The sequence below is a fragment of the Dakarella massiliensis genome (assembly GCF_001182045.1).
Classification (GTDB): Bacteria; Pseudomonadota; Gammaproteobacteria; order Burkholderiales; family Burkholderiaceae_F; genus Mesosutterella; species Mesosutterella massiliensis.
Genome location: NZ_CVTY01000006.1, coordinates 57672 through 288357, shown reverse-complemented (window position 1 = coordinate 288357; position 230686 = coordinate 57672). Strand labels below are relative to the sequence as shown.

Genomic DNA, 230686 nt, shown 5'->3' with positions numbered 1-230686 from the left:
AAAAGGCTGCGGAGGCGGCCAGGGCGGCTGAGAAAAGCGTACGACGTTGCATGATGAATCACTCCAATGAATGACGGGCTGAATGCCCGAGACTTTTTTCTGTAATGACGGCATGCCGCCGGAAGCGTCCTTCAAGGAAGGTTTAATACTTTCGGTGGATGCCTTTCCTGCAGAAAATTCTCTTCCACGGGTCTCTTTTCCGTCAGTGCGATATACCCCTCAAGAATTGAAAAATTGATAATTGATTTTTGCGAATATTGGAAACAGGCGGCCTGAGGCATATGATGAGGGTGTCTACACTTTTTCGGACAGCCGTCATGACGGATTCTTCCCGCGCACCCGCAACACTTTCTCTTTCCAGACTGCTTCTTCTCGACGCTGTCTGGCGGCTGCGATCACTTTCTGACGCCGCAAAGGAGTGCGGTCTCTCGGTTTCCACCGCATCCCGGCAGCTCTCTCAGGCAAGAAAGGATTTTGGGGATGAGCTTTTTATCCGCTCGGGCTACGAGCTTTATCCGACGGACCGGATGAACGCGCTCTCGAATGAGCTTGAGCCGCTGCTCGCGCGTCTCTCCGGTCTGATGCGACCGGAGGAGTTTGACCCCGCGACCCTCAGGAAAACCTTCCGCGTCATGACCGCGGATAATGGCTTTATGGCATTTATTGCCCCTTCTCTCAGGCTGCTTCAGGAGCAGGCGCCGAGGGTGAGTCTCGATATCGTCCTTCCCCAACCGGAATCTATCGAGCGAATGCTGAAAGACGGCAGCATTGACCTCGCGATCACGCCGATTCCTCAGAACGCCGCAGATCTTGAAAGCCTGCCGCTCGCCCGGATCCGTAAATGCCTTCTCATGAGAAAAGGTCACCCGCTCGCGAAGGAACTTCTCGAACACGGTCTCGAATCGCTGACACCTGAAAAAATCGCAAAGTGGCCTCAGGCATTTACGAATCTCGTCAAAGTGCCAGAAGAAAAAAACATTGTGAACCCGCCCTCCGTTCTCCGGGTTCCGTATTTCAACTCCATCGCTTTCGCACTGCTCGACACGGACTATATCGACTGGATTCCCGAGTCAGCCGCGAATTACTGGGAGAACTTCCCGGGGCTCATCAGTTTCCCGCTCCCTGAAGACATCTCCCCTGCTTTCACGCCTCGGCTTATCTGGTCCGCCCGCAGTACGCATAACCCGGAGCACGTCTGGCTCCGAAGCCTCATCATCAGCCGCGCGCGTGAGCTTTACGAGGCGCCGGACACGCCGGCAAAAAACCCCTGACTCATCGAGCCAGGGGCAAACCGCAAACGGAAGATTCGGGCATCTTCCAATCAAAAACCGTCCCAGCCAGGGAGAGAGGCTGGCCGGGACGGAACCGCTCTGCTACTTCACGCCGTTCTTGTGGTTAAAGGCCTGCTCCACCCGGAAAGGCATCGCCTGATAGCCCATTGAGCCTTCAATTCGGATCTCAAGCGCCGGCTCCTTCGAGCCGTAGTTGAACTCCATCAGGTAGGGATTCGGGGCGCCGACCGCCTTGCCGTGCTCAAGCTTCATTTCAGGCGTTGCCGAGTAGACCATGACGGAATCCTTATCCGGCTCATACTGGACAAGCGACGTTACCGGGCTGTACCACTTATGCCCAAGCTCCTTGCCGTACTCCCAAAGCTGCTGCACCGTCCGCTTTTCCTGGTCGATCTTATAAATCACCGCGCGGCTGTACTTCATATCCGCGAGCGCCGGCTGCTCAAAGTGACGGCCGTCACCGTTATCGAAGACCGAGAGGTAGATGTAGCGCTTATCCGACTTCGAATCGATACGGAATGCGGTGTGCTGGGTCCAGGTCCAGTCAAAATCCGTGTTTTCGCAGGCGCCGCCCTCACACTTCAGGGGATTCCCCTTCGCGTCGACCGGGGTCAGCGTGAGCTTCGCGAATTCAGGCTTCCAGCCATCCGGTGCGCCGAGAATCCACTTCACCTTCTTGTCACGGCCAATCTTCACAATGGCGCTCTGGTGACGGGAAGAAATAATGATGGAGTCGTCCGTCGGGTCATAGTCTACGGAGTTCACGTGAGCCCAGTTGCGGCCAATGCCGACACCGGTGATATCGCCCCAGCGGTCTTCCTTGTCCTGGGCGGCGAGATCCTTCGCGGAGATGGTGTGACCCGCGGCATTCGCGTCGAGGTTAAGGCACACCGCGCCCTGATCGAGACTCTTCAGCACGATACTGCGGTACGGATCGAGAATGTCGAAAAGCCGCCATTCATCCACCACACGGCCGTCCGGCGACAGCTCAATGATCACGTCACGGACGCTGCGGACTTCCTTTCCATCGGGGCGCTTCACATCGCTGCTCGCCACACGGAGCAGATAGTCGCCGTTCTGCGCCTGATCCATGGAGTGTGAGAAGTCGTTGTAGTTAATCGGGAGGCGGCGGTTGAAGATCCGGCGTCCCATGATGTCGTACTTCACATAGCGCTGACCGTAGCCCCAGGTGAGAGCGCCGTCCTTGCCCTGCTGGAAGCCCATCATGACGCCCGCGCGGTAGACGGAACTCATGTCGTAGATCTTGTCCGGATTCAGATACCAGCGGACCTCACCCGAGGCGTCAATGATGGCGTTCTGCGGATAGAACGACCACTCAAGCGCGCCGCCGGCAGGGTTATTCCAGATCACGCGGGAACCCTTCGGAGGAGACACGAGGAGGTTATTCACGAGATAGAGACGATCCTTGAATTTCGGGTCGCTCTTCACGACACGGGTCTTGAACATCGTCGTCTTCTGACTCACCGTGCCATTGCCTTCGGTATAAACCGGCGGCGCGTAGATGCGGTACGTCTCAGAGATCGCCTTCTTCTCACCGGTTTCTGAAATGCGGGTGTAGGAAACCTTCACCGTGTTCACAAAGTCAGGATAGAGACCGAAAACCGGAATGCCGCCATGCGTGCGGAGCTCTGTGTCGTCCACGTCGTACTTGATGAGAGAGCCGTTTGGCTTGGGGACAATCTCCACAGAAGCACCCGTCAGCTGATAGCCGCCATTGCGAATGATCGCGGTGAGCGGAGCAATATCGTACGGGTTATTGATGATTTCGCCGATCTGACCCTGCTTCGCGTATTTCACAGCCGCGCCGGAAGTACCGCCCTGCGCGATCGCTACATTGCCAGCAGTCAAAGCAAAAATGGCAAGGAGTGCTGCCGCTGCTGCGGGTTTAAAAGAGTGAGTCATGCTTTCCTCTCCTTCGAGAAAAAGTTTGAAGTGTGAAAACAGTCCAGACCTTCACGTCGGCTCTTCGGCCATGCCTGGATCCGTTCCCTGCTGAAAAAATTCTCATCCGAAAGAACTAGGAAAAATAGACAGGGATTCACCGTCAGATTTGCAAATAAAAAAATTCATCTTTGTTAAAAATGAAAACAGGAACACCGAGCAGCTGGCGTTGGTTATAGAAGTCCGGGGAAAGAGAGAAACCAAGGAGGCGAAAGACGGGAGGAGGCAGCGCGTCGGTCTCTGAAATTTCAGTGAGGCGCGTTCATCAGACAAAAGCAAAGCCCGCGGAGGCGGCTCGCGCGGGCTTTGCGGAAGGGGCGACCGCAGCGGAGTTAGCTGTCTTACATCGCCGGTCCTTCGAATTGAGAGCCCTAGAGGTTAGATGCCAGCTACGGGCTTTTTCCAGGGCTGATGCGGGAGCAGATCTTTGCGGAACCTCTAACTGTTCCAGATCTCTCCGTTCGCATAACTATTATGCTTCCATGCCCCATTTTTCGCCTCATCGAAAATCCTGTTGTTTCAGAGGTTTATTTCTTTTAAACTGGAAAAGTTGGAGGTGATTCGGGGGAGCCCGATCACCTCCTTTTCTTTTGCCCTGGTGACGGCTTGTCCAGTGAAGCTGTTGCTTCGGTTTTACTCTCCTGTCTATCAGCATCTATTAGCTATTAATAGTTCTTCGATAAAAACTATCAATATCTATCAGTTTCTCAATTATTCCTCAAACCGATGGGAACCGGTCCTTGGCGATCAGCGCATTGAGGAACAGCGCTGGCCTAGGAAGAAAAGACTCTTCTGTTACTGAGCCTGAGACGACTGGGGTGTCGCGGAAGGGCCGACACCGACGCTGGGCCCGATTACGGCTGTGGTGATGTGGGCACTTAAGAACGATCGAGAGGCGGAGCCTTATGAGTGTCGGACATGGGGAACCTTCCTATGCTGTCCGACGATTGTGAGGAAATTCGGCCGGGGCTTTCGCTGTCTGCTAGCGGCATGCTTCCAGGAGAAAAGGAATCGCTTCTTTCGAAAAATTTATGCACGCGTGTATAAAAATTTCCCTTTGTGGGTATATCGGATCCTCCTGCGCTTTTCTTTTAAACGCTTGATTTTCCTTTGTTAACCCGCTTCTCGTCACCCCTCACACCGCTATTGCCGGCGAACGCCAGTGCCTCCGGCCGCCGCTCTTTTAATGGTTCTGCCTTGGCAACTCAATAAAAGTATCGCGTTTCTGAGATTCGGCTCATGCGCGCCAGAAAGTGACCCACCTTTCGGCCAGAACACCAGACTGAAGAACCGCTTCCCGAGGTGGGTACAGATTTCATTGCGCCCGGCATGAAGAGCTGACGTTCGATGCCCTCAGTGGACGTTTCCGCGGCTGATTCGTTGCGGCTATTTCAGGAAACCCGTTTAGGGAACCGCGGCCAAGATTCGCGTTCTTTTCCATCTATCAGGAACTAATAGCTACTCTGGCTTTTCTATCAGCAGCTATTAGTTTTTGAGTAAAAACTCATAGAAGGCTTCAGTATGAGAACTGAGGGAACGCGGGGAGGTTTTGAGTATTCAGACATGAGCAAAGCCCGCGGAGGCGGCTCGCGCGGGCTTTGCGGAAGGGGCGACCGCAGCGGAGTTAGCTGTCTTACATCGCCGGTCCTTCGAATTGAGAGCCCCGGTGGTTAGATGCCAGCTATGGGCTTTTCCCGGGGCTGATGCGGGAGCAGATCTTTGCGGAACCTCTAACTGTTCCAGATCTCTCCGTTCGCATAACTATTATGCTTCCGGAGCCCAAATTTCGCCTCATCGAAAATCCTGTTGTCCCAAGAGATTCAATGATCTACACTTAAAAAGTTGAGGTGATCCGGAGTCTTCCCGGGTCACCTTTTTTCGTTTCCGATTCTTCTGGGAATGGATGAACTCGTCATGGCTGCCGCTCTTCCTTCCCGCTATGCGTATCTATCAGCAACTTATAGATCCTCCATAAAAACTATTAGAAAATCTTAGGAACTATCAGAAAGCGCTTTCTTCTTTCCCACCGCGATTCGGCGTCCCCGATCCGCCTCGAACCGTCCAGAATCAATTCTAGGATGCTGTGCCGATCACCTGCCATCGCGGTCAGATGATCAAAAAGTATCTGACTTGATCACTAATGACACTTGTGTCTGCTTCTAACGGATGAGTTCACTCTTTTTCCTAATCCCGGAACATCAGTGAATTGCTAAACCCTATCCGGCCTAGATTCGAGAGTTCTTTGAGTTGTCTGATTCGTTCATAGATAAAAGTAATATCTGAATATGGTCATAACTTAAACTTGTAAACTGCTTTTGTAGTTTGTATGCCTACAACACGAAACTGACCCCCTCTGTGCCTCAGACCGCTTTATTGTGCCTATCAGTCGTTCTATAAAATCTAATAGCAGCTATGAGTTTTTATGAAATCTCTATCAGAACCTGATAAAACAATTTGTTTTTTGATGCTGGATACTCAAATAAAACGCCGGCGGTCTTTCAGTGAAGACTGCCGGCGTTTCCTGATCTCAGGTGAGTCAGCTGTCACTTGAAAGGATCAGGCAGCCTTCAGATGCGGAACATGCTCATCCTCCGCGTCTCTTACCTCACTTGGGAACAAGGCTATTGCGTTATCCAGGATCGACGGTAAGGTTTCAACAAACCGGATCGTAAGCTCCAGAAGATCTAAGACAGCTTCAGTTGAAGACTCCCTTTGATTCTCGGGGAACAGGACCGGCGTAATTTCACGGAGCTGGCTTATCCAGGCAAGATGCTCCGCGCAGAAGTCTCGTGCCTGAATAAGGTTTGTCGGATCTCCATCCAGCAGAAACCTTTCTATCAGGACAGCCAAAAACTCCACCTGAATTCCAATATGGTCCTCAGGTTCTCCTGTTCTGACCGGCTCAGCTCCGCACCTCAGCATAAAGGCCCGCGCCGCGTCCCGAGCCTTTCCCATTGATAGTCCTTCTTCAAGGACACTCTGCTGGGGAGTTATTGAAGTGTGACCGCTGCCGAAAACCACGGTCCAGCCGGTTTGAAGAGAGGAAAGAGTTCCCATGTCTTCAGTCAGTTGGCGTTCCGCGAGTGCGGCCGTTTCCGGATCATGACTTTCCTTCAGGCTCCTGCAGAGTCCCCGCACTATCTCAGCCGTTTCAGTGTCAAATCCTTTCAGCAGCCAAAGGGAGTGCGTCCGGGCCGTAAGTGAGGCTACAGCCAGTTCCCCCTTCGTTTTTTCATAAGCACTGATCGTCATAGCTCAGACCTTCACTCTCTTGGGATTGAACACGATGTTGGGATTCGTCATCTCCGCCTTCCCCCGATCAAATCCCGGGGCCGTGCGGGTCGCGTTCGGATGACGGCGCTTGACTTCTTCCGCGGAGAGGCACTCCAGAGCTCGGGCGGGGCAGCTCGCCACGCACGCCGGTTTCAGCCCGGCGTCCAGCCGATCCACGCACATATCGCATTTCGTCATATGCGGATGGTTTTTTGCTCCCATCGGCGTTTTGCTGAGGTCCTCAAAGTACTGAGGGACATGCCAGGGGCAGGCCTTCTGACACAAACCGCAGCCGATGCATTTAGCGGGATCATTGATCACGGCGCCGTACTTCGGCTCTTTATGAATCGCCTTCGTGGGGCAGACTTTGACGCAGGCCGGGTCTGAGCAGTGATTGCAGTCCATTGAAAGCGGAATGATCTGAATATCCGGCGCTTTGTGCCCATACACACTGTAGGTAACCCGGCGCCAGTTCTCCTTCATCGTGTTGCGGCGATTAAAGTCGGAGTCATAAGCCTTGGGACCCTTCCCCGCGTGCCAGTCCGCAGGAAGCGCGAGCTTTTCAAGATCTTCATCCGTGAAACCGGAGAGCTTCGCGTCACCTCTTCTGCCCTCATTCCACTCTTTGCAGGCGAGAGTGCAGGTCTTGCAGCCAATGCAGCGTTCCTGATCAAAGTAGAACATCCATTGAGTCATGTTGATTCTCCTCTACTCACTGAGCCGCATCAGCTGAATGCGGGAAGCGTTTTGCTCACTTCACACGCGCGTCCATTCACAACCATGCCGCCCGAACCGCCCGTGCTGGATTTCAGCTGCATCACGGGATCCGGGGCACCCGAAGCCTGATCCTTAAAGAGCGTATTCGCGCATCCGTCGGTATCCACGGGAACCCGATGCAGTTCAGGCTTCCCGTCATAGTCACCGTCATAGACGGCGTCATACATTTCGGTTTTGCTTGGCTGATACCAGGCGCACTGCGGAATAGCGACAACCCCCTCAATCTGCCGTACGGTCACCTCCGCCGGGAGTTTCAGACACCCGTAGTCATTGAAGACGTAAACCAGATCACCGTCCGAAATGCCCCGTTTGGCTGCGTCGCCTGGATTCATGATCACGGTCTGAGCGAACTGATCCTGAAGCATCGGAATGTTGTCGAACTGAGAGTGACTGCGGTTCAGGACATGCGGAGTCGTAAACTGCATGGTGTAGCGGCGCCCGCCGGGACTCAGCTTCCCTGAGTGAATATCCTCAAAACCTTCCTCCGCCGGAACATAGCGGCAGGCGGCTCCGTTAAACGCCCGGCCTCTTTCCGCCATAAAGGGGGAGTAGAAATCGATCCGGCCGGTTTCTGTGGGGAATTCACCCGGAGCGTATTTAGTAATCCGGATCAGGCTGTCCTTCGGCTCAACAAGCAGCTGCAGATTCGCGGTCTTCCGCATTTCTTCAAATGTCGGCAGTTTTGCTGCCGGGTTGTTTTTCCGGTACGCCTCAGGGATTGAGCTGGTCTTCCACTGAGTCTTCATAACCTCCAGATCGGTTTCCCCATGGCGGCCCCAGTCAAGCCCCAGTCGCTTGGCAATCATTTCATTGATTTCCCGGTCAGGGCGGCACTCATACATGGGTTCCACCACCTTATTGACGACATTGAGATCGGTTCCGGTCTTGCCGAACGTAAAGTAGGACTGCTCAAAGGGAGAGCAGGCCGGAAGAACCAGATTCGAGAATCTCGCGGTTGAGCTCATAAAGCGCTCATAAGTGAGCACGTAGCGGAGTTTCTTCCAGGCGTCGATTTTCGGATTGATAGACGACTGCTGGTTAAAAGTGTCGCCGGTGCCGCCGCCTCTCCAGATCATTTCCACCTGAAGCCGGGGATCCGGTCCAAGATCCACTTTATTGATTGACAGCACATCAGCCCGCAGCTGCTCCGGGGTCCGGAAGTCACGGCCGGTCTGAATCACCTGACTCTGGTTAAAGAGCATGAAGCGGATCGGGGGGTAAGCCTTGGCGGAAGTCATCTTCGGAGCGGGTCCGAGTTTCACGTTGTAGCCATCCACGCGGCTGACGTAGCCGATGCCGCCGCCTCTCACCGTCGCGTTCCCGGTCATGGTCGCGAGCGCCACTTCCATCCAGCAGAAATACATGCCGTTCGATGCCCGCTGCGCGCCGCCTGACGCCGTGCCGGAGAAAAGACAGGCTAGCTTAGTCTTCGCGTAAGTGAGCGCGAGCGTTTCAATCGTCTTAGCCGGCACGCCGGTTATTTCGGATGCCCAGCGGAGAACTCCTTCTTCACCGCCGTGTTCACGCTGAAGCTGATCCAGATACTCAACGAAAGACTCACCTTTCGGAACCGTAAAGGTTCGTCCGGCAAAATCCTCTCCCGTCACAGGATTCTTGATCGAGGAGCGGCTGACAACGCTGTCACCCGGATAGAAACCAAAGGCATATTTCCTCAGATAAGCCTCATCATGAAGCCTGCGGCGATAAATCGTGTTGCACATCGCGGCCATCATGGCCCCATCCGTGCCGGGCCTCGGGCAGATCCAGGGTTTCAGCCCTGGGGCGCCCGTCCCGAGCACCGCAGCCGATTTCGTATAGGTGCTGTCGATCACGACAATCGGGATCCCCATCTCACGCGCCTTCGTGAGGATCATCGTCCATTGATAGTTGGTATTCAGCGGATTGGAAGACCAGATGATGAATTTCGAATTCAGCACATCGATCGCGGGGTGCCCCGGAATATCAAGCCCGTAGCAGTTATTGAGGCAATCGACCTGATTCCCGATCGAGGTGCTGCCAAACGTTCCGAGATAAGGGCCGAAATACCCAAGCAGCGTATCCCCCACACCCCAGGCCGGGATATAGCCAAGTTCCTTTTTCCGGGCGATGGTTTTTTCAATTTCAGCGCAAGCCCGATCCAGCGCCTCATCCCAGGAAATACGCTTGAAGCCGGACAGATTGCCGCGCTCGATCGTCTGCAGCAGCGGATACTTCAGCCGGTCTGGCGCGTAAAGACGCTTCCTTTCTGAATAACCTCTTGCGCAGCCTCTTCTCTGTATCGGAATAATGGAGTTATCCGCCCTGTCACTTCCGGCGAGCGGGATATCGCCGGCTGAAGTGATAGCAAGCAGTTTGCCGTCTCTGACATAGGCCTTCAGCATGCAGCTGCTGTGGCAGTGCACATCGTGATAGGTGTTGATGACCTTAACGTTCGAATCAAGGAGTTCTTTGGGTGAGACCGCGGTCAGCACACCCGATGTTTTTTCCGCAAGCGCGTCAGCCCATGGAATCGCGGACGCGGCACCCGCCGCGCTGAGTGTTTTCAGCAATGCACGCCGGGTCAGGTTAAAGCAAAAAGTCATTTTGTCCCCCTGGATTTACGCGAAACATCAGAGGAGTCCGAGGACCGTTCCGGCGGGACTGCGCAGTCATCGATTGCGCAGGACGTCGGGACAGAATCGGCGGCTCTTTCCTGATAGTTCCTCCAATAACTACTCATAAAGTCTAGGAAGGAATTTTGTATTCAAAACGACTTTATTAAGCTCTGAAACGACATTCATACAAAAAGCCATTTATTGATATATCTATTCGAATAAATGTATTTATTTAATTATGTCGCTATTAATTAAATGAATAGCGGTGTGCGAAAAATTTTGAGTCCCATCTCTTAAAAAACGATTGATTTTTGATTCTTTTCAAGAAATTTATAGTTCATAAGAGCTAGGAGTCCTTCGGAACCGATGACCTCTCCGCGGCTTTTCTGCCTCTCGGCTCCTGATCGGTTAGGATGAGCTGTCGGGGGACTGTTTCCTGTTCCTCTGCGACTCCGATTCAACCCGTGCCGGAACACCATGACATCTGAGATCCGAAAAGCTTTTCTCTCTGACAATCTTTCTGAACAGAAAGACTGGGTGGTCTTTGCCCGGAATTCGGAAGCGGGACACTCCCGGCCTGAACACGTGCATGACGTGGCACAGCTTCTCTATGCGGAATCAGGTGTCATGCTCCTCGTTTCCGACGGCATCCCGCGTCTCGTTCCGCCGCATCAGGCGCTTTGGATCCCGGCCGGCATCCCGCATTCCCTCACCTTTATTACGGAAACGCGCCTCCGGACGCTCTACTTCCCCGCGGACGCTTCTAAAAAGGTGTCCAATTCGATCCGCGCGATGGAGGTATCTGATCTCCTCCGTGATCTGATCGCGGAGCTCTTCAGGAACTCTTATCCGCCGTCTGTTCAGAAACAAATGAGCCGCCTGGTGCTGAGTCTCCTCCATGGAACAGCACCCACCGCGGATCCGCTCCCGCTTCCCACGGATCCCGTGCTCCGATCCGCCGCGGAAGGGATACTGCGGGAAAGCCGCTGGGCAGTGCCGCTTGAGACACTCTGTGATGAGGTCCACCTGACCCCCAAAACCTTCGAGCGAAAGTTCCTGAAGGACACAGGAATGACCTTTAAGGCCTGGAAATCCGCTGCCCGACTCTGCTCCGCGCTCGACTGTTTCGCGAAAGGGATGTCGATCAAACAGACCGCGCTTCACCTGGGATTCTCTGGCCCCGGTCCCTTCAGTGCCGCCTTCACGAAATTCTTCGGTCTGACGCCTGGTTCACTCGTTCAGTCTCTCGGGAAACAAAAAGACCGTTGACCAAACATCGGCCAGCGGCTGAGGGAGGTGGGTTTAAATTCGATTTCTTACGGCTCAGAGCTTCTTCGGAAGTGCGAGAGCGAAAATCCCGGCGAGCGGCATGAAGGATGCCGCGAGAAACACATTCTCAATTCCGATGATGTCGGCGAGCCACCCGAAGAACGCCGCGGCCGCTCCGCCAAGACCAAACGTCTGCCCGAAGAAGACACCGGACACCATGCCGGTATGACGCGGCGCGACATCAAGCGCGCAGACGAGAATCGCGGAGAACGCTGACGAAATCACAAAGGACACGAGGATCACAAGGGCGATGACACCCCAGAAGCCGACATAGGGCACGAGGAGCGCGAACGGCGCCGCGCCGAAGATCGATCCGAAAATCACTTTCCGGCGGCCAAAGCGATCGGTAATCGGGCCGCCGAGCAGCGTACCCGCGGCTCCCGCGCCGAGGAACGCGAAGAGCGCGTACTGAGCGGTCACCGGATCCACATGGAATTTCTCCATCACGTAGAAAGTGAGAAAGTTCGTGAGGGACGAGATGTAGACCTGCTTCGAGAACATCAGGATGAAGAGAATCGCGAAGATGAACTTCACGTTCCAAGCGGTACCTGAACCCGAGGCAGCTACGGCGCTCTTCACGGCTTCAGGCGGGGTCCGGTGATAGGTCTTCGCGACGCCGACGGGCAGCAGGAACGCGAGCGCGGCAGAGAGACTGAACCACCCGATGCTTGACTGCCCATACGGAATCACGACAAGCGCCGCCGCGATCGGTCCCATCGCGGAGCCGGCATTCCCGCCCACCTGGAACACGGCCTGAGCGAACCCCCGCCTGCCGCCCGAGACATCCTGAGCGGTGCGGGAGGATTCCGGGTGAAACACGGCAGACCCGCATCCGATCAGAGCGACCGAAATCAGGATGGCGGGGAGCGTTGTCGCGTGAGCGAGAAGAATGAGACCAAGACCTGAGAGCAGCATTCCGCAGGGAAGCGCGGCCGGCATTGGGTGCCGGTCACTCACCGCGCCGACGAAAGGCTGAAGAAGGGAAGAGGTGATCTGCACGGTAAGCGTGATGAGACCCACCTCAGCGAACGTGAGCGCGTTCGCTTCCTTCAGAACCGGAAGCGATGCCGGGATCACGGACTGAAGCAGATCATTCAGGAAATGCGCCGCGCTGATGGTGAGCAGAATCCCCATCGCGGCCGTTTGATTTTTTGAGTCCATCTTTTTGGTCCCTCCAACGCGGACCTCAATATTTCCGATGGAGTCAGTTTATGTACGGGGCTTATCGCTTAAGCGACATTAATAGAACTTTAAACGACATTCTGCGAGATCAGGATTCTGATTCGGAATCATCGCAGCTATTTATCAGAAATCCAATAGTTTCTATCAGTTCTTATGAGATTCTGATATTTCCTAATATTTGCTATTAGTTTTTATAGATCGAAACTTGAAAGATCCACGGTCTGTTTGGGGTGGCAGGGAAGATCTCCATCGGGAACTCAGACCCCGGTATAGATCATCTAACTCCCTCATTCGAAATGCGCCTTGTCTCCTCACTTTCATTAAGTTCTATGAGCTTCTCCATAAATCCTGATAGTTGCTATTAGCTCCTGATAGTTTTTATATCAGACAGAAATTCTGTAACCGCCAGAGACAAAAAATCCGACACTCGAAAAGAGTGCCGGTTCTTTGCTCAGGTCAACCAATGAATGGTTTATCAGTGGTGCTCGTGCGGCGAGAAAACACGATCCGCGGAGGCCACCGTAATCCGATAATCTGAGAACACGCCTTCCATCGATTCGCGCTGCGCTTTGCGGTGCTCTTCAGAGGTGAGGAAGGCCTTAACGGATTCGTTATCCTTCCAGACCGAGAGGCTCAGGACCTTGTTCGGTTCGGACACGGACTGGAAACGTTCAGCGCGAACGAAGCCCGGAACATGAGCGAGGTGAAACTGAATCTGCTCGGCCTTAGCGAGGAAACCGTCTTTCTGTCCATCAAGCAGAGTGACTTCGAGCAGGACTACAACATCAGCCATGAGTTTCTCCATAACTTTGAAAAGGTTCAATTAAGGACAGTACATCACAGCTATCTGAAGCCGATCTGAAGAGAAATCTTTCTTTACGTTTCGACCGTGCCTCAGATCCCGGCGATCACTTCTTCCGGTCCCTGCGTGTCAATATTGATTTCGGTCCACGTCTGATGGGCATATTCCTCATGCTTCTTCAGCGCGCTGAGGTCAGACGGAGGCGGAATCGGGCGTCCGGCTTCGCGTTCGCCTTTAACCCAAATCACAGAGGCTTCCTTGAGATTACGCATCGCTTCTTCCAGCGTCTTGCCGACAGCGTAGCAGCCCGGCAGATCAGGAACAGTGAGACTGAAAGCATAGGCGCCGCTGCCCGGTTCGATTGCAACTTCGTATTTCATACGAGAGCTCCGTTTACTGTTGAGATCAGGAGAAAAGAGCAATGTTCACACTCCGTTCTCCAATGCGAAAAATTCAAACGGCTTAGTGTCTCACAATCGTATCGGAAAAGGTAGTCCTTCAGGCGAACCTATTTGTTTGTACAGTGTGTTTCTCTATCAGTCCGTATCCGCATGAGCGCAACTGGGAATCCCAAAAGTTATTCAATAACTATCAGTTTTTATGATTTCCTATTCGCAGCTATTAGTAAATCATAGATTCCATATACGGATAGGCTCGTCTAGTGCCACAGGGCTCAGTACCTGAGGCGTGATCAATAACCTTATTTGATGCTGCGCGGAGACAATAACTGTCAGACATACACGTTGGAGCGTCACTTTATGTCGCATAGAAAAGACTTTATGGACCGGAATCGACAAAAGAACCGTTGACAGATTTCTTATCAGTTTCTATTAGTACCTATTAATTCCTATTAGTTTTTATGATTTCCTGATAGAAAATCAATCATGATTGGCGTCGAACCAACACTCCCAACGGCAAGAGTTCGTGTTTAGACATAAAGCTCGATTGAAATTCTGATAGCTGCTATCAGACTTTCTATAAAAACTCATAGTTCCTAATAGAAAAGGCTTCAGCCTCACGGCCAAAGCCTTTTCTCAAACAACCGGTCAGCCTCTCGGTCTGATTCAGAGTGTCAGGCGCATCTTGATATGCGGAATTCCATCCTCGAGGAACTCGTCTGACACCTGAACAAAGCCGGCGTTGTCGTAGAGCTTCCTTGCGTAAACCTGAGCCTCAATCGTGAGACTCTCGGCGTGAAGCTTTTCTTTCGCCACCTGGATACCCGCATCCAGTATCTTAGTGCCGAGACCGCAGCGGCGTTTCACCGCGATCACCCGGCCAATTGAACATTCATCAAACGTCGCTCCTTTCGGAAGCACGCGAAGATACGCCTGAATCCCGTCTTCATCTTTCAGCCAGACGTGATATGCGACTTTATCAGCGTCATCCACTTCCTGGTACGGGCACTTCTGCTCCACGACGAACACTGAGACCCGGAGCTTATAAATCTCAAAGAGCTCCTCCGGCGTCAGCTCGTGAAGCGTCTTCACAAAGAGTTCCATCTTTCTTCCATTGCTTTGAATCACTTTTGAGCCGTCATTTTCTCATAATGCCGTGACCGACCTCCCTTCTCATAGTTCTTTATGATTTACTGATACATACTGATATTTACTATCAGTATCTATTAATTGAAATCAGATCACTGGATTCCAAGTGTGAGTCTGAATCTTGGCAAAACAAATGCGCATCGGCCTTCTTAAGAAGGTACGGTAAACGTTATAAGTGGAATTTATGCGGTGATACGCACGTGACGACAAAGTGTCGGAATCTGAGCGAAATCGCCTGTTCCCGGGCAACGATTCTCTTTGATAGAAACTGATAGCTTCTATTAAGCGGGTCGAAAACAGGCGCAGCGCCTGATTCGCGATCCAGTCGATTGCAGGCATCGGGAATGTACGCCAACTGGATCCGCTTTCAGGTACGGTATCCGATATAACGGCTTCATGCCCTCGAATCGCTGGTCCGGTTGCCTCAATCCAGGCATCCCTCGTTCGACACGATTCCGGGCCCAGTCCGTTTACGCAATGACCTCCTAATATTTTCTATTAGTTTCTATGAGTTTTTATTATTTGCTGATAGAGCTTATATGACTGCGTCCTGCTAAAGCTCCAAAGCGCCCCACACGACGTGTTTGGAACTCCCAATGACCAGCTCCCCCTTATGAGTTTCTATTAGAAGCTGATAGTAGCTCATAAGGCTTTGGCCACAACGAACCTCCGCAATGTCAGCGTTGATGGGTACGGTTTCCGTTATATCGGGTTCCATTCGTCCGATAACGTTTACCGTACCAGATTGGGGGCTCGAAGTCCTGAAACGCGATCGTTCCAAAGCGCGTGGATCATTTCTGACCCACCCCCACCTCTTATCGTTCCATTCCGGAGTCTTTTCTCGAGTGACAGCTTCTATGCGTTTCTATGATTTGCTAATAGAAGCTAATAGAGCGATCGCGGGTGAACAAGATTCCAGGAAAACCTGAACCGATTCCGCTTCGGGTACGGTAAACGTTATAACGAAGAATTGAGCGTCCGATCGCTTTCTGATTCGGTACGGTCTCAGCTGCAACTGGTTTCTCTCCGTTCTCTCTCAGATTCCGATTCAGGGTACGGTTTCCGTTATTTCTGACGAGGTCATCCTGAACTGCCGCCCCATTAATAGTTTCTATTAGCTTCTATCAGAGGCTGATAAAAGGCCGATTCCCGTCCTGTTCCAAACGGAATTGGGGTCTCTAGCCTTCTGACTCTGACACAGATCCTCTGCAGCCCTTTTTCCCAATACCTCTCTTAAGGAAGATGACATCCCGAGTCAGGGTGTTGTGAACATTAGCAGCTCCTCGCCCTCCTCCAAACCTGGATCCAGAACCTTTCGAAGACCGTCTCTTTGATAGGTACGGTTTCCGTTATATCGAAAGTGAAGCCTGACGATCAGACTAAAACCGTCGAGGCATCCCCAAGCTCCTTATTGGGTACGGTAAACGTTATCGATCACGGGGCTCGCCATATCCGCGACTCAGCCGTCCCGAAGAGTTTCACGTCGATCCGGTTCACATTGTTCACTCAGGATGAAGGTAACGAAGTCAAAGTCTGCTGCCAGAAGATCTTCAGCTATGGGTACGGTTTCCGTTCTATCTGAATGATCCCGGCCGCAGTGCCGATTTCAGATGTCCTGATCCCCTCAGTTACTCCGCCGCCGCTCGCTCCTGACTGAGGGATAACGGATTCCGTACCTGTTTAATAGAAACTATTCGTTTCTATCAGTATGTATTAGATGCTGATAAATGATGCGGGATCGACCATCAATCGCCTCCACACCCGGCGTCGGCAGTCCTGACACTCTGACCGCTAGCCATTTCGCTTTTCTTTTTGGGACGTTTGCGTTTTGGCTTCCGTTCACAGCGTCGACACAGGTGGTCGAAGACCTTCCCGTGTCGGAATGGGTACGGTTTCCGTTATATCTGGAGCTCAACAAAATCCGAGAGCGTCACCCGACACTGTTTTTTTAACTTTTTAAATCAATAAACTTGTTTGTAATCAAATGGTTATGTATTATCAATGTTTCACGTGAAATGAAGACATTTTTCACAGAACTTTTGAAGCATTATTTAACTATATGATTTAATTGTATTTAATATTTTCTATTAGTTTCTATTAAATAGCCGTCGTTCTGAACGGTTTCTGCCTGACCCGAAAAAACCTGAAAAATGGGTGGAAATAGTGTTTTACTATTTGGTATATTACTTATGAGTATTTTTTAAAAATAAAAACATGTCTGATCGCCTGATAATCGGCAGAAGCCGCGAAACCGAAAGACTGAAGGAATTACTTTCAGCGCCAGGACCTCACCTCATTACGGTGCGAGGCGAGACCGGTGTCGGTAAAACCGCGCTCCTTGAAGAGGCTGCGAAAGAGAGGCGTCTCTTCCGTTTTGAGGCCGCGGACATGAATGGCCGGCTGCTCCTCAGAAGGTTAACTTCGAACTTCAATCAGTTTTTCGGGAAGAATGAAGCGGAATTTCCCTCCTGGGAAGACGCCCTGAAATCGGCGCTTGAGGCGGCTCTTCAAACCGGATCCGCGATCGCCTTTGACCGGTTTGAAGCGCTCTGCGGCGCGGTGCCGGAATTCCCCGCCGTGCTTCGGAGCGTCTTTCAGTCCATTCGGACGCCCTCCCCCTGCCCTCTTATCCTCTCAGGCGGCGGAGTCGCCTGGATGCGGGAAACGGTGTCCGGCTTCAAGAGCCCGCTTTACGGCCTTCCGAATACGACGATCGAGCTTTCGGGGCTCTCGCTTCGCGATATGCCGGCGTTCTTCCCCGGGTGGACGACAGCCGATCAGTTCACTGTCTGGGCGCTTTTTGGCGGCGTTCCCGGTGTTCTCGCGCTCTTCGATCGGGAGGAGACGCTGGACGCCAATCTCTCGCGTCTCCTCACCCGAGGCAGTGTCTTTGACTTCGCGGTGCGCCTCGCGACCGAAACCCCGTTCCGGGAACCCCGGATCTACCACTCCATCATGTCGGCTGTCGCTCGTGGATGCGATACCCCGGGAAAGATTGCCGCCTGGATCGGTGAAACCGAGGCGAAATGCGGCAAATACCTCGCGGGTCTCGTCCGGTCAGGTCTCGTCACGAAGATCTTCCCCTGCGGTGTCCCGAAGGACGGCAGAAAGGGCCTTTACCGGCTTTCAAGCCCCGCTCTGAAGCTTTGGTACCGGTGCCTCTTCATGGGTTCAGGAAACGGTGCCAACGGGCTTAAAACGCGTTTAAATGCGATTCTCGGTGAACCCCTCGCTCTGGCATCCTCTGACGCGCTGACGCGTCTGGGACGCCGTTCCAGGCTCCGTTTTATGCCGGAGGAAAGCGGGCTGCTGGAAGGGGTTCAGAGCGATTCCGGTACCCTTTTCGCCCTGACAGACGCCTCGAAATCGGATTGGCTGATCGGGCTCGCGTCATCTGATCCGGTCCCCGTGGGAGAGGCGACGCTGCGGGGCTTCGCGTTAATCGCGCTGAAAGGCCGGGATGACCGCCGCACAGACCTTGCGGCGTCGAGCCTCGCTGGGTACACGGATGAGGCCCGGAATTTCGCGGAAACCGCTGGAATCCGGCTTCTCGAACTTCATGACCTCCTCCGATAAAAAAAGACCGTCAGGTGATTTCTGACGGTCTTCGCTTCAGAGCTTTTTACTCTTCAGTCTTCTTTTTCGCGATCCGCGTGGTTTTCGCTTTGACGGTCTTCACGGCCTTCGCGGTCTTCGTGGTTTTCGTCTCCGCTTTCACCGTGGTTTTGGCTGTAGCCGCTTTCTTCGTGGTTTTCGCTGCCGTGGTTTTAGTGGACTTAGCTGTTTTCGCAGTCTTCGCCGCGGCAGTGGTTTTCGCCTTGGTGGTCCGGGTTTTCTTCACCGCGGTCTTCTTCACTTTCGGCGTCTCTTCCACGATTTCGGGCTCGAGAATCGGTTCCATTGCGGCGGCCTCAGCTGCCATCTGTTCCGCGAGTTCAGCCGCCGCTTTCTGGGCCGCCCGCTTCGCAGCCGCGTCGACCTTCGGCTTACGGGGCTTGAACCCCAGCTGTTTCAGCCACGGCACATAGACTTTCTGCACAAAAGCGGGTTCCGCGAGATGCAGTTTCAGCCATTCGACAAATTCCTCGATCGAATGCCCCTTCGGGGCGAACTTATTCGCGCGGAGCCAGTTAAAGAATTCGTGAGACTTGTAGCCTTTCTTCTCCGCGTACGTCTCATTCGCGCCGCCAAGCAGATCCGCGTAGTACGAAACCTGGCGCGCGGTCAGCACAGCCTGATGATCATCGAGTTCCAGCGAATCCATGACGGAGGTCTTCCGGCGGCGGGACTTCTTCGAATCATCGTCATCCCGCGCGAGCTGCACATGATTCTTCGGCGACAGATGGAATTTCAGCTGTGTCACCTTGTTGTGAGCCCCCCGGATCAGCTCAAGTTCCACGCTGAAACGCGTGAATTCCGAGCTGTTGATCTGGCGGATAGCGACGTCGAGCACGCGCTGCTTGAAATTCCCGAAACGCGTATAAGCGTCTTTTAAATCAAGGAGATTGCGCAGTTCCTCGAACGTCGTGAAGAACGTCCGGTCCGGATGATTCTGGTACTGAAGGCACATCGTGTAGATGCGGATCGCGAACACACTCCGCAGACCCGTGAGTTCCATGAGGTTGAACTCAGTGAACTGCTCCTTCAGTCTCTGAACAAAGGGGATAAAGGCGGGGGTGAAACGGAAACCGATCTGACCATGCCCTTCCGCGTACGTGACAGACGTGAGGAAGTGGAAACGCTCGAAAACCGGCTTTGTCGGATCCTTCCGGAAGAGGTCATACGAACTCTTGAAAGCCGCCTGAAGTTCCGGGAAATTCTGAATCGACCGCATCTGAATCGTGGCGAATCCGTTGAAGAGCGAATCCGACACCTTGCGAAGCGCCGCGTACACCTCCTGCTTTCGGGTACCGAGAGCCATGATGTCGGTGGCGTTCACGAAGTAAGTTTTGTTCGGATCAATGGCGTCAACGTTGGACACATTTGCGATCGCGCTCATCACCACGCGCAGCTGGAATAGGTCCAGGTGATACGACGTGAGATTGAGCGGATTCGAATAGCGAACAACCTTCGATTCAACGTATTTTGTCTTCGGTTTTTCAGCCATAGCCCAGATCCACAAGGAAAATTGACAGGTACGGTAAACGTTATAACTCGAATCCCCATAAACAAAACGAGCCGAAAGGTGATGGCCTTTCCGCTCATTTTTTTGGTGGGAACCTGTGCATAACGGTGACACTTCCGATTACATAGTACTAGCTGAGAGAAGAAAATTCCAGCCGAAATTCAGAAATCTGCCCCCTCGCCTCGAACCCGAAAAAAAGCGTCGGGTACGGCAGAAGTTACAGCCGCGGTACGGCTTCCGTTATCAAACGGTACGGCAGACGCTGCACCAGGGGTACGGTAAACGTTGCTTCTAGCCCCTCTCTATATAGAAAAAGAATTTAAAAAGATAAAAACTAAGAAAAGAAGAGAGCCTGTGGATAACCCAAAGACACCGGCTTTTTCTTAAAAAATCGCCTTTAAGGTACGGTAAACGTTATAGAAAAAAAGAAACCGAGAAAGAAAAAAGGTACAGTTTCCGTTATACCTGTCAACAGACATCCACTCCAAAAATCACCTCAGAACCGCAAAAAACGTCAGAAAGCCTGTGGATAAGTCGAAAAAACACCCAGTACGGTCTCTGTTATCCGTGAAGTACGGGAAAAGTTATCGATCGGTACGGCAGAAGTTACCTCAAGGGTACGGTAGACGTTGCTTCTAAGGCCCCTCTATATAGAAAAGGTTTTAAAAAGATAAAATTAAGAAAAGAAAGGATTCCGGCAAATTTCTGTGGACAACCCGAATGAAGTGTGGTAACGGGTACGGTTTCCGTTATATCTGACTGAAAAAACAGCAGAAAAAGAGATTGGTACGGTAAACGTTATTCAATATTTTTACCGTGTATTCAATGAGATAGAAAAACAAAAACCGTAAAGTAAAGAGAAAAAAGAAAAGAAACACCGCTCTTTCTTTCATCTCTTTATAGGTACGGTATCCGTTATAAGTGATAAAAAAACAAGAAAAATCAGGTTACTAAGAAGTCAGCAGAAGAATGACACAGTGAAATCCGGACTTTGGTGAATCAAAAACCGGTTTTTTGAACGTCTTTCAGTCCTCAACACGGCACTGCAGAGCAAACGTTGATCGTCAAAGTTAAACCGTATAGCAAAGATCACCGCAAAGTCCTGAAGCGATTCTTACTTTATGCAAAAGAACTCACTCTGAGAAAAAACGCCGTCCGTTTTTAAGACCTTCTTTTCGGGTACGGTAAACGTTATAACCGACTCCAGAAGGTCCAGGGTACGGTTTCCGTTATATCTGGAGCTTTCAGACTGGCAAAATGCGTTCATTTAAGAGGCTTTAAATTTTTCTATATGTCCTCTCGGATCGATCTATCGAATTTAAATGCACCGTTTTTTGATCGGAAAAAAGTGAAAAACGGGTACGGCAAACGTTATACCGACAGAGTCATCAGGGTACGGTAAACGTTATCGCAAAGATTGTCCATTACCTGAAGATGTGTCTCTTAACATCCTGTTTATTTTAAACAAAAATTGATTAAGAAATTTCAATTGTCTGATGTACGGAAAGTGTTACCGATAAAAGCAGGAAACAAGGCGAGTCGACCGGAATTTAAGCTTCCCGTTGGTACGGTAAACGGTATAACTGAAGGGCTTTGACATCATTTTTTTCGGGTTTGACCGGTATATGTCTCTTTTGCGGTAACAAGGTACGGTGAATGTTATATCTGACTTAAAACCCACCTGGAATGGAGTTCGGAATCTGTTATCGATCACTCCCTCTTCCGGAACATAGTGAGGTACGGTTTCCGTTATATCAGACCTTGGTCCAGCGGCTGTGGAGACGCTCAACCGTTACATCAGGATTCTTCCTCAAAACGGGTACGGCAGACGTTATAACAGAGGTCTTTTTCCCGGTTTGAAAAGATCCGGATTGAATGCAATTTTGGGTACGGTAAACGGTATATCTAATCTTCCGAGACGGGAACCCAACCGTTTTTTTCTTCAGATGAAGGGATGATTGAAGAAAAGTGTCCAACTCTCTGAGTCCACAGAGGAAACAAACAGTACTGACCGGTTTTTCCGGATCACCCTGTTTTTCCCTCCGATAACGTTTACCGTACCGGAATTTGATAGTTTTTGATAAATGACTGACACCTCTGATTCTTTTGAACGGCTGTCAGGAAATGTCCGTTTAAGTAGGTTTTTTTGCCTCTGTTTGCGCTGCTTTTGGATTTTGCATACAATTTGATTTATTCAATAAATATTAATATTTATGAATAACATCTATAAATTCTAATAGATGCTATTAGCATCTATTAGAAAATGACATCTACAGCACAGATCGTAAAAAACATTTTTCTGGGGGCTCGAATGATCATTGCGGTTGCATCCACTAAGGGCGGAACGGGTAAAACCACGGCCGCTCTGCAGGTAGCGCTTTACCTGCTGGTGCAGAAAAAAGCGAAAGTCTGCCTGGTTGACGCGGACGTGCAGGGTTCCTCCAATCTCGCGATTCAGTCGCGCGAAAAGAACCTCGTTTCTCCGAAACTGAGAACCGAGGTCATCACGGATGGTCGTGAGATCCTGAACCGCGTTCCAAAACTGAATGAGAAGTACGAATATGTGGTGATTGACGTTGGCGGCCGTGAGACGGATGCTCTCCGCGCCTCCATGGCAATCTGCGACACGCTCCTCATTCCGTGCCGTCCGACCGGACTCGACCTTCTCGCTTTCACGCTTAACATCCGCGACGTCATTCAGAAGGCTCGTGAAGAGGCTGGCGCGAAGTTCAAGGCCTACGTCTTCATCTCCCAGGCGCATACCCGCATGACGAAGAATGATCATGAGGTGGTGCAGTTCCTGCGGAGCCTTGATGACATCAAATACGTGGACGCGAAGCTCACCACGCGTGTCGTGTTTGAGGAGGCTGGAAATCACGGCCTCTCTGTCTACGAGATGAAGCCGAGAAACGAGAAGGCGTGCGCTGAAGTCCGCCATCTTGTGAATCAGACGGTCTTAGCCAAGTAAAATACGAGCCAAAGGAGACGGCAATGTCTATCGATCTTAGCGTTACGAATAAACCGGCTGTACAGAAGAAGGCTGAAGAAGAGCCTGATAACCGCGAACAGATCCGCGATTTCGTTCAGAAGGCTGCCCCTCAGAAGGCGGAACGGGCCCGTAAGAAGCACGCTCCTGTTCAGAGAAAGATGTGCTCCTTCATGATCCCGGTTCCCCTGCTTGAAGAACTGGATCGCTTCTGTGAAAAGAAAGCGCAGACCCGCTCCGGCATCATCAACCTCGCGATCGTGAAGATTCTGGAAGACGGACTCTGATTCCGTTCTTCGATCCTTCGACCCATGAATCCTGATAGAAGCTATGAGTTTCTATCAGGATTTAATATGTTTTATTAGATGCTATTAGCTTCTATGAGATTCTGATAGCAGGCTAATCAATCTCCTTGCGGTTCTTGCCGCCCTCGTATCACTTTGCCGTCGGGCCTCTCCCCGCTCTTTTCTCTCAGCGATGTTTCCCCATTCTGGGTTTCTTCTCCAGGTGCAAAGTCATCTGCCATTTCTCATAGAACATCAATACTTTCTATTGGATACTGATAGTTTCTAATAGTATCTATTAAAAACTAACAGAAAATCATAGAGAGGGAAAATCTCAGGCTTCTGAGATACGAGGTTCGCTCCAGCGAGTGAACAACGGGTATGAGGTTTTCCCGCTTTGATCGGTAAGAAAAATAGCTCCTGATAGGTTTTATGAAGAAACTATCAGGAGCTATTAGTTCCTATTAGAAATTAATAGACGGAATCAAAAGAGCTGGGTACGGTAAACGTTATCGATCGAGTCGCGCGTCAGATGACTGATGAGCGCTGAGGTCCAGGGACCGCGGAGCGCTGGATCCTCGTTGACGGCGATTCGGAGTTCTCTCTGAGCCCAGGGGTTCGAGAGACGTACCGGAACCGCCTTCGCATACGCTGAGAGCGATGTAAAAGCTTTGCGGCTGAGAACACCGATACCGAGCCCCTCGCTCACGAGGCGGAGCAGAATCAGCGGATCCTCAACCTCGAGACGTGACTTCAGGACGCGACCGATTTCGTCCGCTTTCTCATAGAGGAACTTCTGCATCGCGAAGTTCCGATCGAGCGTCACGAATTCGTATTCAAGCGCCTCTGAGAAGTCGACAATCTCCCGATCCTTCAGCGGGTGGTCCGCTGGAACCGCGAGATGTGCCTTTCTGGCTCCGCGCGTAAGACAGGACTCTTCAGCGACAGCGGAGAAAAGCAGCAGGTCCACCAAAGAATGGTGGTACATAGGTTTTGGCCTTAATGAGGAAGTCAGGAGTCAGCCAGTTATAACGTTTACCGTACCTGCGGACGGTCCCTGTGCTGTTTACGTCTGTATGGGTCTACAAGAAATTACCTAAAGATAATATTGAAAAAACTGTGCCTTGGAAAGAGTTTGTGAGAGGCAAAAGCAGAGGCTTCAGAGAGTGGGAAAGGCTCATAGTCAAGTGGCGTATGTTAAGTTCTTTTAACTGCTTAAATTAATCACCAGAAAGTTAATTAATTATTCATAAAAGGTATTATTAAAACCACATAATTACCCGATAAACAAGCGATTCTTCTGCATCATAAATTTACTTCCAAAAATCGGGAATTCTCATCTACGTCTCGTCGATTGACGTGGCTGAAGCCGTCGAGGGTATACATCCGATCTTTTAAAGTCAGATATAACGGAAACCGTACCTGTCTCACGCGGTCCGTGGAGTGTCTTGATGAAAAGGCGGATGTGAATTTTTGTGCCAAGCCAGAGTCCCCGATCAGAAACAAGGCGTACCGCTATTTTCATATAACCTGATAGAAACTATGCGTATCTATCAGAAACTATTAGGAACTATCAGGAACTCATAGAAATTCCGGAAGCCTCAGTTCTAACATCGTCTCTTCCTATAATCGGGGGCTGTTGATTGGTTACAGGAAATCGGAGAGAAATTTCGATGGCAATGACTGAACTTGAGAAGCTCGACGCGGGGCTCCCTTATGACTTTATGGATCCGGAAGTGGATGGGAGAAAGCTGCACGCGTTTTCCTGCGCCCAGAAGCTGAATGCCATTCCGATGCAGAATGCGGCGGAACGCGAAGCAGCCGTCCGAGAGCTTTTTGGTTCCTGCGGCAAGCATCCCACTGTGCTGCCGGTCTTCAATTGCGACAACGGGCTCAATATTCATGTGGGTGATGAGTTCCTCGCGAACTACAACGTCACGATCCTCGATATCGCGCCTGTCACGATGGGGAACAACGTGATGATCGGACCCCACACGCTGATCACGTCGGTGGGGCATCCTCTCTCTCCCGCTGCCCGCCGTAAGCACATGGGCATCGCGAAGCCCGTCAAAATCGGAAATGACGTCTGGATCGGCGGCAACGTGACGATTCTTCCTGGCATTACGATCGGGAACAACGTCGTTGTGGCGGCGGGTGCTATCGTCACGAAAGATGTCCCGGATAACTGCGTTGTCGACGGTGTGCCGGCCCGCGTTCTGAAGAACATTGAGAACGATGTTGAGGACGCCGAATAAAACGGCAAATAGTTTTTATTGAGATCCTATGCGTTTCTGATAGTTCCTAATAAATGCTATTAGGAACTAATAGAATCTGATAAGACTTCAGAAAGGCGATCAGATGCCTTTTTTCATGGGACTGATCGTTTTTCTTTGTTTATTTGGTTGAGGGTGCGGATTTCTTTTTTTTCTGTTGAATTGCACCCCTGGATTCCGGAAGTCCCCGAATAAGAACTAGTCGTACGACGAGTCGCAGGATTAATTCTTAAAGTTCCTTCTCTTTTCTTGATCCTCCTAGCTTTCTTCCCGAAGAAAATCTCGATCCTTGTGCACTTTTCTTGGCGAAGGTGAGGAAATCTTATTGACAGAACACAGCAGCTACGCTCCTTTCTAAGAGCGGCTGATAGTTTCTTCTTAGAAACTATGCGTTTCTATCAGTTCCTATTAGCTGCTAATAGGCTTTTCGTCAGTTCTGCAAACCGCCCGGCGTCGTGGTCCTGGTGAAGATCGATTTAGGCAGCCTTGCCGGTATTGGGCTGGTGAATGACGTTTTTTTCACGATCGTTTTTTATTCTGTTTTTTCTGATAGCTTCTGATAGAACCTGATATTTTCTATCAAAATCTATTAGTTTTTAATAGCAAATAATAGAAACTGATAATTCACCTGAAAGCGATCAGAGTACGGAGAGGATTCTTTTTTCCGTCAGAGTTTCACGGCATCTACTCTCCGGTCTAATATCACCGTATTAGAGACTCTGAAGTGAGCGTGTTATGAGCCAGCCTCCCTTTTCACGCCGTGTGCTGCTCTCAGCCGCCGCGGCTGCCGGTGCGGCTATCAGTCTGCCGTTCGGAGCGGAATCGAAGGAAAGTACGACTATGGATAAAAAGGACATGGAAGGCATCCGGCATTACGAGTTCGGTAATGTGACTGTTACCTCAATTTCTGACGGCACCCGTGCTCAGGATCCGGGACTTTCTCTCGCGTCTAAAGAACGTATTGAGGAATTGGTTCGTCAGAGCTGCCAGACCCCGGATACGCTCGAGCATTACGTCAACGTCTTCCATATCAAGAGCGGCCGCCGTTCGGTTGTGATTGATACGGGCTACGGGATTGGAAAGGGGCTCGCTCTTACGCGGCTTTTCTCCGAAGTGAAACCGACTTCGATCACGGACGTCCTGATTACGCATTGCCATCCGGATCACATTTCAGGTCTTACGCATAACGGTGAAGCCGCGTTCCCGAAAGCGAAGGTCTGGGTTCCGAAGACGGATTACGAGTTCTTCACGGGTGAGGGCGTTCCTGAGGAAACCCGGAAGACTACGGCTGAGTTCTTCGCCCCGTACGAGGAAGCCGGTCACCTGAAACTGATCGATAAGGCGGAAACGCTTTTCGGTGACTTCTCCGCGGAATTCCATCCGGGTCATACGCCGGGTCACGCGTTCTTTGTGCTCGACACGGAGCAGGGTGAGATCGTGTTCGCCGGTGACGTCGCTCACGTGGCAGCGGTCCAGTTCGCGGATCCCACGTTTTCCGCCCGCTACGACATGGACCCGAAGCGCGCCGCGGCGGAACGTATCGATCTCTTCACGGAACTCGCGGATTCAACGCATCTCCTCGCGGGCGGTCATCTGCTGTTCCCGGGAATCGGCCGCGTGAGAAAGTTTGGTACTGGCTTTGAATTCCTGACGCTCCCGTACCGTGACCGCCTCTGACGGTTCGCTGACCGAGACTGTCCGATAGCCCTGGATTCCGGCATTGCCGGTTCGGGGCTTTTTTATGATAGAAATTAATAAGAAAATATGAGTTCCTAATAGGAAATAATAAAAGCTATTAGGAAATAATAAAAAATCCACAGGCCTGTTTAATGACCTGTGGACTTTATAAATCCAAATATCGGATCTCGCGATTCAGCTACTTTGACGCGGCAATTGAGGTCGCTGCCAGACGGCCAAAGGACAGCGCCTTGGCGTAACCCGATCCACTCATGTAGTTGGACCCATGGATGCCGCCGGTTGTTTCCCCAGCAGCGTAAAGACCCGGGATGACCTTATCAAAGACATCGACCACCTGAGCTTTCTGATTGATGCGGATGCCGCAGTAAGTTCCAAAGAGGACGCTGGAGGAGGGGAAGATATAGAAGGGGCCCTTCTCAACCTTTACGAGTTTTCCGATTCCGGAAGCCAGGGATTTCCGGCCGAATTCACTGTCAGCTCCTTTATCGACATCGCGGTTGTATTTAATCACCGTTGCCGTCAGCGCTTTAGGATCGATGCCCGCTTTGGTGGCCGCCTCTTCAAGCGTGTTGCCCGCGAAGACATAGGAGGGATTTTGCCTTTGGGAATCATCTCAAAGAGTTCCCGTCCCTGAGGTTCTTTCATTGCGGCATTCAGAATGTTGGAATCAAAGACAATGTAGGAAGCTCCCTTGGGCTGCTTAAGAGCGGCATCGGAGAGCGTCATATAAGTCTGGGATTCATCAACGAATCGCTGACCGGCCTTATTCACGATGATGGCGCCGCTGTAATAGATCGTCGTTGATTCCGTGACCGAGGTCAGTCCGGGTTTAGATCCATACGTCGCCTTGATAAAGGCGGTGTCCCGGAAGTCAGCACCGAGCTCCAGCGCCATCAGGAGTCCGTCCCCGGTAGATCCGCTGGCGGAGAGTACGTCACAGTTAGTGAGGTAGGGATTGAACTTCTTTAGAACTTTGGGAGAACGGGCAAAACCGCCGGTCGCGATAATCACGCCTCGTTTAGCCTGATAGGCATGTTCTTTGCCATCCTTCCCGGCGGCAATCACGCCAACGACACGGTGAGTGTCGGCATCCCACACCAGATGCTTGGCCGGCATATTGAACCTGAACGCGGCACCGTGCTTCCCAGCATAGCCGTACATCGTCTCAATAACCTTCTGGGCCGTAAATACATGTCCACGAGGCTGGCTCATTCCGGCGCCGACCGCCAATTCCCTTGGCTTCAGTCCCACTTTCTGCATCCAGTCGTACTGCACTTTCGATGCGTGGACAAACGCGTGGACGACAGCAGGATCATTGAAGTTTTCGCCGAGCTTCATCATGTCCGATTCGAAAAGAGCTTCAGAATCTTTGGTGACGTTGTGTTCCTTCTGGAAATCTGTACCCGCGACCGCGTACATAGACGTGCAGATCAGAGACGATCCGCCGGGGAATCCATTTTTTTCAAGAACGATGGTTTTCAGATTCTGTTCACAGGCGGCGCAGGCTGCGGAAAGTCCGGCTCCGCCTGCTCCCAGGATGACAACGTCATAGGTTGCATCCCAATGACGGGGTTTATTCGCGGGAACCGCTACAGCCGGCAGGGCAAGACCTGCCAGACCAGCACCGATACTGCCTTCAAGAAGCTTGCGGCGGGATACATTCGACATTTTGATTTCCTCTCCAAAAAAAGACTTCAAAAGCGTTTTCTTATATTTCTGACTCTAAAAATCGGCTCCCCTAGGGGAGTTGACGAACGGCAATTCGGCGCGGTCTAAACAGATAAAGGAGATCAAAGAAAAGAGCCCTCAGAAACGACTGAAGGCTCAAGTTTTGAGGAGAGATGAACTGTTTTTATTGTTTTAAGAAACTATTTTTCTTTGGCAATCATTGTTGCGGCCAACCTTCCGAAAGAAAGTGCTTTGGCATAACCCGATCCGCTCATGTAGTTGGACCCGTGCACGCCACCCGTTGCTTCCCCCGCGGCGTAGAGCCCCGGAATGATGTTGTCGAAGACATCGACAACCTGAGCCTTCGGATTGATCCGGATACCGCAGTACGTTCCATAAAGCACGCTTGAAGCAGGGAAAACATAGAACGGTCCCTTTTCTATCTTGACGAGTTTTCCTAAACCGGAAGCCAGAGACTTCCGGCCAAATTCGCTGTCGGTTCCGGTTTCTGCGTCGCGGTTGTATTTCCTGACCGTTTCAGCCAGTCCGGAAGAATCGATGCCTGCTTTCTTGGCGACCTCTTCCACGGTTGAGCCAGAGAACACATAGGGCGGGATCTTTCCCTTTGGAATCATCTCAAAGAGTTCGCGCCCCTGAGGTTCCTTAAGACCGGCAGTCAGGATGTTGGAATCAAAAACAATGTACGAGGCTCCCTTTGGCTGCTTCAGTGCGGCGTCGGACAGAGTTTTATAGGTCTGAGATTCATCAACGAAGCGTTTGCCGTCCTTATTCACGATGATGGCGCCGCTGTAAAAGATGGTCGTGGACTCTTTCGATGAAGTAATGCCGGGTTTTGAGCCATAGGTGGCTTTAATAAAAGCGGTATCCCGGAAATCGGCGCCCAGCTCAAGCGCCATAAGCAGTCCGTCACCGGTTGAACCGCTGGCGGAGAGCACGTCGCAGTTTGTCAGGTAGGGATTGAATTTCTGAAGAACTTTCTTTGACCTGGCAAAGCCGCCTGTAGCGATAATGACGCCCCGTGTTGCTTTGATCGCGCGAACTTTTCCTGACTGATCTTTAGTCAGAACTCCCGTTACGCGACGGAGATTTTCGTCCCATACAAGATGCTGAGCAGGAGTATTGCAGCGGATCACGGCTCCATGCTGAGTGGCGTAGCGATGAAGAGTGTCGATCACCTGCGGGGGATTGAAAACATGGCCGCGAGGACGAGTCATCCCGCCGCCGAGCGCCAGCGATCTCGGTTTCAGGCCAATTTTCCGCATCCAGTCATACTGAACTTTCGCGGCGTGAACAAAGGCATGAACCACTGCCGGATCATTGAAATTGCCTCCCAGCTTCAGCATATCGGCTTCATACCGGGATTCAGAGTCATTCGTAACGTGATTTTCTTTTTGGAAATCCGTTCCCGCGACCGAAAACATGGCTGTACAAATTAACGAGGATCCTCCGGGGAATCCGTTCTTTTCCAACACGATGGTTTTCAGATTCTGCTCACGGGCAGCACAGGCAGCTGAAAGCCCGGCTCCGCCAGCCCCCAGGATGACAACATCATAAGTTTCATCCCAATGACGGGGCTTCTTTGCGGGGACCGCGACAGCCGGCAGAGCAAGACCTGCCAGACCAGCACCGATACTGCCTTCAAGAAGCTTACGGCGTGATACGTTTGCCATGATATTTTCCTCTCCAAATCAATGTCTAAAACGTTTTTCCTTATGTTTTCGACTCTAAAAAACGGCTCCCCTAGGGGAGTTGACCGGTGGCAAGTAGAGAGAAATTCAGGGATTTTTATCAGAACGTTATTTCTATAATTTCACTTCAGCACTAACTGACAGGAAATCCAAAAGACCATGAAACTTTCCCGGCGAAATCTGCTGCTTGGCGCGGCGCTGTTATCCGCAGAGACGTCGGGTTCTATGCCTCAGCGCGTTTTTTCCTCTGGCTTAGACAGGCTTCGGACCGAGCCCTGGGATCTCATCATCGTTGGTGCCGGCATAGCGGGACTGATGACCGCGATCCGCAGCTCCATGAATGGTCTCCGGCGCGTTCTGATTCTTGAAAAGACCCCATTCACCGGCGGGGCAGCGCTTCTGAGTGAAGGCGTGTTTGCTTTTTCTGAGACACCCTATCAGGCGGCGCGCGGGATTCGGGATAAAGACGAATTTTTCTATGAAGACATGCGCCGGACGGGAAATTACCGGAATGATCCCGAGCTCCTGAAGGCCTATCTGAAGTTTTCCCATCCGGTTTACGAATGGCTCTCCGCAAACGGAATCAACCCAGTGGCTGTTGATACCGGAAGCGGTATCAGTATGCCGAGAGCTCATACCTATCGGATTGTTCCCATGATGGAGAAGCTGCGGTCTGAAGCGGTGAAATCAGGCGCGGTTATCGCCTCAAACACTCAGGCGGTAACTTTCGAAACGGAGGGCGGAAGAGTCTCAGGGGTCGTTGTCCGAAGAGGCGGGAGCATGGCAACCCTCAGGGCGAAATATGGGGTGGTGCTGGCTTCCGGCGGTTTTCTCCGACGCCCCGATTGGGTACGACGCTGCAGACCGACGATGTCGAACGCTGTCCGGGTCTGCGCGGCCGGTGCCGATGGTGACGGCATTTCCATGGCGCTCCCGCTTCACGCGGGGCTCCGGGATATGCGGTTTCTGCACGCGTCTTACGGTTTCTCACTCTTTCCCGCGACGATAGGTGACTTTACACATGTCGGCTATCGGGGCGCGATGATCGTGAATCAGCAGGGACTTCGTTTCGTGAACGAGTCTCTCCCTTATACCGATATCGGCCGCATTGCTCTCGAGAAAGAGCATAACCAGAGCTATTTCGTTTTCGATGAGGAAATCCGGCAGCGTCAGATGAAGGCCCGGGAGGTGGACGCGAAGCTCCTCGCGCACCCCGTCAGAGCGGATGGTCAGGTGATCTTCTATTCAGGAGACTCTATTAATGAGGTAGCGGCCAAAGCCGGTCTCAATCCATCCAATCTTTCATGGACCGTGACGCGCTACAACCGGTTTGTGGAAACCGGACACGACGCGGATTTCGGGCGTGATTCACTCACCTTCGGGTACGGGAGACCTTCGAGGATCATTAAGCCTCCGTTCTATGTTTTTCCGACGCTCGCCGGAATGATGGGTTCCTACTGCGGTCTCGCGATTAATCAGGAGGGAGCTGTCTTAACCGCTGGCGGAAGAGTGATCCTCGGGCTCTACGCCGCGGGAGAAGTGACAGGCGGCTTCCATGGAGAAGCCTTTATCGGCGGCACCGCGCTTGGGAAAGCCATCATCTTTGGTTGGATTGTGGGGAACACGGTGGGGAGGCAGCATGCGTAGAGGCGTTGCTATCCTCGCGGCAATCCTCCTTGGGGTTTCGGAGCTTGCCTCAGCCGCGGCGGAGGAAAAGACGGTCCTCACGCTCTATATCAATCAGGAGGATGTTCCGTCCTTTATGCGGGACTGGGTGATCCGATCCTCTGACGCCATTGCCGCCGGACTTCCCGAATACGCGGTGAAGACTGTCTGGACTACATCCGAGGAGCTGAAATCCAGTCTCGATAAAGGCGAGGTGTCGCTCTTTATCGCTTCAAGCGGATTCTTCAGACGCCTCGGTTTTTCCGGAGTCCGGGACCTCGCGGGCAGCATGCAGGATAAGGACGGCGACCCCAACCGGTCTCTCGGCACGGTTTTTATTGTGAGATCGTCGCGGACCGACCTGACGGATATTCCCTCACTCAAAGGAAAAAAGGTTCTCCTGCAGAATGGGTCCGGCTTTTTCGGCACCGAAGCTGTTCTAGGGGAATTCGGGAGCGAGGTGAGCGAAAAAAGTTTCCGGTCGCCGGAGCAGCAGCTAGCCCGGTATGTCCATATTGAAAAATCGGGGGAGCCGGTTCCCAGCCTCCTCGATCACCTCGCGAAGGGGGACGCGGACGCGGTGGCGCTTCCCGCCTGTCAGATTGAGAGGACCGCGGCGGCTGAAGACCTGGATACCAGCTGGCTCCGGACACTCAGCCCGAAAGGGAGCGTTGAGCTGAATTGCGCGCTGACTAGCGGGCTCTACCCAGGGATCGTGATCAGCGGGACCCCGAACCTCTCAGCGAATGACGCACAGGCTGTCACCCGGGCGCTGCTCTCCGCCCCGGCAAGCGATCACCTGAAATGGGGCCTCGTCACCAATTACAGCGCTGTCGACGCCGTGATCCGAAAGTTCGAGCTGTCCTTTGATCACAGGGGTGAGGGGATCCGCTCGATCCTTCTTCAATATAAGAACTGGATCATTGGCATTGCCGTGCTGATTGTCCTTCTGATTCTTCACAGCGTTACGGTGAGCTGGCTCGTACGGAAAAGGACCCGCCATCTTCAGGCCGCGCTCGCGGACCAGAAGCGGCTTCAGGCGGAGTCGCTTAAAGCGTCGCGTCAGATTGAGTATTGGGAAAAGATCGGCACGATGGGGCAGATGAGCAGCCTCTTCGCGCATGAAATGGGGCAGCCTCTGAACGCCATTTCCTTTTACGTTTTCGGGCTGAAGCGTCTCGTGAGCAAACCGGGAGCCGAAATCGCGCCCGCGATGAAAAAGCAGATTCTGGAGCTCCTCGGCTCGATCAATGAGGAATTCAGCCGCGCGTATGGGATCGTCGAAAAGGTGTGCGAGTACGTCAAGTCAAAGCGGAAAGAGGGGACAAGGCAGGATCTCGTGTCGATCGTCCGTCAGGCGGTGTCCTCTTTTGAGAAAACCTCCGTCTCCGGCCGGCGCCACGAAATCCGGATCGAGGCGCCTCAATCTCCGATCTGGGTGACCGCGAAAGCGATGGAGCTTGAGCTTGTGGTGGTGAACCTTCTGCGGAATTCGCTCCAGGCTCAGACAGACCCGGAGAAAAAGGTTGAGGTGACCATCACCGTCCGGGAAAACGGGAACCGGGCAGAGCTCTGCGTGGAAGATAACGGACCGGTGCTGTCTGACGAATCGATGCGCCGTCTGTCGGAAACCGTGCTGCAGTCTGAAAAGCCTGAGGGGCTGGGACTCGGTCTCTCGATTGTCCGGATGCTGGTGGAAGAGCATAACGGGACAGTCCGGTTTGAGCGCGCGGACCCTACGGGGCTGCGAGTCGTGATTTCGCTTCCTGAGGAGAACGCATGATGAAGCCTGATCTGAGAAACGCGGTGGTGAGACTCGTGGATGACGATCTCTCTATTATCAAATCCGCTTCCTTCATTCTCAGGCAGGACGGCTGGCAGGTGAGGAGCTGGACCTCTGCCCGGGATTTTCTGATTGAGGATATGCCGAGTGACGTCGGCTGCCTTGTCCTCGATATCCGGATGCCCGGGATGACCGGCGTCGAGCTGCAGGAAGAAATGGCGAGGCGCGGCATCCGCCTTCCGATTATTTTTCTGTCGGCGCACGGCTCGATCGATATAGCCGTTCACACGATGAAGGTCGGCGCCTTTGATTTCCTTCAGAAGCCGATCGATCCGGAGGTGTTTCTCAGCACTGTGCGCCGCGCGGTGACGGAGGACTATTACGCGCGGAAGCTGGGATTCTCGCCGAAAGACTGTGAGCCGGCTTACGCGAGTCTCACCGATCGGGAGCGGGGAATCGCCGTGTTTATCGCCTCAGGGCTTGAGAACCACGTGATTGCTGAGCGCCTGGGGCTCAGCGTGAAAACGATTGAGAATCACAAGGCGAGCATTTATAAGAAGCTCCGGATCAGCACGCCGGGGAAGCTCGCTCTCATGCTCCAGTATCTGAATAAAGCGAATGGGCTGGAATCAGCCCCTGAGGAAAGGAACTGACTCTCTAATAGAGCCTCAATAATTTCTATTAGCAGCTATGAGCTTCTGATAGATCTTTCTGAAAGCCTATCAGGAACTCATAAAATTTTTTTGAAAAGCCTCTCAAAGCGAATCTAATTAAGAATCACTTCATATACTTATGCGAGAAATATAAGTGCAAGAAGCACGAGTCCCAGCACGACCGCGCTCCCCGCGAGGAGCAATGTCGAGCTGCAGCCTTTGACAGCGTGGATTCCGCTGGTGTCAGCCGGAGTCTTAGTTTTCTTACTGCTCGCCTTATTCGCGATGTAAGTTCCCGCAATCAGTCCGATGCCGATCAGGATGATGAAGTAGGAAGCCAAGGGAAGGATCCTCCGTGTTTCCGGGTTTTGAGGAAATCAAATAGTAAATCTTAAGCTTTGCCATACGAAATGGCAGGCTGAGGCAGAAATTTCCGACACACAGATACGCAGAAAAACAACGTCCGTCAGCCCATGGCTGTAGCTGATAAAGGTGACACCGGAATGGCTAAGGGATCAGCCGCCCGAATGATCTGAAGACGGGCGATGAAACCAGATACCTTCCGGAACCCTGCAGAATCGGGGCTTCGCGAGGGATAGATAAAGATGGTGCTCTTTACCACTATTTTTTGTCCCGTGAAGCGGCACCCCCATGTCCATGGGATGCTAAAAACGGGCTAGGTAGTTATGGCTTTCCCTAAGCTACTCCGAAGTGGACTCTGTCAGATAGTCACTTCGGTGGATTGGGCATCTTTGATATGAGTCTTTCAGGCTCAGGTTTAAGGCTGAATAAAAAGATGCATTTGTTCTACAACTTTAAAAAGTAGGTAGTAACGGCGTTATCCGGGACCGAGGGGCAGTTTTATTAAATAATTGTATTTAAAGAAATAATAGGCGTATACCTGTATGAAATGGGTACACCCTTTCGTGTAGGGGACTAGTCATCCGGCTGTGAGAGGGTGGGGACGGATTAGCCCGTTCTCCATATTTCGTAGCCAATAGCCGTTACTTAGAATGCAGGCGTTCCATGAAGTGCCCTAATTCCCAAATAAATCAGGGGATTTAGGGGTTTTTTACTCTTTGCGCGAAACCCTTGAAAACAGGGGCTTTGAGTAAAGAAGGGCGATTTCCCCAAAAACACACATGAAGCGTCTGATCTCGGCTGAATCTGGAACTCCTCGCGGTTCCGCTCCGGACGCTTCGCTATAAAAACCAATCAGATATGAGCAAAGAAAACTTTCAGCTGATCGGGTCCCCCAACCGGGCCCTTCTTGCAGCAACCCTTGGCTTCTTCTTTGGCGCGATGTCGATTTCCCTTTTCGGACCGACCGCTAAGGCCCTGACGGATGTTATGGGTCTTACCCCGGCGGAAGTGGGTCTTCTCGTTGCCGTCCCGTCGCTTTCGGGCTCTCTTCTTCGTATTCCGTTCGGCGCGTCTGTTGACGTGAACGGCGGCCGGAAGTCTTTCAACTTCCTCATGCTTTGCTCCGCGATTGGCCTGATCGGTCTTTCGATCCTCTTCTCCACGCGCTTCCCTGAGAACATGGCCGGTCTCTACCCGGTGATCCTGCTCCTCGGCTGCCTCGCGGGCTGCGGTATCGCGACCTTCTCGGTCGGCGTGAGCTAGATCTCTTACTGGTTCCGCAAGAAGGACCAGGGCTTCGCCCTCGGTGTCTTCGGCGGTCTCGGCACGGCCTCTGCCGGTGTCCTCGCTTTCTGTCTGCCGCTGCTCCTTAAGGGTATCGGCTTCGTGAACGCCTACCACGTCCTCACGGCGGTTCTCATCATCGGCGGCATTCTCTACGCGGTGATCTCCTGCAATGCCCCGTACTTCCAGCTCCGTAACCACGGCGTTTCCCACGAGGAAGCGAAGAAGGCCGCGGTTGAGCACGACGAGGAACTTTTCCCGACCGGGAACATTGTTGAGTCTCTCAAGATTTCTGCCGGCATTCCGCAGACCTGGCTCCTCGTTCTCACCTACTTCACAACATTCGGTGGATTCATGGCTCTTACCGCCTGGTTCCCCACCTACTGGACCCGTGCCCAGGGTCTGGAGCCGATCACGGCTGGCGCTCTTACCGCTATCTTCTCGATTCTCGCGGCTCTGATGCGCGTCCCGGGCGGCAAGTTCGCTGACAAGGTCGGCGGTCAGAAGGTCTGCATCGGCGCTCTCGTCGTCGCTATCTCCTGCGCCCTGATGAACCTCAACCTCCCGTGGTTCGGCACCTTCCTCATCACGATCGTGATCGCTGTCGCCTTCGGCTTCAATAACGCCGCTGTGATGAAGCTCGTACCGGTCTACGTGGCCAAGTCGGTCGGCGGTGCCTCCGGCTGGGTCGGCGGTCTCGGTGCTTTCGGCGGCTTCGTTTTCCCGATCATCCTCGCCGCTGTCGTTACCGCTTACGGCAACGCCGGCTACGGTCTCGGTTTCCTTGTCTTCACTCTCTTTGCAATTGCAAACATCGTGCTTAACTGGCTCGGCATGATGCGTAAGGCCAACTAATAGCCTGAAAACCACCCCCATCGGTTCCGGCACGCGTCAAACGGGACGTCGCAGCCCGCAGTGCCGGAACCTTCAGGAGAACAAAAAAATGACTGATGCCTTTTCCAATCTTCGCTACTTCAGCGCCCAGGATCACGCCGCGCGTGCCTGGGAAAAGTTTTATCGCAATCGCTGGCAGCACGATAAAGTGGTCCGTTCCACGCATGGCGTGAACTGTACCGGTTCGTGTTCCTGGAAAATCTTCGTTAAGAAGGGAATCGTGACCTGGGAAATCCAGGCGACCGATTACCCGGATAACGGCCCCGATATGCCGAATCATGAGCCGCGCGGCTGCCCGCGTGGCGCTTCTTATTCCTGGTATCTCTATAACTCGGGCCGCGTGAAGCACCCGATGATCCGCCGCGAGCTGCTCGAGCTCTGGGAAAAGGCGAAGGAAAAGGACCCGGTGAAGGCCTGGGGTTCAATCGTCTCCGATAAGGAAAAGGCTAAGTCCTATAAGAAGGTCCGCGGTCTGGGCGGCTTTGTCCGCATGGACTGGAATACGGCCTACGAAATCATGGCTGCCGCGAACATCTGGACCACGAAGAAGTACGGTCCGGACCGCAACGCCGGTTTCACCCCGATTCCCGCGTTCTCGCAGGTGTCTTACGCCGCCGGTATCCGCTACCTGTCGCTGCTCGGCGGCACGTCGCTCTCCTTCTACGATTTCTACTGCGACCTTCCGCCTGCCTCTCCCCAGACCTGGGGCGAGCAGACTGACGTGCCCGAAAGCCAGGACTGGTTTAACAGCGCGTTCCTGATGCTCTGGGGTTCTAACGTCCCGGTGACGCGTACCCCTGACTCTCCCTTCATGACCCAGGTGCGCTATAAGGGCACCCCGGTTGTCGTCATTTCGCCTGACTACTCCGACGCGTCGAAGTTCGCTGACGTGTGGCTTGCTCCGAAGCAGGGCACGGACTCCGCGCTCGGCATGGCGATGGGTCACGTGATCCTGAAGGAATTCTTCGTGGATCGGACGACCCCGTACTTTGACGAGTACGTCCGCAAGTACACCGACCTCCCGTTCCTCGTGAAGCTCGAGGAGCAGCCGAACGGTCAGTATTCCGCGGGCCGTCTGCTCCGTGCCGGCGACTTCGCTGATAACCTCGGGCTTGACGACAAGGAACGCCCGAACTTCGCGCCGGTTCTCCGTGACACCGAAGACCAGCTCGTGATCCCGAACGGCACGATGACCACCCGTTACGCGGGCAAGGGTCAGTGGAACCTGAAGAACGAAGACTGCCGCACCGGCCGCAAGTTCACGCCTGAGCTCTCGCAGAAGGATCATCACGACGACGTCGTGGAAGTCCTCTTCCCGTACTTCGGCGGCGCTGAGTACAAGAACCCGAACTTCGCTGCCACGCCTCACGACTCCCTGATCTCGCACAAGATCCCGGTCCGCCGCATCGACCTCGGGAACGGCAAGACGGTCCTCGTCGCGACGACGTTTGACCTGCTCCTCGCGAACTACGGCGTTGAGAACGGCTACGACGATCCGAACTGCGCCCGCAGCTACGCGGATGATCTCCCCTGCACCCCGAAGTGGCAGGAAATCATCACGGGTGTGCCTTCCGAACGCGTCGTGCATGTGGCCCGCGAATTCGCGAAGACCGCTGAGAAGACCCGCGGCAAGTCGATGATCATCATCGGCGCCGGCGTGAACCAGTGGTTCAACACCGACATGACGTACCGCGCGGCGATCAACCTCCTCATGCTCTGCGGCACGATCGGCGTGAATGGCGGCGGCTGGTCTCACTACGTGGGTCAGGAAAAGGTCCGCCCGCAGGTTGGCTGGGCTCAGCTCACCTTCGGTCTCGACTGGATCCGTCCGTCCCGTCAGATGAACACCACGAGCTTCATCTATATGCACGCCGACCAGTGGCGTTACGAACGCGTGAAGACGGGTGACCTCGTCTCGCCGCTCGCGAAGCATAAGGAAGACAGGAACAAGATGTCGCTCGTCGACTGCAACATCCGCGCTCAGCGTATGGGATGGCTGCCGACGGAGCCGGAATTCGAGCGCAACCCGCTTGACCTCGTCCGCGAAGCGAACGCGGCCGGCGTCGCCCCGCGTGACTATGTCGCGAACCAGCTCGGTTCCGGCAACCTCCACCTCGCGAGCGAAGACATCGACGGCGAAGGCAATTCCCCGAAGTGCCTCTTCATCTGGCGCGCCAACCTGATCGGCTGCTCCGCGAAGGGCATGGAATACTTCATGAAGCATCTGCTCGGCAGCGAGAACGGCGTTCTCGGTGACAACATTGAGCAGATGGGTGAGGAGCTGCCGCTCTTCACGAAGTGGAAGAGCGAAGACACGGTCGGGAAGCTCGATCTCGTGACGACGATCGACTTCCGCATGACGACCTCCGGTCTCTACTCGGATATCGTGCTCCCGGCCGCCACCTGGTACGAAAAGGCGGACATGAGCTCGACCGACATGCACTGCTTCCTCCACCCGTTCTCGAAGGCCGTGGATCCGGCGTGGGAAGCCCGCACCGACTGGCGCATCTTCAAGGATCTCGCCCGTACGTTCTCGAAGCTCTGCGTGGGTCACCTCGGCGTTGAGGAAGACATCATGATGTCCCCGCTCGCCCACGACTCGCCCGCCGCTCCGATGGAGCCGGTTGACTGGAGAACCGAAGGCAAGACCCCGATCCCGGGCGTCACCATGGGTAACCTCACGGTAGTGAAGCGCGACTATCCGCACCTTTACGACATGTTCACGGCTGTCGGCCCGCTGCTCCGCGATAAGGGCGTCGCGCCGCACCAGATCGCCTGGAAGACGGGCGAAGACTACGAAACCCTCGGCGACCTGAATGGCCGCGTGGAAGAGGGCTTCGCGAAGGGCGCTCCGAAGCTTGATACCGACATCAACGCGGTCAACATGATTCTCGCGTTTGACCCGGCCGGTAACGGCGCCGCTGGACGCCGTGCCTGGAAGGGCCTTGAGAAGCTCACCGGCATGCCGTTCGAAGAAGAAATGATGAAGGGCACGGGCTCCACCCGCTACACGTATGACGACCTCGTGCAGCAGCCCCGCCGTTCGCTCAATACCCCGATCTGGACGGGTATTTCGGACCGCGGTGTCGCTTACACGGCGAACTACGTGAATGTCCACAACCTGATGCCGTGGCGCACCATTACGGGCCGCCAGAGCTTCTACCTCGACCACACCTGGATGCTTGACTTCGGTGAAGGCTTTGTGGGGTACAAGCCGCCGCTCGCGAAGCACGAGATCGACGGCATGAAGGAAAAGCTCGGCATCAAGGATAAGACGCTCGCGCTGAACCTCCTCACCCCGCATAACAAGTGGACGACGCACTCCACCTGGTCCGATAACCTCGTGATGCTGACGCTCGGCCGAGGCGGCCCGGTGATCTGGATCAGCGAAACGGACGCGGCGAAGCTCGACCTGAAGGACAACGACTGGATTGAAGCCGTGAACATGAATGGCTCGACGATCGCCCGTGCCTGCATTTCGCAGCGTATCCCGGAAGGCGCGGTCTACATGTATCACAACCAGGGCCGTACCGTGAACGTCCCGCTCTCCCCGACGACGGGCAAGCGCGGCGGTCTCCACAACTCGATCTCGCGCATCTGCCCGAAGCCGACCCATATGGCCGGCGGCTATGCCCAGTTCTCCTTCGCGCTGAACTACATGGGCACGATCGGCGCGAACCGCGATGAGTTTGTGCTGCTGCGCCGTCTCGACCATGTCGAGTGGTAAGCCGATACCTGAGAACCATTTAGAGAATAAGGACAAACCATGAAAGTACAAGCACAGATCTGCATGGTGATCAACCTTGACAAGTGCATCGGCTGCCTCACCTGCTCGGTCACTTGCAAGAACGTCTGGACCAGCCGCAAGGGTATGGAATACGCCTGGTTCAATAACGTCGAAACGAAGCCCGGCATTGGTTACCCGAAGAAGTGGGAAGACCAGGAGAAGTGGCAGGGCGGCTGGGAAGTGAAGGACGGGAAGGCGGTGCTGCGTCACGGCAGCCGTCCGACGATCCTTGGCAAGCTCTTCAGCTCCCCGCGTCAGCCGGAAGTGAAGGATTACTACGAACCCTTCACGTTCGACTTCGACACCCTGAAGCAGAGCCTCCGCCGCAAGACCGCCCCGACCGCGCGTCCGTACTCGATCGCGACCGGGAAGCGGATGGACAAGGTCGAAGACGGCCCGAACTGGGAAGATAACCTCGCCGGCCCCTTCGCCGCCCGTTCCGCTGACCCGAACCTCAAGGGCACGGACACCGTGGGCTACGAAGAGTTCGAAGCCTCCTTCATGTTCTATCTGCCGCGTCTCTGCGAGCACTGCCTGCATCCGTCCTGCGCGGCCTCCTGCCCGAGCGGCGCGATCTATAAGCGCAGCGAAGATGGCGTGGTGCTGATCGATCAGGATAAGTGCCGCGGCTGGCGTCAGTGCATCTCCGCCTGCCCGTACAAGAAGATCAACTTCAACCCGGCCCGCAACAAGTCCGAGAAGTGCATCTTCTGCTACCCGCGTATCGAGTCCGGCGAACCGACGATCTGCAGCGAATCCTGCGTCGGCCGTGTCCGCTACCTCGGTGTCGTGCTGTTCGACGCTGAGAAGATCGAGGCTTACTCCGCCGCTCCCGAGAACGAACTCTATGAGCGTCAGCTCGACCTGATTCTCGACCCGTTCGATCCTGAAGTGCAGCGTGCCGCGCTCCGCGACGGTGTGTCGCAGAACTTCATCGACGCGGCCCAGAACTCTCCGACCTATAAGCTCATGAAGGAGTGGAAGATCGCCTTCCCGCTGCATCCGGAATACCGGACGCTCCCGATGGTGTGGTACGTTCCGCCGCTCTCTCCGCTCGGCCACCAGGACGTGCCGGAGCAGTTCTTCGCCGGCATCGACGACATGCGTATTCCGCTTGAGTACCTCGCCCGCCTCCTCACCGCCGGTGACCAGAAGGTGATCCGTGAAGCCCTCGGGAAGCTCGTCGCGCTCCGTATCTACATGCGCGGGAAGACGCTCGGCGACGAGATCTCTCCGGACATCCTCGAAAAGGCCGGTGTCACGCCTGAGGAACTCACCGCGATGTATAAGCTCCTCGCGATCGCCGACTACAAGGATCGCTTCGTGATCCCGACGGCTCCCGCGGTCCGTGAGGAAGCGGAACTCTTCGCTCTCCGCACCGGTCTCGGTTTTGAAGGTGAAGAAAAGGAAAACGGTCTCTTCGGAGGCCTCTAAAGAGGCGATCGTATGATCAAAACCTACCGAATTCTCTCATCTCTTCTCGATTATCCCGAGCAGGAGCTGTGGGAAAACCTGGGAGAAGTGGAGCCGCTCGTTAAGGCGGAAGGGATCACGGAAACGGGTCCCGAGTCGCCGCTCGGCACCTTCCTCTCCTGGGCCAGGGGTTTTAAGTCGCTTCGCGAATGGCAGGCGGAGTATTCGAGTCTCTTTGACTCAAACTCCGCCGAGAGCCTCTATCTCTTTGACTTCGTCTACGGCACGAACCGTGACCGGGGTCAGGCGATGGAGGACCTTCGCGAGAGCTACGCTGCAAGCGGCATGGACTGCAGCGCCTCTGAGCTTCCGGACTACGTCCCGCTCTTCCTCGAATTCGTGTCGGCGCAGCCGACTGAAGAGGACGCCAAGCGGGTTCTCGCCGAGGTGGGCGGTGTCCTTCGCATGATGGAACGCCGCTTCATCGACCGGAAGCACCCTTACGCACCGCTCATCACTATTCTCCGGACGCTTTCCGGTGCGGCACCCCGACTGGTGACCACGGAAAAGATTGCCATCCGAGCAGAGGACAATTGAAATGGAACAGCAAATTTCAGCCACCACCGCGTGGATCTACAGCGTCTTGTTCGCTTACCTGCCGTACGTCGCGTTCGGCATCTTCATCGCGGGTCTCATCTGGCGTATCCGCCACGCGAACCCGACGATCCAGGCGCTTTCTACTCAGTTTCTGTCGAACGACAAGATGATCAAGTGGGGCAGCCCGCTCTTTCACTTTGCCGTGATCGGCGTGTTCTTCGGCCACATCTTCGGTCTGCTCGCTCCTGAGCCCCTGTACATCTGGCTCATGAGCAACGAGACGAAGCGGCTTCTCGCCATCATCATGGGCGGCGCAGCCGGCATCGTCGCTTTGGCCGGCATCACTCTCATGATGGTCCGCCGCTTCACGAACGAGCGCGTCTCTGTCCGCAGCAGCTTCGCGGATAAGGCGATCGTTGTGCTGATCTTCGTGCAGATTCTCACCGGTCTTCTCGGCACCTACGTGACGAGCCAGAGCCCGCTTGAATCCTACATGACGATTGACCACTGGGCTCAGGGTCTCTTCATCTTCAAGCCGGATAGCTGGATCCACCTGCTCGATACCTCGCTGATCCACAAGATCCATATTCTGCTTGGCTTCCTGATCGTGATCGTCTTCCCGTTCACGAAGCTCATGCATATGGTGGCGACCCCGCTTCAGTACCTCTTCCGCCCGAATAAGGTGATCAATAACGGCAGCCTCTAAGACCTGCCTGATCCCGGCCTGAAGGGGAGGCCGGGGAAGAACTGAGAAAAGTGATCCGTGTAAAAAGCGGGTCGCTTTTTTAATGCCTAGAGAAAAGCGGAGAGGAGGGAGAGAGGGAAGGCGGGGAGACTCGCGTGCCCTGGGGGTGTTTCCACTCCTGCGGATCCCGCTTTCAGACGCATGACCAACGTTTACCTGACCGCTTTAAGACGCCCGGCCGCCGGGGATCTCCTCAAGGGTTGATGCGTCTCAGGTACGGTATCCGTTATATCTGGAAAGCGGAAATCCGAGGGGCGGAGCCTCTGGAACCCCGCCGATCCCGCGATCATTGCTCTTCAAATCTTTGAAATTCTCTTTTTTCTATGAGTTTCTGATAGTTCCTATGAGTTCCTATGAGGAACTATCAGCTGCTATCAGAAAAAGAGGAAGAAAACAGCGGTTTTCCCTCGTTGGGTACGGTAAACGTTATAACAGCGAAAAAAGGCAGAAAACTCCTGAAGACGCCCGGGAACCGGGGATCTTCATGAAACTGAGGGGGGCTTTCTCTCTCAGCTGCTGCAGGAGAGAACAATCGGAATCCGAGAAATCACGGAAATCCACCGGAAACCGCAAGATATGGGGGTCTTTGTGAGGTCAATCCCGATATAACGGAAAGCGTACCGATAAAAATCAAGCGGAAACCATCGCTTGAGGTACGGTTTCCGCTGCACCAGAAGCGCGTCCGTTTCAGGACTCCCCATCCTTTCGATCTTTTGAGAAGCTGGTATCGACGGTTTCGGCATTCCGCCATTCGCTTGGTGTCGCGCCGTACGTTTTTTTGAATACCCGTCCGAAGTGCGTGAGGCTCGCGAAGCCATTGTTTTTCGCGATCTCTTCGATTGTGAAAGCTTTGGAGGCCGCGTCTCGGAGCTGCGTTGAGGCGCGTTCGAGCCGCAGCGCGAGAAGCCGGTTCATGACGGAATTCCCGGTCTTCCGGAAGAGATCCGAGAGATAGCGGGAGGAGACCCCGACTTCGCGCGCGATGTCGTCCGCGCGGACTTCGGGATCCGCGATGTGCTTATACATCGCGTCGACCGCGCAGGCTCGAAGGAAATCCTGGTGTGTCGCGAAAGATTTGTCGTTCCCCGAGAAGCTTTCAGAAAGCACAGGGCGAAGGGCAGCGGAGAGCGTATCGCAGTAGTCTTCCGCTTCTTCCGGCGTCATTTCGCCCAGGTAATCGTGCACAGCCCGGAGCACCGTGAGGAAACAGCGCTCGCGCGCCGTTTTCCCGAGGATCGGGAGCACCTTGAAAAGCGCCGCCTGAAAGCGGGTGCGCGCGTGGAAGTAGTTGCTCGCGACGAGAAGCGAGATCCCCTTCGTATCCTTCACCGCGGCGTATGTGATGTCTTCCGTGGGGTCAAAGAGCAGGGCTTCGCCCGGCGCAAGCTTCACGGTCCGGACGCCGTTCACCGTGATCGTGAACGTGCCGGATGTCGGCATCATGAGTTTAATGAAGCTGTGGTAGCGGTTCTTCCGGATGCTGTAGCGAAGCGTCATCGCGTCGGTTTCGAACGAGGCAAGGCGCGCCACCCCGCACCGCACGAGGTGAAGCGAGTAGGTGTACGAGCGGACGCCCTTTTTCACACGGCAGGCGTGACGGTCGACGTCATAAAACCGCTCATCGAGAAACCCCATGAAGGACGCGAAATTCTCGTCGTTTGTGCGTCTCGGGTCACTCTTCCGGGTTTCCGTGCTGAATTTCGGCGGGCGTCTGCGGTCCTCTGCCATGGCACTCTTCTCCTATCGATAAAAGAGGAACTGATATCGATCTTTTCAGCACTCTATCATAAGCCTCAGGTTTGAGGAACGGAAGTGTTTTTCCTACATTGGACTCAGGCGGAAGGAGAACACTCCTCCGCTAAATACCTGAAACCATTTGGAGAGAATAAAAATGACCAATCTTTCCCGCCGCAGCCTGATGAGCATTGCCGCTCTTGCCGTTCTCGCTCCTGCCGCCAATTCCGCTTTCGCCCTGGATCCCGCGAAGAACACGAAAGACATGCCGATGCGGAACCAGAAGTTCGCTCTGACGCGTGAAGAGACGCTCGACGTCATCCGCCGCACGGATCACGCTGTGCTGTCGCTCGCAGACGGCACCGGTGAACCCTACGGTGTGCCGATCACTCCGATTCTGCTGGACGGGAAGATCTACTTCCACGGCGCTGGCATGGGCGACGGCCGCCGGAACGCCGACATTCAGCAGAACCCCCGCGGCTCGATCTGCTGGATCGCTCAGGACCGTACGAATCAGCCGAAGCTTTCCGTTGACTTCGTCTCCGCTATCGCTTCAGGCCCCATCCGCATCATCAAGGACAAGGGTGAGAAGACCGCGATCATGCGTAAGATCCTCGAGCGCCTCACCGGCAAGGCGAAGGATCTGGGTTATCTCCGCTTCTTCGGCCACAACCGTCCGGCTCAGAAGTAAGCCGGTCTTCAGCCAGGATCTGATCGCTGACAGCTGAGAACACAATTCCAGAACAGCAGCTGCTCAGATCTCTCTCCCGGTTCCTCCCGCGGCACCCTCTTGAGTCTGGTCATTCCAGGCCGCGTGAGGAACCGGATCAGTTTCCGGCTGATGTTCCTCCTCTGAAGGACAGCGCTTTTCTCTCCCTTTGACCTTCCTTCAGTAACAGAAAAAGAAGCGCGCCTGCGAGGCGCGCTTCTTTTTTTCGCGGTATTGGATCGGCTCTTAATAGATTCTGATAGCAGCTATCAGAAAAACCATATTTCCTATGAGGAGCTATGAACATAGGAGGTCCGGAAAGAAGTTCCGCGTTTAAGGCCCCCGCAGAGGTCAGAGCCGGTTTCCCCTGGCAATTGTGAAACCAGGGTCCTGGATTACTCGACGATGTCCGTAGAAGCCGCCAGTTCCGTCTCCGTTTCGTATTCGGCAAGGCGCTTTTGGAGCGTAGCGATCGTAGCCTTCAGAGCCTGAGACCCGAGCACCATGTGCAAAAGGGGTTTCTCGGTTTCCGCGGATTCAATGATGCGTGCGGCCATCTTGGCGGGGTCTCCCGGAGCCAGTCCGTTTTTCGGATCCAGCATCTTCAGGAACGCATGCGTCGCGGAGCCGTCATACTCCGGCATCAGTTTGGCAACGCGGGCCGAACCGTAACGGAATTCCGTGCGCGCTCCGCCCGGTTCGACGATGGTAACGTCAATCCCGAAGGGGGCGACCTCCTGGGCAACGGATTCACAGAAACCTTCAATGCCGAACTTGGTGGCGTGGTAGAGAGAATTTCCGGGGTAGGCGACCTGTCCGCCGTAGGACGATATCTGGATGATTCGTCCGCCGCCCTGTTTGCGCAGATGCGGGATCGCGGCGCGGATGAAGGCGATCGAACCACGCAGATTCGTGTTGAGGATGCGGTCGATTTCATCAAGGGACAGTTCTTCAGCTGCCCCAAAGAGGCCGTAGCCGGCGTTGCTCACATAAACATCGATGCGGCCGTGCTTCGCGGCGGCTTCGTTCACTTTTTCAGTCACCTTGACGGCGTCCGTGACATCCAGAATCACGCAGTCAAATGTGTCCGGGTACTTTTGAATCAGGTCGGCAACCTTCTCCGTGGAGCGGACGGTGCCGATGACACGGTCACCTGCCGAAAGAAGCTGTTCAGTCATTTCACGGCCAAAGCCGCTTGAAACACCGGTAATCATCCAGGTTTTAGCCATTTCCTCTTCCTAATAGCGGCGCGCTGAGCGCCTGTATTCGATAGGAAGAATTCTAAAAAGGCGGGACGGCAGGAACAATTTTATTTATTATTATTTCGAATAAGTAATTCTTATCGAGCCTGGAGGAACATTTATGCTGCTGAAGCAGCTCAATTATTTCGCGACGGTGGCCGAACTCGGAAGTTTTACCGAAGCGGCTTATACGCTCGGCATATCGCAGTCGGCTGTATCGCAGCAGATCAAGGCGCTGGAAGAAGACCTCTCGGTTCAGCTCATCATCCGCAATAACCGTACCTTTACCTTAACCCGCGCGGGAGAGTATCTGGCCGTGCGGGCGAGGCAGCTCATCACGGAAACCGAGGCCCTGCGGCGTGAAACCGTTCGTATATCCCACAGCAAAAAACGCGTGATCCGTTTGGGGTTTCTGCTTTCCTACCGCGGGAGTGAGCTTTATGAAGCGATAACCCGATACGCGAAAATGAACCCGGGGGTTGAGTTTGATATCGCGAGCGGGAGCCATGAGGAAATCTACGAGATGCTGAAGTCGGGCAAGATCGACTTTGCATTGAGCGATCAGCGCAGAGCCTTTTCTGACGAGTATGAGAATCTCGTGCTTTCTTCTCCCGCGGTGTATATCGAGTGCGCGCCGCAATACAGTCCCGGGGAAGCGTCGAGCTTCCGCGCGGCGACTCTGCCTGATAAGCCCTGCATCCTGGTTGCCGGTGTCGGCCAGCGCGACTCGGAAAAGAGCTTTTACCGGGAGCTGCTCGGTTTCTCAGGGAGTTTCCTCTTCGCGGATAACGCGGAGGAAGCCCGCCTGATGGCGGCCGCCGGGCAGGGATTTTTCCCCGCGGAAGGAGAACCGGAACCCGTAGCGGCGTCGTTTTTGAAACGGATCCCGTTTTTTAAGGACGACAAGCCGGTGAAGCGCAATTTCTGCGCGTTTTGGCTGAAGAACAATACGAGCCAGGTCATCACGGACTTTTCCGCCATTTTGGCTGACCTGTTTTCTGAAGACGTAAAGAGCGATTAATAAGATTCGCTTATTCGAATTGCTAATTTTTGAGATTGGTGCATAAACGGCCCCTTCGTAAGATTCCCCCTGCATTAATTCACAGGGGGAATTTTCCATGCAGCGCCGTCAACTGATCCTTTCGCTTTCTTCGCTTGCAGCCATCTCCGCGGTCAAGGCGAAGGAGGCGCCCAAGGGAAAAATTCTGATCGTTTATTACTCCCGCAAGGGAGAAAACTGGTGGGACGGCACGACCCGTGTGCTTCAGACGGGCAACACGGCGCGTATGGCCCGCGTGATCCAAAGGACCATCGGCGGCGATCTCTACGAAATAGAAACCGTGAAGCCGTACCCGGCTGACTACCGCGAAACTACGAAAGTGGCTCGGGCTGAGCTCGCGAAGGAGGCTCGTTCCGCGATCAAAAATCCGCTGCCGGACTTCTCGGCTTACTGCGCGGTTCTGATCGGTCACCCGATCTGGTGGGGAAAGATGCCGCGGTCGTGATGGATTTCATCGAGCAGGCTGACCTTGCCGGCAAAAAGGTCGTGATGTTCGCGACGCACGGCGGAAGCGGCCTGGGGAGCAGCGCGCAGGACTGCGCGCGTGCCCAGCCCAGGGCTTCAGTTACCGCGGGGCTTGCTGTGCGCGGCACGGCTGTTGATGAGTCAACGGATGAAATTTTCCGCTGGGCCAGGTCTCTCAGGCTCTGAGGTCGGAGGCGTCATGAGTGCCCTTATCGGTCATATAGCGGCCTTTCTTTCCAATCTCTTTTTCGGACTGAGTATCCCGGTGACGAAGGAACTCCTGAGCTCCTGGCTGGATCCCATTGGATACACGCTGCTCAGAGCTTTGTCGGTTGCGGTGATTTTCTGGACAGCCAGTTTCTTTCTGCCGCGTGAAAAAGTGGCTGGCCGCGATCTTGCCATTATCGCGGCGGGTGCCTTTCTCGGTTTTATCGCGAGCCAGTTCCTCTTTGCCCTGAGCATGGAGGAGACTTCGCCCGTTAACTACGCGATGGTGGTCGCGCTGAGTCCGGTGATCGTGCTTTTGATGTCTGCCGCGCTTCACCGTGAAAAAATCACGGCAAAAAAGGGGCTCGGCGTGACGCTGGGTGTGGCCGGGGCTCTCGTGGTGGTGCTTGGCGCCGGTTTCGGCACGGGCGGGCGAAATAATCTGCTCGGTCTTCTCTATGCCTTTTTAAGCGTGGCGGGATATGCCGTTTATCTCATGATTTCGGGCGCTGTCGCGCAGAAGTATCGTGCGGCAACCATCATGAAGTGGCTCTTTCTCTTTACGTCACTCATGCTTCTGCCATTCGGCTTTAAGGCCATCCCGGAAGAACCGCTGCTGAACGGTGGCTTCTTTACGCAGGGCGCGCTTCTTTTTGCCTATATCGTCATTTTCTCTACCGCGATCGGCTATTTCCTATTGCCCGTGGCGCTCAGAAAGCTTCAGGCGACGACGGTGAGCGTGTACTACAACCTGCAGCCCATTGTGGCATCCGTCGCGGCCATCGCGGCGGGGCAGGACTCGTTCAGCTGGGACAAGCCTCTCGCGGCCGCTCTGGTCATCAGCGGGGCCTGGATTGTGACCCGGGCCAGAAGGTCATAAGTAAGAGAGCCGTTACTGACTCTCTGAATAAATCTGCGCCTTAACAATGGATTGCTCAGAGGCCGAGTAACGATGACACCGCAGCAGACGACCACTATTGCCGCGCCGCGCCCGTCATGGAAGAGTCTGGCCGCGGCATCGTGTCTGACAACTATATCCGGTACCGCGATACGCTGGTCCGTCAGGGCGGAGAGCGGCGGATCGCGGAGCGGATTCAGCATTTCGTTATCACGAAGAAGCAGGCGTTGGCATAAGCCGTTTCAGTCTCCGCGATACCGTTTCTCCTTCAGCGCATTTCTTTTTTCGGGAGCCTCGGCTTTTCAGCATCGCTCCCTGACCAAGTGCCGACAGAAAAACCTTTTTCGCCGGTATGCCGGAATTGGACGAGAATAGAGCTGTTATGTATTCAGCAGAGTTCACTTAGGAGAAAGCGATGGCGGATTCCCGGATTGAGCGTGACTGTCTTGGTGAAATGGAAATTCCAAATGACCGTTATTACGGCATACAGACCACGCGGATGCTAGGTGTGTCGGGAGCCGAGGGGCTTCCCATCGTTTTCTATCCGGATATCTTCCGCGCGATGGCGCGGATCAAGAAAGCCGCGGCCCGCCCGAACGCTGAGGTCGGAGCGCTCGACCCCGAGATCGCGGACGCGATCGTGAAGGCAGCAGACCGGACGCTCGACGGCTCGTTCGATAAAGAGTTTCCGCTTGATATGTGGCAGGGCGGCGGCTACACCTGCCTCAATATGAACGTGAACGAGGTGATCGGGAATCTCGCGAACGAAATCCTCACCGGTCACAAGGGGCAGGACCGCGTGCACCCGAATACGCATGTGAACATGGGTCAGTCGACGAACGACACGATTCCGTCCGCGACGCACCTCGCGATGATTCCGAGGATTGACGCTCTGAGAAGCGAGCTCTGCGACCTCGAGGCCGCGTTCGAGAAGAAAGCGGAACAGTTTAAGGAAGTCGTGAAAGTGGGGCGCACCTGCTGGCAGGACGCGCTCCCGCTTACCCTCGGGCAGGAATTCTCAGGCTACGCCTCCGCGCTCCGGCGTCTTATCCGGAAGCTGGAACACGTCCGCCCCGAGTGCCTTCAGATCGTGATGGGCGGCACCGCGGTCGGAACCGGACTCTCCACCGCGCCGGGGTACCAGGAAGCGTTCTACCGGTTTATTTCGGAGGATTACGGCGAAGAGATCCAGCCGATGGAGAACCTCTTTGACGGGTTCCAGAACAGTGACACCGCGGTGACGGTCTCGGGTGTCGTGAAAGAAATCGCCTGCACGCTCGCGAAATTCGCGAAGGATCTCCGGATGATGAGTTCGGGTCCCCGCGCGGGCTTTATGGAGATCGAGCTTCCGGCGCTTTCCCCCGGATCCTCCATCATGCCGGGGAAGATCAACCCGACGGTTCCCGAGATGGTGGTGCAGATCGCGCATCAGGTGATCGGGAACGATGTCGCGATGTCGGTCGCCCTCTACGACGGGGAACTCGATCTCAATGTCTGGGACGCGACGTTCTATAAGTGCCTCGTTGAGTCCTTCTCGCTTGTGGAGCGGGAGGTGACGATCTTCCGCCGTGACTGCGTGGAAAGCATCACCGCGAACCGCTCCCGCTGCATGGATGAGGCGGCGGAGTCGATCGCGCTCTCCACGATTGTCGCGACCTGCTACGGGTACCCGACCGGCGTCAAAGTCGCCCAGTACGCGACGGACCATGGCTGCAAGGTACAGGACGCGGTGGTGGAGCTTGGGCTTATGACAAAGGAAGAAGCGGATACCCTCGTGAACCCCATCCTGATGACGGATCCGGAGCGAATCGACGCCGCGGCCGCCGAATTCAAGCGCCGTCACGCGAAGAAAGCCTGACTGGTTAGTCCATCTCCGCCTTCATGCGCCGCCGTCTGAGAAAGCTTCAGGCGGCGGTTTTGTTTTGGGAAGAAGAGGGCGCGAGCTATCAATATTTAATAGATTCTGATAGAAACTGATAGATACGTATAGGAACTATTAATTTCTATTAGGTGGAAACCGGCGGCGCCGAAAGAGAACAGCCATGATGAAACCGGTCACACCGTTACCTTAAACAGACTATCGATCAACGCTATCCTCGAAAGCCCTAGTAACGTTTATCACTCAGAAAAAGTCACTCAGCGTAAGATGGCGCGTCCAGCCGGAAAAGACGGCTGAAAAAGAGACTCAGGCTGCCGCCCTGGCAGCGTTTGACGAGAAAGGTTGAAAGATGCAAGGCGTGTGTCGAGTGCTGCCGTCCGCAGAACGGTGTGAGACCAAACCGAAGAGTGTGAATCGTTTTTTCCGAGGCCTGAAGGCTCTTGGGATGATCGCGGCGATTGCCGGAATTCTGCAGGCGACAGGCTGCGCCTATATGGCGAACGTGAGCCCCGCGCCGAAAGCGGATCAGAAGTCGGGTTACGTGGATGGCAGCCCCCGGATGATTTCTTCCAAAACGAACCTTGCGGCTGTCGTTTTTCCCAGCCGTATCCGTACGAGGAAACGGGTCCGGTTTACGGTCGCCGCGGTAAATCGCGGTAAAGAACCGTTTGATTTTTCTCCCGCTGATATTCAGATCAAGGCCTTCTACCCGCTCCGGGGCCGGGAAATAAAATGCCGCGTCTTCACCTATGACGAGCTGGTCGCTTCCGCGAATAAAGCCCGGATGTGGCAGCAGATCGCGCTTGGGTTATCAGCCGGCGTGAATATGGGTAACGCGGCAAACGCCGGCACCAGTTACACAAACGGCGTGATGTCAGGAAGTTTTTCAGGCAGTACTCTGAGTCCAGTGAGGTCTTTCGACGGAACTTATTCCGGGACGTACTCCGAAACCACCTATAACCCGTACATCGCGCAGAAAGCCCAGCAGGAAGCGCGTGACGAGAGTGAGAGACAGTTCGCGGCGTCTGACGCGCAGTATGACGCGGTGATCTCTGAACTGCAGACTCATCTCCTGAAGCGGAACACCGTGGAGCCGGGGAAGATGTGCGCGGGGCAGATTGACTTCGCGATGCCAAAGGTGGATAAGGATGAGCCTGTGAAACTCAATATCTCAATCAAAGCGGGCGAGGAGACTCACGAGATGGAATTCACCGTGCTTGGCACCAAGTAACCGCGGGTCGGTTTCAGGGATCCCATCAAGGCCTCCGGCATTTTCCTGCCGGAGGCTTGATTTTTATAAAATGGCGGTCAGATCCCCGGGACCGGATGAGACGCCGGCCGCGGATCGGTAGGCACGGGTGAAGCGGCGATTGCTTCGCCCACATTTTTGTCCGCCGGGACGATACGAAAAGTCTCAGAGGTCAGAAATGATCAGCGGAATCGTGGTCGCCTGCATGGCGATCTTCATGGTGATCGGGGCGGCCGACAAAGCGCTCTTCAATAATCGCTTCGGGTACGGGGAAGAGTTTGAGCGGGGACTCGCCGCGATGGGGCCGCTCGCGATGTGTCTCGTCGGCATCATGTGCGCCGCGCCTGCGGTCGGCCGGGCGGTCGCGCCGGCGTTAAGTCCTCTGTTCACGGCGATCGGGTCAGACCCTTCGGTCGCGGCCGGCATGATTTTTGGAATTGATTCAGGCGGTCTCACGCTTTCCATCGCGCTCGCAGCGACGCAGGAAGCCGCGATGCTCTCGGGGCTCGGGCTTGCCGCCTCCATGGGCTGCATCATCACTTACGCGCTCCCCGTATCACTTTCTATGTGCTCGCCCGAAAGCCGCCCGGCGGTGGCGAAGGGCCTCGCCGCCGGCATTGCCGCGGCTCCCGTGAGCCTCTTCGGGGTCGCCGCGGTATCGGGTTACAGCCTCGCGGACGCCTTTGTCACCGGGATCCCCGCTTTTCTCATCGGCGGTCTCATGGCTTTTCTTCTGATCGCGCGCCAGGACGCGGCGGTCCGGGGCTGCGTGCTCTTCGGAAAACTGATGATGGCGGCCTTTGTGCTCCTTCTCGCGGCCGCGGCGATCGAGCACTGGTTCCCGGTGACCCTGATCCCCGGAATGGATCCGATCGGGAGGCAATTGGAGATTGTGGGCGAGATGGCGGTGATGCTGTCAGGCGCTTTCCCGCTGGTGAAGTTCGCGGAGCGGCATTTCGGCGGGGCGCACAGGCGGCTCGCCCGACTTTTCGCGATCGATGATCACGCGGCGCTCGGGATGGTCGTGTCGATCGCGAACCCGATTCCGATGTACATGATGCTCGACCGTATGTCGGATCGCGGAAAAGTGATCTGCTCCGCGTTTTCAGCGCCGATCCTTTGCCTTCTCGGGGATTATCTGGGGTTCATTACCGCGGCGTATCCGGAAGGGACCGTTCCCATGATGGCGGGGAAAATCGCGGCGGCGATCGCGGCGCTCCTCCTCGCGGTTCTGCTCTGCCGCGCGGAGAAGCGGGAAGTCTGACGCATTTCGCCCGAAAAGACGCGAACAGCCGGGATTTACGAAAAGACAGCCCCCGTTTTTTAAGTTCCGCCGGGCCTCAGGTATTAGTTTCACTGAATGTAGGGGGCGGGAGACGGCGCGATCCGTAGACTGGATCGTGCAGGATCAATAGAACTCTGTGTGTGGTGTTCCGATCTCTGCTTCTCTCTGTTTTTTAATGAAAGCAGGACCTCTACTCTGCTCCGCCCGGAAGACTCAATACGCTTCCGGGTTCTTTTTTGGGTGCTACGCGACCCACTGATACTCGCGGTTTGTGTGTTCCAGCATCTTCCGGAACCGCACCTCGAGCCAGTCAAGGAAATACCGGACCCGCTTTTTCCGATAGGCGTTTTCAGTCGCGAAGAGGCAGCTGATCCGAGGCGGCCGGGTCCAGCCCGGCATCACCGGGACGATCTGCCCCTCTTTGATACCCTGGATCGCGAAGTAAAACGCGAGATCCGGAATGATCCCCGCTCCCATCAGCATCGCGTCGCGGCCGTTGATCTGGCTGTTAAAGGTCATCGTGCGGCGCCACGTGATCCGCTCCTGCACGCCATCCTTCGTAAGGTAGGTGACCGACTTCCGGTTCGGGAGATTGAGAAGAACGCCGCGGTGGTTCTTGCACTCCGCGGGGCGCGTCGGTTCCCCGAAACGCTTGATATAAAGCGGTGAAGCGCAGGCGATAAAGGGCATCACGCCGCACTCCCGCACTTCCATTCCGGGCGGCAGCGCGTCCTGCGGCTTATACATGAGGACGACGTCGTTTCCGCTTTCCGTCGCGTTATTGAGGACATCGGACACCCCGGAATTCATTTCCCGAAGATCAATCACGATATTCGGGTGATCCATCTGGAATTTAACGAGGGACGGCGTGAAGAACTGCTGCCGGAATCCCGCGGTGGAGCAGACCGTGATGCGGCCCGCCATCGCCTCCGTATCGTCCTTCAGCTCCTCAAGCATCTGATGATGGAGCTTCAGGATTTTGGAGGAGTAGCGATAGAACTGCGTCCCGTAGGCCGTGAGCTGCATCGGGCGCTTCTCGCGGTCAAAGAGGGCGACCCCGAGCTCGTCCTCGAGCTGCCGGACGGTCCGGAAAGCGTTGCTTGTCTCCGTATTCAGCGCGTCGCTCGCCGCCTTAACGCTTCCGGTGCGGACGATTTCACAGAATACGTGAAGGTTTTCAAGATTCTGCGTTTTCTTCATAAGGGTGTCTTGTGATTATATTTGATTCATTAATGAACATAATAAACCTTTACGGAATCGAATTTGATATACATAATTTTGCCTAGGATGAATCAGGTGGACCAGCACTAAGTGCTTAGACAATCTGAATTATCTTGTTACATTTTCCTCAAATCCGCGCTTCCACACATAAACAGACGCGGAACTTTTTAGGAGTGTTAGATCAATGTCCCGTATTGAGCATGATTTCCTTGGCGACCTCGAGATTCCTGATGACGTGTACTACGGCGTTCAGTCCCTGCGCGGCAAGGAGAACTTCCACATCACTGAGCACTCGATGAACGAAGACGAGTACTTCATCAAGGCTTTCGCTCAGGTGAAGAAGGCTGCTGCCCGGACGAACAAGGAACTCGGCACGATTCCGGCGAACGTCGCTGATGCCCTGATCTACGCCTGCGATCAGCTGCTCGAAGGCAAGTACCGCGACCAGTTCGTTACCGACTGGCTCCAGGGCGGTGCCGGCACTTCGACCAACATGAACACGAACGAAGTGATCTGCAGCATTGCCTGCGAGAAGCTGGGTCTCCCGAAGGGCTCCCAGAAGCAGGTGTCGCCGAACGACCACGCGAACTTCGGCCAGTCCACGAACGATACGTACCCGACCGCTCTGCACCTCGCGATGTATTACCGCTCTGAAGACCTCCTGAAGGCTCTGCAGCAGCTCGTTCAGGCCTACTACAAGAAGGCTGACGAATTCAAGAACGTTCTGAAGATGGGCCGTACCCATCTGCAGGACGCTGTCCCGATGACCATGGGCCAGGAATTCCACGGCTGGGGCCGCACGATTGAAGACGAAATCGAAGTGATCAAGGACGCGCAGAAGCACCTCCGCGTGATCAACCTCGGCGGCACCGCTATCGGCACGACCGTGACCTGCCACCCGGATTATCCGGCGAAGGCTGTGAAGTACCTCGCTGAACAGACCGGCATCGACTTCCATAACAGCGACGATCTGATCGCCGCGACGAGCGACTGCGGCGCCTATGTCGCGATCTCGTCCGCCGCCAAGAGCCTCGCCGTTAAGCTCACAAAGGTCTGCAACGATATGCGTCTGCTCGCCTCCGGTCCCCGCACGGGTCTTTCCGAAATCAACCTGCCGATGCGCCAGCCGGGCTCTTCCATTATGCCGGGCAAGGTGAATCCGGTGATCCCGGAAGTGACGAACCAGGCCTCCTTCCTCGCGATCGGTCTCGACACCACGGTGATGCTCGCTGCCTCCGCTGGCCAGCTTGAACTGAACGTGATGGAACCGGTGATCTCGTTCGCTGTCTTCACCCAGATGAAGGTTCTGACGAACGCCATGATCGCCCTCCGTGAGAAGTGCGTTGACGGCATCACCGCGAACGCCGAACACACGAAGGACCTCGTGATGAACTCCCTCGGCATCGTGACGCTCCTGAAGCCCCACTTCGGCTACATGCTCTGCGCTGAAATGGCCAAGGAAGGCTACACCGAAGGCAAGTCCCTCCATCAGATCGTCGTTGAAGAACGCAAGCTGATGACGGAAGACAAGTGGAACGAAGTGTACTCCTTCCAGAACCTGATCGCTCCGAAGTTCGAGATGTAATTCAGAAGGAAAGAATCCGCGGCGTGAGTGCACCGCGGATTCTCTGAAGAGTCGGCCGTGCCGCTGGGTCAAACCATCGGCGCGGTTTTTTATTGCCTGAACGGCAACCGGTGCTATAAGAAGATTTCCGATAGGTTTTCTATATTCCTTCCAGTCATGAATCAGAATGAGCAGCAGATCCTCGCCCGGGCGCTTTTCTGCCACGCCGCGCATTCGGGGAGTCTCTCCGAGGCGGCGCGCGTGCTGGGCGTTGACCGGGGGTCCGTCCGGAATCTGATCCGGAGCCTGGAGAGTGAAGTGGGAGAATCGCTCCTCACCCGGTCTACGGCAGGCGTGAAGCCCACAGCCGCGGGAAAGCGTCTCTACAGCCTCTGGAGCCCCGCGGTCGCGGCGCTTGAAAACGCCGCCGAAGCGGCGGGAACCTCGGAACGCGCTCGGATCAAAGTGTCTCTCCCGACCACAACCGGCACCACGCTTCTGATGCCGGTGATCGGCCGCTATGCCGAGGCGCATCCCGAGCTGCAGATTGATGTGCGGTTTACGCACGGCTCCTTCCATCCGCTCTGGGACGGCGTGGATCTTCGGGTAGGGCACGGCGAATACTGGCTTGAAGACGTGAAAACCTATCGGCTCGGGGCCGTCCGCCGTATCGCGGTCGCCTCTCCCGATTATCTGAAGACACACGGCTGCATCCGTTTCCCGAAGGATCTCCTGAATCATCCGGTGTTCGGCGCGCGGGACGCGGTGGAAAAGAAAGAAGTGATTCTCACCCGGGAAGGAAAGCGGGAGGCGCTGCAGTTCGATCCCCAGGTGATCGTCCGGAACCACATGGCGAGTCTTGCCGCCGCGCTCGCGGGGCTTGGTGTTGGACTCCTGATCCCGGCGTACCTCGCGAGACCGTATCTCGAGTCAGGGAGACTCGAGCGGCTGCTCCCCGAGTGGAAGATGCCCTCTCTCCAGCTCCTCGCCTTTACAGGGAAAGAGGCCGTGTCACCGCATCTCGAAGGGTTGATCGATAAGATGCAGGAACTTTTCCGTGAGAATCCTGATCTGGAGCCGTCCGTATGAAACCGTCGCTGCTTTACGCCGCCTGGGCGTTGCTCCTTGATGTCCAGGAGCTCGGGAGTTTTACAGCTGCTGCGAAAAAACGGAATCTCGCGCCGTCCACCGTGATGCGGAGGCTCCGAGCCCTTGAGGAACACGTCGGAACATCGCTTTTCCTTGAGTCACCCTCCGGTGTCAGGCTCACCGAAGCCGGTCTCCGGGCCGCGGCGGCTGTCAGCCAGGAGTTTGCCGTACTCCAGAGCACCGGGGAACGGATCGAGGCGCTGCCGCTCACGCTTTTCGTGGATCCGAGAATCAGTCTCCGCTCACTCATTCCGATTGTGTCCGACACACAGAGGCGTCATCCGGTGAGACTCCGGGTGACGCAGCAGACCGTCGCCGCGCCTGACGCCGCGCTGACCGCCTACGAGTCACTTCATACTGAGGAGAAAAGGACGGAGCCGATTGGCTATGTGCCGCAGACGATTGTCGCGAGTCCTCGGTATCTGACAGACAGCTTTGTGCCGGCGGGGCCCGCGGATCTCGCGCGCCACGCGCAGATCAGGCTTCATGGAAGCCGGTTCCCAGGGCGGGAAGTGCCGGACGGAGTGTCAGCTCTGACTGTGGATGATATGGATGCCGGAATGGATCTCGCCGTGCAGGGCTGCGGGATCTTTCCGGGAGCGGACAAGAGAAGCGCGAAGCCGTACCTCATGGCGGGACAGATGAGCCTCGTCCCGGTTGAAGAAGGGGCGCGGATGCCGGTCTTCTTTTCGGGTTCCGGAGACTCTCCTGCGGTGACGTACCTCAGGCTGAGACTCGCGGAGTTTTTTGCGGTCAGGCCCCGCGGCGAGCGGTAGGACGGTCTGGACTGCCATCCAGCGCTTAAGGCGCTTCTCCGCTTCAGGACCTGCCGGCGGAGAGTGACCGGGCAGCTGAAGCGTGTCCGCTCCCGGGAAGACAGGGAGGGAGAGAGTAAAGCGCCGCCCGGACTCTCGGCCGGGCGGCAGAGCGCGGTTACTTCGCGCGCTCGAACTTGAACTTGTGGCACTCGTCACACGGGATCGACTTCTTATCCTCGTGCACCGAATGGCACTCATTGCAGTCCGTGATACCGAGATGGTTATCGTGCGGATTGGTGGGCTTCATCTTCGCGGTCTGAGCGACGAGCTTATCCCGCGGATGACACCCCTCGCAGACCGCGGTATCCGGCACATCCTTCGGCGGATTCGTCTTGTGGCACTGCGTGCACTTGACGCCCGCCTTCAGATGCAGGTCCGCGAGTGTCGCGCCCGCGGTCTGCGAGATGAGGAAGAGCCCTGCCATCAGCGCGATGCTGAGAGCGGTTTTCTTCATGCGGCGGCTCCCTTAGCGCGCTTCGCGGTCTGCTGCGCCGCGATGCGGCCCCAGATCACGGCCGCGGTGAGCTGCGAACCGTCGAGGTAGTTGTCGTAGAAGATGCCGCCGACCGCGTTCCCCGCGCCGTAAAGACCGTCAATCGGCTTATTTTCGGTGTTGATGATCTGAGCGAACTCATTGATCTTCGGGCCGCCGAAAGTCGCCGTCATGCCGCCCATGAAGGGGAAGGCGTAGAACGGGGGCTTCGGTTTCATCGTGGCAGGCACCTTGAGCGAAGCGCCGTTTCCGGCGAGCACCGCCTTGTTGTAGGTGTTCACAGTCTCAGCGAGCGCCGCGGGCGGAAGTCCCGCGAGCTTCGCGAGTTCCTCAATCGTGTTCGCCTGGAAGTACTTCGCGTTCGCCTTCTGGTAGCGCTGGAAGCGGAGTTTCACGATCGGAACGTCCACCACCTGGCTGTCGAGAATGATGTAAGCCTGGTTCTCAGGAACGCGCTTCGGCGTGTTCTGGGCGACAGCGACATAGGTGCTCGCCTCATCGATGTAGCGGTGAGCGCGCGGATCCACGCAGATACCGAAATTCACCATGTTCGACGGGTTCGCGCGGGTCGGTCCGTGAATCGGGCCCGCGTGGAACTGGTCCATATTGAGGAGCTGCGGGAAGAAGGGCGCGGTGAGCGTCACATTCTCACCCGTGCAGCAGTTGAAGCCGCGGAGCGGCATCCAGGCGGCTGAGCCGCTGATGTACTGCGTCACCATGCCTTTGTTCGCGTGGAAACCGCCCGTGCAGAGAATGACACCGCCCTTCGCGTAGATGTTGCGGCTGCCGTTCTTATCGAGAACACGGACACCGGTGCACTTCAGTTTGTCGTCATGGAGCAGCTCAATCACCTTGGTGTTGAAGAGGACCGGAACGCCGAGCTTCTTCACTTCTTCCATCATGTTGCGCGTGAGCTGGGATCCGCCCGGCTGGAGCTTGCCGGCCACTTCGTGGCAGCGGGCGAGCATCGGGGCGATCTGAATATCGAGGGGCTTCCACGTCATGTGGCAGCGATCGGTCACCCACTGCACAACCCCCGCGGACTGCTCGCAGAACATGCGGGTGAGCTTCGGGTCACCGCGGCCGCGGGACACCATCATCATGTCCTTATAGAAAGCGTCAACCGTATCCGTGACGCCAGCCTTCTTCTGGACCCAGGTGCAGGTGGCGTTGAAGTTTCCGCCCGCGTAGATGGTGTTCCCCATCGGGCGCGGCATCTTCTCAATGACAACCGCTTTGGCACCGAGGTCCCCCGCCTCAATGGCGGCGGAAAGCCCCGCGCAGCCGGAACCGACGATCACGATGTCGTAGGTTTCATCCCGGGGACCGGCTTTGCCGGACATGCCGGTTTCAGCGGCAGACGCGGTGGTGGCAGCGGCCGAAACGGCAACCGTTGCGCCAATGACACTGGCCGCGGAAAGCAGCGAGCGACGCGAAAGACTAGGCATAGCATTCTCTCCTATACAGATAAAACAGAAGTTATTGATTTAACAGCTGTTCAAACTTTAGGATTAGTTCTTTTGACTAGCTATGTCGCAATACCAGAATCTTTTAAAAATGCCTAAAAACAAGCAATAAAGATAAAACAAGGATAAGAAATACCGTCAACTTTTGAATTTTATTATTCTGTATTGCGTTTTTCTGCCAATTGAAAAGAAGAAGGCGCTGAAATGAGACTCGATTGTGGAGTTTTAGGGGGAGGCAAAGACCGAATCGACCGGCCGTCAGTTTGAGGCTGCGAGCAGCGGCGTCTTTGAGGAAACCAGACAAAAATCGCTCATCTTTTGCGCTGACCCCGCTTCAAGTCTGTCTTTTTACCTAGGGGTATCAGGTTGTTAGGAAGATCTCCGGCGGTATATTGGAAAAAATATAACCGTGCCGCGCCCCCGAGGCCGAGACCCCAAGATGACAACCACTTTCGTTCCGTACCGGAACCCCGAAACCGGTCTGCCGCATCACGTACAGCCTGAGATCACGAAGATCCCGGCGCCTGAGTCACTGCTGTTTGTCGGGAATTCGCTTTTCTTTTTCAATAACGGCGTTCACCGCTTTGTGCGGAAGCTCCTTGCCGGAGCGGACCCGAAGGTTGCCTGCCGCACGAACCTCATCGCGATCGGCGGGGCGAGCCTCTACTGGCACGATCTCGAAAGCTATTTCCGGACTGACGCGGTCGCGTCCTACGCGATCAAGAACGACGGCACGAACCGCCTTGTCTGGCGTGAGCCGCAGAAAAAGCTCTGGGACGCCGTGATTTTCTGCGACAGCACCCAGGGACCGATTCATCCGGATCTGCGGGACCGTTTTATCGAAACCGCGGCGCGGGACGCCGCGATCGCGCGCTCTCACGGGACTGAGCCGATCTTCATGATCACTTGGGCGTACGCCGACCGCCCTGAGATGACGGAGCAGATCGCGGACGCGGTGCTGACCGTCGCGAACGCGAATCACGCGATGGCGGTCCCCGCCGGTCTCGCGTTCGCCGAGGCGGAGAAATTCGCGCCGACGATTCCGCTGACGATCGAGGATAAGCGTCACCCGACGCGGGAAGGGAGCTATCTCCTCGCCGCCGTGATCCTCGAATCCGTTTTCGGGGTCAACGTGCGGCGCGTGAGTGAGGACTGCGATCTCACCCCCGAGACCGCGATGATTCTCCGCGAGATCGCGCATAAAACGGCGGTCCGGTTCTTTGACCGCCCGCTTCAGTCCCCGAGCCGCAAAGGGTCAACAGGCACCAAAGCCTGATCTCCGCCTGAAAAAATAAGAGAAGGAGTTGCTGGACTATGAAAATCGTGATCGCGATGGATTCGTTTAAAGGGTCGCTTACTTCTCTGGAGGCGGGAGAGGCCGCGGCGAAAGGGGCGACGGACGCCCTCCCTGACGCTGACCTCATCCTGATGCCGCTCGCGGACGGCGGCGAAGGTACGGTATCCGCTATCGTGAACGCGCTGGGCGGCGAAATGGTGCCTGTGGTGGTCCGGGGGCCGCTTGGGACCCCCGTTGAAAGCTCGTACGGGATGGTCTGTGTCGCGGATGAATCGGGTACGCCCCGCGTTACCGCGCTGATTGAAGCCGCGGACGCCGCGGGTCTCACGCAGGTGCCGGCGTATTTCCGGAACCCCCGGAAGACCACGACGGCCGGGCTCGGTGACCTGATCCGGCACGCGATCACGCGGGGGATCAAGGACTTTGTGATCGGGATCGGCGGGAGCGCGACAAACGACTGCGGGCTTGGGATGATGGAGTCACTCGGAGCGCGCTTTTTTGATGAAAACGGGGAACTTGTCGGCGGAACCGGGGACGATGTGAAGCGGGTTACGGAGGCGGATCTCGGTGAGCTATTAAAGCTCACCCGCGGGTGCCACTTTCGCGTCGCGTGCGATGTCACGAATCCGCTCTGCGGCGAAAACGGCTGCTCTTTTGTCTTCGGTCCTCAGAAAGGCGGGACGCCTGATATGCTTGCCGAAATGGATGAGGCGATCGGCCGTTTTTCGCGATTGATTGAGACTCAGATGGGGACAGAAAATGCCGCGGAAGCGCCAGGGGCCGGCGCGGCAGGCGGCCTCGGGTTCGCGTTCCGAACGGCGCTTGGCGCGGAACTCGTGTCCGGCACGGATCTTGTGCTCCAAACGATCGGAGCCTCCAAAAACCTCACGGACGCCGATCTCTTCATTACGGGCGAAGGACGGCTCGACTCCCAGACCGCGCGGGGGAAAGCGCCCGCGGGCGCTGCCCGGTTCCTGAAGCGGCTGAATCCAAAGTGCGTCGCGGTGGAACTCTGCGGCTCGATCGGAGAGCGCCCTGAAACGATCCACGCGCTTGGGATTGACGCCTTCTTCCCGATTATCGGGACTCCCGCGACTGAGGCCTCCGCGATGGACCCCGAAACCGCGAAAGATAACCTCCGCCGTACCGCGGCGGAAGCGGTGAGGTTCTTTGCCGCGGCCCGCGCGGCTGCGTCCTGAACGCCGGATCTCCGGGCGTCTCAGTTAGGCCCAGGGAAGGCGCTTTCCTTTTCTGATTCAAAACGGACTTAGAGTCAAAATTCAGAATGGCAGAAATCCATCGTTAGCTGTCATTTACCTTGTCATGCCTCTTTTGGCGCGTCCTTAGTATGGCTTTCACGGTGCCGACGGGGAGAAGTGTTTCCCTCGTGAGCCGTTAAAAACAGAGACTGAGGAGAATAAAAATGACGATGAAAGCCATCAACGAATGCAGCACGGTTCAGCTGATCCGCAGCGCCACGATCAAGGTGTCGCTTGGCGGGACGACGTTCCTGATTGACCCGATGCTGTCCGACAAGGGCGAGTTTCCGGGGTTCCCGGAATCGATGAACATGATGCAGCGCAATCCGACCGTTGAGCTGCCGCTTCCGGTTGAAGAGATTCTGAAGTGCGACGCGATCATTCTGACCCACACGCATGAAGACCATTGGGACGCGCATGCCCGCCGCGTGGTGCCGAAGGATAAGCTGATCTTCGTGAATAACGACGCTGAACTTGGTCAGGTCCAGGACGCGGGCTTCACGAATGTCCGCGTGATGCAGGATGGTGAAGTCTTTAAGGGCGTAACCCTCATCCGCGCGAATGGCAATCATGGGTCTGACGAGATCCTGAGTGACGGTGTCTGGGGCGATCTGCTCGGTCACCCGATGGGCGTGATTTTTGAGCGTGAAGGCTGCAAGACGGTTTACGTGGTGGGAGACACGGTCTGGATTCCGGAAGTTTCCGAACGCATTCAGAAGTACAAGCCGGGTGTCATCGTGCTTAACACCGGTAACGCCATGATGTCTGACTGGGCGACGTCAATCATCATGGGCGGCCCCGACTTTATCCGCGCTTACCGTGAGGCGCCGGACGCCGCGATCGTTGCGGTTCACATGGATGCCGTGAATCACTGCGTGCTCCACCGTCCGGAGCTCCGCATGCTTACGCAGCGCCTTGGGATGGATCCGCGCCGCGCGCTGATTCCGGCGGACGGCGAAGTGCTGGTCTTCTGATCTCCTGAAGAGAAAAGAACGTTCCCGGACATCCTCCCGCGATGCCCGGGAATTTTTATGCTTCGCTCTCAGCCCCTGTTTCCTCTGCCTGGAAGGTCTTCCGGTAGCTTTGCGGCGACACTGCCTTCGCGGCCTGAAAGGCCTGCCGGAAGGTGACCGGGGACTGGAACCCGGTGTCCTCCGCGATCACGGCGATCGGAAGATCGGTGGTTTCCAGGAGCTCCTCCGCTTTCCGGAGTCTCAGGATGCGGAGCCAGGCGGCGGGGGTCTCGCCCGCGAACTTCCTGAAGCTCCGCGCGAAGTTCCGCGGGGACATCGAGGCGACACGCGCGAGAGTCTCCACGGATATTTCTTCTCTTAGATGCTCCTCGGCGTATCGCATCGCGAGGTTGAGGCGCGCGGACGGTGTGGTACGGGCGAGCGGCTCATCGATATACTGCGCCTGGCCTCCGTCCCGCACCGGCGGAATCAGCATATTGCGGGAGACGTCGTTCGCCGCGGCCGCGCCCTCATGCTTTCGGAAGAGGTAAAGACAGCAGTCGTTGCCGGCCGCGATGCCGCCAGACGTAATTCGGATCCGGTCATCGATATAAAGCGCCTTGGGATCGAGCTTCACGCGGGGGAACCGTGCCCGGAAGTCCCGCGCGAAACGCCAGTGGGTGACAGCCCGGTGGCCGTCAAGAATGCCGGCGTAGGCGAGCGGGTATGCGCCGAGACACAGTCCCGCCACTTCCTTTCCGTCATCCGCCGCTTTCTGAAGCGCCCCGATCAGCGCGGGGGAGGGTACCTTCCCGGGATCCGTCCAGTGCGGCATCAGGACGGTATCCGCGTCATCCAGCGCTTCAAGCCCGGCTGACACCGGCACATCAAAGCCGCCGAGCGCCCGGATGTTCCCGGGCTCCTCAGCGCAGAGCGTGACAAGCCGCCGGTGCTTCTCAGGCGGCAGCGTCTGCATGACAAGCCACGGGATCGACAGGAGATACGTGATGGTTCCGGGGGTCACAATGACCGCGGCGCGGCGCGCGGGGTGAGCCGGCGGCAGCGGATCCACATCCGGAAGCGGAAGGTCATAAGGCGTCATGAGTCAGAAATCCAAAATGGCAGAAATCCATCGTTAGCTGTCAATTTACCTTATCACGGTCACAGCCGCGCGTCCGTAGGATGGTTTTCATGGAAAGCGGAGGCGGAGAAAACCGCTCCGCGGGAATTAAAAAACTATCAAGGAGATTAACGACAATGAAAGCCATTCATGAATGCAGCACGGTGCAGCTGATCCGCAGCGCCACGATCAAGGTGTCGCTTGGCGGCACAACGTTTCTGATCGACCCGATGCTGGCTGAGAAGGGGGCCTTTTCCGGTTTTCCGGAATCGATGAACATGTCTCAGCGGAACCCGATGGTGGAGCTGCCGTTCCCGGTTGAGGAAGTGCTGAAGTGCGACGCGATCATTCTCACCCACACGCACGTTGATCACTGGGATGATGAAGCCCGCCGGGTGGTGCCGAAGGATCACCTGATCTTCGTGAATAACGAAGAAGAGCGCGGCCAGGTTGAGGCGGATGGCTTTACGAATGTCCGCGTGATGCAGGATGGTGAGGTGTTTAAGGGCGTCACGCTTTTCCGCGCGAACGGCAACCACGGGTCGGAAGAGATCCTGAATAGCTACATGGGAGATTTCCTCGGTCATCCGATGGGCGTGATTTTTGAGCGCGAAGGCTGCAAGACGGTTTACGTGGTGGGGGACACGGTCTGGATTCCTGAGGTGTCCGAGCGCATTAAGAAATTTAAGCCCGGTGTCATCGTTCTCAACACCGGAAACGCGATGATGGCTGAGTGGAGCAGCTCGATCATCATGGGCGGTCCCGACTTTATCCGCGCCTACCGTGAGGCGCCGGACGCCGCGATCGTCGCGGTTCACATGGATGGCTTCAACCACTGCGTGCTCCATCGTCCGGAGCTCCGGCTCCTCACGCAGCGCCTCGGGATGGATCCGCGCCGCGCGCTGATCCCGGCGGACGGCGAAGTTCTCGTCTTTTGATCGATCTGAAGGAAAAGGCGCGGCTTGCGATGAACCGTGCCTTTTTCTCCGGGCTTTCTATCTTCTGAATGGGTAAAACTGCTGGCAGTCGTACCACACCACCGTATAGTAAATTTCATACAACGCCGGACTTTCGTACCAGCCCTGCCGGAGGGTCATGACGTAGCCGCCGGTGAGTGAACAGACAATCGGAAGAACGGAATCATTGAAGTCGAATTCCGGGCTCCCGAGCGATGTCTGATGTTTGGGGCCGCGGACACCGAACCGAAGCATGATGCCGGGCACGATACTCTGATACCGGGAGAAATCGTCCGGCACGGGGAGCGGCAGAAGATCTGTCCTTGCGGCATCGGTGAATAGATCGTTAATCAGATCGCGCGCGTATCCGACCCGTTCCGGATCATTGCCGCCGGAAGCTGAACCCGGCGTTGCACCCGGTTCCGGGGCTGTAAACCCATAGGTCCCCATGGGGAGCGTCGGATCCGCGCAGACCCCGAAAATCGTCTCAATTCCGTATTTCTCAAAAATTCCCGAATTGATTACCGCGTCCGCCCCGCCGCCGGTTTCAGAACCGGGTTCGAAAATCAGAACGAGGGTCGAATTTCCAAGCTTTGTGTCGTGCGCGAAATTCCGGGCGACCCCGAGAAGCCAGGCTATTTCGCCGTCGTGCCCCTGGGTGTGAGCGGCTCCCGGATTCCGGCTGCGGTAAAAGATGTCGTTTCGTTCCGTCACCGGAGACGCGTCAATCCGGGCTCGAAGCGCGATAACGGGCTGCATGCTTTCCCACTTGTCGTCGGGGAACATGACAGGTCGGCGGCGATTGATAACCGCGATGACACCCCCTGGGACGGATTTCAGATCAATGTGACGGACACCGAACCGGAGCAGGGTGTCCGCGATCCGTTTCGCTGTCCGGTGTGTCCGGAAACCGAGTTCGGGATGCGCGTGGAAATCACGCCGGATCTTCAGAAGCTGACTCTGCCAGAGGACAAACTCCGGAAATACCCAGTCCTTTCCCACCATTTTCATTGTTCTCATTGAGGATCCGTCCTTTGATTCGGGTACCGCGTTCGGCGGGAGTCTGATCCTCACGGCCAGGCTCTCCTGTAGATATGCGTTTGATTACTTCGGTGCCAGATTCGCTGTTCGCTCTTAATTGTAAGTCAGGGGAAAAAGGGAAAGAAAGCGGCCGGGCTTCCGCGCGGTTTTGACAGCAACAGGGGGAAGGATCCCAAAGTGCGGGGAGAACACCTTTTTCAGTGCGCCGGATCGGAGTCCCAAGATGGGAACGTTTCTGTCGCCTCAGGTACGCAGAAATGCTTCTTTTTTCTAAGCAATTCCTTTTAATCACAATGCCTTATTGGCAAAAAGATTCCGGCAGTTAGAATCGAAATTAGCGCTGAAGAAAGCACTTAGGGGCTTTCTCCGCGCGGCGAAAAAGCTGAATTCTGGAGGAGAACTGAAATGGCATTTGGACAGAAAGTGCTATCGCGCGTGAAATCCGTGCTGACGTTCGACCCCCGGTCGGACGCCCCCGTGACGCGCCGGGTGGCTTTTGTGATTGAACCGAATACTGAGACTCAGGGGAAAGCGCCCGAGGCGGGTGCCGCGATCAGCGGCGCGGCGGAGCTCATTCTCCGGGTCGAAACCGCCGCCCAGGCGATCTGGGGCGCTGAGGCGCACGTGGTGTCGCTTGGTGACACCGGGGTGCCGCTCAGCTGCGGCCCGACCCGCGTCGAAGTGAAGATTGAGGCTCGCGCCCGGAGCGAAGGCGAAATGAAGCACCTCATTTCGCTTCTCCGTGAAGAAGCCCGCGTGATCTGCGACCGCCGCCGTCTCATTATTACGGAAGAGCAGATCAGTGAGCGTGTGGTGAAGCCGGGGACTCCGGAACCCGTCATCGAAACGGTGACGGAAGAAACCCGCGTGTACGGCGTGTAAAGCATTCCGATCCGGGGTTCCGGATCCAGAGTTTGGGAACGACCGGCGACCTGGAGGACCTCTCCTACAGCCTTCCAGGCACCGTCCGAAGGAGTCTTATCAGAGCAATTTCGATAAGCTCCTTTTTTTTGCCCGCGCGGCCCGAATCCCGGGAGACGTGGATCGTCAGCTCGGATTGATTTTGGATGGGCGATTCGGTATGTTTAAGGAACGGACGGGGGCTTACCCATCCGTGAAGGCAAGGGACGGTGGTATGACACCCATCCGGCAAAAAGAAGGCTCGCGATTCATACCGCAGGCCTTTTGCTTTATTCGGGATTCCGGAATGTGAAGACAAAAAAATGGATGGAACCGGGGCAGGAGAGAACTCCTCGGATCCATCCAACAAGCCGTTATGGGAGATTTACGAGACCGCCTCTCAGAGGGAGAGAAGGAGGGGCGGTCTCAAGGCTTTCGGCAGGTGGCTTAGGCCTTGCCGAGAGCGTTCATCGCGGAACCGGCGCGGAACCAGGTGAGCTGCTTCGCGTTATACGAATGCTGAGCCTGGAAGCGGTCTTCGGTGCCGTCCTCATGCTTGCAGACGATCGTCACCGTCTTCCCCGGAGCGATCTGGGAGAGGCCGAGGACCGAGATGCGGTCCTTCTCACGGATCTTGTCGTAATCCTTCGGGTCCACGAAGGTGAGCGCGAGGACGCCCTGCTTCTTCAGGTTGGACTCGTGGATTCGGGCGAGGCTCTTCGCGAGCACCACCACGACGCCGAGGTAACGCGGTTCCATGGCGGCGTGTTCACGGGAAGAACCTTCACCGTAGTTATCGTCGCCGACGATGATCGACTGGATGCCCTTGTTCTTATAGAGGCGGGCGGTCTTCGCGGGGGACTCGTAGTCCTTGTTCACCACGTTCCAGACGCTCTGGCTCTTGCCGTTAAAGGCGTTCGTCGCGCGTTCGAGGAGGTTATCGGAAATCCGGTCGATGTTGCCGCGGTACGGAAGCCACTTGCCCCCGGGGGAGATGTGGTCCGTCGTGCACTTACCCTTCGCCTTAATCAGCAGCGGGAGATCGACGTAATCCTTGCCGTTCCAGGCCGGGAACGGGGTGAGGAGGCGGATACGCTCGGCGTTCGGAGCCACCACAACCGGGACCTGCTTGAAGTCCGGGATGATGCAGCCGCCGACGTTCGTGGCAAAGCCCTTAGCCGGGAGTTCCTCACCGACCGGAGTCGCGAGCTTGAAGGAAATGCCGTTCGCGCCGGTCACCGTGCTCTTCAGCGGGTTGAAGCGCATATCGCCGTTGATTGCCATCGCGACCACGATTTCAGGAGACGCGAGGAAAGCCTGGGTCTTCTTGCTGCCGTCGTTACGGCCGGCGAAGTTGCGGTTGAAGGACTCGATGATCGTGTTCACCTTCGTCTTATCGCCGATGTGACGATCCCACTGGCCGATGCAGGGGCCGCAGGCGGTGGTCATCACGGTGGCGTTCAGCTTCTCAAACTGCTGCAGAATGCCGTCACGCTTCAGGGTCTCACGAATGCGGACAGAGCCCGGAACGACGATCAGCGGCGTCTTGATCTTCACGCCCTTATCGAGGCACTGCTTCACGATCGAAGCGGCGCGGGTGAAGTCTTCGTAGGAAGAGTTCGTGCAGGAGCCGACGAGAGCGACTTCGATATTTTCCGGAATGTTCTTCTTCGCGAGCGTGTCACCGACCTGGTCAAGTTCCATCGCGGCATCCGGAGAGAGCGGGCCGTTGATGAGGGGCTTAAGTTCCGAGAGGTTCAGTTCAATCACGCGGTCAAAGTACTTCTCCGGGTGAGCATAGACTTCGGGGTCCGCCTGCAGGTCCTTCGCGACACCGTCAGCGAGGTCCGCCACCGCTTCGCGGTTCGTGGCCTTCAGGTAAGCCTTCATGTGGGAGTCATACGGGAAGACGGAGGTCGTGGAGCCGACTTCAGCGCCCATGTTGCCGATCGTCGCCTTGCCGGTCGCGGAGATGGTGTTCGCGCCGTCACCGAAGTATTCAATAATGCAGTTCGTGCCGCCCTTCGTCGTCAGGATCTGAGCGACGCGGAGGATGACGTCCTTAGGAGAGGCCCAGCCCTGGAGCTTACCGGTGAGCTTCACACCGATCAGCTTCGGCATCTTGAGTTCCCACTCGGAACCCATCAGAGCGTCCACGAGGTCAGCGCCGCCGACACCGATCGCGAGCATGCCGAGACCGCAGGCGGTCGGGGTGTGGGAGTCGGTGACGAGCATCATGCCGCCCGGGAAATCGTAGTTCTCAAGGAACACCTGATGGCAGATGCCGGAACCCGCGGGCCAGAAGTCGAAGCCGTAGCGGCGGGACACGGTGCGCAGGAAGTCGTACGTTTCCTTGTTGTAGTGGTCAGCGAAGGCGATGTCCTTACGGGCGCCGGCGTTCGCGGTCACGAGGTGATCGCAGACCATAGCGGCCGGGAGGGCAATCTTCTTCTTGCCGGAGACCATGAACTGGAGAATCGCCATCGGGCCGCCGATGTCGTGCGTACCGGCGCGGTCCGGACGGAATTCGGCGTAAGACGCGCCGCGCTTATATTCCTTCACCGCTTCCGGATCGTAGAGGTGGGTGTAGAGGATCTTTTCAGAGAGGGTGAGCGGGCGGTTCAGCTTCGAACGGACCGCGGCGAGCTTCTTCGGATAGTTCGCGTAGAACGCTTCGATCATGTCGAAGTTGCGGATCTGGGCGGTCGGAGCCTTGTGAGCCTTCTTGGCAGACTGCTTCGTGGCAGCGGATGCGATATCCGCAATGCCCATCGTCGACACACCGGCGGCGCCGATCGCGGTATCCTTGAGCAGGGTACGGCGGGACACCTGGAATTTATTCTGAGATTCCATGTTGTTCTCTCCTCGGCCGGAATTCGAATGGCAGTTCGGAATCCGGACGTTGGTTTCAGGTTTGATTCTGGTTTTCTAGGCCCGAAGAAGTTTCTGAGACCTCTTCAGTACGGTGAACATTGTTCCGCCGACCTACCACTACGTAGTGTGTTTTCAGTCAAAAGACTATTCGGCGGTTGTCCTTTCTGGGTAAGCAATCTGACACTGATGCCATGAAACGTTCCCACAAACTCAGGACAGCCTTTGCTGCGATCCTTATTTCAGCGGCTTTTCAGGTCCTCGCGGCCGGAACGGCGGGCGCCGCTGTGGCCGGAGAAGCAATTCCGGACGTGACGCTCGGGATCGTCTATTACACAAGCCCGTCCCCTAACGAAGAGATCATTCCGGACACGATCCGGGCGCTTGAGAAGCGGATCGGGAAACAGCATCTGCGGATCAAGGAGTACACGCTGGAGCAGCTGCGGGACGCGATCAAGAACGGGGACGTGGATGTGTTCCTCGCGTCAAGCGGCTTCTACCGCCGCATGGTGCAGTACGGCGCGAGTTCGCTCGCGACCGTCGCCTCCAAAAACTACCCGGACCCGAATCACAGTGACGGCGCCGCGCTGATTGTGCGGAATGACTCCGGGATCCGGACGCTTTACGACGCGAAGGGCTCGGTCCTTGGGGCCTCCTCCCCCACCGCGTTCACGGGGTATCAGCTGGCGCTTGGCGAAGTGCTGCGGCAGGGGTTTGACCCGGAAGCGTTTTTCAAGAAAACAAACTTCTATGGCGGGGGCCCCGGCGCTGTCTCGATCCTTGACGCACTGAGGCGGAAGGATGTCGACATCATCACGCTCCGCATCTGTTGGCTTGAGGGGTGGCTGAAGAAGCATCCGGAGGATAAGGGGCTGTTCCGTGTGATCGATCAGCGGGACGCGAACGAGCCCTGCCAGCGTTCAACCGACCTCTATCCCACGTGGACCATCGGCACGAGCGCGAATACGCCGCCCGAGATCTCAAAGATTGTGACATCCGCGGTGCTCGAGATGCCGCCGACGAAAGACGGCTTCTACTGGAGCATCGCGACGGACTTCCGGTCCGTTGACGCGCTCTTCAAGGGTCTCAAGATCGGTCCCTACCGCTATTTAAGAGAGTGGTCGCTCAGTCGCTTCATCATGACCTACTGGAGCGCGATCCTGATCGGGATCCTCCTGATCCTCGGTCTCATCCTTCACAGTGTCCGAACCGAGGTGCTCGTGAAGCGCCGCACGGCGCAGCTCCAGGAGTCGCTCCGGATTCAGAAGGAGTACGAGGAGAAGTCCCGCGAAGACGCGGCGAAGATCAGCTTTATGGAGAAGATGGGGATCATCGGGCAGCTCTGCTCGGTGTTCGCGCATGAGATGCGGCAGCCGCTCGGCGCAATTTCGCTCTACGCCCAGGGGATGAAGTCGCTTATCAAGCGGGGGAAAGCCTCTGAATCCCAAATGGAGATGGCGCTTGGGAAACTCGAAACGCAGGCCGAGCGGGCGAGCGACATCGTGGAACGCGTGCGGGCCTACGCCCGGGCAAAGGATATCGACCGGAAACCGATATCACTCAACGACGTCGTCACCCGGTCGCTTGCCGGGTACCGCTCCGCGTCCGGATCCCGCGTGCGGTTTAAGCGCACTGACGCGAATGCGGTGACGCTTATCGCGGATCAGCTCGAAATGGAGCTCGTCGCCTATAATCTCATTAAAAACGCGGCGGAAGCCGTAAAAGATCAGCCGGACGGGGTGGTTGAGATTATCATCGCGTCGAACCCCGGTAAAGCATTGCTCGCGGTGTCGGATAACGGGCCGGCGCTGACCCCGGAGCAGCTTGCCGAAATCGAGAACCCGTCGGGAGCCCTGAAGAGCTCGAAGCACGAGGGGATCGGACTTGGGCTCCTCATCGTGAAGTCGATCGTGGAGCGGAACGGCGGGCGGCTTTCGATCGAGAACGGGAGCGTCCGGGGAGTGACGATCTACGTGCACCTCCCAGCCGCGGACTCAAATGACAAGAAGCCGCGGGACGATGCCGCCGAGCCAAATTAAAAAGAGCCGGCGGATCGGGCGGCAGGTTTTGTGAAAGCTGAAACCGCCGCGGATTCAAAGAAAGAATCGGGCGCTCAAGGGGAGAGCTCCCTGAACTGAAAAACGCCGGGGAGCGCCCCTTGGGGAAGCGGTCGCTGCCTGATGCCTAAATAAGGAGAGAGAAAAAATGGCGAATACGGAGATCCCGGAAATCACGGATGACATCAAGGCGAAGTGTCTCATCCGGACCGTGGACGATAACCCCGCGATGCGGGAAGCGCTGGAATTCATGCTGACCGCGGAAGGGTGGCATGTGAAGACCTACGAAAACGGCCGCGCGTTTCTGACAGACGACGCCCCGTCCACCCCTGGCTGCGCGATTCTCGACGTCCGGATGCCCGGGATGAGCGGGCTTGAGCTGCAGCAAGAAATGAATGTCCGAGGGTACGCGCTCCCTGTGATCTTCCTCACCGGGAACGGTGACATCGATATGGCGGTGGGCGCGATGCGGGACGGCGCGGTGGATTTCGTGCAGAAACCCGTGCGTCAGGAACGGCTTCTCAAAGCGATCGCGCGCGCCGTGACGCGGAGCGTGAGTGAGACAGGGGCGGTAGAAACCGAAGGCGCGATCCGGGCGAAGGTTCAGGAGCTCACGGACCGCGAGCGCGAAATCGCGGAACTGATCGGGAAGAAGCTCACGAACCGCCAGATCAGTGAGCGCACTGGGATCACGGTGCGGACCGTCGAAGTGCACCGCGCGGCGATTATCCGGAAGCTTGGCGTCCGGAATCCGGACGAAATCGAGCGCTATCTGAACGCGTAATTGAGTCGGGGTGAGTTTCCCGCCGCCGAACGCGCCGGGACCCTTGCTGAATGGTTGTTCACCCGAAATTTCACAGATAAAAAAATGGAAGGCAATTATGTAACTGCCTTCCACTAAATTTGATCTTGTCTACACTTCACCGACGCAGAATCAGGATGAGAGTGACCTAGACCGACACACAGAGTAAAAACCATGTTCAACGCCCGTGATTTCTCTCGGTAATTGAACGATTTACAATGTATCACTTGTGATTCCAGAAATCAACTTTGGCCACTATCACCAAATAGGTATTTGCTGATTCATGTCAATAATCTTTGGCATAGATCAAATACGGGATTACCTCTCCGCAATAGCCCGATATTACAGCGTTTTTAAGAACTTATGCGACTTTTATCTGATCTCACAAGTAGGTACGCCGTGTGACAGATTTTTGAGAGGCTGTGGGGGTTACAGGTATTTTATTGGGTGAAGTAAAACACTACTAATCCGATTCTTATGGCGGTTTTTGTCGTACGGGTTTCCGGATTTAAGAAACTGTTAAGGACAGATGCCGACTTTGGGTGCAGAAATAGGCAAAAATCCAATTATAAGGTGAATTTCTCATTTTGGTGAAAAAAGACGCGGTATTTTTTATTCAGTGTCGCTATTCCAATAACGAATAACGTGGAAAAATATTCGGGGGCGAAATCAGTGCCCCCAGTCTCCTGAACAGCCCGCTTGAGGGTTCAAAAAGGGCAAAGAAGAAAAGAGCGGGGTGCCATGAAAACGGCATCCCGCTCTTACGTACGGTTTAAGGGAAGCTCAAGGCTCAGAGGGACGAGAAGAGTCCGAGGATCTTCCAGTACGGCACACCGATGAGCGCGAAGATCACGTAGCTCACGAGTGTCATGAAGAGCCCTGTGGCCCACCACTTCTTAAGCGGGACGTAGCCAGCGCCGAAAAGCACCGGGCCCGCGGCGTTCGCGTAGTGGGTGACGTACGCACCCATCACGCCGCACATCACGAAGACAAGGAACATGTCCATCTTGGGGAGCCCCGCCGCGAGACCGATCGTGTACTGCACCGGAATGACGGATGCCATATACGCGCCGCAGGAGACGAAGAGGTAGCGGCAGGCGGTGCCGGCGAAGACAAGGGTAATCAGAAGCCCGATGTGGCTGAAGGACGAGAAGTCGATATAGGTCTCGAGCCACCCGGCGAGCCAGTTAAAGAACTGGAATTTATTGAGTGCGCCGGCCATACCGAGAATGCCGCCGTACCAGATGAGCGTTGACCAGATCTGACCGTTCACCGCGATGTCCTTCCACTTGAGGACGCCGGTGAGCAGCGTGAGCGCGATGAAGGCGAGCACCACCGCGGTGGAGTTGATCTTGGTGTAGGACGAAGTTGACCACAGAATGATCGCGAGGAGGAAGAGAACGAGAAGGATCTTTTCGTTTCTTGAGATCGGGCCGAGGTCCTTCAGACCCTCCGCCGCGATCCGCTTGTTATCGATCTTTCCGATTGTGGGTTTATAGATCTTATAAATGATGAGCGGCGCGAGGAGGAGCACGACACCGGCCGGCACGATAAAGGAGATCGTCCACTGGATCCAGGAGATCTGAAGCCCGAGGATCTGATCCGTCATCGCCCAGGCGACCCCGTTTGCGGCGTAACTCGTGAGGAACGTGATCCCGGTCGCCATCGTGATGATGTAGAGGAGCTGCGAGAGATAGGCGCCGATCTTTTCCGGGTTGTGATCCGGGGTGGAACCGAGCGTCTCCGCGACCGAGCGGAAGATCGGGAAAATGATGCCGCCGGTTCGAGCGGCGTTCGAAGGGGTCATCGGCGCGATGATGAAGTCAGAAAACGCCGCGGCGTAGCCGAGCCCGATCGCGGATCGCCCAAAGATCCGGATCAGGTGATAGGCGATCCGTTTCCCGAGCTGGGTGTCACGGAACGCCTGCGCGATCACGAAGGCGCCGACGACGAGCCAGGTCATCGCGAGCGCGTAGCCTGAGAGCGCCACGGCCTGGCCTTTCATCGTGACGGAATAGAACCCGAGGAAGATGAGAAGAATGGCGGCTTCAGAAAACGGATGCAGCATGATTCCGAGAATCGCGCCCGCGTAGAAGGGGAAGAGCTCCCATGCCTTGGGGTTCATTCCGGCGGGAGCCGGAAGCAGAAGGAGGAGAAGCGGCAGGAAGCACACAAGGATTTTGATGATCTGCGACTTTTTCATGGAAACACTCCATCAGCAGAAAGCACCGGAACAATCTACCGTGAGTTGCTGTATACCAGTATACCAATAAATCTAACACTTTGATAATCAAAGCGGTATACCTATCAGGAGGTAACCGTGGCCCTGAATTGATGTAAGACGGTTTTCCGGTACCTGGCGTGTCCCAGAGATCGGTTTTTCGGAACGTCAAAAAAAGCGGCAGGTCCCTCCCCGGGGACGCTGCCGCTCTGGCGCTTTACCGAGCGCTTTTCTTACGCTTCGCGCGTCCGGATCACGTAGAGCTTGTCGCCCGGGCGGACGCGCTCGGGGACCTTGAACGTGATGTCGTCCTTCTTCTCAAACGAGTCGGCGGGCTTTTCGTCCGCGAAGATTTCAGTGGGCTCCGCGTACGCCGCGCCCGTCGTGGGGCCGGTGATGAGGAGCTTTTCGCCCTTTTTGAACCCGCCCGCTTCAAGCACGAATTCGGCGATCGAAGGCTTCACGAAGAAATTCACGCACTTTCCGACGTAGAACTTCTTTTCCGTCGCCTTGGTCCCGTAGCCGTTCGTGATATCCGCGACCGGGGCTCCGAGGTAGTACCCCTCCCAGAACCCGCGGTTAAAGACGGCAGCGAGTTTCGCGTCCCACTTCGTGCGGCAGGACTCGTCCCATTCACCCGCGATATAGGTCCGGATCGCTTCGTCGTAGCACTCCACCACCGTGCGGACGTATTCAGGACCGCGGGCGCGGCCTTCGATTTTGAACACGCGCACACCGGCGTCAATCATCCGATCCAGGAACCCGATCGTCTTCAGGTCCTTCGGGCTCATGATGTATTCGTTATCGACCTCGAGCTCGATATCCCGCGTCTTATCTTTCACAAGGTAGGAGCGGCGGCAGGTCTGCAGGCACTGGCCGCGGTTCGCGCTTTCGCCCCGTGTCCCGAGACTCATGAAGCATTTTCCGGAAACGGCGAGGCAGAGCGCCCCGTGGCAGAACATCTCGATCCGCATCGGCTGCCCGGAGGGTCCGAGGATCGGTTCCGAGACGATCGCGTCGTGGATCCGCTTGACCTGTTTGAGATTCAGCTCCCGCGCGAGCACCGCGACATCGGCGTACGCCGAGTAGAACCGGAGCGCCTCCGTGTTCGAGATGTTCATTTGCGTCGAGAGATGCACTTCCACGCCCGCTTTCTTCGCGTAGCCGAGCACCGCGGCGTCAGACGCGATGATCGCGGAAATGCCGGCCGCTTTCGCGGCGTCCACGATTCGCCGCATTTCGTCGAGTTCCTCGTCGTACACGATCGTGTTCACGGTGAGGTAGCTTTTCACGCCCTTATCGCGGCAGAGTTCCGCGATCTCCCGAAGGTCATCAATCGTGAAGGCGTTCGCGGAGTGCGCCCGCATATTGAGCTTTCCGACCCCGAAGTACACGGCGTCAGCCCCGGCCTGGAACGCCGCGTAGAGCGACTCGCGGGAACCGACAGGAGCCATGATTTCAAAGTCAGAGCGGAGCATAAAGGGAGAACCACAAACGGAAAAAAGCGAAAAAAATAAGAAGCTCCCGCATTCTAGGCGAAAGAGCTTCTTCTGTTGAGCCGCTGAGCTTGTATCAGGCGAGCGACGCCATCACGTCACGCAGGAGCCTGAAACCGGAGTCGAGCACCGAGAGCACCGGGGTCTTGAAGCCCTTCATCTGCGGGGCGAGCGCTGCCATCGAGGGCTGCGCGAGGAGAATCGCGTCCACCGTGCCATCCACCTTCGCGGCTTCGGCGGCGAGAGCTTCCCGCGTCACATGATGCGTTTCCACCGTGACATCAAGCCCGCGGCGGTAGGCGAGGTTAAGAAGCAGCGTTTCGCTCGGGTGAAGCGCGGCCTTCGCGGTGCCGAAAATCGCGAAGCGCTTCCCGATCTTCAGCGCGTCGAGGATCATCCCTTCATCGATACGGACGATGCGGGGGTTGAAGAAGCTCGCGAGCGCGGTCGCGGTGTTGCCGTACACCACGCATTCATTCAGGATCGCGTCGCAGCCGACATTTTCAGCCGCTTCGTAGAGGTGAAAGAGCGCCCGGTTATCAGCAGGGGTAGGACCGGATTCGGAGAAGGTGGGGTTGAGGAGCCCTTCACCGATAAACTGACGCACTTCGATACCCGGAAGGTACTGTTCGCAGAGCGACCGGAGGAGAGCGGAGGAACCGCTTGACGTCTGGACAATGCCAAGAATCTGAGCCATGGCTTTCTATCCTTTTTGGAATTTTTTGAGTTACGGGAGTTGGTGACTCTTGAGTGACTTCAAGGATAGCCGGAATCAGAGCGCCCGGTGCGCTGCGGGGTTACACCGCGCCCCCTTCGCCCTTCTTCCAGTGATTCGGCGTGACGCCGAATCGGAGCCGGAACGCTCGGGAAAAATGCTGCTGCGTCGCGAACCCGTTCCGGTCAGAAATCGTGCGGAGGGGGAGGCGTGAGAGTTCGGGGTCCCGGAGGTCGGCGGCGGCCGCCTCCACCCGGATCCTTACGAGTTCATTCATCGCGGTGGTCCCAGCGTCCCGGAATGCCTCGGTGATGTAGCGGGTCGTGACCCCGGCGTCGGAGGCGATCTCCTCAAGCGACAGCCCCTTTTCCGCTCGGCGGCGCGTCATGATCCCGAGGACGGTGGTCCGGAGGGTGCCGAGCGCCGCGCTCGGGTGCTTTGCCCGGCGCATCGGGAGCGCCTCAATCACGGGCGGGAGAAAAGCGGGGAGAGCGGAAGCGGCCCGCGCGAAATCCTCATCCCCATAGAGGAACGCCGCGCGGAAGAAACTTTCGAGAATCCGGATAAAGGCGTCAGAGGCCCAGCCGCTCCCCTGGATCCCGGTTTTCGGGATCTGGCGTCGGGGGATTTCGTCTGACTTCGGCACCGCCGCAAGCGGGAGCGAAAGCAGAAAAATCTGGCTTCCCGCAGGGGTAGTGATCCTGAGGTCTTCGCCATCCAGAATCGGAACAAAGGATCCTGGGGTCACCTGGAGCCTTGTCTTTCCTTCAGCGATTTCAGATGTTCCCGCCGCGGCGAAGAGAAGGAGTAGCCGGGCGTCGTCTGACGCGGCGACGGGTTTCGCTTTCCGTTTGAAGACAAGCCCCGGACCTTCGGCTCGGGCGGCCGCGATTCCCCCGGCCTCCCGGACACTCACGCGGAAGCTGAGTCCCGATTCCGCCGCTTTCCCGCTCCCCGCCGTGAACCCAAAGGGGGCGAGCGCTTCCGTGAGATGCGCGAGGTTCTCGTCAGCGTTGAAATCAGGACGCGGTGTCAGGTCAGACGTGATCGGCATAAAGAAAAAGGGGAAGGCATTAAAAAGTCTTCCCCATTCTCCTACAGGCGTGAGCCCCGGGCAAACCGCGCCGGGGCGACGAGTCTACGGTCAGAAGCCGCTCTTCTTAAGCCACGCCTTCAGTTCCGCGTCGGATTTCCGAGCTTCATCTCCCGGCACCCAGAATTCAGGCTTGATTGTGGCCTCCGGGCAAAGCTTATGAATATCCGCGACGACACCCGCCGGGGACGAGCTCCCCGAGGTCGTTACCGGGAAGACGGTCTTTCCGGCGAGCGGATGATCCATGAGGAACGTCCGCATCGGGGTATCAAGGTGCCCCCACCAGAGCGGGGCGCAGATAAAGATCGTGTCGTAGCCCGAGAGATCCGGAATCTTCGTCTTGATTTCACGGCGGCTCCACTTCCGGATTTCTTCCCGGGCGCCGTCCGTCATATCGCTGTAGCGGGGGGCGTAGGGAACCTTCGGCTCAATCCTGAGAATCGGGGCGCCGGTTTCGGCGTGGATCCGCTCCGCGAGGTACGCGGTGTTCCCGGAGCGGGAGAAGAGGATGATGAGCGCCTTCGCTTTCGGCTTTGGGGCGGCGAAAAGCGCGGGAGAGGCGGCGGCGATCGCCGCGGCTGAGACACCGGTGAGGAACGTCCGGCGCGAGATAAATTTTGTTTGGTTCATTGCGTATAGCTCTTGCTTTATTGTTTTCTTCGCTGCTTGCGTCTGAGGACAGGCCGCACTCTGATTCATAGAAGAGGCTTCCATCGGGGCTTACAGCTTTGCCTCAGGCGTTTACAACTTTTTTCTGATGGGTTGAAGTAAAAATTACTTCAACCCCTTAAAATATAAAGGAATTCCTCAAAAATATCAGTTAAGTATTTGAGAATATCCGTCAAGAAAATGGGGCTTCGCGGTCTCATAATCCGCGCCTTTTTCGCGTTAATCTAAAAGGCGAAACCACAAAAAAATCCCGGCAGCAATAGAAAAAGATGGAGAGCTTTTTCCTATGAAGAATGCAGCATTGGAGTCCCCGGATCAGGTCCGACGGCGCCGCCAGATGTTTGAGCGGCTGGACGGGATCTGTCCCACCCCCGAAATTCTCTACTCCGACATCACAGGCGTTTCCGTTTATCGGCGGGAGAGCGACGACGTGATCGACTGCAATGGCGGAAAAGAGATGGCGTGCTTTGTTGTCTCCGGCACGAAAGAAAATCATATCGGCGGCCGGAAGTATGTCTACACGGAGGGGGAGTGTTTCGTGTCCTCGCTCTGCGTCCCGGCGTTCTTCCACTCGGTCGGCGCGTCGCACGAAAAGCCCTATATTTCGGTCGGCCTGCAGTTCGAGCCCGAGATCATCGCGGAACTCACGAAGCGTGACCCGATCCCCCACCCCGACTGGATCCCGGATGAGCTTGGGTTTGTGTTCCAGGCTCCGGAGCCGCTCGCGGACGCCTTTGACAGGCTCTCGCGGCTTCTTGAACACCCCGAGGACGCTCAGGTGCTGCAGCCCCTCGTGTCCCGCGAAATCCACTACTGGATCCTGAAGTCGCCCGCCGGGAAAACCATCCGGCAGCTCATGATGCCGGGGACCCGCTGCCACGCGATCACGGAGGCCGTGCAGTGGATCCGGTCTCACTACCGGGAACCGATCCGGGTGGATGAGCTTTCGGACCGCGTCCATATGTCGACATCCGCTTTCCACCGCGTTTTCAAAACCGTGACGGGATTTCCGCCGCTGAAGTTCGTGAAAATGCTGAGGCTTTACGAGGCCCAGCGGCTCATGGTCCGGCTGGGCTGGAACGTCACGGACACGGCGTCCGCGGTGGGGTACGAAAGCGCGCCGCAGTTTATCCGCGAGTACAAGCGCCTTTTCGGAGAGCCCCCGATGAAGGACGTGAAGCGGCTGGAGACGCAGGATGGTCCGGGCATTGTCCGTGTGATCTGACGCCGATTAGATTCAAAAAGAGAGGAGGGCAGTCCGCAAAAGACTGCCCTCCTGTTTTTTTGAGCTCAGGAGATTCGGCTTTAATCAGAAGCGGAACCCCGCTTCAAATCCGACATTGAACCCCGTGTCGTGCGCGTAACCGGAAGTGAGGTTCGCGAAGACCCGTCGTCCGGGGCTTTGGAGCGACGCGGTGCCCTGGATCACAAAGCCGTCCCGAGCGCCGCGCTCTGTCCGGGTTTCAAACGAGGTGCCGGGGTACCCAGCGAACGACGCCGTGGTCGTGTAGCTGCTTCCCGTGAATTCATGCTTCCAGCCCGCCGTAAGGTTCGCGGCGAGCCGCAGCCCGGTTTCGGTTCGGGAGAAGCCTGAGAGGTGACCTCCGACAGTTGTGGCGAAGGTGTCTTCGCTCCCGCCTTTGATACGGAGATTCACGCCGTCACCGCCCCGCTCCGTAAAGCCTTCGCGGTGTGTCACGCCGTACTCCGCGGTAACGATCGGGCCGAATGACACATTCCCGGCGTAGAAGTCTTTTCCAAGCGTGGCGAGGCCCGACGCTCCGACACTCGTATAGTGGCCTTTCGCCGTACGGCGATAGTCACTGATCGCGATACGGCGCTTTGAGTGGTTCTCATCAAACCCGACTCGGACGGCCCCGGCGATATAGAAGCCGTTCCACGCGTCCGGCGAATAGAAGGCGTGGGTTCCGACGGAGAACCCAGCGGAATTCACGCGGTCATTGTGATTCTGATGGAGTGACGTGTGACGCCCGATAAGCCCGGCATCGAGCCCGAAGGTCAGACCGTCGCTCGCGTTCCGTTCGACGCCTGCGAGAATGCCAGCGGCCGACCCCCGGTAGTCCGCGTGCCCCGAGAGCCCGTGCCGCAGCGTTCTCGAGGCGAACGGTATCGCATAGCCGGTCCACTGTGAAATGGGGAAGCCAGACGCGGCAGCGCCGTCCGGTGCCGCGGGATCCGCCTCCGCTTCGAGTTTCGACGCATGGACCCGGGAGAAGAGCGCAGTGTTCGCGGCGCTCATGCCTCGGAGCTCCGCGTCCGCGGCGGCGTTATAGGTTTCGGCGGAAATCTGCGAAAGCGCCGCGTCCACCGCCGCGCCGTTCGGAAGGTAGTCGATCGTGCGGATAAGAGTCTGGGCGTCACCTTCCGCGGCCGAGGCAAGCCCGAGCACCCCGGATCCCGCGCCGCGGGCAGCGGGCGATGTCCCGTACTGGCTATAAGCGTTGCTCGGCCGCTCCACCGTGATTGTGGGGGTCGCGCGGCTCCCGGACACCCGGAGTGTCAGCGTGGGGGAGCGGGTCGAGGCCTTGATCGTGCCCTCCCACTCGAGATTGCCGCCGTTCAGCGTGACCGCCGAGTGCCGCGCGGTGATGGCGGTGCCGGTGCGGTAGTAGGTTTCGGGCGGCGAGAGGAGCCACGTCCCCTGAAGGCTGCTCCCTGATTCCCCCGTGGCGATTTCGCCGAGCGTTCCGTCCGACAGGATCGGCGTCGCGAGCGTCGCGTTTTCGCGATTCGTGAAGGCGGCTGTGGCGGCGACTGACGCCTGGGTTCCAAGTGTGAGTGTCGCGTCGTTCCGGATCGAATAGACGTTAGACTCCCCTGTCAGCGTCAGGTTTCCGCCGATGACGTTCAGTCTGATCGTCTCAGGTCCAGAAATCGAGCCGCTGTAGGTGAGGCTGAAATCGGGGTCGGCGGATGACGTGTCAGCGCTTCCGTCCGCCGCGGTCCGGTATCCGAAATTGAGATCCGTGTAAAGCGGGACATCGGCTTCCGCGGCCGCCTCTTTATTCACGACGGAAAGGGTTTCACCTTCGTCTGTTTCGATCGCGAGGTCGGGGTCCCAGTCTGAGATGATGTCTCCGGTGATTGAAGCTCCCCGCAGGATATTGATCGCGGAAACGAGCGCGTTTTCGCCGATATAGATCGCGGCGTCCGACCCCGAGAGACTCCCCGAGAGGTCGTACGAACTGACGAGCGGCCCATCGAGGTTCAGCTGAAATCCTTCCCAGAGCTCCGTGACAGGCTGGTTTTCTCCGTAGGCGAAATGGATAAAGGAACCCCGATACCCATAGAAATCCGCGATCGCGTTGTGGCCGAAATCAAACCGGATCCCGATACCGCCCTCGCCAGGCGCGGAAACCGTCCCCGACTGGATCAGGCGGTTCTCCTTCCCGTAGGCGAAAAGAAGGCCGATGCCGTGAACGCCGGAGGACGACACAGTCGTTCCCGCGGGGACGATGATCGTGTTCCCCGAGCCGTCGTTCCGGATTCCGACCGCGGCATCGCCTGAAGCGGCGATCGGCGCTGCCTGCGTCACGGTGTTCCCGCTTCCGAACACGTGAAGACCGACCCCAAGCGTCGTCCCGTGGCTGTAGCCGTATTGATTCGTGACCGTGAGACCGTCGTTATAGATTGAGTGGCCGTAGAAGAGGCTCCGATCGATCTCATAACCGATGTCCTGCAGCACCGCGAGCTCCGCTTCGAGGAGCATCGTGTAGTTCCGGTACCTCTGATGGCTCATGAGACTGCGTTCGAGTTCGAGGTGAGAAAGCTCCGCGTAGAACAGCGTTATTCCGTAGTCTTCGTAGAAGTAGTCCTGGTAACCGTTCACCGGAATGGAGTTGCTGAAGGCGCCGTTCAGCACTTCGCTCACGTGGGGCCCCCGAAAGTACACCCCGGAAGTGTTGTAGGCGGAGACGAGAAATTTCCCGCTGTCCGCCGGGGTGGGAGTGACGGTCTCTCGCAGTTCATCCGTGCGGTACGGGGAGGGAGTCAGCGTGATGAGGGTGCTTGCCGTCGCCCTGACACCGGGCACGGTGGGATCGGGTCTGAAGAGCTGGGCCGCCTCGTCCTAGACCATGCAGGAGTATAGGTGGGACGCGAACGGCGTCAGATTGCTCTTATCGAACCAGATCAGATCTGTTGAGAGCGTCTCCGCTGTCGTGATTCCTTCATTTGGCGCAATGATGCCGAGCGAGTGTCCGAGCTCATGCACGATCACCAGCGCGAACACGGTGCCCGCTTCCTCGAGAATCGGGTAGAGGTAAGGAGTCGGGGTGGCAATGTCCGACGCATTGTCAGCTTCAAAGAGTATCTGCACGCCGCGCGTCAGCTGATCCTTCGAGACAAGATCGAAGATCGGCGTGTTATAGGTGCCATCGGCGTTTTCGGAGCCTTTGATATAGGAGGATGACGCGTTGTCATCGTGTTCCACATAAACCGCCATCCGGCCTTCTGAAGCGTACGTCTTTCCCTGCGTCACGTATCCGAGCGCGTAGTTAAGCGCCATCTCGACCGAGTTTTTCTGATCGCTCGAAAGCGTCCCTTTCGAGGTCACTGGCTCTGTCGCCTGGTCTCCTTTCACCGGATCCGGAGGCGTGAAAACATCCCCCTCGTCATAAAAGTCGATCGTGAGGAGCGGGTCGCCTGAAGCCGAGTGAGCCTGAGCGGTAGTCAGCGCAAAGGCTGAAGCCGGAGCGAGAAGCGTAAGGCTGAGCGCGAGACTGAGCGCCGAGCGACGGAATTTTTGGATCGGCATGCCGGGAACGAGGTTTTTGTGCGGAGCCTTGACTGGCTCTCTGATGTCATTATTATCGCTACCGGTTTTAATAGCTTGGCTATTTAATTTTTTCTTATCTGTCTCGTTCTGCTTTAAAAACCAGAGAAAAATCCCTGAACCGACGTAAAAAAGAGGGGAGGTGCGTCTGGCGTGAGCCAGACTTCCTCCCCCTAACTTGACGGCAAGTGATTCCAAAAAAAACTTTCTGTTATTCGATACGTTCTCCGTGGAGCGCGAGGTCGAGACCGATCTGTTCGTCGTCCGCGGATACGCGGAGCCCCATCACCTTATCAATCACGTAGAGGATCACGCCGCTCATGAGACCGCCGTAGACCAGCGTCGCGATGACGGAGAGCGCCTGGATGCCGACCTGCGTCATGACAGGCGGGAGATCGGTGCCGGTCACGCGGGCTGTCGCGAAGACACCGGTGAGGAGGGCGCCCACAATGCCGCCCACGCCGTGCACGCCCCAGCCGTCCAGCGCGTCGTCATACCCAAGCTTCCGCTTCAGGATCGTGACGGACCAGAAGCAGACGAGACCTGCCGCGATACCGATCGCGAGGGCGGGAAGCGGCTCCACAAAGCCAGACCCCGGAGTGATGCCGACAAGACCCGCGATCGCGCCAGAAATCATGCCGAGCAGCGAAGGCTTCCCGCGGTACGCCCATTCGGCTGCCATCCAGGCGACAAGACCGCCGGCCGCCGCGATCTGGGAGACCACGATCGCCATCGCGGCTCGCCCGTCCGCCGCGAGACCCGCCCCGCCGTTAAAGCCCATCCAGCCGACCCAGAGCACCGCGGCGCCGATCACCGCGATCGTGAGGTTCGCGGGCTGCATCGGGGTGACGCCGTAGCCCTTTCGTTTCCCGAGCATCAGAGCGCCCACAAGACCCGCGATACCAGCGTTGATATGAACGACCGTGCCGCCCGCGTAGTCGAGCGCGCCGAGCTTGAAGAAGAAACCGTCAGAGGCCCACACCCAGTGGCAGATCGGCGCGTAGACCGCGAGGCTCCATACCACCATGAAGGCGAGCATCGCGGAGAATTTGACGCGCCCCGCCCAGGAACCCGTGATGAGGCAGGCGGTGAGCACCGCGAACGTCATCTGGAACACCGCGAAGAGGAGCTGCGGGATCGAGCCCTGCAGCGTATTGACGCCGATCCCCTGCATCCCGAGGAAGGAGAGACCGCCGATAAAGGAGTTCCCTTCCGAAAACGCGAGTGAGTAACCGATCACGAACCAGAGAATCGTGACCACGCCGCAGATCGCGAAGTCCTGCGCGATCGTGCCGAGAATGTTCTTTTTCCGCGCCATGCCGGCGTAGAAGAGCGCGATCCCGGGGATCGTCATGAAGAGGACGAGGACCGTCGCGACCAGCATCCACGCGGTGTCGCCTTTATCAAGGGTGTCCGCCGCGAAAGCGGAGACGCTCGCCGTGAGGCCGGAAGCGGCGGCCGCGAGTTTCAGAAGTGTGGTGCGGAGCGTCATGACAGTGCCTCCTCGTTTTCCTTTCCGGTACGGATCCGGAGCGCGTATTCAATGGGAGAGACGAAAATCTTTCCGTCTTCGATCTTCCCCGTGCGGGCCGCGGCGCAGATCGTCTCGATCGTGGTGTCGAGAACGTCATCCGGCACCACGATCTCGATCTTCACCTTCGGGAGGTAATCGATTTCGTATTCGGCTCCGCGGTAAACCTCGGTGTGGCCCTTTTGCCGGCCGTGCCCCCGGACTTCAGTCACCGTGATGCCGGAGATTGAGATTTCTTCCAGCGCGTCCTTTACGGCGTCCAGCCGGTAAGGGTGGATGATGGCAGTGATGAGCTTCATAAGCGTCTCCCATGCGGTTTTCGAGTGCCGGCGCCCCGAGGAAGCGCCGGAAGTCTTTTCTTATCCTCGATCTCGCATAATCTGTGCCAGATTTTCAAAATCCCGAAAACGCCTGTTTTTATTGGCGGGTCACCTCAGGCGCTCCAAACCGGTGCACAGATTCGGGTCGCGCGGGTTCCCTATCTCGGTGAATCGGTACCAAAAACTCTCACAAAATCAGGTTTTAAGAATCACAGATAAATTATTGTGATAGCGGTGATCGACGGTCCCGGCGGCTTACCGCGGTAAAAAGTGCGATAGTTAGCGAACGACAGAATTGAACCGGTTCCGAGGAACCGCGGAAAAAATAGGAGTCCGCTGTGGGAAAAGAGATTGAACGGAAGTTTCTCGTGAAGGGGGACGCGTGGAAAGCGCTCGCTCCTGGGATCCGTTACCGCCAGGGGTACCTGAATAGCAGCATCGACCGCACGGTGCGAGTCCGCACGATCGGGGATCAGGGCTTCATCACGGTGAAGGGACCGAATAACGGGATCGCGAGGCTCGAGTTTGAGTACGTTATCCCGGCAGATGACGCGAACGAGATGCTGACAGAGCTCGCTGAGAAGCCTCTCATTGAAAAGAACCGCTATCGGATTCTTCGGGGGAAGCACGTCTGGGAAGTGGATGAGTTTCTCGGGGAGAACGCGGGGCTCGTCGTCGCGGAGATTGAGCTTGGAAGTGTCGATGAGCCGTTTGAGAAACCGGAGTGGATTGGAGATGAGGTCTCAGGCGACCCCCGCTACTACAACTCAAACCTCGTCGCCCACCCGTATTCCGAGTGGAAGTGAAGCGGCCTCTCTAAATAGAAGAACCCCGGAAGAACGCGGTTCCTCCGGGGGGCCTCAGAACGGCGATGGGTGAAGTCGCAGTTTCTTTGCTTTTTGCTGCTGATTCAGTACGCGTCTTTTGTGATACGGGAATCGCGGAATGCGACCGCGGTTTCCTCTTCACTCTTATTAGAGCATGAGGGGTTCCGGCTGAAAAGCGGAATGTGATCGGAAATAAAACCGATAAACCGCCTAATTCGTTCTTTTTATGGCTATTCACAGAGAATCCGCTCCACTCCTGCCAGCCCTGGGAAATCAGTCTTTTCCGGGTGATTTTTAAGCCGCGGAAAGCGGCGGCAGTTGAAAAAATGTCACGGGTTTTTGTGTTGCGGAAAAACAACAAAAAAACCAGCTCCCGGATTCTTCAGAGACAAAACAAAGCCCCCGGAGGCTTTCGCTTCCGGGGGCTTCACTGAATCAAATCAGTGCAGGCTTTAATCTGAATATCAGATTAGAACTTGTGGACGAGGCCAGCCATCACGCCGACGGCGGACGGGGTCTGATCCTTATCCTTCATTTCAGCCTTCTGCTGAGCGTAGGTCACGCCAGCGTAGGCGTTCGTGCGCTTCGAGAAAGCGTAGGTGTAGCCGAGAGCGGCTTCCCAGCGCTTGTACTCGTTGTCACCCTGGACTTCTTCAGCATCGCGGTAAGAGACACCGGCGATAACCGTGCCGCCGAAAGCCGGAGCCGTGGCGCCGAGGGAAATGCCCCAGCCTTCGTAGCCGAGGTTGCCCTTCTTGTCGATGGTGCTGGTAGTGGCCGTGAATTTATCAAGACCGCCTACGCTGTTCACGAGGGTAGACTGGTTGTCGAAATAGTTCACCTGACCGTAAACGCGGACAGCCTTGAAGTCGTAGTTGCCGCCGGCGATGACGCTGAAGCCGTTATCGACGTTCTCGGTAGCCTTGGCAACGTTCTTCCACATCGTGTAGTCACCGATCAGGCCGAACTGCGCGGGGCCGTTCTTGTAGCTCACACCGAGAGCGGCGTAACGATCGACGTCAGAGGAGTTCTCGTCACCGGTCTTCGTGCCGTCGTTCTTGAAGGAGTACTGGGCGCGGATTTCGAGGCCCGAGAAGGACGGGGAAACATAGGTGAGGGAGTTGTCAATACGGCCCCAGTCGGTACCGGTCTGAGCCTTGATGCCGGCGTCGCCCCAGAGGACGGAGAACGGCGAGAAGATGCCGCCCATAGCAGCCGCGCCAGCGGTGCTGATCAGCTTGCCTTCACGGCCGGCGTACAGGGTACCGTACTTGCCAGCGATATGCACGGAAGCTTCACGACCGAAGAGGCGGGACATCGTTTCGGTGCCGTCATCGGAATTGAAACCGTTCTCGAGGTTGAAGCCAACCGTCACGGAACCGATCTTTTCATTGCCGCGCAGACCCCAGCGGGAGCCAGCGGTCTGGCTGGACGCCATGGAGAACGTATCGGTCGAAGCGGTCTTGCCGTCATCAGCGCGATAGTGGGTGTAGTTGAGGCCGGTATCGATAACGCCGTACAGCGTCACGGACGGAGCGGCAAAAGCGGAAGCGGCAAAGGAGCCGAGCAGAGCAGCAGCGAGAAGAGTCTTTTTCATCTTTTCTAACCTTTGATTGTCATCCCTTAGGAGTACCAGAAACTAGTTCTCCCGGGATTGAATTTTTAACCACGGGGTAATTAAAGCATGAGAAAAAGCGGATGAAAAGAAAGATTTCTCCTCTGTAAAGCGGGTTATCGGCCTCCCTGAGAGGATTAGGGTAATCATCTTATAGTTATTAATGGAAAATAAACAGTCACTTATATAGAGCCTCGTATCCCGGGAAACAGTTTCAGGAACCCGAGCGTGCAGTGCTTGCATCTGTTGCAAAAACGCAACAATTGAGGAGAAAAACCACAATTGGTTCTGAAATGCCGGGCCGCACCGCGCCTCTGTTTCGGTCTTTCCGGAAAAAGCGACCGCATCCGTCCGCCTGCTTTTTTTCCGGTTTTTGAGTCCACCGGAAATCCGGTTTCCGCGCCTCAGCCGGGCGTTTTCCGCGCCCCGCAATTCCCCACCCAAGGGTGCCGGCTCCCTCTCCAACTTCAGCGCCTGTTAGGAAAAAGAGACCGCACGCACTCTTCGCTTCCGAGAACGTAAACAGGTACTCATGGAACGGTTATTCTTAATAGAGATGCATTACAGAAAAAGACCGGACTGAGAATGGAAACGGACACCGAACGAGCGAGACGCCGATTTAACCGCGTGAAGCGTGAGACCCTGAGACGGGGGAAACGCATCGCGAGCCGCGGGAAACGAGGCTTTTTTTCCATTCTTTTCAGCCGCTCGGGGCTGATCGGGGTGATGCTCCTCGCACAGCTCATCCTCTTTGTCGCGCTGTCGCTCTGGATCCAGCCCTACGCCTCGAAATACTTCATGATTTCGGGGACGATCGGCGGACTCGTGGTGCTTTACATCATCAACAGCCGCTCGGACTCCACCGCGAAGATCACCTGGCTCTTTCTCATTCTTCTGATGCCGCTCTTCGGTATCGCGCTCTATATCTATACGCAGACCGATATCGGCCACCGGAGGCTGAAGCGGCGAGCAGCGAAGATCATCGGGGAAACGAAACACTCGATCCCTCAGGATCCGCGGGATCTCGACGCGCTCTCGCGCGCCGGTTCCGATATCTCAGGGCTTGTGTCCTATATGAATGAGACCGGGTGCTACCCGGTGTACCGGAACGAGGGGGCGGATTATCTGCCGTCCGGCGAAGCGTTTTTCAGGTCTCTTCTTGATGACCTCTCAAAAGCCCGGCGCTTCATTTTTCTTGAATTCTTCATCATCGATGAGGGACTCATGTGGGGGCAGGTGCTGAAGATCCTCGCTGAGAAAGTGAAGGCTGGGGTTGAGGTGCGGGTGCTGTACGACGGGACGTGTGAGTTCGCGCGGCTCCCGAGCGGCTACCCCGATTACCTCCGGTCGCTTGGGATCCAGTGCAAGGTCTTTTCCCCGATCTACCCCTTTGTCTCCACAAAGTACAACTACCGCGATCACCGGAAGATCGTCGTGATCGACGGGGAAACCGGGTTCACGGGCGGCGCGAACCTGGCGGATGAATATATCAACCGGATCCACCCCTATGGGCGATGGAAAGACGCGGCGATCAGGCTGCGGGGGCGGTCCGTGAAGTCGCTTACGCTCCTCTTCCTTCAGATGTGGCACGCGGATGACGGAGACATCTTTATCGGAGACCTTCTGAAAGGCGAAGACGCCCGCGTGAATCTCATCGAAGGGGGCTTCGTCATTCCGTTCGGCGACAACCCGATGGATGAGGAGAAGGTAGCGGAGAACCTCTATATCGACATGATTTCGCGCGCTGACCGCTATGTCTGGGTGATGACGCCGTACCTGATTCTCGATGGGGAGCTTGAGGCGGCGCTTGAATTCGCGGCGGACCGGGGCGTGGATGTCAGGATCGTGTGCCCATCGCATTCGGACAAATATCTCATCCACGCGCTCGCCCGCAACACCTTCCGGCAGCTCATTCACGCCGGTGTCCGGGTGTTTGAGTGGCAGCCTGGGTTCGTGCACTCGAAAGTCATGGTGTCGGACTCTGAAAAAGCGATCGTGGGAAGCATCAATTTCGATTACCGCAGCCTCTATCACCACTTTGAATGCGGCGTTTACTGCTACCGCACGCCCTGCATTGAGGAGATCGAGCGGGACTTTGAGGCCACGTTCCAGGACTGCGTGGAATTTACGGAGGATCGGCTGCACCGCGTGAGTCTCTTCGAACGCGGGTGCGGCGCGGTGCTGAAGGTGCTGTCTCCGCTCCTCTGAGCCGGTCTTTTTGCGGTATTACGCCTAAGGTGCCAATTCGGAAGCCCGTTTCGGGGTCACCTCGATTTACTTCTTTTATACTGAACCGCACGGGCCGCCGGGTATAAAGAGGCGGCTTTGATCATCTTATGGGCCGCGGCGGGAAAAAGCGGCTCGAACGCTTAATACACACAGTCATGGCAGTGAATTCAATCCTCAGAGCCTTCGCGCCGGCCGCGAAAGTGACGCTGCCCGTCGGAACGGGGTACCTGTTCCTCGGCGCGGCGTACGGTATCTATATGCACGTGAACGGGTTCTCCGTCTGGTACCCGGCTCTGATGGCGTGGCTGATTTACGGGGGGTCGCTAGAGTTCGTCGCGGCTTCGATGCTGCTCTCCCCCTTCGCTCCGGTGACGACGTTCTTTGTCGCCTTCATGATCCAGGCGCGGCACCTCTTCTACGGTCTCGCGATGCTCGATCGCTTCAAGGGACTCGGCTGGAAGAAGCTCTATCTCATCTTCGGGATGAGCGATGAATCGTTTGCGCTCGAATTTGCGACCAAGGCTCCGGAAGGAGTCGACTCCAGCTGGTACATGATGTGGATCACGTTCCTCGACCGCATGTATTGGCTCGGCGGCGCGGTGCTTGGGGCGACGCTCGGCAGTTTCCTCACCTTTGACACGAAGGGGCTGTCTTTCGTGATGACCGCGATGTTTGTCGTGATTTTCCTCGAGCAGTTCCTCAAAGAAAAGCATCACTGGACCGCGTGGATCGGGTTCGGGGCGTCGCTCGGGTGCCTCGCGATCTTTGGGCGCGACTTCTTCATGATCCCCACCATGGTGGTGATTCTGTTGCTCCTCACCGTTTTCCGGAAGCCGATTGAAGAGAAAGGAGGGTATGAGGAATGACGATGCCGCTTTGGGAACAAGTGATCACGGTCGCGCTCTGCATCGCGGCGACGATGCTTTCCCGCTTTCTTCCCTTTATTCTCTTTTCATCCCGCCGGCCGACCCCTCGCTATATCCAGTACCTCGGGGCGACGCTGCCGGCCGCGCTTTTCGCGATGCTCGTGGTTTACTGCCTGAAGGGCGTTGATCTCTTCTCGGGTACGCACGGCCTCCCGGAATTCATCGCGATCGCGGCGACCGTCTTCCTTCACCTCTGGAAGCGGAACATGATGATCTCGATGGCGGGCGGCACCGCGGTCTACATGTTCCTCGTGCAGATGGTGTTTGTCTGAAGCAGAGCGGAACGGACATCCAGAAAAAACGAAACCCCGGAAGACGTGAATCTTTCGGGGTTTTCTGTCGCTGCGGGCGGGGTTTGATTCCCGGCTCCGCAGAGGCCTGTTTTTTGAGGCAGGACTTAGCCAGCGGAAGCCTAAGCTCCCGCGGTGACGCTTCTTATGTTACCAAAAAGCGAACCTGTGGGAAGCCTGCGGCGTTACGCCGCTTCGCCCGGCACCTGAGCGAGAGCCGCGACCTGCCGGTCACGGATCCTGAGAAGCCTGCGGCGCTCAAGGTAGAACCGGAGTGTCACGAGCATCATGAGCGCCGTGACGTAGAGGATGTATTCGCCGTAAGGCCCGATCATCTGCGAAAGCGTCATGCCGCGGAACGCGAAGTCGCGGTATATCGAGTACTGCCACGTGAGCGGGAAAAGGTGCGCGAAGTACCCGCCCCAGCCCGTGAGTTCCCCCATCGCCATCGTCATGCCGCCCATGATGAAGCCGGGCGGCACCACGAAGATCATGAAGGATGCGCCGTTTGCCGGTGTCTTGAAGCTCCAGGTGATCAGCATCGCGATGAGACCGATCGAAAACGGCAGCATGAAGAGACTCGGGAGGTACGCGAGGTAGTTCCCCTTAAACGGCATGCAGTTGAAGAGCACAAGACCCGCCGTCATGATCGTGACGGCCGCCGTGTACCCAAGGGCGTAGGGGATCAGCCGCGCGATCATTGCGGACGGCCCCCGGTTCAGAATCGCGTTTTCCCACTGCCCCATCACGTGGACGCGGCCCGTGAGCATCAGGGTCGTAATGCCGAAAAAGATCCCGGAGAAGAAGTAAAGGAACCCTGCGATCGTCACGGGGACGAGCGAATTCGTCGGGTTAAAGAGCCGGCGGATCGAGACCGTGAGCCCCGAGGAACCGGAACTCTGAGCGCTCGCGGGACCGAGCGCCTGGAGGTTCTCGGCGTTCACCGGGATCCCTTCCTGCGCCGCGATCTGGTTCAGTGACTCAAAGACCTCACCGTTCTGAGCCGGGTTCCCCATGTCGGCTTCGTAGCCGATGTTGTAGGGCGTTGTGCCGTTCAGCAGTCCCTTCTCAAACCCCTTCGGAATCACCATGACGCCGACCACGTTGTCGTGACGCGTCAGGTAAACCGGGTCCACGGGCGTATGGAACACCGAGGCGATACGGATATCGCGGGATGAGTCCACCGCCTGGATGAACTTCGCGCTGCGGGCCGAGTGGTCAAGATCGACCACGGCGACCGGCGCCTCAATCACGCCCATCTGGGTGAAGAGGATGCTGAATATGAGAGCCGTGAGAAACGCGGCCATGAAGCAGAGCTTGTGGTACGGGATGAAGTGACCGCTCATCATCGCGCTGATCTCTTCATAGATCGAGTCCGCGATGTCGCGCCGCCACTTCGCGAATCCCGAGAGTGACGCTTCCTTAGTCATTGATCTTCACTCCGATCGACATCCCGGGGATGACACCGGGCTGCGGGGTCACATAGATCCGGGCGACAAGCGATTTCAGATCCGCCTGGCCGCGTTCACGCGTGCCACGGAGGTCGGCGAAGGCGGGCGCTTCGTGCAGCACTCGCACCGTCCCGGTGACGGTCTTCCCGGTCGCCGTTTCACCCTTCACGGTCTTTCCTTCCGCGAACTTCGCGGCGTCCTTTTCGCTCACGTAGATTTCGTAATACTGACGGTTCGACTCGAGCAGCACGGCGGGGCTCCCCGCGGGAACGATTTCACCCACCTGGTACATGACTTTGAGGATCTTGCCGTCCTCAGGCGCCTTGATCGTGAGGCGGGACTTCTCGACCTCGAGCGCGGCGAGCGCCTGCTTCAGCTGTTCGCCCGCGGCTTCCAGCTGCTTCACCTTGAGTTTCTGCGTTTCGATGCTCGCGCGCGTATCCGCGATCGCGGCAAGCCTCATCCCCTGAGCGGAGCCGGTTTTGGCGAGACGCGCGAGATCTGACTTCGACGCTCCGACCGTCGACGCGTCGAGCTGCTTCCGGGCGGTGGTCACCGCGGACGCGGCGCTTTCCCAGGTGTTTCTCGCGGAGTCAAACGACGCCTGCGAAATCGCGTGCGACGTGATCAGGTTCTTCGCGCGGTCATAATCCGCCTTCGCGCGCTTCTCAGTCGCTATGGCGGAGTCGAGATTCGCTTTCGCGCCTTCAATCGTCCGCCAGGAGTTCTTTTCCGTGGTGCCGGACGCGGTGAGGCTCGTCTCAATCGTGCGCTTTGCCTCTTCAACGGCGGCCGCGTTTTCCGCGATCTGAGCCTTTGTCTTCGCAATCGAGATATCGGTATCGGTGGAATCGAGCTCCATCAGGACGTCACCCGCTTTCACCATGCGGCCTTCAACCGCGGGGCGGGAGACAAGCTTCCCGGACACCTTTTCAAAGGCGGTGTTGACGTCCTCCGCGGTGAGCGTCCCGTACTTCTGGCTCTGCGCGAGCGTATCCGCGTCGCGGCGGGGCCCGAGCACCATGAAGGTCGTGCCGACCGCGATCAGCACGGCAAAGACAATGAGGGGTTTCAGGAGCGCTTTCTTCCCGGGGCCCTTCCCGAGCGACTGCGGGGTGGGAGCAGCCGCCGCTCCGGATTCTGCCTCGGCCGCGGGGGCAGAGGCTGCGTTCTTCTTTTCTTCTTCACTCATGATGAATCACTTTTTTAATCAATAAACCAACAAATCAATTGTTTAGCTGACTAACTATTTTCACAGACCAAACCGGCCGGCAGCGGGGGGCAAAACGCGCCTCAGCGCTTCGGTCGGTTGAGAGAGTGGGAGGGGATTATTTAGCCTCGGGTTTCGGAAGGAGCTTATCGAGCAGCGCGAGAAGCTCTTTCTGTTCGTCTGGCGTCAGGCGTCCGGCGAAGTCCATCACGCGCTTGAAGTGCCCCGGGAGGAGCTGATCGAGCAGCGCGAGTCCGTCCTTCGTGATCGTGACCAGCTTTTCGCGAGCGTCTCCCTTCATGCGGCGGACAGCGATCAGCGGGTGCGTCTGAGCTCTCATGCGGGAAAGCATCACGGAGATCGTGGGTACCGAAACACCGACCCGCGCGGCGAGTTCCTTGATGCTGCAGCCCTTCGGAATCGTCTTCAGCGCCATGAGAAGCACGAACTTCCCCTCGCTGATCCCGAACTCATTCTCCATATAGGAGATGATTTCCTGATTGATCAGATAGCCCGCGTTGATCAGATTGAGGACGAGCGCGGGGGCTTCCGGTGAAAACGGAATCGGCGCGGCCTCAGCGGTCTTCATGAGAACATCACGTGTAGGGAGAACCCGGACTTTGTAATTCATGAAAATAGTTTTCGTGGCTAATAATTAGGTAGCTAATTATATCTGTAAAGCCGAGAGCGTCAACGCCTTGTATCCCATGTATGGGTGTGTTTTTTTGAGAGGCTCTGCGGATAGGCGGTCTGCGCGGAAGAGGATCTGCTGATTCCTGAAACCGGGATCCAGCCTCGGGGTGCCTGAAACCGCCCTTTGCCGTAAAGAAGCGATGAAACGATCCGTGTGAGACAGGAAAACCGTCAGTTGCGATTGAAATTCCCCGGTAGATCCAAAATAATAACGGCATAACGATTGATTTTTCACCCAGGCTGCGGCCTGATGGGTGACGGTGCCAGGCTGTGACTAAAAAGAAAACGGTTGTGATGGATGAATTCACGTCGGAGGAAGCGCTTGACGCGGCCTCCAAGATTGAGCATCTCCTCCATACGCCGTTTTTCGGGAAGCCCCCGTGCGATTCATTTGCTCAGGCCTGGGCGACTGACGAGATCCGGGCGAAAGCGCTTGAATTCGTCCGTGACCAGCATGCTGAGTTCCATGAACTCGCGGAATACGCCGATAAGGAATACGGCTGGGGCGTGGGGCTTTATGGAAGCCGCCGCGAGGGTCCCGCGATCTACGGTTCGCACGGCGCGCCGGGCGTTCCGCTGATGCCCCCGGCGCTCTGCCCCGTGATGCCAGGAGCCGAAATCCCATGTGACGTCCGGGCGACCCGCCGCTATATCAATGGGTATGACGGCGAGGTGTTCGTGCAGCCCGCGGGGAGCCTCATGAATCTCGCCGCCACGGTGCCCGGGCTCCGGGTTTTCGAAAAGACACTCGCGAGACCGGGCGTCCACCGCTTTTCCTTCAATGCCTGGGCGCTCTTCGCGTTCCCGGCATCGGCGCCCGAAACCGAAAGCGCGCAGGAAGTGCTCGCGGACGCCGCCTGGAACCATTTCCGGATGGGAGATAAAGACGCGTTTAAGCCGGAGGAGCCGAGCTGCGCCCTGATCCCGGTGATGCCGGTGTCGTTTTTCAAGGACGGGCGCGATAAGGCGCTTAAGGATTATGTGAACGGGAACGCCTGCACGTACGCGCTGCACTCCGTGATCCGGTCTGTCGAGGAAATGACGCTGCTTGGCGAAAAGTACTGGAAGATCGAAGCCGCGGTGGATGAGAAGGATCCTGCCGCGGTTGACACCGTGCTCCCGATTTTCTGCCCGGAATTGATCTGGCAGGGTGAGGTGCCGCCGGCTGTCGGTATGCGTTTTGCGGGCTTTATCTGGATTGCGGCGCGGTTCCTCCCTGAGGGACCGCTCGAGCCGCTCCTATCCCGGGCGGATCTCCTCGCTGACGCGATCACCCGGGCCGAATCCGGTGACGTGCAGGCGATGATTGAGCTCGCGGATATCTACACCGAAGGTTTCCGGGTCGGAAAGGATGATGCCGAGGCGTTCCGCTGGTATAAGGCAGCGGCTGAATCGGGAAGCATCGATGGTCTTATCGGGCTCGCGGACTGCTATAAGGAAGGTCGCGGCACGGAAAAAGATTCTGAGGCCGCGAAGGCGCTGCTTCTTCGGGCCGGGTCAGCCGGCAGCGGAGAGGCGTTTAAGGAACTCGGAGATCTGATTCACGAGGAGAGCCATTCGTCTGAAGATGAAAAGCAGGCGCATGAAGCCTACCAAAAGGCGGTGAAGCTCGGCGCGACAGAAGCCTACGCGTCTCTCGTCATCGAATGCTTCACGAAGGACTTCCGGAGAAAGCAAAAGGATCCGGTGCCTCTCGCCCTGAAGTACACGGCGGAAGCGATGAAAGCGGAAACCGATCCCACGACGCTCCTCATGATTTCGCATCTCTTCACCGTGGTTCAGGATCCGCGGCTCTTGAAGCCCGCGGCCGATCTCGCTGAAAAAGCGGCGGAAAGCGGTGAGGCAGCCGCGCTTTTCATACTCGCTACTTACTACGCCCATGGAGTCGGACGGGATCCGGATCCGCGGAAGGCAGCCCAGCATCTGAAGGCGTTTGGGGAGGCGGGCGACGCGCGTCAGAAGTTCGAGGCGGCGCAGATACTTCTGAATGGAGATGACGGCTACCGTAAGGATACGAGGGCCGCGTGCCAGCTTTTTGAAGCGTCGGCCAGGATGGGAAGCCCCGACGGCGCGGGGGCATACGGCTACTGCCTCGTGAATGGCTATGGAAGCAAACAGGATATTGAGCTTGGCCTCCGGTGGCTGAGGAAAGCCCGTTACGAAGGCTCCGCAAAGGCGTGTTTCGAGTATGGCCAGATGCGGATGGATGGGCGCTTCGTACGTAAGAACCGGAAGGACGGTGAGCAGTGGATCAGACGCGCCGCGGAACAGAACCTTCCGGTGGCGCTCCTCTATCTCTCAGACGGCTACTTTTATGGGGACGTCTTTAAGCAGAGCATTTCGCAGGCCATCTCCTGGCGTCTCCGCTACTACGCCGCGATACCGCCCGAGAACGCCGCGGAAGATGTTCTGAACTTCATGGGCGCCTGTTTCGATAAGGCGTCCGAGAAGCAGATGGCGGAACTCGCGAGAGTCGTTGAGAAAGCCGCGGACGCCGGTGTTCCGGAAGCGATGGTGGCGGTCGGCGACTACTACATGCTTGGTTTCCACGGATTCAAAGAGGATCACGACGAAGCCTTCCGGTACTACCGGGAAGCCGCCTCTCTCGGGAATAAGGAAGCCGAGGAACGGATTGAGAATCTGAAGAAGTTTCTGAAGTGACGGATTGATGATTGATATTAGGGACCGCCGCTGACAGGCGTCTCAAAAAAATCAAAAAAATGGTCTTGCAAGACGAGGGGAAGGCGCTTAATTTTTTTGATGTAACCACTCCGGTTACAAAAAATACATCGCAAATTTTGAAATCTGATAAAACTAATTACACATACCTTTTAACCCCCGATAGGAAAGAATAATGAGCAAGACTCTAGTTATCGTCACGCATCCGAATATCGAACAGTCTCACGTCAATAAGAGCTGGGTTGAAGCCCTGAAAGCGCATCCTGATCTCTACACCGTTCATGAAATCTACAAGCTCTATCCGGACGGAAAGATTGACGTTGCCGCCGAACAGAAACTGCTGGAGTCCTATGACAACATCGTCCTGCAGTTCCCGATGTACTGGTACAGTTCTCCGGCTCTCCTAAAGCAGTGGCAGGATGACGTGCTTGCTTACGGCTGGGCCTATGGTTCCAAGGGCAACGCGCTGAAGGGTAAGAAGCTAGGCGTCGCCGTGTCGGTGGGCTCCCCCGCTGAGGTCTACACGAAGACTGGTTCCGTTGGCGCTGAAGTTCCGGAAATTCTCCTTCCCTTCAAGCTCATGGCGAATTTCGTTCAGACTGAGTGGCAGCCGCCCTTCCTCCTTTTCGGCGCTCTCAGCCAGACGCCCGAAACCCTGAAGAAGAGCAGTGAGGACTACCTCGCCCATCTGCAGAAGTACTTCGCCTAAGCTGGCGACAGCTCGTCTGCCTCGGAAACCAGCTCTGAACGAGCGGATCAGAGAATCGGACAGGTTCCTGAACTGAGCGCTAAAGCTGATCTTTCCGCCTGAACTCCCGTGACATAGTTCTATATTGACTTAAACGTCATGGGAGGTTTAGGCAGGTTTAAAAGCTCAAGCATGTCTTGGGCTTTTTTCGTCAGAGGCTCCACAACCCATGTAGCTCTCGTTGGTGCCCTCACCGCTCTGATCCTCTTCAATGCGGCCAGTAACTTTTCCACCGAGTTATCGGGGAGTTTTAATTCCTGAGTTTCTCTTTTTTTAGCCTGCACTGTTATAGCCATCCTCAGAGACTGAGCGATTATGTGTACCATCAATTTGCCCATGTAAGAGGTTTGGGTTGCCTGCAGTCGGTCTCCTCCGTTAAGGACTTTAAACTGTCGGAAAGCCACCTCAACGATATTCCTGCGCCTGTAAATTCTTAGAGCCTCGATCGGATCTTCGAGCCAGTCGCTGCGGATAACAAAGCAGCCGGCAGTGCGTTCCCAGAGTCTGAGAGCCTCGAGGTTTTTCTCCCATATTTTCCTTTCCTTGCCGTCTTGCTCTTCTTTGCACTCAGTTATGAAGCGGGCAGCGAAGTTCCAGTCATCTCGATCTACGACTTTTCCATCGCGTTTTTTATCTAAGACCTTATCTATTTTCTTTAGTAGCTGCTTCTGCTGAGAGAGCGCAATTTCCGGGAACCGATACAGATGCACGAAGCAGTCACGATTTACTGAGCCGGCCTCTGTGTTTTGCTTCCAGTCTTCTTTTATGGTTCGGCAATAAACTTCATACTCACTGTTGTAAAAAGCGAGGTCGCAAAGTGCTTCACGGAACTTTGTAAATTTATCTTTTAAACCCTTTTCCACGATAGGAACGCCGGCGACGAAGCTGACATCGGTATTAAAAAGATTCTGAAGATTCATTAGGGAAGAGTAACCCCGGTCGGTCACCAGGACTGTCTCGTCAAGATCAAAGCCGTAGCTTTTCATCTGAGCCAGGATGGATTTGTAGACCGACTTATCGGTTATCGAGCCTTCGTCTTCTCTGGCATAGCAGACGTCTCCGTTCAAGAAATCCACGGCAAGCGTAAGGTTTATCTGTTTGAGTTCAGGATTCTGTTTGGCGTGCCCGTAAGCCGCATCCTCGATTGTCATAGAGAAGGTACTTATTGCCGTGGAGTCCAGCGCCATATACATCTTTTGCAGAGTTGAAGGCGGCATGGCCGAGCCCTGCTTCTGAGCCTTTTGTTTTATTTCCTCAAGCCATTTCTGATAATTCTGCTTGGATCGGTCAAATCGTAAACGGAAATAATTAACCATGTCCTCATGGTCGACTTGAGCAAGCAGTTCGCTGATGCGCTGAGAGCTTAAAGGAGCGCTTACAGGAAGCCAGTTGTCGGGAAGCCAGTCTTCATAGCCGTTCATGGCGCCCCCGTCTAAGAGCTGATAGACGGCCAAAGCCAGAAGGCCGGTTCCTAATTGTTTTCCGAACGCCGCCTGCAGGTTTTGCAGAATTCGGTTCTTGGAGGCGAACTGCCAAAGGGCCCAGGTGGCAGCGTAAGAAAGGTTGTTTGAAGCCCATGACTGCTCGCGCTGTTGAACTTCTTCTGCAGCATCCTGCTCGGATCTTTCAACGAGGGTACGATTTTCAAAGTAAAGCGTCTTGCCTTCATACTCAGGATGATTGGATAAGTACTTTTTGCCCAGTCTAAGTCTTCCGGTTGCTTCATTGAGCGTGCCGACATAAATCCTTTTGGCAATTCTTGACTGTTTCTTCACCGGATCCCACTCATTTCTATAGCCATAAACATAGGTGGAATCTCCTTTTCTGAAGGTGGAGAAACGGAAATGGTTGTCTGGTAGAGTTCTTGGTCGAGCCATAATAGTCTTTATCAATATTTATAGACTATAATATCAAGAATTACCCTTAATGTCAATCTCAACTATTTAAATTTACTAGGAATTTTTTCCAGAATGAAAAAATCCCGGAGCTATGTTCCGGGAGTTTGGGTTTCCGCATCAAACCCCGTGGATTAGGTTCCTCGGGGTTTTGTTTTATCGGATCATCCGTAAGCTGCATCGTCGATACGTGAAAAGTTACATCTGCTCTAATTGTAACAAAATATTTCATGGAATAAAGTCCTTATTTAGATAACGCAAAATACGAAGATCAATGACGAAACCGCAGGGGGAAGCTTTCGGGCTTTTCTCTGAAATCTCTTTTAAAAAGCGGCTCTGACGCACTTTTATTCAGAGGCTGGAGTAACGGAGAACGACATCATGAGATCACACTACACACGTACAAATCCCGCGGCTCAGGGGCAGGCGCTGCCGCCCGAAGCGAAAGCGCGTTTCAATACGCCGTTTTTCGGAAAGAAAGCCATTGGAAATTTCGCGCATGCCTGGGCAGACGAACTGACTCTTGACCGCGTGAAGGAAGCGTTTGATCCCTTTGAGTGCCATCACTACGAACTGCCTGAATATGCCGACAAAAAATACGGCTGGGGCGTGACCCTCCTTGGAGACAGCCGTGAAGGGCCGGCGTTTTACGCGTCGCACGGACCTGAAAATCAGGGAATGACGACGGAACAGACCGCACCCGTAATGCCGGGGATCAGCGGATTCTTCCGCGTAAGCAATTTCCGACGGTTCAGGAATTAGTATGACGGTGAAGTGTTTATGCGGCCGGAAGGCGGACATTTCTCGATTTCCGCCGCAATGCCCGGCCTCCGGGTCTTTGAAGATCGGTTTAAGGATCCGGTACCGCGGGCTTTTTCGCTTTCCGCCTGGGCTCACAGCATCACGGTGCTCACTGATGGACCGGCTCCGGAGGATCTGACGGATGAAGAAAATTACACCGTAATGCCTTTTCTTCCGCCGTGGGAAGATCGGAAGCAGGAAAAAGGCTTGATGATTTTCTTGAAAAAGACGCGAGCTGCTACTTTATCCGGTCGGTTATTCGTTCCGCGGAACTCGTGACGCTTTACGGGGAGGATGTCTGGAAGCTTGTGGTCACCATGAAGGAACCCCTTCTCGGCGAAACAGGCATCGATATTCCTGTCTACTGCTTTGAGAAAGACTGGGAGGGCGAGTCTCCGAAAGCAGGGATGCGGATTCTCGCCGCGATCTGGCTCCTCGCGCGTTTTATCCCTGCGGAGGAAGTTGAACCCCCGCGGAGACTCAATCCTGACGATCCGATAGATCTTGAAAAGGCTCAGTCGGGCGACGCTGAAGCCATGGTCAAGGTCGCGAAGGCCTATCTTTCGGATCCGTTCTATGAGGCCCCATTTGAAGCGTTTACCTGGTTTCAGAGAGCGGCTGAAACGGGAAACCCGGAAGGAATCCTGGGTCTTGCGGACTGCTACCTGAACGGGACAGGTGTCAAAAAGAATCGTAAAGAAGCGAAGAAACTTGTCCGGGCTCTCGCGGATAAGGACTGCCCGGACGCGGTGATGAAGCTTGCTGACATTCTGGATCTGGACGCGGTTACTCCGAAGGAAGCGCGCCGGGTGAGAAAGATTTATGAGCGCGTGGTGTCGCTTGGCGCAGTGAAGGCCTATATCCCATTGATCTCCAATGCCCTTATTGGCTGCGAATCCGATAATTACGCGTCGGACTATTCCCGCGCGGTTCAGTTCGCGATGGATCTGAGAGAAACCGGGGCGGATCCTGTGACACTGATCACCGTGAGCCAGTTGCTCTGTGATGAAGGTCTCAGGCAGTACGCGAAACTCATCGCGGATCTTGCGGAGCTGGCGGCGGAAAGTGGCGACTCGCTTCCAAAGGCTGCTCTGGCTCTTTACTACGCACAGGGTTGTGGACGAAAGAGAGATCCTAAGAAAGCGAATCAGCTGCTCATAGAGGCAGGAGAAAACGGAAGCATTAGGCAGAAACTTCAAGTCGCGGATACGCTGCTCGCAGGAAAGAAGGGCTTTATTCAGGACGTCAAAACGGCAGTGCGGCTCTATGAAGACGCAGCCATGATGGGAAGCCCGGATGGTGCGGCATCTTTCGGTTGGTGTCTCGCTATGGGATTTGGAACCGTGGAAAACCTGGAAGCCGGGCTCCGGTGGCTGCAGAAAGCGATTGATGAGGGGTCAGACCGTGGACGGTTTTACTACGGGGTGTTGCTTTCTGATGGACAAAAGCTGAAAAAGGACGAACGAAAAGGCGAAAAGCTTATCCGTGAAGCGGCGGAGAACGGTCTTCCGAATGCTGCCTATAGGCTTTCTCTTGATTGCTTTGATAAGGGCCTTAATAAAGAACCGTTCGACTGGAGAATCCGCTATTACGGATTGGCTGAGGCGGATGAGTCTGTGGATGACATTGTTAGCCTTCTCCCTGAACATGGCTATGACGCGGAAGAGCACCAACTGGAATTTATCCTTGGGGTTCTTTTGCTTGCAGGAGAAACGGGGGATCCCAAGGCACTCGTGACGCTCGGCGATATTTTCGTTACCGGCGCCTATGGAGTCAGGGTGAATGTAAAGGATGCGAAGAAACTTTATCGGGAAGCCGCGGAGATGGGCTATAAAATGGCAGAAACGCGTCTCGCTCAGTTGTCAGGCAAATAGAGCCTGTGGTTTTAGCCCGCAGAGGTTTTGAATGGATCACGTCTACGCTGAATGTCCCTGGGTCGTCCCGCCGGACGCCCCGGAACTCCTCGCACTCTTCCGTGAGAAGGGGAGGCCGGCCTTTGTCCGCTCCAGAACGGTGGTGAACTTCGGTGAGGAACCGACAGCCTATATGGTGGAAGAGGGACTGGTGGGGACATTCGCGGGCGGCGTCGGGAAGTATGAGCGCCTCATTGTGCTTTTCCCTCCGGGAACTTCAGTGGGAGCGGAGAAGTCGATCAAAGGGAAGCACGCGATCAAGCCTCTGATCGCCCGGGCGCTTCTCCCCACGAAGGTTCTCGTGATGGACGCGGCGCAGTTTAAGCGGGAGCTGGAGCTTGATCCCATTCTCTGCATCGCGGCGCTGAAGAGCTTCATTCGGCATGACGACGCGAAGATTGAGGGGCTTCTGATGAATGACCTCCTCACGGTGCCGCAGCGGGTCGCGCTCATGGTGAAGGTGCTCTTTCAGGCGCTTAATATGCCGCTCACGGCGCTCCCCAAGTGCCTTCCCAAAACGATCACTGTCACGGAGCTCGCGCGTCTCGTTCACAGTGACCGCGCGGTCGTGAGCCGGATTCTCGCGAAGTGGGTGGAAGAGGGGATCGTGGTGACACACGACGGAATGTATTTCTTCAGCAATAAGCTGAACCAGGTCCTCGGGGACGAGGGTATCTGATTCATTTCGATTAAATCTCAGGCAGCGTTTGCCGTATCCGGAACCTTGAAGGAACCGGCAGGCAGCGCTGCCTTTTCTTTTTCATCCGTCGCTTTGGCAGCGGCAGCGTCGCGGTAAATAATCCGAAAAGGAATGCTGTGACGTCCGAGAGTTACCCGGATGTAAGCTCCGCCTGAGAGGATCTGCCCCGGCTGAAGGCCGCCGCGGAGTAAAACCATCGACTACAGTCGATGATCGTGTCTGTTTTTCTTCAATCATCGATTACGATCGATGATTTTGTGCATCAACAGGAGCTCCTGAACTCAATTTCGCGCTTATACAGCGTGAAGAGGCGTTTCGGTCTGTCTGATTCAGCTCGATTGAATCTCAGGCAACGTTTGCCGTATCCGGAGCCTTGAAGGAACCGGCGGGAAGCGCTGCCTTTTCTTTTTCATCTGTCGCTTTGGCAGCGGCCGCGGCGGCAGTCGCGCGGAGACCGCCGAGCGCGAACACCGTGAGCTGGTCATCAAGATCCGACTGCGGCATTTTGGTGAGCGCTCCGAAGGGTCCTGGGAACCGGGAGCCGAACACAAAAAAGAGGAATGCCGGCGCGATCGCGGACGCGATGCAGTGGATGAGGCGGGGATCGCCGACGGGAAAGCCGGTGATTTCAGACACGATCTGCAGGATCACGTGAAGCTTCGGACGAGCCTCTTCCTTAAACAGCGTTTCAAGCGCTGCCCCTGGCGCGATGACGCTCCGCGAAATCACCTGAAGCGACGCCCGTTCACCGCGGCGCGCGGCGCCTGTGATGAGATTGAACACCCCGTGAAGCTTTTCTTCTGGCGTCATGTCAGAGCGCTGAATGGCTTCCAGCGCCTCGAGACTCACGAGGTTCTGATGAGCCCGGATCAGGACCGCTTCAAACAGTCCCTTGCGGCTTCCGAAGTGATAGTTGATCGACGCGATATCGACCTTCGCTTTTTTGGCGATTTCCTTATTTTCCGTCTCCGCAAAACCGTGTTTCGCGAAGAGTGCGAGAGCGGCCTTCAGAATCCGTTCCTTAGTTTTGTCACCATCCGATCGGGTCTTTCGAATCGAGTCCTTTGGCATCGCGTCTACCTTCGTAATTTCCGTGTCTTTTATTCTCTGTGGAATTGATTATACTTTAATTTGAATTTAAATTTAATTTGTATAGCTTTCCTGCATCTGCCGCGAAGGGGGGCAGTATGAAAAAACGTTTGATTGCGATAGGAGCTGTGATCCTGGTGGCCGCGGCGGCAGCGGGAGGCTATGCGTGGTACCGGGGGCACCAGGTAACCGCGCCGACAGAACTTACCCTCTACGGCAACGTCGATATCCGTCAGGTGTCACTCGCTTTTGACGCGAGCGGCCGCATCAGTGAAATGAATGTGGATGAGGGGCAGGTGGTGGAACCCGGACAGGTGCTCGCGAAGCTCGATACCCGGACGCTGGAACTGCAGGCGAAGCAGGCAGCCGCCCAGATTGGGGTTCAGGAACAGACGCTTCTCAAACTGAAGCGCGGAAACCGTCCGCAGGAAATCGCTGAGGCCCGGAGCCAGATGCTCGCTTACGAAGCGCAGCTCACGAAGGCGAAGCAGGATCTCGAGCGCGCCAATAACCTGTGGAACGCGCCGGGCGGTCACGCGATCAGCACTCAGAATTACGACGCCGCGAAGAGCGCGGAGCGGGTCGCGTCGCAGAACCTCGTGAACGCGCAGAAAGCGTACGAACTGATGAAGATCGGTCCCCGCGTTGAGGATATCCGGAGCGCCGAGTCGTCGCTCGCCGCCGCTAAGGCGAACCTCGAGCTTCTGAATCACGAAATTTCGCTTGGAACCCTGAAGTCGCCTGACGCCGCGATTGTTCGCTCCCGCCTCCTTCAGCCGGGCGACATGGCGTCCGCCGCGAAACCGGTTTATACGCTCGCGCTCACCTCTCCCAAGTGGGTCCGCGTCTATGTGAATGAAAAGGATCTCGGGAACGTGAAACCCGGGATGACGGCAAGCGTCGTGACGGATACTCACCCGAACACCCCGATTGAGGGAACGGTGGGCTATATCTCGTCCGTCTCCGAATTCACGCCGAAGACTGTTGAAACCCCGGATCTCCGCTCGAGCCTCGTCTACGAAGTTCGAGTGATCGTGAAGGATCCGAAGGGGGATCTGCGTCTCGGGCAGCCGGCGACCGTGAAAATCAATCTGAACAGCAAGGGCGCTGAGATCCCCGCTTCCACCGCGGCCGCGGTGTCTCAGGTGCCGGATACGCCTCCGTCCGCCGCTCCCGCGGCGAATTGAGAGAAGGGTGCCCTTTATGGCTGATTTCACCCCTGTCGTCACGGCGTGCGGCCTCACGAAGTCTTTCGTGGGGGCGGATGGGGAGCACATTGAAGCGCTCTCCGACCTGACGCTCTCCATGCCACCCAACGTCATCGTGTCGCTTGTCGGCGTTGACGGCGCGGGGAAGACGACCTTCATGCGCCACATCACGGGGCTCATGAAGGCGGATTCGGGGGGAGCTCTCTGTCCTCGGCATCAACCCGGCGACGGACTCCCAGGCGGTGCAGGATCGGATCAGCTACATGCCGCAGGCGTTCGGACTCTATGAGGATCTGTCAGTCAGCGAAAACCTCGACCTCTACGCCGATCTCCATGGGGTGCCTGAGGCGAAGCGGAAAGAGCGTTACCCGGAGCTTCTCGCGATGGCGGATCTCGCGCGGTACCTCGACCGTCCGGCCGGGAAACTCTCAGGCGGCATGAAGCAGAAGCTGGGGCTTATCTGTTCGCTTGTGCGGACTCCCGATCTCCTGCTTCTCGATGAGCCCTCTGTCGGTGTCGACCCCCTGTCACGCCGCGACCTCTGGGAAATTGTCTCGAAACTCGTTTTCCGGCAGCGGATATCGGTCCTCTGGGCCACGAGCTACATGGATGAGGCGGAGAATTCGGATTACGTCTTCCTCCTTCACGGCGAAAAGCTGATCCGCGAGGGGAAGCCGAAAGAAATGACGCTTGAGTCCGCGGGACTCACGTATTTCGCGACGCCGGAGCACGGTGAAGCGCCCCGGTTCCTGCAGACCGCGCTCTATGACAGGCTGGATCTCACGACGGACGCCGTGCCGCAGGGCGGTGACATCCGCATCATCGCGAAAGAGGGCGTAACGCAGGCGCAGCTCGACGCGGTCGCTCCCCGCACGAATCTCCGTCCGAGACCCCCGGAATTTGAAGACACCTTCATGCGGGAGATCGTGAAGGGCGAGGATCCCCGCCTCCCCAACCCGGCTCCGATTGAGAGCCATCGGGCGTCTGACGGCGACGTCGCGCCGGTCATTATCGTGAAGGATCTCGTCCGGAAGTTCGGAGACTTCACCGCTGTGAAAAGCACGTCGTTCTCGGTGAAACCGGGGGAAATTTTTGGCCTCCTCGGACCTAATGGGGCCGGGAAAACGGTGACCTTCCGGATTCTCTGCGGGCTTCTCCCCGCGACGAGCGGTCTCGTGCAGGTGGATGGGCTGAATCTCCGCACGGCGCGCGCCGAAGCCCGCGGCCACGTGGGGTACGTCGCGCAGAAGTTTTCGCTTTACCGGAATCTCTCCGTCCGGGAGAACCTGGAGTTTTTCGGCGGCGCCTATGGACTTCGCGGAAAGCATCTCGAGGAGCGGATTGAGCACGTGACCCGGGAATTTCATCTGAACGAAGATGACATCGCGGGGAAAGTGCCTGCCGGCATGCAGCGGCGTCTCGCGATCGCGGCCGCCATGATTCATGAGCCGGCGATTCTGTTTCTCGATGAACCGACCTCCGGCCTCGATCCCCTCGCGCGCCGAGCCTTCTGGCGCATCATCACGCAGCTCGCGAGCCAGGGGCGCACGATGATCGTGACCACGCACTTTATGGAGGAAGCGGAGTACTGCGACCGAATCGCGATTCAGGATAAGGGCGAGATGCTCGCGCTGGGCACCCCGGCCGAAGTCCGGAAGCTCGGGGGCGAAGACTGCGTCGATATGAACAGCGCCTTTATCGCGATCGTGGAAAATTCGCGTGAAAAGCGGGGGGATACGAGATGACGGACAAGGCTGAAACCGGTCTCTCCGGGTTCTTCACCCGGTACTTCGCGCTGCTCCAGAAGGAATTCCGGCAGATGATGCGCGATAAGAGCAATCTCGCGATCGGGATCCTGCTCCCGATCATCCTGATTCTCTTGTTCGGGTACGGCATCTCGTTTGACGTCGAGAACGCGAAGGTCGCGGTCGTGGTGGAGGATTCGTCTGGCCCCGCGCGGGACCTCGCGCAGAGTCTCGGCGGGAGCAAGTATCTCGTCCCGGTCCGCGTGAAAGACTATCCGGCGGCGGTCGAGATGATGGAGCAGTCGGAGGCGCTCGGTATTCTCAGGATTCCGGTGAATTTCGGGCAGCAGTACGCGGCTGGGGACTCCACCGTTCAGCTCATTCTGAATGGCGTTGACGCGCAGACCGCGAAGACGATTCAGGGCTACGTGATGAGCGCCGTCGCGAACTGGGGCGCGAAGGAAGCGGCCCGCCGCGGGGGGATCACCGTGGGCGGCGGGATATCGGTCGTGCAGCGGATCTGGTTCAACCCGAACGCGATCAGTACCTGGTACCTCGTCCCCGGGATCATCGTTCTGATCATGACCCTCATTGGCACGTTCCTCGCCTCGATGCTGATCGCGCGCGAGTGGGAGCGCGGCACCTTTGAGTCGCTCTTTGTCACCCCGGTGCGGCCCTTTGAGATCGCGCTCGCGAAGGTCGCGCCGTATCTCGTGATCGGGATCATCGATATCGCGATCTGCCTTCTCGCCGCGCGGTTCCTCTTCAAGGTGCCGATCCGCGGGTCGCTCGTGCTGATTGTGCTCGTATCGATCCTCTACCTGCTCGTCTCGCTCCTCATGGGGCTTCTCGTCTCGGGCGTCACCCGGAATCAGTTCCTCGCGAGCCAGATGGCGCTGCTTGTGAGCTTCATGCCGGCCGTGATGTTCTCGGGGTTCGTGTTTGACCTCCGGAATATGCCGGGGTGGATTCAGCCGATCTGCGAGATCTTCCCCGCGACCCACTTCATGAAGGTGGCGAAACTCCTCTTCCTTGCCGGAAACGACGCCTCGGTGGTGAGTGAGGGTGTTCTGATCCTCCTTGGCTACACGATCCTCTTCCTTATCCTCACCACCTGGACGCTTCGGAAGCGCGTGGAGTAAAGACTCATGAAAACCCAACGCTTCAATTCACTCATTATCTGGTTCTCGCAGGTCCGGGCCCTGATCCGGAAGGAGCTCCTCGTCCTCATGAAGGACCCGGTGAGCCGCTCGATCCTGATCGCTCCGGTGATCATCCAGGCGTTCCTTTTCGGTTACGCCGCGAGCTTTGACCTTCGCTACGTTCCGTACGCGGTGATGGATTCCTGTAACTGCAAAGCGTCGACCGAGCTTCTCACGCATCTCGACAGTACCGGGATGTTTATCCGCGCGATGACACTCACTTCGCAGTCCCAGATCGAGGACGCGGTGGTGACGGGGAAGGTGGTCGCGGCGATCAATATCCCGTCAGACTTCGCGACGAAACTCTCGTCCGGCCAGACCGCTCCGGTTGAACTGATTCTGGATGGCCGTAACTCGATGACCGCGAGCCTCGCGGGCGCGTATATCAGTTCGATCGCGACGAACTATGGGGCCTCGATCACGGGGCAGAAGAGCGCGGTGTCAGTCGACACCCGCTCCTGGTACAACCCGACGCTCGACAGCCGCTGGAACATCCTGATCGCCCTGATCGCGTCACTCTCGCTTCTTCAGACCATGATGATGGCGGCGTTCTCGGTTGCCCGTGAGCGCGAGCGGGGAACGTTTGATCAGCTCCTCGTGACGCCGCTTACGCCGCCTCAGATTCTCGTCGGGAAGGCCGTCCCCTCGATCATCATCGGCATCGCGCAGAGCACGCTCATTTTCCTTATCGTGCAGTTCTGGTTCGGGATTCATATCGTGGGGAGCGTCGGTCTTCTCTACCTCGGGCTCCTCTTCTTCAACATCGCCGCGGTCGGTATCGGGCTCTCGATCTCCGCGCTCTGCACGAATATGCAGCAGGCGATGCTCTGGTCCTTCCTCCTCATCGTGCCGTTTGTACTGCTTTCGGGCTTCGTTTCCCCGATCGCCAACATGGCGGTCGGTGTCCGATACCTCACGTATCTCAATCCTCTGCGGTTCGGGCTTGAGATCGTGAAGCGCGTGTACCTTGAAGGCGCGGTGCTCGGCGACATCTGGATGGAATTCATTCCGCTCACGCTCATGGCCGCTGTCTGCCTGCCTATAGCGGGCTGGCTATTCCGTCATAAGCTCTATTAAATCGATAACCGGCTCCACCAATGGTAGTAGTCCGATAGATCAGGATGGTCTATGTATGGGATGGGGGTCGGTTTTCACGTTTGCTTGCTTTTCCTACAATGACAGACCTGCGGCAACGAAGGGGGCTGCGCCCATCGCTTCGTGTCGCACGAAATGTGGAGAAAAGTTTTGAATTCTGATAAGTTCTTTGAATATTTGTGGAGATGGACCCTGCTGGTGGCAGGGATGTTTGTCGCGGCCTGCGGCATTGCAATCATTACTCAGACGAATCTCGGGACGACCCCGATCAGTTCGCTGCCTTACGCGGTCACCGGTCTCACCGGGTACTCCTTCGGTACGACGACCTTCTTTATCAACCTGATCTTCATCGCGCTGCAGTGGGTGATCCTCAGCCGCAAGGGCGTGTTCCACTACACGACGTTCTTTCAGATCCCGGTCGTGTTCGTGTTCAGCGCCTTCATCGATTTCACGATGAGCCTCTCGGGCGGCATCATGCCGGAGTCCTATCCGCTCCGCCTCCTGATCAGCTTCGCCGGGAACACGGTTCTCGCGCTCGGCATCGTGATGCAGCTTCACTCCCGCACGATCGTGCAGCCGGGTGAAGGTCTTGTGATCGCGGAGTCGATCCTCTTCCGGAAGCCGTTCGGCACCGTGAAGGTGTTTAACGACTGGACGCTCGTCCTGATGGCCTGCCTCGTCGCCTTTATCTTCTCGGGCGGCCTCATCGGTATCCGTGAAGGCACGTTTGTTTCCGCGCTCTTTGTCGGTATCTTCGCGAAGCTTTACCTGAAGCTCTGGCCGATGCCGAAGAAGGAAGAACTGAAGGAACGTGAAGCGATCGCCGCTGAAAAGAAAGCGGAACGCGAAGCCGCGAACGCCGCAAGCGAAGCCGCCGCTTCCTAAAAGCCTGAAAGCAAGCCTCGCCTCCTGATAGAGAGGTGAGCGCCAAATGAAAACCGCCTGAAGGAATAATCCCCAGGCGGTTTTTTTTCGGTCTTTCAGAAGGAACCGCTGGCGTAAGGCCAGCCGGTTCCTGTTGGTTCAGACGAGCGTGAACATCGCGATCGTGGTCACAATCACCGCGGCGACGCAGGGGAGCGCTGTGCGTTTCACGACCTGCATCGGGTTGACGCCCGCGATGCCGGCGAGAATGATGACGCCGCCCGCGACAGGCGACATCGTGCGGCCGATACCGGCCGCGATCTGAGCAACCGCGCCAAGCTGCACGATCGTCATTCCAAAGTCCGCGGCGTGCGGCGTGATCGCTTCGTTAAAGGCGAGCGCCGCGGCGTTCCCGGAACCGGAGACCACAGCCATGAGGAACGGGCCCACGGCGGCCGAAATCATGGCAACCGACTGCGACCCGCGCATCGCGTCAACGAGCGCGCCGGTGAGACCGATCGACTTCATGCCGGCCGCGAAGAGAGCGGCCGCAGCGATCAGGATCACGACGTTGTTGAATCCATCCCCGGCGCCCTTGCAGAAGCGCTTCGACGTTTCACCGACGTCCTGCTTATGAACGAGACCTACCACCATGCCAAGCGCGGTGCCGATCAGCATGCAGACCGGCACCGAGAACGTCTTCGTCGGAAGCCAGCCAACCTGCTTCGAGGCAATCACGAGAAGGAAGAGCGGAATCACTGGGATCAGCGCCATGATGGGATTGATTTTGAAATTCTCCATCTCGCGGTCCGTTTCTGTTTCTTCTTTCACGGAGCCGACCCCTTCCTTCAGCATCATGGAGATTGCGGCAAGAATGAGCGCCGCGATCAGAATCCCAAGCGCCGCGGGAAGCGCTTCCTGAAGGATCACGATCATCGCGTCGGCGGTCGGAATTTCTCCCGCCTTATAGGCGATCGACGCGATCTGCGGGTTAAACATCAGCCCCGGGCTGATGACTGAACCCCAGGTGCCGAGGAACACGGCGGCCGCCGCCATCACCGGGCGCACCTTAAGCGCGATGAGAGCCGGAATGAGGAGGACGCCGACCGCGGCCGCGACACCGGCGGCGGATGGCAGCACGATATTGAGAATCCAGGTAATGATCGCCGCGCCCGGCACCACAATCGCCGGAACGTGGGTCAGCGGGCGGACCAGCGCGTTCACGAGGTGGTCAGAGCACTTGGTGTACGTCATCACGGCGCCGAACCCCATCACGGTGACAATCGTCGGAACAAGGCCGCCGTTCACGAGCTGCTTCACGAAGGCGTCAACCGCGGCTCCGACCGTCGTCGGTGACCCGAGCGCCACCTGCCCGATCAGCGCCATCAGGACGCCTGAGAGCGTCAGAACGAGACGCGCCTCATAGTTTTTGTAAATCAGCCAGAAAGTAGCCAGGACGATCGCGAGTCCAATCCAGATCATGATTCGGTTTCCTCGAAGTGTTTATTGGTGCGGGAGACAATCCGCGGGGCGGATCACTCCGGCCCCGAGGCAGTCTCTCTCCTTTGTTGACGCGCTCCAGGAGGCTCTCTCCTCCCCCTAAAGGCATACTTAGTGTAGAGGAGGGGAGTATTTGTCCGGTCTGTGAATGCTTTTTGTCTTGTTCCAATCGGGGTGAACCGGGCATCTTTACACTGAAATCGGGCTTTTCCGCAGGATCGAGGCGGATAAAAAAGGATCCGGACCGGATTTCAGTTCCGTCACACTGTGAGAGAATCACTTTTACGTATAAAAAATAACGACGCACTGCGCTTATCCCCTCATGCAGACCAGAACTCTTATCGGTATCGGGCTCGCGGCCCTCTCCGGCATCGGATTCGGTGCCGGCGGCATCGCGGCCCAGTACCTCTTTACCTATTGCCGCTTCACGCCGCTTGATCTTGTCTCGATCCGACTTTTCGGCGCGGGGCTGATCCTCCTTCTCGCTTACGGGATCGCGACCCGCCGGAATTTCTTCCGCGATATCTTCCGGAACCTCCGGAATATCGGCGCGATTCTCGTTTTTGGCCTCGGGCTTCTCCTTCTGCAGCTCACGTTTTTCGTGTCGATCGAGAAATCCAACGCCGGCACGGCGAGCCTCATGGTGGGTTTTGTCCCGCTCATGATTCTTTTCTGGCTCGCGGTGCGGGAGAAGCGTCCCGTCACGGGGACGGAGTATGTCTGCCTCGCGCTCGCGGTGACGGGCGTCGTACTTCTTGTGACGCGCGGCGACTTCACGTCGCTTAACTTCACGGTGGCGGGTGTCGTATGGGGGCTGATCTCAGCCGGGTTCCAGGCGTTCTGTACGCTGCAGCCGAAGAAAGTCACGGGCCGGATCGGCGTGGTCCCGGTGCTCGGGTGCGGGCTGCTGCTCGGAGGGCTTCTCGGCTTCATCGTTCATCCGCCCTTCCATATGGATGTCGACTGGACGCCGGCCGCGATCGGGAATTACGTCTTTATTGTTCTCGTGGCATCGGTCCTTGCCTACTATTCGCTTCTGAAAAGTATGGAATACGTATCGGCCTCCGTCACGGGGCTCCTCTCGTCCTTTGAGCCCCTCACCGCGGTGGTGCTCACCGTGATCGTCTTTCACGTGCCTTTCAACGCCTGGGAGATCACGGGCGCTGCCTGCGTGATTCTCAACATGGTGCTTCTCGCGCTGCAGGACCGGAAGAAAGAATAGGGCCGGTTGGAAATAAGAGAACCTCTCCGGATGCCGTGAAATTCTGTTGCAATTTCACGGCATTTTGACTTTTCGATGCGTTATTCTTTTAAAATTCTGCATTTTGCAATTTCGCGTCATTCGGAGAACCGCATAGCCTTATGCCTCAGACTCAGAAGATTCAGCTTGCCCCGATTACCGCGTGGACCCTCGTGAAGTGGTTCCTCATTCCGGGCCTTATCCTCGCTTACATCACGCTTTACCCCCCGCACGCGCTTGATATCGCGCTTTCCGAGCCGTTCTATAACGGGACGAAGTTCGCGCTGAACCGTATTCCGGTGATGGTGTGGATTCACCGTCTGTTCCGCATCGTGCCGTTCTTTATCGGGTTCTCCGCGCTCTTCGTGATCATTCAGAATCTTCGGAACAAGGTGCCGCCCTATAAGCTCGGCGAAGTCGGTAACCGCCGCGCGCTTTACCTGATTCTCGGAATGCTCGCGTCCGTGTTCCTCGTGAAGTTCCTGAAGGACACGACGGGGGTCTACTGCCCGTACGCGGTGGAAGTGTTCAGCGGGAACGCGCCGCTGCTCAGCCCCGTACTCTCCTTCCACAAGAACCCGGGTCACTGCTGGCCCTCTGGTTTCACCGGCACCGCGTTCTGCTGCTTCGCGATGTACTTCGCGTTCCGGGATGTACGCCCGCGTCTCGCCCGCGGGAGCCTCATCTTCACCTGGGTGTTCGGTATCGTCTGCAGCGTGATTCAGGTGATGCGGGGTGAACACTTCATGTCGCATACGCTCGCCACCGCGCTCTTTGACTGGCTTACCTGCGCGCTGCTCTACTGCGTCTTCTTCTCGAAAGAGATCTGGCAGCAGTTCATCGTGAAGAGCCACGCCTCTGACAGCGGTTCGTCCGGCGGTCCGATGCTTCGGGAAGCCGTGGCTCCGGTCCGGATTGAGGACCGCGAGAACCGCTGATACGTAAACTCTCAGATCGCGTCAGATCAGGCCGGACAAATTCGGTAACACGGATTTTCCGGTCTTTTCTTTTACCTGAATTCCGCCGAAATCCTATGGAAATCAGGATTTGCCGTGAACAGGAAAGGCTGTTTTCCAATTTTTAGACGAAAAAAAACCACACAGATTCTCTGAACTTCGTATGATTTCATATGGCGTCGGAAAGGGGAAAAGCCTCTTCCTGCGCTTTTATAAGTCAGTGTTTGACGCACAGGAGAGAGACCGATGGCGGAAAAAAAGGATTCCAAGAAAAAGAAGAAGGTGCTTTTTGTCGGTGATACGCACGCCGAATTCGCCTTTATGAATTACGCGCTGAAGGAACTGAAGCCCGACGTGGCGATCGTGGTCGGGGATTTCGGCTACTGGAAGAAGAGCGACTTCAGCGAGACAGGGGACGAAACCGGGTACTTCTTTGATTCCCTCGTGAATGATCACACGAAGGTCTACTTCTGCGACGGCAATCATGAGAACCATAAGCTGCTTCGCGAGCTCGTCGCGGAGCACGGAAGCGATAAGCCGATCCGGATCCGTAAACGTCTCTACTTCATGCCGCGCGGGAGCTCTCTGAAGCTGAATGGCAAACGCTACCTCTTTGTGGGCGGCGCGCTCTCGATCGATAAGGAATTCCGTGAGCCCGGGAAGACCTGGTTCCCAGAGGAGCTCCTCTCCGAAACCGAAGTGAAAGCGATCATGAAGACGGTCGACCTCGACAAAATCGATGTCATGGTGACGCACACGGTGCCGTCCGTTGGGATAGACGCGGTCTGCAAGGCGTGCCAGCTGCAGCGGGACTGGCTCCTCGGGACGGTGTCCGAGGACAGCCTGCAGCTCCTCTTCGAGCGTCTGCCGCGGGTCCGCGACTGGTACTTCGGTCACTGGCATCAGACGGCGGAGTTCACGGTGCCCCGCAGCCGGATCAACTTCCATATGCTCAATATGACCCCGTATGAGGGATGCCTCCGCGGGAAGGGCTACAGCAAGAAGCGCCTCGCCCGGGTAGAGAAGGAATATATGGAGCGGCTCGAAGCCGAGGCGGCGGCCGCCGAAGCTGAGGCGGAAGCGGTGCCGGAAGCAGCCTTGGCAGCCGAAACGCCTGAAGCCCCGGAAACTCCGGCCGAGAAGCCCGAAGCCGCGGGCGGTCTCTGATAGCGGCTTGGTCGCGCTCCGGGTGTCCCGGAGCGGATCCAAACAAAACGCCTTCCGATGGATCATCACCGGAAGGCGTTCGTGTATCTGCAGGCTTTTCTGACCGGCAGCGTTCCGATCAGTCTCCGAGCTTCTTCTCGAAGAACTTCACGATGAGGTAGCAGATCGGTTCCTGATACCAGGCGGGGTCGGACGAGTGATCAATGCCCTCAAGGAGGTAGTAGCGGAAGGGCACATGCGCTTCCTTCAGGAGCTCCGCCATATGGGCGCTCTGGGCGGGGGACACCATGCGGTCCGCGGTGCCGTGGATGAGAAGGAACGGAGGCGCCTTGACGTCCGCGGGCTTATGGATGAGGAGACCCGCAGGGCTCGCGGCTTCCGCTTTCTCGGGGACCGAGACGATCGGGCCGTCACCGCGGCCGGTAAACGACACGCCGTTCACGAGAAGCGCCTCAGGGGAAGACTCAGAGTCGTGCGCCGCGACGGCGTCGGGGTCGAGCCCCTCGCCGATACCAATGAGGTTAGAGACCGGGTGCAGGGCGCAGCAGGCGCTGACGGCTTCAGATTCATCCCCCCATTCGTTGGACGTCCACTCGCGGGTATGGGTGGAAAGCGCCACCATTTCTGCGAGCCAGCCGCCCGCCGAATTTCCCATCACGCCAATGCGGTCGGTGTCGATTTCAAAATCGGCAGCGTGGGCTCGGAGGAACCGAAGCGCGGTCTTTCCATCCACCACCTGGGCCGGGAACCCGGCCGGGATCGTGCGGTACTCAGCCGTCGCGACGACGAAACCGGCTTCAGCAAGCGCCCAGCGGTTTTCGGCGAAGCGGTCCTTAGCGGCGCCAAGCCAGCCGCCGCCCGGGAAGAAGAGCACCGCTGGCTTCGCGGCACCGGTGTCCGGAATCAGAACCGTCATCCGGAGCTGACGCGCCTCGCGCTTCCCAATGATCTGCGAATACACCACTTCGGAGATCGTGCGGATCATCGGAGCCTTGCGGTGAATATCCAGGACCTCAGCGTCTTCCATCCAGCCCGGAAGCTTCTGCTCCCGATAGCTCTTCTTCTGTTGCTTCTCTTTCTGCTTCTTTTTCTTCGACATGATCTTGATCTCCTGAACGCGCCGGAATCGGGGTTCGGCGAGGAACCTCCAGTGTTCCGGGTGTCTAAACTGAGAGGGAATGAAAGGGAGGGGCCGCCTCATCGCTTTGCATCAGGCGGCGGCTATCCCTTTTCTTAGCCTGAATTCTTCATGAAACGATCCGCTGACAGGGGCGTTATTGAGCTAAGTATTGGCTTATAAAAAGAAAAAAGGGCTTTGCCTGATATAATTTGAAGTCGATAAAAACACAAAAAATATCAGAGAAGTCCTTTAATGCATTTTACCAATATTTCTAACTTCTTTGATGGATTTAATAGCACCGCTGAGAGCTGCGGCGCAGAGGATATCTCCGAGATGGGAGGATTGGTTGTCGCCGTGGGTACATCGGAGAGGTGCGTTTTTATAAACATGCTGGACAAATATCTGGCTGATTTTTGCCGGACAATCACTATCAAGGAAACAGAGCGGATTTTCTAACAAAATCCGCTCCGCTTCACATTTGCTGCCAATTCTTATCCGCCTAATCTCCCTTTCCCTTAATTACAAGCGCCTTCAAGAAAAATTCAGGCTATCCTGAAAAGGCCGCCAGAAAAACTTCTGGCGGCAAAGAGGAGAGTAATGCTAAATCTGTGACAGCCTGGCGCTAGAAGAAATGGTGCAGGCCGAGGTAGCCCTGCCAGGCATTGCGGACGTTAGCCACGTTGAGAACGGTATCATCCTTCCAAGCTTGACCCGACTTCGCATAGCCGATAAAAGGTTTGAGAACAGTGCGCTTGCTGAGCGGGTACTCATAGGCGACGCCCACCGACCAGCTGTTGACTTTCGTTTCGTCTGATTTCGATTCGTCGTGACCCCACAGATAGGTGGCCGCAACCTTGAAAGCACCATGACCAGCAGGAATCTTTGCGCTCAGACCGACCTTGTGCCCCGTGAGAGAGCCGTTCTGGGAAACATAGCGGTAAGAGAACATGGGCGTAAAGGATCCCAAGTCATATTCGATACCGTAGTTGACCACATACTTGGATTCGGAACCCTTAACGGTCTTGTCTTGGCTCTTTTCTTCCAGAATAAGACTCGTTTTAATCTTGTCATTGCGGAAGCGCAATGCGGCGCCGTAATAGTGTTGGTTGTCCGACCATTCGTTGCCTGAGTCATCTGTGAAACCGTTGCTGTACATTAGACCAGCATCAAAACCTGCCTTGACCGGAGTCTGATAGGCAATCACATTATTGGCACGCAGGAAATTATTCATGTTCTGATCCCAGCCGATCAGACCGTAGCCGTTCATGAATACATAGCCCGTCTGCATGTTAAAGCTCTGGAGACCGCATCCGAGCGTTCCTGTACGACCAAACCCCAGCCGCCCGAAGGTGTCGCTCTGAACGTAGAGTAGCGATTCACGCGTAAAGCCGGAGGTTCCGTTGGCATAGGCGCCAGTGTCAGGAGAAAAACCGGACTCAAGAATAAAACCAACTTTTACACCATTACCGAGATCTTCCGATCCCTTGAGGCCAACGCGGGAGCCAAGGTCAAACGCCGATTTCAGTTCAGTGGTTGCATTAGCTCCATCCGCCTTCTGAACCAGGATTCCTTCTTCGATGACACCATAGATATTGACGTTAGCGGCTGAAACAGCTGTAGCCTGAAGACTCAGTAATGCTGCAGTAGCAATTAGTGTCTTTTTCATAATGCGGGTTCCTTGAAATTAGGGGACTGTGAAATCAATCAAGAGGCACTGAGCACAGAAGTTTTCTCCTTTGCCGTTTTCCCCTGGCGGCTGTTGGTGCACCCGAACTTGTCGGCATAGTGCGGAGCCCCAGAGGCGAGGCTTGAAACAGTCGTCAGGGATACAGCTAGAAGTACAGAGAGTTGTCTGACGTTCATGGAGAAACCCGAGTGAGAAGAGAAATACGGTGCAGGCACGGCTCTGAGGAGAGTGAAGGCCGCAGCCCGCACCGTATGGGGAAATGGATTTGAATTAACCCATCACTTCCATGCCACAGATGCGACCGTTGACAAGGCAGTCAAGCACTGCGCAGGAGCCAAGACGCACGGCTCCGTGCACGCCGCCCGTGGCTTCACCGGCTGCGAAGAGTCCGGGAATCGGCTTATCGTTCGTGCAGTCAAGCGCGCGGCCCTTCATATCGGTGAGGATCCCGCCCATGCAGTGGTGGACCTTCGGCGATAGCTTCGAGCAGTACCAGGGACCGTTCACCATCGGCTTGCAGTCTTTGTTGATGTAGCGGTTCAGCGGATCCTTACCGGCTTTGAGACCGGCGTTGTATTCATCGACCGTCTTCTGCAGCGCGGCTTCCGGAATATTGAATTTCTCGGCCATGGCTTTGAGGGGCGGGAACTCGTACACCACGCCGCGCTCCAGCTGCTTCGCGAGGATGTTGTGGTGGATCTGCTGCATCATCTCGATCCCTTCCTTATTCGCGACCGCGATGCAGAGCTGTCCCTTATTCGCCGCGTTGATCACGGCATCCGCCCGGACCTTGCGGTTCGCGAGCTCATCAACGAACCGCTTGCCGGTCGCGCAGTTCACCCAAATCCCGAACATTGCGGCCGCGCTCTGCGCGAAGTAGAGCGCGATCCCCATGCCCTTCTCATCCGGACTGTTCCAGGGGCCGCACTGAATCCAATCGGCCTGAATGATCTGGCAGCCGATGCGGTTTGCCTCACGCCAGCCTTCGCTTGTAGCGCCCGGCTGATTCGTGGTCTGGAACTTGTCGGTGAGTTTCGGATCCTGATGCATACGGTAGGCGACGTCCGCGCCGAAACCGCCGTAGCAGAGAATGACACCTTTCTTCGCGCGGATGTACTTCACGCGGCCGGAATTGTTGTCGCGGAACTTGTATCCCTCGCGGACCTTAAGCCCCTTCACGCGGCCATCGGTGTCCCGGATGATCGTTTCCATGAAGACACGGGTGCGGAGCGGGATTCCGAGCTCCTTGCATTTCGCGATCTACTTCGTCACGATCGCGGAACCGGAGCCGTTCCCGGTAATCGCGCAGCGGGGCACGGAGTGACCGCCTTCCTGCACGAGGTGATCCATATTCCATTCAACGCCCAGCTCATCCCGCGTCCACTGCCAGGTAGGAAGAGCAAGATTGACGAGAGTGCGGACTTTGTCAGGGTTATTAAGTCCCTGACCTTCACGCAGCATGTCTTCAGCGAGGAGTTCCGGCGTGTCCTTGATCCCATTCTTCTTCTGCATCGGGGAACCGGGAATCGCCATGATGCCCCCGTTAATGATGGAGTTGCCGCCAAGCGTCCGCATCTTTTCGAGAACGACGACGTTCGCGCCCTTCTTCTTCGCTTCAAGGGCCGCCGCAAGCCCGGCGAAACCGGAACCGACGATCAGCACGTCCACCTCTTCGTCCCACTTCGCAGGCATCGGATCGTAGGGCTTAGCCTGTGCGCTGGAAAAGACGGCGCCAAGACCCAGTGCGGTGCCGGAACCAAGAAGTGCTCTTCTGGAAATATCTGACATGTGGATTCTCCTTTCGACTTAAATTGATGCCGCTTTTTAGTTAAGTATTTCGGCACCGATGCAGTCAGTCTAGAAAGGAGGGGTAGATGGCGAAACGGCAGATTTGCTAAAAAAGATTGCAGATTTCACAATCAGCTTTATCTGCAATCTAGTTCTTGTAATCTATTTGAATTATGTAATAATAATTATTTTGGAGTATTTTCTACGGATTATTAGGTTCGCCGCCCAACATCCGGAACATGGGTTTCCAACGAGCCTGGTTGTCAACGCTTTCACGTTCCACAAGCCAGCGGCAGAACTGCATGAGACGGGCATTGCTCTGCAGGCGTTCAGTCATGACAAGCGTCATTTCCCACGGCGTGCGGTGCAACCCGTTGAGCACCGGAACGAGTTCTCCCTTCAGAATTTCCTGTTTGCACAGGTCAAACGACAGATCTATGGCAATGCCGGCATCGGCCATCACAGCGGCTTTACAGGACAGCGCATCTCCCGAGAAACTCACGCGGTTCCAGACAAGAGGTTTTTTTTCTGTGCGTCGGCACAGAAAGTAAGAAGGCGGATAGTTTCTGCCGGTGCGCAGAATGACAGCATGGTTTTTCAGGTCTTCGGGAGATTCCGGTGTGCCGTTTTCCATCAGATAGTCGGGAGTCGCCAGTGGAAAATTGAAACCGGTTCCGGTAGACCACATCACCAAACCCCTGACAGGAGGTTTGTAGGGGAGGAGAGCGATATCGACACGACCGCTGAGGACGTCTTCGTGATCGCATTCGCTCATGAGATCAAATTCAAGCTGCGGATCGATTTTCCTGTAGTCGATCAGCTGATCAATCAGCGTGTCTCGGCCTACGTTGAGAGGAAAGCAAAGCCGGTAACGGACAGCAGATCCTGTTAGGGAGGCGGCAATTTCGCTTACCTGATTGAAGTGTTCAAACAATTTCTCAGCATGCGGCGAGAGCACCCTGCCGTTGCTCGTGAGCGTCATGGGACGGGTCTGACGGTTAAAGAGTTTGAAGCCAAAATCGCTTTCGAGGCCCGAGAGCAAACGGGAAACTGCCGACATATCCATATTGAGCTCAATGGCTGTCTGTTTGATGCTTCCGGTTTGAATGACGGACACAAAAACACGCCAGGCTTCCAAGTTTTCTTTGCTCTGCATTGTCTGATCATCTTTGTGGAAGCTATCAATGTTTTTGAGTATATCCGATGTGATTAGTCGCAGAATGCAAATATTGCAATCTCAGAAAATGGTCGGGAAAATCCTGAATCCGCATTGGAACAGGTGGTTTCAGCTAGAGTGCCGAAGTAAACAGGGCATTGATCATGGCAAAAAACCTCTTGACCGGCAGCGTGCATTTCGTTGTGGAGCGAATGGCGACAGCAACAAAGCGGTTAACGTTTTGCCATGGAATGGAAATGAGTACGGGGTTTTCTTTAGCCAGAGATTCCCCTGTCTTAACCTGAATAAAGGACTTCAGCCGGACATTTTCAATTGAAACGTTTTCTGGGTCTGATATTCGTTTCTGAACATCTGGCTGAGAAATTTTCGAAACTCTTTCCCTTAGGAAAAATTCAGGTTAGAAAAATCCTTTGTCTGAGCCTGAACGCTTCGCCTTTCGGAAGTCCCAGGGCGGTGTGGGGTTTGATTCGCTCCAGAGGCCGACCCGTTCGCTGCGCGCCTTTTCCTCAGCTGCCTCGTAAATCGGCCGGTCCTCAGGGAACATGGACTTCTGGTAACTGCGGTAGAACCAGGCGTTCCCGGTCTGAAGCTGGCTTAAATTGACATCCTTCCCGTCCACCAGCACCTTGCCGACCGTGCGGCCGTACTGATCGAGGTTCCGGTAACGCACTGTGACGTTCCGGCCGGAAACAAGCGACTCGAGGTGAGCCTTGCTCGCGGGGCCGCCCGCCTGGTCATGCTCCGGGGCGTCGATTCCGAGGAACCGGATGCGGATCGTCTGACCGTCCGTTTTTTTGAGCGTGATGGTGTCGCCGTCCGCCACCTTCACGACCTGCCCCTGAACTTCCTGGGCTCCGGCGTTCACGGTCGAGTCAGGGAGCCCTGACGTGGATCCGGTCGCGGTCGGATTCTGTCCCGGGAGCGCGGCAGGTGCCCCGGCTCCGCCCTTCACGGACTTCATCGTCTCCTGCGCGGCGTGCTTGAAGGCGTTTGTGATGCCGTTACCGGTGAAGCCGTTCACGGCGATCGCGCCGATAAAGGCAGCGACAAAGACGCCCGCTGCCTTTTTAAGCTTCGGGGAACTCAGGACGGAGTTGAGGAGTGAGGAAATTGCGGAGTGGTTATCGCGGGGGTCAGTCATCAGCGTCAGCTAACAAATAAAGAGCTCAAACCAGCGGAGCTCCATCGCATCGCTCTAGTGTAGAAAAAAGAAACACAGCGTGCAGTGCGAAACACCGTATTTTCGGGACTTTTCGTTCCGGACTCAGGATTTTCCGGAGAAGAATGAGGTGAGCCGCCCGAAAAAGCCGTCCGGCTGCTTCACTTCGCTCTTTTCCTCAAACGTTTTCAGTTCCGACGCGCCCGTTCCCTTTCGGAATTCCCAGGGAGAAATGGGTTTCGGATCCGCCCAGAGGCCGATCCGGTTTTTCTTCGCCGCGGCTTCGGCGGCCGGATACCGCTTCCTCGCCTGCGGCGTAAGCTGCGGAGCCTCCGATTTCACGTACCAGGCGTCGCCGTTTGCGAGCTGCGTGAGGCCGACGTCCGTTCCATCCGCGATCACGCGGCCGAGAATCCGGCCGTAGGCGTCCCGCCCCCGGAACCGGATCACGACATCTTTCCCGTTAAGGAGCGCGGCGAGCGCGAAGTAGCTCTTGTCGCCCCAGATCTGATCGGGATCCGGCGCGTCGACGGCGAGCAGCCGGACACGTTGTGTCGACCCATCCGTGATCAGCGCCGTAAAGGCGTCGCCGCTATCCACTTTGGTCACTTTTCCGTGGAGGAGCGAAATCGCGGTGGGAGTCGTCGCGGGGCTCGGTTTCGCGGCGGGCGGCACCCGGACTTCCAGGTCAGGCGACCCGATGCCGACCGCGTTTTTGACGTTGTTCCAGGCGTTTGGGATCAGTGTGAGAGACACGCCCGCGATGATCACGAGAGCCGCGGCCCCGACCGCGAGACGTTTTTTAAAGGGGGACAGAGTTTTTCTGGAACTCCGTTTCGCTTTGGTGACTCTCTTAGGCGTTGCTTTCTTGCGGCGTGGTGTCGTCATTCGGGGGGGATCCGTATGAAGTCAGAGTCCGGTTCTGCGGGGACTCTATCGCTAGTCGTAGTTTAAGAAAAAAATCCGCGCGGCGTGCTTTTGTCTGGCGCGCCGCGCGGTGGATTTACAGCCTTTGGAGTCTCACGATCAGAGCTTCTTCAGTATCTTCTTCAGCTTCTTCGCGGTTTCGCGGACATCCTTATCCCAGTCTTCGCAGCCGAGATCCGGATCGATCTTGATCGCCTTGATGCGGGTGAGGAGTTCCTTCTTCTTTTCGCTCATCTCGTCGATCTCGTCCGAGATCTTCGCGAGGATTTCTTCCCGCTTCTCATCCGCGGCCTTCGCGGCAAGAGCGGCCTTCGAAGCGCGCGTGCAGAACTTCTTCACGATCGTCTGAACGTCCGTCTTCTTCGAATCCGCGATCAGCTTCAGGCCTTCAAGCGTTTCTTGATCGAGTTCGAGCGTGAGCGGCGGAATCGCCGGCACAGGAGCCGGAGCGGGTTCAGCCTTGGCTGCCGCCGGGGCAGCCTCAGTCTTTACGGTTTCTTTCTTATCAGCCATGTTGAGACTCCTTTTCGTGTTGGTCTTTTCACCGGGTACCGGAAAAGCTCATAACGGGTCAGGGTTCCGATACCGGCTGGCAATGCTTTGTATCAGGGGTTGGGAGGATTCTTTTTATTCTGTTCACGGCGCTCCCGCATCTGCTTCAGGAACTCATCCTTCTTCGCGTTGAGGTCGGTGAGTTCTTCAGAAATCAGCTGCGCGATCGCCTTGCGCTTCTCGTTCGCGCTCTTCGCCGTGTGCGCGGTTTTCGCGGCGGCGGAGGCAAGGCGTCCTATCACTTCTTCGACTGTGATCCCCTTATGTTCCGCGATGAGGCGGAGACCTGCGAGCGTATCTTCCGTAAGCGTCACGGTGACCGTTTCTGTCTTCACTTCTTCTGCTTCAGCCATATGGCGATCTCCTGTCAGTGAGTTTTAACCCCGGGGTTTTCTTTTTCTGTAGTCTGAGAGGTATATCTTCAGAGAAAAAGAACAGGCTGGGTCAGTAACTTTCAACTAATAGTGTAGTAGTCAAAAGCGCACTTGAAAGCGGTTAACCTGAAAAAATTTGTGAATGTCTTGAGGCAGACGAAAGAAAATACCGGTTCTCATAGTAAATACAGGGGATTCAACAGGGTTTGTGTGGAGGCTCGGGAAGGTGTTTCGTGAATCAAAGCTCTTAACCTATCAGGATGTCAAAAATTCTGACGAAAGTGAAAAAACGCGGGCTCCCGTTTGATGGGAGCCCGCGTTTTTTAAGTGTCTCGGTAATGCGTCTCAGCCGATACCGACAATCTTTCGGATTTCTTCTGCCGTCGCGTCGCCGAAGATCGGAACGAACTGGTTATCCGGCGTCCGGAAGATACCGAGCGGGACCTGAGTGCCGCCCGCCTTGCGGAAGATCCGGGAATTGTTCCAGGCGACGTCACGCTGTTCCTGGGTGACCGGGTAGTCCTTCGGATTGATGCCGCGGAAGTCCGGATCGTCGAAAAGCTCTTCGCTCTCCTTCGTGAGCGCCCAGGGCGTGTCGGACGCGAGAATCGCCGCGGCCTGCGCGGTGCTCACGTCCTTCGTGACGCAGACCGGGAACCAGAGGAAATCGATTTCGTCCTTCAGGATCATCGCGGTGTCCCAAAGGCGGTGAGACCACGGGCACTGGGTGTCAAACACCACCATGACGCGGGGGAGCCCCGGGCAGGTGCCCGGTTCCTTCTTGATGCCGGGACGGCGGTATCCCTTGCCGGTCGCGAGCATCCGGCCCCAGATCGCGTCGAGCTGCGTGCCGGCGCGGAGTTTCGGGTATCCCGGAACTGAGGGCATCGTATAGAGATCTTCTGTCGTCCCGGGTAGCGGGCAGGTCTTGTGGTTAGTTGCCAGGCTGCAGGAGCAGGAGTCAGAAGCCATCAGAACCTCCAAAATTAAGTGGTGCCGGCCTGTTTGCCGGCTGATACTCAAATTTTATGTCCTGAAATTATGCAATCAGAGGCTTTTTGTATCTGGAAATATTGCGGAAAACCTTGATTCGGACCGGAAACGGCGTACATTTATTTTTATCAGAGTCGTGTCAGTCGGAAAGAATCCGAGGAGGCGAGCCATGGAGTGGAAGACCATACGGCGTGGCGGCATCCGGAGTGCCGCGTACGACCGCCGCAGCCGTACGCTTGAAGTGGAGTTCGACACGCGAAGGATCCTGCGATTCCGGGGCGTGGGGGAAGAAATCGCGGAGGGGTTCCTTGCGTCCTCCTCCCCAATGTCCTACTACCGGGATCGGATCGAAGAGGATTTCGAGGGCGAAGAGGTGTCGTCCCGCGCCGAAGCGCCGGCCGCGCCAGCGTCAGACGCGAAGAAACGCGCGGAAGAGGAGTGGAAGCGGCTTTTCGGCGGCTGAAATTTTCCTGTCCCAACAAGCAGAAGAGCCAGAAAACCTGAGGTTTCCTGGCTCTTTCCGTTTCTCGGTGACCCGTCGGGTATTCGATCGTGATCAGCTCGTATTGCGGGTTCCCCATCTTCTTCTCAGCCATGCCGGACAGCTGACGGAGACCGTGGCGGGAGGTCATGCGTTCCACGAGGTCCTTGTTGCTCTCATGATTGAACACGAGGTCAACGGACGCCTGATCGATCGCGAGGAGGTCGGTGGAGGCAAGGATGCCGATATCCGGGATCGTCGGCTCAGCGGCCGTGACGCCCGCGCAGTCGCAGTCAACCGACATGCGGCGAAGGACGTTGATGAAGGTGACGTGTTTCCCGAAGTAGTCGAGCGTCGCCTTCGCGGAATCCACCATCAGTTCCATGAAGGGTTCCTTCATGGGCCAGTCGGTCCAGCTTTCGGGGATCTTGTCGACGACGCCATGCACCTGGCGCTTGCCGACGCGGCCCGAGGCGAGGCCGATCGCGATATTCTTCATCGAGCCGCCGAAGCCGCCCATCGCGTGACCCTTGAAGTGGGTGAGAACGATGAGGGAGTCGTAATTCACGATGTGACCGCCCATCGTCACGTGGTCGAGATGGAAGCCGTTACGGACCGGGAGGTCAACGCCGCCTTCCTCGTCGAGAATATCAACCGGGCAGAAATCCCAGCCATTCACCTTCAGCGTTTCGCAGTGACCTTCTGTCGTATAGCGGTCACCTTCGTAGAGGGTGTTCGTCTCAACGATGTTGCTGTTCGGAATGCGGCTCTGGAAGTCACGCACGAGGTCGCGCGGAAGAATATTGGGGCCGTTCTTTTCGCCCGTGTGGAGCTTGATCGCGGTGCGGCCGTAGATGCCTTCATTCACGCGGCGATAAAGCTTAAAGAGATGCTCGGCGTCGATCACCGGGGTAAAGAACACTTTCGCGCGGGAGCCCGGGACATCAAGACCCGTGACATTCTTCGACCCGATCACCGGAGCCTGCGGATTGGTTGCTGTCATTTAAAAATCTCCAATGAGACCGAAGCGATTCCGGTCTTCTCTGCAATTCTTGTTTTTCGTGTTCAAAGACACTTTCTCATCATCAATTTTAGGCGGCGGACACCCGCGCGGCGTCTTTCTTTTTCTCAGAAACTTGCCGGAAATATAAAAATCCTGTTCACGAATGAACCGGTTCGAATCGAGGTGTCTCAGGATCTGAGACTGAGCTCTGAAGCGATTACTCCACAGCGACCATGACGTTCGAGGCCTTGATCACGGCGAAGGCGGTCTTGCCGACTTCGAGGCCGAGGTTGTCAGCGGACGTGGTGGTGATCGAGGAAACGATCTTTTCGCCAGCGGCGGTTTCGATCGTCACTTCGGTAGAAACCGGGCCCTTCTTAATGGCGATGATCTTGCCTTCGAGCGTATTGCGAGCAGAGAGTTTCATTTTCAATTACCTTTCGTTTTACCGTAAAAGACATAACGGGATCATTTCCGTTATGCGTGTTAAGAATAACGATATAAAATTTTTCTCTATTCGAATCAAGAACATCGAATGATATCCGTGATTGAATATGAGACACTCTACCAGAAATTTTTGAAAAATGTAAGACTTTTTCCTTATATGAATAGCGGTGTCATTTTTCTGTTCCTGAGGCAATGAAAAAGCCGGCTCGTTTCCGAACCGGCTTCGCCAGAAAACTCGTTAAAAAGCAGTCTCTAACGTCTTAGTCCACCGCGATCATCACGGAGGAGGCCTTGATCACAGCGTAGGCCGTGTCACCGACCTTCAGCCCCAGATTTTCAGCCGAGGTGGAGGTGATGGAGGAGACGAGCTTTTCGCCGGCAGCGGTTTCAATCGTCACTTCAGTGGAAACAGGACCATTCTTGATCGCGACGACTTTACCCTGGAGGCAATTGCGAGCTGACAGTTTCATACCAAACGTTTTCCTTAAAGTGATTGAGGGCGTTCTGCCCCGGATAACCGCAATACATAAAATGAATAACGCATCACGGTATGAATTATTCTACTCATAAAAACAAATATATCCAGACTTGTTCATTAAAAATAATGCTGGATTCGGGGAGCCTCGGGGGATAAAATAAAAAGTTACTCACGTTTCCCGCGGGAATGAGGAAAGGCCATAAAAAAGCCGGCTCAGCAAAGCTGAACCGGCCCCTATTCTGTCGCCTCTCGGGAGAAGGCGGCGGAATAGAACTTACTCCACAGCCACCATGACGTTAGAAGCCTTGATCACGGCGAAAGCCTTGACACCGACGTCGAGACCGAGGGACTCAGCGGAAGCGGTGGTGATGGAGGAGACGATCTTTTCGCCGGCGGCGGTCTCAAGGGTCACTTCGGTGGAAACGGGACCCTTCTTGATGGAAACGACTTTGCCTTCGAGGCAGTTGCGAGCGGAGATCTTCATAGTATTCTTGATCCTAATAGGTGTTTTCAAAGGTTAGGCTTTGACGCGCCGATATGCATTATTGGAATAACGAAGACTCTATTTTCGCTATTCAAATCAAGAACATCGAATGCATATCCACATCAAAAGCGTTGGAAACTTTACCAAAGATTTTTGAATAAAGTAAGGAAAAAAGGTCGCCCGGAAGGAGAAAAAAGTGGAGGAAAAGAGCGTAGTCACGATGACGTATCAGACTCCCTGCGGGGAGTTGCTCCTTGGTACTAATTCCGGGGCGCTGATCCAGGCGGATTGGGTGGATGGGTGGCATGAGGCCACAGTCCGCGCGAGGCTTAACCGCTATCTCGGGAATCCGGAATTCATATCCGGAACGGATCCGGTGCTTCAGGAAACCGCGTCGCAGCTCGATGACTATTTCGCGGGGAAACGGCGGACGTTTGACCTTCCGCTTCGGTTTCTCGGGACGGAATTCCAGACCGCGGTCTGGGATGCCCTGACAAAAATTCCGTTTGGCCGCGTGACGACCTATGGCGAAATCGCGGAAGCGATCGGGAAACCGAAAGCGATGCGGGCGGTTGGGATCGCGGTGGGCGAGAACCCGTTCTCCATCATCGTGCCGTGCCACCGCGTGGTGGGACGGGATGGCAGTCTCACGGGGTACGGCGGCGGGTTTGACGCGAAGCGCTATCTCCTTAATCTTGAAGGGATCCGGCTGCCGTCCGCTGTGCAGCAGGAGTTCAGGTTTTGACCCCCCTTAAAGCCTCTCGTCATTCGCGATAGTCGCGGATAATAGACACTCATTCCCATTGAGACTTTAGGGTTAGGGAGGCTCGAGGCTTATGGCGGCAGGTGTGGTAGTCACGGAAACTTTTGCTTCTCCCTGCGGCGACATCCTTCTCGGATCGAACGACGCGGGGCTGGTGATCGCGGACTGGACGCACGGCCATCATTACGGGGACGTGATGAAGCGGCTCAGCCGCTACCTGAAGAACCCGGAATTCGTCCCCGGCCACCACCCCGTGAACGAGCGGGCCGCGGAAGAGCTCGCGGAATACTTTGACGGGAAAAGAAAAGTCTTTGACCTGCCGGTGATCTACTACGGGACCGAGTTCCAGAAGAAAGTCTGGCGGGTGCTGGAAGCGGTCCCCTACGCGACGACCACCACGTATCGGGAACTCGCGATGCGGCTCGGGATACCGCAGTCAGCGCGGGCGGTCGGCGCCGCGGTCGGGCTGAATCCGTTCGCCGTGATTGTGCCGTGCCACCGGGTGCTGGGGACGGACGGGAGTCTTACCGGGTACGACGGCGGTTTCGCGGCGAAGAAATTCCTTCTCGCACACGAAATGCCGGAGCGCTTCCCGCTTGAAGAGGAATTGCCGCTCTAAAACGTAATCCGCATCTGATTCCAGGTGACGCCGCCGCGCGTTGACCCGAGGAACCCTTCATTCACGAACCCGAACTTCGCGTAGTAGTGGACGAGGGGATCCTTGCACGTGAGGACCAGGCCCTTGCGGCCTTCCTTCCTCGCTTCCGCGATCATCCGTTTCAGAAGCTCCCCCGCATAGCCCTGCTTCCGGTAGCGGGGACGCGTCACCACGCCGAAAATCATCTGCCACGCGCCTGATTCGTCATGCATCGACGCGTCTTCATACATCTCGTCCTTCAGATCCGGGTCGTTCGTCACGAGCCCATCCACGAAGGACGCGAGTTCCCCGTCGACAAAGAGAAGCCAGAAGTGATTCCCGTAAGCGGTAAGCCTCGATTCGAACGACTCGCGGGTAGCGGCTTCCGCCGCCGGAAAGCTTTCGGCTTCGGCCGCCGCGATCGCGTCAAGGTCAGAGGGGAGAGCGGAGCGGATTTCGATCGTCATGATGGAAAGAAGGACTGGTTTTGATCCAGTCCTTAGGAATGTAAAAAATTGATTTCTTTCCGATTCTAGAGGAAGACGGGCCAGAGGGCGGCGAAGATGAGGGTGGGGAGCATGTTCGCGACCGAGAATTTCTTTCCCCAGACCAGGTTCACGCCGACCGCGAAAATCATCATCGAGCCCGTGAGTCCGATCGCGTCAATCGACGCCTGGCTGAGGAGGGGCCCAATCAGGAACGCGAGAAGCGTCACAAGCCCCTGAAAAATACCGACCGGGATCGCGGAGAAAATGCAGCCGACTCCGAGCGCAGATGTCATGATGAGGATGATCACGCAGTCGAGCACCGCTTTCGCGGCGAGCACGGTGTAGTCGCCCGCGATCCCGTCCTGGATCGCGCCGATCACTGCCATCGCTCCGATACAGACCGTGAGAGAAGCCGTCACAAAGGCTCCGACAAAACCGTTGTCGCCTGTCCGCCCTGCCTTCCGCTGAAGCCAGAGACCGAAGCCCTCAAACCGATCCTCAAGCTTCAGGATCGTGCCGATCAGCGTTCCGATCGTGAACGAAATCACCATCATCATCGAGCCGGTCGAGGTCAGCGCGGGCCCAGTGCCTGAAACGCGGAGCATGAGAGACAGTGTTCCCGCAGTGCCGAGGAACATGCAGACAAGACCCATCACGCTCATCAGGTTTGTCTGCAGCGATTTGCTGAGATACCGCCTGAAAACGAGCCCTGCGGTGCCGCCCGCGGCAATCGCCGCCATATTGATCAAAGTGCCTAAGCCAACCATTCCGATGCCTCAGGAGAATTTTCTGAGTGATGTGACTGAAAAGATTATCTGAACGAGAGACGGCTGTATCGTCTGATACAAAATTTTGGGATCCTTAAGCCTCTAAACCGTCTAAGAACGTGGGTAGAATCCCTTCCTGACCGTGGATCAAGCGGGTATTGACAGAAAATTATCACCGTCGTTAAGCAATTGTATACACGCTATTCAATTGTTTTGCTTGAATATTTTCTGTGTACTGTAAATATTTCCAAAGTATTGATTTATTTTCATTAATGCCCGCTATAATGGTTTCAAGAGACTCCTGGATGGCTTTGATCCCGTGGGCCGGGCTTAGCCGGTTGTTCCTGGAATTTCTTCTTTTATGGGTGACATCAGCCGTCTTGAACTTCGGCTTTCGGGCCGAAAGATGGGTGAAGTAAGCGAACTAGGCTGATGTCACCCACCCTTTTTGCTTAGTTAAGCAAGGAGAGCGGGGTTCTCGGTCACCATAGAATCCGCTTAAATGGAGAGCGCTGTGAGAGAGTTTCACAGCGCTCTTCGCATTTTTAAGAGAGGTGTCCGAGCGGGTTGTCCCCGAAAAGTGTGCTCTCTTTCAAAGAAGCCGAAAATCCGAGAATGATATTAATTCATGTGTGTTCGGTGTAAATTTTTCCTTGAAAGAAGCATGTTATTCATATGGATATAGAGGAATGTCTGAAATGGATTTCGTCATCCGGTCATACCGACACGGAGAGGAACAGTTTGTAGCGAATCTCCATAAAAGGCTCTATCAGGAAGAATATTCGTGGGGACCTAGCTTCACGGATTATGCTGTCAAAATTGCCCTGGATTTTGCGGCTAAGCCCAAAAGCAGCAAAGAGGATTTATTCGTTGCCGATGAGAACGGAACGTTGATCGGCTGCATTATGCTCTGCCAGACCGAGGATCCTGAGGTTGGTCAGTTCCGTTTATTCGCTGTCGAAAAGGAATACCGCCGGTATGGAGTGGGGAAGGCATTAATGTCGGCCCTTATGGAAATGGCGTTATCAGCTGGATACCGTAGACTCATCCTCTGGACAGCGAGTCCTCTGACGGCAGCTATTCACTATTACGAGAAGGTGGGATTTCGAATTACAGAAGCCGTTGAAAACTCGACTTGGAGCACGAAAGGAGAAACGCTTCAGGAGATCAAGATGGAAATGGATCTCGGGACTAACTGAGGCAGGAAAAAATATCAGCGTTCCGGAACGGCCGCTCTTATGTTGGTCAATTTTACGTTGTAACCGGCATCTCGTTCGGGATGCCGGTTTTGTTTTAGGCGCTCCTGTCAGCCAACTGCGTCCGCTCGGATAACTTCCATCTGCCGCGTCAGCCTGAGTTATCAGATGGGACTAATTTTCTCTTTATTGAATGACCTTCGGCTGCGGGCGGAGCTTCTGCTGAAGTTTCGGAAAGCTGTGGCAGTCGCTGCACATGAGGTTCGAGCGCCCCTTCCAGCTGTGGCATGCGTCGCACTGCACCGGTCCCATGTGGGAGCCGTGCGGGTTCGGTTTTACGTTAGATGTCTGCTTCGCGAGCGCCTCATAACTCCCGCCGTGGCAGGCGATGCATTGTTCCTGCGTGGGGTTCCCCTTGACGCCCGCCTTCGCGTGCTTCTGGGCGAGCGTCTGTGTCGCGGCACCGGCGGTCGCGGCGAAGAGGGCGATCAGAGCGAATGTGATGAGTTTCTTCATTTTCTGTTCCCCCTCTCCTACAGTGCCGTCTTAGCCCAGGCCGCCGCCTGGCGTCCCGCGATCGACCCAAACACCGCGTTCGCGGTCTGGGGGTTCAGTCCTCGGAGTCCGGACGCCGCGCATTCGCCGACCGCGTAGAGCCCCGGGATCACGGAGCCATCCGGTCTCAGTGCCTCGGTCTGCGCGTTCGTCTTCACGCCGCCAAACGTCCCCTGGATCATCGGGGAGATCGGTGCGGCGTAGAGCTTGCCCCCGAAGGCGGGCTTCACGTTCCCGCGGCCGAAATCCGGATCCTTCCCGGTTTCAGCGAGTTTCGTGTAGGCGGCGATCGTGTCCGTGAGCGCCTTCCCGTTGATCCCGGTCTTCATTTCAAGCGCGTTCGCGTCAACGGCCGTCACGATGGATCCCGCCGCGATAAGGCCCGGAAGCCGCTTATCCGCGGCGAGCACCGGGTCTCCAAACACTACCCATGCCTGCTTCTGCGGGAGCGCCCAGATTTTCCTCGCTTCCCAGTAGCCGCCTGTCTCATTCATAAAGCGGACGCCGTCCTGATTCACGATGATCGCGCCCGCGTTCACCGCGGGGCGCATGTTGTACTTATTCCCCTCAAAGCGGTGGATCGTGGGGTTCGCCTTGAAGACGTCCATATCGGCGAGTTCGGCTCCGGCCGCCTCTCCCATCCGCTGACCATCACCGCGGTCCGCGGGGGTGCAGTAGAACCCGGCCATATCCCAGCCGTCCCCGATATACTTCTCGATCATGTGGGGGTTCCCCTCGAACCCGCCTGTCGCAAGGATCACCGCTTTCGCGGCGTAGCGCGTGACGCCCTTCGGGGTTTTGCAGATGACACCGGTGACGCGGCCGCCGGGCGTGATCAATTCAGTCGCCCGGGTGCGGGTACGCATCGCGACGCCGAGCGACTTCGCCTTCGCTTCAAGCGCGGGGATCAGCACCTGGCCGAGACGGAAGCCCTCTTCAATATTGAGGAAAAACTTCTGAGCCTTCTTCCGGGACCAGCGGACACCGAGTGACTCAAGCCAGTCAGCTGCCGGAATCGCGCCGTCCGCGAGAATCCGGGCGACGTCCGGTTCCCCCACGGTGTGCGTCGCCGCGGCCTCACCGATATAAAGCTGATAGAGGTCTTCAGGCGTCGTCTTGAACCCAAGCGCCTTCTGGATCGGGTGTCCGGCGCAGCCAAAGATCCCGGCCGCGGCCGCTCCCGCGAGCACTTTTCTTCTTGTGATTCCAGTCATAAAACTCTCCTCGGCGGAAGACCGGATGAGCGGGGGATTCACACCCGCTTTCTTCGCGTCAGACAAAGTCTGATGATTCAATTCCGTGTCTTCTTTTCCCTACTATACCCGTGCCGTATACAGAAAATCCATAGCGGTAAAAGACGCTTAAGATTATTACGCGTGAGAAATTCTGTATCTCAGGAAACGGTTATGGCGGTGGAGCGAAACCTATGAGGTTTCAAAGCCTCATCCGTTTTTTCCTATTGCCGTAATATTTTTGGTATTCGTGCTAACACAACAAAAGAAGGCAGCTCATATGTATAAGAAGTTAACGCCCCGCGCCGCGAACCGTCTCACAAGCGGCGGACAGATTGTTACGGTCGCTACCACGTCGAAGGAAGGCGTGGCGGATATCATGACGGCCGCGTGGAACACGCCTTACGACAGCGATCAGGTGCTCGTGGTGCTGGACCGCGGTCACACGACGACGAAGAACATTATCGAGACCGGGAAATTCGTGGTCGCGATTCCGCATGAAGGCCAGATCGCGGATATCAACCGCGTGGGTTCGATCCACGGGCGTGACTCCGGCGACAAGTTCCGCCTGGGCAAAGATCACCCCGGTGACCTCTGAGGTCCTCGGGATCAAGACCCTTCCGGATGCGCTCGCCTATATCGAGTGCGAGCTCGTCGATCTTGAGACCCTCAAGAAGACCGGCGTCTGCATCGGCAAGGCCGTTAACATCACCGTGAAGGAAGAGCTGTGGGATGAAGAGCATTCGAGCTTCGCCGCCGGCTTCGCGAAGACCCTGCACTACATCTCTGAAGACGCTTACTACACGAATGGCAAGGTCGTTCATGTGGCGGAGAACTTCACGAATATGACGAACGACTAAGCGCCGTTCACGCTGTATTCCAAACGAAAGGCCTGTGAGAACACTGCTCTCAGGCCTTTTTTCATGCGCCGGGATCCCGCCGGATTCAGCGGGACGGGATCCTGAGGGTTCGTCTTTTAGGCGAGACGCATGTCCTTCAGGAGGCGCACAAGTTCATCGGCATCCTCGTCCCGCGTCGCCCAGCTCGTCGCGAAGCGGACCACGGTGTGGGTCTCGTCCTTCTTCTCCCAGAAGCTGAAGGCAACCGACTTCGCGAGTTCCGCCATCTGGGTGTTCTCGAGCACGACGAAGATCTGGTTCGTGGGGGACTCAAAAAGAAGCTCGTAACCGGAGGCGCGGAGCGCGTCCTGGATCTTCCGGGCGTTCCGGATCGCGGGGATGCCGATCTTTTCGTAGAGGCCGTCCGTGAAGAGCGTCTCAAACTGGATGCCGGCGACGCGGCCCTTCGCGAGGAGCGCGCCATGCTGCTTGATCGTCGTGAAGAAGTGGGGGATGAAGTCCGGGTTCGGGATCACGACCGCTTCGCCAAGCAGCGCGCCGCACTTCGTGCCGCCGATATAGAAGACGTCGGCGAGCCGGGCGAGATCCTTTATCGAAACGTCGTTTTCGGGCGACGCGAGCGCGTAGCCAAGACGCGCGCCGTCGATGAAGAGCGGGAGCTTATGCTGGTCACACACCGCGCGGATCGCCTCAAGCTCCGATTTCGAATAAAGCGTGCCGTATTCGGTCGGCTGCGAGATGTAGACGAGACCCGGGTGCACCATGTGCTCGTAGCTCCCGTCGTTCTCGATATCGAGAAGCGACTGATTGAGCACCGTGGCGGACACCTTGCCGCGCTCCTGCGGAACCGTGAGCACCTTGTGACCGCCGAACTCGATCGCGCCCGCCTCATGCACGGCGACGTGGCCGGTCTGAGCCGCTACCACGCCTTGATACCCGCGCAGCACCGCGTCGATTACCGTGGCGTTTGTCTGCGTGCCGCCGATGAGGAAGTAGACCCCGGCGTTCGGAGCGCCGCAGGCCTCGCGGATCTTATCCTTCGCCGCGAGCGAAAATTCGTCGTAACTGTAGCCCGGTTCCTTCAGGAAATTAGTTTCCGCGAGACGCTTCAGAATCGCGGGGTGCGCGCCTTCCTCGTAGTCACAGGTGAAAGAAAGACGCGGAGTGTTCTCTGCCATGATGCTGGATCCTTTTTATCGGTTATATGCGTTGGACTGATGAGGCGCCCTGAGCGGGGGGCCAGGAGCCGTGCCTCTTTGAAAGTGAAAAGCCAGAGCATAGTTTTCAATATTACCTTCAGATGAGGAGACCGGAGAAGAAAGCGGAGGGAGGAGCCGCGGTTCCCGAAGAACGCGGCAGCAAAAAACCGGAGCCTGTGAAAGAGAAGCTCCGGTTCCTCAGGCAACAGGCAAAAAAAAGCGCCGGCACTTCGCGGGTATCGGCGCTGATAAATCCAGTTTCCTGGAATTTATTTTGACTTTCTCTGTGTGTCAGTCTTTTTGTTTTTCACGGCAGACCCGGAAGGATCTCCGCGTGACCCGTTTCCCGGGTCTTATTCATATCAATCAGGCGCTGGTTCGTGGAACCGCGGAAGGCGATCACGATGTTCTTCTTCGCTTCCACGAATTCACCGTCCACCAGCACATCGATATAGGAAAGGAGCTCGTCCGTCACTTCGCAGCGCGCGCGGCTGGGGGCGAGGAGATCCGTTTCATAGGTGTACCCCGTGTAGCACCAGATGTTCTTTTCCGGGTAGAGCTTCTTCACCCGGCGGCAGAGCTTCACGAGTTTCCGCTGGTTCTCCGGTTCCATCGGCTCGCCCCCAAGGAGGGAGAGTCCGTTGATGTAAGAGGGTTCCAGCATTTTGACGATCTGATCCTCAGTTTCCTGAGTGTAGACGTCACCGTACTTGAAGTTCCACGTCTGCGGCTGGAAGCACCCCTTGCAGTGGTGCGTGCAGCCGCTGACGAAAAGAGACACCCGGACGCCAAGACCGTTTGCGATGTCGCAGTCTTTGATATTCCCGTAGTGCATGGCGTCCTTATGGCTCAGAGGTGCAGAACACGGTCACGGATTTCTTCCGTGCGGCCCTGGTTCCAGAACTGCGTGCCGATGTAGCCGCAGGTACGGCGGGCGACGTTCATCTTCGACTGGTCGCGGTTGCCGCAGCTCGGGCATTCCCAGACGAGCTTGCCGTCATCCTCGACGATCTTGATTTCGCCGTTGTAGCCGCAGACCTGGCAGTAGTCGCTCTTCGTGTTGAGCTCCGCGTACATGATGTTGTCGTAAATGTACTTCATCACGTCAAGCACGGCCGGAATGTTGTTCTGCATGTTCGGCACTTCGATGTAGCTGATCGCGCCGCCCGGAGAGAGGCGCTGGAAATCAGACTCGAACTTCAGCTTCGTGAAGGCGTCGATCTTCTCAGACACATGCACGTGGTAGCTGTTCGTGATGTAGCCCTTGTCGGTGATCCCGGGGATCACGCCGAAGCGGCGCTGCAGGGCGCGGGCGAACTTGTACGTCGTGCTTTCAAGCGGCGTGCCGTAGAGCGAGAAGTCGATGTTCGTCTTTGCCTTCCACTCGGCGCACTTGTCATTCATGTGCTGCATGACGTGCAGCGCGAAGGGCTTCGCTTCCGGATCCGTGTGGCTCTTCCCGGTCATGTACTTCACGCATTCGTAGAGGCCGGCGTAGCCAAGCGAAATCGTGGAGTAGCCGCCGAAGAGCAGCTTATCGATCTTCTCACCCTTCTGCAGACGGGCGAGCGCGCCGTACTGCCAGAGGATCGGGGCGACGTCGGACGGCGTCCCGAGCAGACGCTCGTGGCGGCACATCAGAGCGCGGTAGCAGAGCTGCAGACGCTCATCAAAGATCTTCCAGAACTTCTCCATGTCACCGCCAGACGACAGCGCCACATCCGGCAGGTTGATCGTCACGACGCCCTGGTTAAAGCGGCCGTAGTACTGCGGCTTCCCCTGATCATTCACGTACGGGGTGAGGAAGGAGCGGCAGCCCATGCAGGTGTAGCAGTGGCCTTCGCCGTTCTTATCCTTCTTCAGCTTCAGCATGATCTTTTCGCTGATGTAGTCCGGCACCATGCGCTTCGCGGTGCATTCAGCGGCGAGCTTCGTGAGGTACCAGTAGGGCGAATCCTCGTGAATGTTCTGCTCTTCGAGCACGTAGATCAGCTTCGGGAAGGCGGGGGTCACCCACACACCCTTCTCGTTCTTCACGCCCTGGATACGCTGACGCAGCGTCTCCTCGATAATCATCGCGAGATCGTGGCGTTCCTGCTCGTTCTTCGCTTCGCTGAGGTACATGAAGACCGTCACAAACGGCGCCTGGCCGTTCGTCGTGAGGAGCGTCACCACCTGATACTGAATCGTCTGGACGCCGCGGCGGATTTCGTCACGCAGCCGGTCCTCAACGATCTTATCGAGCTGTTCCTGCGTCGGCTCAAAGCCGATCGACTCCATTTCGGTCTTTACGATCTTGCGGATCTTCACGCGAGACGTCTGCACAAACGGGGCGAGGTGCGCGAGGCTGATCGACTGGCCGCCGTACTGGTTCGACGCGACCTGGGCGACGATCTGCGTCGCGATGTTGCAGGCGGTCGCGAAGCTGTGCGGCTTCTCAATCAGGGTGCCCGTGATCACGGTGCCGTTCTGCAGCATATCCTCGAGGTTCACGAGGTCGCAGTTATGCATGTGCTGCGCGTAGTAGTCGGAGTCGTGGAAGTGAATCAGGCCTTCCTGATGCGCCTTCACGATGTCCTTCGGGAGCAGGATGCGCGCCGACAGGTCGCGGGACACTTCACCGGCCATATAGTCGCGCTGCGTGCTGTTGATCACCGGGTTTTTGTTCGAATTTTCCTGCTTCGCTTCTTCGTTGTTACGTTCGATCAGTGAGAGGATTTTGTTATCCGTCGTGTTCGACTCACGGACGAGATTCCGGGTAAAACGGTAACGGATATAGCGCTTTGCGGTCTCAGGAGCGCCCTGCAGAATGATGTGGGTTTCAACGAGCTCCTGAATCTCCTCAACGGAGAGAGCGTGACCCAGTTCTTTGCAGTGGTCTTCAATGACGAGCGAAATGTAATCGATCTGACGATCGGTCAGCTCGGCTTTGCCGTCATCGGAGATATTGGCTTTAGCGATTGCGTTTTTGATTTTCTGGCGGTCGAATTCTTCTTCCGACCCGTTTCGCTTAATGATCTTCACTCTGCGTCTCCTGGCATCTGTTCAAAGAGCCAACTAAATCTTGTTGATGGAACTCGTTAATGATACATAATCTGGTACTTTTTTCAACCAGAAAGCCCGGTGTGGAAATTTTCCTATTTTGATTCAGGCGCTTTCAAATCTTGTTCACAGCGGGGCGAAAAGCAGCGCTTTTTTTTCACATTTCGCTGATGAGTTTTTGATCAGCCGGGGTCAGTTTGCTGGCGCCGAAAACTAAATAGCCGGAGCTGGAAAGTCTCCGGACCAGATATGGCATATCGGAAATTCCGCTTATCCACAGCGAAGCGGAAAAAGAGCCCCGCATTCTCCTCCAAAATCCGGAGTCGGGGGAGACAGATTTCGGTATCACATATTGAATTGATTGCAAAAAATGAAATACGGATTCGGGGACAGGAACTGACAATCAATTGAGAAAAAATGGCAAATCGGGGAGCCCGCCCGACTGATAATTCATAAGTGCGGGAAGCGGCGCTCTGAGTGCAGATAAAAACGGATGCTTTCAGGACCCCTTAGCCGGTTCCCGTCCACTTTTTGGAGAAAAGCAGATGGCAGATCAGAAAGATATGAGTGTGTTCGATTCGGGCGACGTGAATCCCTATAACAAGTTCTTTACGGGGATCAGCTACCTCAAGATGCTTTCGACTGAACAGGTTCCGGTCGGAAACGTCACGTTTGAGCCCGGGTGCCGCAACCACTGGCATATCCACCACGCGACGCAGGGCGGCGGTCAGATTCTGCTCGTGACCGCGGGCCGCGGCTGGTATCAGGAGTGGGGTAAGCCCGCTCAGGCTCTGAAGCCGGGTGACGTCGTGAATATTCCGGCAAACGTGAAGCACTAGCACGGTGCCGCGAAAGACGCCTGGTTCCAGCATCTCGCGATTGAGGTGCCGGGTGAAGGCGCGAAGACCGAGTGGTGCGAACCGGTGTCGGACGCCGATTACGACGCCCTGAAGTAAAAAAGAACAGAGGAGGAGGGGGGCGGAAGCGATTCCGCCCTCTTTCGCGAGAAACGCCATTCAGCGCATTAAAGAAAACCTATATGAGGAGCGGTGAAAAATGGCAGGCGAAGTGAAAGAACTGAGTGTCTTCCCTATGGGGGAAGAAAACCCGTTTGGGCAGTACTTCACGGGAAAGAGCTATCGGAAGGCGCTCTCGAGTGAACAAGTGAAGGTGAGCAACATCACCTTTACCCCGGGGTGCCGCAACCACTGGCATATCCATCACGCGGAAACCGGGGGCGGACAGATGCTTCTCGTCACCGCGGGCCGCGGGTGGTATCAGGAGTGGGGGAAGCCGGCGCGGGAACTGCATCCCGGCGATGTCGTCAACATCCCCGCGAACGTGAAGCACTGGCACGGCGCGGCAAAGGATAGCTGGTTCCAGCATATCGGGATCGGCGTACCTGGCACCAAGACGAGCACCGAGTGGTGTGAGCCGGTGTCAGACGACGACTACGCGAAGCTTCCGTAGCCCGACTTCAAAACATCAAAACTTTCAGTCAGACTCCAGTGTCCGGTTGGCAGTCCGTCTTCTCTTTTAATATAAGGGGGCGGCTTCCAGCCGGTTTTTTTGTGTTTCACGAGGAGGAAGATAAGCATGACGCGGAAAACGTGGTTCAGTTGGGTGGCAGCCGGGATGCTCGGCCTCGCGTCCGGAATATCCGGCGCTGCTCCCTCAGTGACTTCAGCCTCTGCCGCTTCCCCCTCCGCACCGACCGCGGACACGGTCCAGGGAAAGGTGACCGGTATCACGCGGACACTCCCCGGAAGCGACCTTGCGGCGGATGCGTTTCTCGGAATCCCCTACGCGGAGCCCCCGGTCGGAGACCTCAGATGGAAACCCGCGGCACCCGCTAAAAACTGGACCGGTGTCCGGAACGCCGAGTGGCACGCGGCGCCGTGCCTGCAGCCAGAAGGGGGGTCGGAAGACTGCCTCTACGCCGATATCTACCGGCCGGCGGGGACAAAGCCCGGCGCAAAGCTCCCGGTTGCCGTGTATCTCCATGGCGGCGCGAATATCACGGGAAGCGCCTCAGCGCAGGATCCGTCGCGGCTAGCTGCCGAGTCCGGCGTACTTGTGGCCGCGGTTCAGTATCGGCTTGGGGCGCTCGGGTTCCTCTCACTTCCTGAATTTGGGGACGCCTCGGGGAACTCCGCGATGACGGATATCGAGGAAGCCCTTCGCTGGGTGAAAAAGACGATCGCGGGGTACGGCGGAGATCCGGACCGCGTGACCCTCATGGGGGAGTCGTCCGGCGGCACCGATGTCTGCCGGATGCTCGTGGATCCGAAAGCGAAGGGGCTCTTCCATCAGGCGGTGATTCAGTCGGACACCTGCGCCTTTGACTCTGAGCGCCCCGCGAAGGCGAAGCGCCGGAGCGAATTCTTTATCAAGCGGGCGGGCTGCGACTTTGAGAGCGGCGTCGGAAATTGCCTGAGGAAAGTGCCGGCTGAAAAAATCGCTGAGGCGAGCGCCTCATCCGGCCTCTGGGCGCCAGTTTCAGACGTTCCGGGGATTGAGCAAATCAAGAAGGGTGACTGGAACCGCGTGCCGCTCCTCTCGGGATCGAATAAAAACGAGGCGCGGGACGCCGCGTCGGTTTTCACCGGGTGGAGTGAGGACGCCTATAAGGTCTGGGTGAAGCGCCTCGTTGGGGACAACTGGTACAAGGCTCAGGTCGAGTACCCGGGTGATAAGTATGAGAAGGATGAGGCCTACGGCGTCCCTTACATCATGGGGGACTTCATGACGGATTCCGGCATGCGGGGCTTGGGCGGCTGCGGGAGCCTGACGCTTGCGCGCGCCGCGGCCGCGTCTGATGTTACGTCCTGGTTCTACGCCTTTGAGGACGAGAACGCGCCGACGCTCCTTCGACCCCGGTACCCGGGCTACAAAACGGGCGCGAGCCACGGCTCTGAACTCTCGTACCTCTTCCCCGACACCGGTCGGTTCCTCGCGCTCGCGGCAAAGATGACGCCGGATCAGAAGCAGCTCGCCGAAACGATCCGCACCTACTGGGGAAACTTCATCCGGACCGGAGACCCGAACGGGAAGGGCGTCCCGGCCTGGGGTCCCTATAAGGAAGACGGCGCCGTGATGGTGCTCGCTCCCGAGAAAACCGGTACGCGCCCTGCCGCGTACTTCGCCGACGAACATAAGTGCGCGTTCTGGGCGTCGATCCCGCCTGTCACGGGGCGCGGCAGCAGCTTCTGAGTTCTGCCCGGGATTTCGGACAGTTCAAAAAACAAAGGCATCCTTCTATTGATAGAAGGATGCCCTTTTCATTTCAGCCCCTAGCGGGGGAAGCCAGGCGGCGGTTCACCGGGACCATGAGGGCCGTTCGGTGCCGGCCGAGGCGCGGGACGCGAGGTGCGGGACCCGGACGAGGACCAGGCCCCGGGCGGGGACCCATTCCGGGACCGCCGGGGCGTCCGGGAGGATTCCGTAAACCCGGTCCCGGTCTTCCAGGTCCGATCGGGCGCGGACCGCCGGTCCGATGCATCATCCGCGGATCCGCGGGGCGGTGAGGCCCAGGGGGCGGAGGTGCCGGTCGGAACCCCGGTCTCGGACCGGGCCCAGCGAAATGCGGCGGCGGAGCCGGTCTCGGAGGCTGCGGTGCGGGTCTTGGCGGAGGTGGCGGTGCCGGACGGGGACGCGGGGGCGGCGGAGGCGGCACAGGATGAGGATGCGGGTTCGGTACCGGCGCGTAGCCGACGTCCCCCACGTAGTAGCCGTCGTCATACACCGCGCAGCCGGAAAGCAGCGCGACCGGAATCGCTGCCGCGGCCCGAAGAAATGTTCTGCGTCTCATAGTGCACAGCTCCTTTCTCTCAGAGAAGGAATGTTCTTAAGAACATTGTAGGCGCGGCTGAATGGCCGAGATCATGGATTTTGTATCAGTTTCAGACATCAAAAAGCCCCGGAGTCCGGGGCTTCACCGATTTTCCGTGAGAATCCGCGTTTCGCCATTCAAAGAAAGGCACAAACGCTTTACGTTTCTGGAAACTGCAAATTCCGCAAGGATCAGCGGCTCGGAACTCAGGATCCGTGCTTCCTGACGAGCAGAATCGTCTTCGCCTGCATGAGAAGGAGACCGGCGAGCACGAGGAGCGATCCGAAGATAAACGGCATCCCGACCGATTCCCCGAGAAGCAGCACCGAGAGGATGACGCCGAAGATCGGAGTCATGAAGACGAGTACTCCGAGGCGGGCGGCAAGGTATTGCTTCAGGAGGAAGTTCCAGACGAGGTAACTCGCGTAAGAGACGATCACCGCCTGGAATAGCAGGCTCGACCACCCGACAAGCGAATTGTGGAACGTCGTCTGACCCGTGATAAACGCGAGCGGCGTGAGGATCACAAACGCCATGAAGAGCTGCGCGAAAAGCATGAGGGAGGGCGGCGCGTCATTCATCGTGGTGGTGCGAAGCATGATTGTGGTGAGTCCCCAGGAGAGTCCGGAGCCAAGCCCAAGGATATCTCCGAGAATCCAGCCGCTCCCTTCAAGCGTTTCTTTCGAGAGAAGCGCGGGAACGAGGAACGCCACCGCGATTCCGAGGAAAGCGGTTAAGAGTCCCGCCCACTGAATCACCGAGAGCCGTTCTTCCGGGAGCTTGATCGAGAGTCCGATTGCGGCGAAGAAGGGTGACGTGTAGAGGAGCACCGACATGTGGGCGGCTGTCGTGAAGCGGAGGCCTTCGGACACAAAGAAGAATTCGCCGACAAACCCGAGACCCACAAGAATCGCGTCCCGGAGCTTCACCTCATGCCCCCATTTTTCGTGAAGCCAAAAGCGGTTCGTGAGGAGGAGAAGGAGGGCGGAAACGCCAGAGCGGATCCCCACCTGCAGCATCGGGCTGATATCCGGGGCGGCCGCCTTGATCGCGACCTGCTGCAGGCCCCAGGTGAAACTCAGCGCGACGCAGATCAGAAACGCGCGCAGATCAATCGGACGGCGGACGGCAGGTGTGGACGGCATGGCTCTAAAGAAACAGGTGAAAAACAGAAAGACGCTGAAGTGTAGTCCTCTGAATGCGGGGACGGGACAGAGGGCGGGATCCGAGAGGGGATGCCATCTGAAGCGCCTGAGCAATATCTGCGATAATGGCTGGCTTAACGAAAATTAATAACTGACATGCAATCAAAGACTTTACGCGGCGTCCTGATGGCGCTTACGACAATCACGGTCTGGGGCGCGACCTATGTCGTCACAAAAGGCGTGATGTCAGAACTCACGGCGATTGATGTTCTCGTCACCCGTTTTACGATCGGTTTTCTGATTCTCGCGGCGGTCGCGAAGGCAACCGGACAGTCGATGATGATTCAGGAGCGATCCGACCTGAAGCTTTTCATCGCGTCCGGCGCGACGGGTGTCGCCGCCTACTTCACGCTTGAAAACTGCGCGCTTTACTTCACGCAGGCCGCGAACGTCGGGGTCATTGTGTCCCTGATCCCGATCACGAATGTGCTCGTGATGTGGTTCTTCTTCCGGGACGTGCCGCTGAAGCGGCAGTTCTTTATTGGTTCCGCGATCGCGGTCGCGGGATCCGCCTGCCTCACGCTCGCGACCGATAAGATCGGAGCCGTGAGTCCGCTTGGCGACCTGCTCGCTTTTCTCGCGTGTTTCGCGTGGCCGCTCTACTGCGTGGTGAGCCGGAAGCTTTCGGAACGCGGCTACAAGATCATTCCGATGACCGCCTGGACGTTCTTCTTCGGCGTTCTCATCATGCTGCCCTTTGATATCGGGTTCGGGTCGAAGATTTCACTCTCAACCCTCACGGATCCGGGAGTCTTCATGGGACTCGCGTTCCTTGGCGTGTTCGCTTCCGCGCTCTGCTACGCGACGTGGACCGGTGCCGTGGAGTCGCTTGGCATCACGAAGACTTCTCTCTTCCTCTACGCGCAGCCGCTGATCACGGTGCTTCTCTCCGTGGTGTTCCTTCACGAGACGCTCCCGCCGCTCGCGATCGCCGGCATCGTGACGATTTTTGTGGGCCTCATCGTCGCTCAGAAGGGGCATTGATCTGATGGCGTAAAGAACCGTCTCACAGATCCTCCAGACAAACGCAGACGGCGGAACCGCTATTTAGGCAGTTCCGCCGTCTGTTTTTTCCATTCAGAAGTTACGTGAGGCTATCAGGGACGCTTCGGGCCGTTGGGGCCCGGACCCTGCGGGCCCTGAGGGCCGTTCGGTCCCTTCGGGGGCGGGGGTGCCGGACGATCCTTCCGGTGGTGCCGCTCATGGTGATGCTTCGGGGGAGGCGGCGGTTCCGGACGATGATGCTTCTTCGGGCGCGGCGGCGGGGGATTGCCGCCCGCGGGAGGAGGCGGAGGGACATCGCCAGGGCGATGGTCCTTAGCGAAAGCCGCGATCGGGCCGCGGCGAGAATGGCAAGAAGAGCACGGCGTTTCATGATGTTTATCTCCATCACTTCTTCTGAAGGATTCAGAAGTTCTGTTGAGAAATACTCTAATGATCGCGATGCAAACTGCTGTGAGAAAAGAGCAACAGTTCACCTCACTTGTGTCCGCCCGTTTCTCCTAGGCATTTCTACGTAAAATAGCCGCTGACGGCTGTAACAATACATATCCGCGGCCGCTCGATTTTCCCCGGCTTAGAAGGAGGACGGTGATGGCAGAAGAGAACGAAAAGGCGGCTTTGGACCGCAAGGCGCAGGAGCACGAAATGAATGAGCTGAAGCGCCGGATTCACGCGGCGGCGGAAGCGATCCGCTCGAAGCTCCTGAGTGACGCGGAGAACCGGTCGTTTGAATCTGAACTCGCTGACCTCAAGTCGAAAGCGGAGTCGGGAGATAAGGACGCGGCGACAGACTACGGCTGGAACCTGATTTCCGGCTTCGCGACCGGAACGCCGGACCCCGAGGGCTGGACGTTCCTCAAGACCGCGGCGGACGCGGGTCACCCGAAGGCGCTCTACCAGGTCGGTATCGCGTTCCTTCAGGGAATCGGGATTCCGAAAAACGAAGAGAAGGGCGTGGGGTTCATCAAGCGCTCGGCCGAAGCCGGCTACCCGAAGGGGATGGCGCTTTACGCCCGGATGCTGAAGGAAGGGAACGGGGTTGATAAGAACGAACCCGAATCCGTGATGTGGCTTAAGCGGGCAGCGGAAGCCGGTGACCCGGCCTCGATCCGCAACCTCGCGATCGCGCTCTCGACGGGTGACGGTGTGCCGCAGGATTTTGAGCGGGCGACAGATCTCTTCCAGAAGGCGGCGCGGGCCGGTGACCTCGACTCCCGCTACTGGTACGCCCGGGCGCTCGCTTACGGGATCGGAATCCCGAAGGACGCCGTAAAGGCGGCCGCCTGGTCAATCTTTTCTGAGGCCGCGGGCGACGTCCGTGCCGGCGCGATCCTCGCTGGGCTCCGGAAGACCCTCAAAGAATCCGAGGGTGTCCGCGCGAACCGGCTTTTCGTGGATCTCCTGAAAGAAATGGGCCCCGTGCAGTCGCAGACTGAGGCGGCGGATGCCGGGATTCCGGCGGATCTCCCCGAGGCGACCCGCCGTCAGCTCGTGTCGCTCTTCACGCCGGCCCTTCAGGGGATTCCTGAGTGTGCTGTGGTGCTCGGGCGCGCGTATGAAACCGGCTGGCAGGTGAAGCAGGATCCGGCGCGCGCCTTCCGCTGGTACTTCGCGGCCGCTCAGGCGAAGTACCCCGAAGGCGAATATCTCCTCGGGTTCTGCTACCTGAATGGAATCGGCGTGCCGCCGGATCCGGAACTCGGTGTCTTCTGGATTTCAGAGGGCGCGAAGGGCGGGTTCCCGGAAGCGATGGGATTCTTCGGGAGCCTGCTCGTCAACGGTAAGCTCGGGGACGAGATGAAGAAGGACGGCATTCCGTTCCTTGAGAAGGCAGCCGAGGCGAACGACCCCTACGGGACGCTGAACCTCGGACTCGCTTATCTCTCAGGCACCGTGATCGCGCTGGACCGCGAGAAGGGGAAGGCGCTCGTGAAGAAGGCCGCGGACCTCGGGTCGGATGATGCCGCGTCGATGCTGGAGAGCCTCGCCTAAGGGAGAGCTGGATCAGGAGGACGATGTTCCTCCATCCATCAAAGCAAAACGCCTGAGATCTTTGGAGACCTCAGGCGTTTATTTTGGAATCAATGAATTCCGATCAGGCTTCTTTCTTCAGGAGCCCCATGACATTCGGAAGCAGCTTCTTAAAGAACACCGCTGCCGCGATAAGCGACACGAGGAACCCGGCGAGCGTCGTGAACTGCACGCCGATTGAGCGCTCCACAATGCCGCCGATAAAAGCACCGGACCCGATCCCGAGGTTATAGATCCCGGAATAGGTCGCCATGGCGATTGTGACCGCCGCGGGCGGCGCCACTTCAATCACGAGCGACTGCAGCACGAGGTTGAAGGTCATAATCGCGATACCCCAGAAAGCGCAGACCGCGATCGTCGCCGGAATGAACCAGGAGGCGGGGTACAGCATAAAGAGCGCCGCGCCGATGCCGCAGACCGCGAAGTAGAGGAACGGCTTATGGTGCTTATCGTAGAGCTTCGTGTAAAGGATGCTCGAGAGAATACCGGCAACGCCATACAGCACAAGCACCCAGGTCACCATCGAGTCCGGCATCCCGGCCTTGATCTTGAGGAACGGCTCCACGTAGCTGTAGCCGCAGAACTGCGCCGTGACGGTGAGCGCGGTGACGGCGAACGTCGCGATCAGCACGGGCTGCTTCAGGACGCCCGGAATCTTCTGCGGCGCGATGTAGCTCGTGTTCGGGACGTTCGGCATGACCTTCAATTGGAAGGCGAAAATGAGGAACGCGAGAACCGCGACGATACCGAAGGTCCAGCGCCAGCCAAGCAAGAGCCCCACGGCGCGCCCAAGCGGCAGACCGCAGATCAGGGCGGTTGAGGTGCTCGCGGCGACGACCGAGAGCGCGAGAGCGCGCTTCCCTTCCGGCACGATCTTCACCGCCATCGGAGGCGCGATCGCCCAGAAGACCGAATGCGCGCAGGCGACACCGATTCGGCTTGCCATCAGCATCCAGTATTGGGTCGAGAACGCGCTTCCCACGTGGCTCACCGCGAAGAGGAGCAGCACGCCGAGAAGGAGCTTCCGATACGCCATCCGGGAGCAGAGCACCATAAGCGGAAGCGACATCAGCGCCACCACCCAGGCGTAGAACGTAATCAAAAGACCCGCCTTCGCGACCGGGATCTCAAAATCCTTCGCGATGTCGATCAGAAGGCCGATCGGCATCAGTTCAGACGAATTAAAAGCGAAAACCGCGCACGCCAGCGATAGCAGCGGCAGCCAGGGACGGATGCCGCCGGAATTTTTATTTTCTGTATCCATTATCTGAGGCCGGATGAGACTCACGGCCGTTGTGCTTTGTAGAAATCATTGAGTGGGCTTGCAGTATAGAAAGATTTGGAGAAGCTGGAAGGACTTTGGTCCTATTTTTTGGGGATGCTTTCGAAAGATTTTCCGTCCGACAGGAAATCCGCTTCAAAAGAAAAGGAAATTTTTTGTGAACGTATGGCGGAAAGGTACGCAGCGCCGCCCGGGCGGCGGTAACCTATAGGAATCAGGATATTTTTTTCCGCACCGCTATTGGAGTCAAAGCATGAAGCTAGATATCGAAAAATTCCGGGTGAAGCCAGGCGACAAAGTGGATCTCGCCGCGATCAGCACCAAGGCGGATCCGAAGGCGGATAAGAACGAAGTGGAAAATACGCTTTTCCCCGCTCTGAAGAATCATCTGGAGTCGCTGCAGGAAAAGCTCTGGGCCGAGAATAAGCAGTCAATCATCCTCGTGCTGCAGGGGATGGACGCGGCGGGGAAGGACAGCACCGTGCGTCACGTTTTTACGGAAGTCGACCCGGCCGGCATGTGGATCGCGTCCTTCAAGGCTCCGACCGTGATCGAGAAGGATCACGACTACCTCTGGCGTGTGAACCGCGCGCTCCCGCCCCGCGGCATGATCGGGGTCTTCAACCGGTCGCACTATGAGGACGTCGTCACCGTAAGGCTGCATAACTACATCAAGGACCGCCAGCTGCCCGACGAGATCAAAAACGACGAGCACCTCTGGGACGAACGCTTCGATCAGATCCGGAACTGGGAAAAGTATCTCCGTCAGAACGCCTTCCGCATGGTGAAGATCTTCCTTCACGTGTCGAAGGATGAGCAGCAGAAGCGGCTCACGGACCGGCTCTTCAATGAAGAGAAGCACTACAAGTTCTCGCTTTCTGACCTCGAGGAACGCCGCTACTGGCCTGAGTATCAGAAGCTCTACGCGGAAACGATCGAGGAAACCACGACGGAACATTCCCCCTGGTACATCGTGCCGGCGGATAACAAGTGGTATCTCCGCTACGTGGTCGGAACGATCGTCGAGCAGACGCTTGAAGCGATGAACCCGAAGTTCCCGCCGCTTTCTGACGAAACGAAGGCGAAGCTTGGCGAACTCCGCAACCTCCTCACGCTCGCGAAAGACCTGAATCTCGACAGCAAGACGGTCGAAAAGAAAGTGATCTCACAGGTGATCGCGAAGGATGCCGCGCCGGCTGAGGCGCACGCGCTCGTGGAGGCGGTGAAGGAGATCGAGGAAGTCAAGAAAGAAGAAAAGAAGGACGACAGCAAAAAGGGCGACAAAAAGGATAAGGACGGCAAGAAGGACGATAAGAAGCACTAAAGCCGATTCTCTCTTCAGTCTCCCGTGTTCTCTCTTCCGGAACTACCATAGAGGTAACAGCAGGTCGCTATAGGAGAAATTCCTATGAAGAAATTTCTGGATTACGGGGCGTCGATCGTCGCCGTCCTCATCATTGTCGCCGTATGGCGCTTTGTCCTTCATTACCTCTTCGCGCCGGATGGCCCGCTTCAGTATGTGCCAAAGGACTGGGTCGCCGGGACGCAGGGCGTGGTGCTCGCGTTCCTTGTCTGCGCGCTCGCGATTTTCGCGTCTTTCTGCCTCTATCTCGGCGTGACGCACTGGATCCGGAAGGTGGGCGGGAAGTACGGCCGGTGGATTCTTGATGAGCCGGAACGCGCCTGAGTTAACTTGAGGATCTCCCGCCGGGGACCCCCATAGAAAACACACATAACAAAACCGCCAGGAGGAAAATCTTCTGGCGGTTCTTTTTGGATCCTCGAAATCCGCCGGGCCGCGGTGACGCAGCCCCGGGGTTTCAGTCGATTAGGCGGGAACTGCTTGGTCCTTCAGGGACGGAACCGCGATTTCACCGTTCTCGCTCTTCATATAGTCATTGAAGATGTGCTCGGTGGAAGGTTCGACCCAGAGACCATCCGCGCCGCGGACCGAAGTCTCGTGGAGCCGGCTCGCCTTCGCGCCGCAGGTCCAGACCTTGAAGTTACGCATCTGGGTGCAGAGGCAGGTCTTGCTCTGAACGCACTTCGGGGTGGGACCGTCAAAGGTGCCACCCGCGGCGTCGAGCCACGCGGTGAGGTAAGAGCACTTGCCTTCTTCAAGGAGGTAGCCGTAGGTCTCGCAGTTCGGACGGACGGCGGAGCCGATCGCGGGCGAGTACTTCAGCATGCGCATCGGGTAGCCGGTGGTCGAAATGGTGTTCACTTCGATGTCCTCGGGCTTCGCGTTGAAGTAAGCCTGCTTCACGTCATGCGGGAGACCGGATTCCTGGGCCACGGTGAAGCGGGTCGCCACCTGAACGGCGGCAGCGCCGGCCTTCATGAATTCAACGGCGTCGCTTCCGGTGAAGATGCCGCCCGCCGCGATCACGGGGATATCCGGGTGACCTTCGTTTGCGAGGAATTCCTTCACTTCCTTGAAGATCGGCATGAGGGAATAGTTCGCCCAGTCCATGCCAAAGCCCAGGTGGCCGCCCGCGAGCGGCCCTTCCACGATCACGTAGTCCGGCATGCGGTTATGCTTCGTCGCGCGGCGAAGGAAGAGCTTCAGAGCGCGGACTGAAGACACCATGATGCCGATCTTCACGTCGCGGAAGCGGGGGTTGTCTTCCATCAGGGAGAGTGACGCCATATGAAGACCCGCGCCGAGCGTAATGCCGTCGATACCGGCATCCATCAGGGCGTTGAGACGAGCCTTCAGGGTGCGGAGGGGATCGTTCATCGTGAGCTTCTCCATGCAGTTCACGAAGACGAGGCCGTCACCCTTCTTCTGTTCCATGATCGGACGCGTGTAGAGGAGAGCCGCTTCGCCCAGCATCTCGCTTGAAATGACGTCCTGGCTCTTATCGATCGAATTCATATAGATCCGCTGAGCCTTCGCCTTCTTCGAGGTGAAGTTCGTCCCGAGGATCTTGTCGCAGACAGAGGGGAGCATAGCGTCGGAGATGTGTCCGATGCCGCCGAGTCTCGCCGCTTCAAGGGCCATTTCGCGGGTCGAAATGTTCACGCCCATGCCGCCGATGATGAGCGGCTTAAGTTCCTTATTGCCAAGGCGAAAGGAGAAGTCTTCGAGTTTCATGTTTTCCGTGAAGTTTCTATAAATGCAAGAGAAGCAGATACCTGAGTATCTTAAAAAGCGGGGAAGCGGAAAATGGCAGCGGAAAATAGGGATAAATCCACTTTTTTATGCTCGTTAATGAATGCCGTTTTGGTGTATAAGCGCGAATCTGTCTTTAGGGCTTCCAGCGCCGGGTATATGTCTGTTATGAAATACCCACGACTTTAGACAGCATAATCCGAATTGCGAAAAATGCCATAGGGGTTCTGCCTAAAAATTAGGCACTGTGCAAAAGTCAAATGTTTCCAATAGTTTGGAAAAATAAAAATTACACTTCTTCACAGGAAATGTGGATATTTCCCCCATTCGGATGAGGGAGAGTGGCGGAGAACGGAAAACCGCCCGAAAGTCCGGTAATTATTCTATTGAACAGTTAGTTAGTGCGCAAGTACCTTGAAAAATATAAGGAAAACCGGATTCTGTGCAATTACCGGGGGCAGCGCTTTATGTCAGTTACTGTAAACAGTCGAAGAAAAGGCCTGAAGAAACGGGTTCTTCAGGCCTCGGTAACCTGCTGAAAAGCGTGTTAAAAGAGAGATAACTCTTAGTCAGAAAGGATCCGGTCAACGAGGGCGTTCACGTGGATCTGGACCCCGTCGAGCTGCGGAATGTCGGGGTACTTGGAGAACACCATTGGAAGCTCGGTGCAGCCAAGAACGAGCGCGCCCGCGTCATGCTGACGCATAAGAGAGAGGGCAATCTCACGGAACGCGGCCGCGGTGTCCTCCTTCACAATCCCCTGCTCGAGCTCATTCATGATGTGGTCCGCCACCCAGTCGCGGGTCTCGGCTTCAGGCGTCACCACGTCAACCCCATCCCGAAGGAACGGTTTCTGGAAGAACCCATCCTCCATCGTCGCCTTGGTGCCAAGGAGAAGAACCCGCTTGTAGCCGCGCTTCTTCGCTTCATCAAGCGTCGCTTCGACGATGCTGACAAGAGGAATCGGGGACACTTTCTCAAGTTCCTCAAACACCATATGTCCCGTGTAGCAGGAGAGCGCCGCGAAATCGCACCCCGCGGCAGCGAGCGATTTGATCCCGTCAAGGAAATAGTCCACGAGTTCCTGCTTCTTCCCCGCGACACTCATCGGCACGACATCAAAGCATCTCATGCTTTCAATCGTGATCCGCGGGAAAAAATCGTGTCCGACGCGGTCCTTCACGCCGAAAACAATGCCTTTGTAATAGGGAACGGTGGATTCCGGTCCGACGCCGCCGATGAGGCCAAGCTTCTTCATTCGAGAGTCTCCTCCAGGAGTTAAGCGTTTGTGTGTTCCTGAAACCTTGTTTGGGAAGCCTCACGCGCTTCCCGCTGGCTTCAGGGGCGTATCTAGTGAAGTGTAGACCGGATCCGTGAATCTCCCGCGGCTTATCAGGGGGATATTGAGCCGTGGGAGATGCCGACTGAGAATCCGCATTTGCTGGATCGGGAAAGGCGTCTTTCAGCTTGTTTTTCAATGCCGAATTTTGAATTGCGGATATCAGCCGACGGTTGAATGAGATTTCCTTAAGGCAGGCCGATGGGCTTCGGTTCCGGCTTAAAGAAAAATGCCTCGTTTTCAGGAACGTTGGGCCCGAACTTGTTGTCCTTCGAGTCAGAAGGCCAGAGCACAATCGCGAGGCTAATTACTGCTAACACAATTTCACCGACGTCCCGGGAACCGACGGAAATCAAGCTGCAAACAAAAAGGATTAATAAAATCCACCACCCAGAGATACCAATATCGTGCAGCCTTTGAATGAGAGTGAAAAATGTAAATATAGAAAAGAGAATGGTTACTGTTATGCTGAAGCAGAGCATTAACTGGGCACTTCTCTCTGAACCAGCATCAAGGTTTAAGCTAACAACGATAGCGAGAGGAAGGATATAACCAATGGCGAACATCAGAGCGGTGAGGCAGATCCCCCATATAAAATAAGGGAGACGTCTCATCCGTCCTCGCCAGGTGAAGCAACGGAGATTTCTAATATTTTTCTTGTCAGGCATGGTTTTAGTCCCTCTGATGAACTGTGGGGAAAATGGGAAGATGCAAGGCACTTGATTTTTTTGCAGAACTTTATAGCGCCATTTACGTAAGTATATAAATAACTTATAAGAGAAACTAGGCGCAACTTACTGACGATGCTGAAACTGAATAAAAACAATAGCTAAACAAAAACGCCTTCTTTATCGAGAAGGCGTTCCGCGTTGAGTAACGAACGATTTTTGGAAAAATAGTAATGACGCCGAAATCGATCTCCGGTTAATGTGTGATCGCCATTTCATTCGCCGGTGTCGGGGCTTTCGGCTGATAGAGGAAGACACCGTTCGCCTCGGTGTTCGGTCCGTATTTATTTTCTTCAGGCTGAGAGGGCAGAACCCCAAGCGCGAGGAGGAAGATAAGGTTCACGATTGAGTCGAGCGCCGAGAAAATGCCGGTGTCGAAGACTGAATCCACAACCGCGCAGATAACGCCGAAAATCATCATGCCGATCGCCCACCAGCCGGAGAGGCCAATGTCATGCAGCCGCTGAAAGAAAATCGCGTAGCAGGCGATCACGGTTCCGACGAGTCCCGCGAAGAAGACGATCAGTAAAAAGATACTGAGCGCTGCGCTGGAATCCGCCGCGATGAATGTCAGCGCGAGCAGCGCCCCGAGGACGCAGCACGTAAGGAAATACGGAAGGAGCCAGAACCAGAAGGGCTTCCGCCTCATGCGGCCCTTGAACGTGAAACAGCGGAAATCTCTGATACGGCGGTCGGAAGCCATGGTTAACTCCTTAAGCCAAAAAGAAAAAATGCCTGAAAGACGGGGTCTCTCAGGCAGTGTAGCGGATCAGGCGGCGGCTTTGGAAGGATCGGGCTTTCTGTCTTCCGGCAGCCGGTAGATAAAGGCTCCATTCGCGTCAACGTTCGGCCCGAACTTGTTGTTTTTTGCCTGCGGCGGCCAGAAACCGATCGCGAGCGTTCCGATGGTGCTCGGAATCCAGAGCGGAATGAAGCAGCCGATCACCGCCACCGCGATCCAGATCGGAAGGAGCCACCAGCCGGAAATCCCGATATCGTGCACGCGCTGGATCAGAAGGAAGACCGAGCAGATGACGCCCGGGATCAGGGCGAGAAGCCACCAGACGAGCCCCGCGTCGAGATTCTCAGACCCCGCCGGCACTCCGTTATTCAGCCAATAGAGATACGCGAGCCAGATAAAGGTCATGAGACCATAGTACGCGCCGACACAGATGTTCCAGAGCCAGTAGGGAGCCCGTCTCATGCGGCCCCGAGGCGTGAAGCAGCGGATTTTCTGAGTGATGCTTGTTTTAGCCATGGCGCGTTTCCTTAAAAAAGCGTGATTCGCAGAACCAGGGCGGCAATCCGGATACTGAATTCCCGTTTAAGTTCTTATCTCCATTACATAAAGAATGATAACGCCAGAAGCCGGGTATATAGCATCCGGATAATGAGTTTTACAAAAATAATCGCTTTGGTTGGATAGGGAAGGACGGCAAAAGAGGAGAAGCCGGGCAACAAAAAAGCGCCTTCAGGAGAGAAGGCGCTTCGCTTGGGATCCAGATCCGCGATCAGCCGAGATACCGGCCGTTCGCGTCGGTGTCAGGACCGTAGTGGTTATCCTGATGCTCGGAGGGGAGGAGTCCGATGATCACCGTGAAAAGCATCATGAAGAGGAAGAAGAAAAGCATCCACCAGCCCGAGTGTCCCGCGTCATGAAGCCGCTGGATATGAATAAAGAAATTCGCGATATAGAGCAGCGCGTAACAGATGAGGAAACTGAAGCCTCCATCCACCTGATAGTACGCGAGACCGGACGAAATCTCCGTGATGGTGTCAGAAAACACCGCGGTGACAATGCCGCCGAGTACCCAGAAGGTAATAACCCAGAGCCAGAAGGGCTTCCGGCGGACACGGCCTGAGGGGTGTAAGCAACGGATAGACATGATGCTTTTTCTTTTATGAATTTCTGGCGCTCTCGGGGGTGATGCCAGAAGAAAATTGCTTTAAAAAGCGGCGGAAAAGTGACGTTCCGCCGCTTCAATTCCTTTGAAGCCTTACAGTCTAGATGATACGTTTCCATTTGTATCCGGATGAGGCAGGAATTTTTGTGTCTCTGGGGGTTTTACCCGAGTTTTTGGGGTCTCAGACGGAGCGCCCTGCGGTTCCGGACAATGGAAGAGGCGAGATAAATCGCGATCCCGGACCAGATAAAGAGGAGCGGTATGAGTTCAGCGCGTGTGAGTGACTCACCGAAGAAGAGGACCCCGAGCGACGTGACAAGAATCGGGTTCAGGTACTGGATGAAGCCGAGAATCAGCATCGGGAGGCGCGGGGCGGCGTAGGAGAAGGCGATCATCGGGATCGCGGTCACAAAGCCGACAAAGAGAAGCGCGAGATCAAGCTCCAGCCCGTGCCCATGAAGGAAGTACATGTCGCCGGCGCGTTCCAGATACACGAGGTAGAGCGCGGCCGGAACGAGCATCAGGGCGTGCTCGACCGCGAGGCTGATCCAGGCGGAAAGCGGCACTTTCTTCTTGATCGCAGAGTAGACGGCCCAGGTGCTCGAAACCAGAATCGCGATCCACGGAATTCTTCCGAGACCCCAGATCATAATGAGAACACCGATGAGAGGAAGCACCACGGAAATCCATTGGATCGGCGTCAGTTTCTCGCGGAAAAACACGACTCCGAGAGCAACCGACATGAGAGGCGTGAGGAACATCCCGATACCAAGCTCCACCACGTGCCCGGTATTCACCCCCACAATATTCACGAGCCAGTTCGCGCTTGAGAAAAACGCGGCCCCAACGAGCAGCAGGGCGAGCGGCCTATCCGAGCGAAGTCCGCGGACGACACCGGAAAGCTCACCGAGCCGGCCTTTTGCCGCAAGGTACCCGAAGATGAAGACGAGGCTCCCGATAATTCGGAGGCAGAGAATCTCAAGCGACGACGCCTCCCCAAGGAGCCGCCAGTAGATCGGCATCAGGCCCCAGATGATATAGGCGAGGACACCGGCCGCGATGCCGGCGCGTGCAGCTGAGGGACTATTCAGATCGGGAGCCTGAGTTGTCATTTTCCATCGTCCTTCTGTCGATTTTCGTCTACTGAATATTCTCCTCTATATATAGAGGTTTTTTATGATTTAGATTTCCGTGTGCCTGAGGGGCCGCGAGGGTCAGAGCTGCGGGTCAGTCGGCAGCGGAGCTGATATCGGATCACCATAGATATTGTGTGCCGGGTCGCTCGGCCGGGTGCCGAAGAAGACGAGGCCCGCGAAGGGGAGAATCATCAACGCTCCCGCGATTCCTCCAAACCGGATCCCGGCGATCCCGAGCGCGAGGAGCGCGTAGAACCCAAGCGCCCAGGGGCCGGGCATTCCGGCGTCATGCAGTCTCTGACTCATGAGGCAGGTGAGGGAATAGAGTCCGGCGGCTATGGAAAGGCCGCCAAGCCCCGCGAACACCGCGAAACTCGCGGTTTCAGAGCCCGTCGCGCTCCGCGCCACATCCGCGAGGAGCACGGACACAAACACCGCGCAGGAGAGGAGGATCAGGAGAAGCAGGACGCCGATCCAGAAAAAAACGCCGCGGGAGCCGCCCTGAGGTCCTGAAAAACTGAAGCTGATGCATGGGAAAATCCGAAATTCAGTGAATAGGTTATCTATCCCGCACTTTAACGCGTTTCGGGGCGGAAGATGGCGTGGAAAACGGGCTTTTCCGGGAGGAGGCGTTGTTTCAGGGATTCTTCACTTTCACGCCCCATTTTTTTCCTTTCTTAAGGTCCATTTCAGGCGCGAAAAGTACCCTTTTCAAAAAGTTTTATGCTAAACTAATTTACGTAACGAGAATCATTTCCATCTAACGGTATACCGGTATCTACGCCGGTACCGGCCAAAGAACTAGTCCTTCCGACGTAGCAAAAACACGCATCCCCAATATATGGCGTGTTTCAAATCTGAAGCGAAACTGAAAGAATTCCCCGAAAACATTAAAGATTTTATGTGTGCATTGTGGGGGTCTACCGTTATTACTAAAATGAATACCGCTTTGATTCCATAGCGTTTTCTTGTATCCCTCATGCACGGGATGTAGTGCTAAATCCTCCTTCGCTTAGTCCCGCCTCCCTATTGGATCTGAAAAAACTGATCCCTAGAATGCGTGACATGCCCGGCCCGAACGGGATTTACAAAAACAAAGCAAATAGGAGGCTTTTTATGGGGATCTCCCGTAGAAGTTTTTTCAAACGCAGCATGGCTCTTGGCACCAGCGGCTTTGTCGCTGCTGCCCCGTCCCTCGCGCACGCTGCCGCCGACACGGCTAAGAAGCCATACAAGCTCGTTTCAACCCAGGAATTCACGAACATCTGCTGCTACTGCGCTGGCGGCTGCGGTGTGATCTGCTCTGTTCGCAACGGCGAACTCGTGAACCTTGAAGGCGATCCGGATCATCCGGTGAATAAAGGCGGTCTCTGCCCGAAGGGCGCGACCATGTTCAACCTCCGCAACGTCGTTACGCCGGACCGCAAGGTGAAGCATAACGAGTCCCGCCTCCTGAAGCCGCAGGTTCGCCGCCCCGGCTCCGACAAGTGGGAAGACATCTCCTGGGAAGACGCCTTTAACGAAATCGCCCGTCACGTGAAGAAGGCCCGTGACGAAAACTTCGTTGAATACGAAGACGGCGTCCTCGTGAACCGCAACGACGGCATGGCCTCCATCGGCGCTGCCCAGCTGCAGACGGAAGAAGCCTGGCTCGTGCAGAAGTTCTGCCGTTCGCTTGGCTCCGTTCAGATCGATAACCAGACCCGCCCCTGCCACTCCTCCACCCCGGCTGGCTTTGCCCCGACCTTTGGCCGCGGCTCCATGACCTCCCACTGGTGCGACATCGAAAACGCCGACGTCATCATGTCGATCGGCTCGAACAGCGTTGAGTCCCACCCGCTTTCCTCCCGCTACATCGAACGCGCTCAGCGTAAGGGCGGCACCTGGATCGTGGTTGATCCCCGCTACACCCGTTCCGCCGCTCAGGCTGACCTCTTCGCCTGCATCCGCCCGGGTACCGACATCGCCTTCTTCGGCGGCATGATGAACTACATCCTCTCCAACAACCTCTGGCAGGATGAGTACGTCAAGAACTACACGAACGCCCCGTGCCTGATCAACCCGGACTTCAAGTTCGATCCGGAATCCGGCCACTTCACGGGCTACAACCCCGAGACCCACAAGTATGACGACGAGACCTGGTCCTACCAGACCGCCTCTGACCGCGAGTGGGATACGAAGGGCGCGATGAACTGGGTGACGAAGCCCGGTGTCCCGAAGTTCAAGTACCCGACCGTCCATGAGCCGAAGAAGGACATGACGCTGCAGGATCCGAACTGCGTGTTCCAGATCATGAAGCGCCACTATTCCCGCTACGCGCTCGACAAGGTTTCTTCCGTTACCGGTATCGATAAAGAAGTCCTCGAGAAGGTCTATCAGGTTTACACCTCCACCGGCAAGCGTGAACGCGTCGGCACGATCCTCTACGCGCTCGGCGAAACGCAGCACACCTTTGGTTCCCAGAACTGCCGCTCGATGGCTGTGATTCAGCTGCTGCTTGGCAACGTCGGCGTCCCCGGCGGCGGCGTGAACGCGCTCCGCGGCGAACCGAACGTTCAGGGTTCCACCGACATCGCTGCTACCTCTGACGGCCTCCCTGGCTACCTCAACTATCCGCGTCAGGACAAGCATCCGAAGCTCGCTGACTGGCTCGCGAAGGAAACCTACGCTGACGGCTACTACACGAATAAGCCGAAGTTCATGGTCTCCATCCTGAAAGAGTGGTACGGCGAAAACGCCACGGTCGAGAACGACTATGGCTACGACTGGATGCCGAAGCTCCCGCACGAATACCGTGATGCCTCCATGATTCCGACCTGGAACCGTATGCGCGACGGCAAGGTGAAGGGCTACTTCGTCTGGGGCATGAACCCCGCTCACTTCGCTCCGAACGCGTCGAATGCCCGCCGCGGTCTCGCGAAGCTCGACTGGATGGTTGTCTCCGATATCGTCCCGACGGAAACCTCCGACTTCTGGAAGGAACCCGGGTTCGACGTCAAGTCCTGCAAGACCGAAATCTATCGTCTGCCGGCTGCCCTGATCTACGAACGCCCCGGTTCCATCGTGAACTCCGGCCGTATGCTGCAGTGGCGTGAACAGGCTGTGCCGCCGCTCGGCCAGGCGAAGTGGGACCTCGAGATGATGTCCGAAATCTTCACCCGCGTTCAGGACCTCTACCGCAAGGAAGGCGGCAAGTGCCCCGAGGCCGTGACGAAGGTGAACTGGGACTACAAGGTTGACGGCAAGTGGAGCATGGAACGCGTTGCCCGCGCTCTGAATGGCTACAACACCGTGACCGGCAAGTTCCTGAAGACCTACGCTGACCTCCAGGCTGACGGCACCTCCGCCTGCGGCTGCTGGATCTATGTGGGTTACTGGACGAACGACGACGCTCCGCTCGATCACACGAAGCAGCCGGTGTACCGCCGCGGTTCCGAGGATCCCTCTGGTCTCGGCGTGTTCCCGAACTGGGCCTGGGTGTGGCCGGCCAACCGCCGCATTCTCTATAACCGCGGCGCTGCCGACATGAAGGGCCAGCCGTGGAACCCGAAGCGCGACCTCCTGCACTGGGACGAAAAGGCCCAGAAGTGGGTCTGCTACGACGTGCCGGATTTCGTGGCTGCCAAGGACGGCAAGGGTGTTCCGCCGAACAACAAGGCCTTCATGATGACCTGGGAACAGTACTCCCGTCTCTTCCCGAATCACGGCATGGCCGACGGTCCGCTCCCCGAGCACTATGAGCCGTGGGAATCCCCGGTGAAGAACCAGATCAACGGTTCTCAGAACAATCCGTGCGCGATTTACACGACTGACCCGTCCGTGAAGCGTGCTGATCCGGATAAGTTCCCGATCGTCGCCACGACTTACTCCGTGGTTGAACACTGGCAGGCTGGCGGTCAGACCCGTAACTGCCCGTGGCTCGTTGAAATCAGCCCGCGTCCGTTCGTCGAAATGTCTGAAGAACTCGCGAAGGAAAAGGGCATCAAGAACAAGGACCTGGTCCGTGTCTGGAACAATCGTGGCGAAGTCCGCGTCCAGGCCATGGTGACGAAGCGTCTGAAGCCGGTCATGGTTGACGGCAAGCCGCATCACATCCTGGGCTGCCCGCACCACTTCTCCTTCATCGGCCGCTACGCAAGCGACCGCTGGACGATGAACGACCTGACGCCGAACGTCGGAGACCCGAATTCCCAGATTCCGGAATACCGCGGCTTCCTCGTTAACGTCGAAAAGGCCTGATCAGAGAGACTAGGAGATAAATAATGGCAAAACCTAATGATGTCGCCATCTACTTTGACTCGAGCCTTTGCACTGGCTGCAAGGGCTGCCAGGTGGCGTGCAAGCAGTGGAACGAACTTCCCGCTCCGCTCGGTCACAACGTCACGGAATTCTCTGGCTCCCTCCAGAGCCCGATGGATCTGAATGGCGATACGCGTCTTATCCAGACCTTCCACGAGGAAGAGTCCGGCAACAAGTTCCAGCCGATCAACTGGGCTATCGGCCGCCGCTCCTGCATGCACTGCACGGACGCTGCCTGCGTCGAGGTGTGCTCGAGCCACGCGCTGTTCCACGACAAGAACGGCATCGTGAACTTCGACACCGAGAAGTGCAACGGCTGCCAGTACTGCCGTACGGCCTGCCCGTTCGACGTGCCGCGCTTCCGTCCTGGCGATCACAAGATCGACAAGTGCACGGCCTGCATGGACCGTCTCGAGAAGGGCGGTATCCCGGCCTGCGTGAAGACCTGCCAGCCTGAAGCCCTCCGCTTCGGCAACCGCGACGAAATGATCGCGAAGGCCAAGGCCCGCGTTGAAGTCCTGAAGGCTAAGGGCTTCAGCAAGGCTGAGGTCTACGGTGAAACCGAAATGGGCGGTCTGCACGTGATCTACGTCTGCAAGCACGGTCACGAGGCCTATGGTCTCCCGACCAATCCGCAGAAGAAGGCTGTGTACGACTCCCACAAGCTCTTCCGTCCGCTCGGCGGCATTGCCGCGGCCGCGACCGTTGCCGGTCTCGCACTCTCCTGGATCTCGGCTCGCAAGTATCACCGCGATGATCTGACGATCGACGAAGCGAAGAAGACCTGGTCTCCGGAACAGCAGGTGAAGGCCGACGCTGAACTGAAGGCTGCCCTCGAAGAAAAGGAGGAAAAATAAATGACTCGCTATATCCAGCGCCACTCCCGTCTCGCCCGTGTGACCCACGGTGTCGCTGCGGTGTCCTGCATTTTCCTCGCTCTCACCGGCGTCGCGGTTTTCACGCCGGCGATCTCCGAGGCTCTTGGCGGAACGTTCGTCTACTGGATGCGCATGCTGCACCGTATCGCCGCGGTGCCGTTCATCCTCTTCCCGCTGATCGCTCTCGTTCGTTTTCCGAAGGGTGCCGCGCACCTCTTCAAGAACAACATCTTCGGCAAGTGGGATAAGGACGACTGGGAATTCGCCCGCAAGTTCGTGCCTTACCTCTTCAACCCGCAGAAGGTCCATATGCCTCCGCAGCACGAAGTGAAGGGCGCGCAGCGTATGGCTGACGGCGGTCTCGTGATCATGGGCATCCTGATGGCTCTTTCGGGCCTCGTGATGTGGGCTGAAGCCGGCTGGCTTCCTGGCTCCACCGGTATCGCGATGTCGGCTTCCCTCATCTGGGCTGCCCACATCATCCACGACATCGGGTTCCTCGTGATCATCGTCTTCGGTCTTGGCCACATCTACCTTGGCGCCGGCATCTTCCAGCCGTACAAGGGCACTGCCAACCTCATGTGGGGTGACGGCAAGGTCTCTGAAGCTGACGCCGCCTACCACTGGGGCTACTGGGCTAACACCCGCCTCGGCACCGGTGAAGGCGTGACCACCGAAAAGAAGTAAGAAGCAACACGCAGTAAAGCTCTAGTTTCATCAGAGCGGCAGTACCAGGGATGCGGGGGGCCTCGCGCCCCTCCTCCCAGGGACCCCTAAAGCAGTACCCGGTTTAAAAACATCAAATCCAATAACTTAAAAAGAGTTTCAAACCATGGATAAGAATCTTGAACAGGCAGTTGAGCAGCTTTCGAAGGGCGTTGCCCCGGAGACCGTTCACGTGCTTTGGCTGATGGCTGAGACGCTTGAGAAGACCCGCGAGCTCTCGGATAGCTATTCGCTCGAAATCGTTGATCTCACCCCTGAATCCGTTGAACGCGTGAAGAAGGGTGAAAGCACGGTGCTCCAGGAGTCGCCGGTCGCGATCGACCGCGCGAGCCTCGCCGCTGTGTGCCGCGAGATTCTCTCCACGCTCCTCGGAAAGGTCGGCAAAGATATGGATCCCGAGGTCCTCAAGATGCTTGAGGGCATTGACTGGGACGCGCTCGTGGATGACCATGCGGCGACGCTGGCCGGCACCCGTCCGCAGGAGTTCCTGAATTACATCTATGACAACGCGAATGGGGCGGATCCGGATACGCTCTCGCGCTTCATCTTCCCGGTTCTCTCCTGGGCCCTCCGTGTCTTCATCGGCAACGCCGCGAAGCAGAAGGCCGCGTCTCTGGATCAGGATTCGCTTGAGGACCGCAAATACGGCTACAAGCCTCACTGCCCGATCTGCGGCGGTGATCCTGTGATGGCCCGTGTTTCTGAAACGAATTTCAATGGCTCGGTTCGCAGCCTCGTCTGCGGCACCTGCGGCGCTTCCTGGTACTGGAACCGCATCGGCTGCCCCTACTGCGAAACGAACGCGACGCGTGACCTCCGTTATGTCCACGATAAGGACGACCTGGATCACCGCCTCTACGTGTGCGACCACTGCGGTGAGATCCTCCCGACCGTGTTCGAGCACGAGGATGAATTTAACCGGACTCCGGACGAGCTTGAGCTCGTGAAGCTCGGTGATCTCCAGATGGCTTACGAAGCCGATCAGGAGAAGCCCCTCAACTAAGAGGCGGTGAAGCAGCTTAAAGGAACGGAAAGACTGACCGCAGTGGGTGTCAGGGTTTTTATAAAGGAAGCGCCATGGATCTCAATCAGTGTGCAAGACCGGTAACCGCGTACAAGCGCAACTTCGACACGTTCGGAGCGGTGCCGGATGTCGTGGCTGAGGAAGTCCCAGTGGCGCTCGTTTATAACGGGATCAGCCATGTCGTGATGATGGCGCTCCCCTCTGACCTTGAGGAGTTCGCGGTCGGTTTCTCACTCTCTGAAGGCATCATCCAGGATCGCTCCGAGATCTATGGGATGGACGTGGTGCCGGCCTGCCGCGGCGTTCGGGTGGAGCTCGAGGTGTCGAGCGAAAGCTTCATGAAGCTGAAGGAACGCCGCCGGTCACTCGCCGGCCGCACGGGCTGCGGTGTCTGCGGTCTTGAGCAGATCAATGACGTGATCCGCCCGGTGAAGCCGCTTCCCCGCACCGCGACCTTTGATCTCCAGCACCTCGATCGGGCGCTCTCCGCGATGAAGGCCTGCCAGCTTGTCGGCGACGTTACGGGCTGCACGCATGCGGCGTGCCTTCTCGATGACCATGGCGGCACGATCGGCTGCATGGAGGACGTCGGCCGCCATGTGGCGCTCGATAAGCTCCTTGGGGCCCGCGGCATGCGCGCTCCCACGGCTCCTGAGTGGAACAGCCGCGTGGTGCTGATCTCATCCCGCGCTTCCTACGAAATGGTTCAGAAAGCGGCGAGCTGCGGCGTTGAAGTGCTGCTCGCTGTGTCCGCCGCGACGGGGTTTGCCGTCGAAACGGCGGAAAAGGCGGGGCTCACGCTGGCGGCGTTCTGCCGCCCAGGCCGCGCGACGGTCCTCACGCATCCCGAGCGCCTCACGAACGCCGGACTTCCCGCGCAGCGCGGCGTTGTTATCGATTCGGTCGCCGAGCGTACCTTCCGGCGTCCCGCAGAAGAATCCGTCTCCTAGGGCTGCGAAGTAACTTGCAGTCTTTGATTTCCCGTCCGCCAAAGCACGGGAAATTTTCAGGGATGTCAGGGCAGCGATATCCGGGACATCCCTCTTTTTCTTCTTCTCTGTATTTAGCTAGAACAGAGACTTTCATGCCTGGGCTTCGAGCTCAGGTTTTTTTTATATGCATAGAGAGCGGAGCCGCAGTCCGCTCTCATCAAAAAGCCGTTTCCCCTTTTAAGGCCTGATAGATACAAATAGATCCTGATAGTTACTATCAGGATCTATCAGAAACTATTAATCGGTTTACGCCGCTATTCCACGGTCTCTCCGCACTCAGGACAAACGAGTTTTCCTTCCCGACGCCTGTAGTAGTCGGACTTCAGAGCGTTCCCGAAGAGCGAGGTCCGCCCGCAGCATTGGCACGTGAGTTTCCGCCGCACGACGTTCCCGCAGTCCTTGCAGTACAGGATGTTCCATTCGGTCGGGTTTCCATCCCGGTCAAAGTCAGACGCGCGGACGGAGAGACGCTCGCCGCTCGCGCCGCAGACCGGGCATAGGAGCTCATCGGGGTGAGAGAAATCCGCCTCGTAATCGTGTTCCAGCGCCTGAAGCCACTCGAGCACCGCTTTTGCGAGTCCGTTATTCCGGGGAAGGGTCCCAATGTCGGCGAACGCGTGCACCCAGCCCCGGCCGCGGTTCATGAGCCCGAAGTAGCTGGGACGCTCGGTTTCCGGTGTCGGGTACACAAGAAAAAGCATGTTGCGGCCGTCCGTCATCCGGAGGTCGCGCTCACGGTCGCTTTCAGCCCGGCTCAGGAACTCATCCCGGTTCTCCGCCTCGATAAAAGGCTCATCCGACGTCCTCAGTCTTTCCTCGAGATAGTCCTTCCGGTACGCGAGTTAATCAAGGAGCTGACGGCAGTCCGAGGCTTTAAAGACCGTGCGGAACTTCGCGTCGAGAATCAGTTTCGGGAAGCGTTTGTCGAGCCGCGACTCATCAATCAGCTCAAGGACAAAGTCCGGGCGGTAGGCGTAACGCTGCGCGCCCTGTTTCGGAAGCTCGTATTCGTACGTGAGCCGTATTCGGTAGCGCCAGGAGGGGTGAGAGAATTCAAGGCGGATGTTATGTTCATCGCGGATCACCTTGCGGACAAAACTGCTCACCCAATCCGGCGTTAGAGTCAGTCTGAATCGGGTCTGCAGCACCCGGACGAGCGTCACGAGCACCCAGCGTTCATAGAGCTCCGCGAGGCGCGTGATTCTGAAGTGACGTGAATGCTGGAACGCGTACCGGAGACTATCCACGGTCTCGAAACCCATGCGGTTCGAGAAAAACGCCTTCTGCGCTCGGTAGAGGTGCGAGTACTTCGTGTCCTGCTGGAACACCACCATGTTGTAATTCAGCGCTTCGGTTCCTATCCCGAGCTTGATCAGGCGGTCGCGGTTCCGGCGGAGCTTCTCCCGCATGAATTTCAGCGTCTCAGTGTCCTCATGATCAAAGAACCGGTCTTTCACGGACTGCGGCTGATCAAGCGTGAGTTCCACGAATTCAAGCGTCCGTTCGACGACAGAATGCACGAACTGATTCACGCCGCTGTTCCAGTCGTGATGAAGCTCGCGGGAGAGGAGCGTCCGGGCGTTGGGGTTAACAGCTAGTCATCAATAATTTATGCAAACCTGTCCATTATCCTGAAAACAGACCTTTCGTAAAGGAGATCTGCCATGAAGGAGAGAAAGAATCTGATGTCAGTTGGACAGGTTGCAGAGATCTTCGGGGTGACAGCGGGTACCGTCCGTCGATGGTGCAGAGAAGGCAAACTGAAGGAATATCTCCGAACAGTGGGTAATCACAGGCGGTTTCGCGAAGAAGATTATCGACACCTCCTCCCGGGTGAAGAGAGAGGCCGGAAAACTGTGGGTTACGCCCGTGTTCAAGTCATGATCAGAAAAGCGATCTTCAGACTCAGGCGGAAAGACTCCGGGGATATGGATGTGATGAAGTCATCATGGATCTTGGAAGCGGGCTTAATTGCAAAAAGCCAGGACTCAGAAAGCTGATGAGACTGCTTCTTGGCGGACAAATCCGAACTTTGGTGCTGACCCATGACGACAGGCTGCTTCGGTTTGGCACGGAACTGATCTATATCCTTTGCCGTTGGGTGAAAACCTCTGTTGTTGTTCTGGATGAGTTAGCGGAGGAACTTTTTGAGACTGAACTCGTCAAAGACGTGATAACACTGATGACTGTGTTTTCCGCCCGGCTCTATGGGAAACGCAGCTAATCGAAATAGCGTCGAGCTTCCGTTTATATGTAACAAAATATTATCCGCCTGAAACTCACTTAAAGACCGGCAGAGAATGTGACTGTGCAGCGGGGCTTGTTTTTTAGCCGCGTATAAGTATTATTTTAATAACCTATTTACAGTTACTTTTCCTATGTCAGACAACGAGCTTTGCTGGTATCTCGCATTCAGAACAAAACTGGATCCTACGAAGGAGCAGGCGGAATATTTCGCCCGTGCCAGCGGCACTGCTCGTCTTGTCTTCAACTGGGGACTGGGGCAATGGAAAAAACAGTATGAGGAGTACAAAAACGGGCTGCGTTCCAGCCCTCCGAAAATCAAAGATATAAAGAAACAGCTGACACAGCTGAAAAAGGAGGGAGAGAAGTTCTTCTGGATGAAGAAGGTGACCAAGTGCGCTCCGCAGTACGCGCTGACTGATCTTGGGATGGCTTTTGAGCACTTTTTTGACAATCCTGACGACTTCAAATATCCGAATTTCAAAAAGAAGGGCTCTTCGAAGGACAGCTTCCGTCTGGATAACTGGCAATTCAAAGTTGAGAACAATCGCATCCACGTTCCCCATGTTGGGTGGGTACGTATGCATGAGCGTCTGCGATTCAGGGGCGCCAAACTGCTTTGGGCGACTATCTCGCGACAGGCAGACGGTTGGTACGTGAGCATTACGCTTGAACTCCATGATCTCGATCATCTCAGTCCGGCTAAAAACCATGGCCGCATTGGGGTGGATCTGGGAGTTCTGAATTTTGCCACGCTCTCAAACGGTCTCGTCTTCGAAGGCCCGAAGCCGCTGAAAAAATACAGTAAGAAGCTTGCGAAGCTTCAGCGAAAATTTTCCCGTACTGAAAAAAAACAGCCGGAATCGTGCGAAGCTTCGAATTAAGATTGCCCGGCTGCATAAGAAAGTCAGCGATATCCGACTTGATGCCATCCATAAACTCACGGCATTTCTGACTGCCAACTATTCAGAGGTCTGCATTCAGGATCTGAGCGTTAAAGGCATGATGAGGAATCATCACCTTGCGTGCGCCATTTCCGATATGGGATTCCGTGAATTCAGACGTCAGATGGAATACAAAATGAAGCTGCGGGGCGGGAGGCTCGTCATCGCGAGCCGCTGGTTCCCGAGCTCAAAGATGTGCAGATTCTGCGGATTAAGGAACAAAGATCTGAAACTCAAGCAACGGCTTTGGGTCTGCCCGCATTGCGGCAGGATTATCGTTGACAGGGATGTGAATGCAGCTATTAATCTTTGTAATTACATAGATAGAGTTGATAAAAAGGACAGCTGCTCTGACAGCGGCAGCGTCGCGGTAAGCAATCAGAAAAGGAATGCTGTCACGTCCGAGAGTTACCCGGATGTAAGCCCCGCCGGTGAGGATCCGTCCCGGCTGAAGGCCACTGCGGAGAGGCGGGGATGCCAATCCACGATGCAGACATGTCGGAAGACATTGGCCGGAAATGATGCTACCGACCCTGGAGAAAACAGTAAGGCATTTTATTATGGTGTCGGAAGTGATGACTGGGGAAGCCAATGGAATTCTCTGCCCGGCAGTTTTGGCGCAGAGGTAGTCTCTAAGCAAACTGTTAATGTACAGGTTTGTTCAGAGGCTCAGTAACGGATGTCTGGCAGCGATATCCGACATCCCTCTTTTTCTTTTTCTCTGTATAGCTAGGACAGAGATCTTTCATGCCTGGGCTTCGAGCTCAGGTTTTTTATATGCCTATAGAGTAGAGCCGCTGTCCTCTCTTAATAGAAAGACACCTTCTCGGTTAAGACCTGATAGATACGAATAGATCCTGATAGGAACTATCAGGATCTATCAGAAACTATTAATCGGTTTACGCCGTTATTCCACGGTTTCGCCGCATTCGGGGCAGACGAGCTTCCCTTCCCGACGCCGGTAGTAGTCAGACTTCAGCGCGTTCCCGAAGAGCGAGGTCCGGCCGCAGCACTGGCATGTGAGCTTCCGACGCACGACGTTCCCGCAGTCCTTGCAGTAAAGAATGTTCCATTCGATCGGGTGCCCGTCATGATCGAAATCGGAAGCTCTGAGCACCAGATGATCGCCGCTCGCGCCGCAGACCGGACAGAGGAGCTCATCGGGGTGAGAGAAATCCGCCTCGTAGTCGTGCTCCAGCGCCTGAAGCCACTCGAGCACCGCTTTCGCGAGCCCGTTATTCCGGGGAAGGGTTCCGAAGTCCGCGAACGCGTGCACCCAGCCCCGGCCGTGATCCATGAGACCAAAGTAGCTTGGGCGCTCGCTTTCAGGTGTTGGGTTGACGAGGAAGAGCATGTTGCGGCCGTCGGTTATCTGACGGTCACGCGCTAAGCGGGCGGCTGCCTACTCCATAAATTCAGACCGGCCCCGCGGCGGAATATAGGGAGTGTCGGAGGTCTTCTGCGCTTCCTGCAGGTAGTCCTTGCGGTACGCGAGTTCCTCAAGCAGCTGCCGGCAGTCCGCGGCGTTAAAGACCGTGCGGAATTTGGCGTCGAGAATGAGTTTCGGGAAACGTTTTTCAAGCCGCGACTCATCGATCAGCTCAAGCACAAAGTCCGGGCGGAAGGCGTAACGCTGTGTCCCTTGTTTTGGGAGCTCGTACTCGTAGGTAAGACGGATCCGATAGTGCCAGGAAGGATGCGTGAATTCGAGACGGATGTTATGTTCGTCCCGGATCACCTTGCGGATAAAGTCGCTCACCCAGCCGGTCGGCAGCGTCAGCTTGAACCGGGTCTGCAGAACCCGGACGAGCGTCACGAGTACCCAGCGTTCGTAGAGTTCCGCGAGGCGCGTGATTCTGAAGTGGCGCGAATGCTGGGACGCGTAGTGGAGACTTTCCACGGATTCAAAGCCGACGCGGTTCGAGAAGAACGCTTTCTGGGCTCGGTAGAGGTGCGAATACTTCGTGTCCTGCTGGAACACCACCATATTGAAGTTCAGCGCTTCAGTCCCGATTCCGAGCTTGATCAGGCGGTCGCGGCTCCGGCGGAGCTTCTCCCGCATGAGTTTCAGCGTCTCGGTGTCATCGTGATCAAAGTACCGATCCTTCACGGACTGCGGCTGATCGAGCACGAGTTCCACGAATTCGAGCGTCCGTTCGACGACAGAATGCACGAACTGATTCACGCCGCTGTTCCAGTCGTGATGAAGCTCGCGGGAGAGAAGCGTCCGGGCGTTGGGGTTGAGGTATTTCCGGATCAGCGTGGCGGAGGACTGCCGGGAACGCCGCGCGGGAAGGAGATCTTCCCGGAGACCGATTTTCGACCGGAGCGACGCCATCACGGATTCGATGGAGTTCACCAGATCGACGAGAGATTCAAACTGATAGAGGCTGCCTTCTTTCGGTGAGCCGCTGGAGTCTGCGCTCACGGCAGCGGACGCGGTGAGGGGATTTTCTCCCGCGAGAATGATCTCATAGAGCCCGTCCGGGAAGTCACGGAGCATCCGGTCAAGCGACGCCTGATCAAAGGGCTCGCATTCCACGTGAAGGACAAATTCCGAGCCGTCAGTCCACGCGACCGGGAGGAACCCGACCGAGTTATAGATCGCGGAGCTGCGGAGCGTCTCGGTCTCTCCTGTCTGACGGTTCCTGTCCGTGTAGAAGCAGGAGAGGAACCACCAGCGGTTTCCATCCCAATCCGTAAACGAGTCCCAGGTCTCGCTCGTATTCTCGAGCGGAACCGGGGATGCGGCCGGATTATCGGAGCGGAAGGCCGGAAGAATGATAGACCCGTACTCGTTCCGATTAAACGCGGTCACGACGAGTTCTGTCTCAAACGAGCCGATTTTTTCCGTAAACCGGGGAGCGTTGTTTTCCCGTCTGACAAAACGGATGTAGCACGCGTGGAACATCAGAGCGCCCAGTAGTTGACCTGATTATCACCGTTCCGGCTTTGTTTCAGCAGGTCAGATGCCTCTTCGTTGCACTGCCGGTCATCGAGAACCGATTTCTCAAGGTACGCGTGGAACTTCTGAAGCGCTTCGCCCTTCGTGCCGGGGTAGCCGCGGGAAGATCCCGAATCCGCGTCAAACACCATGCGGGGGAGAATCTTCGAGCGGATCACGGCGCTGATCACGCCGTTCGGATCAAGTCCCACCTTCGTCATCGAGTTCTTCAGATGCAGCGCCTGCTTGATGAGACGCATGCTGAGGTCGATATTGAGAGGGTTCGTGTACTCCCGGAGCCCAATCAGCTTCTGGATGATCGGATCCCGCATCGCCGCGCTGTCGAGATCTTCATACGGTCCCCGGATGCCGAAGGACGCGGGATCAAGCCACTTTGCGTCCCCAGTGCCGGAGCATCGCTCATCATCCTTCATCGCGAACGGGTCGTCGTCCATCTTCAGGACATGAACTCGGTCAAGCACCTTCGGTGAGAACGAGTTCGTTGTCTCATCCACATTGATTGTGCCGATGAAGCGGACATTCTGTGGAATCTTAAGCATTTGGCCGGATTTCCCGTCATCCGCGGCACCTTTCGCGATTTCAACGAGCTTCGTGAGAAGCGGCGCTTCGCCGAATTCCTTCAGAGCGCTGGCGAGAAGCCCTCGGTAATCGGGGTCCCCGAGCATATCCTGGAGTGTGACATCAGAACCCTTGTCGCCTAGGAACGAGAGGATCACTTTGCAGACCGCGTACTGCGCTTTGCGGGGAGCCGGATCCTTGTTCTTCGGAATCCCGGGAAGCACGATTTCAGGTTCCGGAACCGTTCGGTCTTCAAGGCGGCTGAGGAAATCCGCGAAGTAGTGCTCAGGGATAGCGATGTTCATTTCGTCGAGCACAACGAGATGCATCTTTTCCGGATGTGCCGCGGCCTGGAGGAGAGCGTCACGGAAGAGGGTCGACACATAGGTGCCGTTCACCGGATTGAAGTACCCGAGAAGATCCTCCGTGCTCATCCAGTTCGGTTTCACAGGAACGATCGTGACGTCCGCCCCGATCGCCTCGGCGTAACGCTGGCAGAAACTCGTTTTGCCGGTACCGGAGCGGCCGCCAAGCACCACCATGTCGTGCGTCAGCATGAGGGCCGTGAAGGTCTCAATGAGTTTCTTCGGGTATAACCCGCCGCGTTCAGCGATAAAGCCTTCAATACGCCGGATTTCAGCGTCCCAGGCTTTTTCGCCTTCAATCAGTTCGCCGTGATCAGAGAGTTCTTCGTCAGTCTCTTCGTCCGGCGCGTCCGGGTCGGAATAGAACCCCATTGAAGCAAGAGCTTCGAGCATCTGCTCCTTGGTCAGAATGTCCCGTACTTCGCGATCAGACGCGTCCTCCTCAGATGAATCGGAATTCTCATCGTCAGCAGCCTCTTCGGCAGGCTCCGATTCGCTTTCAGGATTCTCCGCGAAATCTGAATCATCCTCTTCGATCTCAGGCTCTTCAGCGGATTCTGATGCTGTGGAGTCAGTGAGAGACTCGTCAGACGTCTCTTCTTCTGAATCAGTGTCAGAGACCTCAGGCGTTTCATCTTCAGTGTCAGGGTCTTCCGGCGGCAGTTCCTGGGGTTCAGGCAGTTCCTTATGAACGGCAGGGGAAACCTTGACCTCCTCAGGCTTCGGACCCGTAGGGAGAGGCTGTTCTTCCGGGCGCGTATGAACGGTCGGTGTGATGTGTTCAACGTGCTGGTTCCGTTCTTTCTTCCATCCCTTTTTAACGGTGATTGTGCCTTCATCTCTGGAAGGCTTTTCCTCAGGTTTTGTCGAGGTAACTGGCGCGGCGGATTTCGGCGCGGAAGAGAGCTTTGCCTGTTCCTTCTTTTCCTCAGCCTCCTTCCGGTTGAATTCTTTCAGCAGCTCCTGGCGGATACCGTAGTTGCCAAAGGGTTTGGCATAGGCGTTTTCGGAAGGCGAGTGGGAGCTGTGCGGCTGCTTACGCAGAATCGCGGACTGAACAGAGGAGATCGGAGAGGAATAAACCTTATGCGTAATCGTCTGCGTCTTCGGCTGAACGGCTTCGATTTTCATGTTGACCGTGATGTACTCAAGGTCAGTTGCTTTGAGATAGAGCAGCGTTGAGCCGGAAAGGTTTTTGAGCGTCACATGAAACCGCACTTTGGAACCAAACGAGAATCGCCAGCAAAGCTGCGGGTCGTCGATTCTGAGATACTGTATCGGTTCGAGCGGTTTATAGAAGAACCGATACTGTTCAGCGATATCTTTTGGGAGCAGGAGCTGATCCGCTGCGGGATTCGATGGGTCGTAGCTCTGATGCGGATCATGAAGGTAATCGATGACGGTTATCGACGGGGTTCTTCCCGGAAGATTCACCAGCGTTCCCCAGAAAAACTGATCCGGGGTAGCGTTCCACCGTTTAAGCAGATGAATCAGAATGTTGTCTCTTTCGCGCTGTGTCATCATGGCCGGAACTCTGCCTTTAATCTATTTCGGGAACGGTTTTCTTAATAATCAGAGAGTTGTTCCTGCATATCAGAAGTGAATCTCATCAACTGAATGGCGGAGAGTCGGACGGTCGGTCCAATGTGTCAGAGGTCAGACGATGAAACGCATGCAGGTAACGCGGCTGGCATCACCGATATCAAAGCTTTTGGTGCCAGTCAGAAGGGAAATAATGCCTGTGTTCGTACTGTTTTGCAACACGCTGACACATAATTTTGACCCTAGGCAGATGAAGAATTCTCTCCTTAACATTTACCCCCTCTCCCGAGTTAAGACGATACGATTGGAATTTTCTTGAAAATAAAAGGGGAAAACGGAATCTGATAAATATTCTCAGACAGAAATCGGAATAACTATTTAGTATATTTTCGTTATTTGCCTTATATCGTAAATTTTGAATAAAGTAATTCCGGTAGTCGATTTAAGTTATAAAATTTGTAAAGTCAAATCATGGTCTGTTGCCATCAGATCTCCGACTCAGCATTGGGAATCAGGTCATGGCTGGTAACACAGGTTCTTGCAGTCCCCAAAATTTAAGACATTTTATATTTGAGTATTGGTATGCATCCGATAAGAAATATTATTCTGGTGACGCTATTAGGAATTGTTTCCAGTAACGCCTATTGTGCCTGGGAAAAAATTGCCGGCAAGGGAAATGAAGGTCTTTATGTCAATCTCAGAAAATCTGAGATTCAGTCCTCAGAGTCAGACATACAGACTATGGGAACTCTCAAATGTACGGGATAAACAAAAAATATTTTCAAGAGTCGATCTGGTCGAGCTTGATTGCCGAAACAAAAGAAACAGATGGATCATAGCTCTGGTCTATCCTAAGTTTTTTGGACAGGGTGATCTGCTCATGGGCTCCACACAAAAGGCGGAATGGCAAAGTCTTCAATCGAATCCGACGGACTTTGAGGAAGCTTTGTGCCAGAAATTAAAATAATATCTTACTAATATTTATTTAAATATTATGAAAAAATTAATTTTTGCTGTTCTTTGTTTCCTGTCCACAAACGCTTATTGTGCCTGGTATAACGTTGATAAATCAGCAGTTGTGAAATCGTATATTAATATTGAATCAATACGGCCAGCGGGTAATTTTTATGAAGCCTGGATTCTTTACGACTTAAAACAGCCCTTGATTTCCCAAGATCATAAGAAAGTTAAGTCTGTTGTTCGATTGGAAGTTTTTGACTGTGTGAATCAGGCAAACGCGAAAGCGCAAAGTACCTATTATTCGGGCAGTATGGGGAAAGGTGAAGCGGTAGAGACTGACAATGCCCGTAACCTGCAATGGAATTCAGTTATTCCCGGCTCCCGCGGAGATACTGCGATGCAAGTGGTATGCGCTTACGCTGAATAAAATAGCCTTGAATATTAATTGAATTGATCAGGATTTTTAATTTTTAAAATTAATATTTCACGATCAGACTTACCGGGCTCCGTTCTGCGTCTCCCGGATTTGTCACAAGGTGATCAGAGGGACTGTTGACTTCTCCACGCGGCGTTTTTATCGAGCAGGCCGTATGCCCGTTAACTGAGTAACGCCTCGCGCGTCGATTAGAAACGCTGCCCACAATTTGTCTTCCGCTTCTCAGAACCCCGCTCCAGCCCTTGGCGAGCGGGGTTCTTTGTCTCTTTCTCCACGCTCATCCTGCCGGCCGCTTTCCCCCTTTTTGAGAGTCCAAACGTTAAGAGAGTGTTTTTTTCTTGCTAAAAATGTAAATGATAATTATTATCACGCTCATTCACTTTTTTTAAGCATTTGTCCTTAGATGAAGAAAACACTTCTCGCCGCGGCTCTGTCGAGCGCGCTCTTCTGCGTTTCCGGTCCCGCGTTTGCCGCTGACACGGCGTCTGAACCGGCTGAAAATTCCAGCGTCACGGCTTCCGGTTCCGTGCTTCCCGAAGCGGAACTCAAAGCCTCTGACACGGGCACCGTGGAACTCGCGGACACCGTGGTCTCTCCCGAATACATCGAGATTGAGCGTCTCCGGAACACGAAAGAAATCATCGTCGTGAATAAAGAGCAGATCCAAGAGCAGGGAAACCGCACGGTGAGTGACGTGCTCTCCAAGATCCCGTCGATCTCAGTCAACGCGACGGGTCAGGGTCAGATTGATATCCGTGGCCAGGGCTCGGATCAGGCGGCGCGGAATATCCAGGTGCTGCTTGACGGCGCTCCGATCACGACGCTCGTAAGCCACCCGATGCAGACGAATTACGACGTCATTCCGGTGGAGCAGCTTGAACGCATCGACATCATTCCGGGCGGCGGCTCCGTGATGTACGGCTCCGGAGCTTCGGGCGGCATCGTGAATCTCACGAGTTCGCTGAATTCCATGAATAACCCTGAAACCTCGATCTACGGCGAGTGGAATTCGAAGGGGTACCGCGCGGGCGCGACCGCCGGCACGACGTTCGCAGACGGGCGGGGTGCTGTGGAATTCACGGGGAGCAAACTGAACCGCGATCTGGAGTTCGTCGACACATTCCGGAACTCCAAGTACTACAGCGCCGGCCTTCGCTGGAACTTCACGCCGAATCAGCGCGTGATTCTCCGCGCGAGCCGCCTCGAAGAACGAAGCGAGTATCTGAATAACGTTTCCCGCTATAAGCTCAAGGCCTACGGTACGGACTACCGTCCGAGCCCCCGGAAAGTGGTGTCGGGTGTCGATTCCGAAGGAAACCGCCTCTACCGCATGGACTCCGGCTACATCTACGGCAACCGCGATCTCGACACGATCAGCCTCTCCTACAGCGCGAACCTGAGTGACAAGTGGCAGATGAGTCACGATGTCTTCTATAACACCGGGAACTATCAGGGAAACAACGATTCCGAGCGCACGATGGATCACGATGGCTACGGGATCCGTTCAAAGCTCAACTGGAAATACGCGAACTGGGGCGAGCTGCTCTTCGGTCTCGACGCGATCCGTCAGGAAGCGAACCTGGACTACAACGACTACGAGCGGATCAAAGGGACGAAGTACCGCGCGGTTCCGATGTCGTTCGATTACCAGAAGGACATCTACGGTCTTTACCTCCTCAACACGATCAAGTACGGGAAGTGGGAATTTAACCAGGGCATCCGCGAGGAACTCACCCGCTGGTGGTTCTCGAAGACCGGCAAGGCGACAAGCGAAAACGGCACCGATACATCCCGCCGCTGGAACACCGCGCTTGAGCTTTCAGGTGCCTATCACTACAGTGACACGGGCCGATTCTACGGGCGGTATGAACGCGGCTACACAACGCCGGACGGAATTGAGATCGCGGACACCATCCGCCAGGCGGACGGCACCCGGCTTATCAAAGAGTCGAGCGTGAATGACGAAGTTCACAACATGTACGAGATCGGCTGGCGCGACGCCTTCAAGTGGACCACGTCGAGCGTCACGCTGTGGTACTCGTCAACTGACGATCAGATCGCCCGTAATTACCAGCGGGGCGAATACGGTCTCAATTACCTGAGCGTCAATCTCCTTGATACCCGTCGCTGGGGCGCTGATATCTCCTTCAGCCAGAAGGTCGGTCCCTTCACGTTTGAGGAAACGTACGCCTATCTCAAGGGCCGCACCCGATGCGCGAGCGCGTCGGCCTGCGAGCGTCTGGGAGAGGACAACGACTACACGAGCAAGGGCCTTCAGAAGGTGCCGAAGCATAAGCTCATTCTCCGGGCGATGTGGGATGTGCGTGACGACCTGACGCTTGAATTGCAGCACATCAAGCAGGGCCGTTACACGAACTTCACGCGGACAAGCGACGAGCAGGATCAGGGCTTCTTCAAGGGCCACGACCTCACGAACTTCTCGGTCCGCTACCACCCGAACCGTCACCTCTCGGTGTACGCCGGTGTCACGAATCTCTTTAACACCAAGTACTACGACTACGGCTCCGGAAACGGCTACTACTCAACCGTGGTGCCGGGCGCTGAGCGGCAGTTCTTTGTCGGCATGAAGGCGACGTACTGAAAAGAAAAAGCGTCTCTCGCGAGAGACGGAATGGCCAAAGCCCCGGGCCGGGTTACAACGATCCCGCCGGGGCGGCGGTCTTTCAGGGAAGGAAATAACCATGAACGAATTTCTGCATCTCTTCCAGGCGGGCGGCTTCATGATGTATCCGCTGCTCGCGGCGTCCATCATCGCGGTCGCGATCACGGTGGAGCGCGCCCGTATGTACCGGAAGTCGAAAACCGATATGACGCTTCTCGCGTCCCACCTCTCGAAGCCCCTCCATGAAGGGAAACTCTTTGAGGCGGAGAAGATCGCGGCGAACGCCGGCGGGCTCACGGGCGACCTGATTCTGAAGGCGATCGCGCATGAGCGTCATATCGACGATATGGCGTCGTGGCTTGAAATGGAGGGGCAGCACCGCGCGGCTTCTCTCAAGGCAAATCTCGGGATTCTCTCCGTCATCGTGACGCTCGCGCCTCTTATGGGGCTTCTCGGAACGGTGCTCGGTATGATCCGGTCGTTTGACGTGCTGAATGTCGCGAACGGCGAACCTTTCGCCATCACGGGCGGCGTGGCGGAAGCGCTGACCGCGACGGCCTTCGGGCTCTTTGTCGCGATCCTCGCCCTGATCTGCTGGGCGTGCCTGAATCAGCGGGCTGAGCGTCTCGTCGGAGAGCTTGAGCGAGGCGCGGGGCTCTATCTCGTCTCCCGGAAGAAAGGGGAAGCCTCTGAAGTTCCGGCTGAGCCTGCTTCGCAGCCGGCGACGGCGGACATTCAGAGCCCGATCAGCCAGGCGTCCCGGATCACGGCCGCGCAGACCGCGTCCGGCGCGTTTTCTTCCTGAAGCATCAGTGAATAGAAGGTTCCGCGATGAAACTTCAGGATCACAAAACGAGCCAGACACCGACGCTCATGATCATCCCCATGATCGACATCATCTTTTTCCTCCTTGTCTTCTTCATGATGTCGATGCTGAACATGGTGACGCAGAAGACAATCCCGGTGAAGCTACCGACCGCCGCGACCGCGAGTGTCGACCGGACGAAGTCAGTCCCGGTCGCGATCAAGGCGGATGGATCGATCTTTATTGAGGATCAACCGACCTCGATCGAATCGCTGGGACCCGCGCTCGAAGCCCGGAAAACCGAGGATGGGAAAGCGCCGGTCGTCGTACTGATGCCGGATCGGACGCTTGACGTCGGCCGCATGGTGCAGGTGATGGATACGGTGCGCGCCGCGGGGGTTGACCGTCTCACGGTTGTCGCGAAAAACGGCCGGTAAGGGGGATAAACCGATGAAACGGTTTTTATCTGCTTCACCGACCCCAAGTCTGATTGAGGACGCGTCGCCGAAAGGGGCAGGAAAGAGCCTCGCCGCGAGCGCATTGATTCACGTCGGGATTCTCGCGGGGATCGCTGCCATTCTCACGGTTTCTCCGCTTCAGAAAACGGAGTCCGCCGGGAATCAGGCGCTCCAGATTGATCTCGGACCTGGCGGCTGGGCTTCGGACACCGAGAATCACATCGCGAAAGGCGTTGCGTCCGGGACGAATGACGGGAAGTCAGTGACTGAACCGAAGAAGGGGAGTGAAGCGGTGAAGAAAGCGCCTGCGCCGGAACACACCGTTCCGGTTCCGAAAGCGGTCACTCCGGCAAAGCCCACGCCGGCTCCAAAGCCTGAGCCCGCGCCGTCTCCGGTTCCCGCTCCGGAACCCATGAAGGCGGCACCGAAACCAGCGGACACCGCGGCCGTTGCGACGCCCGCGAAACCGTCAGTAGCGAAGTCTTCCTCGCAGACGCCAGGTTCCGCCTCCGGCACTGCGGCAGGAGAGGGAAAATCCTCCGCCCATCTCGGCGCGGCAATCGGCACGGGCAACGGAAAAACCACGCTCGCGGGATCCGGCAATCAATTGAAGAGCCTCGCGGGAGGAGGCGGGGACGCCGCGTTCGCGGATAACGGTGACGGCACCTATCGGATTACGGGGAAGGGGAAGCTCGACATCGTGATCCTGAATGACGCCCATCCGGTTTATCCGAGGCGGGCCCGTGTGGCGGGCTACAGCATATCGATCTGTGTCCGTGTGCGGTTTGTGGTGGATGAGAAGGGGGACGTCATCCGGTCAAAAGTGATGACCTCTGATATCCCGCCGCTCGACTTTGAGCAGGCCGCGCTGAAGGCGATCCGGGCGATGAAGTTCCGGCCGATCAAGCGGCTCGGAGTCCCCGTCAAGGTGACTTTTGAGAAGGCGATTATCTTCCGGCCATAAAAATAGATCCTGATAGTTACTATGCGTATCTATCAGTATCTATCAGTATCTAATAGAAAGTATTAAGAGTCAGAAAGACACCGATTCTGGCTCCCGCCCCGCTTCCGCTGGCGTCACGCCGTATCTTTTCCGGAAAGTGGTTGAGAAGTGCGAGCGGTTCCGGAAGCCGGCTTCGAGGTACACGTCAGAGACCTTCCGGTGGTCCTCCGCGAGGAGCCACTTCTCAGGAGTCAGCGGACTTATCTTCGCGAAGTCACGCTTAAAGGTCGCGAGACTCCGGCCGGTGTAGGACGCGAATTCTTCGAGCGTCAGATCCTCCCTGAAATTCGCTTCCATAAAGGCGAGGAGATCAATCTTCCAGGGACTGCTGAAATCGAATAGCGTCGGATAGAACCTCGGGCTCATCGTGAGGAGGCAGAGAAGCGCTTCCCGTTCTTTTAATTCAATCCATTCCGCGAGCGGTTTCACCCGGGCATCGGTGTAGGGAAGGAGCGACGCGAAGAGGCTCTCGAGCGCAGGTTCGCTCTGAAGCGGAATCACCGCTTCCTCAAACCGTTTCGCCGTGCGAGGGAGTGTTTTCGGGTTCAGGGTCCGGAAGGAATCCCGGAGAAAGTTTCTCTGAAGAAGGATGCTTACCGCGCTGTAGGGGCGGGCACCGTCGCTTTGCTTCCGGATGCGAACCGCGTGATCGCGCTTCAGAAACACAAAGCCGCCCGATGGCATGGTGATTGTCCGGCCGGCAGACTCCGCTTCCATGACGCCCGATCGCACAAAGACGAGCGCGTGAGACGCGATCCGGGATTCAGTGAGCATCTGCCCCGGAATAAAGCAGCTCAGGATGATGTCTGAGTAACGAATCAGTTCCATTGCGTTATTCATCAGGGGCGCTCCTAACCGTTTCAGTGAGACTCGGGTTCTCAGGACGCCGGGAACACGCGGGACCAATATTCAGAGGCCGTGCCTTTGAAACCGACGAGTTCGGGGTATTCGTACACCTTTTCGCATTCGGTCCGCTTCTCGTAAAGCTCATAAAACGCTTCTGCGATGCGGTCGGCGCTGAAGAAGTCATTCATGCCGATGGGACCGTTGATCGTGACGGTGCCGGCATAAATCCCCTTCGGGGCGACCGCCTCATTCAGCATGAGCGAAGCGCGGCCTTCGTGAGGCTCATGGCGCCAAAAGCGGGGAAGGGGTGAATTCCAAAGCCGCCGCCCGTGAAGAGAAGGGCACTCTTGTTCTGAAGAAACTCAGGATCCTCGATCAGATCGCGGCACACCGTCCAGGCGCCCGCGACATCGAGTCTGAAGTGCTGGACCAGCTCCTCGGTGTCAACTCCCCAACCAGCTTCAGGACTCGTATTCGCTGCGTTGTAGATCATGACGGTCGGCGCGCCGTGAGCGGCTTTGATGGACGCCATTGCTTTTTTGAGAGAGGCCGTATCAGACGCATCCGCGGTTTCCGTGAAGGCGTCGATCCCGAGTTCTTTCAGATCGGAAACAAGTTTCCCAAGCTTCTCTTCGCTCCGGCTCACAAGAACCGGCGTGAAGCCGTTCTTTCCAAACACCTTCCCGAGGCTGAGACCCAGTCCAGGACCCGCGCCAATGATGACAGCAATCTTTTCAGTCATGAGTATCTCCAAACCAATGTTTTGTGACGAGGAAGGAATGGGCGGCCGTTTTGTTGCTGAAAGGTTCAATTCAGACGATCACCGATATCAATCGGAATGATTTTAAAACCGATGATGCTACGTGATTAAGCCGACATTGCGCCGTATTACCGTTTTTTCTCTTCCTGTAGATCTGTTCTTCATGCTAGTGAGCAGTTTAGAACGTGATGTTGCTGAGAAGCTCAAACTGATGTTTGTGACAGGCTCAGAATCGGATTAGGAATGGGATAGGGGGCTTTCCAGGTGGAAAGATTGCTTATCAGTAACTAATAGATCCTGATAGTTCCTATCAGAATCTATCAGGATCTCAATAAAATCTATAAAGTAAAACGGCTGGTTTTCGGCGTATGAAAGGCTTTTACCACCAGCCAAAGAGGCTCTTCGCGTTGTCGAGCGATTCAATCCTCTTCATGTCGTCCGGATCGAGCGTAAACGTGAGCACGTCGAGGTTCTCCTGCATGTGTTTTGCTTTGGTGGTTCGCGGAATGATCACAAAGCCTGACTGCACGAGGAACCGGAGCGCGACCTGGGCGACCGACTTCTGATGCTTCTTCGCTGTTGATTCCAGAACGGGGTTACCGAAGATCTTGTGCTCTCCTGATCCGAGCGGCGACCAGGCTTCAGGGACAACACCGGCCTCCGCCATCATTTTCCGGAGCCCCTTCTGCTGACAGAAGACATGCGCCTCAACCTGATCCACCGCGGGCACCACGTCCACCTGCTTGATGAACGAGGGGAAGAGGTTTTCGACAAAGTTTGAGATCCCGATCGCCCGAACGTCGCCCGCTTGATAGGCCTCTTCAAGCGCCCTATAGACCCCGAGGTTATCTTCTCCCGGCCAATGAATCAGAAGCAGGTCGATCACGCCGATCCCGAGCGCCCGCTGGGAGCGGGCAATCGATCGCTTCGCGTCCTCATAATCCCGCGCGCCCCAGAGTTTCGTGGTGACAAAGATCTCATTTCTCGGGATACCGGACGCCCGGACCGCTTCGCCGACCTCAGCCTCATTCTTATAGAGCTGCGCCGTATCGATATGGCGGTAACCAAGCGAGAGGGCGGTGAGCACCGCGTCCTTTGTCTGATTTACCGGGATCGCGTAGACGCCGAGCCCTACGCGGGGCATCCGGACGCCGTTATTCAGCACCACAAAGTCTTCCATCTCACGCACCTCTTGATTGTTTCAACCGCTTTCGGCCGCGGCTTTTGCCTCTCTCATGATAAAAAAATAGATTCTGCCAGGAGTTAACAGAATCTATAAAAGTGAGTCTAGAGAGACCAACAATGAAACCACTGCAAAACTGAACACTCAGATCCGGAAACCCTCACTCTGTTCGGATTCCGAAAACTTATCCTCTTCCGGCACATAGTTCCCGTAGCGGTTCTTCCGGGGTTCAGACGGCACAAAGCCAATCAGGACAACAAAGGTGAACGGGACAAGAACCGTGAGGAAGGTGGGGAACGGGTGAAGCAGGTCGTACACCACCATGCCGATGAAAACGAGATAGACGAGCGCGTACCAGCCGCTCTTCCCAATGTCATGCAGCCGCTGCACCGTGATCGGCACCTGGATCGCGAGCACCATGAGCGCAGTCACCAGGTTGCAGCTGAGGATGAGGTTAAGCCGGAGCTCGGGAGTGCCAAAGCCAAGGAGACCAATCATGATGGCGATGACAGCCCCGATTCCGATCACGAGGAGCGAAAAGACGTACCAGTGCCAGTAACCCTTGCGGTTAAGCCGGTCACGAAAGTCGAAACAGCGTGGCAAGATCATTTCGCACCTCCTCTGTGTGAAGGTTTTATAACTTCATTGTAGGCTAATTTGTCACCAATTAATCACAAAAATGCGTTTATACCCACTATGTATAATATTTTCGTATTCAATAATTGCGAAAATGCCTTCAGAAGAAAAACTCTGAAGGCATTGTTGTCAAAACGTGTAAAGCGAGCTGAAGCGCCGTCCCACCTCGTGCCGCGGGAGATTACTTCGCGGCAGCCGAAGGCGGCGTGAACGCCCGGATATCAGGGATCGGTCCTACCCATTTGGTAACTTCCACATTGGCGGTAGACGCGACGTTTCCGCAGGCGAGCGACGATGTCGGGATATCCTGCGTGAGGCTGTTCGGGTTCCCATGGACGTCGATTTCTTTCCCGTCCAGCACCGCCGGATCAAACCACGCGCCGTGATGCAGCACGACAGCTCCCGGGATCACCGTGTTCTCGACGACCGCGCGGGCGAGCGCCGCGCCCCGGCGGCTCTTTACCAGAACCACATCACCGGTCTCAATGCCGCGCGGCTCCGCGTCTTTCCTCGTGATCGTAAGCGGCTCACGAAGCTGGGTGCCGTCCGGCTCCCGGTTCGCGTATTCATCAAGCTGCGAGTGAAGCCGCTTCACGCTCTTCGGGGCGACAAGGGCAAGCGGAAACTCTTTCGTCGCCCGGGCAAAGCCTTCAGACGGCTCAAAGTACGCCGGGTGCGGGAGGCAGTCCGTGTACCCGTAGGACTCAATCTTTTTCGACCAGATCTCAATTTTTCCGGACGGGGTCTGAAGCGGATGCCCGACGGGGTCGTTCCGGAAGTCTTCAAAATCCACAAACCGGCGGCCGGATTCGGTCGGCTCAAATCTTAGGATCCCGGATCGCCAGAATTCGTCAAACGTCGGCACCGTGTCAAGCGACAGCTCAGCCGTTTTCGCGGCCTTTTCGTACGTCGCGCGGATCCAGTCTTCGAGCGTCTTCCCTTCCGTAAAGGCGTCAAAAACGCCGATCCGGCGGGCGAGCTCTGACCCGATCCAGTAGTCATCCCGGCACTCACCCTGCGGGGGAACGAGCTGATGCATCGCGACCACCATATTGCGTGCCTGTTCTCCGGCACCTGAAATATCGTTCCGCTCGTAAACCGTGGTCGCCGGGAGCACGATATCGGCGTGCTTTGCGGTCGCGGTCCAGTGCGTCTCGATCACGATCGTTGCTTCGAGCTGCTCAGAGCGCCACGCGCGTTCGAGCCGCATCGTGTCCGGCTGGTGCGTAAACGGATTGCCGCCGCCCCAGAGGAGAAGCCGGATCGTGGGGTACGTGATCTTTTCGCCATTAAAGTCGATCACCTTCCCCGGATGCTCAATACAGTCAACGAAACGCGCGATCGGGATCACGCGGCTTCCCTGATCGGGGTGAGACGGGGGAATCGCCGGCACTTTCGGGACCGGGAGATTCGGGATATAAGGCCCCGCGGTCGCGAGGTCACCGGCTGAACCCGTGTGGTACTCCGTCTGAATGCCGCCGCCCGGGAGTCCGATCTGGCCTAAGAACGCCGCGAGCGTAAACGCCATCCAGTGGAACTGCTCACCAAACTCCGCGCGCTGCGCGCCCCAGCCGGTGATGAGTGTTGTGCGGTGGGTGCCCAGGTCTTCGGCGAGCGCGCGGATCGTGGCTTCCGGAACTCCGGAGATGTCAGCGGTCCAGGAAGGGGACTTGGGGCACCCGTCCTCGTGCCCCATGACGTAAGCGAGGAATCCTTCCCAGCCTTCGGTGTGGGTTTTCAGGAACTCGTGATCCGCGAGGTTCGCTTCTTCAAGCGCGTAGATGATCCCGAGCATCAGAGCGGTGTCCGTTCCCGGACGCACCGGCACCCAGGCGGAGCCAAGCTTTTCCGCGGTGAGCGGTTTCACGGGGTTAATGCACACCGTGCGGATCCGCGGGTGGTTGATGAGCGCGTTGTAGTAGGGGCTTGTGCCGTGCGTCGATGCGAACCAGTCGATGTCGTTCGTGATCGCGGGATCCGCGCTCCAGAAAACGATCCGCTCGGCGGACTCGAGCACCCGCTCAAAACTCTGCGGCTTCTGGTACGCGCTTCCAATCACGTAAGGCAGAATTTTCCGCATCGCGCCGTTCGAGTAGTTGTTCTCTCCCTTCACGTACCCGCCGCGGCACGCGAGCAGCCGGCGGACGAGCGTCACCGCGGACTGAATGGCGCCAGAAGACTTCCAGCCGTAGGATTGCCCGAAAACCGCGGACGGCCCATAGGTGTCGTAGACGTGGTTGATCGAGTCAGCTGCCAAATCAAGCGCCGTCTCCCAATCCACCTGCACCCACTCATCCCGGCCGCGGAGCGCCGCGTTCCCGGGTTTCTTCTCGAGGAACGACTTCCGCACCATCGGATGCAGCACCCGGCTCTTCATATAGGGCTGGGCCTCAATCGCGCGGACATTCGGACTCGGGAAGTAATCACCGGCAGCGGGCGTGAGCGTAATTCGGCCGTCATCGACGGCGGCGCGGAATACGCCCCAGTGGCTCGCGGTGGTGAGGTGATCAGGTGTTGGAAGTGTCATCTGAGTAAAGTGGGAGAAACGAAAAAACCAGTCAATAAATGAATCGCGGTAAGAAGAAATTTTACCCTTGAGCGAACGGAAACCTGACCCTCAAAAGGGGGAGCAAACGCCCTGAATACGGGACTCCTGAGGTATTACCCGCTATTCATTTATCCCATAGGGAAGAAGGAAAGCGCTCTTTATGGGGTCAAAAAAAGGGGTGTCTCTAATATGAGACACCCCTTTCACGGTGGAGGGGCTGAAATGCTCCTCCCGCGGTTTTACTTCATCGGAGCCGGAGCGGGCTGCGGGCCGGCATCGGCTTCGGAGCCTTCTTCGCGTGACGCAGAGCCGCGCGGTGCGGGGCCTTCTTCAAGTGCTTCGGCTGAGCCTTCGGAGCGGGCGGCGCTTTCTGATCCATCTGAGGACCCGGCGCGGGCGGCTGGCCTTCAGGACCAGGGGCCGCGAAAGCGGAAGCGGGAAAAGCGAGAGCGGCTGCGATCGCGGCTGCGGCAAACGTCTTCTTCATCATGATGAGAACCCTTTATGTGTTAACGCCCTCCCGGGACTTAGCCTCGGGAGGGCGGGTGAAATCAGCGAACTGAATTCAGATGAATTACTTCATCGGCGCGGGAGCCGGAGCGGCTTCCGGAGCAGGAGCAGCCTTCGGAGCCTTGGGGGCATGCTTCTTCGCGTGCTTCACGGCCTTCTTCACAGCCTTGTGGTGAGCCTTCTTCACGGCCTTAGCCTTAGCCTTCGGAGCAGCCTTGGCAGCAGGAGCGGGAGCCTTCTCGGTCGCCTGGGTGCCGGCGGGCTGGGAAGCAGCGGGGACCGGGGCGGCGAAAGAGGAAGCAGAGAACGCGAGAGCAGCGGCGAGAGCCACAGCAGCAAAAGTCTTCTTCATGATTTTTCGAGAAGCTCCAAAAAGGAATTTCCTATTCCCATCCCTGGTTTCAGCAGGGCTCGGGAGCCAGGCGTCTTGATGACTCACATCAGCGTTTCTGGATGGAGTGAAATATAAGCGCCGCCGTGAAAAAAAAGCTTGGGAGAAACACTCTCCCCCCACTGGGAGTTACACCCAAGGGTTTTCGCCTGACGCCTTTATTCATGGGGGTTTACACCAGATATGGCTGTACCCTGAAAGGCCGGGAAAACGGGTTTGTTATATCTGAATCCGGGATTTTTTGTATACGGGAAAAAATAGGGCGGGTGTGATACCGGGGTGAGTGGTATGTCGTAGTTCTCTAAAAGATTCTGCTTAAGACATACCGCCAGCTATAGATAATTCACCATAGCCTATATATGGGTAACTCGAGAAAAAGCCCCGTTTTCAATTGAAAAGACACCTTTTATAGACGCATTATTTTCAAACACGCACTTCAAAAGAACCCCGTGCACCGCACAGGTAAAAGAATGTGCCCCAAGCTTTCTCACATAAAAAAAGAAAATCTTTAGGGAGACTCCAGTCATGCCTCAAATGACTTTGGAAGAAGCGCGGAAAGATGCCGCCCAGCACGGACTGTACACACCGCAGGCAGAGCACGACGCCTGCGGCGTCGGTTTCGTCGCGAATATCAAGGGCCGTGTCTCTCATAAGGTGATTGAGGACGCGCTCCTCATCCTGCATAACCTGGATCACCGCGGCGCGGTCGGGGCTGACCCCCTCTGCGGCGACGGTGCCGGTATTCTGATTCAGATCCCCGATAGCTACTACCGAAAGGAACTCGCGAAGCAGGGCATCTCGCTCCCGCCTCCGGGGGACTACGGTGTCGGCATGATCTTCCTCCCGCAGGAGCCCGCGAGCCGCGCGGCGTGCGAGGCGGAGCTTGAGCGTGTCGTGAAGGCGGAGGGCCAGGTCGTTCTCGGCTGGCGCGATGTCCCGGTCGACCACCATATGAAGATGAGTGACACCGTGCGGGCAGCCGCCCCGGTGATCCGCCAGATCTTCATCGGCCGCGGCCCGGACGTGATGGTGCAGGATGCCCTGGAGCGGAAACTCTACGTCATCCGTAAGGAAGCCTCGCACCGAATCAAGGCGCTGAACCTGAAGCACGGGAACGAATACTTCGTCCCCTCGATGAGCACCCGCACCGTGGTCTATAAGGGTCTCCTCCTCGCGGATCAGGTCGGTAAGTATTACCTCGACCTCCAGGCCCCCGAGGCCACCTCCGCGATCGCGGTGGTGCATCAGCGATTCTCCACGAACACCTTCCCCGCCTGGGCGCTCGCCCACCCCTACCGCTATATCGCCCACAACGGCGAAATCAACACGGAGAAGGGGAATACAACTGGATCCGGGCGCGAGAGGCGACCTGGGAGTCTCCGGTGCTGGGGGACGACGTGAAGAAACTCGCCCCGCTGATCTACGAAGGTCAGAGCGACACGGCGAGCCTCGATAACGCCCTCGAAGTCCTCGTGATGAGCGGCTACTCGCTCGCGCAGTCCATGATGATGCTGGTCCCCGAAGCCTGGGAAAAGGCCCGTACGATGGACGCCGACCGACAGGCGTTCTACGCCTACAACGCCCCGATGATGGAAGCCTGGGACGGCCCCGCCGCGATCGTCTTCACGGACGGCGTGCAGATCGGCGCGACGCTTGACCGTAACGGTCTCCGCCCGGCGCGTTATGTCGAAACGGATGACGACACCGTCATTCTCGCGTCCGAAATGGGCGTGCTCCTGATCCCGGAAGGCCGCATCCGCCGCAAGTGGCGTGTGGAGCCGGGGAAGATGCTGCTGATCGACACCGTTCAGGGCCGCATCATTCCGGATACCGAAATCAAGAACCAGGTCTCTCTCGCAAAGCCCTACCGCGAGTGGGTGGAGCACCTGAATCTCCGTCTTTCTGACCTCCAGAGCCCGGACGTGAACCCCGTGCCGTTCGCGGTGTCCTCCGGCCGCCTCTTCGAACTCCAGAAGGCGTTCGGGATGACGCAGGAAGATATCGATGTCATCCTCGGTCCGATGATGGAGAAGGCGATGGAGCCGATCGGCTCCATGGGGAACGACGTCTCGCTTCCGGTTCTGTCAAAGAAAGATAGGCCTTTCTTCAATTACTTTAAGCAGCTCTTCGCTCAGGTGACGAATCCTCCGATCGACCCGATCCGTGAGGAGCTCGTGACGAGCCTCATTTCCTTTATCGGTCCGAAGCCGAATCTCCTTGACGTGAATAACGTCAATCCGCCCCGGCGTCTGGAAGTGATGCAGCCGATCCTCACTGAACGCGATATGGCGAAGCTGCACCACATCGCGGCGTTTACGGACGGCAAGTTCCGGAGCCGTGAACTCGATATCACGTACCCCGTGAACTGGGGGAGCGAGGGTGTTGAGGCCCAGATTGCGTCCTTGTGCGCTCAAGCCGTGGATGCCGTGAAGGGCGGCTACAACATCCTGATCATCACGGACCGCGCCGTGTCGCGCGACCGTGTGGCGATTCCGGTGCTCCTCGCGACCTCCGCCCTGCACCAGCACCTCATCTCTGAAGGCGTCCGTACTGACGTCGGCCTCGTTGTTGAGTCCGGTTCCGTGATCGAGACGCAGCACTTCGCGCTCCTCATGGGTTACGGCGCGGAAGCGGTGTGCCCGTATATCGCCCTCGCGACCCTCCGCTCGCTCGCCCCGAAGCGCGGCCTCACTGAAGAAACCGCTGTTGCGAACTACGTGAAGGCGATCGGCAAGGGCCTCACGAAGGTGATGGCGAAGATGGGTATTTCGACCCTGATGAGCTACCGCGGCGCGAGGATCTTTGAGGCGATTGGCCTCAAGACCGACTTCGTGAAGCGTTACTTCTGGGGCACGCCCACCCGTGTCGAAGGTATCGGGCTCTTCGAAGTCATGCAGGAAGCCGTGAACCGCCACCGTGCGGCCTACGGCATCAATCCCTCGATGCAGGGTGAGCTCCCGACCGGCGGCGAATACGCCTGGCGCGCCGACGGCGAAGAGCATATGTGGACCCCTGAAGCGATCGTGAAGCTGCAGCGATCCACGCGCGACAACAGCTTCAAGACGTATCAGGAATACGCGAAGATCATCAACGATCAGTCGAAGCGTCAGATGACGCTCCGCGGCCTCCTGAAGTTCAAGACCGCCGGGGCGACCCCGGTGCCGCTGGAAGAAGTGGAACCGGCGGCCCAGATCGTGCGCCGCTTCGCCGCGGGCGCGATGTCGATCGGCGCGATTTCGGTTGAAGCCCACGCGACGCTCGCTGTCGCCATGAACCGTATCGGCGGCAAGTCGAACACCGGTGAAGGCGGTGAGGATCCGCGGCGTTACGAAGAAGAAATGCGCCTCGGTCACTCCCCCGTGAAGGATGGCGACACGCTCGCGTCCGTGATCGGGTCGGACCGCGTGATGGCTGAGGTGAAGCTTAAGAAGGGCGACAGCCTCCGCTCGAAGATCAAGCAGGTCGCCTCCGGCCGTTTCGGCGTCACGGAAGGCTACCTCGCGTCCGCCGATCAGATCCAGATCAAGATGGCGCAGGGCGCGAAGCCGGGTGAAGGCGGTCAGCTCCCGGGGCACAAGGTGTCCCCGTACATCGCGGAACTCCGTTACTCGGTTCGGGGTGTCGGCCTTATTTCGCCGCCTCCGCACCACGATATTTACTCGATCGAGGATCTCGCGCAGCTGATCCACGATCTGAAGTGCGCGAATGACCACGCGGACATCTCGGTGAAGCTCGTCTCTGAAACCGGTGTCGGCACCGTGGCGGCTGGTGTCGCCAAGGCAAAGGCCGACCACATCGTGATCTCGGGTCACGATGGTGGTACCGGCGCGAGCCCGGTGTCGTCAGTGAAGCACACCGGCAGCGCCTGGGAGCTCGGTCTCTCTGAGACCCAGCAGACCCTCGTGCTTAACCACCTCCGTGACCGCGTGACGGTCCAGGTGGACGGCCAGATCAAGACGGGCCGCGACGTGGTGATCGGCGCGATGCTCGGTGCCGATGAGTTCGGTTTCGCGACGGCTCCGCTCGTCGTTGAAGGCTGCCTCATGATGCGTCAGTGCCACCTGAACACGTGCCCGGTCGGCATCGCGACTCAGGATCCGGAACTCCGTAAGCGTTTCCACGGGAACCCCGGTCATGTCGTGAACTACCTCTTCTTCGTCGCTGAGGAAGTCCGCCAGATTATGGCGAGCCTCGGGATCCGGAAGTTTGAGGACCTGATTGGCCTCTCGGACCTCCTCGAACAGGAAGCGGACGTCAACAACTGGAAGGCGGACGGGATTGATCTTTCCCGCGTCCTCTATCAGCCGAAGGCGGATTCGATGGAACGCAGCCACCACACGGCTCAGAACCATCACCTCGAGAAGTCGCTTGACACGAAGCTCCTCCCCGAACTGAAGCTCGCGCTCGAGAAGGGCGTCCGGACCGAAGTGAAGACTCAGATCCGAAATATTGACCGTACGGCAGGCACCATGATCGCGCACGCTGTGGTCGAGAAGTTTGGTTCGAAGGGCTTGCCGGACGACACCATCCATATCGAGCTCGCGGGTCACGCGGGACAGTCGTTTGGCGCGTTCGCCGTGAACGGCATGACGCTCGACCTCGCGGGTGACGCGAATGACTATGTCGGCAAGGGCTTGTCTGGCGGTGTGATCATCATCCGGGCTCCGGGCGAGTTCCACGGCGACCGGACCCACAACATCATTGCCGGGAACACGACGCTCTACGGCGCGACAAGCGGCGAAGCGTATTTCAACGGTGTCGTCGGTGAACGATTCGCCGTGCGTCTCTCGGGCGCTTCCGCGGTGGTTGAAGGTACCGGTGACCACGGCTGCGAATACATGACGGGCGGCACCGCGGTGGTGCTTGGGAAGACCGGGCGCAACTTTGCCTCCGGTATGTCTGGCGGTGTCGCTTATGTGCTTGACACGGACGGCGACTTTGAAAGCCACTGCAACACCTCGATGGTCGCGCTCGAACGGGTTGAAGGGTCGGATGATCAGCGCAGGACTTCTGACCCCGAGTCCTGGCACCTGGGACGGACGGATGAAGAGATCCTCAAGGGCCTCATCCAGAAGCACGCGGACTACACCGGTTCCGCGCTCGCGCAGCATCTCCTCACGCACTGGGAGAGCTCCCGCACGCGGTTCGTGAAGGTGTTCCCGCTCCAGTACCGGGCGGCTCTGCAGGCGAAGGCCGAAAAGGCGAAGGCTGCTCACGCGGCGGTGAAGTAAAGAGAAAACGTGATGACAACCGAAAAGAAACTTCACCGCATTGAGTTTCACCATGAATCCGTGGAAGAACGCGTGAAGCACTTCCATGAGTTCAAGACCCCGCTCACCGCGGAAGAGATCCATGAGCAGGCGCTTCGCTGTCTCCACTGCGGGACACCGTACTGTTCCTCTTCCTGCCCGCTCCACAACCGCCCCGTGGACTGGAACCGTCTGGTCCGCGAGGGGAAGTGGCGTGATGCCTGGGAGTGACTGTACGCGACGAATAACTTCCCTGAGGTCACGAGCCGCATCTGCCCGTGCCTCTGCGAGGCGGGCTGCACGCAGTACCTGATCGAGGACTCCGCGGTCGGCATTCAGACGATTGAGCGTTCCATCATCGACCGCGCCTGGAAGTCCGGCTGGGTGAAGCCGGAAGTCCCGCTCATCCGCACCGGTAAGAAGGTCGCGGTGATCGGCTCCGGCCCCTCAGGGCTCGCCTGCGCGCAGCAGCTCGCGCGTGAAGGTCACCTCGTCACGGTCTTTGAGAAGAATGACCGCGCGGGCGGTCTCATGGCGCTCGGCATTCCGGATTTCAAGCTCGAGAAGCCGCTGATTGACAGGCGTCTGGAGCAAATGAAGGCGGAAGGTGTCACCTTTGAGCTCGGCACCGCGGTCGGTACCGATAAGTTTGACGAAGGCGTTCACTCCTTCGCGAAGAAAGTAATCCCCGCGGAAGACGTGATCCGTGACTACGACGCCGTGGTTCTCGCGCTCGGCTCCGAGGCTCCCCGTGACCTCAAGGTCCCGGGCCGCGACGCGAAGGGCGTGAATTTCGCGCTTGACCCCCTGATCGGCCAGAACCGCGAGGATTCAGGCGCGGTGAAGAAGGCTCCGATCTCGGCAAAGGGCTGCGATGTCGCTATCATCGGCGGCGGCGACACGGGAAGCGACTGCGTCGGCACGGTCCGCCGTCAGGGGGCCGGCAAGGTCTACCTGATTGACGTCGGTTCCGAACCTCCGGAGCACGAAAACAAGGCGGAAACCTGGCCCAACTGGCCCCGCAAGATGCGTATTTCCACGTCGCATGAGGAAGGCTGCGAAAAGCTTTTCCAGGTGTCGACGAAGGAAATCGTGAAGGATAAGAAGGGCGAAGTGACCGCGATCCGCTGCGTGAAGGTGAAGGTTGACCGCGGTCCGGATGGCCGGCTCCGCTTCCAGGACATTCCGGGGACTGAGTTTGAGATCCCGGTCCAGCGTGTGTACCTCGCGTTGGGGTTCCTGCACCCGTCCTCCACCGTGCTCGACGCCTTTGGGGTTGAAAAGGACACCCGCGGAAACGCGAAGACCGATCGCCCGTACTTCACGAGCCGCGAAAAGGTCTTTGCCTGCGGTGACGCGCGCCGCGGTCAGTCTCTCATCGTGACCGCGACGAGCGACGGCCGTCAGTGCGCCGCGGCGGTGGACGCTTGGCTCATGGGCCGCACGGCGCTCACAGTGTTCGCGAAGTAACAGCAGCTCCGGTTTAGAGGAGAGAGAAGAGGGGCGGTGCCGGAAACGGTGCCGTCCCTTTTTTCAACTCAGAAACGCGACCCCCTTCACGTGCCTTAAAAAGGATCGCCGTGCTGACTTCATAGCCTGACATCCTCGATCGGGAACCCAAAGTGCCGGTACCAGTACTTCCAGGAATCGACGAGGTGGGTATAGAAGGACTTTCGGATCACGGACATCAGTTCCCGGAGCAGCCGGTCATCCGCGTTCCGTCTCAGCACACAGATGTGATTATCCCAGGGCTTTCGGTGCCAGCCGGGGAGCACCGGAACGAAGATGCCGGAGGCGAGCTCAGTGGGCACCAGCGCGCAGTCGATATCAAGCGCGATCCCGCGGCTCATCGCGAGCGCGGTGCGCCGCGTGGCGCCGTCCCCATAAATCACATGCTTCATGTCGCCGATATAAAAGGCGCTGTCGCCCTTATAGAGATATTCCGGGCGATCTGTATGAATGTCTGAGCGGCTCTGCATGATGAGTGTGTGGCGCTTCAGATCTTCCGGCGTCTCAGGGGTTCCGTGAAGCTCGAGATAGTGAGAGGTCGCGAGAATCAGCGGCACGTTTTTCTTAAGCGAGAGCGCGAGCAGATCACTCTCTTCCGGGCGGTAGGAGAGGATCGCGAGATCCACCTCTCCGACCCTCAGCCACTCCATTCCAGCGCCTGACACAAATTCCACCCGGAGCCCGTCATGCTTCTCCGCGAACCGCGCGACCGGATCAAGAAAGGAGCTGCGGCTCATATTGGACGGGACACTCACCCGGATCACGCGTCCTGAAACCGGCGTCCTTTTCCGATCCCGGGTGAGCGAGAGAATGCTGCGCTCTGCCTTCACGATCCGCCGGGCGTAAGGGAGGATCGCCGTGAGCGCCTTGGTCGGCACCGCGGGTTTCCGGCTTCGGTCAATCAGCGCGACACCGAGTTCTGTCTCCAGCTCCGAAATCAGGCGGGACGCGGCGGCCGGATCCAGCTCCATCGCGTCAGAGGCCGCTTTGAGGCTCCCCGCTTTCGCGTACGCGCAGACCAGTTTCCAGACGCCGATATTCTCAGACCGTTTCATATAAACGCGATTCAGTTCGTGATTAAGTTGATATTTTCATCAAGTTTAAATGGATCATTCCGCCTGTCAATTTTTTCGCCTTTTTCGCATCATGGTGACAGACCTCATAACGCAACCAAAGGAGAATAAAAATGAGGAAACTCTCAGCAGCCGTCTGCGTGCTCTCGGCCGCCGTGCTCTGTCAGACGGCGATCCAGGCGAAGGACATCGTTCCGCAGCCTTATAACAGTTCCAATTTCGAAAAGGTTTTTCCGCTTCAGTATCAGAGCTGGATCGCGTCGAAAAACGACTCGAAAACGGAGGATTACATCGCGAAGTATCCGTTCCTCGCGATTCTGCGCGCCGGAACGGGCGGCGATACCGGTCCCCGTCTTCTCGGTCTGAGAGGCCACTACTATGCCTGGGTTGATGTGGCGACGATTCCGGATTCCGGCATCCCCAACGGAAAAAAGAATGAGGCGACCACGGCCCGCTGCAATGTATGCCACAGCTCGATCGGACCTGAGGTGATCCGGAAAGAGGGTGAGCGTGAGCTGCAGTCGAATAACCTCTCTCACTTCGCCTACATGGGAGTCCATTCCGTCGGATGCATCAACTGCCATGACCCGGAAAGCATGAAGCTCAAGGTCTCGCATTCGTTCCTTGACAAGATGCTCACGAAGGCCGGAAAACCCACTTTTGAAAAGGCCGGCGCGGCGGAGCAGAAGAGCCTTGTCTGCGCGCAGTGCCACTACACGGGGTATACGGTGGAAGAGAAGTGGAAGGATAAGACCGGAAAGATCCGCACCGCGACCGTGGGTAAGACCGCCTGGAAGAATGGCTTCTCGCTTGCTGAGCAGGAAGCGTTCCTGAATGACGGAAAGAATTTCCCGGATGGGAAACCGTTTGCTGAACTGATCCACCCGATCTCGAAGACCCCGATCATCTGGAGCATTCATCCGGACTATGAGCTCTTCAAGACCGGTATCCACGGCAAGATGGGCCTTTCCTGCTCGAGCTGCCATATGCCGAAAGTGAAGGCGAAGGACGGCACGGTTTACACGAACCACAATATCGGGAATCCGATGAATACCTTCAAGGATTCCTGCGGCAGCTGCCACAGCGTGAAGGATGAAGCGAAGTATCAGGCGATCGTGAAGCAGATGAAGGACCGGGCGGAGGATCTCCGCTGGAAGTCCGGGACGCTGCTCGCGAAGGCGCACCTGGAAGCCGGCAAAGCCTGGGAGGTGGGGGCGACTGAGAAAGAAATGAAGCCCGTGCTTCAGAATATCCGCGCGTCCTACTGGCGCTTCAATTCGCTGAACCGCGGTGCCTACTTCCATAATCCTCAGGAAACGCTCGGGGAATTCGCGAACTCGATCCGCTACGCGGAAGAGGCCCGCGTCCAGCTGCGGAAGATCCTCGCGAAGCACGGTGCCGCGAACTACGTCGCGCCGAAATTCGACACCAAAGAGCAGGCAATGGCGCTCCTCAAGCTTCCGAACCGGGCTGCCGCGACCAAGGCCAAGTGCCGCTCGATCGAAGTGGACTCCGCCCGCTGGGTGGTCCCCTCGAAGAAGAACGGTACCTATGACAAGAATTACGTCGCGCCGGATGCCGTGGAAACCTGGTACACGCGTGAATGCCGTAAGCCGGTGAAGGGCTGACGGGAAAAGGTCAGAGAGACTCCAGGGGGTGATCTCTGAAGGGAGGGGCGGTGCCTGAAAACGGTGCCGCCCCTTTTTCTTACGATTAAGCCGAAGATAAAGACTTTCCCAGCCGCATTAAAAAACAAAGGATGCGTAAATCAATACACATCCTTTGTTTAATTGATCCGCATCTGGTTCAGAAAATCAGATGCCGCCTTTCGTAATGGAGACCCGTTTGTAGTCCGGCGTGCAGGTCTTCGAGACGCCGGTCACTTTCGACTGAATCGGGACCGAGATCCCTCGCGGAATCTCTATCGGGAAGGAAAGCGCACCGGGGTCTGAGACGCTGCCGCCGCAGGGGATCGAGACCTGGATCCGGGCCGGAGCGTCCGCGGCGTTGGATCCGAGCCCGGTGAGCGTGTAGTCATACGTTCCCTGCACCGCGCCGTCCGTTCTCGAGACTTTCAGGTCCTTCAGCTCAGTCCCAGGGCGGGAAAGCGTTCCGATATCCCCCTTAGCCTGGTTCCAGCCGAAGATATCACCGAGGTTGAAATTCACGCCGATTCCGCCGCCTCCGGAAGAGGATCCGCCGAAGCATCCGGCGTAGCCGCCCCCGAGCGTCACGCCGCCCATCTGGCAGGCGGTGAGCAGGGTGCCAAGTATCAGAGAAGCGAAGACCAGTCGGACGGGGCGTCTTTTCATGGCGGACCTCATTAAAAATAGGTGTTCTTCAGAAAAGCTTACGCCTGTTCTCCGAAATACAGTTCCTTGTGACGCGCTTTCCCGCGGATCACCTCAATCGTGACTTTCCAGGTGTCGATCGCGTTCTTCGCGTTCTCGTAATAGGCCTCGGTGTTTTCGGCTTCAGACGCGGTGATTTCCGTGAACTTCAGCATGATGCGCTTCTTCTCGTCCGGATCCGTCACCATCGAGAGGTGACCGTAAACGGAAGCTGACGCGTAATTCGTCGAAAACTCTTTCTGGGCGATTTCCTTCCGTCCGATAAAGAGGAGAGCGACTTTCGGATTCACCTTGAAGATCGCTTCTTTGCGGCCCGCGTTATGCGCGCAGTGGAAGTAGATCGCGCCTTCAATCAGAGCGGTGTTGACGGCGAAGACGTAAGGCGTTCCGTCGGTGTCCGCGACGCCGACCGACGCTTCATGCGTCCGGCGGACGATTTCATAGGCTTCTTCTTCCGAGAGCGCCCGGTCCACGCGGCGGATGGGGCAGTGGATGCTGGTCGCGCTATTCTGTTCTTCAGACATGGTGTTTTTTTCGCCTGTAAGTGAGAGAGATTGCGGATCATTTTACCCGGGTGAGGCTGTTCCTTACTCCCATTATTCGGGGAAATCATGTTTTTTATCATCGCCACTTTGAGGCGGTCAGAAGAGGAAAGCGAGATATGAATGAAGGACTGAAAGCGGCGGCGTTCGAGGCGATCCGGATTTTCGCGTCCGTCCTCGTTTTCTTTCTCTCCTGGCAGGGACTTGCGCTGCTCGCGGGTGACGCCAGTGCGGACGACGCGGTGACGTTCTTCATTGTCGGCGCGGTCTGCGGCGTTCTCACGTACCGGGAGTTCCCGGCGTATCTGAAAAACCTGATTGAGCGCATGAAAAAAGACGGCCGGTCGTAATCTCGATTCGCCGTCTCTGAAGAAGAACTGCTTTTCTCCGACAGAAAAAATCAGTTTCCGGTATTCGTTTTCTTCGCACCGGAATACTTTTTCGGGATCGGTTTCTTCATCCCGCGGCCCTGATTCTCGCGGGTCTGCACGCGGTACATGCCGGCAAGAAGCCCGAGTCCGAGTTTCCACTTCTCAAGCTGCTTCTTCTCAGACTCTTTCTCCGCGAGCTTCAGTTCAAAGTCCGCGAGCCCGCGCGCTTTATCGATCCGACGGAGATCCTCCGTAATCCGCTCGGGGCGGAGTGTCTTTAGCCGTTCGCCATTCAGAATCGCGGTGCCGCGCAGCAGCCGCATCTGTTCCGCCTGAAGGGATTCCGCGGTGCGCTCAGGAGCATGATGCTTTTCTTTCGGTTTCGCGGGAGCGGGGGCCGGAGGTGCTTTCTCTTCCGTCTTCCCGCCCTTCAAGAAATCAAAAAGTCCCATGCCGCGCCTCCCATTGAGTGATTAAACCGCGACCAAAAGCCAGCCGCCCCGCCATTCTAGCTAGAGAAGCGTGAGAACATTCCGGATCATCGAGATCCGTTCCTCAATCGTGTCGATCCGGAGGTATTCGTTCGGGGAATGAGCGCCGTCGCCAGCAGGGCCGCAGCCATCCACCGCCGGAATCCCGGCAGCCGCCATATAGGCGGCGTCTGACCCGCCGCCGGCGTCTACCCACTTGGCGTCAAACCCCGCCATTTTTGCGGCCTGGTTCACGAGACGGATCAGTTCTTCGGTTTTTTCCGTTTTCGGCATCGCCGGACGCCCGTGATCAATCGTGAGTTCAGCGGTGACCCCATCCACCCACGTGCGAGACACGAGTTCCCGGAGTTCACGGTCCAGCTTCTCAATCTGGGGATCCCTCAGGAACCGGGTGTCGAGATAGATCTCAGAGGCATCCGAAATCGCGTTCCGAATCGAGCCACCCTGCATGACGGTGGGGGAGACAGAGACTCCGTGCGCGAGGTCATTCAGTTTGTACGCTTCCAGCGTGAATTTCATGAGCGCGATATTCGCGTCTCGCCCTTCCTCCGGGTGGTTCCCGGCGTGAGAAGCTTTGCCGTGGAACTTCACGACGTACCCCCGGATTCCCTTCCGGGACTGGATGAGGGAGTCATCCGGGCGGCCTGGCTCACCGACAAGCGCCCGGTCGCACTGCGCGGCGAGACTGGAAAGCCACTCGTGCGAATAAACGGACCCTGACTCCTCATCCGGGTTGCAGGCGACCGCGATCGAGAGGCGGTTCGTCACGTCAGATGGCAGCGTCTTCAGGGCGTAGAAGAACGCGACAACCCCTCCCTTGCAGTCCATGCAGCCGGGAGCGTAAATCCGGTCTCCCTCAATCCGGAAGGGGCGCTTCGCCGCGGTCCCGTCCGGGAACACGGTGTCGAGGTGCGCGTTTAAGAGGATGTCGTAGTGATCCGCGTCCGGTTTATTCGTCGCGAAGAGTCCGGGACCGACAGCCGACCCGAGGTCGACAAATTTTGTCGCGAACCCGATCGAGTCGTAGTGCCGCTTCATGATCGAGGCCGCTCTCGCGACCCCTTCCGTATTCCGGCTTCCGGAGTCAAACGACGTGATTTCCTTGAGATCCCTGATGTAATCCTCGACGAGCGCCATACGCGGTTCCTTTCTGATGAATACAGCCGATAAGGAGTTATAGCCGGGAAAGAACAGTCTGTGGCATTCGGATGGGGAAAGTCAGAAGTTTGGTACCCCCGCCGGTTTGGACAGATCGTTTCTCACGGTATACTGATAGGACGGTTGGATTCCAACAACCGACACGCAGTACAACACGATAAAACTCAAGAATTTCAACTCTTCACCGAACCGGGAGAACCACTCGATGACTGACACGAAAGAAGACCTTGCCCGACGCGAAGCCCCGTGCTTCATTTATGAGAAAGAGGAAATTGTCCGCCGCTGCGGGCTTCTCAAAGCCGCGCTCCCGGATGTCCAGTTTCTTTACTCCGTAAAAGCGAATCCCTTTGACCCGGTGGTCCGGACGATCGCGGGGGAGGGATTCGGAAGCGACGCGGCGTCGTCTGACGAAGTGCAGAAATCGATCCGAGCCGGCGTGCCGCTCGATCGGATCTTCTACTCCGCTCCGGGGAAGACAGACTTCGATATCCGGTCGTCTCTCGGGTTCTGCGTCTTTATCGCGGACAGCATCGGGGAGGTCGGCCGGATCGCGGCGATCGCGGATAAGGCGGGTGTCCGCCAGAAAATCGGGATCCGCGTGAATCCGGCGTTTGGGATTGGGGGAGCGGCCCCGGCTCCCTCCAAATTCGGGATCGATGAGGAGCAGCTCCCGCGGCTCTTCCAGATCGTCCGGAATCTGAAGAGCGTGGAAATGACGGGGATTCACGTTCACCTGAAGTCTCAGATGCTCGACGCCGAACTGATCGCGGACTACCACCGGAAGTGCTTTGATCTCGCGGAACGGATCGCGAAGGACTACGGGATCACGGTCGAATTCGTGAACTTCGGAAGCGGCATCGGAACGGTCTATAACGACGACGCGGAGAAGCCGGTGGATCTCACGGTTCTCTCGAAATCCTTTGCCGGGATCGCCGCGAAAAACCGCGAGACACTTAAAGCCGCCCTCTATATCGAAACCGGGCGCTTTCCCACCTGCCGCGCGGGGACGTATTACGCGCGAGTCGTCGACAAGAAAACGTCCCGCGGTGTCACGTACCTCGTGGTCACAAGCGGCCTGAATGGCTTCATCCGCCCGGGATTCGCCGCGATGGCGGAGCGGATTGCGGCGAACGGCGCTGCCTCGGGGCTTGAGCCCTTCTACACCACAAAGAACGAATTCCGGATTGAGGTGCTCCCCGCTCACCCCGCGGGAACCACTGAAACCGTGACGGTCGCGGGAAACCTCTGCACGGCGGTTGACGTGATCGCGGAAGGGATTACGCTCCCGACGCTAGAGGTCGGTGACCTCGTCGCGGTCACAAACGCCGGCGCGTACGCGGCGACGCTTTCGCCTACGCGGTTCTCGAGCCACCCCGCGCCGCAGGAATTCCTCTGGGAAGGGAAGTAAAGATCAGGGGGATGCTTCCCCCGCCCGCGGAAACAAAAACCGCCGCCCGAGGTTCACCCTCCGGCGGCGATGGTTTTTTAAGAGAATGCTTTTTTCTCAGCGGTTCACGATCATCCGTTCAAACCACCCTTCGGGGTTGCGCTTAAACGTGGAGCAGGGCGGGGCGAACGCGATCGCCGCGACCCGCGGGTCCTTTTTGAAAACGAGGTCGAGGAGACACGCTTCAAACTCCTCTACGCCCCAGAAGTCGTCCGGCGCGGTCCCAGCTGAGGAGAACCGCCATCCGGAGTCCCAGGATCCGGCGGGAGCCTCGCGGAAGCAGAAAATAATCTTGGATTTCCCCGAGAGTACAGAGGCGGACGCGAGACACCCCTGCCCCCGGTGAAGGCTCGAAAACGGTCTTTCTGTGCTTTTTGCCATAAGTGTTGTTGCCGTTCCGTCAGTAAATTAGGGCTTCGCGCGGCAGGATCGGAGAGTTTCCGTGTCAGACGAACCCCATTCCGTAATCTCATCACATTCACTATTTTTCGTCAATCCTTTAAACAACTTAGACAAATTTCTTCAAAGTTGTTCATTTTCATTTAATTGACATATCGATAAACGTAGATATAATGTTCGCCATGGATACCGTCGATATTTTCAAAGCGCTCGCGAACGACACGAGGCTCGCGATTCTCATGTGGCTGAAGGAGCCGGAAAAGTATTTTCCGCCCCAGGGGATTCATATTCCTGAGGGTGACTCCTTTGATCACAGCGTCTGCGTCGGGGCGATCTGCGACAAAGCGGCGATTTCGCAGTCCACCGTGTCGCATTATCTCGACATGCTGCAGCGGGCGGGATTGCTTGAATCGCGCCGCTACGGGAAGTGGACGTACTACCGGCGGAATGAGGAAAACATCCGGAAACTCGCGGACTACATCGCGACCCGGATCTGATCCCCGGACAAAGAGAGGCTGGAGCGAAGCTTCCGGCCTTTTTTAAGCTACTTTTATATCGATATTTATCGATATATCTATTTAATAACAACAGAGGCAAATACCAAATGCATTTCAGCGGACCGATTGTGAGACCGCAGACTGACGCGGACAGTCTCTTTATTGAGGTGACGGTGGGCTGCACGCATAACAGCTGCCGGTTCTGTAATTTCTACGAGGGCGTCCCCTTCCGGATGGCGAAACTTGAGGATATCGAGTCGGACCTGCAAGAGGCGAAACAGTATCTCCCGACCGTCCGGAAGATCTGGGCAAACGGCGGGAACCCGTTTGTGATGTCAACGGAAAAGCAGATCCGGGTGTGGGAACTCATTAAGCGCTACTACCCGGAAGCCCGACTCTCCACCTACGCGATCATCACGGATTTCAGAAACAAAACCGTGGACGATATCCGGCGGATCAAGGCAAGCGGCCTTGATGACCTCGTGATCGGAATCGAGAGCGGGGATGATGAGGTGCTCGAAGCGGTCGATAAGGGATATAAGTCGGATGAAATCATCGAGGCCTGCCGGAAACTCGATGAAGCGGGGCTTGACTACCGCATGATTTACCTCGGCGGTCTCGCCGGCGCGGGGAAGCTTGAAGCGAGCGCGAAGAAGAGCGCTGCAATCATCAATCAGATCCACCCGTACTACATGTACCTCACCACGGTTTCCGTGCTTCCTGGGACGCCGCTCTACCGCGACATGATGGAGGGGAAGTTCAAGGAGGCGACCGAGAAAGAGCGCATTAAGGAAATGCGGGAGCTGATCGCGGACGTCAATATCCCGATCACCGTGAATTCAGAGAACGCCGCGAGCAGCGTGAACTTCACGGTGGATCTGCCGACTGAAAAACCGCTGATCCTAAACGAGCTCGATAAGTTCCTTGCGAATTTCTCGGACGACGCGGAAAAAGCGATGAGCCGCCGCCGTCACTACATGCGGTCAGTCTGACAGCCGGAACAACTAGGCAGTGAGGAAAGGGGACGCTTCTGGATAAAACGGGGCGTCCCTCTTTCGTTCTCTTACACCGTGTACCGGCGAAGCAGCGTGTCGAGATCAGACATTTCTTTCAGCTGCGACTCAGCGGCAGCGGCTTCCGCCTCGGTTCTGCCGTTTGAGAGAAAGAGACGCGTGACTGAAATAGGTTCCGGCTGACGAGCGGGCTTCCGCCATTCGGGCGGCAGCCTGGACTCCGGGGCTTTCAGGACGCGCTCCAGAATCTCGGTTTCCGCTTCAGAAAGCAGATCAAAAACGGATTCGGTGCCATCCCGGTCCGGCGCGGCTTTATTGCGAAGAGAAATCACAGCTCCGTCCCGCCTGAGGAGTGCATCCTCAAGGGATGAATCGCGGCCTTCGAGCCATCGGGACATCGTTTCAAGCCCTGGGCCTTCAGGGAACGCCATTAACCGGTCGCCGGTCAGCGGCATCCCGTTAGTCAGCAGCGAAGCCCGCTCCGCCTGATAGAGAAGGCGCGAGACACGGCCGGCGTCGAGTTCACCGCCCGCTTTCCATAGGAGGAATCCGGCGGCGTGGAAAGCCTTTTCTGGATTAATCATCGCGAGGAGGAGAGAAGAGAGAGTGAGAGTGGCTCTATTTTCTCTCAGAGCGCGGTGGCAATGCTTCTGTCAGGCCTTCTTCGGGGCAGCCGCTTTTGCTTCTGTCACCGCCGCTTCGGCGTCTTTTGCCGGTGCCACGGTCGGACGGAACGGAAAACTGCCGTCCCGGATCGACTGCCGCACAAACATGCTGACCGCGGTGTTGAGGGTCAGCCCCATTTCAGAAAAAAGCGCGTCCGCTTCAGCTTTGACCTTAGGGTCGAGCCAGAAAGTCACATTGACAGGCTGATTCGGCATGGTGAAAAACTCCGTGTATCGGAATTGCGCCGATATAACGCAAAACCCTTGTTATCGTTAATTTAAATGTGCGGCGAATTATAAGTGCGGTCTACGACTTTGGAAGGGCTTTTTGATCAGTAAAGATACCTAGCTCACGGAATTCCCCAATCAGGGTCACAATGGAATTCTGATCTACAGAAAGGATGGAGACGTCATCATGAAAATCGGCGTCATCGGAATCGGAAATATCGGCGGGACACTCGCGAGGAAGTTCGCGGCGTCCGGCCACACGGTGCGGGTCGCGAATTCCCGCGGAGCGGACGCGGTGAAGGACTTTGCCGCGTCGATCGGGGCGATCCCGACGGATGTCTTTGGCGCTGCGGCCGATGTCGACGCCGTGATTCTCGCGATCCCGCTGCCCGCGATCGCGAAGCTCCCTGTGGATCTCTTCACCAGTCTCCCCGCCGCGGTCCCGGTGATTGATACAGGCAATTACTACCCGGATCTTCGGGACCCCCATATTGAGGAAATTGATGAGGGGATGCCGGAGAGTGTCTGGGTAACGGAAACGCTCCATCACCCGGTGATCAAGGCCTTTAATAATGTGCTCGCCGATACGCTTGCGACGCGCGGCCGGCTCCCGGGCGACCCGAATCGTCTCGCCGCCGCGGTGGCGGGCGACAACGACACCGCGAAACGCACGGCGATGAAGCTTGTGTCAGAAGCCGGCTTTGATCCGGTGGATGACGGGCTCCTTGAAGACTCCTGGCGTCAGCAGCCGGGGACACCGGCCTACTGCTGCGACTGGAAGGCGGATGAAATGAAGGCGGCGCTTGCCCGCGCGGTTCCAGGACGGGCACCTCTCGTACGGGATTCGCTCTACAGCCGCTTCGCGGGGCTCGGGCCGAACCCGACGCACGAGGCCGTGATCCGGATGAACCGCGGCGTGCATGAGGAACCGTTTGCGCCATAAGGTGACCAGACTCCCCCGAACGGCGGGTGCGGAGAGACAAAAGCGCCTCCTATAATGGATCGCGTTCGGTCCTAACCTGAGTCCTATTTTCCACACTGATGCGCTGGCTCCAATATCTCGCGCTGCCCCTCATTCTCTTCGCCCTCTGGGCGGGACTGTCCTATACGGGACGGGTGCCGGCGATTCTGCTTCCGACACCGGGCGCGGTGTGGGATTCCTTTGTGAGTCTCACGGTTTCGGGGGACCTCCTGTATCACACGCTCGCGTCAGGCTTCCGGTCGCTCGCAGGGTTCGCGATCGCGGCAGCGCTCGGGCTCGCGCTCGGGCTCCTGAACGCCCGGTCCCGGGTGTCGACGCGGGTTTCCTACCTGCTTCTCGAGGCGGTCCGCGTGACCCCGCCGCTCTCCCTCATTCCGCTTCTGATCCTCTGGCTCGGGATCGATGAAGCGCCGAAGATCGCGATTGTGTTTCTCGCGAGCTTCTTCCCGATCTACATGAATGTCGTGACCGCCGTGAAGGCGGTAGATCCGAAGTTAGAGGAAGCGGCGAAGCTCCTTCGATTCACGAAGTCCGAGCGCCTTCACTACCTCACGCTTCCGTCGTCCCTCCCCGGGATTCTCACGGGGCTCCGGCTCGGGTTTGGCTACAGCTGGCGGGCGCTTGTCACCGCCGAACTCATCGCCGCGAGTTCGGGTCTCGGTTTCCTGATCAGCGATTCCGCCGAGTTCGCGAAGACGGATACCGTCTTTGTCGGCATCATCACGATCGCCGTGGTGGGCGTGATCGCGGACCGGGTGCTTTATGCCGCGTTTGAGGCGGTGGGACGCCGGGTCGGGAGGGCCGTCTGATGTGGACGATTGAAGTGGATCACGTGAACAAAGCCTTCGCGTCGGACCGGGGCCGCGTCGTAACGGCGGATGGTCTCACGTTTACCGCGGCGGCGGGGGAAATCACTGCTGTGATCGGTGAAAGCGGCTGCGGAAAGACCACGCTCCTTCGGATGATCGCGGGGCTCGAGACGCCGGACTCGGGTTCTATCCGGTTCACGAACCCCGGGAAACCCGATACCCCGCCCCGGATCTCGGTCGTCTTTCAGGAGCCGCGGCTCTTCCCCTGGATGACCGTGCGGGAAAACGTGTCGCTCGCGGTGCGGGAGCTGCCGGACGCGGAAAAATGGCGTCGGACGGATGAGGCGCTCAAGGCTGTGCGGCTCAGTGACGCCGCGGACGCCTTCCCGAAGGAACTTTCGGGCGGCATGGCGCAGCGGGCTGGGTTCGCCCGCGCGATCGCGCAGTCGCCCGACATCCTGCTGCTCGATGAAGCCTTTGGGGCACTCGACGCGCTCACCCGCACCGTGCTCTATCAGGAGTTCCAGGCGCTGCAGCGCGAGCGCCGGATGACGGTGCTTCTGATCACGCATGATGTGCTCGAAGCCGTGATGCTCTCCCGCACCATCATGAGGCTTCGGGGCGGCGTGATCGATGAATCTTTTGCGGTGCCGTTCCCTTCCCCGAGGTCACTCGCCACCCCGGGAGCTGGTGAGCTCTCTCACCGGATCTACGGAACGTTTTTTACGGGCGAAAAAGAAGATATTAAATAGCAGTTCGGATAAACCGGGCCCTTCAAAGATTAGAAGGTCCGTTGTTTCAAAGAGGAGCTAAGACACTATGAATTTCATCAAAGCGGCGGCGATCGCGATTTCAGCTGTCATTGCCTGCGGCGCGGCCGAAGCGAAGATGCCGAAAGAAGTGAATATCGTCTACGTGAAGGCGCCGTTCAATCTCCAGAACATGGTGATCAAGGATCAGAAGCTCCTTGAAAAGGCGTTCGCGAAGGATGGCGTGAAGGTGAACTGGAAGACGATCACATCCGGTGCCCAGCAGAGCCAGGCGATGGCGGCGGGGTCGGTCGACGTTTCAGCCGTGATGAACACCGCGTCGCTCCTTCTCGCGAACGGCGCGGGGAACCCGGTCCAGATCGCGACCGGTGTCGCGCACCCCTCGGAAAACTTCGCGATCGTCGTGAAGTCAGGCTCCATTAAATCGATTAAGGACCTGAAGGGGAGGCGGGTCGCGGGACCGCGCGGCACCGTCCTTCAGCAGCTGCTGCTCGCTGCGCTCGCGAAGAACGGGATGAAGGCGACAGACGCCCAGTTCATCTCCATGGGGATTCCGGAGTCGCTCGCCGCGGTGACGTCAGGGCGCGTTGACGCGGCGTTGCTTGCCGCGAGTGCCGTGGTGAAGGCGGAGGAATCCGGCTGCCGGGTGCTCACGACGGCGAAAGGCCTTGTTGATGTGAACCTCGTGATGACCGCCCGTAAGGGGTTCGCGGATGAATCTCCTGAAGCGCTCGCGACGATCGTGAAGGTGAACCGCGAGTCTCTCAAGTGGATCAAGAGCCACTGGAAAGAAGCGATCGCGATCGGCGCGAAAGAGCAGGGGATCAGCGTGAGCCAGGCGGAGACGCTCGCCCGCCGTTCTCACTATTACGACGTTCTCACGCAGACCGATATCAAGGGCCTTGAAGCCGATCAGAAGTTCCTCGTGGAATCCCGTCTGATGGCGCATCCCGTGAACGTAAAGTCTCTGATCCTTCCGGGCGCGATGAAGTAACACGCGTAACTAAGGGTTTTTGAGATCCAGATTTACGAGCCTTCCGGGGGTTTTCCCTCCGGAAGGTTTTTTATTGCCGGCGGATAATCCATTTCTCAAGGTTTCGAACGCATCCCGCTATCGGTTTTTGATCAGGATTTTCCCATTATGAAGCGACGCGCATTTCTTATTTCCGCCGCAGCGACACTGGCCGGTTTATCCGTGCCCGTGTTTTCGACTGTGCTCGGAAAGTGCTCGCTTCGCGGGGCGTTTCCGGATCGCGAGCTGACAGTCGATACGACAGAGGGCCCGGTGGTTGGGTCCCAGGCCGCTGGTCGGCGCGCCGAAGCCTATATCGGGATTCCGTACGCGAAGACGCCGGTCGGGGCAAAGCGCTGGAAAGCGCCTGAAGCGCCCGCGGCGCGCGACCGGGTGCTCTTCCTCGGGAACCGCGCCCCCAAGGGAACCTCGGGAACACCGCTCACGCTCTCCATCTGGCGGCCTGAGGGGAGCGCTTCAAACCTCCCCGTGGTGTTTACGCTTGAGGACGGGAAGTACGACGGTGACGCGGATCATGCGTCGATCGACGGCGCGTCGCTTTCCGCGGCATTAAACGCCGTGGTCGTCGTCGCCCGCACGCGCCCCGGGCTCTTTGGCTTTGTGTCGCTTCCCGCGCTGCGGCACGGGACAAAGCTCGAGAATTCCGGGAACTTCGCGCTCCTCGATGCCCGAAAGGCGCTCCTCTGGGTGAAAAAGAACATCGCGAAATTCGGCGGGAGCGCGTCTTCCGTGACCCTTGTCGGGACGTCCGGCGCGGGCCGCGACGTGATGGCGGTGATCGGGAGCCCGGTCTTTTCCGGCCTCTTCAGCCGCGCGATCGTGATTTCCGGGGGCGGCGCGTTAACGAAGCCCGATCCGGCGGCGAGAATCGACGCGGATAGCCTTGCCCGCCTCGCGTTTGAAGACCGCAAGGCCGGCACCGTGGGGCTCGCGGCCAAGTGGATTGGGGCAGACAGCGCTGAAGTCCGCCGCTGGCTATCCACTCTTGAAACCTCCCGGATTCTTAATCTCACGCGCGGCGCTCCGATCCGTGACACCGCGTACCCGAGACTCTTCGCGGATGGCGCGTTCCTTCCCGCGTCTGGCCTCGATCGAGCCGGTCCCCCGGACCCGAAAGCGTCGCGTGACTTCCCGGTGCTGCTGCTATCCGGGGCGTCCGAAGCGAACGCTCTGGTGTCCCGCGACCCGTACTTCGCGGCCGCGGTGAAGGATTCGAGCCTCCTCACGAACCCCGCCTCTCAAGCTGAATTCTCGTTCGCGTCCCGCTACGGAAACAGCCTGATGCTCTGGGCGAACACCGCTGAAGCCGCGGACCGCGCGTATCGCTTCGGGAACCATCAGGTGTTCGCCGGGATCTTCCGCTGGGGAGATGATGAGGCGGTGGTGGGGGCGACCGCGAAGACGCTCCACGGATCAGCGTCAGACGTCCCGTCCGCCTTTATCTTCGGTCCCTCGAAAAATTTTGGCGCCCGCTATGGCGGCGCGGTCCGGACCGCCGGAGGTCAGGAGCTCCTCTCGATCACCCGCTCCTACGTGAAGAACTTCATCCGCACAGGAAACCCGAACGGCGAAAACCTCGTTACCTGGGCTCCGTGGGGCGAAACCGGAAACGCGCTCGTGCTCGATGCCGACCGAACGAAAGCGTGGGCGGATACCGAGCCCTCGCGTGTCGATCTCGCGTCCACTTTCCGTCAGATGGATGACGATCAGACTGTGACGCCGGACGCGAAGGCGAAGCTCATCTGGGATGTGCTCTCCGGCTACGCCTGGAGTCAGCCGCTCGAAGCGAAATTCGGCGTCCCGAATGATCTTTTCGCGGGCACGGTGCCGAAAACCGATATCCCGGCGTCTGAAGACGACGCGGCATAAGAGTCCGAGCGTCAGAGAAGTTCAAATGAAAGGGGTATCCAGCGCGGACGCCCCTTTTTCCATTCTGGGTTTGAAGCGGGGGAGGATCGGACCCGGTCCCCAGAAAACAGGAACCGCCTGACTCTCAGGGCGGTTAAACCCAGAAAACCAGGCGGTTGGGACACAGCCGACTGCACACAAGAAAGCCGACTGCTCAGGATCTATTCTAGCGGGTGAGCCGAGCGTTTTGGGGCGGCTCACGCCTTTACGGACGGGGCTTCAGACAATTTTCGCTTCACGCCATCGTCTTTTCTTCCGCGACGCAGGGTTCCGGTGCCTTCGGCATCGGCCAGAGTTTCAGGAACTGCTTCGCGAAAAGCCCGACGCAGAGCGCCGAGACAAAGGTCCCCTCACGGACCCCGATAATGCCGCCCGTGAAGAGGAGAGCGACGATGCACGCGATGATCACAAGCGACCAGTCGTTCACCACTTTCATGGTCCCAAAGGGGTGACGGAAGAAAACAGACTCCGCGAGCACAATGCCTTCGCCCGGCTGCACGATCGTGCGCGAATGAATCTGCATCACGATCCCAAGCGCGAGCACGGCGTTCCCGAGGAAACTCACGATGAACCGCGGGATGTAGCCTGTGGGCATCACGGCCGCGGCCGGTGTCATCGTGAAATCGATAAACGCGCTGAACACAAAGACCACCGGCACCTGAAAGCACATGAAGGCGTGGAAGACGCCCCGTTTCTTCAGGAGCAGCCACTCAATCACAAAGAACATGACATTCACGATAAAGGTCGTGGTGCCGAAGGTGAGTCCCGTGAGCCCGGTGATGGTGTAGGGGAGGGAGCTGATGGGAGTGGTCCCGAGATGCGTCTGCGTAATCAAAGAAATGCCGGACGCGGCGACAAACATGCCGAGCGCGAGAAGCGCCCAGCGCTTCCCGTAATCAATTAACTTTTCTGAATTCAACCTCTTTCTCCGAATCGCCCGCGCGGGTTCCAGCAGGACGACCGCGCGGACCTGACCATTCTAAGAGGATGGGAGAAGGGTGGACGACTACCCTTCAAGCGATTTGAACGCCGAGTCGAGCTCCGCTTCGGCGTCCCGGAGGAGCTTCACTTTCGATTCCAGCCACGCGGTGTCACGGTCGAGCGACTGTTCCGCCGCTTTGAAGAGGCGATCAAGTTCCGGCTTCTGCGGACCGCCCTCGGACCGCCGGGCTTCCACGATTGACTTCGGGTCGAGAAGCGACCGGAACGCGGCTTCCGAGAACGGAAATTCGGACGGAATATGCGTGAGTCCTTCCTTCTTCACCATCGTTTCGTAGAACGACTTCGCGGCTTCATACGGCAGCGTGAGCGGGGTGTATTCGTGCGCTCTCGCGAAGGTCACGAGTTCAGAGGAATAGTGGTGTCCCTCCCGGAACGGGATCCCGAACGCCTGCATCATCACGTCCGCGATATTCTGGCTCGCGGTCCAGTCGAGATTCAGTTCCTCAAGCGCCCGGTCGGGGTTCACTTTGAGGAGCCCGATCACTTTCCCAAACGCGTCAAAGACCGACGCCGCGTCAGAGAGGAGCGTCGCGTTGCTTCGCTGATCCTTCGCGTCATACATCCCAGGGGCGAGATCGTGGGCCCGGAAAATGACGCCTGAGATTTCTCCAAGCACCTCATTCGCGTCGCGGCGCACATCGATCAGGGCTCCCGGGTTCCGCTTCTGCGGCATCGCGGTGGAGGCGTAAGTGGCGGAGACAAGGATCCAGGGACGCGACTGCGCGTACTGCGTCATCACGTCCTGAATGAACTGCGTGACGTGCAGCAGCGGCTCAACGAGCTTCAGCTCCGCCTCAATCGCGACGTCCGTCCCCGCGATCTGCCCCGCGTCGTACGCGTTATCAATGATCCCCTCAAACCCGAGAAGCTTTGCCATCCCATGACGGTCAAGGGGCCATGGAGTGCCGTTAAGCACGGTGGTTCCCATCGGGGAGAGGTTGAGACGGGCCCAGAATTCCTTCAGGTTCTCGATATCGCGCCGGAACCCCTCGAGGTGCCCGAGCCAGGTGTGACCGAGACTGTTCGGCTGCGCCGCGACGCCGTTTGTGTAGCAGGGGGCGATGGTGTCCCGGTTCTGATCGGCAAGTTTCAGAAGGGCCGAGCGCGCCGCGTTGAGGTTCCGGATAATCCGCACGATCTGATCGCGGATCATCGCGCGCTGGAACGTGGCATGCATGTCCTGGGACGAGCGCCCGGCGTGGATAAGCGTCACCTCGATCCCGGCCTCTTTGATGAGGAGGGGTTCGTACCTCACATACATCTTCGGGCGCGGATTCCCGGGGGTGTTCCCCGCCTTGATCACCCGCTCCTGCGCTTCGCACCAGGCGCCGACCGACTTCCGGTCAAGGAGCCCCGCCGCGGTATTCGTCACAAAGGTGGCTTTATTGATTTCGGAGAGCCAATAAAACTCGTCCCGCGGGGGTGTCCCGCTCCAGGGCTCCAGATCCGCTTTCTTTCCGGCTTCGCCGACTGACGGTACGCCAAGCGCCATGCTGTTCTCCTTATCCAAAAATTCACGATGTCTGACACCGGGTCTTTCCGCCCGGGTTTGAGGACAGTATGGAGAAGATTTGTTTTGTCTTCTATGACAAGTATTGCAAAAAGAATTTGCTTTTTTCTACAATCGAGGGCAACGGCCGGACACTCACCGGGACTTAAACGGGCGGCATTGGGCTGAAAAAGGACTCCCTCACATGAAACGCGATCTCAATCTTGAAAGCTGGAAAGTGTTTGCCGCGGTGGCGCGGACCGGAAGCATCACGGAAACGAGTGCGGAGCTTGAGATGGATGCCCCGAGCATCAGCCGCATCGTGTCGGGGCTCGAGAAGTCGCTCGGCGGCATTTCGCTCTTTGACCGGAGTTCGCTCCCGCTCACCCTGACGGACAACGGCCGCTTCGCGCTGGACTATGCGACAAAGATGATTACGCTTCATGATCAGCTGGTGACGGGCCTTGCTGCGAACACCAACGCGATGTCGGGGGTGCTCCGGGTCGGGGTGCCGCCCGCGCTCCTTCAGGGGTTCCTGATGCCGTTTTTCGTCTCGTTCGGACGCCGGTACCCGGAGATTCAGCTGGAGGTGAGCGAGTATCTCGGCGGGATCCCGATCGATTTCTCGTACCCCGCTGGGTCGCTCGACGTTGTGATGTCGTACGGCCCCGACCCCACGCACTCCAACTTCGTCCAGATCCGGTACGGAGACGCCGGGTTCATCTGCTGCGCGTCGCCCACTTACATCGCCCGCTACGGGATGCCGAAGACGCCTGAGGAACTCGCGGATCACGTGGGAATCCGGTTTAAGAGTCCGCTCAGGCTTGGCACCGTGGGGCAGCAGCTGACGCGGGGGAGCGAGCACCGCGCGGTGCGCTTTAAGCGGGATATCGTCTTCAGCTCGGCGCTCTCCGCGAAGTCCGCGACGCTGATCGGTGCCGGCATCGCTCCGGATCTCGGGGACCTTCACTGTTACCGGGAGCTCGCGAAAGGGGAACTCGTCCCCGTGCTCCGCGACTGGAGCTATCCCCGGCAGGACTGCTACATCTACACGCGCCCCGACCTCGTGAAACTGAAGCGCGTCCGTACGTTTATTGATGAGTACCGCGCGAATGTGGAGCCGCTCCTCGCTGAGTGCGCCGAAGTGATTCGGAATGTGATGGAGTAGAGCGGAAATCGGGCGTCCGTTCACCATCGCGCGCGGTTTTGTTCTTTTTTACAAAGAAACTTTAATCCGATTGCCATTGTTGCAAAGCGGGAAATACTCGATCCTTAAGAGCATCCGGACTAGGTCGTTCGGAAGAGAAAAACGATTCTTCAGCTACCCAGAATTAAGGAGAGAGTTTTATGAACCGCACTGCGCTCACCGCGGCGTTCGCTGCCGCCGCTTCAGCCGCTTTCGTGTCCGCCCCGGCGCTCGCCGCGCCGAGCGTCACGCTTTATGGCCTCGTCGATATGGGGCTTTCTGTTTCCCGGTCGTCCGGCGACGCGTCGAACGCGAATGACGGCAAGGCCCTTTTCCAGCTGAAGAGCGGGCAGAGAAACGGCTCCCGCTTTGGGCTGAAAGGCGTTGAGGATCTTGGGAGCGGGAACAAAGTCGGCTTCATTCTCGAGGATCAGTTCAAGGCGGATGACGGCACGCTCCAGGACTCTTCGTTCTGGGCCCGTGAGTCGTCCCTCTGGGTGTCCGGGCGGTATGGCCGCGTGACGGTTGGCAAGACGGGCCAGCTGAAGAGCCCGGTCGGATCCACCGCGCTCGCTGGCACCGTGATGTATCCGTTCGGAACGCTGATGAGTAACTTTATCGGGGGCCTCAAATACATCACTACGGAGAATTACCTGACGGTTGATAACTCCGTCACCTACGCGTCCCCGAACTACCGCGGCTTCACGTTCCACGCGCAGTATTCGTTCGCGATGTCGGGGCAGGAAGGGACCGGGATGAATGATAAGGACCGCATGATGGCGGCCGCTGTCCGCTATAAGCAGGGCGCGCTCACGGCGCTCGCGCTTGCCGACATGATTCACCTGAACACGGCGGATTCGAAGCTTTATGACGATCCCTGGACCGTGAACCTCGCCGCGAACTACGACTTCGGCTTCATCAAGCCCTATATCTACGCTCAGTACTTCAAGCACAGCGCCTTTAATTCGGTGGGTTCCGACTATCAGACGCGGATCAGCTCAGGGGCCGGGAAGAAATACAACGGTTTCGGAGTCCTTGCCGCGGTCCAGTGGCCGATGTTCGGCGGCAAGGCGAAGGTCGGCGCGGGCTACGCGAAGGGTGAGGGGGACGGCTCGAACACGACAGACGTTGTCCGCTACTCCGCCCACGTGGGCTACGACTACGCGCTTTCCAAGCGCACTGACCTCTACGCGGATCTCGGCTGGGTCCGCCAGGATCTGAAAAACACTCTTGACCGCTCGAACCTCACCGGCACGGAACTCTCAGCCGGCATCGTTCACCGTTTCTGATTTCTTATCGGAGATAACTCGTCATGCATGACATCATGCCGTATCTCGCGCTTCTCGTCGTGATTCTGACTGGCGTCGGAATCGTGAAGAAGCTGCAGGTGAATATTCTTCTGCTTTTCGCCGGCATCGCCTTGAACCTCATCGCGATTCTCGGAGGCGTCACCGATCTGATGCCAAAGGGCGCCCACGGCACCGGTTTTATCGGTTTTGACCTCGTCGGGCTCCTCTCCGCGCTTTCCCGCCACCAGGCGGCGACGACCGGTTTCATCATTCTCGTCGCGGGCGGCTTCGCGGCCTATATGGATCAGATCGGGGCGACGGATAAACTGGTTGCCGTCTGCCTGAAACCCCTTCAGCGGCTCCGGAACCCGTACCTCATCATGGGCGCGGTCTTTATTCTCGGGAATTTCCTCGGGCTCGTGGTGACGTCCGCCGCCGGCATGGCGATGCTGCTCGCGGTGTCGGTCTACCAGCTTCTTATCGGTATCGGGATTTCCGGGGTGGCGGCCGCCGCCGTGATCGGCAGTGTCCTCGTGATCAGCTACGCACCGAGTTCCGCGATCGCGGTGCTCTCCGCTCACACCGCGGGTGTCGACCCGATGACGTACCTGATCCAGTATCAGCTGCCGGTCGCGATTCCCGCGATTCTTGTCACTGCCGTGGTTCACGTGATTGTCCAGAATTACCTCGATAAGCGCGATAAGGCGACCGGGTCGCTCCTCTCGATCGACCCGAAGGTGGTTGAGGAAAAGACCCGCCGCGCGGCGAACCTCCCCGGGTACTACGCGCTCCTTCCGCTCGTGCCGCTTGTCCTTCTCTTCATCTTTAACAAGATGGTCTATAAGACCGTGGTGCTTGATGTCGCGATCGCGATGTTCATCGGCTGGGTGTTCGGGATTCTCGTTGACCTCCTGCACCGCCGGAACCTCCAGGCGTGCTTCCAGGACGGCTTCGCGATGTTCAAGGGCATGGGCCACATGATGCAGAGCGTGGTGGGCCTCATCTTTGTCGCGGCGCTTTTCGCGGATGGTCTGAAGAACGCGGGTCTTGTCGGTCTCATGATTGACGCTGCGAAGTCCGCGGGGTTCGGAATGATGGGCACGGGTCTCGTGCTTTCCGCCGTGATCGGCATTGTGACGGTGCTCACGGGGTCTGGTGTCGCGTCCTTCACGGGGCTCGTCCCGATCGCGCCGACGGTGGCGGCCGGGTTCGGCGGCGACCCCACGGTGCTCGCCATGATGCTGCAGCTCGCGAGTGAATTCCTCCGCCCGGTGTCGCCTGTCGCTGGCGTGATCATTATTGTCGCGGGCTTTGCCGGGGTGTCGCCGCTTGCCGTGGTCCGCCGCACCTGGATCCCGTGCTTCGCGGGGCTCATTGTGGCACTCGCCGCGACCGTGATTCTCTTCTGAGGATCAGAACACCATCCAGAACCTTTGGAGTCAGAAGGGGATTCCCTGGAAATGCAACTTTTCTGAAGTCGGAATCCGCTTCCTTTTCTCTTCCTGCCGGAGCCTAAGCTCCGGCTTTTTTTGTGCCGGGGGGAGGGAAGCGGGTTTCAGCTCCCGTTTCTTTCCTCTCGCTTTGCCGTTATTAAATCCGGACTTAAAAAACCGTTTTCTATTTTTTGTGCGGGATCGGGCAGCTCTGCAGGCGCATTTCTCTACGTTTCAGAGGGTCGGGTTGCGTGAAGTTGATTGGGAAACCGCATTTCCGTTCTTGCTGAATTCATTACGGGGATCCGAGTCCGTAATAGGAATGATTCGCCTTATCTATAAGGCGTAGTCTGCCGGCTTTCAATTTCATCAACCAGTTAAATCTAACCATGAACAAATCGCTTTCCATAACCTGATAAGTTGTTAAGTTGACTTTGGTTGACAGATGTTTTTATCTAACACAGAAAATAAAAATCAATAAAAAAGTAGTGTTGTTTATGCGCAAAAAATCTTCTTAAAACTTTGCAAAATCAGCATATGCGGAAAATAATTTCAGAAGGATAACGTTATTTACGTGATCTTTACCCTTCTTGATTTGTCAATCAACCGCAGACGAGGTTGACAGGAATTCAATATGTGAGGTGCGCGTGCTTCCAGAATCACACAGCTGGAAGGAACCGGGCAGGAAGGGCAGAAGTTTGAAGAGTCAAAACCATTTAATCCATAAGAACGAGGAAACCATGAGACACACAGAAACCGTCAGACTGTCAGGAAAGGCGGTCACTGCCGCTGTGGCTGCCGCGCTGCTCGCGATGGCATCCGCCGCGAACTCGGCACCCTTAACTCCCCCCCGAATTTCGTCAACGCTTGATAATTCAGCGGCTGATGTCACGGTCACCTATACGGACAATACGGCAAATACCGACATCATCTATGCGCCGGTAGAACCGGGGTCAGCGGACGCGCTGACGGTGAACGTGAACTCTCTCACCGTTGTTAATCTGACCACCGCGGGAACTGTCCAGATCCAGACCGGCACGAAAGATGTCACAGGATCCGACGGAACGGTAACCCAGGAACCGGTTTACACGACGTACGACAAAAACGGCGGCGGCATCGCGACGAATCCGGCTTTCCCCGGCACCAGCATCACGCTGACCACCGCGAAGGATCTGTCGGTAACCGCAAGAACCGCGGCAATTTCCGCGGGAAACCGCTCGGGAATCACCGGATCGATCGGCGGCGATCTCATTCTGAAGTCGACTGGAGGAGAGGCTATTTCGGTGACAGAAGCCACTGCCGGAGAGAACACCGCCCAGACCGTGAATCTCGCGCTGAATGGCGGGAAAGCGACAATTAAAGCCGAAGGGGCAGGGGACGCGGTTTACGCGTCAGGTATGAATAGCAGTGTCAGCCTCTCCGGGGCATCCGACTACGTGATTACATCGGAAACCGGCAGCGCGCTCCGCTCGGTGAACGGCGCGACGGATCTCGGTCCGGGGACCGAACGAGAACGGTGACTCGCTGGTGGCTGACGGCACCATTACGCTGAAAAGCGGCGGATCCGCCGCGACAGTGGATGTCGGCCCCGCGTTTGAAACCACGGCCCGCGTGAATCTCCGCACCGATATCTGGGCTGATTCCGTCACGATTGAGAATACCGGGTCGGGCTCCGCAGTGGTGAATCATCGGGGAAGCGATCACATGACGATCTCCGCCGATGGTAATGCGGGCGGCATCACGATCCGGAATAAGTCGGCGGATAACGCGACCCTTGTTGTGGGACTCACGGAAGATCAGAAGGACTCCGGCGCGAGAGTGGCGGTCATGGATCTAATTACTTACGGCGCTCCGGTCATTATTGAGAATCAGGATGCTGCAGGCACCGTGATGGATATCAAGAACCACGGCGCTATTATGATGCAGATGGGAAACGGGATCCCGGCGCAGATTACCGGCAATATCTTCGTGGATAACGGCTCTCAGATCTGCCTTACCATCGGCGGCGATGGTTTTGTCCATGCCGATACGCTGAAGCTTACGAACGGAAGTATCTCTGACATTGAGACCTTCGGAACGAGCACGTGGTCGAACCGCGATGGCACGGGGAACACCCAGGCGGCTGCGGATGGGGTCGGAAGCATCCTCTCAATGATCGCAATGGGCCACTCCACGATCAACGCGGATGGCGTTGTCTCGAACGGCGCTGTGGGCGGTTTCCATTCAGATGACTATGGTATCCGGAATGGCGATACCACCATCACGGGGGAAGGCTTTGCTTACGACACAAGAATCCCCTCGGAGTCGTACACGTATATCAACGGACATGGCCAGGTCAACGGCAATCAGTACACGAAAGAGGGCGCGAAGAACACGGTTTACGTCATGGACGACGGTACCCTTACGGGTAACGTGGTGTCGGACGGCGTGGGGAAACTCGACGGGACGCCCTCAGTAACGATGGTTGGCAGTGGGGCGAACGCAGTCATCAATGGTGACCTCACCGCGTCGAACAGCGGTACGATGACCGGCCTAATCATGCAAAAATCCGTGGAAAACGGTAACGTTTACGCGGTGTCGGGCGGCAAGGTGACTTATTACCTCTCTGGCCAGGACGCCCAGTTTCCTACTCTGAATGGTGACTTCGTGTCTGAAAGCGGCGGCTCGATCACGGCCTCGATGAATGGCAGATGGAACGGCGCGTCGACCGTTTCCGGCGGCACGACAGATGTCACATTCATAGACGCGAACGCGGTGTGGAATGTCACGCGCGACTCTGAACTCACGAATTTCACCCAGGGCGCGGGCACCGTGAATTTCCCGGCCGCGGCCTCAGGCTTCACCGGCACCACGGTGACCGTGGACGGGAATTATTCGTCTGATGGCGGCGCGATCAATATGAGCACCGTCCTGCAGGGGGATACCTCGGCGCATGATGAACTTGATATCAAGGGGGACGCGACCGGCACCGCGACGATCACCTTTACGAAGGTCTCGGGTTACGGAAGTGAAACGATTGAAGGCATCAAGGTGGTTCAGGTGGAGGGCGCATCAGACGCCGTGTTTACGAAACCGGACTCGAACCGCCTCACCGCAGGTGCTTATATCTATGACCTGAAGAAAGTCGGGAAAGACTGGTACCTCACGAGTCAGCGTGACCCGGACGCGCCGCTTCCTGTCGTTCCGGATACTCCGGACACGCCGGATAACCCGGATACGCCAGAGCAGCCGGATATCCTGCTGCCCACGGATCCCACCGATCCGACCGCTCACATTGTGAAGCCGGAGCTCGGGAGCTACGCCGCGAACCTCCTCGCGTCGAACACGCTTTTCACTATGACGCTCAACGACCGTCTGGGTGAAACGCGGTACTCGGACGCGCTGAAGAGCCAGAAGCATTCCGGGAACATCTGAATCCGGACAGCGGGCGGAAAGACGCACACGAAGATGATGGATGACCAGCTCACGAACCGCGGTGACTGGGGTCTCGTGCAGGTAGGCGGCGACGTTGTCTCCTGGGCTGGCTCCGGCGACCACCGGTTCCATGCGGGTCTCATGATGGGTTACGCCCATCAGAGTGAAAAGACCCGGTCCTCTGAAGTCGGGGTGACGTCGAAAGGCAAAGTCTCCGGCTACTCCGCCGGTCTCTACGCGACCTACATGAACGCCGCTCCGGCGGGCACCGGTCCGTACGTTGACACCTGGCTCATGTGGCAGAAGTTCAAGAACAAGGTCGATCCGAGCAATAGTGTTGAGGAGTCCTACGACTCGAAGGGCTTCACCGGATCCATTGAAGCGGGCTACACGTTTGGGCTGAAGGATTGGGTGAGCGCGGATGGCACGGTGAACGCGACGCGTCTGCAGCTCCAGGCTCAGGTGATCCGCATGGGTGTCAGGGCTGATCAGCACGTGGATGCCGAGAACTTCACGGTGGCCGGCACCGGAGCCGGGAACGTCCGCTCCCGCGTCGGCGCCACGGTCTATCACCTCTTCACGAACGAAAAGACCGGTCGGGCAATCAAACCCTTTATCGGCCTCAACTGGTACCACGACACGAAGAGTTTCGGTGTGGTGTACGACGGCGTGAAGGATCGGATCGAAGGAAACCGGAACTTCGGCGAAGTGAAGCTTGGGGTCGAGGGGAAGGTCACGAAGCACGTGAACCTCTGGGGCGCTGCCGCCTACCAGCAGGGAAGCCACAGCTTCCGGAACCTCGGAGCCTTTATCGGCGCGAAGGTGCTCTTCTGAGACTGAGGTCTGAAGTCGTTCCGAGGCTTCAGGGAAGCGTCACATGAACACCGCGGGGGTCTGATTTTCCCCGCGGTGTTTTTGTATCGGCGATGTCTCAGAGTTTTTGAGAGAGGAAGAAGAGATAAATCGGATTTTTATTCCCTTTTCCGATCTTTTGCCGACGGATAACGATAGATTCAGTCTGATTTCCGCTTTTTTAGAGAGCGCCGATTTCAGGTTTTCCGGGATTACGGAAAAGCGGGGCAGCTGTTAACTTCGCCTTCCTGAATTTCCGCCGCGGTGTGACTGGAACCGCCGTTCAGCGCGGCGTGCGGAGAACTCTCAATCTCCCCCGTAAGACTTAGGTTTTGAACGAATGATGAAACTCACGGGGAAATGATTTCAGGTATCCGCTGTTTTCACAAATTATTGTCAACTTGTCACGTTAACTTCTGTCAACTCTTATCGTTTGTGAAACACAAATAAAAGTTTTTCGAAATCTTCATGCAGTAAGGGCTAATACCATAAATAGGCGTCTGGTATTGAAAAATTGGAATATTTTGAAAATAATGCAATAAAAGAAGGTTTTATTTTCAGTGTTACTGACACCGCTCGCGGTTATGAAATATTGTCAAGAATAATGGCAGATTTCAAAATTTGTGAAGCAAAAATCACCCCTTCGGAACGCGGACCGGAGGGAGGCTGTCAGAAGGTGTCAGCGTTCATGAAAAACAAAGCCAGATAGATAAAAAGAACGAGAAGAACGAGAAAACCATGAGACACACAGATACCATCAGACTGTCTCAAACGACAGCCGCTGCCGCGCGTCACGCGGCGGCTTCAGGCTCCACCCGGCTCACCGGGTTCCATGAGATCCATGCTGACACAGTCGATGCTGCGTCGCTGATCTCAGGCGGCAGCCCCGCCTCCATCCTTTCCTCCCTTCGCCCTGGTGCCCGGACTTTCGGCACCTACATCGCGGCGAAATCCCGTTTCCGCCTCAGGTCTCCAAGGCTTTTCAGCCGAAGAAGCCTCAGAACCGGCGGTCTTTCCCAATCCTCATGGCAGAAAAATACCCGCAGTGGGTCTTTTCACTACGTATTTGTCACTAAGGGTTTTGGGAGCGTTTTTCTTCAGTTGTCTCAATCTGTAGCGTAAAAGCAACAAATTAATGGGGTTAACTACCCAAAAAGCCTTACATGATATTACAAATAGTGTGCTATTTGATAATATCGAATTGAAATTTGTAATTATTTACGCAATTTTTACGCGCCTTGGATCTTTAAGAATTCCGAACATTCCGCAGAACGCCATGTTTCGCGGATCGGGGTTCTGAGAGTCCCTCGCGCGGGGCGGATTGACTGACTTGCAGGCCTTTTAACCATTTCCCGGTGTCAGCGCGGTTAACCGGCACGGGAACAGAAATCGGATCAGGTTCCGACAGAACCGATCCTTACTTATAAGAGAGGCAAACCATGACAGAGCAGAAACCGTACGCAAGAAGACAGGCAGTCGCGCTTGCCGTTGCTGCGGCGCTCCTCGCGCTTCAGGCGCGGCGGCCGCGGATCAGGTGAATTACGATCGGATTACGACGAGCATCAATGAGCCCGATCAGGATGCGGTCGTCACGTACACGGACGACACGGATGAAACCATCGTCGGAAAGGTTCCTGTGGTGCCTGGAAATAATGTTGATCCGTCAGCCGGCATTACGCTGACACTCAAGTCACTCACGGTCTCCAATACGACAACAGAAGGCCATACCGGTTCGGCCGAACGGAACGGTGACGCGATCAGCACAGGCTCTACCCAGGGGACTTCCGAATGGAAGGATCCGACAACCGGCGGCGTTCATCTCGCGGTGTCAGGCGATGTGTCTATTACAGACAGAACCCATGCGCTCCAGGCGGCGTTTAACAACAATATCGACGGTACGATCGGCGGCAATCTGACCATAGATTCCAAAGGAATCGGTCTTCAGGCCCAGGCTGGCACACACGATGCGACCATTGACCGCGGCATTCTCCTCACGCTTAATGGCGGTGAAGCCTCGATTACCACGACGGGATACGGTATCGAAACGGATAATTCGTCCGCTACAGTGAAAATTGAGGGGGCTTCCAAGACCACGATTACTTCTGAAGACGTCGCCATCTATACCGCGGGCGGCGGTGAAGTGGATATTTTAGGCTCCGGGAAGGGCGGCGCGGGCGGCAGTGTTGTCGTTGAAAGCACGAATGAAGGCACCCCTTACGCTGTCATGGCTACGCAGGAGGGAATAGTTGCCCTTCAGGCCGGTAGCGTGAAGGTTCAGAACAGTGCTCCTGAAACTATAGCGGTGGCTGCTGTGAATGGCACTGTTGCTCTGACCTCTCTTGACGCGACTGGCACTGGAGTTCAAGTACTCAATAACTCCAGCCCCGCAGAAGACCCCGATTATCAGATCCCCACTATCTATGCTGCGCAGAAGGGTGGGGTCACGATCCAGGCTCAGAATAGCCCCATCGAGGTTCTCAATCAGGGGAATGGCGCGTCTATCAAGGCATTGAATGCGAGCAGCGTTGCCATTAATCCTTCTCAGATGGCGACCCGTGTTCGGGTAAACGGCGATGTCACCAATGATGATGGAAGCAGTGTCGGCATTTATGAAACCGGCGCGGGTTCTTACCTGAAAGCCGATAAGATCGCCACCAGCGGTGACAGCTCGACCTATGTCGTGCTGCATGACGACGCGGCGTACACGTCGCTCAGCGGCGGGACGTCAGAAGTGACGATTGACGGAAACTACAGCTACCTTGTGATTCAGGAGCAGGATACAGCCTCCGCTCTCGCGAATATCACGGCGACCGAGGGAGCCTCCGCCTCGATGTCACTTGCCGGGAATTCGACCTTTAAAGGCAATCTGTACGCAACGGGCGTGATAGACAAGGATGCCGGTGTCAGTGACGATATGGATAAGAGCGTCATTGCGCTGAGTATGACCGGTAACAGCGCTTTCACCGGGGACTCGAAGGCTGAGGCGGGCGGTCATGTTAACGCAACCTTTGGCGACGCCTCGACCATGACAGGGAATGCCACGGTGAGCGGCAAGGCGTCCGACGTTACGCCGTCCCTTTATAGCGTGATCGGAACCGGCACAGGGTCTTACACCGGAAACGTGGATATCTCAGGCGGGGCCTGGGGATCGCTTTCCTTCTCAGGCTCGGTGCAGGTGAAGGGGGACATCACCGCGAAAGATGATACGTCGCTCCTCTACTACGTCGCGGCCGGCGAAACCGTGACGACCGGGAATATTGATACTTCGGCCGGCGCTCAGTCCATGATTTATCTCGGGGACACCGCGACCCTGAATGGTGATGTGACGGCCACTGGCACCGGCACCAAAGTGACGGAAGTGTTTTATCCCGGCACCACGGTGAACGGGGGCCTCACATCGTCCGACAGCGCCGCGGTGACGACTCAGCTCGGCGGCACCTGGAACGGCACATCGACGATCTCAGGCGGCACGACGGATCTGGAATTCACGGACGCGTCCGCGGTGTGGAATATCGCCGCGAATTCCGAAGTCACGAGTCTCAAGCAGTCTTCCGGGACGATCAATTTCCCGGCAGCGCCCTCAACGGGCTTCACGGGTACAACGCTCACGATCGACGGCGATTATTCGGCTGACGGCGGCACCGTGAACATGAGCACGGTGCTTCAGGGCGACACCTCGCCGCACGACAAGATCGTCGTGAACGGGAACACGTCCGGCACCGCGAACCTCGTGTTCACGAAGGTGTCAGGCTACGGCAGCAAGACGATTGAAGGCATCAAGGTGGTCCAGGTGGCGGGAACGTCTGACGCGGTCTTCACGAAGCCGGACTCGAACCGCCTCACGGCCGGCGCTTATATCTATGACCTGAGGAAGGTCGGCAACGACTGGTACCTCACGAGCCAGCGAGACCCGAACGCGCCGGCGGTTGTTCTTCCGCATGCCAATGACGATCCCGCGGACAATCCGTCTGACGATCCGTCCAATAACTCGGCAAACGGGGATGATCCGCTGCCGGATATTCTGCCGGCTACCGACCCCACTGATCCGAACACGCACATCGTGAAGCCGGAGCTCGGAAGCTACGCCGCGAACCTCTATGGTTCAAACACGCTCTTCACAATGTCGCTTTACGACCGCCTGGGCGAAACGCGGTACTCAGACGCTCTGAAATCCCAGAAAAAGTCCGGGAACGTCTGGATCCGGATGCAGGGCGGGAAGAACCACACCAATATGTACGACGATCAGCTGACGAACCGCGGTACCTACGGCATCGTGCAGGTGGGCGGTGACCTCGTCACGTGGCCCGGTTCCGGTGACCACCGGTTCCACGTCGGTCTCATGGGCGGCTACGCGCATCAAAGCACGAAGACGCGTTCGAGTGAGATCGGGACTACATCGAAAGGCAAGCTCTCCGGTTATTCAGCCGGGTTCTACGCGACCTACATGAATGACAAACCGGAAGCGACGGGTCCGTACGCCGATCTCTGGGTGCTCTATCAGCACTTCACGGATAAGGTGAATCCGAGCAACGCCGCGGAAGAAAGCTACCACTCGAAAGGCTGGACCGGGTCTCTTGAAGCTGGGTACACGTTTGGGCTGAAGGACTGGGTGAGCGCGAGCGGCACGCAGAACGCCACACGCCTGCAGCTCCAGGCTCAGGTGATCCGCATGGGGGGCCGAGCCGATGAACATGTCGACGCCGAGAACTTCACGGTTCAGGGAACCGGGGCCGGAAACGTCCGCACCCGTATCGGCGCGACCGCGTATCACCTTTTCACGAACCCGAAGACGGGACGCGCAATCAAGCCTTATCTGACGCTCAACTGGTACCACGACACGAAGAACTTCGGCGTGGTTTACGACGGTGTGAAAGATCACATCGAGGGCGCCCGGAACTTCGGCGAAGTGAAGTTCGGGATTGAAGGGAAGGTCTCTAAGAACGTGAACCTCTGGGGTGCGGCGCTTTACCAGGCTGGCTCTCACAGCTACTGGAACGCCGGGGCCTTTATCGGGGCGAAGGTGCTCTTCTGACCTAGGCAAGGGGTGAGGGCGTCTGGATTCCCGGACGCCCATACCCCTTCAGAAAAGGAGGCACATTGGTTATTTCGTTTGATGCCTCCTTTTTACGTTTATCAGTCTTCCAGCCAAAGAGCGGCTCATTCCGGAATGTCTTCCGACCCACACCTGGCCGCGGTTTACAGATCGGCGTTCTTCAGCTGAAAGACCATGACTCATTCCGCCTGTTCAGCCGCAGCACTGAGCGGGGACAAAAAGCAAGGGACCGGTTCCGTTCGGTCCGATTCTGATAATGAGAGGGAAACCATGACAGAGCAGAAACTGTGCGCGAAACGACATGTGGTGGCGCTGGCGGTCGCCGCGGCGCTCCTCGCCGCTTCAGGCGCGGCGGCCGCGGATCCGGTGAATTACGATCGGATTACAACATCCATCGATCAGCCGGATCAGGACGCGGCTGTGACGTACACGGACGATACGGGCGAAACAATCGTCGGCTTGACTCCGGTGATACCGGGAGATGGGGTTGATCCGTCGTCCGGCATTACGCTGACTCTCAAGTCACTCACGGTTTCCAATACGACAACAGCCGGAGAAACGGGTGAGACCGGGCGGAACGGTGACGCGATCAGCACGGGTACTACAGCGGGGACTTCTGCCTGGCAAGACCCGACGACCGGCGGCGTGCACCTTGCGGTGTCTGGCGATGTGTCTATTACCGCGAGAACCCGCGCGTTCGTGGCGTCCGATAACAACAATATCGATGGCACAATCGGCGGCGATCTGACTGTGGTGTCCGACGGAATCGGTCTTCAGGCCTCGTCGGGGTCACACTACGCAACCATTGACCGCGGTATTCTCCTCACGCTTTCTGGCGGCGAAGCCTCGATAACCGCAGCAGACTACGGTATCGAAACGGAGAGTTCCAATGTTACGGTTCGTATCGGGGGGGCTTCAAAGACCACGATTTCTTCCGGAAACATCGCCATTTATACCAAGGCCGGCGGTGAAGTGGATCTTTTTGGTTCCGGTCAGACCGGTGCGGGCGGGAGTGTTGTTGTTGAAAGCACGGGAGCAAATACTCCGTACGCGGTAATGGCTACACAGGAGGGGTTTGTTGCCCTTCAGGCCGGCAGCGTGAAGGTTCAGAACAATCCGGGCGCAGCCGTAGCCGCTGATAATGGCACAGTTGCCCTGACCTCTCTTGACGCGAATGGCTCCGGGGTTCAGGTACTGAATAACTCAGCCGTAAACCCCACGATTGGGGCGCTCGGTAAAGGCGGTGTCACGATCCAGGCGCAAAACAGCCCGATTGAGGTTCTCAATCAGGCGAATGGTTACGCAATCTGGGCTGATAACGGCTCGGTTTCTATCAATAGCTCTGAGATAGCAACTGGCGTCAGAGTGAACGGGAATGTCATCGCGGATAATCAGTCCGGTGTCGGAATTTATGAAACCGGAGCGGGTTCTTACCTGAAGGCCGATACGATAAAGACCTCGGGCGCCAGCGCAACCTACATTGGGCTATACAGTGACGCGGCTTACACGTCGCTCAACGGCGGAACGTCAGAAGCGACGGTTGACGGGGATGACAGCAGCATGAGCATTCAGGAGGCCGGTACCGCGAAGGCTCTTATGAATCTGACGGTCACCAATGGTGCCTCAGCCGGTATGATGCTTTCAGGAAATTCGACAATAACCGGCGATCTCTCCGCTCAAGGGGTTGCGCCTGGGCATGAAGCGGACGCTGACGATTTTACCCGGAGCCTGAACACGCTGACCCTTTATGAGAACACGGCTTATAAAGGCACGTCGACCGTGACGGATGGCGGTCACATTTACGGAACCTTCTCAGGCGCTGCCTCGATGTCAGGGGATGTAAACGTCTCAGGTACGTCAAGCGGCGGCATTCCGTCGACCTGGAACTTTAATGGCAGCGGCACAGGATCCTTTACCGGCAACATGAATCTCTCGGGCGGCGCTTTCGGTGAGCTCTGGGTGACGGATACGGTGAAGGTTGACGGCGACTTTACCGCGAAAGACGATAAAACGGTGCTCTATCTGATGGGCTCGGGTGAAACCGTCCTCACGGGTAATGTTGACGCGTCTGCCGGCGCGACCGCGGCGGTCTACCTCGGGGACACCGCGACCCTGAATGGTGATGTGACGGCTACCGGCACCGGCACCAAGGTGACGGAAATGTTTTACCCCGGCACCACGGTGAATGGGAATCTTTCGTCCGCTGACAGCGCCGCGGTGACCACGTCGCTCGGCGGCACCTGGAACGGCACCTCAACGCTTTCAGGCGGCACGACGGATCTGGAATTCACGGACGCGTCCGCGGTGTGGAATATCGCCGCAACTTCCGAAGTCACGAGTCTCAAGCAGTCTTCCGGTACGATCAACTTCCCGGCCGCTCCGTCGACTGGCTTCGCAGGCACCACGCTTACGGTGGACGGGGATTACTCCGCTGACGGCGGCACCGTGAACATGAGCACCGTGCTCCAGGGTGATACGTCGCCGCACGACAAGATCGTCGTGAACGGGAATACGTCCGGCACCGCGAACCTCGTGTTCACGAAGGTGTCAGGCTACGGCAGCCAGACGATTGAAGGGATCAAGGTGGTCCAGGTGGGCGGAAATTCGGACGCGGTCTTCACGAAACCGGAATCGAACCGGCTTACCGCCGGCGCTTATATCTATGAGCTGAAGAAGATCGGAAGCGACTGGTACCTCACGAGTCAGAGGGATCCGGACGCGTCGAAGATCATTCTTCCGAAAACCGATGACGATCCCGATCCCGCGCAGCCGGATGTCATTCCAGCAGTAGATCCGACAGATCCCACTATTCACTATGTGAAGCCGGAGCTCGGAAGCTACGCCGCGAATATGCTCGCGTCGAACACGCTCTTTACGACGTCGCTTTATGACCGCCTGGGCGAGACGCGGTACTCGGACGCCTTGAAGAGTCAGAAGAAGTCCGGTAACGTCTGGATCCGGATGCAGGGCGGCAAGAACTACACGACGATGACGGATAGCCAGCTCACGAACCGCGGCACGTACGGTGTCGTGCAGGTGGGCGGTGACCTCGTCACGTGGCCCGGTTCCGGTGATCACCGGTTCCACGTCGGTCTCATGGCGGGCTACGCGCATCAGAGCACGAAGACACGGTCAAGCGACATCGGGCTCACATCGAAAGGAAAGCTCTCCGGCTATTCCGCCGGTTTCTACGCGATCTACATGAATGACAATCCGGAAGCGACCGGACCGTACGCGGATCTCTGGATGATTTACCAGCACTTCACGGATAAGGTCCACGCGAGCAGCGCAGCCGAAGAGGAGTATCACTCGAAAGGCTGGACCGGGTCTCTTGAAGCGGGCTACACGTTTGGGCTGAAGGATTGGGTGAGCGCGAGCGGAACCCAAAACGCGACGCGGCTCCAGCTCCAGGCTCAGGTGATCCGCATGGGAGTCCGCGCCGATGAACATGTCGACGCCGAGAACTTCACGGTTCAGGGGACCGGGGCCGGGAACGTCAGGCCCCGTATCGGCGCGACCGCGTACCACCTCTTCACGAACCCGAAGACGGGCAGAGCGATCAAGCCGTACCTGACGCTTAACTGGTACCACGACACGAAGAACTTCGGTGTGGTCTATGACGGCGTGAAGGATAGGATTGAGGGAACACGGAACTTCGGCGAAGTGAAGTTCGGGATCGAGGGGAAGGTCTCGAAGAACGTGAACCTCTGGGGCGCGGCGCTTTATCAGGCCGGATCCCACAGCTACTGGAACGCCGGGGCGTTTGTCGGCGCGAAGATCCTCTTCTGAGAGAGGAGAAAAGGGTTCCGGGCTGAGTCCCGGAGCCCAGTGTCTCAGACTTCAGGGCGCAAAAAAGGGGAGTCGGTTGATTAGTCCGGCTCCCCGTCCTTTCCCGGTTAAGAGAAAGGTCCCACCACAGAGATCTTTCTTACTTCAAGCCACGCTTCAGAGCAGCTTCTCAATTTCAGGCGCGATCGCGGAAGGCACCGTCGTCGGCTCAAACCGATCCACGACGTTCCCCTCGCGGTCGATCAGGAACTTCGTGAAGTTCCACTTGAGGCCGTCCCCTTCGAGATACTCGGGGAATTTTTCCTTCAGCACGCCTTCGAGAATCTTCGCGATCGGGTGACTTTCATCAAACCCCTTGAAGCCCTTCTGAGATGTCAGCCACTTAAAGAGTGGCTGGGCGTTTTCACCCCGGACGTCACCCTTTCCGAACACCTGGAACGTCACCCCGTAATTCAGCTGGCAGAATTCGTGAATTTCGGCGTCTGTCCCCGGATCCTGCTCCGCGAACTGGTTGCAGGGGAAGCCGAGCACCTCAAGCCCCCGGTCCTTGTACTTCAGGTAGAGGTCTTCGAGTTCCTTGAACTGCGGCGTGAAGCCGCACTTGCTCGCGGTGTTCACGATGAGAAGGACTTTGCCTTCGTAGTCGCGGAGCGACTTGTCGCCCTTCGGGGTCTTGCCGCTGAAGTCATAGACGTTCATGCTCAATTCCTTTTCATAGACGGAGCGCGGGGAAGGCGGGAAGA

Annotated in this window: 186 protein-coding genes and 8 pseudogenes (1 of these 194 running past the window's edge); 100 read left to right on the top strand and 94 right to left on the bottom strand. The window is 56.9% G+C overall.

Features of this window, described 5'->3' with window-relative positions; genetic code table 11:
* Positions 1-52, bottom strand: partial view of a thiol:disulfide interchange protein DsbA/DsbL gene (locus tag BN1936_RS05160; protein WP_022443805.1) — the beginning only. Its footprint begins 608 nt before the window's first position; the window shows 52 of its 660 coding nt (coding positions 1-52); the start codon lies at positions 50-52; the stop codon falls past the left edge of the window.
* Between the two features lie 265 nt (positions 53-317).
* On the opposite strand from BN1936_RS05160, the gene BN1936_RS05155 reads away from it, so the two are divergent.
* A complete protein-coding gene (locus tag BN1936_RS05155; RefSeq protein ID WP_049686813.1) occupies positions 318-1271 on the top strand; it encodes a LysR family transcriptional regulator in 954 nt (317 codons plus the stop codon).
* Between the two features lie 102 nt (positions 1272-1373).
* Here the strand turns inward: BN1936_RS05155 and BN1936_RS05150 are convergent, their stop codons facing one another.
* The 4 genes from BN1936_RS05150 to BN1936_RS05135 all read right to left on the bottom strand — a co-directional run bounded on the left by BN1936_RS05150 (position 1374) and on the right by BN1936_RS05135 (position 9886).
* On the bottom strand, positions 1374-3215 hold the full coding sequence (locus BN1936_RS05150; RefSeq protein WP_022443807.1) for an aryl-sulfate sulfotransferase: 1842 nt from the start codon (positions 3213-3215) through the stop codon (positions 1374-1376).
* A 2595-nt stretch (positions 3216-5810) separates the two neighbouring features.
* The gene (locus BN1936_RS05145; RefSeq protein WP_049686812.1) at positions 5811-6506 is read right to left on the bottom strand and encodes a molecular chaperone TorD family protein; all 696 of its coding nucleotides are present in this window, start codon (positions 6504-6506) and stop codon (positions 5811-5813) included.
* 3 nt (positions 6507-6509) lie between these two features.
* On the bottom strand, positions 6510-7223 hold the full coding sequence (locus BN1936_RS05140; RefSeq protein WP_022444443.1) for a 4Fe-4S dicluster domain-containing protein: 714 nt from the start codon (positions 7221-7223) through the stop codon (positions 6510-6512).
* 29 nt (positions 7224-7252) lie between these two features.
* Positions 7253-9886 carry a molybdopterin-dependent oxidoreductase gene (locus BN1936_RS05135; protein ID WP_082164477.1) on the bottom strand — a complete coding sequence of 878 codons (2634 nt, stop codon included), beginning with the start codon at positions 9884-9886 and terminating at the stop codon, positions 7253-7255.
* 489 nt (positions 9887-10375) lie between these two features.
* Here BN1936_RS05135 and BN1936_RS05130 point away from each other — a divergent pair, with 489 nt between their 5' ends.
* Complete coding sequence (locus BN1936_RS05130; protein WP_022444441.1) at positions 10376-11167, top strand: AraC family transcriptional regulator; 792 nt, start codon at positions 10376-10378, stop codon at positions 11165-11167.
* Positions 11168-11221: 54 nt separating this feature from the next.
* On the opposite strand, the gene BN1936_RS05125 is transcribed toward BN1936_RS05130, so the two are convergent.
* From BN1936_RS05125 to BN1936_RS05110, 4 genes are all read right to left on the bottom strand, one after another.
* Positions 11222-12388 carry an MFS transporter gene (locus BN1936_RS05125; RefSeq protein WP_049686809.1) on the bottom strand — a complete coding sequence of 389 codons (1167 nt, stop codon included), beginning with the start codon at positions 12386-12388 and terminating at the stop codon, positions 11222-11224.
* Between the two features lie 496 nt (positions 12389-12884).
* On the bottom strand, positions 12885-13202 hold the full coding sequence (locus BN1936_RS05120; protein ID WP_049686808.1) for an antibiotic biosynthesis monooxygenase family protein: 318 nt from the start codon (positions 13200-13202) through the stop codon (positions 12885-12887).
* A 101-nt stretch (positions 13203-13303) separates the two neighbouring features.
* Entirely contained in the window at positions 13304-13591 is a 288-nt protein-coding gene (locus tag BN1936_RS05115; RefSeq protein WP_022444438.1) for a type II toxin-antitoxin system HicB family antitoxin, read from the bottom strand.
* 684 nt (positions 13592-14275) lie between these two features.
* Complete coding sequence (locus BN1936_RS05110; protein WP_022444437.1) at positions 14276-14713, bottom strand: GNAT family N-acetyltransferase; 438 nt, start codon at positions 14711-14713, stop codon at positions 14276-14278.
* A 2259-nt stretch (positions 14714-16972) separates the two neighbouring features.
* Here BN1936_RS05110 and BN1936_RS05100 point away from each other — a divergent pair.
* Entirely contained in the window at positions 16973-18334 is a 1362-nt protein-coding gene (locus BN1936_RS05100; RefSeq protein ID WP_049686806.1) for an AAA family ATPase, read from the top strand.
* Positions 18335-18380: 46 nt separating this feature from the next.
* On the opposite strand, the gene BN1936_RS05095 is transcribed toward BN1936_RS05100, so the two are convergent.
* Complete coding sequence (locus BN1936_RS05095; protein ID WP_049686805.1) at positions 18381-19865, bottom strand: replication initiation protein; 1485 nt, start codon at positions 19863-19865, stop codon at positions 18381-18383.
* Between the two features lie 2329 nt (positions 19866-22194).
* Between BN1936_RS05095 and BN1936_RS05090 the strand changes: the two genes are divergently transcribed.
* Together BN1936_RS05090 and BN1936_RS05085 are read left to right on the top strand one after the other, a co-directional pair.
* A complete protein-coding gene (locus tag BN1936_RS05090) occupies positions 22195-22851 on the top strand; it encodes an AAA family ATPase (RefSeq protein WP_022444434.1) in 657 nt (218 codons plus the stop codon).
* 23 nt (positions 22852-22874) lie between these two features.
* Positions 22875-23156: a hypothetical protein gene (locus BN1936_RS05085; protein ID WP_022444433.1), complete on the top strand. Its 282-nt coding sequence runs from the start codon at positions 22875-22877 to the stop codon at positions 23154-23156.
* Positions 23157-23637: 481 nt separating this feature from the next.
* On the opposite strand, the gene BN1936_RS05080 is transcribed toward BN1936_RS05085, so the two are convergent.
* On the bottom strand, positions 23638-24141 hold the full coding sequence (locus BN1936_RS05080) for a LysR substrate-binding domain-containing protein (RefSeq protein WP_022444432.1): 504 nt from the start codon (positions 24139-24141) through the stop codon (positions 23638-23640).
* 685 nt (positions 24142-24826) lie between these two features.
* Here BN1936_RS05080 and BN1936_RS05075 point away from each other — a divergent pair.
* Both BN1936_RS05075 and BN1936_RS05070 read left to right on the top strand, forming a co-directional pair.
* Positions 24827-25408: a sugar O-acetyltransferase gene (locus tag BN1936_RS05075; protein WP_049686803.1), complete on the top strand. Its 582-nt coding sequence runs from the start codon at positions 24827-24829 to the stop codon at positions 25406-25408.
* A 753-nt stretch (positions 25409-26161) separates the two neighbouring features.
* A complete protein-coding gene (locus BN1936_RS05070) occupies positions 26162-27103 on the top strand; it encodes an MBL fold metallo-hydrolase (RefSeq protein ID WP_049686802.1) in 942 nt (313 codons plus the stop codon).
* A 199-nt stretch (positions 27104-27302) separates the two neighbouring features.
* Here BN1936_RS05070 and BN1936_RS11815 read toward each other — a convergent pair whose 3' ends face one another.
* From BN1936_RS11815 to BN1936_RS05060, 3 genes are all read right to left on the bottom strand, one after another.
* On the bottom strand, positions 27303-27635 hold the full coding sequence (locus BN1936_RS11815; protein WP_022444429.1) for an FAD-binding protein: 333 nt from the start codon (positions 27633-27635) through the stop codon (positions 27303-27305).
* A gap of 8 nt (positions 27636-27643) precedes the next feature.
* Positions 27644-28792, bottom strand: a complete 1149-nt coding sequence (locus tag BN1936_RS05065) for an FAD-dependent oxidoreductase (RefSeq protein ID WP_022444428.1) — start codon at positions 28790-28792, stop codon at positions 27644-27646.
* Between the two features lie 200 nt (positions 28793-28992).
* Complete coding sequence (locus tag BN1936_RS05060) at positions 28993-30483, bottom strand: FAD-dependent oxidoreductase (RefSeq protein WP_082164474.1); 1491 nt, start codon at positions 30481-30483, stop codon at positions 28993-28995.
* Positions 30484-30726: 243 nt separating this feature from the next.
* Between BN1936_RS05060 and BN1936_RS05055 the strand changes: the two genes are divergently transcribed.
* From BN1936_RS05055 to BN1936_RS05045, 3 genes are read left to right on the top strand one after another with little or no spacing between them, the layout of a single operon-like run.
* Positions 30727-32148 (top strand): FAD-dependent oxidoreductase, encoded by a 1422-nt coding sequence (locus tag BN1936_RS05055; RefSeq protein ID WP_157274775.1) that lies wholly within the window; start codon positions 30727-30729, stop codon positions 32146-32148.
* Positions 32141-33949 (top strand): sensor histidine kinase, encoded by a 1809-nt coding sequence (locus tag BN1936_RS05050; protein WP_049686800.1) that lies wholly within the window; start codon positions 32141-32143, stop codon positions 33947-33949. The genes BN1936_RS05055 and BN1936_RS05050 overlap by 8 nt, the downstream gene beginning before the upstream one ends.
* Positions 33946-34602: a response regulator transcription factor gene (locus tag BN1936_RS05045; protein ID WP_022444424.1), complete on the top strand. Its 657-nt coding sequence runs from the start codon at positions 33946-33948 to the stop codon at positions 34600-34602. The genes BN1936_RS05050 and BN1936_RS05045 overlap by 4 nt, the downstream gene beginning before the upstream one ends.
* A gap of 137 nt (positions 34603-34739) precedes the next feature.
* On the opposite strand, the gene BN1936_RS05040 is transcribed toward BN1936_RS05045, so the two are convergent.
* Entirely contained in the window at positions 34740-34943 is a 204-nt protein-coding gene (locus BN1936_RS05040; protein ID WP_022444423.1) for a hypothetical protein, read from the bottom strand.
* An 880-nt stretch (positions 34944-35823) separates the two neighbouring features.
* On the opposite strand from BN1936_RS05040, the pseudogene BN1936_RS11885 reads away from it, so the two are divergent.
* From BN1936_RS11885 to narI, 5 genes and pseudogenes are all read left to right on the top strand, one after another.
* Positions 35824-37104 (top strand): annotated as a pseudogene (locus tag BN1936_RS11885) (MFS transporter).
* Between the two features lie 88 nt (positions 37105-37192).
* Positions 37193-40870 (top strand): nitrate reductase subunit alpha, encoded by a 3678-nt coding sequence (locus BN1936_RS05030; RefSeq protein ID WP_022442929.1) that lies wholly within the window; start codon positions 37193-37195, stop codon positions 40868-40870.
* 39 nt (positions 40871-40909) lie between these two features.
* Positions 40910-42364 (top strand): nitrate reductase subunit beta, encoded by a 1455-nt coding sequence (gene narH / locus BN1936_RS05025; protein WP_049686799.1) that lies wholly within the window; start codon positions 40910-40912, stop codon positions 42362-42364.
* 12 nt (positions 42365-42376) lie between these two features.
* Entirely contained in the window at positions 42377-42940 is a 564-nt protein-coding gene (narJ, locus tag BN1936_RS05020; RefSeq protein WP_049686798.1) for a nitrate reductase molybdenum cofactor assembly chaperone, read from the top strand.
* A gap of 1 nt (position 42941) precedes the next feature.
* The gene (gene narI, locus BN1936_RS05015; RefSeq protein ID WP_049686797.1) at positions 42942-43646 is read left to right on the top strand and encodes a respiratory nitrate reductase subunit gamma; all 705 of its coding nucleotides are present in this window, start codon (positions 42942-42944) and stop codon (positions 43644-43646) included.
* A 726-nt stretch (positions 43647-44372) separates the two neighbouring features.
* Here narI and BN1936_RS05005 read toward each other — a convergent pair.
* Positions 44373-45413: a helix-turn-helix domain-containing protein gene (locus tag BN1936_RS05005; RefSeq protein ID WP_022442933.1), complete on the bottom strand. Its 1041-nt coding sequence runs from the start codon at positions 45411-45413 to the stop codon at positions 44373-44375.
* A 163-nt stretch (positions 45414-45576) separates the two neighbouring features.
* Between BN1936_RS05005 and BN1936_RS05000 the strand changes: the two genes are divergently transcribed.
* On the top strand, positions 45577-46110 hold the full coding sequence (locus tag BN1936_RS05000; protein ID WP_022442934.1) for a pyridoxamine 5'-phosphate oxidase family protein: 534 nt from the start codon (positions 45577-45579) through the stop codon (positions 46108-46110).
* A gap of 413 nt (positions 46111-46523) precedes the next feature.
* Here the strand turns inward: BN1936_RS05000 and BN1936_RS04995 are convergent, their stop codons facing one another.
* Complete coding sequence (locus BN1936_RS04995; protein WP_022442935.1) at positions 46524-47357, bottom strand: SDR family oxidoreductase; 834 nt, start codon at positions 47355-47357, stop codon at positions 46524-46526.
* A gap of 133 nt (positions 47358-47490) precedes the next feature.
* On the opposite strand from BN1936_RS04995, the gene BN1936_RS04990 reads away from it, so the two are divergent.
* From BN1936_RS04990 to eutH, 8 genes are all read left to right on the top strand, one after another.
* The gene (locus BN1936_RS04990; RefSeq protein WP_022442936.1) at positions 47491-48390 is read left to right on the top strand and encodes a LysR family transcriptional regulator; all 900 of its coding nucleotides are present in this window, start codon (positions 47491-47493) and stop codon (positions 48388-48390) included.
* Between the two features lie 97 nt (positions 48391-48487).
* Positions 48488-48874 carry a flavodoxin gene (locus BN1936_RS04985; RefSeq protein WP_022442937.1) on the top strand — a complete coding sequence of 129 codons (387 nt, stop codon included), beginning with the start codon at positions 48488-48490 and terminating at the stop codon, positions 48872-48874.
* Positions 48850-49080, top strand: a complete 231-nt coding sequence (locus BN1936_RS04980; protein WP_148521183.1) for a flavodoxin — start codon at positions 48850-48852, stop codon at positions 49078-49080. The genes BN1936_RS04985 and BN1936_RS04980 overlap by 25 nt, the downstream gene beginning before the upstream one ends.
* Before the next feature lie 13 nt (positions 49081-49093).
* Positions 49094-49981: a DMT family transporter gene (locus BN1936_RS04975; RefSeq protein ID WP_049686795.1), complete on the top strand. Its 888-nt coding sequence runs from the start codon at positions 49094-49096 to the stop codon at positions 49979-49981.
* Positions 49982-50097: 116 nt separating this feature from the next.
* Positions 50098-50235 (top strand): hypothetical protein, encoded by a 138-nt coding sequence (locus BN1936_RS04970; RefSeq protein WP_187367751.1) that lies wholly within the window; start codon positions 50098-50100, stop codon positions 50233-50235.
* Positions 50236-50414: 179 nt separating this feature from the next.
* Complete coding sequence (locus tag BN1936_RS04965) at positions 50415-51857, top strand: aspartate ammonia-lyase (RefSeq protein ID WP_049686794.1); 1443 nt, start codon at positions 50415-50417, stop codon at positions 51855-51857.
* Positions 51858-52287: 430 nt separating this feature from the next.
* A complete protein-coding gene (locus tag BN1936_RS04960; protein ID WP_148521182.1) occupies positions 52288-53109 on the top strand; it encodes a hypothetical protein in 822 nt (273 codons plus the stop codon).
* A gap of 196 nt (positions 53110-53305) precedes the next feature.
* Positions 53306-54391 (top strand): ethanolamine utilization protein EutH, encoded by a 1086-nt coding sequence (gene eutH, locus BN1936_RS04955; protein WP_022442944.1) that lies wholly within the window; start codon positions 53306-53308, stop codon positions 54389-54391.
* 264 nt (positions 54392-54655) lie between these two features.
* On the opposite strand, the gene BN1936_RS04950 is transcribed toward eutH, so the two are convergent.
* The gene (locus BN1936_RS04950; protein WP_022442945.1) at positions 54656-55612 is read right to left on the bottom strand and encodes a LysR family transcriptional regulator; all 957 of its coding nucleotides are present in this window, start codon (positions 55610-55612) and stop codon (positions 54656-54658) included.
* Positions 55613-55817: 205 nt separating this feature from the next.
* On the opposite strand from BN1936_RS04950, the gene BN1936_RS04945 reads away from it, so the two are divergent.
* The 3 genes from BN1936_RS04945 to BN1936_RS04935 all read left to right on the top strand — a co-directional run bounded on the left by BN1936_RS04945 (position 55818) and on the right by BN1936_RS04935 (position 59122).
* Positions 55818-57218, top strand: a complete 1401-nt coding sequence (locus tag BN1936_RS04945) for an aspartate ammonia-lyase (RefSeq protein ID WP_049686792.1) — start codon at positions 55818-55820, stop codon at positions 57216-57218.
* A gap of 156 nt (positions 57219-57374) precedes the next feature.
* The gene (locus BN1936_RS04940; protein WP_148521181.1) at positions 57375-58286 is read left to right on the top strand and encodes a LysR family transcriptional regulator; all 912 of its coding nucleotides are present in this window, start codon (positions 57375-57377) and stop codon (positions 58284-58286) included.
* Positions 58283-59122: a LysR family transcriptional regulator gene (locus BN1936_RS04935; protein WP_022444703.1), complete on the top strand. Its 840-nt coding sequence runs from the start codon at positions 58283-58285 to the stop codon at positions 59120-59122. Before BN1936_RS04940 ends, BN1936_RS04935 begins: the two co-directional genes overlap by 4 nt.
* 157 nt (positions 59123-59279) lie before the next feature.
* Here BN1936_RS04935 and BN1936_RS04930 read toward each other — a convergent pair whose 3' ends face one another.
* A complete protein-coding gene (locus BN1936_RS04930) occupies positions 59280-59618 on the bottom strand; it encodes a cytochrome c3 family protein (protein ID WP_049686790.1) in 339 nt (112 codons plus the stop codon).
* The gene (locus tag BN1936_RS04925; protein ID WP_049686789.1) at positions 59615-61105 is read right to left on the bottom strand and encodes an FAD-dependent oxidoreductase; all 1491 of its coding nucleotides are present in this window, start codon (positions 61103-61105) and stop codon (positions 59615-59617) included. The genes BN1936_RS04930 and BN1936_RS04925 overlap by 4 nt, the downstream gene beginning before the upstream one ends.
* Before the next feature lie 457 nt (positions 61106-61562).
* Here BN1936_RS04925 and BN1936_RS04920 point away from each other — a divergent pair, with 457 nt between their 5' ends.
* From BN1936_RS04920 to BN1936_RS04910, 3 genes are all read left to right on the top strand, one after another.
* Complete coding sequence (locus BN1936_RS04920) at positions 61563-62399, top strand: SGNH/GDSL hydrolase family protein (protein WP_049686788.1); 837 nt, start codon at positions 61563-61565, stop codon at positions 62397-62399.
* A gap of 38 nt (positions 62400-62437) precedes the next feature.
* Positions 62438-63619: a glycerate kinase gene (locus BN1936_RS04915; protein WP_049686787.1), complete on the top strand. Its 1182-nt coding sequence runs from the start codon at positions 62438-62440 to the stop codon at positions 63617-63619.
* 224 nt (positions 63620-63843) lie between these two features.
* A complete protein-coding gene (locus tag BN1936_RS04910) occupies positions 63844-64653 on the top strand; it encodes an MBL fold metallo-hydrolase (protein WP_049686786.1) in 810 nt (269 codons plus the stop codon).
* Positions 64654-64708: 55 nt separating this feature from the next.
* On the opposite strand, the gene BN1936_RS04905 is transcribed toward BN1936_RS04910, so the two are convergent.
* On the bottom strand, positions 64709-65734 hold the full coding sequence (locus BN1936_RS04905; RefSeq protein WP_053101815.1) for a GlxA family transcriptional regulator: 1026 nt from the start codon (positions 65732-65734) through the stop codon (positions 64709-64711).
* A 155-nt stretch (positions 65735-65889) separates the two neighbouring features.
* Here BN1936_RS04905 and BN1936_RS04900 point away from each other — a divergent pair, with 155 nt between their 5' ends.
* A complete protein-coding gene (locus BN1936_RS04900; RefSeq protein ID WP_022444710.1) occupies positions 65890-66690 on the top strand; it encodes an MBL fold metallo-hydrolase in 801 nt (266 codons plus the stop codon).
* 57 nt (positions 66691-66747) lie between these two features.
* Here BN1936_RS04900 and BN1936_RS04895 read toward each other — a convergent pair whose 3' ends face one another.
* Entirely contained in the window at positions 66748-67728 is a 981-nt protein-coding gene (locus BN1936_RS04895; RefSeq protein ID WP_022444711.1) for a M20/M25/M40 family metallo-hydrolase, read from the bottom strand.
* Positions 67729-68154: 426 nt separating this feature from the next.
* Here BN1936_RS04895 and BN1936_RS04890 point away from each other — a divergent pair, with 426 nt between their 5' ends.
* Entirely contained in the window at positions 68155-68631 is a 477-nt protein-coding gene (locus BN1936_RS04890; protein WP_022444712.1) for a zinc-binding metallopeptidase family protein, read from the top strand.
* 465 nt (positions 68632-69096) lie between these two features.
* Here the strand turns inward: BN1936_RS04890 and BN1936_RS04885 are convergent, their stop codons facing one another.
* Entirely contained in the window at positions 69097-71502 is a 2406-nt protein-coding gene (locus tag BN1936_RS04885) for an aconitate hydratase (protein ID WP_022444713.1), read from the bottom strand.
* Positions 71503-71714: 212 nt separating this feature from the next.
* Here BN1936_RS04885 and BN1936_RS04880 point away from each other — a divergent pair, with 212 nt between their 5' ends.
* Both BN1936_RS04880 and BN1936_RS04875 read left to right on the top strand, forming a co-directional pair.
* On the top strand, positions 71715-73559 hold the full coding sequence (locus tag BN1936_RS04880; protein ID WP_022444714.1) for a sensor histidine kinase: 1845 nt from the start codon (positions 71715-71717) through the stop codon (positions 73557-73559).
* A gap of 166 nt (positions 73560-73725) precedes the next feature.
* Positions 73726-74361 (top strand): response regulator transcription factor, encoded by a 636-nt coding sequence (locus BN1936_RS04875; protein WP_022444715.1) that lies wholly within the window; start codon positions 73726-73728, stop codon positions 74359-74361.
* An 808-nt stretch (positions 74362-75169) separates the two neighbouring features.
* Here the strand turns inward: BN1936_RS04875 and BN1936_RS04870 are convergent.
* The 5 genes from BN1936_RS04870 to BN1936_RS04850 form a co-directional block, all read right to left on the bottom strand.
* The gene (locus BN1936_RS04870; RefSeq protein ID WP_049686784.1) at positions 75170-76582 is read right to left on the bottom strand and encodes a DASS family sodium-coupled anion symporter; all 1413 of its coding nucleotides are present in this window, start codon (positions 76580-76582) and stop codon (positions 75170-75172) included.
* A gap of 251 nt (positions 76583-76833) precedes the next feature.
* A complete protein-coding gene (locus BN1936_RS04865; protein WP_049686783.1) occupies positions 76834-78078 on the bottom strand; it encodes a peptidase U32 family protein in 1245 nt (414 codons plus the stop codon).
* Between the two features lie 94 nt (positions 78079-78172).
* Positions 78173-78793, bottom strand: a complete 621-nt coding sequence (locus tag BN1936_RS04860) for a hypothetical protein (protein WP_049686782.1) — start codon at positions 78791-78793, stop codon at positions 78173-78175.
* A 100-nt stretch (positions 78794-78893) separates the two neighbouring features.
* On the bottom strand, positions 78894-79865 hold the full coding sequence (locus tag BN1936_RS04855; protein ID WP_049686781.1) for a helix-turn-helix domain-containing protein: 972 nt from the start codon (positions 79863-79865) through the stop codon (positions 78894-78896).
* Between the two features lie 90 nt (positions 79866-79955).
* Complete coding sequence (locus BN1936_RS04850) at positions 79956-80534, bottom strand: flavodoxin (RefSeq protein WP_049686780.1); 579 nt, start codon at positions 80532-80534, stop codon at positions 79956-79958.
* Between the two features lie 325 nt (positions 80535-80859).
* On the opposite strand from BN1936_RS04850, the gene BN1936_RS04845 reads away from it, so the two are divergent.
* Complete coding sequence (locus BN1936_RS04845) at positions 80860-81798, top strand: AraC family transcriptional regulator (RefSeq protein ID WP_022442790.1); 939 nt, start codon at positions 80860-80862, stop codon at positions 81796-81798.
* A gap of 84 nt (positions 81799-81882) precedes the next feature.
* Here BN1936_RS04845 and BN1936_RS04840 read toward each other — a convergent pair whose 3' ends face one another.
* The 4 genes from BN1936_RS04840 to BN1936_RS04825 form a co-directional block, all read right to left on the bottom strand.
* Positions 81883-84627: an autotransporter outer membrane beta-barrel domain-containing protein gene (locus BN1936_RS04840; protein WP_049686779.1), complete on the bottom strand. Its 2745-nt coding sequence runs from the start codon at positions 84625-84627 to the stop codon at positions 81883-81885.
* Between the two features lie 36 nt (positions 84628-84663).
* Positions 84664-85350 (bottom strand): hypothetical protein, encoded by a 687-nt coding sequence (locus BN1936_RS04835; RefSeq protein WP_049686778.1) that lies wholly within the window; start codon positions 85348-85350, stop codon positions 84664-84666.
* A gap of 229 nt (positions 85351-85579) precedes the next feature.
* The gene (locus BN1936_RS04830; protein WP_049686777.1) at positions 85580-86860 is read right to left on the bottom strand and encodes an ammonium transporter; all 1281 of its coding nucleotides are present in this window, start codon (positions 86858-86860) and stop codon (positions 85580-85582) included.
* Positions 86857-87198 (bottom strand): P-II family nitrogen regulator, encoded by a 342-nt coding sequence (locus BN1936_RS04825; protein ID WP_022443030.1) that lies wholly within the window; start codon positions 87196-87198, stop codon positions 86857-86859. The genes BN1936_RS04830 and BN1936_RS04825 overlap by 4 nt, the downstream gene beginning before the upstream one ends.
* Before the next feature lie 359 nt (positions 87199-87557).
* Between BN1936_RS04825 and BN1936_RS04820 the strand changes: the two genes are divergently transcribed.
* On the top strand, positions 87558-88025 hold the full coding sequence (locus tag BN1936_RS04820; protein ID WP_022443031.1) for a CYTH domain-containing protein: 468 nt from the start codon (positions 87558-87560) through the stop codon (positions 88023-88025).
* Positions 88026-88515: 490 nt separating this feature from the next.
* Here the strand turns inward: BN1936_RS04820 and BN1936_RS04815 are convergent, their stop codons facing one another.
* Positions 88516-89643, bottom strand: a complete 1128-nt coding sequence (locus BN1936_RS04815) for a porin (RefSeq protein ID WP_022443032.1) — start codon at positions 89641-89643, stop codon at positions 88516-88518.
* A gap of 603 nt (positions 89644-90246) precedes the next feature.
* Here BN1936_RS04815 and cls point away from each other — a divergent pair.
* From cls to BN1936_RS04795, 3 genes are all read left to right on the top strand, one after another.
* Positions 90247-91869, top strand: a complete 1623-nt coding sequence (gene cls / locus BN1936_RS04805; protein WP_049686775.1) for a cardiolipin synthase — start codon at positions 90247-90249, stop codon at positions 91867-91869.
* A gap of 176 nt (positions 91870-92045) precedes the next feature.
* A complete protein-coding gene (locus tag BN1936_RS04800) occupies positions 92046-92756 on the top strand; it encodes an AzlC family ABC transporter permease (protein WP_049686774.1) in 711 nt (236 codons plus the stop codon).
* Complete coding sequence (locus tag BN1936_RS04795) at positions 92753-93088, top strand: branched-chain amino acid transporter permease (protein ID WP_049686773.1); 336 nt, start codon at positions 92753-92755, stop codon at positions 93086-93088. Before BN1936_RS04800 ends, BN1936_RS04795 begins: the two co-directional genes overlap by 4 nt.
* 203 nt (positions 93089-93291) lie before the next feature.
* On the opposite strand, the gene BN1936_RS04790 is transcribed toward BN1936_RS04795, so the two are convergent.
* From BN1936_RS04790 to BN1936_RS04780, 3 genes are all read right to left on the bottom strand, one after another.
* On the bottom strand, positions 93292-94536 hold the full coding sequence (locus BN1936_RS04790; RefSeq protein ID WP_049686772.1) for an ABC transporter permease: 1245 nt from the start codon (positions 94534-94536) through the stop codon (positions 93292-93294).
* Complete coding sequence (locus BN1936_RS04785) at positions 94529-95749, bottom strand: HlyD family secretion protein (protein WP_049686771.1); 1221 nt, start codon at positions 95747-95749, stop codon at positions 94529-94531. The genes BN1936_RS04790 and BN1936_RS04785 overlap by 8 nt, the downstream gene beginning before the upstream one ends.
* A gap of 136 nt (positions 95750-95885) precedes the next feature.
* The gene (locus BN1936_RS04780) at positions 95886-96398 is read right to left on the bottom strand and encodes a MarR family winged helix-turn-helix transcriptional regulator (protein ID WP_022443451.1); all 513 of its coding nucleotides are present in this window, start codon (positions 96396-96398) and stop codon (positions 95886-95888) included.
* Between the two features lie 332 nt (positions 96399-96730).
* On the opposite strand from BN1936_RS04780, the gene BN1936_RS04775 reads away from it, so the two are divergent.
* Together BN1936_RS04775 and BN1936_RS04765 are read left to right on the top strand one after the other, a co-directional pair.
* Positions 96731-99121 (top strand): SEL1-like repeat protein, encoded by a 2391-nt coding sequence (locus BN1936_RS04775; RefSeq protein ID WP_148521180.1) that lies wholly within the window; start codon positions 96731-96733, stop codon positions 99119-99121.
* A 193-nt stretch (positions 99122-99314) separates the two neighbouring features.
* Entirely contained in the window at positions 99315-99848 is a 534-nt protein-coding gene (locus BN1936_RS04765) for an NAD(P)H-dependent oxidoreductase (protein ID WP_022443449.1), read from the top strand.
* 119 nt (positions 99849-99967) lie between these two features.
* On the opposite strand, the gene BN1936_RS04760 is transcribed toward BN1936_RS04765, so the two are convergent.
* A complete protein-coding gene (locus BN1936_RS04760; protein WP_148521168.1) occupies positions 99968-101764 on the bottom strand; it encodes an IS1634 family transposase in 1797 nt (598 codons plus the stop codon).
* 399 nt (positions 101765-102163) lie between these two features.
* Between BN1936_RS04760 and BN1936_RS04755 the strand changes: the two genes are divergently transcribed.
* The 3 genes from BN1936_RS04755 to BN1936_RS04745 all read left to right on the top strand — a co-directional run bounded on the left by BN1936_RS04755 (position 102164) and on the right by BN1936_RS04745 (position 105175).
* Complete coding sequence (locus BN1936_RS04755; protein WP_022444279.1) at positions 102164-102544, top strand: hypothetical protein; 381 nt, start codon at positions 102164-102166, stop codon at positions 102542-102544.
* A 218-nt stretch (positions 102545-102762) separates the two neighbouring features.
* Complete coding sequence (locus BN1936_RS04750; RefSeq protein WP_049686768.1) at positions 102763-104457, top strand: tetratricopeptide repeat protein; 1695 nt, start codon at positions 102763-102765, stop codon at positions 104455-104457.
* 31 nt (positions 104458-104488) lie between these two features.
* Positions 104489-105175 (top strand): Crp/Fnr family transcriptional regulator, encoded by a 687-nt coding sequence (locus BN1936_RS04745; protein ID WP_022444277.1) that lies wholly within the window; start codon positions 104489-104491, stop codon positions 105173-105175.
* Positions 105176-105192: 17 nt separating this feature from the next.
* Here BN1936_RS04745 and BN1936_RS04740 read toward each other — a convergent pair whose 3' ends face one another.
* Together BN1936_RS04740 and BN1936_RS04735 are read right to left on the bottom strand one after the other, a co-directional pair.
* A complete protein-coding gene (locus BN1936_RS04740; protein WP_022444276.1) occupies positions 105193-105393 on the bottom strand; it encodes a hypothetical protein in 201 nt (66 codons plus the stop codon).
* A gap of 148 nt (positions 105394-105541) precedes the next feature.
* Entirely contained in the window at positions 105542-106267 is a 726-nt protein-coding gene (locus tag BN1936_RS04735; protein ID WP_022444275.1) for a TetR/AcrR family transcriptional regulator, read from the bottom strand.
* Positions 106268-106383: 116 nt separating this feature from the next.
* Between BN1936_RS04735 and BN1936_RS04730 the strand changes: the two genes are divergently transcribed.
* From BN1936_RS04730 to BN1936_RS04710, 6 genes are all read left to right on the top strand, one after another.
* Complete coding sequence (locus BN1936_RS04730) at positions 106384-107472, top strand: HlyD family efflux transporter periplasmic adaptor subunit (protein ID WP_022444274.1); 1089 nt, start codon at positions 106384-106386, stop codon at positions 107470-107472.
* Positions 107473-107488: 16 nt separating this feature from the next.
* Complete coding sequence (locus tag BN1936_RS11810; RefSeq protein WP_267900958.1) at positions 107489-107782, top strand: ATP-binding cassette domain-containing protein; 294 nt, start codon at positions 107489-107491, stop codon at positions 107780-107782.
* On the top strand, positions 107757-109238 hold the full coding sequence (locus BN1936_RS11805) for an ATP-binding cassette domain-containing protein (protein WP_267900957.1): 1482 nt from the start codon (positions 107757-107759) through the stop codon (positions 109236-109238). Before BN1936_RS11810 ends, BN1936_RS11805 begins: the two co-directional genes overlap by 26 nt.
* Positions 109235-110380: an ABC transporter permease gene (locus BN1936_RS04720; protein WP_022444272.1), complete on the top strand. Its 1146-nt coding sequence runs from the start codon at positions 109235-109237 to the stop codon at positions 110378-110380. The genes BN1936_RS11805 and BN1936_RS04720 overlap by 4 nt, the downstream gene beginning before the upstream one ends.
* A gap of 6 nt (positions 110381-110386) precedes the next feature.
* A complete protein-coding gene (locus BN1936_RS04715; RefSeq protein ID WP_022444271.1) occupies positions 110387-111517 on the top strand; it encodes an ABC transporter permease in 1131 nt (376 codons plus the stop codon).
* Between the two features lie 225 nt (positions 111518-111742).
* Complete coding sequence (locus tag BN1936_RS04710) at positions 111743-112420, top strand: YczE/YyaS/YitT family protein (RefSeq protein ID WP_053101812.1); 678 nt, start codon at positions 111743-111745, stop codon at positions 112418-112420.
* Positions 112421-112558: 138 nt separating this feature from the next.
* Here BN1936_RS04710 and dcuC (BN1936_RS04705) read toward each other — a convergent pair whose 3' ends face one another.
* Positions 112559-113881, bottom strand: coding sequence for a C4-dicarboxylate transporter DcuC (gene dcuC, locus BN1936_RS04705; protein WP_049686767.1), 1323 nt, complete (start codon positions 113879-113881; stop codon positions 112559-112561).
* A 340-nt stretch (positions 113882-114221) separates the two neighbouring features.
* Here dcuC (BN1936_RS04705) and BN1936_RS04700 point away from each other — a divergent pair, with 340 nt between their 5' ends.
* The 3 genes from BN1936_RS04700 to BN1936_RS04690 all read left to right on the top strand — a co-directional run bounded on the left by BN1936_RS04700 (position 114222) and on the right by BN1936_RS04690 (position 117262).
* The gene (locus tag BN1936_RS04700) at positions 114222-115121 is read left to right on the top strand and encodes a DMT family transporter (RefSeq protein ID WP_022444266.1); all 900 of its coding nucleotides are present in this window, start codon (positions 114222-114224) and stop codon (positions 115119-115121) included.
* 140 nt (positions 115122-115261) lie between these two features.
* The gene (locus BN1936_RS04695; protein WP_022444265.1) at positions 115262-116077 is read left to right on the top strand and encodes a phosphatase PAP2 family protein; all 816 of its coding nucleotides are present in this window, start codon (positions 115262-115264) and stop codon (positions 116075-116077) included.
* Positions 116078-116341: 264 nt separating this feature from the next.
* Positions 116342-117262, top strand: a complete 921-nt coding sequence (locus tag BN1936_RS04690; RefSeq protein WP_049686766.1) for a metallophosphoesterase family protein — start codon at positions 116342-116344, stop codon at positions 117260-117262.
* A gap of 118 nt (positions 117263-117380) precedes the next feature.
* Here the strand turns inward: BN1936_RS04690 and BN1936_RS04685 are convergent, their stop codons facing one another.
* Positions 117381-118361: an alpha/beta hydrolase gene (locus tag BN1936_RS04685; RefSeq protein WP_049686765.1), complete on the bottom strand. Its 981-nt coding sequence runs from the start codon at positions 118359-118361 to the stop codon at positions 117381-117383.
* Positions 118362-118634: 273 nt separating this feature from the next.
* Between BN1936_RS04685 and BN1936_RS04680 the strand changes: the two genes are divergently transcribed.
* Complete coding sequence (locus tag BN1936_RS04680) at positions 118635-118838, top strand: hypothetical protein (RefSeq protein WP_022443702.1); 204 nt, start codon at positions 118635-118637, stop codon at positions 118836-118838.
* A gap of 166 nt (positions 118839-119004) precedes the next feature.
* On the opposite strand, the gene BN1936_RS04675 is transcribed toward BN1936_RS04680, so the two are convergent.
* The 8 genes and pseudogenes from BN1936_RS04675 to BN1936_RS04635 form a co-directional block, all read right to left on the bottom strand.
* On the bottom strand, positions 119005-120048 hold the full coding sequence (locus BN1936_RS04675) for a porin (RefSeq protein ID WP_022443703.1): 1044 nt from the start codon (positions 120046-120048) through the stop codon (positions 119005-119007).
* A 291-nt stretch (positions 120049-120339) separates the two neighbouring features.
* Positions 120340-121761 (bottom strand): annotated as a pseudogene (locus BN1936_RS04670) (flavocytochrome c).
* A gap of 298 nt (positions 121762-122059) precedes the next feature.
* The gene (locus tag BN1936_RS04665; protein WP_022443706.1) at positions 122060-123013 is read right to left on the bottom strand and encodes a LysR family transcriptional regulator; all 954 of its coding nucleotides are present in this window, start codon (positions 123011-123013) and stop codon (positions 122060-122062) included.
* A 418-nt stretch (positions 123014-123431) separates the two neighbouring features.
* On the bottom strand, positions 123432-124175 hold the full coding sequence (locus BN1936_RS04655) for a thermonuclease family protein (RefSeq protein WP_022443707.1): 744 nt from the start codon (positions 124173-124175) through the stop codon (positions 123432-123434).
* Positions 124176-124298: 123 nt separating this feature from the next.
* Positions 124299-125081 carry a thermonuclease family protein gene (locus BN1936_RS04650; RefSeq protein ID WP_022443708.1) on the bottom strand — a complete coding sequence of 261 codons (783 nt, stop codon included), beginning with the start codon at positions 125079-125081 and terminating at the stop codon, positions 124299-124301.
* Between the two features lie 138 nt (positions 125082-125219).
* Positions 125220-125633, bottom strand: coding sequence for a hypothetical protein (locus BN1936_RS04645; protein WP_049686763.1), 414 nt, complete (start codon positions 125631-125633; stop codon positions 125220-125222).
* 92 nt (positions 125634-125725) lie between these two features.
* Positions 125726-126025, bottom strand: coding sequence for a hypothetical protein (locus BN1936_RS04640; protein WP_022443710.1), 300 nt, complete (start codon positions 126023-126025; stop codon positions 125726-125728).
* 366 nt (positions 126026-126391) lie between these two features.
* Positions 126392-127018, bottom strand: a complete 627-nt coding sequence (locus tag BN1936_RS04635; RefSeq protein ID WP_022443711.1) for a hypothetical protein — start codon at positions 127016-127018, stop codon at positions 126392-126394.
* Between the two features lie 190 nt (positions 127019-127208).
* On the opposite strand from BN1936_RS04635, the gene BN1936_RS11270 reads away from it, so the two are divergent.
* The gene (locus BN1936_RS11270) at positions 127209-127502 is read left to right on the top strand and encodes a KTSC domain-containing protein (protein ID WP_082164501.1); all 294 of its coding nucleotides are present in this window, start codon (positions 127209-127211) and stop codon (positions 127500-127502) included.
* A 223-nt stretch (positions 127503-127725) separates the two neighbouring features.
* Here BN1936_RS11270 and BN1936_RS04630 read toward each other — a convergent pair.
* The 4 genes and pseudogenes from BN1936_RS04630 to BN1936_RS04615 form a co-directional block, all read right to left on the bottom strand.
* Positions 127726-128523 (bottom strand): annotated as a pseudogene (locus BN1936_RS04630) (DUF362 domain-containing protein); the annotation flags it as partial.
* A gap of 217 nt (positions 128524-128740) precedes the next feature.
* Positions 128741-128950 carry a TOBE domain-containing protein gene (locus tag BN1936_RS04625; RefSeq protein WP_022443713.1) on the bottom strand — a complete coding sequence of 70 codons (210 nt, stop codon included), beginning with the start codon at positions 128948-128950 and terminating at the stop codon, positions 128741-128743.
* A gap of 280 nt (positions 128951-129230) precedes the next feature.
* The gene (locus tag BN1936_RS04620; RefSeq protein WP_022443714.1) at positions 129231-129440 is read right to left on the bottom strand and encodes a TOBE domain-containing protein; all 210 of its coding nucleotides are present in this window, start codon (positions 129438-129440) and stop codon (positions 129231-129233) included.
* 282 nt (positions 129441-129722) lie between these two features.
* Positions 129723-129932 carry a TOBE domain-containing protein gene (locus BN1936_RS04615; protein ID WP_022443715.1) on the bottom strand — a complete coding sequence of 70 codons (210 nt, stop codon included), beginning with the start codon at positions 129930-129932 and terminating at the stop codon, positions 129723-129725.
* A gap of 196 nt (positions 129933-130128) precedes the next feature.
* On the opposite strand from BN1936_RS04615, the gene BN1936_RS04610 reads away from it, so the two are divergent.
* Together BN1936_RS04610 and BN1936_RS04605 are read left to right on the top strand one after the other, a co-directional pair.
* Complete coding sequence (locus tag BN1936_RS04610; RefSeq protein ID WP_022443716.1) at positions 130129-130677, top strand: methylated-DNA--[protein]-cysteine S-methyltransferase; 549 nt, start codon at positions 130129-130131, stop codon at positions 130675-130677.
* A gap of 91 nt (positions 130678-130768) precedes the next feature.
* A complete protein-coding gene (locus tag BN1936_RS04605; protein ID WP_022443717.1) occupies positions 130769-131314 on the top strand; it encodes a methylated-DNA--[protein]-cysteine S-methyltransferase in 546 nt (181 codons plus the stop codon).
* Here the strand turns inward: BN1936_RS04605 and BN1936_RS04600 are convergent.
* Both BN1936_RS04600 and BN1936_RS04595 read right to left on the bottom strand, forming a co-directional pair.
* Complete coding sequence (locus BN1936_RS04600; RefSeq protein WP_086936874.1) at positions 131311-131799, bottom strand: GNAT family N-acetyltransferase; 489 nt, start codon at positions 131797-131799, stop codon at positions 131311-131313. The genes BN1936_RS04605 and BN1936_RS04600 overlap by 4 nt on opposite strands.
* Positions 131800-131864: 65 nt before the next feature.
* Positions 131865-132587 carry a DUF554 domain-containing protein gene (locus BN1936_RS04595; RefSeq protein WP_022443719.1) on the bottom strand — a complete coding sequence of 241 codons (723 nt, stop codon included), beginning with the start codon at positions 132585-132587 and terminating at the stop codon, positions 131865-131867.
* Between the two features lie 698 nt (positions 132588-133285).
* Between BN1936_RS04595 and BN1936_RS04590 the strand changes: the two genes are divergently transcribed.
* On the top strand, positions 133286-133786 hold the full coding sequence (locus BN1936_RS04590) for a GNAT family N-acetyltransferase (protein ID WP_049686762.1): 501 nt from the start codon (positions 133286-133288) through the stop codon (positions 133784-133786).
* Positions 133787-133969: 183 nt separating this feature from the next.
* Here BN1936_RS04590 and BN1936_RS04585 read toward each other — a convergent pair whose 3' ends face one another.
* Entirely contained in the window at positions 133970-134299 is a 330-nt protein-coding gene (locus tag BN1936_RS04585) for a cytochrome c3 family protein (protein ID WP_022443721.1), read from the bottom strand.
* A 17-nt stretch (positions 134300-134316) separates the two neighbouring features.
* The gene (locus tag BN1936_RS04580) at positions 134317-135552 is read right to left on the bottom strand and encodes an FAD-dependent oxidoreductase (protein WP_148521178.1); all 1236 of its coding nucleotides are present in this window, start codon (positions 135550-135552) and stop codon (positions 134317-134319) included.
* 298 nt (positions 135553-135850) lie between these two features.
* Between BN1936_RS04580 and BN1936_RS04575 the strand changes: the two genes are divergently transcribed.
* Both BN1936_RS04575 and BN1936_RS04570 read left to right on the top strand, forming a co-directional pair.
* Entirely contained in the window at positions 135851-136168 is a 318-nt protein-coding gene (locus BN1936_RS04575) for a flavin reductase family protein (RefSeq protein WP_022443723.1), read from the top strand.
* Positions 136158-136430 (top strand): PNPOx family protein, encoded by a 273-nt coding sequence (locus BN1936_RS04570; RefSeq protein WP_049686760.1) that lies wholly within the window; start codon positions 136158-136160, stop codon positions 136428-136430. The genes BN1936_RS04575 and BN1936_RS04570 overlap by 11 nt, the downstream gene beginning before the upstream one ends.
* 116 nt (positions 136431-136546) lie before the next feature.
* Here BN1936_RS04570 and BN1936_RS04565 read toward each other — a convergent pair whose 3' ends face one another.
* The 3 genes from BN1936_RS04565 to nrdD form a co-directional block, all read right to left on the bottom strand.
* Entirely contained in the window at positions 136547-137608 is a 1062-nt protein-coding gene (locus BN1936_RS04565; RefSeq protein ID WP_022443725.1) for a threonine aldolase family protein, read from the bottom strand.
* Positions 137609-137936: 328 nt separating this feature from the next.
* Complete coding sequence (gene nrdG, locus BN1936_RS04560; RefSeq protein ID WP_022443726.1) at positions 137937-138464, bottom strand: anaerobic ribonucleoside-triphosphate reductase activating protein; 528 nt, start codon at positions 138462-138464, stop codon at positions 137937-137939.
* A gap of 14 nt (positions 138465-138478) precedes the next feature.
* Entirely contained in the window at positions 138479-140653 is a 2175-nt protein-coding gene (gene nrdD / locus BN1936_RS04555) for an anaerobic ribonucleoside-triphosphate reductase (RefSeq protein WP_049686759.1), read from the bottom strand.
* A gap of 563 nt (positions 140654-141216) precedes the next feature.
* Here nrdD and BN1936_RS04550 point away from each other — a divergent pair.
* The 3 genes from BN1936_RS04550 to BN1936_RS04540 all read left to right on the top strand — a co-directional run bounded on the left by BN1936_RS04550 (position 141217) and on the right by BN1936_RS04540 (position 143884).
* Positions 141217-141510, top strand: coding sequence for a cupin domain-containing protein (locus BN1936_RS04550; protein WP_022443728.1), 294 nt, complete (start codon positions 141217-141219; stop codon positions 141508-141510).
* 217 nt (positions 141511-141727) lie between these two features.
* A complete protein-coding gene (locus tag BN1936_RS04545) occupies positions 141728-142141 on the top strand; it encodes a cupin domain-containing protein (protein WP_022443729.1) in 414 nt (137 codons plus the stop codon).
* Positions 142142-142267: 126 nt separating this feature from the next.
* The gene (locus tag BN1936_RS04540) at positions 142268-143884 is read left to right on the top strand and encodes a carboxylesterase/lipase family protein (protein ID WP_082164466.1); all 1617 of its coding nucleotides are present in this window, start codon (positions 142268-142270) and stop codon (positions 143882-143884) included.
* Positions 143885-144709: 825 nt separating this feature from the next.
* On the opposite strand, the gene BN1936_RS04530 is transcribed toward BN1936_RS04540, so the two are convergent.
* Complete coding sequence (locus BN1936_RS04530) at positions 144710-145648, bottom strand: DMT family transporter (protein ID WP_022444650.1); 939 nt, start codon at positions 145646-145648, stop codon at positions 144710-144712.
* Between the two features lie 186 nt (positions 145649-145834).
* On the opposite strand from BN1936_RS04530, the gene BN1936_RS04525 reads away from it, so the two are divergent.
* Complete coding sequence (locus tag BN1936_RS04525; RefSeq protein ID WP_049686756.1) at positions 145835-146692, top strand: DMT family transporter; 858 nt, start codon at positions 145835-145837, stop codon at positions 146690-146692.
* A gap of 609 nt (positions 146693-147301) precedes the next feature.
* Positions 147302-148702, top strand: a complete 1401-nt coding sequence (locus tag BN1936_RS04515) for a tetratricopeptide repeat protein (protein ID WP_049686754.1) — start codon at positions 147302-147304, stop codon at positions 148700-148702.
* A 103-nt stretch (positions 148703-148805) separates the two neighbouring features.
* On the opposite strand, the gene BN1936_RS04510 is transcribed toward BN1936_RS04515, so the two are convergent.
* Complete coding sequence (locus BN1936_RS04510) at positions 148806-150005, bottom strand: MFS transporter (protein ID WP_049686753.1); 1200 nt, start codon at positions 150003-150005, stop codon at positions 148806-148808.
* 271 nt (positions 150006-150276) lie between these two features.
* Here BN1936_RS04510 and BN1936_RS04505 point away from each other — a divergent pair, with 271 nt between their 5' ends.
* Positions 150277-151347, top strand: coding sequence for a PPK2 family polyphosphate kinase (locus tag BN1936_RS04505; RefSeq protein WP_082164464.1), 1071 nt, complete (start codon positions 150277-150279; stop codon positions 151345-151347).
* 84 nt (positions 151348-151431) lie between these two features.
* On the top strand, positions 151432-151710 hold the full coding sequence (locus BN1936_RS04500; protein WP_022444656.1) for a hypothetical protein: 279 nt from the start codon (positions 151432-151434) through the stop codon (positions 151708-151710).
* Positions 151711-151851: 141 nt separating this feature from the next.
* On the opposite strand, the gene BN1936_RS04495 is transcribed toward BN1936_RS04500, so the two are convergent.
* The 8 genes from BN1936_RS04495 to BN1936_RS11665 all read right to left on the bottom strand — a co-directional run bounded on the left by BN1936_RS04495 (position 151852) and on the right by BN1936_RS11665 (position 158719).
* A complete protein-coding gene (locus BN1936_RS04495; protein ID WP_049686752.1) occupies positions 151852-153120 on the bottom strand; it encodes a nitronate monooxygenase in 1269 nt (422 codons plus the stop codon).
* 583 nt (positions 153121-153703) lie between these two features.
* A complete protein-coding gene (locus BN1936_RS04490) occupies positions 153704-154396 on the bottom strand; it encodes an aspartate/glutamate racemase family protein (protein ID WP_022444658.1) in 693 nt (230 codons plus the stop codon).
* 269 nt (positions 154397-154665) lie between these two features.
* Complete coding sequence (locus tag BN1936_RS04485; protein ID WP_082164463.1) at positions 154666-155145, bottom strand: DUF805 domain-containing protein; 480 nt, start codon at positions 155143-155145, stop codon at positions 154666-154668.
* A 256-nt stretch (positions 155146-155401) separates the two neighbouring features.
* Positions 155402-155908 carry a DUF805 domain-containing protein gene (locus tag BN1936_RS04480; RefSeq protein WP_022444660.1) on the bottom strand — a complete coding sequence of 169 codons (507 nt, stop codon included), beginning with the start codon at positions 155906-155908 and terminating at the stop codon, positions 155402-155404.
* Positions 155909-155974: 66 nt separating this feature from the next.
* On the bottom strand, positions 155975-156463 hold the full coding sequence (locus BN1936_RS04475; RefSeq protein ID WP_022444661.1) for a DUF805 domain-containing protein: 489 nt from the start codon (positions 156461-156463) through the stop codon (positions 155975-155977).
* 253 nt (positions 156464-156716) lie between these two features.
* A complete protein-coding gene (locus tag BN1936_RS04470; protein ID WP_022444662.1) occupies positions 156717-157091 on the bottom strand; it encodes a DUF805 domain-containing protein in 375 nt (124 codons plus the stop codon).
* A gap of 179 nt (positions 157092-157270) precedes the next feature.
* Complete coding sequence (rarD, locus tag BN1936_RS04465) at positions 157271-158221, bottom strand: EamA family transporter RarD (RefSeq protein WP_022444663.1); 951 nt, start codon at positions 158219-158221, stop codon at positions 157271-157273.
* Between the two features lie 102 nt (positions 158222-158323).
* Positions 158324-158719, bottom strand: a complete 396-nt coding sequence (locus BN1936_RS11665; protein WP_456236240.1) for a DUF805 domain-containing protein — start codon at positions 158717-158719, stop codon at positions 158324-158326.
* Positions 158720-159361: 642 nt separating this feature from the next.
* Between BN1936_RS11665 and BN1936_RS04455 the strand changes: the two genes are divergently transcribed.
* The 5 genes from BN1936_RS04455 (at position 159362) to fdhD (ending at position 166122) form a co-directional block, all read left to right on the top strand.
* Positions 159362-162484 carry a molybdopterin-dependent oxidoreductase gene (locus BN1936_RS04455; protein WP_049686749.1) on the top strand — a complete coding sequence of 1041 codons (3123 nt, stop codon included), beginning with the start codon at positions 159362-159364 and terminating at the stop codon, positions 162482-162484.
* Positions 162485-162507: 23 nt separating this feature from the next.
* Positions 162508-163401, top strand: a complete 894-nt coding sequence (locus tag BN1936_RS04450; RefSeq protein WP_022444667.1) for a 4Fe-4S dicluster domain-containing protein — start codon at positions 162508-162510, stop codon at positions 163399-163401.
* Positions 163402-164109 (top strand): cytochrome b/b6 domain-containing protein, encoded by a 708-nt coding sequence (locus BN1936_RS04445; protein ID WP_022444668.1) that lies wholly within the window; start codon positions 163402-163404, stop codon positions 164107-164109.
* 145 nt (positions 164110-164254) lie between these two features.
* The gene (locus tag BN1936_RS04440; RefSeq protein WP_022444669.1) at positions 164255-165151 is read left to right on the top strand and encodes a formate dehydrogenase accessory protein FdhE; all 897 of its coding nucleotides are present in this window, start codon (positions 164255-164257) and stop codon (positions 165149-165151) included.
* Between the two features lie 74 nt (positions 165152-165225).
* On the top strand, positions 165226-166122 hold the full coding sequence (gene fdhD, locus BN1936_RS04435) for a formate dehydrogenase accessory sulfurtransferase FdhD (RefSeq protein ID WP_082164461.1): 897 nt from the start codon (positions 165226-165228) through the stop codon (positions 166120-166122).
* Positions 166123-166418: 296 nt separating this feature from the next.
* Here fdhD and BN1936_RS04430 read toward each other — a convergent pair whose 3' ends face one another.
* Positions 166419-166865 carry a hypothetical protein gene (locus BN1936_RS04430; protein ID WP_148521177.1) on the bottom strand — a complete coding sequence of 149 codons (447 nt, stop codon included), beginning with the start codon at positions 166863-166865 and terminating at the stop codon, positions 166419-166421.
* A gap of 141 nt (positions 166866-167006) precedes the next feature.
* Positions 167007-167696: a nuclease domain-containing protein gene (locus tag BN1936_RS04425; protein WP_022444672.1), complete on the bottom strand. Its 690-nt coding sequence runs from the start codon at positions 167694-167696 to the stop codon at positions 167007-167009.
* A gap of 132 nt (positions 167697-167828) precedes the next feature.
* Here BN1936_RS04425 and BN1936_RS11570 point away from each other — a divergent pair, with 132 nt between their 5' ends.
* The 3 genes and pseudogenes from BN1936_RS11570 to BN1936_RS11905 form a co-directional block, all read left to right on the top strand.
* Positions 167829-168164, top strand: a complete 336-nt coding sequence (locus BN1936_RS11570; protein WP_022444673.1) for a helix-turn-helix domain-containing protein — start codon at positions 167829-167831, stop codon at positions 168162-168164.
* Positions 168095-168388: pseudogene (locus BN1936_RS11565) on the top strand (recombinase family protein); the annotation flags it as partial. The gene BN1936_RS11570 and the pseudogene BN1936_RS11565, both read left to right, overlap by 70 nt.
* Before the next feature lie 193 nt (positions 168389-168581).
* A pseudogene (locus BN1936_RS11905) lies at positions 168582-170028 on the top strand (RNA-guided endonuclease InsQ/TnpB family protein); the annotation flags it as partial.
* A 231-nt stretch (positions 170029-170259) separates the two neighbouring features.
* Here the strand turns inward: BN1936_RS11905 and BN1936_RS04405 are convergent.
* Genes BN1936_RS04405 through BN1936_RS04395 form a run of 3 tightly spaced genes read right to left on the bottom strand, consistent with a single transcriptional unit; the run spans position 170260 to position 174764 of the window.
* Positions 170260-170706 carry a hypothetical protein gene (locus tag BN1936_RS04405; RefSeq protein WP_022444676.1) on the bottom strand — a complete coding sequence of 149 codons (447 nt, stop codon included), beginning with the start codon at positions 170704-170706 and terminating at the stop codon, positions 170260-170262.
* A 48-nt stretch (positions 170707-170754) separates the two neighbouring features.
* Entirely contained in the window at positions 170755-172263 is a 1509-nt protein-coding gene (locus tag BN1936_RS04400; RefSeq protein WP_049686744.1) for a nuclease domain-containing protein, read from the bottom strand.
* Entirely contained in the window at positions 172263-174764 is a 2502-nt protein-coding gene (locus BN1936_RS04395) for an McrB family protein (RefSeq protein WP_049686743.1), read from the bottom strand. Before BN1936_RS04395 ends, BN1936_RS04400 begins: the two co-directional genes overlap by 1 nt.
* Before the next feature lie 694 nt (positions 174765-175458).
* On the opposite strand from BN1936_RS04395, the gene BN1936_RS11900 reads away from it, so the two are divergent.
* The 6 genes from BN1936_RS11900 to BN1936_RS04370 all read left to right on the top strand — a co-directional run bounded on the left by BN1936_RS11900 (position 175459) and on the right by BN1936_RS04370 (position 181028).
* Entirely contained in the window at positions 175459-175749 is a 291-nt protein-coding gene (locus BN1936_RS11900) for a surface-adhesin E family protein (RefSeq protein ID WP_049686742.1), read from the top strand.
* Positions 175750-175776: 27 nt separating this feature from the next.
* The gene (locus tag BN1936_RS11455; protein ID WP_148521176.1) at positions 175777-176169 is read left to right on the top strand and encodes a surface-adhesin E family protein; all 393 of its coding nucleotides are present in this window, start codon (positions 175777-175779) and stop codon (positions 176167-176169) included.
* Positions 176170-176581: 412 nt separating this feature from the next.
* A complete protein-coding gene (locus BN1936_RS04385) occupies positions 176582-178780 on the top strand; it encodes a TonB-dependent receptor (protein ID WP_049686741.1) in 2199 nt (732 codons plus the stop codon).
* Between the two features lie 100 nt (positions 178781-178880).
* Positions 178881-179606 carry a MotA/TolQ/ExbB proton channel family protein gene (locus BN1936_RS04380; protein WP_049686740.1) on the top strand — a complete coding sequence of 242 codons (726 nt, stop codon included), beginning with the start codon at positions 178881-178883 and terminating at the stop codon, positions 179604-179606.
* A 26-nt stretch (positions 179607-179632) separates the two neighbouring features.
* Entirely contained in the window at positions 179633-180043 is a 411-nt protein-coding gene (locus tag BN1936_RS04375) for an ExbD/TolR family protein (RefSeq protein ID WP_022443793.1), read from the top strand.
* Positions 180044-180056: 13 nt separating this feature from the next.
* On the top strand, positions 180057-181028 hold the full coding sequence (locus BN1936_RS04370) for an energy transducer TonB (protein ID WP_082164459.1): 972 nt from the start codon (positions 180057-180059) through the stop codon (positions 181026-181028).
* A gap of 69 nt (positions 181029-181097) precedes the next feature.
* Here the strand turns inward: BN1936_RS04370 and BN1936_RS04365 are convergent, their stop codons facing one another.
* The 8 genes from BN1936_RS04365 to BN1936_RS04330 all read right to left on the bottom strand — a co-directional run bounded on the left by BN1936_RS04365 (position 181098) and on the right by BN1936_RS04330 (position 187902).
* Positions 181098-181907: an AraC family transcriptional regulator gene (locus tag BN1936_RS04365; RefSeq protein ID WP_049686738.1), complete on the bottom strand. Its 810-nt coding sequence runs from the start codon at positions 181905-181907 to the stop codon at positions 181098-181100.
* Positions 181908-181945: 38 nt separating this feature from the next.
* Entirely contained in the window at positions 181946-182170 is a 225-nt protein-coding gene (locus BN1936_RS04360) for a hypothetical protein (RefSeq protein WP_022443796.1), read from the bottom strand.
* Entirely contained in the window at positions 182164-182655 is a 492-nt protein-coding gene (locus tag BN1936_RS04355) for an SDR family NAD(P)-dependent oxidoreductase (RefSeq protein ID WP_022443797.1), read from the bottom strand. Before BN1936_RS04355 ends, BN1936_RS04360 begins: the two co-directional genes overlap by 7 nt.
* 397 nt (positions 182656-183052) lie before the next feature.
* Complete coding sequence (locus tag BN1936_RS04350) at positions 183053-183853, bottom strand: aldo/keto reductase (protein ID WP_022443798.1); 801 nt, start codon at positions 183851-183853, stop codon at positions 183053-183055.
* Between the two features lie 147 nt (positions 183854-184000).
* A complete protein-coding gene (locus BN1936_RS04345; protein ID WP_022443799.1) occupies positions 184001-184465 on the bottom strand; it encodes a DUF805 domain-containing protein in 465 nt (154 codons plus the stop codon).
* A 208-nt stretch (positions 184466-184673) separates the two neighbouring features.
* Positions 184674-187019, bottom strand: a complete 2346-nt coding sequence (locus BN1936_RS04340) for a molybdopterin-dependent oxidoreductase (protein WP_187367750.1) — start codon at positions 187017-187019, stop codon at positions 184674-184676.
* Positions 187020-187284: 265 nt separating this feature from the next.
* Positions 187285-187530, bottom strand: a complete 246-nt coding sequence (locus tag BN1936_RS04335) for a hypothetical protein (RefSeq protein ID WP_049686737.1) — start codon at positions 187528-187530, stop codon at positions 187285-187287.
* 84 nt (positions 187531-187614) lie between these two features.
* The gene (locus BN1936_RS04330) at positions 187615-187902 is read right to left on the bottom strand and encodes a hypothetical protein (RefSeq protein ID WP_049686736.1); all 288 of its coding nucleotides are present in this window, start codon (positions 187900-187902) and stop codon (positions 187615-187617) included.
* 573 nt (positions 187903-188475) lie between these two features.
* Between BN1936_RS04330 and BN1936_RS04325 the strand changes: the two are divergent.
* Both BN1936_RS04325 and BN1936_RS04320 read left to right on the top strand, forming a co-directional pair.
* A pseudogene (locus BN1936_RS04325) lies at positions 188476-193172 on the top strand (glutamate synthase-related protein).
* 12 nt (positions 193173-193184) lie between these two features.
* Positions 193185-194660: pseudogene (locus tag BN1936_RS04320) on the top strand (glutamate synthase subunit beta).
* Positions 194661-194779: 119 nt separating this feature from the next.
* Here the strand turns inward: BN1936_RS04320 and BN1936_RS04315 are convergent.
* Positions 194780-195754 carry a LysR family transcriptional regulator gene (locus BN1936_RS04315; protein WP_049686735.1) on the bottom strand — a complete coding sequence of 325 codons (975 nt, stop codon included), beginning with the start codon at positions 195752-195754 and terminating at the stop codon, positions 194780-194782.
* A 131-nt stretch (positions 195755-195885) separates the two neighbouring features.
* On the opposite strand from BN1936_RS04315, the gene BN1936_RS04310 reads away from it, so the two are divergent.
* Positions 195886-197400, top strand: a complete 1515-nt coding sequence (locus BN1936_RS04310) for an ammonia-forming cytochrome c nitrite reductase subunit c552 (RefSeq protein WP_049686734.1) — start codon at positions 195886-195888, stop codon at positions 197398-197400.
* A 186-nt stretch (positions 197401-197586) separates the two neighbouring features.
* Here the strand turns inward: BN1936_RS04310 and BN1936_RS04305 are convergent, their stop codons facing one another.
* Together BN1936_RS04305 and BN1936_RS04300 are read right to left on the bottom strand one after the other, a co-directional pair.
* Positions 197587-198084, bottom strand: a complete 498-nt coding sequence (locus tag BN1936_RS04305; protein WP_049686733.1) for a hypothetical protein — start codon at positions 198082-198084, stop codon at positions 197587-197589.
* A gap of 38 nt (positions 198085-198122) precedes the next feature.
* Positions 198123-198647, bottom strand: a complete 525-nt coding sequence (locus tag BN1936_RS04300; protein WP_022443634.1) for a pyridoxamine 5'-phosphate oxidase family protein — start codon at positions 198645-198647, stop codon at positions 198123-198125.
* Positions 198648-198784: 137 nt separating this feature from the next.
* On the opposite strand from BN1936_RS04300, the gene BN1936_RS04295 reads away from it, so the two are divergent.
* On the top strand, positions 198785-199015 hold the full coding sequence (locus tag BN1936_RS04295) for a hypothetical protein (RefSeq protein ID WP_022443633.1): 231 nt from the start codon (positions 198785-198787) through the stop codon (positions 199013-199015).
* A 50-nt stretch (positions 199016-199065) separates the two neighbouring features.
* Here BN1936_RS04295 and BN1936_RS04290 read toward each other — a convergent pair whose 3' ends face one another.
* Both BN1936_RS04290 and BN1936_RS04285 read right to left on the bottom strand, forming a co-directional pair.
* Positions 199066-199488, bottom strand: a complete 423-nt coding sequence (locus tag BN1936_RS04290) for a hypothetical protein (protein WP_022443632.1) — start codon at positions 199486-199488, stop codon at positions 199066-199068.
* Between the two features lie 60 nt (positions 199489-199548).
* On the bottom strand, positions 199549-200664 hold the full coding sequence (locus BN1936_RS04285; protein WP_022443631.1) for a M20 family metallopeptidase: 1116 nt from the start codon (positions 200662-200664) through the stop codon (positions 199549-199551).
* 226 nt (positions 200665-200890) lie between these two features.
* Here BN1936_RS04285 and BN1936_RS04280 point away from each other — a divergent pair, with 226 nt between their 5' ends.
* Positions 200891-202093 carry a type III PLP-dependent enzyme domain-containing protein gene (locus BN1936_RS04280; RefSeq protein WP_049686732.1) on the top strand — a complete coding sequence of 401 codons (1203 nt, stop codon included), beginning with the start codon at positions 200891-200893 and terminating at the stop codon, positions 202091-202093.
* Between the two features lie 96 nt (positions 202094-202189).
* On the opposite strand, the gene BN1936_RS04275 is transcribed toward BN1936_RS04280, so the two are convergent.
* On the bottom strand, positions 202190-202513 hold the full coding sequence (locus BN1936_RS04275) for an immunity protein Imm33 domain-containing protein (RefSeq protein WP_022443628.1): 324 nt from the start codon (positions 202511-202513) through the stop codon (positions 202190-202192).
* Between the two features lie 200 nt (positions 202514-202713).
* On the opposite strand from BN1936_RS04275, the gene BN1936_RS04270 reads away from it, so the two are divergent.
* Both BN1936_RS04270 and BN1936_RS04265 read left to right on the top strand, forming a co-directional pair.
* Positions 202714-203028, top strand: a complete 315-nt coding sequence (locus BN1936_RS04270; protein ID WP_049686935.1) for an ArsR/SmtB family transcription factor — start codon at positions 202714-202716, stop codon at positions 203026-203028.
* Between the two features lie 107 nt (positions 203029-203135).
* A complete protein-coding gene (locus tag BN1936_RS04265) occupies positions 203136-204020 on the top strand; it encodes a radical SAM protein (RefSeq protein WP_022443626.1) in 885 nt (294 codons plus the stop codon).
* 71 nt (positions 204021-204091) lie between these two features.
* Here the strand turns inward: BN1936_RS04265 and BN1936_RS04260 are convergent, their stop codons facing one another.
* Positions 204092-204625 (bottom strand): type II toxin-antitoxin system antitoxin SocA domain-containing protein, encoded by a 534-nt coding sequence (locus BN1936_RS04260; RefSeq protein WP_022443625.1) that lies wholly within the window; start codon positions 204623-204625, stop codon positions 204092-204094.
* Positions 204626-204694: 69 nt separating this feature from the next.
* Positions 204695-204922: a type II toxin-antitoxin system RelB/DinJ family antitoxin gene (locus BN1936_RS04255; protein ID WP_022443624.1), complete on the bottom strand. Its 228-nt coding sequence runs from the start codon at positions 204920-204922 to the stop codon at positions 204695-204697.
* Positions 204923-205121: 199 nt separating this feature from the next.
* Here BN1936_RS04255 and BN1936_RS04250 point away from each other — a divergent pair, with 199 nt between their 5' ends.
* From BN1936_RS04250 to BN1936_RS04230, 5 genes are all read left to right on the top strand, one after another.
* Positions 205122-205877, top strand: coding sequence for an NADPH-dependent F420 reductase (locus BN1936_RS04250; protein ID WP_022443623.1), 756 nt, complete (start codon positions 205122-205124; stop codon positions 205875-205877).
* Between the two features lie 98 nt (positions 205878-205975).
* Positions 205976-206725 (top strand): ABC transporter permease, encoded by a 750-nt coding sequence (locus BN1936_RS04245; RefSeq protein WP_022443622.1) that lies wholly within the window; start codon positions 205976-205978, stop codon positions 206723-206725.
* On the top strand, positions 206725-207477 hold the full coding sequence (locus tag BN1936_RS04240; protein ID WP_053101810.1) for an ABC transporter ATP-binding protein: 753 nt from the start codon (positions 206725-206727) through the stop codon (positions 207475-207477). The genes BN1936_RS04245 and BN1936_RS04240 overlap by 1 nt, the downstream gene beginning before the upstream one ends.
* Positions 207478-207544: 67 nt before the next feature.
* Positions 207545-208489 carry an ABC transporter substrate-binding protein gene (locus BN1936_RS04235; protein WP_053101808.1) on the top strand — a complete coding sequence of 315 codons (945 nt, stop codon included), beginning with the start codon at positions 207545-207547 and terminating at the stop codon, positions 208487-208489.
* 147 nt (positions 208490-208636) lie between these two features.
* Positions 208637-210397 carry a carboxylesterase family protein gene (locus tag BN1936_RS04230; RefSeq protein WP_049686731.1) on the top strand — a complete coding sequence of 587 codons (1761 nt, stop codon included), beginning with the start codon at positions 208637-208639 and terminating at the stop codon, positions 210395-210397.
* Between the two features lie 274 nt (positions 210398-210671).
* Here the strand turns inward: BN1936_RS04230 and BN1936_RS04225 are convergent, their stop codons facing one another.
* Entirely contained in the window at positions 210672-211355 is a 684-nt protein-coding gene (locus tag BN1936_RS04225) for a YczE/YyaS/YitT family protein (RefSeq protein WP_053101806.1), read from the bottom strand.
* A gap of 87 nt (positions 211356-211442) precedes the next feature.
* Positions 211443-212930: a lyase family protein gene (locus BN1936_RS04220; RefSeq protein WP_022444725.1), complete on the bottom strand. Its 1488-nt coding sequence runs from the start codon at positions 212928-212930 to the stop codon at positions 211443-211445.
* 202 nt (positions 212931-213132) lie between these two features.
* On the opposite strand from BN1936_RS04220, the gene BN1936_RS04215 reads away from it, so the two are divergent.
* From BN1936_RS04215 to BN1936_RS04180, 7 genes and pseudogenes are all read left to right on the top strand, one after another.
* Positions 213133-214095: a LysR family transcriptional regulator gene (locus BN1936_RS04215; protein ID WP_022444726.1), complete on the top strand. Its 963-nt coding sequence runs from the start codon at positions 213133-213135 to the stop codon at positions 214093-214095.
* Positions 214096-214274: 179 nt separating this feature from the next.
* Entirely contained in the window at positions 214275-215402 is a 1128-nt protein-coding gene (locus BN1936_RS04210) for a porin (protein ID WP_022444727.1), read from the top strand.
* 23 nt (positions 215403-215425) lie between these two features.
* On the top strand, positions 215426-216811 hold the full coding sequence (gene dcuC, locus BN1936_RS04205) for a C4-dicarboxylate transporter DcuC (RefSeq protein ID WP_022444728.1): 1386 nt from the start codon (positions 215426-215428) through the stop codon (positions 216809-216811).
* Positions 216812-217575: 764 nt separating this feature from the next.
* Complete coding sequence (locus BN1936_RS04200) at positions 217576-218355, top strand: hypothetical protein (RefSeq protein ID WP_022444729.1); 780 nt, start codon at positions 217576-217578, stop codon at positions 218353-218355.
* Positions 218356-218539: 184 nt separating this feature from the next.
* Positions 218540-221083 (top strand): annotated as a pseudogene (locus BN1936_RS11880) (autotransporter outer membrane beta-barrel domain-containing protein).
* A 1552-nt stretch (positions 221084-222635) separates the two neighbouring features.
* Positions 222636-226133, top strand: a complete 3498-nt coding sequence (locus BN1936_RS04185) for an autotransporter outer membrane beta-barrel domain-containing protein (protein ID WP_049686730.1) — start codon at positions 222636-222638, stop codon at positions 226131-226133.
* Positions 226134-226424: 291 nt separating this feature from the next.
* The gene (locus tag BN1936_RS04180; protein ID WP_049686729.1) at positions 226425-229943 is read left to right on the top strand and encodes an autotransporter outer membrane beta-barrel domain-containing protein; all 3519 of its coding nucleotides are present in this window, start codon (positions 226425-226427) and stop codon (positions 229941-229943) included.
* Positions 229944-230099: 156 nt separating this feature from the next.
* Here the strand turns inward: BN1936_RS04180 and BN1936_RS04175 are convergent, their stop codons facing one another.
* Complete coding sequence (locus BN1936_RS04175; protein WP_022443739.1) at positions 230100-230642, bottom strand: glutathione peroxidase; 543 nt, start codon at positions 230640-230642, stop codon at positions 230100-230102.
* Positions 230643-230686 lie beyond the last annotated feature (44 nt).

Excerpts from the sequence above, each read along its gene's own strand:
- BN1936_RS04445 (WP_022444668.1), top strand. The coding sequence starts at position 163,402 with ATGACTCGCTATATCCAGCGCCACTCCCGTCTCGCCCGTGTGACCCAC.
- BN1936_RS04645 (WP_049686763.1), bottom strand. The coding sequence starts at position 125,633 with ATGGCTGATAAGAAAGAAACCGTAAAGACTGAGGCTGCCCCGGCGGCA.
- BN1936_RS11805 (WP_267900957.1), top strand. The coding sequence starts at position 107,757 with ATGCCGCAGGCGTTCGGACTCTATGAGGATCTGTCAGTCAGCGAAAAC.
- cls (WP_049686775.1), top strand. The coding sequence starts at position 90,247 with ATGGAAACGGACACCGAACGAGCGAGACGCCGATTTAACCGCGTGAAG.
- BN1936_RS04500 (WP_022444656.1), top strand. The coding sequence starts at position 151,432 with ATGAAGAAATTTCTGGATTACGGGGCGTCGATCGTCGCCGTCCTCATC.
- BN1936_RS04790 (WP_049686772.1), bottom strand. The coding sequence starts at position 94,536 with ATGACTAAGGAAGCGTCACTCTCGGGATTCGCGAAGTGGCGGCGCGAC.
- BN1936_RS05045 (WP_022444424.1), top strand. The coding sequence starts at position 33,946 with ATGATGAAGCCTGATCTGAGAAACGCGGTGGTGAGACTCGTGGATGAC.
- BN1936_RS04310 (WP_049686734.1), top strand. The coding sequence starts at position 195,886 with ATGAGGAAACTCTCAGCAGCCGTCTGCGTGCTCTCGGCCGCCGTGCTC.
- BN1936_RS04365 (WP_049686738.1), bottom strand. The coding sequence starts at position 181,907 with ATGAATAACGCAATGGAACTGATTCGTTACTCAGACATCATCCTGAGC.
- BN1936_RS05060 (WP_082164474.1), bottom strand. The coding sequence starts at position 30,483 with ATGGCAAACGTATCACGCCGTAAGCTTCTTGAAGGCAGTATCGGTGCT.
- BN1936_RS04720 (WP_022444272.1), top strand. The coding sequence starts at position 109,235 with ATGACGGACAAGGCTGAAACCGGTCTCTCCGGGTTCTTCACCCGGTAC.
- BN1936_RS04925 (WP_049686789.1), bottom strand. The coding sequence starts at position 61,105 with ATGCCTAGTCTTTCGCGTCGCTCGCTGCTTTCCGCGGCCAGTGTCATT.
- BN1936_RS04495 (WP_049686752.1), bottom strand. The coding sequence starts at position 153,120 with ATGAAACTCGAAGACTTCTCCTTTCGCCTTGGCAATAAGGAACTTAAG.
- BN1936_RS04695 (WP_022444265.1), top strand. The coding sequence starts at position 115,262 with ATGCCTCAGACTCAGAAGATTCAGCTTGCCCCGATTACCGCGTGGACC.
- BN1936_RS04355 (WP_022443797.1), bottom strand. The coding sequence starts at position 182,655 with ATGACTGAAAAGATTGCTGTCATCATTGGCGCGGGTCCTGGACTGGGT.
- BN1936_RS05075 (WP_049686803.1), top strand. The coding sequence starts at position 24,827 with ATGGCAATGACTGAACTTGAGAAGCTCGACGCGGGGCTCCCTTATGAC.
- BN1936_RS04855 (WP_049686781.1), bottom strand. The coding sequence starts at position 79,865 with ATGCCGATCACGTCTGACCTGACACCGCGTCCTGATTTCAACGCTGAC.
- BN1936_RS04585 (WP_022443721.1), bottom strand. The coding sequence starts at position 134,299 with ATGAAGAAACTCATCACATTCGCTCTGATCGCCCTCTTCGCCGCGACC.
- BN1936_RS04755 (WP_022444279.1), top strand. The coding sequence starts at position 102,164 with ATGAGATCACACTACACACGTACAAATCCCGCGGCTCAGGGGCAGGCG.
- BN1936_RS04450 (WP_022444667.1), top strand. The coding sequence starts at position 162,508 with ATGGCAAAACCTAATGATGTCGCCATCTACTTTGACTCGAGCCTTTGC.
- BN1936_RS04655 (WP_022443707.1), bottom strand. The coding sequence starts at position 124,175 with ATGACTGACCCCCGCGATAACCACTCCGCAATTTCCTCACTCCTCAAC.
- BN1936_RS04825 (WP_022443030.1), bottom strand. The coding sequence starts at position 87,198 with ATGAAGCTCATCACTGCCATCATCCACCCTTACCGGCTGGACGCCGTA.
- BN1936_RS05090 (WP_022444434.1), top strand. The coding sequence starts at position 22,195 with ATGATCATTGCGGTTGCATCCACTAAGGGCGGAACGGGTAAAACCACG.
- BN1936_RS04505 (WP_082164464.1), top strand. The coding sequence starts at position 150,277 with ATGAAGCTAGATATCGAAAAATTCCGGGTGAAGCCAGGCGACAAAGTG.
- BN1936_RS04240 (WP_053101810.1), top strand. The coding sequence starts at position 206,725 with ATGTGGACGATTGAAGTGGATCACGTGAACAAAGCCTTCGCGTCGGAC.
- BN1936_RS04845 (WP_022442790.1), top strand. The coding sequence starts at position 80,860 with ATGAAGAATGCAGCATTGGAGTCCCCGGATCAGGTCCGACGGCGCCGC.
- BN1936_RS04635 (WP_022443711.1), bottom strand. The coding sequence starts at position 127,018 with ATGGCTTCTGACTCCTGCTCCTGCAGCCTGGCAACTAACCACAAGACC.
- BN1936_RS04250 (WP_022443623.1), top strand. The coding sequence starts at position 205,122 with ATGAAAATCGGCGTCATCGGAATCGGAAATATCGGCGGGACACTCGCG.
- BN1936_RS04910 (WP_049686786.1), top strand. The coding sequence starts at position 63,844 with ATGACGATGAAAGCCATCAACGAATGCAGCACGGTTCAGCTGATCCGC.
- narH (WP_049686799.1), top strand. The coding sequence starts at position 40,910 with ATGAAAGTACAAGCACAGATCTGCATGGTGATCAACCTTGACAAGTGC.
- BN1936_RS04685 (WP_049686765.1), bottom strand. The coding sequence starts at position 118,361 with ATGTCGAAGAAAAAGAAGCAGAAAGAGAAGCAACAGAAGAAGAGCTAT.
- BN1936_RS05070 (WP_049686802.1), top strand. The coding sequence starts at position 26,162 with ATGAGCCAGCCTCCCTTTTCACGCCGTGTGCTGCTCTCAGCCGCCGCG.
- BN1936_RS04710 (WP_053101812.1), top strand. The coding sequence starts at position 111,743 with ATGTTTGTCGCGGCCTGCGGCATTGCAATCATTACTCAGACGAATCTC.
- BN1936_RS04540 (WP_082164466.1), top strand. The coding sequence starts at position 142,268 with ATGACGCGGAAAACGTGGTTCAGTTGGGTGGCAGCCGGGATGCTCGGC.
- BN1936_RS04255 (WP_022443624.1), bottom strand. The coding sequence starts at position 204,922 with ATGCCGAATCAGCCTGTCAATGTGACTTTCTGGCTCGACCCTAAGGTC.
- dcuC (WP_049686767.1), bottom strand. The coding sequence starts at position 113,881 with ATGATCTGGATTGGACTCGCGATCGTCCTGGCTACTTTCTGGCTGATT.
- BN1936_RS04330 (WP_049686736.1), bottom strand. The coding sequence starts at position 187,902 with ATGAAGAAGACTTTTGCTGCTGTGGCTCTCGCCGCTGCTCTCGCGTTC.
- BN1936_RS04360 (WP_022443796.1), bottom strand. The coding sequence starts at position 182,170 with ATGCTGAATGAGGCGGTCGCCCCGAAGGGGATTTATGCCGGCACCGTC.
- BN1936_RS05050 (WP_049686800.1), top strand. The coding sequence starts at position 32,141 with ATGCGTAGAGGCGTTGCTATCCTCGCGGCAATCCTCCTTGGGGTTTCG.
- BN1936_RS04895 (WP_022444711.1), bottom strand. The coding sequence starts at position 67,728 with ATGAGAACAATGAAAATGGTGGGAAAGGACTGGGTATTTCCGGAGTTT.
- BN1936_RS04765 (WP_022443449.1), top strand. The coding sequence starts at position 99,315 with ATGAGCAAGACTCTAGTTATCGTCACGCATCCGAATATCGAACAGTCT.
- BN1936_RS05135 (WP_082164477.1), bottom strand. The coding sequence starts at position 9,886 with ATGACTTTTTGCTTTAACCTGACCCGGCGTGCATTGCTGAAAACACTC.
- rarD (WP_022444663.1), bottom strand. The coding sequence starts at position 158,221 with ATGACAACTCAGGCTCCCGATCTGAATAGTCCCTCAGCTGCACGCGCC.
- narI (WP_049686797.1), top strand. The coding sequence starts at position 42,942 with ATGGAACAGCAAATTTCAGCCACCACCGCGTGGATCTACAGCGTCTTG.
- BN1936_RS04525 (WP_049686756.1), top strand. The coding sequence starts at position 145,835 with ATGGCGCTTACGACAATCACGGTCTGGGGCGCGACCTATGTCGTCACA.
- BN1936_RS04745 (WP_022444277.1), top strand. The coding sequence starts at position 104,489 with ATGGATCACGTCTACGCTGAATGTCCCTGGGTCGTCCCGCCGGACGCC.
- BN1936_RS04990 (WP_022442936.1), top strand. The coding sequence starts at position 47,491 with ATGCTGCTGAAGCAGCTCAATTATTTCGCGACGGTGGCCGAACTCGGA.
- BN1936_RS04715 (WP_022444271.1), top strand. The coding sequence starts at position 110,387 with ATGAAAACCCAACGCTTCAATTCACTCATTATCTGGTTCTCGCAGGTC.
- BN1936_RS04315 (WP_049686735.1), bottom strand. The coding sequence starts at position 195,754 with ATGAAACGGTCTGAGAATATCGGCGTCTGGAAACTGGTCTGCGCGTAC.
- BN1936_RS04275 (WP_022443628.1), bottom strand. The coding sequence starts at position 202,513 with ATGGCAAAAAGCACAGAAAGACCGTTTTCGAGCCTTCACCGGGGGCAG.
- BN1936_RS04600 (WP_086936874.1), bottom strand. The coding sequence starts at position 131,799 with ATGACGATCGAAATCCGCTCCGCTCTCCCCTCTGACCTTGACGCGATC.
- BN1936_RS04235 (WP_053101808.1), top strand. The coding sequence starts at position 207,545 with ATGAATTTCATCAAAGCGGCGGCGATCGCGATTTCAGCTGTCATTGCC.
- BN1936_RS04305 (WP_049686733.1), bottom strand. The coding sequence starts at position 198,084 with ATGAAAAGACGCCCCGTCCGACTGGTCTTCGCTTCTCTGATACTTGGC.
- BN1936_RS04870 (WP_049686784.1), bottom strand. The coding sequence starts at position 76,582 with ATGAAAAAGTCGCAGATCATCAAAATCCTTGTGTGCTTCCTGCCGCTT.
- BN1936_RS05125 (WP_049686809.1), bottom strand. The coding sequence starts at position 12,388 with ATGGACTCAAAAAATCAAACGGCCGCGATGGGGATTCTGCTCACCATC.
- BN1936_RS04295 (WP_022443633.1), top strand. The coding sequence starts at position 198,785 with ATGAATGAAGGACTGAAAGCGGCGGCGTTCGAGGCGATCCGGATTTTC.
- BN1936_RS04890 (WP_022444712.1), top strand. The coding sequence starts at position 68,155 with ATGGCATTTGGACAGAAAGTGCTATCGCGCGTGAAATCCGTGCTGACG.
- eutH (WP_022442944.1), top strand. The coding sequence starts at position 53,306 with ATGATCAGCGGAATCGTGGTCGCCTGCATGGCGATCTTCATGGTGATC.
- BN1936_RS04620 (WP_022443714.1), bottom strand. The coding sequence starts at position 129,440 with ATGAAACTGTCAGCTCGCAATTGCCTCCAGGGTAAAGTCGTCGCGATC.
- BN1936_RS04665 (WP_022443706.1), bottom strand. The coding sequence starts at position 123,013 with ATGCAGAGCAAAGAAAACTTGGAAGCCTGGCGTGTTTTTGTGTCCGTC.
- BN1936_RS04950 (WP_022442945.1), bottom strand. The coding sequence starts at position 55,612 with ATGAAGAAAACGCAGAATCTTGAAAACCTTCACGTATTCTGTGAAATC.
- BN1936_RS05030 (WP_022442929.1), top strand. The coding sequence starts at position 37,193 with ATGACTGATGCCTTTTCCAATCTTCGCTACTTCAGCGCCCAGGATCAC.
- BN1936_RS04245 (WP_022443622.1), top strand. The coding sequence starts at position 205,976 with ATGCGCTGGCTCCAATATCTCGCGCTGCCCCTCATTCTCTTCGCCCTC.
- nrdG (WP_022443726.1), bottom strand. The coding sequence starts at position 138,464 with ATGCACTACGGGAATATCAAAGACTGCGACATCGCAAACGGTCTTGGC.
- BN1936_RS04335 (WP_049686737.1), bottom strand. The coding sequence starts at position 187,530 with ATGATGAAGAAGACGTTTGCCGCAGCCGCGATCGCAGCCGCTCTCGCT.
- BN1936_RS04350 (WP_022443798.1), bottom strand. The coding sequence starts at position 183,853 with ATGGAAGACTTTGTGGTGCTGAATAACGGCGTCCGGATGCCCCGCGTA.
- BN1936_RS04885 (WP_022444713.1), bottom strand. The coding sequence starts at position 71,502 with ATGGAATCTCAGAATAAATTCCAGGTGTCCCGCCGTACCCTGCTCAAG.
- fdhD (WP_082164461.1), top strand. The coding sequence starts at position 165,226 with ATGGATCTCAATCAGTGTGCAAGACCGGTAACCGCGTACAAGCGCAAC.
- BN1936_RS04550 (WP_022443728.1), top strand. The coding sequence starts at position 141,217 with ATGGCAGATCAGAAAGATATGAGTGTGTTCGATTCGGGCGACGTGAAT.
- BN1936_RS04760 (WP_148521168.1), bottom strand. The coding sequence starts at position 101,764 with ATGGCTCGACCAAGAACTCTACCAGACAACCATTTCCGTTTCTCCACC.
- BN1936_RS04590 (WP_049686762.1), top strand. The coding sequence starts at position 133,286 with ATGGATTTCGTCATCCGGTCATACCGACACGGAGAGGAACAGTTTGTA.
- BN1936_RS04215 (WP_022444726.1), top strand. The coding sequence starts at position 213,133 with ATGAAACGCGATCTCAATCTTGAAAGCTGGAAAGTGTTTGCCGCGGTG.
- BN1936_RS04865 (WP_049686783.1), bottom strand. The coding sequence starts at position 78,078 with ATGCTCCGCTCTGACTTTGAAATCATGGCTCCTGTCGGTTCCCGCGAG.
- BN1936_RS04370 (WP_082164459.1), top strand. The coding sequence starts at position 180,057 with ATGAAACGGTTTTTATCTGCTTCACCGACCCCAAGTCTGATTGAGGAC.
- BN1936_RS04380 (WP_049686740.1), top strand. The coding sequence starts at position 178,881 with ATGAACGAATTTCTGCATCTCTTCCAGGCGGGCGGCTTCATGATGTAT.
- BN1936_RS04180 (WP_049686729.1), top strand. The coding sequence starts at position 226,425 with ATGACAGAGCAGAAACTGTGCGCGAAACGACATGTGGTGGCGCTGGCG.
- BN1936_RS04210 (WP_022444727.1), top strand. The coding sequence starts at position 214,275 with ATGAACCGCACTGCGCTCACCGCGGCGTTCGCTGCCGCCGCTTCAGCC.
- BN1936_RS04740 (WP_022444276.1), bottom strand. The coding sequence starts at position 105,393 with ATGGTTTTACTCCGCGGCGGCCTTCAGCCGGGGCAGATCCTCTCAGGC.
- BN1936_RS05130 (WP_022444441.1), top strand. The coding sequence starts at position 10,376 with ATGACATCTGAGATCCGAAAAGCTTTTCTCTCTGACAATCTTTCTGAA.
- BN1936_RS05155 (WP_049686813.1), top strand. The coding sequence starts at position 318 with ATGACGGATTCTTCCCGCGCACCCGCAACACTTTCTCTTTCCAGACTG.
- BN1936_RS04545 (WP_022443729.1), top strand. The coding sequence starts at position 141,728 with ATGGCAGGCGAAGTGAAAGAACTGAGTGTCTTCCCTATGGGGGAAGAA.
- BN1936_RS04905 (WP_053101815.1), bottom strand. The coding sequence starts at position 65,734 with ATGACGCCTTATGACCTTCCGCTTCCGGATGTGGATCCGCTGCCGCCG.
- BN1936_RS05120 (WP_049686808.1), bottom strand. The coding sequence starts at position 13,202 with ATGGCTGATGTTGTAGTCCTGCTCGAAGTCACTCTGCTTGATGGACAG.
- BN1936_RS04530 (WP_022444650.1), bottom strand. The coding sequence starts at position 145,648 with ATGCCGTCCACACCTGCCGTCCGCCGTCCGATTGATCTGCGCGCGTTT.
- BN1936_RS04480 (WP_022444660.1), bottom strand. The coding sequence starts at position 155,908 with ATGGCTTCCGACCGCCGTATCAGAGATTTCCGCTGTTTCACGTTCAAG.
- BN1936_RS04785 (WP_049686771.1), bottom strand. The coding sequence starts at position 95,749 with ATGAGTGAAGAAGAAAAGAAGAACGCAGCCTCTGCCCCCGCGGCCGAG.
- BN1936_RS05085 (WP_022444433.1), top strand. The coding sequence starts at position 22,875 with ATGTCTATCGATCTTAGCGTTACGAATAAACCGGCTGTACAGAAGAAG.
- BN1936_RS04970 (WP_187367751.1), top strand. The coding sequence starts at position 50,098 with ATGGAAGAGTCTGGCCGCGGCATCGTGTCTGACAACTATATCCGGTAC.
- BN1936_RS04270 (WP_049686935.1), top strand. The coding sequence starts at position 202,714 with ATGGATACCGTCGATATTTTCAAAGCGCTCGCGAACGACACGAGGCTC.
- BN1936_RS04595 (WP_022443719.1), bottom strand. The coding sequence starts at position 132,587 with ATGGTTGGCTTAGGCACTTTGATCAATATGGCGGCGATTGCCGCGGGC.
- BN1936_RS04640 (WP_022443710.1), bottom strand. The coding sequence starts at position 126,025 with ATGGCTGAAGCAGAAGAAGTGAAGACAGAAACGGTCACCGTGACGCTT.
- BN1936_RS04285 (WP_022443631.1), bottom strand. The coding sequence starts at position 200,664 with ATGGCGCTCGTCGAGGATTACATCAGGGATCTCAAGGAAATCACGTCG.
- BN1936_RS04860 (WP_049686782.1), bottom strand. The coding sequence starts at position 78,793 with ATGGCTCAGATTCTTGGCATTGTCCAGACGTCAAGCGGTTCCTCCGCT.
- BN1936_RS04475 (WP_022444661.1), bottom strand. The coding sequence starts at position 156,463 with ATGGCTAAAACAAGCATCACTCAGAAAATCCGCTGCTTCACGCCTCGG.
- BN1936_RS04965 (WP_049686794.1), top strand. The coding sequence starts at position 50,415 with ATGGCGGATTCCCGGATTGAGCGTGACTGTCTTGGTGAAATGGAAATT.
- BN1936_RS04920 (WP_049686788.1), top strand. The coding sequence starts at position 61,563 with ATGACAACCACTTTCGTTCCGTACCGGAACCCCGAAACCGGTCTGCCG.
- BN1936_RS05100 (WP_049686806.1), top strand. The coding sequence starts at position 16,973 with ATGTCTGATCGCCTGATAATCGGCAGAAGCCGCGAAACCGAAAGACTG.
- BN1936_RS04515 (WP_049686754.1), top strand. The coding sequence starts at position 147,302 with ATGGCAGAAGAGAACGAAAAGGCGGCTTTGGACCGCAAGGCGCAGGAG.
- narJ (WP_049686798.1), top strand. The coding sequence starts at position 42,377 with ATGATCAAAACCTACCGAATTCTCTCATCTCTTCTCGATTATCCCGAG.
- BN1936_RS04510 (WP_049686753.1), bottom strand. The coding sequence starts at position 150,005 with ATGGATACAGAAAATAAAAATTCCGGCGGCATCCGTCCCTGGCTGCCG.
- BN1936_RS05110 (WP_022444437.1), bottom strand. The coding sequence starts at position 14,713 with ATGGAACTCTTTGTGAAGACGCTTCACGAGCTGACGCCGGAGGAGCTC.
- BN1936_RS04985 (WP_022442937.1), top strand. The coding sequence starts at position 48,488 with ATGCAGCGCCGTCAACTGATCCTTTCGCTTTCTTCGCTTGCAGCCATC.
- BN1936_RS04875 (WP_022444715.1), top strand. The coding sequence starts at position 73,726 with ATGGCGAATACGGAGATCCCGGAAATCACGGATGACATCAAGGCGAAG.
- BN1936_RS04675 (WP_022443703.1), bottom strand. The coding sequence starts at position 120,048 with ATGAAAAAGACACTAATTGCTACTGCAGCATTACTGAGTCTTCAGGCT.
- BN1936_RS04290 (WP_022443632.1), bottom strand. The coding sequence starts at position 199,488 with ATGGGACTTTTTGATTTCTTGAAGGGCGGGAAGACGGAAGAGAAAGCA.
- BN1936_RS05145 (WP_049686812.1), bottom strand. The coding sequence starts at position 6,506 with ATGACGATCAGTGCTTATGAAAAAACGAAGGGGGAACTGGCTGTAGCC.
- BN1936_RS11810 (WP_267900958.1), top strand. The coding sequence starts at position 107,489 with ATGGCTGATTTCACCCCTGTCGTCACGGCGTGCGGCCTCACGAAGTCT.
- BN1936_RS04490 (WP_022444658.1), bottom strand. The coding sequence starts at position 154,396 with ATGAAGAAGCTTGGCCTCATCGGCGGCGTCGGACCGGAATCCACCGTT.
- BN1936_RS04230 (WP_049686731.1), top strand. The coding sequence starts at position 208,637 with ATGAAGCGACGCGCATTTCTTATTTCCGCCGCAGCGACACTGGCCGGT.
- BN1936_RS04850 (WP_049686780.1), bottom strand. The coding sequence starts at position 80,534 with ATGAACCAAACAAAATTTATCTCGCGCCGGACGTTCCTCACCGGTGTC.
- BN1936_RS04625 (WP_022443713.1), bottom strand. The coding sequence starts at position 128,950 with ATGAAACTCTCTGCTCGCAATACGCTCGAAGGCAAGATCATCGCCATT.
- BN1936_RS04300 (WP_022443634.1), bottom strand. The coding sequence starts at position 198,647 with ATGTCTGAAGAACAGAATAGCGCGACCAGCATCCACTGCCCCATCCGC.
- BN1936_RS04780 (WP_022443451.1), bottom strand. The coding sequence starts at position 96,398 with ATGAATTACAAAGTCCGGGTTCTCCCTACACGTGATGTTCTCATGAAG.
- BN1936_RS04400 (WP_049686744.1), bottom strand. The coding sequence starts at position 172,263 with ATGTTCCACGCGTGCTACATCCGTTTTGTCAGACGGGAAAACAACGCT.
- BN1936_RS05055 (WP_157274775.1), top strand. The coding sequence starts at position 30,727 with ATGCCTCAGCGCGTTTTTTCCTCTGGCTTAGACAGGCTTCGGACCGAG.
- BN1936_RS04880 (WP_022444714.1), top strand. The coding sequence starts at position 71,715 with ATGAAACGTTCCCACAAACTCAGGACAGCCTTTGCTGCGATCCTTATT.
- BN1936_RS11570 (WP_022444673.1), top strand. The coding sequence starts at position 167,829 with ATGAAGGAGAGAAAGAATCTGATGTCAGTTGGACAGGTTGCAGAGATC.
- BN1936_RS04915 (WP_049686787.1), top strand. The coding sequence starts at position 62,438 with ATGAAAATCGTGATCGCGATGGATTCGTTTAAAGGGTCGCTTACTTCT.
- BN1936_RS04945 (WP_049686792.1), top strand. The coding sequence starts at position 55,818 with ATGTCCCGTATTGAGCATGATTTCCTTGGCGACCTCGAGATTCCTGAT.
- BN1936_RS04265 (WP_022443626.1), top strand. The coding sequence starts at position 203,136 with ATGCATTTCAGCGGACCGATTGTGAGACCGCAGACTGACGCGGACAGT.
- BN1936_RS04385 (WP_049686741.1), top strand. The coding sequence starts at position 176,582 with ATGAAGAAAACACTTCTCGCCGCGGCTCTGTCGAGCGCGCTCTTCTGC.
- BN1936_RS04975 (WP_049686795.1), top strand. The coding sequence starts at position 49,094 with ATGAGTGCCCTTATCGGTCATATAGCGGCCTTTCTTTCCAATCTCTTT.
- BN1936_RS11270 (WP_082164501.1), top strand. The coding sequence starts at position 127,209 with ATGGAGTGGAAGACCATACGGCGTGGCGGCATCCGGAGTGCCGCGTAC.
- BN1936_RS04485 (WP_082164463.1), bottom strand. The coding sequence starts at position 155,145 with ATGCCTGACAAGAAAAATATTAGAAATCTCCGTTGCTTCACCTGGCGA.
- BN1936_RS04900 (WP_022444710.1), top strand. The coding sequence starts at position 65,890 with ATGAAAGCCATTCATGAATGCAGCACGGTGCAGCTGATCCGCAGCGCC.
- BN1936_RS04440 (WP_022444669.1), top strand. The coding sequence starts at position 164,255 with ATGGATAAGAATCTTGAACAGGCAGTTGAGCAGCTTTCGAAGGGCGTT.
- BN1936_RS04690 (WP_049686766.1), top strand. The coding sequence starts at position 116,342 with ATGGCGGAAAAAAAGGATTCCAAGAAAAAGAAGAAGGTGCTTTTTGTC.
- BN1936_RS04605 (WP_022443717.1), top strand. The coding sequence starts at position 130,769 with ATGGCGGCAGGTGTGGTAGTCACGGAAACTTTTGCTTCTCCCTGCGGC.
- BN1936_RS04580 (WP_148521178.1), bottom strand. The coding sequence starts at position 135,552 with ATGACTGGAATCACAAGAAGAAAAGTGCTCGCGGGAGCGGCCGCGGCC.
- BN1936_RS11455 (WP_148521176.1), top strand. The coding sequence starts at position 175,777 with ATGAAAAAATTAATTTTTGCTGTTCTTTGTTTCCTGTCCACAAACGCT.
- BN1936_RS04200 (WP_022444729.1), top strand. The coding sequence starts at position 217,576 with ATGAGACACACAGAAACCGTCAGACTGTCAGGAAAGGCGGTCACTGCC.
- BN1936_RS04795 (WP_049686773.1), top strand. The coding sequence starts at position 92,753 with ATGACGATGCCGCTTTGGGAACAAGTGATCACGGTCGCGCTCTGCATC.
- BN1936_RS05095 (WP_049686805.1), bottom strand. The coding sequence starts at position 19,865 with ATGGCTGAAAAACCGAAGACAAAATACGTTGAATCGAAGGTTGTTCGC.
- BN1936_RS04455 (WP_049686749.1), top strand. The coding sequence starts at position 159,362 with ATGGGGATCTCCCGTAGAAGTTTTTTCAAACGCAGCATGGCTCTTGGC.
- BN1936_RS04280 (WP_049686732.1), top strand. The coding sequence starts at position 200,891 with ATGACTGACACGAAAGAAGACCTTGCCCGACGCGAAGCCCCGTGCTTC.
- dcuC (WP_022444728.1), top strand. The coding sequence starts at position 215,426 with ATGCATGACATCATGCCGTATCTCGCGCTTCTCGTCGTGATTCTGACT.
- BN1936_RS04935 (WP_022444703.1), top strand. The coding sequence starts at position 58,283 with ATGAAACCGTCGCTGCTTTACGCCGCCTGGGCGTTGCTCCTTGATGTC.
- BN1936_RS04650 (WP_022443708.1), bottom strand. The coding sequence starts at position 125,081 with ATGACGACACCACGCCGCAAGAAAGCAACGCCTAAGAGAGTCACCAAA.
- BN1936_RS05080 (WP_022444432.1), bottom strand. The coding sequence starts at position 24,141 with ATGTACCACCATTCTTTGGTGGACCTGCTGCTTTTCTCCGCTGTCGCT.
- BN1936_RS05000 (WP_022442934.1), top strand. The coding sequence starts at position 45,577 with ATGACCAATCTTTCCCGCCGCAGCCTGATGAGCATTGCCGCTCTTGCC.
- BN1936_RS04565 (WP_022443725.1), bottom strand. The coding sequence starts at position 137,608 with ATGGCAGAGAACACTCCGCGTCTTTCTTTCACCTGTGACTACGAGGAA.
- BN1936_RS04730 (WP_022444274.1), top strand. The coding sequence starts at position 106,384 with ATGAAAAAACGTTTGATTGCGATAGGAGCTGTGATCCTGGTGGCCGCG.
- BN1936_RS04995 (WP_022442935.1), bottom strand. The coding sequence starts at position 47,357 with ATGGCTAAAACCTGGATGATTACCGGTGTTTCAAGCGGCTTTGGCCGT.
- BN1936_RS05150 (WP_022443807.1), bottom strand. The coding sequence starts at position 3,215 with ATGACTCACTCTTTTAAACCCGCAGCAGCGGCAGCACTCCTTGCCATT.
- BN1936_RS04375 (WP_022443793.1), top strand. The coding sequence starts at position 179,633 with ATGAAACTTCAGGATCACAAAACGAGCCAGACACCGACGCTCATGATC.
- BN1936_RS05115 (WP_022444438.1), bottom strand. The coding sequence starts at position 13,591 with ATGAAATACGAAGTTGCAATCGAACCGGGCAGCGGCGCCTATGCTTTC.
- BN1936_RS04345 (WP_022443799.1), bottom strand. The coding sequence starts at position 184,465 with ATGATCTTGCCACGCTGTTTCGACTTTCGTGACCGGCTTAACCGCAAG.
- BN1936_RS04680 (WP_022443702.1), top strand. The coding sequence starts at position 118,635 with ATGCATTTTACCAATATTTCTAACTTCTTTGATGGATTTAATAGCACC.
- BN1936_RS04575 (WP_022443723.1), top strand. The coding sequence starts at position 135,851 with ATGTATAAGAAGTTAACGCCCCGCGCCGCGAACCGTCTCACAAGCGGC.
- BN1936_RS04430 (WP_148521177.1), bottom strand. The coding sequence starts at position 166,865 with ATGCTTTTTCTTGTGTACCCGACACCGGAAACCGAGCGTCCCAGCTAC.
- BN1936_RS04340 (WP_187367750.1), bottom strand. The coding sequence starts at position 187,019 with ATGACACTTCCAACACCTGATCACCTCACCACCGCGAGCCACTGGGGC.
- BN1936_RS04940 (WP_148521181.1), top strand. The coding sequence starts at position 57,375 with ATGAATCAGAATGAGCAGCAGATCCTCGCCCGGGCGCTTTTCTGCCAC.
- BN1936_RS04405 (WP_022444676.1), bottom strand. The coding sequence starts at position 170,706 with ATGCTCTTCCTCGTCAACCCAACACCTGAAAGCGAGCGCCCAAGCTAC.
- BN1936_RS04830 (WP_049686777.1), bottom strand. The coding sequence starts at position 86,860 with ATGACGCTCCGCACCACACTTCTGAAACTCGCGGCCGCCGCTTCCGGC.
- BN1936_RS04470 (WP_022444662.1), bottom strand. The coding sequence starts at position 157,091 with ATGTCTATCCGTTGCTTACACCCCTCAGGCCGTGTCCGCCGGAAGCCC.
- BN1936_RS04395 (WP_049686743.1), bottom strand. The coding sequence starts at position 174,764 with ATGATGACACAGCGCGAAAGAGACAACATTCTGATTCATCTGCTTAAA.
- BN1936_RS05065 (WP_022444428.1), bottom strand. The coding sequence starts at position 28,792 with ATGTCGAATGTATCCCGCCGCAAGCTTCTTGAAGGCAGTATCGGTGCT.
- BN1936_RS04175 (WP_022443739.1), bottom strand. The coding sequence starts at position 230,642 with ATGAACGTCTATGACTTCAGCGGCAAGACCCCGAAGGGCGACAAGTCG.
- BN1936_RS04260 (WP_022443625.1), bottom strand. The coding sequence starts at position 204,625 with ATGATTAATCCAGAAAAGGCTTTCCACGCCGCCGGATTCCTCCTATGG.
- BN1936_RS04800 (WP_049686774.1), top strand. The coding sequence starts at position 92,046 with ATGGCAGTGAATTCAATCCTCAGAGCCTTCGCGCCGGCCGCGAAAGTG.
- BN1936_RS11900 (WP_049686742.1), top strand. The coding sequence starts at position 175,459 with ATGAAGGTCTTTATGTCAATCTCAGAAAATCTGAGATTCAGTCCTCAG.
- BN1936_RS04615 (WP_022443715.1), bottom strand. The coding sequence starts at position 129,932 with ATGAAGATCTCCGCTCGCAACTGCCTCGAAGGCAAAGTCGTTTCCATC.
- BN1936_RS04700 (WP_022444266.1), top strand. The coding sequence starts at position 114,222 with ATGCAGACCAGAACTCTTATCGGTATCGGGCTCGCGGCCCTCTCCGGC.
- BN1936_RS04220 (WP_022444725.1), bottom strand. The coding sequence starts at position 212,930 with ATGGCGCTTGGCGTACCGTCAGTCGGCGAAGCCGGAAAGAAAGCGGAT.
- BN1936_RS05005 (WP_022442933.1), bottom strand. The coding sequence starts at position 45,413 with ATGGCAGAGGACCGCAGACGCCCGCCGAAATTCAGCACGGAAACCCGG.
- BN1936_RS05140 (WP_022444443.1), bottom strand. The coding sequence starts at position 7,223 with ATGACTCAATGGATGTTCTACTTTGATCAGGAACGCTGCATTGGCTGC.
- BN1936_RS04815 (WP_022443032.1), bottom strand. The coding sequence starts at position 89,643 with ATGAAAAAGACTCTTCTCGCTGCTGCTCTGCTCGGCTCCTTTGCCGCT.
- BN1936_RS04930 (WP_049686790.1), bottom strand. The coding sequence starts at position 59,618 with ATGAAGAAAACCGCTCTCAGCATCGCGCTGATGGCAGGGCTCTTCCTC.
- BN1936_RS04835 (WP_049686778.1), bottom strand. The coding sequence starts at position 85,350 with ATGCCGATCCAAAAATTCCGTCGCTCGGCGCTCAGTCTCGCGCTCAGC.
- BN1936_RS04735 (WP_022444275.1), bottom strand. The coding sequence starts at position 106,267 with ATGCCAAAGGACTCGATTCGAAAGACCCGATCGGATGGTGACAAAACT.